Below are 230,686 nucleotides of genomic sequence, written 5' to 3'. Positions count from 1 at the left end.
TTGTTGGCACCCAATAGCGATAACTAATGGTAACGCCACTGTCTGCAAAACGTTCAATACCGACTTGAGAGTCAGGATTTTTAGCGACTAACTCATTTGCATTTAAAACATTTTCAATGAGATTAATTGCGGTGTCGGAGCACGCGTTATACGCAATGTCGATTTCACCTTTTACTAATGAATAGCTAAACGAGTTATGCAGTATTTCGCCTACAATGTGTTTATTTGGAATGGTAATTTCTACTTTTTCTTCGTTAATTAAAATGGTGTAACCCAGTTCAATGGTTTTAACTTGGCCACTTACATTTTTAACTTCAATTGTGTCGCCCACTACAAAGGGGCGTGTGGCAATAATTGCAAGCCCAGCACCATAGTTAGATAACATCCCTTGCAGCGCCAAACCAGCCCCTAAAGATGCAGCACCAATAGCCGCTACAAAGGGAGTAACACTTATACCGATTTTGCCAAGTGCGATAATTATAACCATCACAATTAGCAGTACTTTTACAACGCTACTGACAAAATTGGTGAGGGTGATGTCAACATTGTGACGCGTCATTATGCTTGCAACCACTTTGGCAAGTTTTTGTGCTAGCCACAAACCAATCAGTACTATAAAAACAGCGCCAACAATTTGCATACTGTAGGTCACTAAGTATTCGGTAAGCATGGTGTAGTATTTTTCAAACTGCTCTATTTCGGTGCTGATCATAGTGGGCTCTTTACACGGCAATATTATATTTGCCAACTATAGCAAAATGTTAACAAGAAAAGGATACAGCAAGGGAACTATTACAGCGGTTAGTAGTGCACTTAATGCCATTGCGACAGATGAAAAAGCCCCAATTTTTGGGTGCTCTGCAAGTGCTGCAGCGGTGCCTATTGCATGACAAGCGGTTCCCATTGCTACGCCTTGTGCTTCATGATTATATATTCCTATGAACTTTAGCAACATCATGGCAAATAAAGCCCCTAGTAAGCCAATAAAAATAACTAAAGCAGCAGCAAGCGAACTAATGCCCCCCAATGAGTCTGTAACAACAAGAGAAATTGGTGTTGTAACGCTTAGCGCGGCAACCGAGGCGCTCAATTGATCCGAAGCGTCAAATAATAAGCTAAGAACAAACGCCACACAGGTTGCGTTAATAATACCTAAGCTGCATGTAAGCACTATTAATAATAAGTTTTTACGTATATGAATAAACTGTTGATATAAAGGCAGGGCTAAAGCAACAATCGCGGGCTCTAGTAACCAATTTAGTAATTTACTGTGAGAGGCAAACTGCGAGTAAGGTAGATTTAGATTAACTAATAGCAAAGCGATAATAGCAATGCTTAAAAAAACCGGATTAGTGAGTGACTTTAGTACGCTGTGCTTTATGCCCTGATTTATAGCTCTTAACGTTAAAAATAGTGCGATGATAAAAGGCACACTCAACCACCATAAATCGGGTGCTAGCATTTGGGCTTGCTTTGCTTGTTCAATCATTATTTTCTCGACCTTTAAAGTAAGCGATGACACTGCTTATTAAAAGTAACGACGAGAGAGGAATAAAAATAATAATAGACACTAAAAAAGGCCATTGTGATTTTATTAGCCCAAGGTGTTCAATAAAGCCAACACCAGCTGGAATAAAAAATATAGGCATAATGTTTAGAATTGGCGTTGCACAGGGCTTTATGTGCTGCTCTTTTACGAGGCCTGATAAAAGTAAAACTAATAAAATAACCATCGCTAATAATGGGGCGGGGAAGCTTCCGCCCATAATATGCATTATTAACTTAGCAACGGCTAAACATAGCAAAATAATGGCGCTACTAAGCAGAAATTTCATCAAAGTGGCTCGCAGAAAAGATAAGAGCTTAACTTTAACAAATCAAACTCTTTTGTGCATTAGGGCGTGTTGATCTTTGTGGATTGAAATTTGTTCAATCTAGGGGCGATTAAATCGCGGCGCGAGGTTTGTAACCTAGTGGGCTAAGTAAAAACCGAGCAACAAAGAGTTAATCGTCCCTAGAAAGAACCCAAAGGGCAGCGCATGTTTGGTATTTATGCTGCGTTATCGCCTATTTATGGGGAATAACCACACTACTTAGGCTCTGTCTTGCCCAAAAACCAAACAGTCTGCTGCAAACTCACCCACCAAAGATCAACACGCCCTAGTCTTACCAGCGCTTTGTGTTTGCATAAGTTATATCTGTTTTTCCTTTTGCTTTAGCAATCGCTTTTTTAGTATTGGGATTAAGCAATAAACGGATTTGGCTGAATGTTTCTTTTGCGAGTATTTTACGTTGTTGTGGCTTATAGCTTTGTTGAGTTACTCGCTTTATTGCGGCGAGTGTATCAGGGGAGCGTTCAAGCAATGTAGTAATCATGTTTTGCGTGGCTTGCTGAGTGTCATCAGTAAGCTGAGTAACTAAACCTAGCTCATTTGCTTGCTCTGCGGTGATAGGATTTGCATGACTTGCAAGCCAAAGGGCTTGGTCGCGCTTAACTAATCCGCTCATCATTACGTTAGCCCCCATGTCAGGGCACAATCCCCAACGGGCTTCCATTATGGCAAGTTTGGCATCAACATGGACTATTCTGTAATCCGCGCCCAATGCTATTTGTAATCCCCCACCTAAACAGTTGCCATTTATTTGTGCAATAACGGGCACGCTCAAAGACTGCCAGCCTAGTACAACTTTTTGTGCCAAATTTTGATTACCAGGCAGCCATTTCATTAATAACTTTATTATATTAAATGGCGATGCCATTACCGCAGCTACATCAAGTCCGGCACAAAAGTGATCACCTTCACCAGTAATTACAACGGCGCGAACACTGCGATCTTTTTTTATGTTTTTAATTACCTTGCTCAAGTCTATGAACATTTCAAAACTCAATGCATTTTGTTTTTTTTCTCTGCAAAGCGTAACCGTAGCAATACCATTTTTTTTTTCTAGCTTTATCATTACATACTCCTCCGACCTGTTGCTTTGAGCTTATGTTGTTATGTGTGTTAAGTAAAGTGAGAGACTTTATTGGTAGGCAAAAGTCTTAACTTTTACTTCGATAAATAAAATATATTTAAGAATGTATGAAGTAGGCACAAAAAAATCGAACATTTGAATGTTTTATTATCAAAATGGTGTATAGATTTGATAATATAGTTTTACTTAAAAGCTCATAGGCTAAGCAAATATGTCAGGTCCTCGTTTATATACAGTAGAAGAAGTAACTCATCAGGCTTACGATATTTTTTTAGAGTTAGCGCCAAATAACTTAAGTGAAAAAGATGTCGAAGACTTTAATGAATTTAGAGAAGACCTTGGCTTTATTGAAGAAGATGAGCCCGATGAGCAGTGGCATGATTTTGTTGCCCTAGAAATAGAACCCGAAAGTTTTGTGCAAGTTTTAGTGGGTCTAGAGTTCGAAAACGATGACGTTTTATTTGCTAAGATACTAATAAGCCGCGATAAAGATGCGCCTTTTTGTCATATTCTATGGAAAGAAAGTGAATAAACCAGCCGGTTTATTCATTTATAATGATGTGTAAGAGAGAACATAGTGCTTAAATATTTATTTTTGATTTTTTTAATTATTAGCACCCCAAGTTGGGCTGTTGATCCTTTTGAAGATTTTCATAAATACGGGCAGCTCTCAGATGAAGAAATTCATGATTTGCACAAAGGTGAAATGCTCTACGGCGATACTGAATTTGGCTTTATTTTAAGTAAAGGTAATACCAATTCGACTAGCTTTAAGCTCAAAGGGAATTTATACCAAGACTTTGAGAACTGGCGCAATCAATTCAAAATAGACTCCCTTTATAAGCGTGACGAAAATGATGAGACGGGCGACAGTGACGTAACTGCCAACCGTGTGTTTATATCGGCGCAAGGTAACTATAAAGTGGGTGTAAAGAACTCATCCTTTTTTATTTACGGCGACTATGAGGAAGATGAGTTTAGTGGGCTTGATTTTAAAAGTACGATTGCAACAGGTTATGGTGCGCGTGTATATCAAGGTTCAAAAAACAAAGTAGATATTGATATAGGGCCAGGTTTGTACCGCTCAGTAGCTGATGATGACTCGGATGTGAGTGACGATGAAATTAATAAAACCGGCTACTTAGTACGTGTTGCTATGCAATGGGAGCGATTAGTGTCAAAGCGAACTCGTTTTAATCAAGATTTAAGCATTGAGCAGTCACTTTCAGGTCTTAATTCTCGCCTAAAGTCAGAAACAGCATTGATAAGCCAAGTGATTGGTGCGGTATCGCTTAAGTTTGCGTATATGTACCGTTATAATTCAAAACCCGAAGATGACAAACTTAAGTTTGATTCAGAGCTGAGTGCCACCTTAGTGTATAACTTTTAAGTATTTATTTAATTTTAGAGAGTAGTATGTACCAACATAAACAGTATGCCGTGTTTATCTTTTTTGTACTGGCGTGGATTGGTGGCTTTGTTGCGCTAGCATGGAACTTGTTAGGCGCTGATGGACCTTTAATCATATTTTCCGGTATTTTAGTGCTGGTGGGTTTTTTGTTTCACGGGTTAACAGTAAAGGTAGACGATAAAAAAATCAGTTGGGCTTTTGGCCCAGGTGTTGCTGGGCAAAGTATTTTGCTTAGCGAAGTTACTGAAGCAAAAGCAGTTCAAAATTCATATCGACATGGTATCGGCATACGTATAACTCATGATGGTTGGGTATATACAGTGTCTGGCTTTAGTGCAATTGAACTTACGCTTAAAGATGGCACTATGTATCGAGTCGGCACTAATGATCAAAAAGGGTTATTAGCAGCCTTAAAAGAGAATAAAGTGTCTGTGGCGTTACCAAGCTCTTCAAAAAGCGAACCTAAAGCGGTTAAGCGCAATAATATGATATAAAAAAAGCGCCTTAGGCGCTTTTTTACATGCTTTGCACAATTTTAGTGATCGTGACCACATCCACCTTCGCCGTGTACATGGCCGTGAGTTAATTCGTCTTGTGTTGCATCGCGCACTTCAAGTATTTCTACGTCAAAGTTAAGTGTAATGCCTGCAAGCGGATTATTGCCATCTACAATCACTTCTTCATCTTGAATATCGATGATCATTACAGACTGATCGCCGTCATCTGTTGATGCACGAAATTGCATACCGACTTCAATTTCCATATCTTCAAACATGGATTTAGGCACAGCTTGCATAAGGTTGTCGTGGCGTTCGCCGTAACCGTCTTCAGGTTCAACTTTCACACTAAGCGTGTCGCCAGCTTGTTTTCCTTGTAAAGCATTTTCTAAGCCTGAAATTAAGTAGCCTGTGCCAATAATAAAATGCAGTGGCTCACCACCAAACGAATTATCAATGCTATTGCCATCATTATCCATTACCGAATAGTGCATTTTTACTACTTTATTTGCCGCAACGATCATAGTCATTCCTATTTATTCATCTTCAAGAGAGTAGGGTAGAGGCAGAATGCTTAGCTCCACCTGAGGTGTGTGTTTTGCACGAAGTACTTGAGTTACATCAGTATCGTTTGGCAACACAACGAGGCCAGTTAATATATTTTTTTGGTCATCAAAACTTTGCGCGATGAGCTTGCCCGCACGACGCCAGTTTTCGCCTAATTGGGTTTCTATGTCTGGCTCTAAAAGTACGCCTTCACTTTGACCTGAAACGATATACATGGCGCGTTTATTTTTACCAAGGTATTTCATCCGGGCCACTGTTTCTTGACCTGTGTAACAGCCTTTTTTAAAGCTAATACCTTCGATTGCTTGTAAATTAACCATTTGTGGGACGTACTCACCTATAGCATCGCTGCTTAATTGCGGCTCACCTGCTAAAATTGCCGCTTGTTGCCATGGTGCGTCCGTATCAAGAGTCGATATATTGTCAGGAATACTAAACTGATTATCAACCATAAGTAATACGCGATTATCAGCCAATTTTAATGCTTTACCATGGTAAAAGTCGCATGCTGTAGAATCGTTTTCAAACGTTATATTTAGTTGTGTTAATACGTCAGTTAAATCATCGCCAATTAAGCCAATTAACCGTTGCGAAGCTGCACTGAACTCTACTTTTGCAAACACGGCGTATTTTTTAAGTTCTGCTAGCGATTTTTCTATTTCACCTTCACTGCCTGTAAGGTAGTAGGTATCTTGATGTGAGAATAATTTAAATACACCCCAAAGCTTACCTTTGGCACTGCAATGACCAGCCCATAAATAATTGCTGCTGGTTAATTTATTAAGATCTTGAGTAATTTGTCCGTGCAGATAAGATAATTTATCAACGCCGTTAAGGCTAATAAGTTGATGAGATAATGGACATGCATAAACGCTCGACATAAAAACCTTCTTTGCAATATAAATGAAGTGACATAATAACGCAGTTGTTACGTATGGTACAGACAAGCGCCTACTGCTGTGGGTTTATTATTTAATGAGAGATTAATAGCTGCTAAATTGCTGTGTATTTGTTAAACTCGAGTCAATTAAGTATGAGGTTTAAAATGGTTGAAATTCATAGTAAAGCACGTATTCGTTGGGCTTGTCGTCGTGGTATGTTAGAGCTAGACGTTTTGTTTATGCCGTTTGTTGAAGACGCGTACGATTCTTTAAATGCAGAGCAGCAAGCTATTTTTCAGCGTTTGCTAACTGAAGAAGACCCTGATTTATTCGCATGGTTTATGGGCCATCAAGAATGTAAAGATGAGCAGTTAAATGCCATGGTTCAACTTATTCTAGATAGAGTTCGTGTATAGATTTACTGTTACAAATAACAAAATAGACCACAAACCGATTGTGGTCTTTTTTTGTATACTCACTTTAGTTTTGTGTTTGTTTTTAAACTCTATATTAGCCATGTTTTTTTGTGTGGTTGTTTGTTCGGTGGCAGGGCTATTTGTTTGGCGTAAAACTGTCGCTTCGCATCCGGTGCAGGGGGTTGTCATTTTAGAGTCAAATTTATTTAGATTTGAAAGTGACTCACTTAAGATTCAAGGCGAAATAAGTTCTAAAAGCCGTATTATTGGCAACAGTGTGTGGCTATATATTAAAGGTTTTAGTAATAACCGTTGGCTAATTATTTCAGCCAACAGCGTTAATGAGCAAAGTTATACCCGCTTAAAGCGGGCTACGCTAAGCGCGATTAATCGCGCTGCGGATTCAAAATAGTCGGTGTTGGGTTTTCATTTTGCTCTGGGTAGTCAATCGTGTAATGCAAACCACGGCTTTCTTTTCGCTCCATCGCACTTCTTATTATTAATTCAGCAACTTGCACTAAGTTACGTAGCTCTAATAAGTTATTACTTACTCTAAAATTAGCGTAATAGTCGTGTATTTCTTGCTGTAATAATTCGACACGATGCAGCGCCCGTTCTAAGCGCTTAGTTGAGCGTACAATACCGACGTAATCCCACATAAATAATCGCAGTTCATGCCAGTTGTGAGTAATTACAATTTCTTCATCGGAGTTACTAACACGGCTTTCATCCCAATTTGGTAATACCATCGGCTCTGGTGCATGCTCTAATTTACTTAAAATGTCTTTTGCAGCGGCATGGGCAAAAACAATGCACTCTAGTAATGAATTACTCGCCATCCGATTTGCGCCATGTAGGCCCGTATAAGCAACTTCACCTACAGCGTATAAGTTATCTAAATCGGTTTTGCCATTAAAGTCGGTCATTACACCGCCACACGTGTAATGTGCGGCCGGTACAACCGGAATTGCTTCTTTGGTTATATCAAGCCCTACACTTAAGCATTTTGCGTAAATAGTCGGAAAGTGCTCAATAATAAATTCTTTGTCTTTGTGGCTAATGTCTAGGTATACGCAGTTTGCACCAAGGCGTTTCATTTCAAAGTCGATTGCCCGCGCGACTATATCTCGAGGTGCTAGTTCTTCACGGCTGTCAAAGTCTTTCATAAAGCGGGTGCCATCAGGGCGTTTTAGGTAGGCACCTTCGCCACGCATCGCTTCAGTAATTAAAAAGTTTTGCAGTTCAGGGTGATACAGGCTTGTTGGATGAAATTGATTAAACTCCATATTAGCTACTTTACAGCCTGCCCGCCACGCCATTGCAATGCCATCACCGCTTGATACATCTGGGTTTGATGTATAAAGGTACACTTTACTAGCACCGCCAGTTGCAAGGGCTACAAATTTAGCTGAAATAGTTTCTACTTTTTTCGCTTTTTTGTTCCACACATACATGCCTTCAATGTGTGAGCCCGCTTTACACGCGCTTTTATCTGAAATCAAATCAATTGCGTTATACTGCTCAAGTAGAGTGATGTTTTTATGTAACTTTACTTGGCTTATCAGTGTCGTTTGCACAGCTTTACCAGTCGCGTCAGCGGCATGCAAAATACGACGATGGCTGTGGCCGCCTTCTCGTGTTAAATGAAAACGCTCTTTACCTTTGCTGTCAAACTCCATATCAAAAGGCACGCCCTGGTCAATCAACCATTGTAAGCAGTCATGTGCATTACTTGCAGTATAATGAACAGCTTCCCTGTCACACAAACCACCGCCAGCATCTAATGTATCTTCAACATGCGATTCAATACTGTCATTTTGTTTATCAAATACAGCCGCTATACCGCCTTGCGCATAAAGAGTGGAGCCTTCAGTGAGAGCGCCTTTGCTGATCACGGTAACGTTACAATAGTTAGCTAAAGACAAGGCAAGTGATAATCCAGCTGCGCCGCTACCGATAATAGCGACATCTGCAATGTGATGTTTATTTTGGTTCATGTCAGGGGTACTTTGCGGTTACAATGCCCTAATAGAGCAATATTTGTTTTCAATATCTGTAGTTGTATCATATTTGTCATATTACTACGTAGTGATTTTAATAGCTTAGTGCTGTTATTTATCAACTATTTTATATAAAAATAATATTAAGCAGAACTTTTTATTCATGTCGGGGTCAGAGTATTTGTGAACAATGGCGATAATATGAATAACAAGCAAAAATCAGACATAGGAGTACCGGCTCGAATGAGCGAGCAGGAATTAGATTTAGTGCTGGTAAAAAGGGTTCAGCAAGGCGATAAAAATGCCTTTAACCTATTGGTAAAGAAGTATCAAAACAAAATTGCAGGTTTGATCTCACGTTATGTATCGAATCAAGGTGATGTTGCTGATGTAGCACAAGAAGCATTTATTAAAGCTTATCGTGCGCTTCCTAACTTTAGAGGTGATAGCGCCTTTTATACTTGGTTATACCGTATTGCCGTTAATTGTGCTAAAAATTACTTAGTAGCGCAGGGCCGTAAACCGCCAGCAAATGATATAGATGCTGAAGAAGCTGAATTTTATGATTGTGCGGATTCGATGCGTTCAAATGCATCCCCTGAAAACCTTCTTTTAAGCGAAGAGGTGCGCGCTGTTATTTTTAATACGATTGATAGTTTGCCTGAAGATCTTAAAACCGCAATTACCCTCAGAGAAATCGAAGGGATGAGCTATGAAGAAATAGCCGTGGTAATGGATTGCCCAGTCGGGACGGTACGTTCGCGTATATTTCGTGCCCGTGAAGCAATTGATAACAAATTAAACCCATTAATAGGCGAGTCTTAGTATGACAAAAGCACACCTCAACAAGTTAGATAACGAAACGTTATCGGCACTACTTGATGGCGAGCAACATCTAACAGATGCAAAAGTTGCAGATCACGATGTCGCTACGTTTGGTCGTTATGCGTTAATTGGTGATGCAATGCGTGCTCAAAAAAATAATCAGGACATACATATTGATATTAGCGATCGCGTTGCATTAGCATTAGAAAACGAGCCTGTTTATGCTGACTTCAACCAGCCAAATACAGAGCCTCAAGCAATTACTGAAACAATGCAAGGTAACAATGTTGTTGCGTTTAATTGGCGTAAGCCGGTGGCTCAGTTAGCAATTGCAGCAAGTGTCGCGATGTTTGCTATTGTGGGAGTTAATACACTTCCTCAAAATAACGAGCAGCAAAATGAAATCCCGTTATTGCAAACCACACCTTTAACAGGAATGGCGTCTCCAGTGAGTTATTCATCTGAACCTGCGCTTGAAAATGCTGAACAAGGTTTACGCGAATTACAACAGCAACGTATTGGTGCATTAGTTTTAGAACATCAACGCCAAGCACGTGTTGCTAACTCGCTCCAAACAGCGCAAAATGATACGAAAGCGCAAGACGGAAAAAACTAATTAAATGAAAGTAATCACTTTTGTTCTGTCGTTAGCACTAAGTTTTAATGTACTTGCTAGCGACACAAACCCTGCAAAAAACCTATTACTCGAAATGGCTAATGCCGTTCATAATCGTAACTTTGATGCTTCGTTTGTTGTTGTGAAAGGTAAAACGATGGAGCCGTATCGCTGGGTCCATGCCAAACAAGGCAATACAGAACTTGAGCATTTAAGCTTACTCAATGGCGCTGGCCTTGAAATGGTTCGCGTTAATGATCAGGTGACTTATTTCGAGCCACAATCAGAACCCTATTCCCTTAAAACAGACTCGATTGCGGGTCCAATTCCTGAAGTACTATTTAAAAATATTGAACGATTAAGTGCACATTATGACTTTGTACTTGGTGGAAAAGGTCGTATTGCAGGTCGAGCGGCTCAATTAGTGCGTATTGAATCCAAAGATGAGTACAAATATAACTACTGGATTTGGCTTGATATGGAGTCGTCGTTATTATTAAAAGCGGCGTATGTTAATCATAAAGGTGAAGCGTTGGAGCAACTGCAGTTAACACATATTAGTGTTACAGAGCAGCCTGCACCTATGTTACTTGAGGTGCTTAATCGCGATTTTCCGACTCCTTTACCTGAAAGTGCTATCGAAAATACAGATAGTGCAGTAACAAACTGGAAAATCAGTTGGTTACCTGATGGTTTTAAGCTATTAAAATCTGATAGACATAAATTAGATTTAAATAATGAGTTAACAGATTACTACTTGTTTTCAGATGGTTTTGTTGATGTATCGGTATTTATACAGCGCCCGTTACCAGGTAAGCGCTTAAGCGGTGCATTAACGTCTGGCGCAACGACTGTATACGTGCATAATGGTGGTAATTTTGATGTATCGGTTGTTGGTAATGTCCCGAGCATGACTGCAAAAGCAATTGCTGAGTCAGTGACTCGCGCATTATAAGCGATTCGTAAGGATTGTTATGATTGAACAAACTCTCACCATTGTGGCCTTAAATGGCCACACTGCACATTTAGAAGCGCAGCAAAAACAAGCTTGCGAAGGGTGTAATGGTCGTTGTGGCTCACAAGTATTTAGCAAATTGTTTGGTACAGAAAAAAAAACACTTCCCTATAAATTTGACTCACCTGTTGAGGTCGGTCAAAAGATTACCCTTTCCCTAGATGATAGCCATGTTGTAAAGCACGCTTTTGCTGTGTACATGCTTCCACTATTTCTTAGCCTCATTTTTGCATTGATTACATCAGAGTTGTTTTTACTATCTGAAGGCTGGCAAATACTTGCTGCGATTATTGGTGGAATGTTTGGCTTTTTTATAGCTAAAACACGCGTTAAATCACTTAAACACGATATAAAAGTAATAAAAATTCACCCAATTAGTATCCCTTTAACTCAAATAGATGGTGATTGACGCCAATTAAATGTAAAATTGTCGTTTTACACCAAAGTAACTTGGAAATACAGGGGACAGTGGTTTTTAAAATTAATTTTATCTGGTGAAATATTTAATTTAGCTAAGCCTAAGTTATTGTTATTAAAGAAATGAATTATTTTAAACCCATCTGAAAAAACATGAGTAAAGTCTGTTACACACACGCTGAATTCATCGCATCCTAAAGTAAGTATTTTCAAGTCACTTAGGTATTCATAGTTAGTCCATTAAAATAGAAGTATAGAATCCAGTTTATGAAGCATATCCGTAATTTTTCGATCATCGCCCATATTGACCATGGTAAATCGACCCTTTCAGATCGTTTGATCCAAGTTTGTGGCGGTTTAACCGACCGTGAAATGCAAAAACAGGTTTTGGATTCAATGGATATTGAGCGCGAACGTGGTATTACCATTAAAGCGCAAAGTGTAACGTTGAATTACAAAGCGAATGATGGTGAAACTTACCAACTTAATTTCATCGATACTCCAGGGCATGTTGATTTTACTTATGAAGTATCGCGTTCTTTAGCAGCTTGTGAAGGTGCACTGCTTGTTGTTGATGCCGGCCAAGGTGTTGAAGCACAAACATTAGCTAACTGCTACACGGCTATTGAAATGGAATTAGAGGTAATCCCTGTACTGAATAAAATCGATTTACCGCAGGCGGATCCACTTCGAGTAGCAGAAGAAATTGAAGAAATAATTGGTATTGATGCCCTTGATGCAGTGCAATGTAGCGCTAAAACTGGTGTTGGTATTGCCGAAGTGCTCGAAATGATTGTTAGAGATGTTCCACCGCCAGTAGGTGACAAAGATGCACCTCTACAAGCACTTATTATTGATTCGTGGTTTGACCCATACCAAGGCGTTGTATCACTAGTGCGTATTAAGCATGGCGAATTACGCACTGGCGATAAAATTAAAATCATGTCTAATGAGCATGTTCACACAGCCGACCAAGTAGGTATATTTACACCTAAGCAAACTAACACCGGTCTTTTACGTACGGGTGAAGTAGGCTTCGTCATTGCTGGCATTAAAGAAATTCACGGCGCGCCAGTGGGCGACACGATAACACATCAAAAAAATGCGGCACCACTTCGCTTACCTGGCTTTCAAAAAATAAAACCACAGGTTTATGCGGGTATGTTTCCAATTGCATCAGATGAGTATGAATCATTCCGTGATGCACTTAACAAATTAAGCTTAAACGATGCGTCGTTATTCTTTGAACCAGAGAATTCAACGGCACTTGGTTTTGGTTTCCGCTGTGGCTTTTTAGGCATGCTGCACATGGAAATCATTCAAGAGCGTTTAGAGCGCGAATACGATATTGATTTAATTACCACAGCACCAACAGTAATTTATGAAATCGTAACTAAGGACGAACGTACTTTCCAAATCGATAATCCTTCTGATTTACCCGCAGTAAATGACATCGTAGAAATACGTGAGCCGATTGTTGAAGCTAATATTTTGGTACCACAGGAATACCTAGGTAATGTAATTACTTTGTGTATCGAAAAGCGTGGTAGCCAAACCAAAATGACCTATCACGGTAAGCAAGTAGCTGTTACGTACGAGCTACCTATGGCTGAAGTGGTCATGGACTTTTTTGATAAATTAAAATCAACTAGCCGTGGTTTTGCCTCGCTAGATTATAACTTTAAGCACTTCCAAACGTCAGACATGGTACGGGTTGATATTTTAATTAATGGTGAGCGTGTTGATGCGCTTGCAATTATTGCACACAGAGATGGTGCACAATCTCGTGGTCGTCAGTTAGCTGATGCATTAAAAGAGCTTATTCCTCGTCAGATGTTTGATATTGCGATTCAAGCAGCGATAGGGCAGCATGTTATCGCACGTACCACGGTAAAACAGTTGCGTAAAAACGTAATTGCAAAGTGTTACGGTGGTGATGTAAGTCGTAAGAAAAAACTACTTAAAAAGCAAAAAGATGGTAAAAAACGCATGAAGCAAGTGGGCAATGTAGAAGTGCCTCAAGAAGCGTTTTTAGCTATTTTAAAAGTTGGTAAATAAAAACAAAGGATTATAAATGGCCGGTTACTTTTCAGTTTTATTGGTGCTATTAACCCTAGGCTCAGGTTTGATATGGTTAATAGATCACTTAATGTTTGCACCTAAAAGACAAGCGCGTCTAGCAATAGCGCAAACGTCTGCCGGTGCTCCGTTAGATGAAGAAACAGCGGCATTAATAGCGCCAGAGCCAGTAATAACAGAAACTGCAAAGTCGATATTTCCGATGATTGCTGCTATTACTATTTTTAGATCATTCATTTTTGAACCGTTTCAAATTCCATCCGGTTCGATGATGCCTACTTTGCTTGTAGGTGATTTTATTTTAGTACAAAAATATTCATACGGTATAAAAGACCCTGTCTGGCGTACTCAGTTGGTTGAAATGGACGAACCTGAGCGTGGTGACATTGTTGTATTTAAATACCCGCTAGATGATAAAGTTGACTATATTAAACGTACAATAGGCTTGCCTGGAGATAAAGTTGTTTATCGTGATAAACGCTTATATATCCAGCCAAACTGCAGTGAAGGTGAAACCCGAAAAGGTGAGCTTTTATGTAATGAATTTAACAAAATTGATTTTAAATTAATTAATGATGACGAATTTAAGCAAGGCCCGATGCCTCTTGCACGTGTAAGTGAAAATTTGACCACGGTTACGCATGATATTTTAATTAACCCACAAACACCTGAAAGAAAAGGGCGTTATTATCAGCAACCAGGTACGCCTGCTGATGAATGGGTTGTTCCTGCTGATCATTATTTTATGATGGGTGATAACCGCGACAACAGCCAAGATGGTCGCTTTTGGGGCTTTGTACCAAAAGAAAACTTGGTGGGTAAAGCTGTCTTTATATGGATGAGTTTTGAATTTGAGAATGGCCCAGATGATATTTTACCAGGATGGGTTCCAACTGGTGTTCGTTTTGAACGCCTAGGTAATATTCAGTAACAATGAAAAAAAATGTAACCGAACTATACAATAAAATTGGCTATGAATTTGCTGATCAAGGTTTACTTGAACAGGCAATGACGCATCGCAGTCATAAAGGTCAACATAATGAACGACTAGAGTTTTTAGGCGATTCTATTTTGAGCTTTGTAATAGCGAATGCGCTTTATGCTAAATTTCCTAAAGCGCGTGAAGGCGATTTAAGTCGCATGCGCTCAACGCTTGTACGTGGTCAAACACTCGCTGAATTTGGACTTGAATTTGGTCTTGGTGATTACCTGCGCCTAGGTCCAGGTGAGCTTAAAAGTGGTGGATTCCGCCGTGAGTCAACCCTTGCTGATGCTGTAGAGGCTATTATTGGCGCTGCATTTTTAGATTCAGGTATTGAGCGCTGTGGCGAACTAATATTGGCGTGGTATGAATCACGCTTGGATGCTATTTCACCAGGGCTTAATCAAAAAGATCCGAAGACCTTGCTGCAAGAGCATCTACAGGGCCGTAAGTTACCTTTGCCAGGCTATACTGTGGTTGATACACAAGGCCAAGCACACAATCAAACATTCACGGTTGAATGTATTGTTGATGGAATGGATAGCATAATTTCTGTTGGTAGCTCGCGCCGTAAAGCCGAACAAAAAGCTGCTGAAAAAGCATTGAAGATAATTAAAAATGAATCTTGATACTCTAATACAACCTCATGACGGCGATGTAGATACGTTTTGTGGCATGGTCGCTATTGTAGGACGTCCAAACGTTGGTAAATCAACTTTACTTAATGAAATCATTGAGCAAAAGGTGAGCATTACCTCTCGCAAACCGCAAACCACCCGCCATCGTATTATGGGTATTCATACCGAAGGTAAATACCAAGCAATTTATATCGATACGCCAGGGTTACATGTTGAAGAAAAGCGTGCCATTAACCGTTTAATGAACCGTGCAGCATCAAGTTCAATTGGTGACGTAGAGCTTATTATATTTGTTGTCGAAGGCACTCACTGGAATGCTGATGACGATATGGTACTTAACAAAGTATCACAAAGTGGTAAGCCGGTATTATTAGTTATTAATAAAATTGACCAAGTTAAAGACCGCGATCTTGTGTTACCGCACATGAAGTGGCTAGGTGATAAGTTTGATTTTGTAGGCATCATGCCGGTATCTGCAAAGCAAGGTAAGAACATAGACTTGATTAAGGCTGAAGTAACTAAACGTTTACAGCCATGTGAATTTTACTTCCCTGATGATTATGTAACCGATCGTTCAATGCGCTTTATGGCGGCTGAAGTTATTCGTGAAAAGCTAATGCGCTTCATGGGTGAAGAGCTTCCATATTCAGTTACTGTTGAAATAGAACAGTTTAAATGGCAAGAAAATGGTATTTGGCACATCAACGGATTAATATTAGTCGAACGTGAAACTCAAAAGCGCATGGTTATTGGTAATAAGGGCGAAAAGCTTAAAGTTATTGGCCGTGAAGCGCGTAAAGATCTCGAAGAAATGCTTGATAATAAAGTGTTTTTAGAGCTTTGGGTAAAAGTTAAATCAGGTTGGGCTGATGACGAGCGAGCACTTCGAAGCTTAGGTTACGGTGAAGACTAAACTAAAAAGCTACCTAGTATATGGATAGCGATTTCTACACTGCCTATTTATTACATCGACGTCCTTATAGTGACTCGCAAGTAATGCTTGATATGTTAGTAGAAGGTGTTGGTCAGCTTAGAATGATTGCACGAATTAGTGGCCGCCAGGCCACTAAACACAAAGCCCAGTTACAACCTTTTCAACCCCTGCTTGTTCATTACAGTGGCAAGTACGATCTAAAGTACATCAATAAATTTGAGCTACACGGCGCACCACTTTTTTTAAAAGGTGATGAACTTTATTGCGGCTTTTATTTAAATGAGTTAACTAACCGGATTGTGCCTATAAACGAGCCTATAGAGCAGGTTTTTGAACTTTATAAAACACATTTAGAAAATTTAAACAGTGGTGCTAATTTACAAGCAGTGCTTCGTTCGTACGAATTTCAATTATTAGAACTACTTGGTTATGGAGTCGATTTTAGTTTTGACGCCAGTGGTGAGCCAATAGATGAAAAGCAAACGTATAGCTATTTCCCTGAGTTTGGATTTTTAGTGCAAGATGATAATCGCTCTGGTTTTAGTGGTTTACAATTAAATGCAATAGCAAATCATGACTTTAGCCAAACTGATGTGTTATATATGGCAAAACAATTAAGTCGATATTTGTTAAAGCCTTTATTAGGTAACAAGCCATTAAAAAGTCGTGAGCTATTTGCGGCTACTCAATAAACGTAATTTTACAGGTAAAATAATGAAAGATATTCTTTTGGGTGTAAACGTTGACCATATTGCAACGCTTCGCCAAGCGCGTGGAACGACTTATCCTGATCCTGCTCATGCGGCAAGTGTTGCTGAGCATGCTGGTGCTGATGGCATCACTATTCATTTACGTGAAGATCGTCGCCACATTCAAGATCGCGATGTTTATGTAATGGCTAAAACGATTCAAACACGGATGAATTTTGAAATTGCTGTTACTGATGAAATGATTGCAATAGCACTTGATATAAAACCTGAATATGTTTGCCTAGTCCCTGAAAAACGTGAAGAGTTAACCACAGAAGGTGGTTTAGACGTCGCGGGTAATATGGGAAAAATAAAAGCAGCAACTAAAACATTAACCCAAGCTGGGATTAAAGTATCACTGTTTATTGATGCGGATATTGCACAATTAGATGCGGCAAAAGTATGCGGTGCGCCTTATGTAGAAATACACACTGGCGCATATGCTGATGCAACAAATGATACTGATTTAAATAAAGAGCTTGAACATATTCGTGAAGGCGTGAAATATGCAGCCAGTATTGGCTTAATTGTAAATGCAGGACATGGCCTTCATTATCACAATGTAAAACCAATTGCCGCTATGCCAGAGATTTATGAGCTAAACATTGGCCACGCTATTATTGCCCGCGCAGCCATTGATGGTTTAGATAAAGCGGTTCGTGATATGAAACGCTTAATGCTTGAAGCACGTACTTAATTAACCTGAACTCTGGATAATAAATCTATCTTAAGCAGCTATTTTCAGCGCTAACTACGTTGAATTTACTTGCAATAGGCCAGCTATTGATGCGTAAGTTCGCCATGTTTTCACTGAAAATCTCTGGCTAGAGAAAAATAAATTTAAATATCATTATGATTCAATATATTAGTAAATATCTTAACCAGAGTTCAGGTTAATTATTTTTTAAAAGACGCGCTTACTTATAGTGCGTCTTTTTTGCTTTTGTCATTAATTTTTGCATCAATCAATAAATTTTCAAGCTCATCTTGCAGTTCAAAAAGCTCAGGCTCAATATTATCTAAAGTACATTCACTTTTAAGTGATGTTTCTATTGTTTCAGCTAATGATTTAAGCTTTGGCACGCCTGTGTAGCAACATGCACCATGAAATTTATGAACGATAGTGAGTACTTGCTGGCAATCTTTGTCATCAATAGCTTTAATGAGTAAATTAAGGGTCTCTGGTACGCTTAACAACAGCATATTAAGCATTTCTAACGCGAGCTCACTTTTCCCACCTGCGCGCTGTAACGCAAGAGTCCAGTCAATACGATTACTTTCAAATGGTGCAGGGCTCTGTGGAGTATTCTTTTTACTTTTATCGCGATTGATTGGTGTTTGTGGGCTGTGATCGCTAATAATCTGTCTTAACATATCTTCATCAATTGGCTTTGTTAGGTAGCCTTTAAAGCCATCTTTAAGCAGCTGTTCTTTTTCACTATGCAGTGCATGAGCTGTGACGGCAATAATAGGGGTATCTTCATTCAATGATGATTCTTGTATTAGTTTACATGCCGTGATGCCGTCCATAATCGGCATTTGAATATCCATAAAGATGACATCGTATTTATGACTTTTGCTCAAACTATAGGCCTGAGAGCCATTATGAGCTGTGTCCATTGCTTCAATTTGCTCTGCAAGTAAGGTGCAAATTAGTTTTAAGTTCGCGTCATTATCATCCACTATAAGCACTTTAAGTGGCAGTAACTGCTGCTCATTTTGTTCGATGTTATGAACAGGGTGATCAAGGCGGTAAGGCGCTGCCAGCACTTCACACAATTTGCGATGATTGAGAGGCTTACTTAAGCAGGCGTCTGCACCACTGCCAATAAATGCTTCACGCATATTATGCGAAACAGTATTTAGCATTAGATACAAGTAATCAGTAGAGTCGCGCACTGCTTTAACGTAGCTTTTTAGTCTTTGCATGTCATCAACAGACGCCATGTGTCCAATTAAGCAAACATCGTATTTAAACTCTTGATTTTTTATCGCATCTAAAAAGCTTGTTTCGTTAAAGCAAGCGGTAACGTTGGTTTGCCATTGTGTTAATAACGACAACACTGCGTGATGCGTGTGTTCGTGAGGCTCTAAATATAAAATACGCTTACCAACAAGCGATTTACTAGGCAAATCATTTGTGAATACATGATTGGGTAATCTAAATATGCTGTTGAAAGTAAAGCATGTTCCGTTACCAGGCGCTGAGTTGAGTGTTATACGCCCGCTCATTGCTTCAACAATATGCTTGGTAATAATAAGCCCTAAGCCTGTTCCACCAAACTTACGCGTTATGCTTGAATCGGCTTGACCAAATGGAGTGAATAGAGAATCTTGCTTATCCATTGGGATGCCTACGCCGGTATCGGTAACGGCGACTAATACCGATGCGCGTTCTTCATCGAGTAATCGGTAACTTATATCGACTTTAATTGAGCCCTTTTCGGTGAATTTTATGGCATTACTTAAGAGGTTAATGAGTATTTGTTTAAAGCGAGTAGGGTCGCCAGTTAAATCATCAGGCACTTGTGAGTTTATATAGATTGATAACTCAAGCTGCTTATCGTGAGCACTTGGTGCTAGCAACGTCATTACTTCGTTAACAGCATCTCGTAATTGAAACTGAATTGACTCAAGTTCCATTGCGCCGGCTTCTAATTTAGAAAAGTCTAAAATATCGCTAATAATGGTCATTAGACTATTGGCTGAAAGCATAATTGTATCGAGGTAATCTTTTTGATGCTTATTAAGTGGCGTCTTATAAAGTTGGCGAGTAAAGCCCATTACCCCATTTAAGGGGGTGCGCAATTCGTGGCTCATTTTGGCTAGAAAATCAGATTTAACACGGTTAGCATCTTGCGCTTCTTTTTTTGCCATTGTGAGCTCAATATTTTGAGTCTCGTATTGTTCTAGTGTTTCACGGTAGTCACTGGTTGCTTGATCTATGTTTTTTTGCATTTCATCTTTTTGCATCACCATAGTATGGGCAATAGTATTTAAACCTTCTCGAAGTAATTCAAACTCGCCAATCATACTCTCGTTTAGGCCGGTACTTCTTTTTCCTTCAACAAGCTTGTCGGTTGCGAGTACTAACTTATTAAGCGGCGTCATAAACATACGGCTTAATCTAAATGCTAAAATAGCGGCAAATATCAAAGATAAAATAATGACAATACCGCTCACTAGTAATGCTTGCTGTTGCCCTATTACAGCTTGGTCTTTATTTAGCTGTAAAATAACCGTTCCTAACGGAGAGTGAAATGCAGATGGATCCCATTTTGAGTCATGGGTGGAGTGGTTAATAATTGGAGTGAAAAAAGTAACTAATTTTTCTGAAACTTGTATTTGAGTTGTATTTAAATTTTGCATCACTTTTTGATTAATCAACTTATCAAAAGAGCGATGATAGTTGCTGGTCATTATTAATTGGTTATTATTATCAAAAATAGCTATGGATTTTACCGTTGGCGAATGTTTATTGTGCGTATAGCTAATTAAGCGACTGAGCAGTTGTTTGTTTTTTTCAAATAAGGGTTGCTCTAGCGCAATTGCAAGAGGCTCAGAAATAGTGGCGCCTTGCTGATATAAAATTTCATCAAGCTCAATGTAACGATTTATTGTAAAATAACCACCAAGCAATAATCCAATGATCACCGTCGGGATCAGGGTCAGTGTTAAAACAGAATCGCGTAAGCCTAATTTAGTCATAATGGGAACGTTTATCATTATTAGTATGTTTCGAGTATATACGTTTCAACACCTATTCTCAAAGCCTCTGCTATAGCAGTACATTTATTGTTTTAACCTATAACCATTTTAAGGTAATGCCAAATGGCACAAATTTTTAAAGCAAAAAAAAAGCCACTACAACAAAAGTCAGTAGTGCTTGATATTACTGCAATGGATCATCAAGGACGTGGTATCGCAAAATACAATAACAAAGTGTGTTTTGTAAGCGGTGCATTACCAAGTGAACAAGTAAAAGCAACGCTTGTTGATGATAAAGCACGTTATAGTAGTGCAATTACACACAAGGTTATTAAAGCAAGTGGTGCACGAGTAGCGCCTTTTTGTGAACACTATACTCATTGCGGCGGATGCCAATTACAGCATTTAGAGGCAAGCCAACAGGTTGCTGAAAAACAAACTGCGGTTAATCAGTTATTTGAAAAGTTCGCAAAACAAAAAAACTTAAACTGGCAAACCCCGTTATTAAGTAAATCAACACACTATAGGCGCAGTGCACGTATTGCTGTGATGTTTGATAAAGCAGCTAAAAAAATGCGTGTGGGCTACAGAGCAAGCGGCTCAAAAAATATTGTAAGTATTAATCAATGTGCCGTGTTAAGTGAAGCATTCGCAGATATATTTACACTTTTTGATGATTTAATTAATCAACATAAGCCGCTGCACAGTATAAGCCACCTGCAATTGTGCGAAAGTGATGACCATAGCTTTGTTATTATTCGTCATACAAAAGTGATTTCTGATGAGTTTAAAGCATTAGTAGAGCAGGCAGCTTCGCATTATAAGTATGACATTGTATGGCAAGGCGAGAGTGATGTAATTGAGCATTCGCATTTAGCAATGCCGTTTTACTATCTTGAAGAATTTAATCTTAAGTTTGAATTCGGTTTAGATAATTTTATCCAAGTAAATGCACAAGTTAACCAAGCTATGCTGAAGCAATCAGTAGATTGGCTTAATTTAAATGGCGATGAAAATATCTTGGATTTATTTTGCGGTATTGGCAACTTTTCGCTCGTGCTAGCAAAACAAGCAAAAACAGTAACAGGTGTAGAAGGGGTTACTTCAGCGGTTGCAATGGCGGCGCAAAATGCGCAAACTAACTCTATTGCAAATGCGCAGTTTCATTGTTTTGATTTAACGCAGAAAATTCAAAATGCGCTGTGGTTTAGTAAAGATTTAGATGTACTCGTATTAGATCCATCTCGTACTGGTGCAATGGCTGTATTGGAGCAGCTACCTTTAAAGCAGTTTAAAACAATTTTATACGTCTCTTGCGACCCTGTTACTTTAGCCCGTGACAGCGCTATTATATCGCAAGCAGGTTTTGATCTTAATAAAATAGGGCTAATGAATATGTTTCCTCATACAGGGCATATTGAAACTATGGCGTTATTTCAACGGAGGTAAAGCGCATTATGGTAGCTACACGTCAATCGCATCAACAAGATGAAACGGGGGATTTTGCCACTCGTCTAAAAGAACTCGGATTGTCTGCTGAAAAAGCTGAATTACTTAATCAGGCGCAAGCACTGTGTGTAAACTGCAATAACGAAAAGCAACAAAATACAGCCATTGAAATGGTTGAAATTTTGGCTGAGCTAAACCTTGATGCCGAATCGTTAGCGACTGCGTATTTAACACCGTATTTTTTAAATGAGGTTGTGTCGCTCGACACCGTTGAAGAGTTGCTAGGTAATAACGTGGCAATACTTTTAACAGGTGTTGCGCAAATGGCCACAATTAGTACCTTATCGCATCAAGGTAAAGGGTCAGTTCAAGTCGATAATATTCGAAAAATGCTGTTAACCATGGTTGAGGATGTACGTGCGGTGGTTATTAAATTGGCTGAGCAGGTATGTCATTTACGCAACGTAAAAGATGCCGATGAAGAAGATCGTGTTATTGCTGCCAAAGAAACCGCTGATATTTTTGCCCCATTAGCAAATAGATTAGGAATAGGGCAACTAAAATGGGAGCTTGAAGATTTATCGTTCAGATACTTACGCCCAGATATATACAAAAGTATAGCTAAACAACTCGATGATAAACGTTTAGCGCGTGAAGCTTATATGGAAGATATGGTGGAGCAAGTTAAAAGCCGTTTGAGTGAGGCGGGTATTGAAGCTGAAGTTTATGGCCGGCCCAAGCATATCTACAGTATTTATAAAAAAATGACGCAAAAAAATTACGAGTTTGATCAATTATTTGATATTCGCGCTATGCGAATTGTGGTTGAACGCTTGCAAGATTGCTACGGTGCGCTGGGTATTGTGCACACTAATTGGCGTCATCTTAATAAAGAGTTTGATGATTACGTTGCTACGCCCAAACAAAATGGCTATCAATCTATTCATACCGTGGTATTTGGCCCTGAAGGTAAAACGGTAGAAATACAAATTCGCACTCAAGACATGCATCAAGATGCAGAGCTAGGTGTTGCAGCGCATTGGATATATAAAGAAGGTGCACTGCCTGGACGTGGCTCCGGTTATGAGCAAAAAATAAGCTGGCTGCGTAAACTACTGCAATGGCAAGAAGAAGTCGTTGATGGTGGCGATTTAGCTGAAGAGCTTAAAAATCAAGTAGTCGAAGACCGCGTGTACATATTTACCCCAAGCGGCGATATTATCGATTTACCCCTTGGCGCAACACCGCTTGATTTTGCTTACTATATTCATTCGAACGTTGGTCATCGTTGTATTGGTGCTAAAGTGTTTGGCAAAATAGTGCCATTTACGCATCAGCTTACAACTGGGGATCAAGTAGAAATACTTACCCAAAAGCAACCTAATCCTAGTCGTGATTGGTTAAATCCTTCATTAGGTTACATCAAATCGTCGCGTGCTAGAGCTAAAATACATCACTGGTTTAAACAACTCGATCGGGATAAAAACCTCAGTGCGGGTAAAGATATTCTTGATAACGAGCTGCAAAAGCTGGGTTTAAATTATAAAGACTTAGCACCCGCGATTAAGCGTTTTAATTTTAAAGAGCTTGATGACTTAATGGTTGCCATTGGCGCGGGCGATGTGCGTCTAAATCAAATGCTTAACTTTGTTACCGATCGTACAGAAGACGAGCCGGTAATACGTTTTAAAAATCCGACTAAAGTAAGCGGCGATAAAAATGGCATTGTAGTGGATGGCGTTGGTAGCTTAATGAGTCACGTGGCTAAGTGTTGTCGTCCAGTACCTGGTGATGCAATTATTGGTTATATTACTCAAGGACGTGGTATTGGCGTACATAAAGATGATTGCGATTCGTTTAATAACTTAAAAGAGCAGCATCCTGAGCGTGTGCTTTCTGTTAGTTGGTCTGATGATATAAACGGCTCGTACGCATTGAGTATTAAAATAGAAGCCACCGACCGTTCTGGGTTAATACGCGATATAAGCTCAGTGTTAGCAAATGAAAAAGTAAACGTACTTAATATGAATGTAAACACGGTAACAGATAATCAATTAGCAATTTTTACTATGCAAATAGAAGTGCATGATTTATCGGGGACCAACCGTGTTCTTTCGAAATTGCATCAAATAGAAGGTGTTCATGACGCCAAGCGTGGTCATTAAACATGAATGATAATGCAGCGCTTACGCAACTTCTTAGCATAATGAAAACACTGCGAGATCCTAAAAACGGTTGCCCGTGGGATCTCAAGCAAGATTTTAAATCTATTGTGCCGCATACATTAGAAGAAGCTTATGAAGTGGCTGACTGTATTGAGTCAGGCAACTTAGGTGAGCTTAAGGGTGAATTGGGTGACTTGTTATTTCAAATCGTGTTTTATGCTCAATTAGCCCAAGAACAAAACTTATTTGATTTTAACGATGTAATTGAGCAACTAAACACTAAACTTACTCGTCGTCACCCGCATGTATTTGGTGATAAAAAAGAGCTAACAGACGAGCAATTATCACGGCAGTGGCAAGTAATAAAAGCACAAGAACGCAGTGCTAGAGCACAAACAAAATCCCCTTCTTTTTGGCAAGATATTCCAGCTAATATGCCGAGTTTAAGTAAAGCTAACAAAATCCAACAACGTGTGGCTTCTCTTGGTTTTGATTGGCCAACGTATCATGGTGCGCTTGATAAAGTGAGCGAAGAAGTACTTGAGGTAAAAGAAGCGATTGAGCAAGACCCGTTATCTGATCACACAGCGGAAGAGCTCGGCGACTTACTTTTTGCCACTGTTAATGTTGTACGCCATGTTAAACGAGACCCCGAACAACTGCTTCGTAGCGCTAATGATAAGTTTTCAGCGCGTTTTGAAAAGGTAAATGCTTATTTGCACGTGCAAGGCAAAAGTTTAGATACAGCCACCTTTGAAGAAATGGATCGGGCATGGGATGCGATTAAAAAATTGTAATAAAATTATGCACATTTTTTGTGCGCACATTTACTATTTTTAGCTGGATTGATAAGCTGTGTTTTGGTACAATTTCGCCCCGTCTTGATGATATCCCCTTAGGCTCTTCTTTGGGTGTTATATTCCTTTTAATTCCTGATATTCTAGGGTTCACATGAGTACAAAATTTATCTTCGTTACTGGCGGAGTTGTTTCTTCGTTGGGTAAAGGTATTGCCGCAGCTTCACTGGCCGCTATTTTAGAAGCCCGTGGTTTAAATGTTACTATTTTAAAGCTGGATCCTTACATCAACGTTGACCCAGGCACAATGAGCCCAATTCAACACGGTGAAGTTTACGTTACAGAAGACGGCGCAGAAACTGACCTTGATTTAGGTCACTATGAACGTTTTATTCGCACCAAAATGACTAGTCGTAATAACTTCACACAAGGCCGTGTATATGAAGACGTATTACGTCGCGAGCGCCGAGGTGAATACCTAGGTGCAACTATTCAGGTTATTCCACATATCACTAACGATATTAAGCAACGTGTTTACGACGGTGCTGAAGGTTATGATATTGCTATTGTCGAAATTGGCGGCACTGTAGGTGATATAGAATCACAACCGTTTATTGAAGCAATTCGTCAGATGGGAACTGAAATTGGCCGTGAACGCGCGCTATTTATTCACTTAACGTTAGTGCCATTTTTAGGCCCTGCGGGCGAAGTGAAAACAAAACCAACTCAGCACTCTGTAAAAGAATTACGCTCAGTCGGTATTCAACCAGATATTCTTATTTGTCGTTCAGATCGTAAATTGCCAAATAATGAACGTGCAAAAATCTCATTATTTACAAACGTAGAAGAAAAAGCGGTTATTTCATTACCAGATGTAGACAGCATTTATAAAATTCCAGCGCTTTTAAAATCGCAAGAGCTAGATAACTTTGTATGTCGTCGTTTCCACCTAGATCCACCAGAGGCTGATTTAGCAGAGTGGGAACAAGTACTTTATCAAGAGTCTAACCCAACAGGTGAAGTGACTATTGGTATGGTCGGTAAATACATTGAATTACCAGATGCATATAAATCGGTTAATGAAGCATTAAAGCATGCAGGTCTTAAAAACCGTTTAACAATTAATATTGAATATGTAGATTCACAAGATCTTGAAAGTAAAGGTGTTGAGTTACTATCGCATTTAGATGCTATTTTAGTACCAGGCGGCTTTGGTGGTCGTGGTGTTGAAGGTAAAATATTAGCGGCTAAATATGCCCGTGAGAACAAAGTGCCTTACTTAGGTATTTGTTTAGGAATGCAAGTTGCGCTAATTGAATACGCACGAAATGTTGCGGGCCTTGGCGATGCTAACTCAACAGAGTTTAATGCAAAATCAGCAGCACCGGTAGTGGGTCTAATTACGGAGTGGTTAGATGCAGAAGGCAACGTTGAAACACGTAGCGAAAAATCTGACTTAGGTGGCACTATGCGTTTAGGCGCACAAAAATGTCACTTAACACCTGGCTCTAAAGTGCATGAAGTATACGGTAGTGACGAAATTGTTGAGCGCCATCGCCACCGCTACGAAGTTAACAATAACTTTGTAGAGCAATTAGAAAAAGCAGGTTTAAGCTTTACTGGTTTATCGGAAGATAAAAAACTGGTAGAAATTATCGAGAATAAAGATCACCCTTGGTTTATTGCCGCGCAATTCCACCCGGAATTTACGTCAACACCACGTGATGGTCACCCGCTATTTGAAGGGTTTGTAGCCGCAGCTCATATCCATCAAAAAGCGAATTCGTAATTTAAAAGAGGCCGTGCATATTGCACGGCCTTTTTTGTTTCTAAGGCTAGCCAAACTCAGGTTAGCCGCACTCACCATTTTGGGAATATAGAGGAATCAAGATGTCAGAAATCGTAAAAGTAATTGGTCGCGAAATTATGGACTCGCGTGGTAACCCAACTGTTGAAGCTGATGTATATTTAGCTGATGGTTCATGGGGCCGTGCTGCAGCACCCTCTGGTGCGTCTACAGGTACTCGCGAAGCATTAGAGTTACGTGATGGTGATAAAACTCGTTATTTAGGTAAAGGCGTATTAAAAGCAGTTGGTTATATTAACAAAGAAATTGCTGACGCTTTAGCTGGTCAAAATGCATTAGAGCAAAGCACTGTTGATAAAGTGATGCTGGATTTAGATGGTACTGAAAATAAAGAAAAATTAGGTGCCAATGCAATCTTAGCTGTATCACTTGCGACAGCTAAAGCCGCTGCACAATCTAAAAAAGTTGAGCTTTACGAACACATTGCTGATTTAAACGGTACACCCGGTGTTTATTCAATGCCACTGCCAATGATGAATATCATCAATGGTGGTGAACACGCAGATAACTCGGTAGATATTCAAGAGTTCATGGTTCAGCCAGTTGGTGCTAAAAACTTTCGTGAAGCACTACGCATGGGCGCTGAAATATTCCATAGCCTTGCAAAAGTACTTAAAGCAGAAGGTCACTCAACATCTGTGGGTGATGAAGGCGGTTTTGCACCAAATCTAGCATCTAACGAAGCTGCACTTGCTGCAATTAAAGTGGCAGTTGCAAATGCAGGCTACGAGCTAGGTAAAGACATTACACTTGCATTAGATTGTGCTGCATCTGAGTTTTACGACAAAGAAGCAAATATCTACGACCTTAAAGGTGAAGGTAAAAAGTTCACTTCTGAAGAATTTAACTTCTTCTTAAAAGATCTAACTGAGCAGTACCCAATCGTATCTATTGAAGATGGTCTTGATGAGTCTGATTGGGATGGCTTTGCACACCAAACTAAACTAATGGGTGATAAAATCCAATTAGTTGGTGACGATTTATTTGTAACAAACACTAAGATTTTAAAACGCGGTATCGACAACGGTATTGCAAACTCAATCTTAATCAAGTTTAACCAAATCGGTTCTTTAACTGAAACGTTAGCTGCAATTAAAATGGCTAAAGACGCTGGTTTTACGGTTGTTATTTCTCATCGTTCAGGCGAGACAGAAGATTCAACCATTGCTGATTTAGCAGTGGGTACTGCAGCAGGTCAAATTAAAACGGGTTCATTGAGCCGATCTGACCGTGTTGCTAAGTACAACCAATTGCTACGTATTGAAGAGCAATTAGGTGATAAAGCACCGTACAACGGTTTAAAAGAAGTTAAAGGTCAGTAATTCTATTTTATATAGAATTTGATTTTGAGTTTAGACTGTAAAATCCTCGCATAAGCGGGGATTTTTTATGCCAGATACTTTACTCAAAAAGATGAGTACAAGTTGTAGGCGTTAAGCTTGCTGACGCGAGCACGCTGTTTTTTAATTTAAGGTTATAAAATTCTCGCAAATGTAGAAATCTTTTTACGCCTACAGCTTTTACTCAAAAAGATGAGTACAAGTTGTAGGCGTTAAGCTTGCTAACGCGCGCACGCAGTGCGAAAAGAGGGTACCCACAAAAATGGCTCAACAATTAATATTTTATAACACACTTAAAGCTGAAACTGCTGCTTTAAAATATCACCAGTAAAGCTCGTTTTTAAATAAAACCCACGGGGTAGGGTTTTAATTATTTGCCCATTAGGACCAATGGCATCGGTTACTATTTTACTATGGGCAGCTTTTGGGCGAATTTGCATTGCATCACCTAAATGACCTGATATTTCATCAACTCTACCCAGTGCAATAAGCTCCATTTGCTCTTCCCAGTCACGCTGTAATAAAGCGTCTTGTTCTGGTGTGGGTTGCCATAAAAAGCCACTGCCAATTGTTCTATCAAATGGTGCTATATCGCGCTCACTTAAAATGGGTAACCATAAAACATGGTTTAGCTTTTTACGCACACTGCTAGCATGCCATGTCATTCCTGTAACATTCACTAATGGTGTGACCGATACAAATGTTGTTTCTAGCGGTTTTCCTTTGTATGAAATTGGCAGTGTTTTTAGCTCAATACCTAAATCTTCAAAATCAGGAAGGGGTTTAGAGCCTGCTGTCGCGCCTAAAACATATTCTATTAGTTGACCCGTCCAGCCTTTTTCTCGTAATAAATCATCCGGTGTTTTGAAATTATATTCATTCGCTAATTGGCCAAGCGTAAGCCCTGCAATATTATTAACCCGCTTTATTAGATCATTAATTGAATGTGGTTTTGTTGGTCGCATATTACTAATTTAGGTTGAATAAATACCATTGCCATGATAGCAAATCAGCTAAGCCGTGGATATCTTTGCGTTTGTGTGTTTTTTGTACATGGTGTCGGTGGTGCAATTTTACACACGATAAAAAGTGCTCTAATTAACTTAAGTGACTGAACTGCTTTGTAATTTTGTGTTTTGCTATTCATCTGTAATTAAGTCTGAATAGAGTTATAGGGATAAATACAGATGTATGAACAAGTTTATCCACAGAATCTGTGGAGAAAGTCGTTTTTTAGATCCTATATTGTGGATTTGTTTGCAAAATGAGCGTGTTTTACAAAAGTTATGCACAAGCTGTGGGTAAGCAGAGTAAAACTCGTAATAGTATTTGCCGTATTGCGGGTTATGTGGAACAATCATAAAAAATCGACTTACAAATGAGGCACTAAGGTGATTGATGCCGAAGGTTTTCGTGCCAATGTCGGAATTGTAATTTGCAATAATCAGGGACAGGTCTTTTGGGCTAGACGTTATGGACAGCATTCTTGGCAATTTCCCCAAGGTGGTGTGGATGACGGCGAAACGCCAGAACAAACCATGTACCGTGAATTACACGAAGAAGTAGGGTTGCGACCAGAAGATGTAGAAATAGTCGCAAGCTCAAAACATTGGTTACGCTATAAATTACCCAAACGATTAATCCGCCGAGACTCAAGTCCGGTGTGTATTGGGCAAAAACAAAAATGGTTTTTATTAAAATTACGTTGTGAAGACGAAGATGTAAATTTACTTAAAACTCATCATCCTGAGTTTGATGATTGGCGCTGGGTCAGTTATTGGTACCCTGTAAGGCAGGTTGTATCGTTTAAACGGGATGTTTATCGACGCGTAATGAAAGAGTTTGCTCCTTTTGCGATGCCTTTTAATAAGCGAGAACAACATAAAGATCATTGGCGAAATAAAAGGTAGTTAACTAACAATAGAGGAGCAGAATATGCTGGCTACACTCAGAGCTATTGTTGAGTCTGTTTCGCGACAAGCGAATTTAGACAGTGCTTTAGTGTGCTTTGTGCAAATGGTGAAAGATGCCATGAAAACCCAGTGCTGCTCTATTTATTTTGCTGATTACAGTCAAGATAACTTTATACTTATGGCTACCGAAGGGTTAAACCCTGATGCGGTTGGTAAGTTTAGAATAGGTTTTACAGAAGGTTTAGTGGGCCTCGTTGCACAGCGTGAAGAGCCAATTAATATCGCATTTGCTAAATCTCATCCACGATTTAAGCTCTCCCCAGAAGTGAATGAAGAAGGTTATAATGCTTTTTTATCTGTGCCAGTAGTGCATCAAAAAAAAGTATTAGGCGTTATTGTCGTTCAACAAAAAGTCGCTCGTGTATTTAGTCAAGACGAAGAATCGTTTTTAATTACACTTTCAGCGCAACTTGCTTCACAGTTAGCTCACGCAGAAATAAAAGAAGTACTACGTCAAGAAGAGTCATCTCATCAAACATCCGTTTTAAAAGGCGTATCAAGCGCACCAGGTATAGGAATTGGACAAGCATTTGTACTACTTCCCAAGCTTGATTTTAAATCGATTGAACTGCAAAAAAATAGCGATGTAGTAGAGCAACAGCGTTTATTTACGCAAGCAGTGGCTGCTACGCGCAAAGAGTTTAATACCCTATCAATGACGTTAAGTGACTCTATTCCACAAGAAGCACTCGCGGTATTTGATGTTTACCAACAACTGCTTGATGCTAAAAGTTTAGGCCATAACGTAGAAATACAATTACAACAAGGCTGGTGTGCTAAGAGCGCATTAAAAATTGTAATAGAGCGTTTAATATCGCAATTTAACGCTATGCAAGACCCGTATATAAAAGAACGTGCTGTTGATGTTAAAGATATTGGTTTGCGAGTACTACATCATCTTGTAAACACAGAGCGTGCAGTAAAAGATTACCCATCAAATACAATACTTATCGCCAGTACGGTAACGCCTGCAATGCTGGCTGAAGTGCCTAAAGGATGTTTATCGGGGGTTGTCAGTGTTAGTGGCTCGGTCAATAGCCATGCGTCTATTTTAACGCGTGCAATGGGGATCCCTGCCATTTGGGGAATAGAAGATTTACCTTTGTTGCAGTTTAATGGCAAAACGATGATTTTAGATGCGTTTGCTGGGCGTTTATATATATCGCCTTCGCAAATGCTGGTTGATGAATATACGCGGTTGCAATATCAAGACAGCTTGCTTAATAACCGTTTTTTAAAAGAGCAATACTCAGAAGCGGTGACACTTGATGGTAAGCATATTAGTTTACGTTTAAACGCGGGGCTTGAGCTTAATACAGAGCAAAGCAGCGTTGATGTTTGTGATGGAGTTGGGCTTTACCGTACTGAAGCATGGTTTATGCAAAAGGGGCAGTTTCCTTCGCAACTAGAGCAAGAAAACTGGTATCGAGAAGTCCTAACAAGCTATTACCCAAAACCAGTGGTTATGCGCACGTTAGACATAGGTGGCGATAAAGTACTCGATTACTTTAATTTTACCGAAGAAAACCCGTTTTTAGGTTGGCGCGGTATTCGTATAAGCCTAGATCATCCCGAGCTATTTTTAGATCAACTCAAGGCCATGCTTAAAGCCAATATGGGGTTGGGTAACTTAAAAATTATGCTCCCGATGATCAGTGGCACTGAAGAAGTTGATGAATCACTTGCTTTATTTGAGCAAGCCTATTTTGAACTTAGTGAAAAATACCCAGCGCAAGTGATAGAAAAGCCCGCTGTGGGTATTATGCTTGAGGTGCCATCGAGCTTATTTATGATCCCTGAATGGTCTAAAAAAGTCGATTTTTGCTCTGTTGGCAGTAACGATTTAACACAATATTTATTAGCGGTTGATAGATCAAATGCTCGGGTTGCACAGTTATTTAATCCATATCACCCAGCAGTGCTCAGAGCGTTAAAGCAAATAGCGTCTGATTGCGAATATCATCAGATGCCATTTAGCTTATGCGGCGAGCTAGGGGGTGATCCCGAAGGCGCTATTTTACTTATTGCTATGGGATATAGGCGTTTAAGTATGAATTTATCGTCACTCAATAAAGTTAGGTGGGTGGTCAGGCGTTTAAATGCAAGTGACATGAAAACATTACTGGCAGCATGCTTAGCTCAGTCGAGTGCAAAACAGGTACTGCGCTTAACACGCAACTTTATGATCGAGCACGGGCTTGGTGATTTGTTTTACACTCCCAAATAATAACGTATGGTCAAATAACTTTAATACACGGATGCTATTGTTTATATAATCCTTTAATATACACATCTCCAAAGGGTATTTGAGATCACTATGTATGACTTAGGGTTGTTGGTCGCAAGCTGCGCACTACTAGGCTGTATTGTCGGTTTTTTAGCCGGTTTATTAGGCATTGGTGGCGGTTTAATTATTGTGCCTGTACTTAGCGCTATGCTGCTCTCATTTGATGTAACGTCAGCGGATCATGTACTTGTGATTGCTATTGCAACATCGCTTGCCTCTATTTTATTTACCTCAACTTCTTCAGCGCTGGCTCATCATAAAAATGATAATGTGCCTTGGAGCATTGCCCCGTGGGTTATGTCGGGAGTCGGTCTCGGTGCGCTTATTAGTGGTTTTGCGGCAAGTTTTATTCCAGAGCAAATATTACGTATAGTGTTTGCTGCAAGTGTCGTTTTTATTGCAACAAGAATGGTGCTCTCTACACGCAATAAACCGCTGTCAGAAAAGCCACTACCAGCGGGTCCTATTTTAGGTGCGTTTTCGGCAATCATGGGTGGCTTATCAGGATTAATCGGTATTGGCGGTGGGGCACTTATCGTTCCTATGCTTAATTACTTTTCGGTTGATATTAAAAAAGCAATTGGTTGTGCTGCTGCATGTGGAATTGTTATCGCATTTTTTGGCTCTATTGGCTACATAAGTGCAGGCTGGCAGGTTACAGATTTAGAACATGGTTTTGCTGGGTTTGTGTATCTTCCAGCATTATTTGGGATTGTAATTACATCGTGGTTTGTTGCGCCTATAGGGGCTAAAGCAACACATTACTTACCTGTAAATACAATAAAGAAAATTTTCGCGGTGCTGCTAGTGGTTATCGCAATTAGAATGATTTTTAGCTAAAGGTTTATTTTTATGGCACTTGAGTTTCCTCAAATTGATCCAATTATTTTTTCAGTTGGACCGCTAAGCGTGCGCTGGTACGGATTAATGTATTTAATAGGTTTTGCGTTTGCAATGTGGTTTGCTAACCGCCAGGCATCAAAACCAAACTCTGGTTGGACTAAAGACCAAGTCAGCGATTTACTCTTTTATGGCATGTTAGGTGTAATACTTGGCGGGCGTATTGGTTATGTGCTGTTTTATCAATTTAGTTATTTTATAGAAAACCCACTGTATCTATTTAGAATAGATCAGGGAGGAATGTCGTTTCATGGTGGAACGTTAGGCGTGATCACTGCGGTTGCTATTTTTTCGTGGACGCGTAAAAAATCACTTCTTCAAGTCGGCGATTTTGTTGCACCATTGGTCCCAGTCGGATTGTTAGCTGGGCGAATTGGTAACTTTATTAACGGTGAGCTGTGGGGGCGAGTTTCAGATGTGCCATGGGCAATGGTATTTCCAACCGGCGGTCCTCTTGCGCGTCACCCATCGCAGCTCTACGAAGCGTTTTTTGAAGGCTTAGTATTGTTTTTAATAATGCTGTGGTTTATTAAAAAGCCTCGCCCAGCAGGTAGTGTCGCGGGTGTGTTTTTACTAGGTTATGGCGTGTTTAGGTTTTGCATTGAATATTTCCGTCAGCCGGATGCGCAGTTAGGATTATTTGCCGACTTTATTTCAATGGGGCAAATACTTTCACTTCCTATGATAATAGGTGGTTTAGGCTTATTAATTTGGGCATATAAACAACCACCACAAGTAACGGCAGCTAAGGCATAACAAGAAAAACATGAAACAATATTTAAAATTATGTCAGCGCATCGTTGACGAAGGACAGTGGGTAGAAAACAAACGTACGGGCACACGTTGTTTAACCGTTATTAATGCTGATTTAGAATACGATGTTGCTAATAATCAATTTCCGATGATTACCACGCGTAAAAGCTACTATAAAGCGGCGATTGCTGAGTTATTAGGTTACTTACGTGGTTACGACAGTGCCGAGCAGTTTCGTGATATCGGTTGTAAAACATGGGATGCTAACGCAAACGATAACAAGGCATGGCTCAATAACCCTCACCGTAAAGGCGAGGATGACATGGGACGAGTGTATGGCGTACAAGGTCGTGCTTGGCAACGACCAGATGGTTCAACGCTTGACCAGCTTGCTAAAGTGATTAACAACTTAAAAAACGGTATCGATGATCGCGGTGAAATAATTTCGTTTTATAATCCCGGTGAATTTGAGCACGGTTGTTTGCGCCCGTGTATGCATACGCATACGTTTTCATTACTTGGTGATACGTTATATTTAACGTCGTATCAGCGCAGCTGTGATGTGCCACTTGGCCTAAATTTCAATCAAATTCAGTGTTTTGTATTATTAGCGCTAGTGGCTCAAATTACTGGTCATAAAGCGGGTAAGGCTTACCACAAAATTGCCAATGCACACATATACGAAAACCAACTTGAGTTAATGCGCGATGTACAGCTAACACGAGAACCGTTTGCGTCACCTCAGTTAAAAATAAATCCAAAAATTAAATCATTAGAAGATATCGAAACGTGGGTAACACGAGACGACTTTGAAGTCGTTGGTTATCAATGCCATGAAGCAATTCAATACCCATTTTCAGTATAATAAAAGATTAAGGAAAACATAATGAAAGCAGTGATCCCAGTAGCGGGCCTTGGTACTCGCATGTTACCAGCCACAAAAGCAATTCCTAAAGAAATGCTTCCTGTAGTAGATCGTCCTTTAATTCAGTACGTAGTAAACGAGGCCGTGAGTGCAGGTATTAAAGAAATAGTATTAGTAACGCATTCAAGTAAAAATTCAATCGAAAATCACTTCGATACCAGCTTTGAATTAGAGGCGACTTTAGAAAAACGTGTTAAGCGGCAACTACTTGCCGAGGTGCAAGCTATTTGCCCTAAAGACGTAACAATAATACACGTACGCCAAGGTGAAGCTAAAGGTCTTGGGCATGCAATTAGCTGCGCCGCGCCTATTATTGGTGATGAACCGTTTGTGGTTATATTACCTGATGTAATTATTGATGATGTAGAAAGTAATCTTAAAAAAGACAACCTTGCTGAAATGATTACGCGCTTTAAAGAAACCCAGCATAGCCAAATTATGGTAGAGCCTGTGCCAATGGCGCAAGTGAATCAGTTTGGTGTGGTTGATTTAGGAGATGTTGATTTACAACAAGGTGAAAGCTCACCTATTTTGAATATGGTAGAAAAGCCACCGGTTGACGAAGCACCATCAAACTTAGCTGTTGTAGGGCGTTATGTATTAAGTAAAAATATTTGGCCGTTACTGGCAAAAACTCCGCAAGGAGCGGGCGATGAAATTCAGCTAACAGATGCTATTGCAATGTTAATGGAACACGAAAAAGTAGACGCATACGCAATTAAAGGCCGTAGCCATGATTGCGGAAGCAAAATTGGCTATTTAAAGGCAACTATTGAGTTTGCCCTTCGTCGTGATGAATTTGCTGGCGAGTTGAAAACATTTATTAAAACATTGGTAAAATAATGTCTTAATTTAAAAAGCGCCAAACATGGCGCTTTTTTTATTATTAGCACATAACATTAAACATCTTATACCAATCTGCTTATATATGGGGTCTATTTAACGTTAAAAAAATTACGCTTGTTCTAAATAAAAAATTTTTAACGACGTTATAGTGCAATTTAATTCGTTAAATTGATCAAAGATTTATGCAGTTTGGTATTAGTATCTGGCTGGCTTGGCAAAACCTGACTAACGGCATTAAATTTTCAATATGGAATACTTCATGCCTCAATTTTCCTGACACCATATTTAAATGTAATTGCACGATAATACTAATCACAATGTTATTGGCACTTTTTTTGCTTTAAATTGGTACGTTTACGCTGGGTGGAAAAGCAATTGAAATTTATATTATACATATCACTTTTATTACTTTTTCTTGGTGGGTGTAGTAGCCAAACTGATGATGTTTCTGAGCTAGATAATGTCGTTCGTATGGAGCAAATAAAGCCTTATTTAGATCAATGGGATAATAATAAAAGTAAAATCAATAGACTCAGTGAGATAGAAGGTGATTTACTGATGTTGATTAAAGCACTTTCAATGCAAACTAATTTAGATACACTCCCAGATGAAATGCGCACTGAGGTTAATTTAGTGCAGCATAGCGCCGTAGAGAAAAAAACCAATACGCTGAGTAACACAGGTGTTATTGAGGAAGATATTGCGTCTATGTATGGGGTTAAATTAGGAAGTTATTTAAAGCAACAAAGCGCATCAAACACGGTTGTTAAATTAAAACAAAGTTATCCTAATATATTTAATGCATTTCAATACCGAGTACAAACAGAGTCTAATAGTAATACGCAGCTTTATAAGTTGATTGCTGGACCATTTAAAAATAAACAAGATGCATACTATTTTTGTAAAATTATTTCGCGAATTAACTTATCTTGTAAATTATCTCCGTTTGAGGGAGTAATAATTTAAGCAAAAAGTTTAGGGCCTGTTTATCTTTCGAGGTTGAATTTGCAGCAGACTGTTTGGTATTTAGGCAAGGCAGCGCCTATGTAGTGTGGTTATTCCCCATAAATAGGCGATAACGTAGCATAAATGCCAAACATGCGCTGCCCGAAGGGTTCTGCCTAGGGGGAATTTACTCTTTGTTGCTCGGTTTTTACTTAGCCCACTAGGTTACAAACCTCGCGCCGCGATTAAATTCTCCCTAGATTGAACAAATTTTAATCCTGAAAGGTCAACAGGTCCTAATTATTTACGCTTATTGATAAAATATACCGATAAATACTAAATTTATAATGATATTGGTCGATACTTAATCTAACCTGACTGTTATGGTTACGTAAGTTAACAACTAATAGGAATATCTATGAATCAATCAATTAAAATAGCCTCAATTGCTACTGCACTGTCACTAATCTCACTTAACGTGTCAGCTGAAACGGCGACTTTTAACGCGGGCGTAAAAGTACAAAATGCGTTTACTTTTACTAAAACAGCAGACTTAGACTTTGGAACGATACGCGCTACCGCTGATACAGCGGCGACAGAAACAGCCACTTTAGTTTTAGCTGCAAACCCAGCAACCGCTGCTACAACAGCATCTACTGATGCGACAGCAGCAGAAATTGCAGTATTAGCTGCAGGTTCTCCGGCTTCATTTACAGTATCAGGTGTTTCACCATTTGCTACCCTTAGCATTACCGGTACTGGTATTACAGGTGCAATTTCACCAGTAACCGCTCCTGCAGGAACGGCTGGTTTTACTTTAAGTGCACCTACGTATTATGTGCTTACAGGCGCTACACCTAACAGCGTAGCGACAACTACTATCCAAGTTGACTCAACAGGTGCTGCAACATTTAATGTAGGCGCAACGCTTACTACAGACGCTACAACGCCAGCTAGTGATTATATTGACGGTGATTATAGTGGTACATTCACATTATTATTGGATTATTAAGAAATATGCCTGCTTTAACACGCAGGCATTTTTATGATAAAGCCTATCTTACTACTAAGTGCGTTTTATAGCGTAAACGCACTTTCTCAGGTAACCGTTTTAGAGCCACTTAGCTTTGGCACAATTGTGGTTGTTGAAAACACACCAAGCAGCTCAATCACATTACTACCAAGCGGTACTAGCTCTGGAACAAATATACACATAATGCGAAATGGATACCCTGCAGAACTGCTATTTGAGGGATTTGGGGCACGCGTTCAAATAAATATTACAGACTCAGGGGTTCACCAACCGCTCACTCGAATCAATGGCGGGACAGCGTTTACACTTGATAATATAATTTATGCCAATTCAATAGTCACAAATGCCTATGGCATGGCCACTTTAAAAATAGGTGGACAACTAAGTGCTAGCGGCGATGGTCAGCTTTACTTAGATGATAATTATTCAACAACCGTTGAAATAACAATTGCCTATTAAGAGAAATAATCACAATGAAGTTATTAAAGTTTTTTATTTTAGTCGTCTATGGCTGCCAATTATTAATTAGTTTTTCGAGCCATGCAGATTTACTTATTTCCCCTACAAGGGTGTCTTTTGATGAGCGCCAAAGAGTGGCTAAAGTAATCGTAATAAATAACGGTGATGAATACAGAACTTACCGTTTGTCATGGCAAGAAAAAACCGCTAAACCAGAAGGGGGGTATATTACTCACCCTAGCGATCAAATAAGTCCTACTGCGCTTAGTAGCATGGTGCGCATGAGTCCATCACAAGTGCGATTAGCGCCAGGGGAGCGTCAAATAGTTAAACTTGCCTTACGTAAACCCAAAAACTTAGCAGATAAAGAGTACCGCTCGCATTTATTATTCCAAGCATTACCAAACGAAGATAAAAGCAAATCGACAAAAATGGGCATTAAAATCAACATGATTTTAAGTTACTCAATACCCGTTATTTTGCGCCAAGGTGCAATACAGCCTCAAGTTAGTATTGAGGCAATCGAGCTGGTAAAAAATGAGCAAAATAACGCGCTGCTTGTATCACTAGCACGAAAGGGTAACTACAGCGCTTTTGGTAAAGTAGACGCTTTTTATAAAGCAAATAATGCGAGCGAAGAGATTAAGGTATCTATGCTAAGTGATTACAGTATTTACGCTGAAGTACCTTTAGCTAAGCTAACACTCAACTTCTTTGAAAAAAATGTAATTAGTGGTGCTGGTAAATTACGGATTGTATATTCAGGCCTCCGAGAGTATCAAGGTGTAATATTTGCAGAAAAAACCGTTAATCTAAACGCTAATTCAGTGGGATTACTAAACTGATTTTATTCAAACGTTATACATTAGTTATTGGCTTAGTACTTTTTGTATTAGGCTTTGCAGCACATGCAACGCAAAATAAAAACGATGTTTTGTATAACACTCTATTTAACATTGAAAAAAAATGGGAAAAAGTAACCGAAGAGCAAATTAATGACATTGCTAAAGTAAATACAGGTTCTATTACAAGTGACTTTGAAGCGCAAAATATGGGGATCCCAGTAGGTGAACTGTTGTTTTTCTCAGCGTATTTACGCAAATATTATTTAGGCGAGTTAATTGCTATAAAAAGCGAAAATGGCGCATGGATTGAACTAAATAGCGTGTTTGAGCAGCTTAATTTTGCAATCACTGTTAATAACGAAAGTTTAACTGCAAAAGGTTGGTTTATTTCCCCTAATAATCAATTTGAGATGAACCTAAATGAGCAAAAAGTATTTGTTAATGGGGTGACTTACTCACTCAATGAGCAAGATTATTATGTTGATGCTGGCGATATATTTATTGATTATGAGCAGCTTAATGCGTGGTTTGCATTAAAGCTTAAACTTGATTTTAATTCTTTAGAGCTGTATTTAGACCCTCAAGTGAAACTACCCATTGAACAAAAGCTACAACGAGAGCAGCGAAAGTTTAATGCTAGCTTAGATCACTTAGTCCCTACCTTGCCTTGGAAAGCGAGCCCTTATCAAGCAAGTTCAAACCCCGTGGCCGATTTACAACTTAGTTACTCTGCTACCAAAAATAATACTTCCTTAAACTATTCCATTTTAGGCTCGCAAGACTTAGCTTATGTTAATGCTGAATATTACCTAGCAGGAAGAGAAGGGAACTTAATTAGCGACTCTCGTTTGTCGTTTAGTCGGCAAGACACACACGCTAGCTTACTTGGGCCTCTTGGCGCTACGAATGTGCAGTTTGGTGATGTACTTGCTACTCAAATAGGCAGTAACTTTAGCAGTAGTTATGCACGCGGTATTAAGATTAATAACAAACCGCTATACAAAAAAGTAAATAGCAATCAAATAAACCTAACGGGCGCCGTTCAAGCCGGTTGGGATGTTGAGCTTTATCGAAATAAAATATTAATAGATCAACAACTGAGCTTACCTGACGGGCGTTATTTATTCGAAAATATAGATTTACTCTTTGGTGCAAATACCTTTGAATTAATTTTTTATGGCCCGCAAGGCCAAGTAGAGCGAAAAGTTGAAGAATACTTAGTTGATGGCAATAGCTTAGAAGAAGGTGAAGGTTTTTACGAAGTCTCACTCACTCAAGAAGGTGAGCAATTACTTAACCATTCGACACCTGTTAACGCTCAGGATGGGTGGTTATTGTCGGGGCGTTATGAGCACGGGATCACTAATAATTTATCGGTTTATTCTGGGTTATCTACGCTTAGTAGCGACGATGGCGACGACGAGCATCGCTATGCGCTTGGTTCAAATTTGAGCATTTTTAATAAAGTTCTCGTTAATTTTGATTATGAGCAAAACAATAATCGCGAAGACGAACTCGAAATTGCAGTTAGAAGTGAATTAGCAGAGCAATCAGTGCGTTTTAGCATGCGTAAAGCATCACAGCTTTTAAATAAAAACCTCAAAAATGGCCCCCTCGATGACTCAAGTACTTACGAGTTATTTGTATCGGGTAATGTAATGCAAAATGAATATGGCCGTTTAAGCTATCAAAATACTGCGTCACATATCACTAACGACACACAAGACAGTGTATTAAGGTTGGGTAATATTTTAAATTACTCAATTGCAGGGTATTCATTTAATAACAGTTTACAGTGGGCCGATAACGATCGATTTTTTGGCAGTAGCTTGTTACAAAAGCGTTTTGGCCGAATTAGCACGCGTTTAGGAGTTAACTACTCTTTAGAGCCTGAGGGGGAAATTACAAGCTACGAAACCGAGTTTAGCCGCTCGCTTTCTCCCAATTTACAAGCAGAGCTAAAATTAACTCACCAGTTAGATGATAATATTAAATACGCTGAACTTGGATTAAACTGGCAGGCTAAATTGTTTAGCATTAATAGTAATTTTAATTACGACAGTGAAGATAACTGGCGTGTTGGTTTATTTGGCCGTTTTAGTTTGGGCTACGACACTGTAAATAATGATTACTTTTTAAATCGGCGTAGTTTGGTTCAGGCCGGCTCACTTATGGTGCATGTATACCTCGATAACAATAATAACGGTATATTTGACCAAGATGATGAAAATATTGAAGGCGTTAAAGTAAAAGGGCTACAAAATTATCGTACAGGCCTTAGTGATGAAAACGGTATTGCTTTGCTCTCCGGTATGCCCGCTAATTTAACTACCGATATTGTTATTGATACAGATAGCTTGCCTGATCCCTTTTATATTGCAGCCACAGAAGGATTTTCAATCACCCCACGTGCAGGCTTTGTTGAATACATGGAAATACCATTAAATAATAGCAGTGAAATAGAAGGAACGGTTTACAAGCAAACTGGCGATACCAGTGAAATTGAACCTTACGCAACCGTTAAGCTTTTAGATAAAGCGGGTAAAGAGGTTGCGCAAACTCAAGCGGCCTACGATGGCTATTATTTATTTACCGACTTACGCCCAGGGCAATATAAAGCAGTCATTGATGATGAGTTTAAAGAGCGAAAATCACTAAAAAACACACAACAGATACAGGTTGATTTATCAGCAAAAGGGGATGTGTTAGTTGGCGTTGATTTTACGTTAAAAGAAAAAGCACAAACGCAGGGCTATATTGCTAATATTGGTGACTTTTCGTCATTAGCAATACTTAAAACATACTACCAATTGATTAAAAAAAATGTATCGGGCGTTGTAAAACAGAGCCCTTTTTATGTGAAAGATACCGTTTTAAATCGCTACGTATTAGCGCTTGCTTATGATAAAACAGAGTCTGTGATGCTCAAAGATGCGTGCCTAAACATAGCCGAAAAAGGATTAAGTTGTACTGTGCAGGCGCAGCGTATTAGCCACTAATGGTATAACTTAACCTGAACTCTGGATAATAAATCTATCTCGAGCAGTTATTTTCAGTGCTAATTGCGTTGAATTTACTTGCAATAGACCCGCTATTGACGCGTAAATTCGGCTTGTTTTCACTGAAAATCACTGACTAGAGAAAATAAATTTAAATATCACCATAATTCAATATGTTAGTAAATCTCTTAACCAGAGTTCAGGTTAACTTAGAACAATTCATAGGAAATAATAACATGCTAAAAAAACAGTTAATGAGTTTGTTAGGCCTAACTTTAATAATGTTGTCGGGGTGTAGCAGTACTGCTGAGCCACAAAAAAAAGTAGCCCCACAGCTCAATAACCAAGCGGGAGTCGTTATTACTTCTGATGAGTTGGCTGAGCTTAAAGCATCAGCAAAGCAGTGGCAGCAAGCCAAAGCCGGTGTTGAGCGTTTATTGGTTATAGAGCAAGACCTAAAGCTATTAATAAAACAACTAACCTCAGTAGCACAAGAGCAGCAATCAGCAGCCGCTGCGCAAAAAAGTGAAAGTAAAATAGCGAAAAACAGCTCGCTTAATCCAGAACTAATAGCTCCACCGGCCCCCATACAGCCAACAAAAGCACAGCAAACAAAAGTGCAGCCTCTTTTCGCGCTTCAGGTTGCCTCGGTAACAGATCAAACCCGATTACCACAAAGCTTTGCTAAAATAAAAGCGACGGCATCCACTATATTTTCAGGTAAAGTCGCTGCGAATGTCGAAAGTGTCAACGTAAATGGCACCACGTTTTATCGGCTAAAGCTTGGTGCATACATAAAGCAGGAAAACGCCGCTAAAGATTGTAATAAACTAATGCAATACCAAGTCATGTGCATTGTTAGCCACTACACAGAGCAATCATTAAAAATGTAAATCGGCATAGTAATTGCTTTGTAATTGTCATGTTTTTAGAGGATGGCAACTATGCGCCTTTTACTACCCTTATTATTTGTAAACTTAACCGCATGCAGCTTAACGCCAGAGCCTGAGCCGAGTATAAGTACCGACGCGGCAAAAGCAGCGATGGCTCCTTATACCGTAAACCAATATGTGAATAACTTGAGTATTCAGCTCAGCCACATAAAAGAGCCTTATAAAAGCACTGCATTTATAGCGGTAACAAGTTTTTATTTAGCTGACGCACTGGATTCAAAACTTGCCGATGGGCAAGGCGCAGGTTTAAGCCAGCAAATTCAAGAAAGCCTTATCACGCAGTTTACGCAGCTAGGCTATAACACCATTGAATACCGACTTGAAAATAGCCTTAATTTATCCAGTAATGCCGATTCTATTTTAAGTCGAGATATTAGCCGGTTACAGCAACGTCAGAATATTGACTTTGTGATCACCGGTACATTAACACGCCAGCAGCATGCCTATATTGCTAATGCCCGCATGGTAAATGTAAAAACGGGCCACGTTGTCTCTGCCGCCACAACAGAAATTCCAATTAATGTAATGTGGGGCAATGAAAAAATACAACAACGCGGTGATTACATATACCGTAGTGAATACTAATTAGGAGCCAATATGAAACGTTTATTATTAACTTTATTTTTGCCACTGGGCTTTGGTTGTACGCAAGCAATAAACAACAGTACGCAGATAACAGACGATGCTCCGGCGTTTTTTGAGCCACAACGTGCTGTTGCAGCACCGAGTGAAAATGGCTCAATGTATCAAAGTAATATTGCTGTTATGAACAAACAAAGCCAAATAAATACCAATATACGTAAAAACATTAATCATTATATACGTGGCATCATGCAGGATATGGCTGAAAACCTACAGTACGTGAACACAAAAACGCCGCTAGCAGTTTCAAGTTTTATATTTTTAGATCATGATTATAACGATGCTACTTTGTTAGGTAATCAAATAGCCGAAAGCTTTATGCACGAGCTGCATAATTTTGGCGTCCCCGTTATTGATTTTAAAACCACTGACTACATGCGCGTAACGCCAAGCGGAGATTATGTATTTAGCCGTGATTTTTTAGAGCTTAATCAAGATCAAAATTTTAGCTATGTATTAGCGGGCACCTTGGTTAACCATCAAGGCGGAGTACTGGTCAACGCACGAATAGTCGGGCTTGAAAGTAAAGCGGTTGTAGGCTCAGCGCAGGGCTTTATTCCTCAAGCTGTGATAGATGCACTCAATAGTAGTCGTAGCAAAGATGGCTTGATGCTCAAACAAGCAAGTAAGTGAGGTTACTGATGACTAATCTAGTTAAGAAACTTATTTGTATAGCGGGCGTATCCCTATTAATTTCGGGGTGTAATTTATTACAAAGCCAGCCAAATAAAGTCACAACAGAAACGCAGCAAAGCACCACTAATAATTACGATTTTAGCCAAATGCTACAACAAGTTGAAAACGATAAAGTAGATGAGTACAAAGACTCAAGTCAGTTTATCCCAAGTAAACATCATAAAATACTAGCCAATTATGTCGAACAAATGGCGCTCGATTTAACAGAAACAATGCGTATTGAGCAAGGTATATCAATTGCAGTTGCATCGTTTGTTGATTTAGATGCCACGCTTAAAACAACGAACCAACTAGGTAATCAATTATCAGAAACGTTTATGCACCAACTGCAAAAATTTGGGTATAACACGGTAGACTTTAAAACAGCAGATTTGATTACGGTAAACAATCAAGGCGACTTTGCTTTTTCGCGTGATACGTCAAAACTGGCAAAAAATAATATCGCGAGTCATATATTATCAGGTACATTGATTTATCGTGAAAATGGCGTGGAAGTCAATGCGCGTGTAATCAATGTTCAAAGCAAACGTTTAGCGGCCAGTAGCCGAAAATTAATACCACTGTATGTACTAAATAAAGAAGATATATACTTATCAAGCAATTAACTTCATTCGGTGCTTGATATAAAAAACCAGATACCGTTATAATTCAACTCATTAAGCACACCGCTTTGTGGCCTCTTAGTTAAATGGATATAACGGCCCCCTCCTAAGGGGCAGTTGCAAGTTCGATTCTTGCAGGGGCTACCAATTAAATCAATAGGTTACGTTTTTTGTTTTTTATTTCGCTTATTTTTTATAGCACATTTATAGCATCGTAAATTGAAATATAAAGAATTAGCGCTGTCCTTTTATTAAAATAGCCAAATTACATTCAGGCTGCTTTGTGCCATGAGCGGGCATTAGTAACGCCTTGCTCACTGGAAAATTGGGTGCGTGGCGAGTGATTTTTCCGAGTGCTGCAACTTGTTAACTGCTTACCTCAGGAATAAGTTTATTTTGATACTCATGAATTACCTCTTGGCTAATCCCAAGTTTCTCTAACAAATGCGATACGACAACTAATTTAAGAATTCGACCAACATTTACGTAATCGTTAATATTGAGTATTTTAATCAACTTCTTAGGCTTTCCAACGTGAGCTAGTTCATTTCTAAGGTCACTAATATTTTTTCCTAAACTTTCATTATTGTGATTTAAGAATATGTCCATAATAGATTTTTTTAACTCTTCCGATCCATACTTATTAATTGGCCCCTCATATTTATCGGATGTAGGCATATTCAAATCTTGCGCTACTGCTTCGATGTTCGTAGCAAATAAAACGATATCACTGTACGCGGAATGAAGAGTTCTATAATTTGTTTCATATTGAAACGTAGTTGATAAGACGCGATAGACTTCATGTAGCTCTAACCACATTGATATTGCCTTTGGTAAATCGATTTTTTCACGATTTATAGGCATAAAAAAGTAAGATTGACTTCCTTTCGCTAAGTCGACTGTCCTTGATTCAAGGTAGAGACTTGATAGTAGGCTTACCGAATTCTTCGGTTCTTTGTTTGGGTAGAGCTTTACTTCGTCGGGAAAAGTAGGCTTGTCCATGAATATTGAGAATAATGATGATATCTTATTAATATCATTATTAATTTCAGAGGCCGTCTTGGGAGATTCTGTTTCATATTTAAATAAAAACTCAAGAGAATTTCTAACCATAAATGATTCATCTGGGTAGCATTTTTTTATTTCTTCAAATGCATCTGAAAACTTTTCTAAGGAGTCACTTTCTTTTGTCATCATTAAATTGACAAGATTATGAGTCACGTCTTTAAACTCTGCTCGATTTTCAAGCTCTAAATTCCAGCCATTACCCTCAATTTTTTCTAAAATGCCCTCTTTAAACGGCACACTATTTATATGTCCCTGAGGGTAAAAGAACTCTTGCATGTGATGAAAGGTAAATCGGCAGTGATGAAAATTAGACCTAGCCTCGACAAAGCTACCTATTAACAAATGAGGAAACCGATGTTTTCCATGCTTTGTTCTAATGCTTCCCCAAGGACGCCCACCTCTGTTGAAATCGAATGGGCCAATTAAAGTGCACTTTTTATCGTTATCTAAAATACCAATAAGTTTTTCACACTGATTGGGTACACTCGAGTCAGCAATATTGTATTGCAGGCTCAACCCTTTCTCAGTTGAGTAACTTATTTTTCCTGCAAACCTAGCATCATAGGAGTCTTCTGAATGGAAAAATTCACCAAAGAATTCATGCTCTTCGAATGCACTATAGATATCTTTAGTCACGTACTACTCCATAGCAGTTAATCTTTAAGTAGTGCGCCCATCGCGCATATTTCTGCCGACGCCACGCTCATTTATCTACCTTGGATAGTTTTAACAAATTATCTAAGGTATTACTATCACTAAGTTTTCTAAAATTTCAGGTAAATTTAAATGAACTAATATGCGCTCAGGGCTCATTTTCATGAATATGTGGGCAAACAATAATCAATAATACACGAAGAAATAACAATGACACCCATTCTAATTTTTGCACTTTGTAAAACGAAGTACTAGTCTTTGTTTAGTGCAAAAACCAGCAGGGTGTCACATGGCTATCGCAAGAAAGCGTCAAGTAAGTTTGGTTGATACAAAGTATTATCACTGTATATCACGTTGTGTTCGGCGTGCTTTTTTGTGTGGAAATAACAAAATAACAATGACACCCATTCTAATTTTTGCACTTTGTGAAACGAAGTACTAGTCTTTGTTTAGTGCAAAAACCAGCAGGGTGTCACATGGCTATCGCAAGAAAGCGTCAAGTAAGTTTGGTTGATACAAAGTATTATCACTGTATATCACGTTGTGTTCGGCGTGCTTTTTTGTGTGGAAATAACAAAATAACAATGACACCCATTCTAATTTTTGCACTTTGTGAAACGAAGTACTAGTCTTTGTTTAGTGCAAAAACCAGCAGGGTGTCACATGGCTATCGCAAGAAAGCGTCAAGTAAGTTTGGTTGATACAAAGTATTATCACTGTATATCACGTTGTGTTCGGCGTGCTTTTTTGTGCGGTGAAGACTATTTTACTGGTCAATCTTACGAACACCGCAGAGGGTGGGTTGAAGACAAACTGCTTGAGTTAGCTAAGATATTTTGTATAGACGTCTGTGCTTATGCTGTTATGAGTAACCACACCCATTTAGTCCTGTATGTTGATGATAAAAAAGCGAATAGGCTGAATGATAAAGCGATTGTTATTCGCTGGCACAAGCTGTGTAAGGGCACTGTACTTACGCAAAAGTACATACAGGGTGAGAAGCTAAGTAAAGCTGAACTTATCTTTTTTAATCAAACAGTAAAGGAATACCGAGAACGCCTATCAAGTATTAGTTGGTTTATGCGATTATTAAATGAAGACATTGCGCGCAGAGCAAACAAAGAAGATAACTGCACAGGTAGGTTCTGGGAAGGGCGGTTTAGGTCACAAGCACTTCTTGATGAAGCCGCATTGGTAGCTTGTATGGCGTATGTCGACTTAAACCCAATCAGAGCTAAAATGGCTAACACCCCAGAAGAATCTGACCATACCAGCGCCCAACTACGCTTAACATGTGCAATGGAAGGAAAACAACCAAAACAACTTCTCCGCTTTGCAGGCATGCCACGTCAAATAATGCCAAAAGGACTCCCGTTTGAGCTTAAATCGTACCTTGAACTTGTTGAATTAACAGGGCGTTGTATACGAGAAGATAAACGCGGGTATATTGAGAGTACACACTTCCCCTTACTCGAAAGGGTTAATATTTCCCCTGAAAACTGGTTAAAACTCACCACACAGTTTACGCGCGTATTTCATGGTGCAGTAGGGAGACCCACTTCACAATCAAGCTACTGTGAAAATTTAAAGCGTAAACGGCGAATAAATATTAGCAACTGCGAAAAGCTACTGGCATAAATTAAAAACCATTCAATAAAAGTTAAAACTGCAATTATGCAGTCATTTTCATGCGCGTAATTTAGGTTTAAGAGTGATAATGACTTATTTGATGTGTGCTTTGCGAATAATAATATAAAAATAGGTGAATTCTTGGTCAAAAAAGTAAATTTAATAACACAATACTATTTGTACAATTAGAGTGGCTGTCCTGTTTAATCTTTCATAAATTAAAAACCATTCAATAAAAGTTAAAACTGCAATTATGCAGTCATTTTCATGCGCGTAATTTAGGTTTAAGAGTGATAATGACTTATTTGATGTGTGCTTTGCGAATAATAATATAAAAATAGGTGAATTCTTGGTCAAAAAAGTAAATTTAATAACACAATACTATTTGTACAATTAGAGTGGCTGTCCTGTTTAATCTTTCATAAATTAAAAACCATTCAATAAAAGTTAAAACTGCAATTATGCAGTCATTTTCATGCGCGTAATTTAGGTTTAAGAGTGATAATGACTTATTTGATGTGTGCTTTGCGAATAATAATATAAAAATAGGTGAATTCTTGGTCAAAAAAGTAAATTTAATAACACAATACTATTTGTACAATTAGAGTGGCTGTCCTGTTTGATCTTTCATCAGACAGCTGAAGAAGTCTTTATTAATTAGTGATTTAAGGTTTGGTGCACTTGGAACCTGAATTCGGGCCACATATAAAGCTCCTTTTAGTTGCATTGCGTGCTTATGTTACAGCTCGCTTTAATGTATTTTCTTAAAACGTGACCATAGCTGAATGTTTTTAGATCAATTACCTACTATGGTCAATATGAGTAATTTATTTTTAATAAAAATTATCGCTCTTGTTACATATTCTCAAATTCTGCCATTACTAATTGCTCTACTTTATTGCGGCTGGCAATCATTGTCTCAAAATCTGTTTTAACACTTTCTAAAACAGCGGGCGGATTAATGCGCTTGATTCTTTCAAATTGAACGGCTTCGGTTTCATCATATGCAAGTATTGCTAAGGTGACTTTGTTACGATTAATGCCGTTTGTAAACACGCCTTCGGTGTCGAGACGAATTAATACACGTTCTAATGCTTGTAACCATTGTTGCCAGTGCTGTTGTGATTGTTCATCAGTTACACTGAAATCTGTATCATTGAGTTCATAGCAAGCTTCTTCAGTGCTGGTAAAGTATTCAGAGTAGGTTTCAAGTGAAGGAAAGTCATCCGGATTCCATTTTGCCAATAAAAAGTCATCCTCTTCGTTATCGTATTCTTCTTCAAAGACCTCTTTTAAATCGGATAAAGTATTAAACATTGGCAGCAGGCTGTAGCTTCCAGTGTGATAAAACCCGAGTACATAAAGATCGTGACCGTGATCGTGTACAATTTTAGTGAATCCTGCTTTCGCGTCTAAATATAGGGTTTGTTCAAAGTTTTCTATATTGTTCATCAAAATAATAACTCCTTTTAAGTGGGTTATTATTCTATAAATATATGAGGTGTTTTGCGAGGTCTATGTTTTACATAATAGCCAGAACACGCCCCAGCTATTATGGTGTTATTGACTAACCATCACTTGTAATTGTACTAATTAATTCACTTAATACCGTTTCGGCTTGGCTTGTTTCTACTTGGCAAGTACCTGCATTTAAATGCCCGCCACCATTGTATTTAAGACACAGTTCGCCAACATTAGTGTTTGAACTGCGGTTAGTGATTGATTTACCAATCGCGTACACAATATTTTGCTTTTTAAGCCCCCACATTTTATGAATCGAGATATTGCAGTCAGGGTACATGGCATAAATTACAAAGCGGTTGGTAGCATAAATAGTTTCTTCTTTAGTTAAATCAAGCACTACTAAATCGTTATGAACTGTAGCGCAGCGGCTTATTTGTTCTTTTGCCTGTTGATTATGTTCGTTATACAGATCGACGCGTTCGGCTACGTCTTCCATTTGTAGTATTTTTTCAATGCTTTGATCTTTGCAGGCGTCAATGAGTTTCATCATTAATTGGTAGTTTGAAATTTTAAACTCGCGAAAACGACCAAGGCCAGTGCGTGCATCCATAATAAAGTTCATTAATACCCAATCTGTTGGGTTTAATATTTCGTCTTTTGAAAACTGAGCTGCATCACCTTTGTCTACCGCTTCCATCATTTCTGTGGAAATAGTTGGAAACTTTTCTACGCCGCCATAGTAGTCATACACAACACGAGCAGCCGATGGCGCGAGTGGGTCGATAATATGGTTTTTAATGTCGCTTGAGTTACGAACGGTTTCGCTTAGGTGATGATCAAATGCAATGTGGCAGCCTGCAACGTAGGGGAGGTTAGTGGTGATATCGTTTTCGGTAATATCTATTTTCCCATCTTGCATGTCTTTTGGGTGAACAAATACAATGTCGTCTATTAGGTCTAAGTCTTTGAGCAGTACGGCGCATACTAGGCCATCAAAATCGCTGCGAGTGACTAGTCTAAATTTATTATTGGGCATGGCTGTTCCATTTTTTTAATTGAGATATCAATTGAGTGTAACAGCTAATATTTTTTTTGAGAGATCTGCTTAAAAAAAACACACAAAAAGCCAAAGTAAATACTTTGGCTTTTGTTAGAGCGTGTCTATGTGGTAAATGGTTTATGCGCCAGGGCCACATTCCATACAGTGGTTAATAATATCAGGGCCAAATTTAAGTTTGGCGTTTAGGTCGCGCAGTGCGGTGCGTAACCCTTCTTCGATAACAGGGTGGTAGTATGGCATATCGAGCATTTGTGGTACGGTCATTTTATTTTGAACGGCCCATGCTAGTAAATGTGCTATGTGCTCTGCTTGTGGGCCAATAAACTCAGCACCTAAAAATAAACCAGTGCCTTGCTCTGCGTAAACACGCATGTGGCCTTTATTTTTAAGCATTACTCGGCTACGGCCTTGGTTTTCAAAGCTGACTTCACCTACTTCAAAACAACCACATTCACCTAAACGGTCGGTGATATTTTTGTAGCTTTCGCCTACCATTGCTATTTGTGGATCGCTAAATACCGCTGCAATTTGAGCTCTACGCAAGCCTATTCGTACATCTGGAAAGCGCCCTGCATTTTGTCCTGCAATAGTACCTTGATCAGATGCTTCATGTAGCAGTGGGATCATGTTGCTAGCGTCACCCGCTATAAATATGTTTGAGTCGCCACATTGCATAGTGCGTGCATCGGCAATGGGTACGCCGCGATCATCAAGCTCAATGCCGGTGTTTTCAAGCCCAAGCTTGTCTACGTTAGGTACTCGGCCTGTGGCTGCAAGTACGTAGTCAAACTGTTCGGTGTGTTTCTCACCTTGTTTGTCGGTGTAAGTTAGCTGTGCTTTGTCGCCAACTTGCATCATGTCAGATACGTTTGAGTCGGTATCTACAAAAAATTCTTGAGCAAAAACTGTGTTTGCGTAGTCTCTTACTACAGGGTCGGTAAGTGGGCCAATTGCGCCGCCTACACCAAATAGTTTTACATTTACGCCTAGTCGGCTAAGTGCTTGGCCAATTTCTAGGCCTATAACGCCTGGGCCAAATACAGCAACAGATTCTGGTAGGTCATCCCAATCAAATACGTCGTCGTTTATAACCAGTTTATCGCCAAAATTATTAAATACGCCAGGGTATGAAGGGCGAGAGCCCGTTGCTATTACAAAGCGCTTAGCGGTAATAATTGTATGATCGTCGATTTGTAAGCGATTAGCGTCTAAAAATTGTGCGTAACCACGAATTTTATCATCATCGGGTAATTCATCTACGGCTTCCACTACAAATCCTGCAAAGCGATCGCGTTCACTTTTAACGCGTGCCATAACTGCCTTACCGTCAATGATAGGCTTTGAGCTATGTACACCAAATGCAGGGGCCATTTCAATTGAATGAGCAGCTTCCGCTGCGGCAATCAATAATTTGCTTGGCATACAACCAACACGGGCGCATGTTGTGCCGTAAGGGCCTGATTCAATCATTAATACGTTTTGTGTAAACTGTTTAGCATTACGATAAGCACTTAAACCAGCAGTACCAGCACCTATAACAACAACATCGGTTTGCAATTCTTTCATAGCGTTTTCCTTTAATAAACAGAGGCTTTAAAGCCCCTGTTAATTTTTACTTAATTAAGCAAAGTATTTTTCTAAATCGTCTGAACCGCCAATGTGTTTACCACCAATAAATATTTGTGGAACAGTCTCACGACCAGATATTGCTTTAAGACTTGTTAGTGATGCGCCTGAGCCCATCGTGATCTCTTCGTATGCGAAGCCTTTTTCTGTTAGTAGCGCTTTCGCTTTTTTACAGAATGGACAGCCAGGTTTAGTAAATATGCTTACAGGCTCTGGTTTAGCTTGCTTAGGGTTAATGTAGTCAAGCATTGTATCTGCGTCAGATACTTCAAACGGGTCGCCTGGTAAATCTGGTTCGATGAACATTTTGTCAATCACACCATCTTTAACTAGCATAGAGTATCTCCAGCTGCGCTTACCAAAGCCTAGGTCGTTCTTGTCTACTAACATACCCATGCCGTCAGTAAATTCGCCGTTGCCGTCTGGTAATAAAGTAATGTTTTGCGCTTCTTGATGCTCAGCCCATGCATTCATTACAAAGGTATCGTTTACTGATAAACATACTATTTCGTCAACGCCATTTTGCTTAAGTACACCCGCTAATTCGTTGTAACGTGGTAAATGAGTTGATGAACATGTTGGTGTAAATGCACCTGGTAGTGAAAACACGACAACGGTTTTACCTTTAAAAATGTCATCAGTTGTTACTGATTTCCATTCGTCATTTTGACGAGTTGCAAATATAACGCTCGGGATTGTTTGGCCTTCAATATTGTTTAACATAGTTTTTGTTCCTCTTGATTTGTTGATAGCCATTATGGCGAACAATTAAATATAGTTCCAATCGTTTGTTTGTATTAAACTGATAGCTATAAACTATCACGTAGAGCTGAATATGAACTTAAAAGACTTTGAATACGTAAAAGCAATAGCGCACTATAAGCATTTTCGCAAAGCTGCTGACGCCTGTTTTGTAAGTCAGCCTACATTAAGTGGTCAAGTAAAAAAACTCGAAAATGAGCTTGGCGTTACTTTGTTTGACCGTTCAACTAAGCAGGTTACCTTAACAGTAAAAGGCGCTCGTTTATTGACACAAATAGAGATTATTTTAGAGCAAACGCAAATACTCAAAGAACTTGCCGCTACGTCTAACGAGCCACTGCAAGGCAAGTTGACCATAGGTATTATTCCTACCATTGCGCCTTATTTATTACCTGCGTTATTAACATCGATGAAAGCGGCGTTTATTGATAGCCAGTTTTCGTTTATTGAAATGCAAACGGTCACTATTCTAGAGGCCCTTAATAGTGGTCAGCTCGATTTTGCAATTTTAGCCGATGTGCCAGAGCTTAAAAATTACCATACTGTTAATTTATACAAAGAAGATTTTTTGGTTGCTGTCTCGCACGACAATACGTTATCAAAGCATAAAAAAGTATCACTCAGTGACTTACAAGATTGCAGCCTGTTAATGTTAAGTGATGGTCATTGCTTTAAAGATCAAGCCCAAAAGTTTTGTTTTTCTGCCGGTGTTGACGTATCTAATCAGTATCAGGGGAATAGTTTAGAGACTTTACTTGCGCTGGTGGCTATGGATGACGGTATTACGTTTGTTCCAAAGTTGGCGTGCACTGAACGTATAGGAATTGATTATTTACCTATATTTCCTAATCAGCAGCGGAATGTGGTGTTTGCATGTAGAAAACATTATCCGCATTTATCGGGCGTTGAACAATTGGGTGAGTGGCTGTCGGCTCACCCTAATTTAAAAGCTAAATTGATTAAAAAAATTAATTAAAATATTTAAAGGTCTTGGCTGATTATTTCTACTACATCGTTAATTTGCACGCCTGGCAGCGGCTTATCATCAATACTGACTGCAATAGCGGTTTGTTGATACAGCTGCTCTACGCGAATTGTATTAAGAGTAGTCACCGTATGCGGCATAATGTTACCTGCGGCATCAGTTAAATAATTATGATGTGCAATGCTTAGCATTTGGCCTTTTTTTAGACCATGCGCCTTGCCTAAATTAATAACGACTTTACCGTTTTCCATATGCATTATTTTACCTTGTGTAGGTAGGCATGCCATAGCAGCTTGAATATCGTAGCTTATAGATTGGTTTATATTATTAATATTTTGTCCATAAGCCGACTGCCAAAATTTATCACTATTAACATCGACTATGGCTGTTTTTTTAAATGGCCATACCGCTTGGCTATGGTAGCTGTTTTGCCAAAGTTGTTCGTAGGTAGTGCCGTCAAACAGGACAAGTTCAATGCTGTAACTACGTTGATAGCTTTCGTCTTGCCAAAATGCGTAATCGCTATTTAATTTGTCGCTAGCTGATAAGTTAGTTATTTGGCTAAGTAGAACGTATTGTGCATTACTGCGAGAAGCGATTTCTTCTAGTTGCGCGTTTGAGTAGTCATGCTGCTGAGAAAAGTATTTATCAACTTTAATCGCATTCTTGTAATAGGCTACAGGTACTGCGCTCATTTTTGACTTTTGTAATGAGGTAAAAATATTTTTGCTAACGGCTTTATTTATGTCAAATATTTGACCCAGTCTAGCTTGCTCGCGATGATTAAGCTGACTTTGTGTTACGGCTACAAATTTATTAAAACTGCTTTGTGGGCAGTGCTCTGTTTGAGAAAAAATATCGAGACGTAGTGTAATTGCAAATTTATTGCTGTATTGATTTTCGCTAACAAGTTCAATTTTTTGTATTTCGCCGTGGCTACTTATTTTTAGCTGATCTTGCATCAATACGCCATCTACTAAGGTTTGTACTGAACTGACTCTTGCGCCAGAGAAGACTAATGCTTGTGTAATTGCATCTTTTATTGCTGCAGATTTAGCTGCACTCACATCGCCGTTTTGAACTTGTGCGTGGCCGGTCGATTCATACCATTGTGCTTTTGTAAAAGGCGAAAACGTTAATAATGCCGTTGCGCTTAACCCCGCAAATGCTAACGATAAAAACGATTTCATACTCTTACTCCCATTAAACTTTAGCTAGTGTATTGGTTAGAGCAAGGACTGTACCAATATTATGTCAAAGCCTAAAACAACACTATAAATGGCATTAAACGTGCATAAGTTAGGTTAATTAATATTTAAGGGCTAGGTACTATGCGCGTAATTACATTACTTATTACACTTGGCTGTTTAACCTTAAGTGGTTGCAGTAGCGTTTTTGATAAACATGTTGAATATAAATATGTAGAGCCAAATAATTACCCAACTTTAAAAGCAGTAGGGTACGCACCCATTAGCTTGCAACAGGGAAATAATAGCTCACAAAAGCAATTGATGGCTATTAAAGCCTCAAAATTAGAGGCTTACCGAGAGTTAACAGAGCAAGTTTACGGACAACAAATTACCGCAGGCACCACGGTTGAAGGCTCAATAGCAAAAGATGATTACTTACAAAGTAAGGTACATGGCATTATTAAAGGTGCACAAATCATAAAAACCTATGCAGTAAACGATACATATATAACAGAGCTTGAGCTTAATATGAAACGCGTACACGATTTATACATAGGTGAGATTAAACCACGTGAAGTTAAAAAAGTGACTTACTATTAAGGGTTGTTGACCCTTTGTGGTTGATTTTGCAGCAGGTTATTTGGTATTTATGCAAGGTAGAGTCGGTGTAGTGCAGTGTGGTTGTCCCTCGTAAGTGATTGACAAGGAAGCATAGATGCCAAACATGTGCTGCCCTCGGGTTTCATCTTAGAAGGGTTACTCATGTTGTTTACTGGGGTGTCGAATGGAGCGTCAGCAGCTTTGTTCAACTTTTATCTGCTTTATTAGGTTACAAATATCACGCCGCAATTAACACTTATACTAATCGGCATAAGTACTTGAATGATTGAACGAATTAAATTCCCCCATAACGTTGTTAAAATTTTTATTTAGAATAATAAAATTTTAATCTTGAAAGATCACCACGCCCCAATCGAGCATAAAAAAGCCCCACTAATAATATTAGTAGGGCGCTTACAGGTTTAATTTTACGCTTTTAAGTTATGTACTAACTTATTATCAGTATTAATTACGCTACCACCTTGGTCATAGGTCATAGAAGAGGGGGCACCAATCAAAATTTCTTTTAATTGTTTTACGCTAAGTTGGGCTTGATGTGCCGCATGTGCGTTTACATCATTTTGCTTTTGGCATTGCTCAAGTTTTTTGCGTATGAGTGTAATTAAATCTTTAACATTTGATGATTGCTCATCATTACTTGCTATTAGTGTATTTAATTCTTTATCGAGAGAACTTAGCTTAGTTAAAAAAGACATTTTTTGTTGGGCAATTTCTTTTAAACCTTCACCACGTCGCGATGCTATCGAATTAAGTTCTTCGTTCAATAAGTCATGTAAAGAATCCAAGCAATCAACTTGTTCATTAAGCTTAATTGTAATTAAACCGTTATGATCAGCCATACACGTCAAACTCAAAATCAGCTAAATTTTTAGCAAGCTTTTCGTTATCAATTTGGTACTTACCTTCAGTGATTGCTTTTTTCAACTCAGCCACTTTGTCACTATCAAAACCAGTCGACTGTTGCGCTTTGTCTTGAAGTGTTTTTAATTGTTGAGCTTGTGGTGTTATGCTTACCGAGTCGCTTGCAGCTTTAGGTGAAGCAGACTGAGCCACTTGTGTATTTGTATTATCTCTTTGTAAATCAACTTTTTGCTGTTTAGTGTTAGTTAAAACACTTGCTTGTTGATTACCTTTATTAACTTGATTGACCATAATAATAAACCTGTATATTACCCAACTATGCTAAGTTATCGGCATATCCATAGGATACTTTAGTATAAATTTATATTAAATATTCACTTGTACGGACTCTACACCATCTACTCGTGCATTTAAAACTTTACCTGTTTTTTTGTTCTTAACATTTATTTGTTCACCAAGTATTCCATCTTCTAAAGCAATACCTGAGGTTTTTACTCTAAGTCCTTTAATATTAGCATAAATAGTGACAGGTTCGCCTTTACAGACCATACATATTTGATTCAATAATACGGGCGTGCCGCTTCTTATATTTCGCTTACTGCGACTGCCAATAAGTACTTTTAGATCATCTAAGTATTGCGCTCTAATAAAATGCGTGGGTTTCATCTCAATGGTGAGGTGAGAGCTTGTTATAATTTCACCTCGCGCTAAATTTGTGCTCGTGACCACAACTGGCGCCATTTCGACTATTCTAACGTGTACGTATTGTGCCCAGCTTTGCGCATCGTTACATTTTATCTGTAGTGTAACTTGGCGATTAAAGGGGGGATCGCTAGGAATTAAAAGCTCAGGCTCCGTGTTACAGGTACGATCTGGTATGCGACTATCCAGTGGTAAAGCACTTAAGTCTAGCTGCGTATCGTTTGAAATATTAATTTGAGCTGCAACATAAGATATAGCCATCTCCTGCAGTAAATCTTTATCAAAGACTTTGGCTTGTACAGAGAATACTAAACTGAGGCTAGCAACAAAATAAAAAACACTGTATCTTCTGATTTTTTTTAACAAACTCATAATGTTTCGACTATGCTTATGGTTTCAAACAGGGTATAAATATTTTGCGTCAAAAAAAAGACGCTCCCGTGATGTTATGTAAGCTTTATAAACAGAAAGCAATTATCATTCCGTAATACTTGTTTTCTTTAGGAGATTTGAATGGCAGGCATTTTAGACTCAGTAAACCAGCGCACTCAGTTGGTTGGGCAGAACCGCCTAGAATTACTATTATTTAAGCTCAGGGGTAGGCAGCGTTTTGGTATTAACGTATTTAAAGTGAGAGAAGTGCTTCAATGTCCTCCACTAACGAGTATGCCAAAGTCTAATCCTTATATTCGTGGTGTTGCTCATATTCGTGGTCAAACTATCTCAGTTATTGATCTGTCTATGGCTGTGGGTGGACGCTCAATCGAAAATATTACAGACAGTTTTATAATAATCGCTGAATATAACCGAACAGTACAAGGTTTTTTAGTTGGCGGTGTAGAGCGTATCGTAAATATGAATTGGGAAAAAATAATGCCTCCACCATCAGGTGCAGGGCGCTATTCATATTTAACAGCGGTAACTGAAATAGAAAATGAGCTTGTTGAAATACTTGACGTAGAAAAAATACTTAATGAAATTTGCCCAGTTGATACTGAAGTAAGTGCTGAAATTGCAGAAAGTGGTGACATGCAAAAAGATTTAGGCGAGCGAATTATTTTTATCGCTGATGACTCTGCTGTTGCACGTAACCAAGTTAAAAGAGCGCTAGAACCTTTAGGTGTTCAAATAGAGCTTGCTAAAAATGGTAAAGAAGCACTCATTCGATTAAAAGAAATAGCAAAGCTTGACTGTAAAAATGATATTACGGAACGTGTTGCGCTACTTATATCTGATGTAGAAATGCCAGAAATGGATGGATATACGTTAACCGCAGAAATAAAAGCAGATCCTAAGCTTGCTCCATTGCATGTTATTTTACATACCTCTTTAAGTGGTGTTTTTAACCAAGCAATGATTGAAAAGGTTGGTGCAGATGATTTTATTGCGAAATTCAACCCAGATGAACTAGCTACAGCAGTTAAAAAATGGGTTCATTGTGATTAATCTGAATAGGTGTCATTAACTTGAATAATAAAGATTTGCAGCAAGGTGAATACGATCAATTTCGTTTGTTTTTAGAGCAACAGTGCGGCATTGTTTTAGGCGAAAATAAACAGTACTTAGTTAAAAGTCGGCTCGCCCCGTTAATGGCTCGATTCAATGTAGAATCTTTATCGCAATTAGTTAGTAAGACGCTTGGTCCACATGAGCGTCAACTTCGTGCTGCTGTCGTTGATGCAATGACAACCAACGAAACATTGTGGTTTAGAGATCAATATCCATTTGAGCTTCTTCAAAGTAAGCTGTTCCCAGAATTTAAAGATTTGAAGCGGCCATTAAAAATTTGGTCTGCGGCCAGCTCTTCAGGGCAAGAACCTTATTCTATTGCGATGTCTGTGTCTGAATATCAATCTAAACAGTCCAATGCGTTACGTATGGGGGCTCAAATCATAGGCACTGATATTTCTAATACTATGCTGGATATGTGCAAAAATGGCGAATATGACGCCCTTGCTTTAGCACGAGGGCTTTCAGCTGAACGCCGCAAGAAGTTTTTTAAAGACAGCGGCAATGGCATGGCACAAATAAATGATACGGTTAAAAAACAAGTCAGCTTTAGGCACCTAAACTTACTTGATTCTTATGCGTTAATGGGTAAGTTTGATATTATTTTTTGCCGTAATGTGCTGATTTACTTTGCACCTGAGATAAAAGCTAAAATCATTAAACAATTTGCTCAGGCACTCAATCCAAAAGGCTATCTATTTTTGGGCGCATCGGAGTCGATGACCGGATTGAGTGATGAATTTGATATGGTACGCTGTAATCCTGGAATTATTTACCAAAAGAAAGTTTAATGTTTTCCCCTTCTATAAAATGACACTTTCAGTGTCATTTTTCTTTTAAATACATCCCCTTATAAAAATAGCTTTGTTGCTTTTATATATGGCTTATTTTTTGCTTTATATAAGACAAGTCAATTTTTTGGAGATGGTCATGGCTATCAGTTTTGATAAAGCATTAGGTTTGCATCCGCAAGCGATGTTAATCCGTTCAAAAAGAGCAGAAGTAATTGCAGCCAATATTGCAAATGCTGATACGCCGGGATACAAAGCAAAAGATATCGATTTTGCCACAGCATTAAAAGCGGCAAAATCAAACCAACAAAGCGGCAATACAATGGTTAGAACCAATGCGAAACATATTGCTGGTGGAACTCGTAGTGTCGGTAATTCTGAGTTATTTCGTATGCCAAATCAAACAGATACGGGCGATGGTAACTCTGTTGATATACAAGTGGAACGAAACTTGTATACACAGAATGCTATGGAGTATCAGGCCAGCTTACAGTTTCTAGGTGGCAAATTTAAAGGTCTGAAAAAAGCACTCGGTAGTCAAGGAGCCTAATTATGAGTTTATACAATGTTTTTGATATAGCCGGTTCAGGTATGAGCGCACAGAATGTGCGTTTAAATACCACGGCTAGTAATATCTCTAATGCAAATACGATTAGTTCTTCTCAAGACAAAACGTACCGAGCACGGCAACCTGTGTTTGCAGCTGAGCTGACTAAGGCGTCAGCATCAGTAAGTAATCCGCAGGGATCGGCTGTTGGCGTTAAAGTGTTAGGCGTTGTTGAAAGTAACAAGCCATTACAAATTGAATATAACCCAAACCATCCAAGTGCAGATGAAAATGGCTATATTTATAAACCTAACGTTAATGTTGTTGAGGAGATGGCTAATATGATCTCAGCCTCTCGCTCCTATGAAACAAACGTGCAAGTTGCAGATGCAGCTAAGCAAATGTTAAGTAAAACACTGCTATTGGGCCAGCGGTAAATGAGGGTAGACCATGAGTAACGATATTAATACCTCTACATCCTATACGGACTCTTTGCGTTGGCAGGATACACAGCCGGAAACTGCAAAGAAAAGTGATGCATTAACCCAAGAAGATTTCTTCTCGTTGTTAACGCAGCAGTTGTCGTTTCAAGATCCCAGCAAGCCAGCTGACAATGATCAAATGATTGCGCAAATGACAAATTTTACCATGGCTGAAGGTATCTCAAATCTAAATTCAAAATTTGAGTCTTTGGCAGCTTCAATGACCTCCAACTCGGCGTTGCAGGCATCAACACTTGTTGGTAAGAAGGCATTAATCGGATCAAGTACATTAGAGCTTAACAGCAGTGGTGAAGCCAAAGGCACAATCGCAGCTGAAAGGCCTGTTAAAGATTTGAAACTCAGTATTACGGATGCGTCAGGACAACTTGTTAGAACTATTGAGTTAGGCACTCAAGCAGCGGGTGGCATACGATTTAACTGGGATGGAAAAAATGAAGCTGGCGAAAGTCTTCCTACGGGAGAATATAGCATAAAAGCTGAAGGGAGTATGGGGGAGGAGTTTACTAGCTTGCCTATAGCCTCATATAAAAACATTGAGAGCGTAAGTATTAATGGTGCTAATGGCATTATTCTTAACACCAAAGAAGGTGCGATTAAGCTGACTGATGTCGCAGAAATTGCATAAAGTATTTAAAGTATATTTCTAGCCTAAGGCTAAATATTAATAGTTTAGAGGTCAATTATGAGCTTCAATATTGCGTTAACTGGCATCGCTGCCGCACAAAAAGATTTGGATGTTACTGCTAATAACATTGCTAATGTAAATACCACTGGCTTTAAAGAGTCTCGCGCTGAATTTGCTGATGTTTATGCATCGTCAGTGTTTACTTCAGGTAAAACTAAAGCTGGGGATGGTGTGCAAACAACATCGGTATCTCAACAATTTCACCAAGGTTCAACTTTAGGTACGAAAAATTCGCTCGACCTTGCTATTGGTGGTGATGGATACTTTGCGCTTAGTTCAGAGCTTGGCTCACAAGATCAAACCTTTACTCGTGCTGGTGCATTTAAATTAAATAAAGATAATTTTATCGTTGATTCACAGGGTAATTTTTTACAAGGTTTCCCTGTTGATGCAGTCAGTGGCGATGCAACATCGGTGAGCTTGAGTACCTCTACAGCAATTCAGATCCCTGACTCATCTGGTTCACCGCGTGCTACAACAAATGTGTATTCATCGTTTAGATTGGACTCAACCAAAGCGCCACCATCAATTACGCCATTTGACCCAACTCAAACGGGGTCATTTACTCACTCTACCTCAACGAACGTGTACGATTCGTTAGGTGAAGCACATACAATGCAATTGTATTTTGTGAAAACAGACTCGACTGTTACAGGTAATGCTAACGAATGGCAAACCTTTGCCACATTAGACGGTCAACCATTTAACCCAGATGGTAGTGCACAACCTACAGCGCCGTATAACCCAATTTCAACATTCCAGTTTGATGCTAATGGCATACCACTTAATACCAATGGTGCATTAAATACAGGAAATACATTCAACCCGGTCACGTTAACTGGCGCAAATATATCAGGACTTTTGAGTAATGGCGCAAGCTTTCCTAATAATGTAACAATAAATTGGCGTGACGAAGCTGGTACATCTTCAAAAATACCAACACAGCATGCAGGGGCTTTTGAAAATAAAGTATTAGATCAAGATGGTGCCGCAGTAGGTCGATTAGCGAATATTGATATTGGCGTAGATGGAAAAATTGTTGCTTCTTACAGTAATGGCGACTCTACCTATTTAGGGCAAGTCGCATTAACTCGTTTTTCTAATTCTCAAGGCCTACAACAAGTCGGAAATACTTCTTGGAAGAAAAGTTTAACTTCTGGTGAGCCGATAGCCGGTGAAGCTAATTCAGGTGCATTTGGCAAAATTAACTCATCAGCATTAGAGCAATCAAATGTTAATTTAACAAATGAGCTTGTTGATTTAATTAGTGCACAACGTAACTTCCAAGCCAATTCACGTGCGCTGGAAGTGAATTCAACACTACAGCAAGCCATTTTACAGATACGATAATTTAAATTTTTATCGACTAAATACTAGGCTGCCTTGTTGCAGCCTTTTTTATTATCTGGAGTTAGAATAATAGGATATAAAAATCATCTATTTCGACAGCGATTTTTTATCATTATTAGACAGAAAATTAGCTTAAGTGGTGTCACCTTTTTATTTTTAATACAGAGTGATTGCATCAAAATAGCTGCCTTTAGCTTGATATAACTACCATTATTTCCCTCAAAACGCGTCAATTTCAATTTCATACTTCTTTGGCATCTATTTTGCATTTACTTAATTAGAGATTTTTTATGTGAGTCGATGTTATGGACAAAATGGTCTACATTGCGGCGTCTGGTGCAAAACAAAGCCTGCAAGGGTTAGCACTTAAAGCCAATAATTTGGCGAATGCTAATACAACTGGGTTTAAATCCGATTTTGCACAAGCGCGTTCTATGCAAGCGTTTGGTGAGGGTTTACCAACGCGTGTATTTTCAATGCAAGAACGTCCTGGTTCAAACATGGCATCGGGCGGTATTATTCAAACCGGTCGTGACTTAGATATCGCAATGAGTGATAACGCTTGGCTTAGTGTGCAAGATGCATCAGGAAATGAGGCATATACAAAAGTAGGTACGCTCAACATCACAGCCGAAGGCATGCTAGTTACAAGCGGTGGTCGTCAAGTTATTGGCGAAGGTGGTCCCGTTATATTACCAGTGCCAATTGAAAAAATTGCATTTAGTGAAGACGGTGCAATTCAAGTTCGTCCGCAAGGCGCACCCGCTACTTTTTTAGAAGAGATAGGTAGACTTAAAGTAGTCGAAGCAAATAACGCACAGCTTGAAAAAGGCAATGATGGTTTATTTAGACCAAAGCCAGATCAAACTGTTGAGACGTCTGCCAATGTAAAAGTATTGAGTGGTAGCTTAGAGATGTCGAATGTGAATCCAGTTCACGAAATGGTCGATATGATCAGCCATCAACGCCAATTTGAATTACAAGTGAAACTAATGAAAACAGCTGAACAAATTGACGAACGTCAAGATCAGTTATTACGCATAGTTTAGCTTTAAAGTGAGGACATTATTATGAATCCAGCATTGTGGATAAGTAAAACAGGGCTTGATGCTCAACAAACTGATATTTCGGTTATTTCAAATAATTTAGCCAACGCAAGTACTGTTGGTTATAAAAAGAGCCGCGCAATTTTTGAAGATTTACTCTATCAAAATATTAATCAACCAGGTGGGCGTTCGTCGCAAGACACTGAAATGCCGTCTGGTTTAATGCTTGGCGCTGGTGCAAAAGTAGTTGCGAACCAAAAGAACTTTTCACAAGGCAACATGCTAACTACTGAAAACTCCTTAGATTGGATGATTTCAGGTCCTGGTTTTTTTGAAGTACTGCAACCAGATGGCAATATTGCTTATTCACGCAATGGGCAATTTACAACTGACGGTGATGGACGCATTGTAACATCAGGCGCGGGTTATGTTGTGCAGCCTGAAATGAATGTGCCGGATGATGCACAATCTATAACTATATCCCAAGATGGTGAAGTGTCAGTAAAAGTTGGTGGGCAAGCCGAAAATGTTGTTATTGGCCAGCTGACGATTAGTGACTTTATTAACCCGTCTGGTCTTGAGCCTGTGGGGCAGAACTTATATACCGAAACGGCAGTAAGTGGTGCGCCTGTACAAGGCAATCCAGGTGTTGAGGGGTTAGGTACAATTATTCAAGGCTCACTTGAAACGTCAAACGTCAATGTAACCGAAGAATTAGTAAACCTAATTGAAACCCAGCGAATTTATGAAATGAACTCAAAAGTAATTTCTGCAGTTGATGAAATGATGAGTTATATCAATCAGCAATTATAAGGTTTAAGGGCAGTTTATGCGTAATATCATGCTATTTACAGCAGGCACTTTGCTTTTAAGTGGTTGTATATCAACACCTAATATTGAGGTAGTTCAAGACGACCCTTACTACGCACCAATGTACCCAGAACCTAATTTAGAGCCCGTTGTAGCAACGGGATCGTTGTTTAATGTAAACGTATCTAACGACTTGTATGCAGATAGAAAAGCACTACGCACTGGCGATATCATCACGGTTAAACTACAAGAGTCGACTCAAGCTACAAAAGCGGCAAAAACAGAAACAGATAAAGAAACCGATGCAAGCCTTGACCCTGTTGTTGGCTTGGGTGGGCTACCGGTAAATATTGGCGGTGACAGCATTCAATTTGGTATTGGCAGTGACTCTTCTTTTAAAGGGGATTCAAAATCAAACCAGTCAAACAGCTTGGTTGGCGATATATCTGTAAACGTAATGCGTGTTTTACCAAACGGAAATTTAGTTATCCGTGGTGAAAAATGGTTAACGCTTAATACTGGTGAAGAGTTTATTCGTCTAGAAGGCTTAGTCCGCCCGCAAGATGTAACCTCAGATAACACCGTAGAATCAAACCGAATTGCTAATGCACGTATTCAGTATTCGGGTAAAGGGCAAACGCAAGAAGCGCAAACAGCCGGTTGGTTAACACGCTTTTTCACAAGCTCACTCTTTCCTTTTTAGAGGACATTCAATATGAATGGATTTAAATTTTTCTGTTTAATCGTTTTATTCGCAAGCCAATTTTCGGCCAATGCAGAACGTATTAAAGATATCTCTATGGTGGAAGGTGTGCGCTCTAACCAATTAGTTGGTTATGGTTTAGTGGTTGGTTTACCGGGCACTGGTGAACAAAGTCAGTTCACACAACAAAGCTTTAAAGGAATGTTAAGTAATTTTGGTATTACATTACCTGCTAATTTAAAGCCTAAAATTAAAAATGTCGCAGCTGTTGCAGTACACGCAGAACTGCCTGCATTTAGAAAACCAGGGCAAACAATCGATATTACAGTCTCATCTATCGGTAGCGCAGGTAGTTTGCGCGGAGGGACTTTAATACAAACGTTTTTAAAAGGTGTTGATGGCAATGTATACGCTATTGCGCAGGGAAGTCTTATTGTTGGAGGGTTAGGTGCGCAGGGTCTAGACGGCAGTAAGGTCGTTATTAATACTCCGACTGTGGGCCGAATTCCTAATGGTGCAACAGTCGAGCGGGCTGTTAAAAGTCCCTTTATGCAAGGGGATCACATTACTTTTAACTTAAATCGTCCAGATTTTACAACCGCAAAACGCCTAGAAAAAACGATAAATGATTTGGTTGGCCCAAATAGCGCTCAAGCAATTGATTCGGTCTCTATTCGTGTAATTGCCCCAAGAGATGCATCACAACGTGTATCGTATTTATCAACGCTTGAAAATTTAGAATTTAAACCGGCTGATATGGCGGCAAAAATTATAGTTAATTCACGTACGGGCACTATCGTAATAGGTAAGAATGTGAAATTACAGCCAGCGGCTATAACGCATGGCGGGTTAACCGTCACTATTGCTGAGCAACAAAACGTATCGCAACCAAATCCGCTAAGCGAAGGTGAAACTGTTGTAACGCAACAAAGTATTATTGATGTTAAGCAAGATGACTCTCGGGCCTTTGTATTTAACCCAGGTGTAAGCCTTGATGATTTAGTGCGTGCAATTAATGAAGTTGGCGCAGCACCGGGCGATCTAATGGCTATTCTTGAAGCATTAAAAGAAGCAGGGGCTATTAACGGCCAACTAGTGGTTATATAAATCGTTAAAAATAAGTCTTAGGGCCTGTTTATCTTTCGAGGTTAAATTTGCAGCAGACTGTTTGGTATTTAGGCAAGGCAGAGCCTATGTAGTGTGGTTATTCCCCATAAATAGGCGATAACGCAGCATAAATGCCAAACATACGCTGCCCTTGGGTTCTGCCTAGGGGCAATTTACTCTTTGTTGCTCGGTTTTTACTTAGCCCACTAGGTTACAAACCTCACGCCGCGATTAAATCGCCCCTAGATTGAACAAATTTTAATCCTGAAAGGTCAACAGGCCCTAGAAAACTATTTTTTAGGACTTAACTTGTACATTTCCCACCAACATAGTTTTATCACATATTAAGTGGTTCAATTTTTGCATTCTAATTCGTATTATTCATTATTGTGTCAAAAAGCTGATGGAAACAAATCACCTCGATAAGCAAAACTTTTTTGATTTAGGTAACTTAGATTCTCTGCGTCGAGAAGCCTTAACGAGCGGTGATGCATCAACGGATGCGTCTAAAGCTGCGCTCAAAAAAGCGGCGGCACAATTTGAAGCTATTTTTACGCAAATGTTGCTCAAAAGTATGCGCAAAGCAAACGAAGCATTTGAAGACAAAGAAAGTCCTTTCAATTCAAGTGGTGTTAAGTTTTTTGAAGAAATGCACGATCAGCAATTATCTACTGAGCTTTCATCTAATGGTTCATTGGGGTTGGCTGATTTAATTGTTCAACAGTTATCTCCTGACGGTAAGAGCTTTATGCCGGGGTCTGTACTTAGAACCACTAATGATATTTTTAGTGATAAACGAGCTGGTTCGACACTTCCTCATGAGCAAACAGCACAAGAAGCAACGTCTGCTCTTAATAACAATAAAGCAGAGGCTGAAAAATCAACAGTAACCACGCCTACGTTTGAAACCGCTGAAGAGTTTGTCAGTTCGGTTTGGGAACATGCTAAAACAGCCGCACAAAAAATTGGCTTGAATCCTGCTGTTATGGTTGCACAAGCTGCACTTGAAACGGGTTGGGGTAAACACATCATTAATAAAAGTGACGGTAATAGTTCATTCAACTTATTTAATATTAAGTCAGATAAAAGTTGGGAAGGCGAAAAAGCAAGCAAAGTAACACTCGAATTTGAGCAGGGCACGGCAGTAAAAAAACAAGCTAGCTTTAGAGCTTACGATTCAATAAAAGAAAGTGTTAATGATTTTGTTGATTTTTTAACACAAAACCCGCGTTACCAAGATGCACTACAAAATACTGCAAAACCGACTGAATTTTTAGATTCATTACAAAAAGCAGGCTATGCCACCGATCCAAATTATGCCAGCAAAATAAAAAAAGTGCTTAACAGTGATGAGCTAAAAGATATTGCGGCAAATGTAATCCGCCAAGGAGTAAAGTAACATGTCGTATGATTTATTTAATATTGCACGTTCAGGAGTCAGAGCTAATTCTGAATTGTTGCAAACGACAAGTAAAAACATTGCGAATGTGAATACTGAGGGCTACGTACGCGAGCGAACAGAATTTGCAACAACCTTTGATAATCAGGTGGGTAGGGATAAAACATACCGACTACTCAACGAATTTGCGCAGAAGCAATTAAATAGAGATACCTCTAATAAAACCTTTTTTGATCAATTTGTTGGTGAAGCGAACCGGATTGATACCTTGTTTTCGGAAGAGTCTAATAGCTTATCAACACGTATAAATTCCATGTTTAATAATGTGCAAGAGGCACTAAATCAACCCTCGTCTTCGGTTGCTCGTTCATTAGTTATAAGCGACACAAAAAATTTACTCGATCAAATGAATAGACTTTCAGGAATTGTGTCAGAGCAAAAAGAAGTGGTGAATGAGCAGTTAGAAATATTTGCCGGTGAAGCCAATACGTTAATCCAAAGCATTAATACCTTGAATCAAGAAATTGCAGGGGTTAGCGGCACAAGCCAAGAGGCTAATGCGAGCTCTGCTTACAATGAACGTGATAAAGCAATTCGCGATTTATCTAAACTAATTGATATTGAAACGCTCGATGGCCCTAATGGCGAAAAGCAAGTTTTTATGGGCACTGGTGAAGCCGTAGTTATGCAAAATGGTTCATTTAATTTATTTTCAATAAGCAGTGATCCTGACGCCGATTTTAAAGAACTTCGTCTAGAGGTAAACGGTGGTAAAGCAGTGCCAATAGAAGTTGATGCGAGCAAATTAAAGGGCAAAATAGGCGGTTTACTCGCTTTTAGAGATGATATTTTAGTGCCTACTCAAAATCAAATTGGACAAATGGGAATTGCTCTAGCTGATTCATTCAACCAGCAGAACCGCCTTGGTATGGATGCCGATGGAGAGCTTGGCGGCGATATATTTAATATACCTACGGTTAACGGTTACGCCTATAAAGCGAACACAGGTACCGCAGGAATAACCGCAACGGTTGAAGCTGGAAAAGGAAGCGAGCTTCCAGCTAGTGATTTTATTATTACTTTTACTACAAACCCTAATGAAGTCAGTATTCAGCCTATTGATAACAAAGGGGAGCCCTTAGGTAATCCCTCTCTTGCAACTGTGCCTGCAAGTGGAATTGTCGATTCAGCCGCTATAACAAGTGGCGAATCGTTTGGTTTACAAATGAATATAGCGGGCGCGGGTGTTGCGGGGGATCAATTTCAAGTAAAACTAAACTCTGGAGCCGCCGGTAATATTACACTGACCACTGAAAGAGGTGAAGATTTAGCATTAGCATCGCCTGTAAGAACCAAAAATAATATTGATAATACTGGGAGCGCGGCTATTTCGGCGGGCGACGTAAGCAGTGTTACAGCCGGTGGATTTACCAATCTGCCTTTAGGGCTAACTAATGGTCCTATTACGCTAGTTAAAACAGCTAATACAAACGAGTATCAGGTAACAGATACGAGCGGCACGACTACATTCACTGTAACGCCACCGGCTAATAATATATTGGCGCAAGCTGGTGCACCTTATAGCACCTATGGTTTTGATTTTAATATAGATGGGGTTCCTGCAACGGGCGATACCTTTACATTAGAGTTTAACGAAGGGGGCTTTGACGATAACCGTAATGGTTTAAAACTTGCTGAACTTCAAAATGGCGAATTGGTTCGTCAAAATGTAGTCGCAAGTGCATCTGCAGATAACCACGGAACATTTAATCAAGCTTTTGCTGAGGTTGTTACAGATATTGGTGTGGTAACAGGTCAGGCGAAAACAAATGGGGCCGCGTTTGATGCGCTTGCCAAGCAATCTGAATCTTGGTACGAGTCGCTATCAGGTGTAAACCTTGATGAAGAGGCGGCAAATTTACTGCGTTTTCAACAATCTTATGCCGCCTCAGCACAAGTTTTAGCGGCAGCCCGTTCTATTTTTGAAACTTTACTTAGTGCCGCGAGGTAATTATGCGCTTATCAAATAACTTAATGTATCAAAACAGTATTAATAACATACTTAAAAATCAACAAGGTGTGGCAAGTGCTCAAGAGCGTGTAACTACCGGAGAAAAGTATTTAACAACTTCAGAAGCGCCAGCTGCGGTATCGCAAGGTATGCTGTACACCAATAAAATAGAAACAAATGAACAGTACACTAAAAATATTAATCAGCTCAAAGGTCGATTAGAGACTGAACATAGTATTTTAAAAGGCATGAATGAAAACATTTTAGCTACGCAAGAATTAACCATTCGGGCGGGTAATGGTTCGCTTAGTAAAAGTGATTTGGCAGGAATTGCAGGTGAGCTACAAGAGTTACAAAAGTCATTGGTTAACTTAATGAACACCCAGTCAGAAGGTGGTAAATATATTTTCTCTGGGTATCAAGACAATATCCAAACTTATACTTTTAATAACGTCACTAAAAAATATGAGTATCAAGGCGATCAGGGCCAACATGAGGTGACTATTGCTAAAGGTGTTGAAATTAAATCCAGCGATAATGGATTTAACGCGTTTGAAAAAGTTGATGCCCGATTAGATGTAACCTCAAACAGAGGCACAGCTACAGGTACAATCACATCGGGCACTGTTTACGTTAGTAACCAAGGTGAGTTTGATAAGTTCCATAACAATAATTACAACACGGACCCAGATCCTTTGGTTTCAGCAACTGTAAATACATATAACGTTAATGTATTACCAGGTGCAACAGCATCTTCCCCTGATACATACGAAATACTACGTGATGGTGTGCCACTTGTTCCTCCTGTTACTGGGGAGGTAACCGATGAGCCAATTGAATTTGCTGGGATGGAAATTAAACTCGAAGGCGAAGCACCAGGGCAGTTAGATTTTAGTCTTGAGAAACCGCATAAAGAAAATGTACTTAATACTCTGCAAGGGCTTATAACAAGTTTAAAAGATGAAACGCTAGAAGGTGAAGACTTACAACAAGCGTTAGCTAGTGGCCTAATACAGCTAAAAAATGCAAGTGAGCAAGTTGTATTTACGCAATCTAGTTTGGGTGGGCGAATGAATGTAGTTGATAAAGTAACTGATTCTAATAGTGCTGTAGATATAAATAACAAAGCGAGCAAATCAAGTTTAGTTGAAGTTGATATGGCAGAGGCTATTAGTGAATTAACTAAACAAGAAACTGGATTGCAAGCGTCGCAAGCCACGTTTGGCCGTTTGGCTAAACTAACATTATTTGATTATATATAAACCAAACTTGTTCACGTTATTGCCCTTCATCAGTAAGGGTAATAACTTGCCCTTATAAAGCGGCAAAAAATTGTCACCCCCTTTCTTCCTCTTTTATAAAATCAATATAACTATTAACTAACATCCATTTTATTTTTCTTTTATGTTTAAAAACAGGGGTTTAATGTTTTTATTTGAGTTGGCACAACAAATGCATTTACTTGAGCATAGAAAAGTGTGGCTTCTGCTAAAGAAAATTGAACCACATTCTTAATTAAAACTAGGAGATGGTAAAATGGCTTTAAGCGTAAATACAAATGTTGCATCACTTAATGGGCAACGAAATCTATCTAAATCTAGTATGGCACTAGAAACATCAATGCAGAGATTGTCATCAGGCTTGCGAATCAATAGCGCTAAAGATGATGCGGCAGGTCTGCAAATTGCCAATCGCTTAACTTCACAAGTTAATGGCTTAACGGTTGCACAACGAAATGCAAATGATGGTATTTCAATGGCACAAACCGCAGAAGGCGCAATGCAAGAATCGGCAAACATACTACAGCGTATGCGTGATTTATCACTGCAATCAGCGAATGGCTCTAATAGTGCGGTAGACCGAGCTTCACTGCAAAAAGAAGTCAGTGCACTTCAACAAGAATTAACACGTATTTCAGATACCACTAAATTTGGTGGCACTAATTTATTAGACGGCACATTCGGTACAAAGCAATTTCAGGTTGGTGCTAATGCGAATGAAACAATTAATGTAAGCTTACGTAACGTAGCCGCAGATTCAATTGGCGCACATGAAATTAAAGGGCCTGCAACTGCCACTGCAGCAAATACTGCCTTGGGTGATGTACAAACTGTAAACTTAGCCACTAACCATGGCACCAGTGCTGATACGGTTAATATTAATGGTACAGATATTGTTGTTGCTGCTGGCTCTGGTGCGGCTGCTATCGCAGATACAATTAATAAGTCAGGCGCCGGTGTGGTAGCTGAGGCAAAAATTGTCACGACTTTCTCAAATATTACATCAGACAGTAAAGGCGTGATTGAAATTAAGAAAAATGGCGTGGTTGAGAAGTCATTTGACTTAGGTAATTATGGTGGTGAAAAAGAACGCTTGACTACCGATATGCAACAAGCTGGTTATGATGCTATTTATGACCCAGCAACTGAAGTGATTTCTTTTAAAGCAACTGACGTTGATGGTATTGATATTACAGGTACAGAGGTAGGTGATTTTACTTTAGGTGGAACGGCAGTAACAAGTACTGCTAACTCATTTAGTGTTTCTGCAGAGCTGAACTTATCATCGGCAAATAAAATAGGTATTTCAGGGACCACCGCGAATGAATTGTTTGGCACAGGGGCTGCTGCAATACAATCATCAGGCGGCTCTAGTTCATTAACAAGTATTGAAAGTGTTGATATTTCAGGTTCAACTTCAGAAGGCGCACAAGAAGCTATCAAAGCAATTGATGCAGCATTAGCACAAATTGATGCCCAACGTGCCGACTTAGGTGCGGTGCAAAACCGCTTTGGTTTTACTATTGCCAATCTTGCTAACGTATCTGAAAACGTATCGGCTTCGCGTAGTCGTATTCAAGACACCGATTACGCGCTTGAAACAGCGACATTGACTAAAAACCAAATAATGCAACAAGCAGGTACAACCATCCTGTCGCAAGCAAATCAGTTGCCACAGGCAGCATTGAGTTTACTTGGTGGTTAAGTCACTGCCTTATAATAAGCATGAATCATTTAGCGCACCTACTTAGGTGCGTTTTTTGTAATTTTAAAAAACACCCTCAAAAAGCATTAAATTTAATAATCATAACCGCAATTAAATGTCAGTACTCTTACCATTCAATTAAATTACGCTATACACCTTTTTAATATACTTTAATAATTATTAAGTGCTAAAAAGCAAAATAAATTAAAATTGACTCCGCAAGTCACCAAAAGATATGCACTTATATTTATTTAAATGGTGACTTTGCGGAAATACTTTAGCGCTTGTGAGGTGCCTGCTGGTTTTCATCGCGTTGTTTTTAGTGCCTTAAGTAGATGCGGGATTAGCTCACTCAACAGCCCAATATTTTAAACTTAAAAGTAGGCGGTTAAACTTTGAGGTGAAAAATAACGTTAATCTTCTGCTGTTTTAATTTCCTCTGAGCCTACAGTGCAATATCAAACAGATAACTTATGCAAAAATGACTAAAAATTAATTTAAAAAAAAGCTAAAGATAATTTTATAGCTGCCGTTAACTTAATCAGAACGGAGCTTGAACATATTTTATTGTGATGGCTCTTGGTGAAAATCAATTAGTTACATTACGAAAGTAATCAGGAGTTATAACATGGCTTTATCAGTAAATACAAATACAGCGTCATTAAACGCACAAAGAAACTTGTCTAAATCAAGCGATGCACTAGGTACATCAATGCAACGTCTTTCATCTGGTATGAAAATTAACAGTGCAAAAGATGATGCGGCTGGTCTACAAATAGCAAACCGTTTAACATCACAGGTAAATGGTTTAGGTGTTGCTCAACGTAACGCAAACGATGGTATTTCGATGGCACAAACGGCTGAGGGTGCGATGCAAGAATCATCGAACATCTTACAGCGTATGCGTGATTTATCACTACAATCAGCGAATGGTTCAAATGATGCGGATGCACGTGCAGCGCTACAAAAAGAAGTAGGCGCTCTTCAACAAGAGTTAACTCGTATTTCTGAAACCACTAAGTTTGGTGGCACGAGCTTGCTTGATGGTTCATTCGGTACTAAACAATTCCAAGTTGGTTCAAATGCAAATGAAACTATCAACGTAAGTTTACGTGATATGTCTGCTGATGCAATTGGTGCAAATGAAATCAAAGGGGCTGCAACATCAACTGTTTCTGCATTGGGAGACGCTCAGTCTACTAGTTTAGCTGCTAATACAGCTACTACAGCTCAAACAGTGAACTTAAACGGCGTAGATGTTGAAGTTGCGGCTAACTCTGGTGCAGCTGACATTGCTGCAACAATAAATGCTTCGGGCGCTGGTATTCAAGCTGAGGCTAAACTTGAAACTAAAATTACAGGCATTGATTCAGGGGCTAATGCCGTAATAACAGTAGGTGAAGATAAGTACGATTTAAGTAAAATTGGTGGTATGGAGAGTTTAGCCGAACAGATGCAAGCTGATGGCCATGATGCTATATACGATGATAGTAGCAAAACCATTACTTTAAAAACCACAGGTGTAAATGGTGTTGATGTAGCGGGTGTCGCTGGCGGTGGTTCATTCACTGTGGGTGGTCAAACCATTAATTCGACTAAATTAACAGCGAGTGTTTCTTCAGAATTAAACTTAAGTTCAGCGGATAAAATAGGTATTTCAGGCAAAGCTGCGGATCAAATATTTGGTTCAGACGCAGGTACGGTTACATCTACCGGTGGTAGCAGTAAGTTAACAGCGATTGAAGATATCGATATTTCGGGCTCAACTTCGACTGGTGCACAAAATGCGATAAAAACAATCGATGCGGCATTGGCTCAAATTGATGCGCAACGAGCAGATTTAGGTGCGGTGCAAAACCGATTTGGTCATACGATTAGCAACTTAGCGAATGTATCGGAGAATGTGTCGGCTTCAAGAAGTCGTATTCAAGACACCGACTACGCTGCTGAAACAGCTCAGTTGACTAAAAATCAGATAATGCAGCAGGCCGGAACGACTATTTTGGCTCAGTCTAACCAGTTACCACAAGCAGCCTTAAGTTTATTAGGCTAAACTTGAATAAAAGGGAGGTTTAACCTCCCTTTTGTTTATTATTATAAAATTGTATCTCAGCTTTATGTTTAGGGGCGAGTTATGGAAACTTCAAACGTACCATCTCAAATTAATATTATTAACCACAAAGATATATCCAACCAGTCAGCTAACCAAGTTTCGCTTTATAATAATAATGGCAAGCAAAACGACACTGTTGAACAAGCAGAACAAACACAAACTGCTAGCAATGATGATTTATCTCCAGAGAAACTAGAAAAAGTGGCGCAACAATTGCAGACATTTATGAGCGACATGAATCGAAGTTTAGAGTTTCATGTTGACGAAGATTCTGGGCGTAACGTTATCAAAGTAATAGATAAAGAAAGTGGCGATTTAGTTAAGCAGTACCCTTCGGAAGAAGTTTTGCAAATTGTTTCTAATTTAGCTGAAGCAACAGGTGTACTAGTAGATTTTAAAGTATAACAAATTAAGTTTAATAGGAGGTTGAATTATGGCTCTTTCATTTACAGGTATTGGATCCGGTGTACCAGTTAACGATATTGTAGATGCATTGGTGAATTCACAAAAGACCCCCTATCAAGCAAGAGTAACCCGTCAACAAGCGGCTCACACTACTGATATATCAGCGGTTGGTACGCTAAAGTCATCGCTTGAAGAGCTCAATAAATCTCTAGAGTCGCTAGGAACCACAGATAATTATCAAAAACGTTCTATCAGCGGTAACGATGACTTTATTTCTTTGAGTTCTGAAAAAGCGGCTCAAGTAAATAATTTTTCAATTAAAGTTAATAGCCTTGCAGATAACCACAAATTAGTAGCAGCAGCCGTACCGAGTGGAACTGCTGTTGGCGAAGGTAAATTAGCTATTAGCTCTGGTACTAATAAATTTGATATCGAGGTAAAAGCTACTGCTACGCTTACAGATATTAGAGATGCAATTAATGACTCTGCAGATAATGATTCAGTAAGTGCAACCATTATTACCGATAGCACCGGTGAGCGTCTTGTTTTGTCTAGCAAGGAAACTGGAGAAGTTAATGCAATTAAGGTTGTTGTTGATGACACTGGTGATGCAAATAATACAGATGCTAGCGGTTTATCTCGTTTTGCTTACGATCCGGAGCCGGCTTCAACAACGTATGCTGAAAACTTAACCGAAGTAACTAAAGCTGCGGATGCGTCGATAACAATTGATGGTCAATTAAATGCTACTAGCAGTACCAATGAGTTTGTTGATGTTATTGATGGCGTTACTATATCCGCTAAAAAAATACACGGTACTGATGACGATATAAGTAATGCTAAAATTACTGAAAATAATAATAATGTATCCGCTGGGCTTAAATCATTTATAGATAAATTTAATTCATTTATTGATTTATCAAAGCAACTAGGTCGTTCAAGCAAAGAAGATGGAGTGGGGGCTTTAGCTGGTGATTCACTATTACGAGGCTCTGTAAATCAAGTGAGATCGATGCTAACCTCTGAATTTAATGTTACTGATGACAAAAAAGAATTTTTAGCTAACCTTGGGGTAAGAACTGAGCGTTCAGGAAAGTTAAGTTTAGATTCGGATGCATTAAAAGCTGCCATAGAAAAAGATCCAAATGCAGTCCAACGATTTTTTACTGGCGATGATGATAATGGCTTTGTTGCTAAATTTGATGATGTTATTAAAGGCTATACTGCGTCAGGCGGTATAATAGAAACTAGAATTGATGGCCGAGAAGCTCAAATAGATAAGCTTACAGATGAATCTGTTAGCTTTAATTTAAGAATGGCTGATTATGAAAAAAGGTTACTTAACCAGTATAATGCAATGGATTTACTCGTAGGTAATTTAAAAAACACGGGTAATTATTTAACCGCACAATTAGCTAACCTCCCAGGGGTCGTTAAGAAAAGTTAATGGAGTAAACCTTGAGCGTTAACCAACAAGAATTAACAAAAATGATGTTACAGGCTACGTTGTTAGCTAATTTAGCGCTGATAAAAGAGCGTATGCCTAGTATTTATAAAGAATTTAAAGATTACCAACCTACCGATACCGGCGTTGCGATAGATTATCAAGGTCGTGCCAACCTATTTAATAACAATAAATTTGTCTATGATATAGACCCAAGAGAGTTTGCTAAGCAGCAAGTAACTCAGTTTCTAGAGCGCCCTCTTTACTTTAAATATATCGTAGAACATCAAGCAGATGAAGATATCTTTTTTAAGCATTCAGCCTTACTTAAATCTATTCATAATGTTCGAGTTGCTGAATCTGAAAACAAAATTGGCAACCCCGCAGATGAGGAGCGAATTGATTTCGTTTGTTTTTTTGGTGGTGGATTAGGTTATCAAATTGAAGAGCTATTAAATACGAAAGATGTCTTAAATGTTTTTTTATTTGAACCAAGTAAAGATAGCTTCTATGCCTTATTGCATTGTATTGAATTAAAACCTCTGCTAGATAAGTGTACAAGTAAAGGCGGACAATTCTCTATTCGTATCTCGGGTAGTGAAGACGGGGTTGTAAATGATATTTCTAAATTTTTATTTCAACAAGGCCACTTTAACCTTAGCCAAGTGCTGTTTCTTAAGCATTACGATAGCCCATTAATAGAAAAAACAATTGCTAGAATAAAAGCAATTGGGCATCGCTGGTCTGGGGGCTGGGGATTTTTTGAAGATGAAGTTATTGGTATCTCGCATACACTCTCTAACTTAAGTGCCAAATTTCCGGTTGTAAAAAAGAGCAGTACATTTAAAAATCCCTTAGTAGATTACCCCGTATTTATTGTAGCAAATGGACCATCGTTAGATTTAGCAATTGATTTTTTGAAAGAAAACCAAAGTAATGTTGTTATTTTATCATGTGGTACTGCACTCAAAGCATTACTTATAAATGGGATAACTCCAGATATTCATATAGAAATGGAGCGTACTGCAGCATTACTAGACTGGGTAGAAGTTGTTGAACGCACTGAAGGTGTAACCACTCGATTAGACGAGCTTAATATAGTAGCACTTAATACGGTGTATGATGGAATATTAAAGCGCTTCAAGAGTGCTCATTTATTATCTAAAGTAAATGATGCTGGAGGACGTTTAATACGTGCGATGGATGAAAAACAGCTATTCACCTATCCAGAAAGCAGTAACCCGAGTGTGTCTAATACTGGACTTGCTGTTGCCGCTGAACTGGGCTTTAAAGAGGTCTACTTAGTAGGGACTGACTTTGGCTTTGTATCGCAAGAACATCATCATTCTAAGCACAGTATTTATTTCGATAAAGACTTTAAGCATAAAGAGCTAATTAAAAAGAATATGCAAAGCGATATGGTTGTAAAAGGTAATTTTAGAGATGAAGTTCTTTCTACCCATATATTTGATTCCTCAAAAGGTAATGTTGAAATATTATTACAGAGTAACCCTCAAGTTACGGCATATAATACTTCAGATGGAGCGTTTATTCGATTTACCACGCCTACGCGTATAGCTGATATTAACCTTAAAGATACGATAAAAAATAAGCAAGAAATGGTGAGTGAGTTACTCAAACGAGCAACCTCATTAGAGCAATTATCTTTAGGTAACATTGATAGTAAGATGACGGTTATAAAAAGCGGTACTAAAGCTATTTTAGAGAAATTGCTGTTAATAACGTCCACACACTTTAATACCAGAGAGTCTCTTGCTGATGCGTTCACTCTGCAAAATAAAATTCTGCTGATGCTGCGCGATGGGAACAGTAATGATCATGTTGTTTATTGGTTGATACAAGGAACATTCAGGTATTTTCAAGCTAACATAATGACTAACAGCTATTATTACCGTTGTTTAGAACAGCGAGCTGAATTTATGAATGCATGTATTGATGCATTTCACAGCCATGTAGAAGACTTGTATATAGAGTTTATTGAAAACTACAATAAATCAGCTAAGCTTTAATTTTTTATTATTCAATGGGCTGGTGGTTTTATTAACCAGATTTTAGATTAATAGCGATTACTTTAAGTAATCGCTATTTTTATCGCTTCGGGGTTACTTTCATTAAGTAATCGCTATTTTTATCGCTTCGGGGTTACTTTCATTAAATAGAGAAACCTGAACTAAATCACATGGTTTATCATTTAATAGGTAGTGGTCTTTTAAAGTGCATTCATTTTTATATCCAGATTTTATAAATGCTTTTGTGCTGCCTATATTGGAAGAGTAAGCTCCCGCAGTTAATTTACGCAGCTGTAATATTTTAAATGCATATTGGCTTATTAGCTTAATAGCTTGGTTTGCATAGCCTTTTCCCCAACTTTCTTTTTCGCCAATAAACAGGCTCACTTGAGCTATATTGTGAACCTTATTTATACTTCCAACTTTTATATTCCCAATGTGCTTATTATTATTGCTTGTTCTAATAGTAAATAATTGTTCAAGCGGATTATCTAAATTAGCAGAAATATAGCTCTTAACTGAGTTAAGATCTTGTTTACTAAAACGAGTTTCTAAGTATTGATTTACCAAAGGATCATTAAGCCAAGCAACATAATTTTCGTTTGCATCGTCTAAAGATATACTTTGTAAAAATATATCTTTAGTCTCATTACTCGTTATTTTAATTTGGCTACTCATCAATAAATTCCCATTTAGCAGCTGTTCCTCTTGTTATATCTACGGCGGCTTTTTTGCCAATCAGCGTATCGTAATACTTACAAGGTAGACCGTAGCCAGGGCGTATTCTTTTTATGTGTTTTTTTGTTATGATTGTACCTGCCGGTATATCTTCAATAAAATAAATAGAGCGTCTAAATTTTAGATTTTCGCTTTCAGCTGATTTTAATTCATACCCTGCATTACCTATCGATTTGTACACATCTTTGCTTTGGCTAACAATTGATTTAAGTTGCTCTGGCTCAATTGAAAATTCTGAGTCAGGGCCTTTTTTAGATCTATCTAAAATAAAATGCTTTTCAATAAAGCATGCTCCTAAAGCAACTGAGGCAATTGCTGCCGTTGTGCCTAAGGTATGATCAGATAAGCCTGTGATAACGTTAAAGCGTGTTGCAATATCCGCGATTGTCGCTAAATTAGCTTGCTCAAATGGCGCAGGGTAAGCACTTATGCAATGCAGTACAATCAGTTCATCACAACCATTATCTCTTGCTGTGCTAATCGCTTCTTCTATCTCTGTGATATTAGCCATACCTGTAGACATAATGATAGGTTTACCTGTTTCAGCAATTCGCTTGATGAGAGGTAGGTCGGTTAATTCGAAAGAGGCGACTTTGTAAGCTGGGGTATTTAATTCTTCTAGCAACTCTACTGCTGTTTCATCAAACGGTGTTGAAAATATAGTGATACCGACTTCTTTGGCTTTTTCAAACAGTGCACAGTGCCATTCAAAAGGGGTGTGAGCCCATTTATATAGTTCATATAAATTATAACCATCCCATAACCCGCCTTTAATCTGAAACTCGTTTTTATCGCAGTCGATAGTCATTGTATCTGGCGTATATGATTGAATTTTTATCGCATCGGCTCCACATTTAGCCGCTTCTTCGATTGTTTTTAGGGCTTCTTTAAGATCGCCGTTATGGTTAGCTGAAAGCTCAGCAACAATGTAAGGTTCATAATCTAAACCTATTCTTCGACCATCTATTTCTACAAATTTATTTTTCATTGTTACTCAAATAAAGTTAATTTTATATTGGCAGTTAAAGCGCCGTTGCTTTTTGTGGCATTAGTAAACTCAAGCTTATACTTTCCATGTTTTATGTATGCTTTTGGATAACTATCGGCATCTAACATGCGAATATGATCAAAGATAGCATCCAGATCTAAGTTCGTATCAATAACGCTTTGGCTTGGATTGCGTCTTGAAAATGCTGTTACAGGCCCTTCTTGAGGTGTTACTTCGGGATTTTCGTTAACAATAAGCTGAATCATATCAAAAGTTAAGGCTGAACAGCGTAAAAATATTTGTTGTGCGGTGCCCTCCAAAGATAAAGGCCTTTTTAGGTAAATAGGGCCTGTATCTATACTTTCTTCCATTTTTAGGGCACTTAATTTTGTGGTGGTATGGCCAAGAGAAATTAAATTCTGCATTGGACTTCCGCCCCGCCCATAAGGCAAATCAGTCATATGGAAGCATACGCAATTAAAGTTGTTAATTATTTCTTCAGGAACAATCCAGCTCCAATGAGGAAAAAATATATACTTGGGGTTTAAGTGTTTTAAGTGACTATAAGTGAGCTCTTTTTTGTCTGTAATTAAATGCCAATTTCCATTGTAAGCTGGCGTACGTTTATTATATTGGGCAATATTCCAGTCTTTAATTGTAGCTACAACGTAATTGTTCATGTTCAATCGCTTATCGGTTTTAGAGATGTGATCTCTATAGTCAAATTAATAATTATTCAGTTTCAGGTTAATTGCTATTTTATAATTTTGAGCACTTCGTTGGCGACTCTGATGCTGCCTTTGCCATCACAAATACTAATGCAATTTTTATAAACGTCATTATTTAATTTTAATCTATTTTGCCAAAATTCAACTTCTTTAATTAATTTTTCTTCAATCTCTGTTATTGAAATAAAGCGGATCACTTCAGCTAATTGAAGCGCGTTAGCGATCTCTCGCTGATTGTCTGCCTGTACAATAACAACAGCAGGAAGGCCTAAAGCGCACCTTTCCCATGACGTTGTTCCTGCTGCACCAATCGCTAATGTTGCCGTTGACATGATCTCTGCAATATTGCTCGGCGATATATGTAAAAAGACCTTTTTATGGCATTGTGCAAAGTCAAACACTGACTTTACGTTTTTTGCTGTTCTATTTAGGATTACATTAATTTTTTCAAAGTATTTTAATTTTATTGCTAGCGTTAAAACTTGAAGAGTCAAGTTGTCCGGATCTGTTCCTCCAAACATTATGAGTAAGGTGCGCTCTTTTTTTTCAATTGAGACTTTTTGAAACTCTAAAAACTCAGGTCTTAATAAAGCAAAGTCTGAGCCAAGTAGTAGTTGAGTATGGTTATTTACCAAGTGTCTGTATTTAACTGTTGGGCATTGGTAGGTTTGATCTAATAACAGGTCACAATTGTGTTTTCGATTTGCTAGGTCGTCAATAACCATCATTTTTTTGGTTATGCTTTTCACTTTATTATGCCAACGGGTATCAATAGCATAATGATCTATTACGATTAAATCGTAATTTTTCCCCGCCGTTAATTGTAAAAACTCTTCGCTGTCATCATCTAAACTAGCACCTAGCCATGAGCTGTAGTTTTTTAAGTCGATGGTACTTTTTGGAGGAGCCATTTTTACAAGTTCAAACTCTGATTGGATTATGTTTTCATTACTATTGCCAATGGCATCGCGACAGAAAAAAGTGATATTAACATTGCCAGCTTTGCTAATTGCCGTCGCTAATGTAAGGCAACGCATCACATGGCCCGAACCAATATTTAAAGCAGAATCAACTCTAAAAGCGATGTTGAATAATCGAGTCGGGGTTTTGGTATTACTTTTTTTTATATTAATGCTCACCTTTAAGAGCCTCTTTACGGATGTAAATAAAACATTTTTTATTTTCTATTGTTGTTTCTTTTTCTCGTTTAAAATTACAGGCTTCGAATAATTTAATAGAGGCTTTATTTTCAATTAAAATAGTCGCGATAAATGTACTATCTATGCTCTTTTCTATTAGGTTTAGTGCTTGTGTTAAAATTTTTTTACCGTAACCATTGCCTCTACTGCAAGGAGATAAATGCGTATCTATTTCATACGTATTAAGAGTTGTTTGATTAAATCTGACTTGTCCGATGGGTTTACCGTCAATGGATGCAATATAAATTTTGCTATTAAGAGACACTAGTTGCTTATCAAACCAAGTTAAGTGATTTTGTAAGGTAATTGGGGCGTCTTTTAATGCGCAGCTGCGAATAACGGGATCATTAACCCACTGGTATAAAGTAGTGCAATCACTTTGCTCGGCTTCCCTTAATGTTATCATTTTATTTTCTATCCTAAGTTATACCTATCGTAATAATACTTAATCAATTTGAGGGATTAAACTTGGCGCTAACGGTGTTAAAAATCTCTGATAACGAACAACTAAATAACGAAATTTTTGCTTCAAAATAGACCACTTAATTAAGTGAATTGGTATTAGATATTAAAACCGTAATTTAATAATGAGCGCAATAGGCCTAATCTATAAAGCGTTCAATATAAAATGCTTCAGCAAGTGGAGTGCCTACACACATACCTCTAAATTTAGCGAGTGCTTGAATATTCTCAAGACTTCGAGTGTGTGGGGCTTCTCTCATTTCATCTTTATAAGCTGTAAGAGCTTTTATTTTTTTACTAAATACATGCTCGATATTGACAAAATAGTTAGGTTTGAATGCCTCGTAACGGTGACTTGCCCATTCAGTGCTTGATAGTGTTTCGAAGCAAAATATTTGCTTTACTGATTGCATGGGTTGCGGCCTGCAAGCGGTTAAAACAGCTTCATAAGTTTTTCGATGATCAACATTTAAATCACTATGATAATGGGTATACACGCGTGTAATTATATTTTTAGATAAAAATAGTTCGATAGCTTGCGCTATTTTTAGCAGTGATACCGTATCGAATTCATTATCTGGAAAATCCAACGATGTTAGATTGTTAGGTGAAATACCTAATTGTTGGGTTGCATTTAAAAAAGCGGTTTGCCGCGTTTTAATGTCTGCTTCGTTATGCTCTTGACGTGAGCTAACCCCATTAGAAAGCGTCAAAATATATATTTCATCACCTTTTTCAATATGGTTCGCGATTGTGGCACCACAGCCGAGTGTTTCATCGTCAGGATGGGCGACGATTATTGCTACTTTCATGCTTTATTATCCTCGATAAATGTAATTAAAGGGCGGTCTTTTTTAGCCGTTCATCTAACCTTAAAAACGGGCTCTAATAGTTTGCCTTTAAAAACAGTATAAAGGTTTTGTGTTTTTATGGTGTTAACTAAAATGGCGATAACTTCATCGTATGCATTGAGGAGCTTTTCAATATCGCACAAGGTATGCGCATAACTAAGGTTATGACTTCCTGCGATTAAAATACCTCTAGTGCACATCTCTTGAATAAATAATGACTTTAATTCTAGCGAGCTATAGTGTGCGGTATCTTTTATTACGATAAATGACCACGCAGGATGTCCTGCCGTACTTAGCCATTGTTGTGCATTGTGCTTTAAAATTAACGTGTCGAGTTCTGCTATTAATTTATCACCTAAGTGATGAATGTGAGTAAGCACATCCTTTTCCTGCATTTTTTTTAATGTCGCCTTGGTCGCAGCTAAAGACATTGTTTCACCTGCAAAGGTGCCTGAAAAAAAGATGTCTTCCATTAGCGACATTATTTTTTGTTTACCTACGACAGCCGAAATAGGGAACCCGTTTGCCATACCCTTGCCAAAAGTTGCTAAATCAGGAGTAACATTAAACAATCCCTGAGCGCCATGTAAATCAAATCGAAAACCTGTAATAGTTTCATCAAAAATGAGAACAGTGCCATATTTTTGACAAAGTGCTTTTACTCCTTCAAGAAATCCTTGCTTTGGGTAGGCAACGTTCATAGGTTCCATAATTACAGCAGCAAGCTGTTCAGGGTGCTCATTGAAGAGTTTTTCTAATGAATCAAGGTCATTGTATGTAAAAGTATGGGTAAGCGCTCTAACACATTCAGGAACACCTAAGTTTCTGGTTGTGGAGCCAATATACCAATCTTGCCAACCGTGATAACCACAAACAGCAACATGCTCTCTTTTTGTATACGCTCTTGCTAACCGAATTGCTGCAGATGTTGCGTCACTGCCATTTTTACCAAAACGCACCATTTCTGCACAAGGTATTAGTTTTACTAGCTCTTCAGCAACTTCCATTTCGAGTTTATGAGGAAGAGAAAACGTAACACCTAAAGCAAGTTGACTGATAACAGCTTGGTTTATTTCAGCATCACAGTAACCTAAAGATATTGACAGTAAACCGTTAACAAAATCAATGTATTCGTTGTTATCGGCATCCCATACTTTAGAGCCATAACCTCGCTCAATAAATAAAGGGGCAGCATTTTGGGGAAATGCAACTTTGCTTTTGCTGAAGGTTTGAGAACCAAGCGGGATCGTTTTTTCAGCTCTTTGTAGCCATTCCCCTGAGTTAGTATAATTATTCATAGCCTTCTTCTTTATCTTGTTTTAATGATTTTAGCATTCCCTCATTACGCGAGAATTGGGCATTGATAGAGCTCAGTTCTGGTTTCAAAGAGAGTAAATGAAGTATATCTTGATAATTAAAATAGTGATTTTGTGTATATAAATGATCATAAATTGCAGAGATTAGTGCAAAATCTTCAGGCTCATCAACGGTCCATCTGTGATTAGATAAATCAGTCTCACTTTGGATGTTTTGTAATTGATATTTTTGCGGATTATTACGTATATATGGTGTTACATGCTCCAGCTCTGAGGGCTTTTTAGCGTATTTATAAGCATCTAGGAGTGCGTGTTTACTGATGACTTCCGTATCAAGACCATCTGGGAATGTGCTTTTCAAGCAGTTACTTGTGTAATCATTGCTATTAATTAGGTGCGCATTAATAACATGATCTATAAGTGCAGAGTCTATAACCGGGCAGTCGGCGGTCACTCTAACTGCGTGCTCGCATGGGTAAGCGAGTTGTGCATAATAATAGCGACTAAGTACGTTATTTAAATCGCCTCTAAAGCACAACAAATTGTTTTCTTTACAAATAATTTCAAGTATATCGTCGCTTTTTTCAGTGCTTGTAATAACAATCAGTTTATCTATTTTTTTACATTGCTGTATTCGTTTCGCTTGCTGTACAAACATAGGTAAACCGTGAAGGTTCTTAAGTACTTTGCTTGGTAGGCGCGAAGAGCTAACTCTGGTTTGCATGAAGGCGTTTATCATATGTTTAATCCCAGCTGTATCTTAACTGACCCACAGAGAAGGGTTAATTAACGCTAATTCAGAGGTCGCTAAAGAGCTTAAAACGTCATCAGAAGGGAGTTTTAGATTTTTAGCATCGGCGTAGCGCTGAATTAATTGCGTTAATTGTTTTTTTGAGCAACAACCTATTACGGCACTTTCAATATGTGGTGTTTTTTGAGCAACAATGGCCATTGCAAATGTAAGGTAATCGCATTCTAACTCTTCAATAATTGCATTATATTTTGAAAAAATATGACCGAACTGAGAGAAATAAGCACGCTTTTGAATTTCTGGTTGTAGTAACAGCCCTTGCAAAAAAATCGAACGAGCGTGCAATTTTATATTTTTCTTTATTAGTAAATTCGTTACTTCGGGTTGAATAAAACGCTGATCTAGCCAGTTCAATGGCGCTTGAACTATGTCTAAATTATACATGTCACTGAGTAAACTGAGTTGCTCAGGAGTATAAACAGACACTCCTATACGTTTAATGATGCCAGTGTCTTTTAATGCTTCTAATTGCTTAAAGTGATTTTTACCTGCGTTATTTAATAAAGGGTCGAAATCATGAAATAAAACAGCATCTAATTCTTCACGTTGTAGATTAGAAAGGCTGAGTTGTACTTGTTCTTCAATACTCAAATGGCTGCTAGCGGATATTTTTGTTATAACTGAAAAGTGATTGCTAAAACCAGACGTGCCAATGTTCTTTTCACTATTTCCGTATGCTAAAGCAGTATCAAGTGTAGTAATACAGGATTCTTTAGCCAGAGTGAGCATTTGCTTAATTTCATCAAAATTAACTTGGCCTTGGTCATTACTAATACCGTAATTTAAACCGAACTGTGCAGTTCCTAGCGCTAATTTCATACTAACTCATTAATCGTCTGAATAATAAATTCTTGTTCTGACTGCGTTAATCCAGGGTGCAGTGGGATGGTAAGTGACGTTTGGTAATATTCAATCGCGTTAGGAAAATCACTTTCTTTAAAACCAAGTGCAGCATAATAGGGCTGAATATGTATAGGAATATAATGCAGATGACTCATTATTTTTCTATTACGCAATTCACAAATTAAGGTGTGATGAGCTGCTTTGTCCTCCAGCTGTAAAATATACAAATGATAGCTAGATAAACACGCATCTGATTGCGCTAAATGATTTAATGGTTGTGCTTTAAATGCTTGAGTGTAAATAGATGCGATAGCATTTCTGGCTAAAATAAATTCATCTAGCCGCTGCATTTGACTAACACCTAAAGCGGCTTGTAGTTCGGTCATCCGGTAATTAAAACCAAGTTCAATTTGTTGGTAATACCATGGACCATGGCTTGCCTCTGTCATTTCAGTAGGATCAGTTGTAATTCCGTGACTTCTCAAGCGTTTTAATCTTTTTGCTATGTATTCATCATTTGTTACAGCCATACCCCCTTCGGCAGAAGTGATAATTTTAACGGGGTGGAAACTAAATATGCAAATATCTGAAAACTGACAGTTTCCAACTTGCTTACCTAAGTACTGAGCGCCTATTGCATGGGATGCATCTTCAATTATTTTAAATCCGTATTGCGTTGCTAGCTTATGAATGGCGAGCATATCGCACGACTGGCCTGCTAAATGAACGGGTATAACTACTTTTGGCAAACTGCTTTTTTGTTTTGCATTAATTAATTTTTTCTCAAGTGCGGCAACTGACATATTACCTGTCGTTAAATCAATATCTACAAAGTCAATTTTTGCACCACAATATAAAGCGCAGTTAGCCGATGCAACGAATGAAATGGGTGACGTCCACACTATATCGTTTTTGCCAACATCCAATGCTAAACACGCAATATGCAACGCAGAGGTTGCACTATTGGTCGCACAAGCAAAGTCGACATTACAATAGTTTGTAATTGCCGACTCAAACATTGGCACTTTTGGCCCTTGGGTCAGCCAATCTGATTCCAATACACCAACGACAGCATCTATATCAGCTTGTGATATAGATTGTTTACCATAAGGGATCATGTTTACCTGCTGTTTAAAGGAGTGCTTGTGTATTAAACATTTTTATATCATCAATGCTCATATAATGATGATTATTTAATGAATTATACTCAAAGCCTTGAGGCACTTTATGCCCTTTTTCACCAATAGCATTTACAGTAAAGTCATTACTTCGGCTACTAAATTTAATACCTGGTGCTATAAGGTAATGATCATGATATTCATAGGTTTCAAAGCACAAATCGGCAGGGCACATAACTTCATGAAGCTTTTCTCCAGGTCGTATCCCTATATCTTTTATAGGTAAGTCTGGTGCCATGGCTTTTGCTAGATCTATTATTCGGATTGAAGGTATTTTAGGAACAAAGATCTCACCGCCTAACATGCGCTCAAAATTGGTTAAAACAAAATCGACACCTTGCTGTAAGTTAATCCAAAAACGTGTCATTTCTAGGTGAGTAATCGGAATGTGATCACGACCCTCATCAATGAATTTTTGAAAAATAGGCACTACAGAGCCCCTCGAACACACAACATTACCGTAGCGCACGACAGAAAATGTAGTTCTATGACCGCCTGCGATATTATTTGCTGCAATAAATAATTTATCTGATGCTAATTTTGTCGCACCGTATAAATTAATAGGGTTTGCAGCTTTGTCGGTAGATAGCGCGATGACTTTTTCAACATTGTTATCAAGTGCTGCATCAATTACATTTTCAGCCCCATTAATGTTGGTTTTTATGCATTCCATTGGATTGTATTCTGCGGCAGGGACTTGCTTTAGTGCTGCTGCATGAATTACATAATCCACACCACGCATTGCTCTTTGTAAGCGAGCTTTATCTCTAACATCGCCGATAAAATATCGCATACAAGGTTGATCAAATTCTTGCTGCATTTCAAATTGTTTTAGTTCATCACGCGAGAATATTATGATTTTTTTTGGCTGATAACGCTCAAGTAACGTTTTTACGTACTTTTTACCGAATGAACCTGTGCCACCCGTTATGAAGACAACTTTTCCGTTAAACATTTTGTATATCTCCGTTGGATGCTTAGTTAATAGTTAGTAATACTCTAAATTAAGAGTTGGCTTTGTATTGATTGACCGCGTTATTGCTTTTTTGCTTACTTATTATTTTTTCTGCAACTTGTTGTTTAGCATATTCTATTTTAGCAGATAGTTTTCCAATTAGATCAATTATTAATTCAAGCTCTGCGGCGGAATAAAAGTTTTCATCTTTTGCGATAGATTCTTTTAAATGGCTATCTAAATCATTATGAGCATGGGTAGCGCCTTCAACTTGCAGCACTTCGTCATCTGATAATAGTTCTATAAGTTTTAAACATAGTTCACGGGTGTGACAATCGTTTATTGATAGCGCTGTAATTGACTTTCCTAACATGGTTAATCCTAAGATCTATGCTCTAGAGGGATTGCTTCCCAACCTGATTTAATCTCTTTGATCAGCACGATAACTTCATCAAGCTTATCTATGTTATTTTCCATATTGGCCATCAAAAGCGTGCGCTGGCAATAGTCGTACAAAGAATCTAAGTTTGTAGATACCGTGTTATCACCTTCAAAATTCAGGACTTGCTGTAATGCTCCAAGCAATGTAATACAGTCTGAAATAGCAATTCCTTTCTTATCAAACTCTTTACGCTGGATGAAGCCTTTTGCTGCTGAAAGTTTACCAACAATATTTGCAAACACTAATTTGACTTGGTCATAAGGCGTCATTTCTTTAACGCTACTTACAGTGACTTGACGGTATTTGTTTATTGACGCGTGTGCCATATAGGTAATTCCTAGAAATTTAATTACAATACTTAAACCTTAAGCAAGTTTAGTTCCAAAATGAACATAACATTTACTTATCGGCAAATAAGTTTGTTTCTTTAAAAAAATACATGCCATATTTCAAATATTTTACTCTTATTGATATAAAACTACTATTGCAAGTTATTTGCATGTGTTGGGTCGTTAAGTATATTTATACTCTTAATGTAAATGAGCATTTTTTAGTACTTTAATGTGCATGCCTAGATTGTAAAGAGTTATTAATTAGTTATTAAGTACTACTTTTTAAATTTATATGTCTGTTTTTTGGCGTTAATGTCAAAAAATTGCCGCTAGTGCTTGCATCCAAAATTTACTGGCTTACAATTTCATTAATAAATAAATTAGTGAAATTATGGCTCGCTATATATGATCTTGATTTTAGATAATAATAACAACCGCTCGATAGGGTTAAATGCATCACTTACTTTTATTGGTGAAGCTGTTCAACTTTTAGACGAAGCAAACTTTGAGCAAGAATGTGCGAAGTATCAACAAAAAGAATGCATTGTAATTTTAGGTGCCTTGCAATCGCTCGATCATGAAAGCTTAATTAAGTGTTATCCAACACTGCCATTTTTGCTAATAGGCGAAACGCTAAAACCATTACTTAGTATCGCCAATGTAGTCGGACTTATTTGTGAGCCATTTAGCCATGAAGTAACAACGCAATTGCTTCACGATTGTCAGCAATATCAGCGAATGCTTCCCAGTGACCATAAGCACTCTAAACCGCATAAAACTTTTGATGGCCTTGTGGGTGAAACCGATGCAGTTAAGGATGTACGCTTTTTAATTGAGCAAGTTGCAAAAACTGACGCAAATGTTTTAATTTTAGGCGAATCGGGAACTGGTAAAGAAGTTGTTGCACGCAATGTACATTTACTATCAAAAAGAAGCGTAGGGCCGTTTGTGCCAGTCAATTGTGGTGCGATCCCAGCTGAACTTTTAGAAAGTGAATTGTTTGGCCATGAAAAGGGCGCATTTACAGGGGCTATTTCGGCGCGTAAAGGCCGATTTGAACTAGCACAAGGTGGCACGCTATTTTTAGATGAAATAGGCGATATGCCATTGCAAATGCAAGTAAAGTTATTGCGTGTGTTACAAGAGCGCAGTTATGAACGTGTTGGTGGTACCAAAGCTATTCAGGCAGATGTACGGGTCATTGCTGCAACGCACCGTAACTTAGAAAATATGATTGAAGAAGGTAGTTTTCGTGAAGATTTATATTATCGCTTGAATGTGTTTCCTATCGAAAATCCATCGCTTAGTGAGCGCGCTGATGATATTCCATTGCTGCTAAAAGAATTAATGCGCCGTGTTAATGATCAAACAGGGTCAACGGCTAAATTTACCGAGCGTGCAGTTGATAGTCTAAAAGAGCATGCGTGGCCAGGGAATATTCGTGAACTCGCTAATTTAGTTGAGCGCATGGTGATCATGTTTCCTGAAAAGGTAGTTGATATACCTGATTTACCTAATAAATATCGTTATATTGAGGTTGAAGCATACGAGCCAGAATACCCAGAAGAGCTAATGGAAAAAGATGCGTTTAACGATATATTTAGTACTGGTTTTAGTGATTATGACGAAGAGCCTGAGCCTGAATTCAACCAATCTGGAAGTGGTTTACTACCCGATGACGGGATCGAACTTAAAGAGTATTTAGCTGAGCTTGAAATTAGCTTAATTACCCAAGCACTAGAGCGTTTTGATTACGTCGTTGCGCGTGCGGCTGAAATACTAGGTGTACGCAGAACAACTTTAGTTGAAAAAATGAAAAAGTATAATCTATCGAGAGACTAGGACGTGTTGACCTTTGTAGATTGAAATTTGTTCAATCTAGGGGCGATTTAATCGCGGCGCGAGGTTTGTAACCTAGTGGGCTAAGTAAAAACTGAGTAACAAAGAGTTAATCGTCCCTAGAAAGAACCCAAAGGGCAGCGCATGTTTGGCATTTATGCTGCGTTATCGCCTATTTATGGGGAATAACCACACTACATAGGCTCTGCCTTGCCTAAAAACCAAACAGTCAGCTGCAAAATCAATCACGAAAGGTCAACACGCCCTAGGGCGTGTTGATCTTTGTGGATTGAAATTTGTTCAATCTAGGGGCGATTTAATCGCGGCTATTTTCTCATCGAAAATAACCGCATAAAATCAATCCCTTCTTTTCTAAAAGCAGATTACTTGGTAATCCCCAAAGAGTCGTTGCTTCTAATGCTTCATTAAATTTGAGATTACTTAACCTGAACTCTGGATCATAAATCTATCTCGAGCAGCTATTTTCAGCGCTAACCGCGTTGAATTTACTTGCAATAGGCTAGCTATTGACGCGTAAATTCGCCTTGTTTTCACTGAAAATCTCTGGCTAGAGAAAATAAATTTAAACATCACCATAATTCAATGCGTTAGTAAATCTCTAACCAGATCTCAGGTTACTTAACGAATATTTCTTTGAACATATTAACTACTTTTGAAACTGTTTCAGGTTTTACATGTCGTGTATCAGAGTTCCAAGCATCTTCAGTGCACTCGGTCACCAACTCATAACTAGGAAGGTAATACATATCCTCATTATTGTTGACCAACTCTTCAGCAGCAACTCTTAAAACGGCTTTCGAGTGCGTATTTGCTGTAATTATATGATGAGTATCCGCTCTGCCTGTAGCTAAAAAAGGAATCGGCGAAAGACTAATTATCAGTTTAAAATCAGGATTGTATTTTTTGATGATATCAAAAAAAGATTGAATATTATTTACGTTTTCTTTGACCGTTAGCGTTCGGTGTTTTACAAACTGATAGGTGTTATTTCTAGGGTTTCTAGACATAACAGTACCATCTGGAAGCTCCCAGCATTCATTTAACCCCAATGTAACGACAAACACTTTACAGCTTAAAAATGAATCTTTAACGGCTTGAATATGCTTATCGTAATCAGCTAGGTAAGCTTCTTTGGTGTTAAAAAATACATTTTCACGGTATGGATCTACGTAATGGCCAGTTTCTGATTGAAATAATAATTTATCAAACTTTTTAACACCAAATGCTTTTTCTGCTAACTGTTTAAAGCTCGGCGTGTTAAACAGTATTCCATAGTTTGCACAAAACTTGGCATACTTGTCCCCAGGTTGATAACCATCGACCACTAAGCCGCTCTGTGGATTATCATTTCGCTCTGTAATGACGTAGTTATAACCATCTTGTTGAAAAAACTTGGCTATCTCAAAGGCAAAACAACTTCCTGCCGAACCAATAGGTGTATCCATATCCATAATCGGTACTTTATTAACATAAGGCAGCGCATTATATTTTGATAAAGGGCGGGTTGGGTGATCTGGATTCGGCCAAAAGACGGCGCTAGGATCGGGTTTTTTATTTGCGTTGTAGCGGGCGCAACTATCAATGTAATTTCGTTCATACTCACAGATATTAGTGAGTGCCTCAGACCATATTTCTTCTGTAATCGAATCGGCTTTAAATTGCTCAATGATAGATTGCTTAATAAACTTAATAAGTTCAAATAGCGTATTGTGGTATTTAAGCTCTGGGTCATTCGTTTGAATATGTTCAAGAAACATATTTTCGACGGCACTATTTTTAATAATCGCTTTTAAAAGGTAAGCCAAATGTCGCAAGTTAGTAACTTTATTATCTAATGCAATATCAATACAGTCATCGTCATTGCGTTTGATAAATGTTTTAGTTAATTCAGGGAACCCATCAAATGCGATAGAAGTGGTCCCAGGGGTAAAGTGTTCGTCGGCTACTTTCTTCCAGTGCAGCTCACTAGGCAAAAAACATAATGTTAAAGAATAGCGAGCTTTCCCTTTATTCGCAGGCATTGCTTTATGGGCAAGTTGATGGGGATTGAAAATAATTGAGTCCCCTTTATTTGGTTTAATCAAACTTGGCGAAAAATTGATGTCGTAATGTTTGCACAAAGGAGCAATGTCTATATTTCTCTTGTTTATATTATTAAATATATAGCCAATGTCTTTGAGTTTATCTGTGGATTCTTTGTCTAATACTGCGGTGCTACTGCCGTGTTCATCATAACCATTTAAGTAGGTTATAAGCTTTAAGTGATTTTTAGGACCGCCATCACAATGCCACTTTGAAAAGTAAGTATCTTTTTCTATGTCATCTTCAAGTTTATGCATTGCCCACCACAATACACAATATTCACTTTTAAAATAAGATCTTAGATGGTCATCTACTTCTTGCGTTAATATGTAAGGCAAAAATGACTTTAATACAGCGGGATCTTTTAGTGCTTCTTTATCTTTATCATATTCAGAAATTAAAGTATCGCACAGCAGCTCAGGTACATTATTTTTTACAACATGTTTATGGGCATTTATCAATGGCGTGTCGATTATATCGCGGCGAAAAGCGTTGGTAGCTCTATAATTTAAATTGGTATAGCCTTGGTTTATTTCATAGTGATGCGCCGTATTAACATTAGAGCTTTTAAGCAAGCAGTAACGTATATCATCTATTTCTAATACTTCTTCCGTAGTTATCTGTACCATTATTCTAGCCTTGTTCTATTAATTATCTAATATGATTGACGCAATGCATATTGCGAGCCAAAACTTTATTGCTAAATTTGACTTTTAAAAGGGTCACTTCCTTTGGTATTAAATTCATTGAAGCGTTTTTATTGAGGTTACTGTAAGTTAGTGAGTTAAATTTTAATATAGTATAAAAATACTTTAGGACAACTAAATAGGTTCTAATACTCTGAAATTATTTCATTTTTTCTAAAGCAATCATTACTGTGATCGTTAACCATGCCGCAAGCTTGCATATAAGCGTATACCGTTGTTGGTCCTAAAAATTTAAATCCACGTTTTTTTAAATCTTTAGCAAATGCTGTAGATTCCTCTGTAATTGCAGGGTAATCATCAATATTATTTAACTGACTCACCAGCTGCTTATTACTTACAAATTGCCATTGGTAATTGCTAAAACTAGCAAACTCTTTTTGTATCTCAATAAAGCGCTTTGCATTATTAACAGTCGCTGCGATTTTTAAACGATTTCGTACAATGTCTTTGTTAAGCATTAAGCGTTCTATGTCATCGTGTGTGAATGAAGCTACTTTTTCTACATCAAAATTAGCAAATGCTTTTTTATATCCATCACGTTTTTTTAAAATGGTATACCAACTCAACCCCGCCTGTGCTGATTCAAGTGTGATAAATTCAAATAGTGTTTGATCGTTATAAAGCGGCACGCCCCACTCTTGATCATGATAGGCCACATAGTCAGGTTTAGTGGTATCTAACCATGGACATCGGCACTTCTTTTGTTCAGTCATTAGTCACTCTTTATTTGTAGGCGTCATTTTTATGTCGCGCATTATTTTGTGTAACACGATGAAAATTATAAAATAAAACTTTGGTACAAATTGTGCATTTAGCTCTATATAGACATCAATTAGAGATTTGATTATGGCCCTTGCTACTGTGCTAAAACCACTGTTTATTTCTGCAAATCAGTATAACCCATGTTTACTTCAAGAGGAGTATGTTGGGGAATTAAGTGATCTGCGTAAGCAGGCGAGTTGGCTTTCACATTTGGTTGATACCATGCCTGCGGGTGTCGTGGTACTCGATGGCAAAGGGTTAATTGCTAAAGCGAATCAAATTGCTATGGATATGTTAGGTGAGCCGCTTGAAGGTGAAAAGTGGTTTAATGTTATCCAACGCTCTTTTAGACCGCACCAAGATGATGGTCACGAAGTCTCTTTAAAGGATGGTCGATTAATTAAGCTCGACATCACCGCATTAGCTCCAGAGCCGGGGCAACTTATTTTAATGACAGATTTAACAGAAACGCGCCGTTTACAAAAGCGTGTTGCTCATATGCAACGATTGAGTGCGCTAGGTAAAATGGTGGCATCATTGGCGCATCAAGTGCGAACGCCATTGTCTGCGGCCATGCTTTACGCTGCTAATTTAGGGTCAAAGCGCTTACCAGAAGCCTCTCGTGATACCTTCCAAACTAAGTTGATGTCGCGATTAAAGGATTTAGAAACCCAAGTAAACGACATGTTGTTATTCGCTAAAAGTGGTGAACAGCATGTTGTAGAGCAAGTATCCATGCAGCAGCTACTTAGTGAAGTAAAAGTAGGAGCCGATGTAATGGTTACGCTAAATGAAAGCGAGCTAGACGTTAGCTTACCCGAGCCTGACATACAGATCACGGGTAATAAAACAGCAATTGCCAGCGCTATACAAAATTTAATACACAACAGTATTCAAGTGATCGGGGCAGGTGCCAAGGTTCATTTGAGCGCATCGACGGATAGAAAAGATCATGACTTTGTGCGTATTAGTGTCAGCGATAACGGCCCTGGTATTGATTTAGGGAAAGCCGATAAAATATTTGAACCCTTTTTTACGACTAAAAGCCAAGGCACGGGTTTAGGTTTAGCTGTGGTTAGTTCTGTCGCTCATGCACACCAAGGACGTGTTGAAGTTGATAATAATACACACGGTGGGGCTTGCTTTAGTTTGCTTTTGCCAATTCGTACAGCATCTAAATTAGAGGAATCATTATGAGTAACACTATTTTAGTTGTAGAAGATGATGCAGGGCTACGAGAAGCCTTAATTGATACACTTGAAATGTCAGGTATTGACTGCGTAGCAGCGAATAGCGCTGAGCAAGCTATGTTATTACTAAAAAAAGAGTCGTTTTCATTAGTGGTGAGTGATGTACAAATGGGCGCAATGAGCGGCCTAGATTTACTTCGCAGTATAAAATTAAATCATCCAGACTTACCTGTTTTAATGATGACAGCTTATGCCACAATTGATGATGCCGTGGAAGCAATGCGCTTAGGGGCTATTGATTACATGGCGAAACCATTTGCACCAGAGGTGCTATTGAACATGGTGAGTCGCTATTTACCCGAAAAACCAAAAGAGACAGACGGTCCTATCGTTGCCGATCCAAGCAGTATTCAGCTATTAGAGCTTGCAAGTAAAGTTGCACGTTCTGAAGCCAGTGTCATGGTGCTTGGACCAAGCGGGTCTGGTAAAGAGGTTTTAGCACGTTATATTCACGATAAATCAAATCGTTGTAATGAACCATTTGTTGCTATTAACTGTGCAGCTATTCCTGAAAATATGCTTGAAGCCACTTTGTTTGGTTACGAAAAGGGCGCATTTACAGGTGCAATCCAGGCGTGTCCAGGAAAATTTGAACAAGCTCAAGGTGGTACGATTTTACTTGATGAAATAACCGAAATGGATTTAGCTTTACAAGCTAAACTACTGCGCGTGTTACAAGAGCGTGAAGTTGAGCGTTTAGGCGGTCGTAAAACAATTCAGCTTGATGTGCGAGTATTGGCAACCAGTAACCGCGATTTAAAAGAAGTGGTTGCTAAAAATCAATTTAGAGAAGATCTATATTATCGCCTCAATGTTTTTCCATTAATGTGGAGACCATTGTGTCAGCGCCCAGGTGATATTATTATATTAGCAAAGCATTTAATTGAACGTCATATAACTAAAAGCAAAGAGCCGATGGCTTATTTGGATAAAGTAGCTGAAGAAAAACTACTGGCCCATACCTGGCCTGGTAATGTTCGCGAACTTGATAACGTGATTCAGCGTGCACTTATATTACGAACAGGCGACACCATAAACGAACATGCTATTTTTATTGAAAATTTAGCACCGAGTAATTTTATTATGGACGCTACATCTACATCCGTCCTAGAAGCTGAAAAAGCATCAGAGATTTCAACAGAAAATAAAGAAAAAAGCACGTTAAGTTCAGCTTATTATGATAAGCAAAACGATGATAAAAAAAATATAACAGCTGATCAGCCAAAGCATGATTTACTCGCCGCTGAGACCGGAAGTTATAAAGATGAGCTTAAAGATAAAGAGCATCGTATCATTTTAGAAACACTTGCACGCTGCCAAGGTAAACGAAAAGATGTGGCAGAGACGCTGGGTATTAGCCCTCGTACTTTACGGTATAAATTAGCGCAAATGCGTGATCTAGGTATTTCTCTTCCAGCATAACCTTTCTTAAACCCTAAATTCAAGCCGTTGAATTTAGGGTTGTCAAAACTATGACTCACCAAATTCCACCTAACTCTTTGTATTTTAACTTTAATTTATTTGGCATGTTTTATGCTTTATTGACTGTAATAGTAAACTGCATTGTCAGAGATAAATTATGAAAATTCAAAATAGCGCTGTATTTCAAGAAATGCAATCAATGGCCCTAGAAGCTGGCCGTAATGATCAACTTAATAAAATACCTACTCAGGTAAACTCTACATCTTCTGCACAATTTGGTGATATGTTGAGTAATGCGCTAAATACAGTGCATGAGCTACAACAAGACACAAGTAAAAAAGTAAAAGCAGTTGAAATGGGCGACCGAAGTGTATCACTCGCTGAGGCAATGATTGCTTCTCAAAAGTCTTCAGTTGCATTTGAAGCGACGGTACAAGTTCGTAATAAACTTGTTGAAGCTTACAAAGAAATTATGAATATGCCTGTTTAACTAGGTAGTGGAGAATAATTGTGGCGCAATCTAATCAATCTACAGATCTGGCACTCGCTGATGGCGATATCGGTATCGACCAAAGTGATAGTGATGATCAACAAGAACAAAAGTCGGGCTATTTAAGTGCTTTAAATGGTGTTGATATATTACGCCAAGTAACACTTGTTATTGCACTGGCCATTTGTTTGGCTATCGCGATATTTATCATTATTTGGGCTCGTCAGCCAGATATGCGCCCGCTTGGTAAAATGCAAACTGAAGAGCTTATTCAAACGCTTGATTTTTTAGATGCGCAAAAAATTGATTATCAACTTGATGGTAATGTGGTGTCAGTTGATGAAACTGAATACCAAAATATTAAATTGCTAATGACTCGAGAAGGCCTAGAGCAAGGTCCGACTTCAGGTTCAGATATTATAATGCAAGATATGGGCTTTGGTGTAAGCCAACGTCTTGAACGAGAGCGTTTAAAGCATGGTCGCGAACAGCAATTAGCACGCACAATCGAAGAACTTAATAACATTACTCGCGCTAAAGTATTGTTAGCTATTCCAAAAGAAAATGTATTTGCTCGCAGAGAAAAAAAGCCCTCAGCTACCGTTGTATTAACACTAAAGCGTGGACGTTCACTCGATAGAGAAGAAGTCGATTCAGTTGTAGACATGATTGCTTCTGCAGTACAAGGCTTAGAGCCCTCACGTGTGACAGTTACAGATCAAAATGGTCGCTTATTAAATTCAGGTTCGCAAAACTTATTGGCAGCACGCTCGCGTAAAGAATACGATTTAGAGAGAAAGCGTGAACAAGAATACCTTGAAAAAATAGACAGTATTTTAATTCCAATCGTCGGGCTTGCAAACTATACGGCGCAAGTTGATTTGAGTATGGACTTTAGTGCGGTCGAAGAAACGCAAAAGCGTTACAATCCAGATTTACCCGCAGTGCGAAGTGAAACCACGTTTGAAGAAAATAATATTGGTGGTTTAGCTATCGGTATTCCAGGTGCACTGACCAATCAACCACCAGTTAATTCCGATATTCCTGAATCCGTGACTGAAGGTGGTGCCGGTACAGCAAGCTCACCAAGTCGCAGCCATAAAGAAGCAACGCGTAACTATGAACTTGATACGACTATTTCACACAGACGCCAACAAACAGGTGTTATACGCCGTATAAGTGTATCGGTTGCGGTTGATTATATAGCAAAAGTGGGTGAAAACGGTGAAACAACCATGACACCACGCTCTGTAGAAGCATTGTCAAATATTCGACGCTTATTACAAGGTGGTGTAGGCTTTGATATGCAACGTGGTGATGCACTGGAAGTGGTTACTGTTCCTTTTGTTCGTGAAGAAAGCGGTTTAAATCTTGAGTTGCCAATTTGGGAGCAGGATTGGTTCTTGAAAATGGTTCGCCTAGGGCTGGGTGCCTTGGTTATTATTGTACTAATCATGGCTGTCGTTAAACCAATGCTTAAGCGCCTAATTTATCCAGACGACACGTTAGAGGATTACGATGACGATGCACTCAGTTCAGGTGTTGATATTGGCGACAGTACGCTAGATATGCTAAATAAAGACTTTGATTCTGCTTCAATTGGTTTCTCAAGCGATGGTACACTACAGTTACCAGACCTGCATGGTGACGAAGACTTACTTAAAGCGATTCGTGCCCTTGTTGCCAATGAACCAGAACTATCATCACAAGTAGTGAAAGCGTGGTTAACAGAAGATGACTGATCAAGAACAAAAACAACTACCAGCAGCATTTGATGTTGATAAGCTAGATGGTGTAGATAAAGCGGCTATATTACTTTTAAGTTTAACCGAAGAGGATGCCGCACAAATACTCAAACACCTTGAGCCTAAGCAAGTGCAAAAAGTAGGGATGGCAATGGCAAGTTTAGATGACTTGTCGCAAGCCAAAATAAGTGCTGTTCACAACTTATTTATAGAACAAATTCAAAGCTTTAGTACTATAGGTTTTCAATCAGAGGACTTTATTAAGAAGGCGCTTACTGCAGCACTAGGTGAAGATAAAGCGGCAAGTCTCATTGATCAAATTGTAATGGGCTCAGGCGCTAAAGGTCTTGATTCATTGAAGTGGATGGACTCAAAGCAAGTGGCGAACATTATTCGTAACGAACATCCGCAAATTCAAACGATTGTTTTATCCTACTTAGAACCGGAGCAATCAGCTGAAATACTCGCTCAATTCCCTGAAAAAGTACGTTTAGATTTAACAATGCGTATTGCTAATCTTGAAGAAGTACAACCAGCTGCATTGCAAGAACTTAATGAGATTATGGAAAAACAATTTGCCGGTCAAGCCGGTGCACAAGCGGCCAAAATGGGCGGCTTAAAAGCGGCAGCAGATATCATGAACTACCTAGACACTAACGTGGAAGGGCAGTTAATGGATTCAATTCGTGAGCACGATGAAGAAATGTCGCAGCAAATTCAAGACTTGATGTTTGTATTTGAAAATCTAATGGATGTTGATGATCGGGGTATTCAAGCAATACTGCGCGAAGTACAGCAAGATGTATTAATGAAAGCGATTAAAGGTACCGACGACGCACTTAAAGAAAAAATACTGGGTAATATGTCTAAACGTGCGGCAGAAATGCTTGCTGATGATTTAGAAGCAATGGCACCAGTGCGAATTAGTGAAGTTGAAGCCGCGCAAAAAGAGATATTATCAACAGCAAGGCGTTTATCTGACTCAGGCGAAATTCAGCTTGGCGGCGGCGGTGGTGAGGAGTTCTTGTAAACCATGAGTAAATTGAAAGGACGGTCACTGCATGCTGATGAAGCTGATGCACTGTTAAAAAATTGGCCGATACCAGATGTTGCGCCGGATGAAAAAAGTTTTGGCAATCGCTCTACAGCCTACGGTACGCCACTTTCAGAATTATACAGAAAAGAAATGGCACAAGAGATGCCAGAGGAAGAAGAGCCACAAGAACCTGAACTTCCTTCTCTTACGATGGCTGAGCTTGAACGAATTAGGCAAGATGCGTACGAAGAGGGAATAAAGCAAGGACATGAGCAAGGTTATATTGATGGTTTTGACAAAGGTGTTACTGAGGGTAAAGAAGCCGGTCATAAAGAAGGCTTAGAGCTTGGTAAAGCCCAAGGCCACGAAGATGTAAAGCCGCTAATTGAAGAGCAATTAACTAATTTACGTACGATGCTAGATAATTTAACAAACCCGTTAAATAAAGTCGATGAGCAAGCTGAAAAACAGCTTGTACAGTTAGCGTTTATGCTAGCTGAAGCATTAATTTACCAAGAGGTAAAAACGTCGCCTAGTATTATTTTACACACACTAAAGCAAAGTATTGATTCGCTTAATGTAGAGCAAGAAAAAGTAAAAATTCATTTGCACCCTGACGATCTAGATTTCATCAAAGAAAGTTATGGTGAGCAAGTAATTACAGATAATAATTGGCAGTTAATTTCGCAGCCAAGCCTCGAACGCGGTGGCTGTGAAGTTAAAACAACGCAATCATCACTTGATATGACACTAAAAACCCGTGTCAAAGAAACGTTGGATAGTTTTTTGCATAGTAGTGGTATATAACTATTATTTTGGCGCGCTATGTCAGCTCAAAATGCATCGTTAAGCGAACGCTTATCTCAATATCAACAACACATTAAAGCCCCTACACCTGCTGTTGCGGGTATTTTAACTCGAGTTGTAGGCCTTACACTTGAAGCAAAAGGCTTGCGTGCACCAGTTGGTAGTCAGTGTAAAATAGAAACTTTGAATGGGTTTGTTGATGCTGAAATAGTAGGTTTTAATGACCAAACACTCTATTTAATGCCAAATGATCATATCTCAGGCGTATTACCTGGGGCTCGTGTAATTCCTCAAGTCAATAATTTAGGTCTCCCCGTGGGTATGAGCTTACTAGGGCGTGTGGTTGATGGCTTAGGCCGTCCGCTTGATGGCCTAGGTAGTATTAATGCGGAACACCATTTAAAATTTGCGCAAAATACAATAAATCCACTTTCTAGAAGACCAATAAGCCAGCCGATGGATGTAGGCGTGCGCGCAATAAATTCTGTCATTACCGTTGGGCAAGGTCAGCGAATGGGTTTGTTTGCAGGCTCTGGTGTGGGTAAATCTGTACTGCTGGGCATGATGACTCGCGGCAGTGAAGCTGATGTCATTGTGGTTGGACTTGTAGGCGAGCGTGGTCGTGAAGTAAAAGAGTTTATTGAAGAAATACTCGGTGTTGAAGGGCGCAAACGCTCAGTAGTGGTAGCAGCACCTGCTGATTCATCCCCGCTAATGCGTTTAAAAGGCTGTGAAAGTGCCGTAACCATCGCTGAATACTTTCGTGATCAAGGTTTAAATGTACTGTTATTACTCGATTCGGTTACTCGCTATGCGATGGCTCAGCGTGAAATAGCGCTTGCTGTTGGCGAGCCGCCTGCAACAAAGGGCTATCCGCCATCGGTATTTGCTAAGCTACCTGCGCTGGTGGAGCGAGCCGGTAATGGGGGAGAAGGGCAAGGTTCAATTACCGCCTTTTTTACGGTATTGAGCGAAGGCGATGATATGCAAGATCCTATTGCAGATGCTGCTCGAGCTATTTTAGATGGTCATATAGTACTGTCGCGAGATTTAGCCGACAGTGGTCATTACCCTGCAATTGATATTGAAAAATCAATCTCACGTGTAATGCCTCAAGTGGTTTCTGAGCGGCATATGCAGCAAGCGAGGGTGCTTAAACAAGTGTATTCCATGTACCAGCAAAATAAAGATATGATTACTTTAGGTGCCTACCAAAAAGGAACTGATCAAATGCTTGATCAGGCTATTAACATGATGCCAAGAGTAAATGCTTTTTTACAACAAGGTATGCGAGATGTAATTAGTTACGATGATGGTCTCGAAGGTCTTGCGCAATTATTAGGGCAAGCATAATGGCAAAAAATAAATTGCACTTATTACTTAAACTTGAAAACGACAAAGAAGAAACGTTGAGAATGAGCTACTTGCAAGCTAATCAAAACTTGCAGGCTAATCAACAAAAATTAAGAGGTTTAAACGACTTTAGACTTGAATATACGCAGCAGCTACACCTAAAAGGTCAAGCGGGTTTATCGAGTGAAGGGTTTAGTCAATACCATGCTTTTATTGCAAAAATAGAAGAGGCGATACGTCAACAAGGAAGTACCGTTAATACAGCAAAACAAGTGGTAACCCAACGCAAAGCGATATGGTTAAAGCAACAAATTAAAGCTAAAGCGGTTGCAAAATTAATTGAGAAACAGAAATTAAAAGCAGATGTGTTGATTGCTAAAAATGAGCAAAAAATGCTAGATGAGTTCGCTTCTAATCAGTTTTTTCAAAGGCGTAAAGCATTATAAGTTAGGCATGTTAATTGCTTGGATATTAAGTAGAGTTTAATTTTTGGTGATGTGCGGTGGCGCATTGCCGCATATTATGGGTGATTTATGGCAATGAATAATATTTCAACTTTAGCAACATCTGAGCAAGACTCTTATTCAGCTTATCAAGATAAGACACCTGTTGATAAAGAGAGCACTTCAGACTCAGGGTTTTTAAGCTTATTGCATCATGCCGAACAATCATCTGAACAGCCTAACAGCACTGATGTTAACGCTCAAATAGACTCACAAAACACGGTTGTGCTCTCTTCTGAACAACAAAGGAGTGATGACAGTACGGTTAATAAAATCTTTGTTGATATAGAAGATGATAAGAATAAGGGTGTTGAGGGCAATGATTTACTCAATAATGATTTACCCAATAAAGAGTTAACAGATAAGGAATTAGTAGATGAGGGTGTTTTGTTATCTGGGGATTTACTGCTAGCTCAAATTAATTCGGCCCAAACAATTAATACATCGGTTAAAAAATATAGTTCTGCTATCGAAAAAATAGAAGTTGATTTAAAAGGGAACAATAAGAAACCGGTTGATGATGTAACACCTATAATAATTTCACCACAAAAAGTAAATACTGATAACTTGCAAGATGAACAAGCTAGCAATATAAAAATAGCCGTTGAGAAAAATGCTTTAACAGAGGTCGACTCGCCAATAAAAGCGTTAGTCAAAGGTAACAAAGAATTAGAGCTCATTGTTAATCAACATAAGCCAACGAGCGGGCTAGATAAATCAGTTGAAAGTTTGACGCCTAGTCAGCTAGATAAATCAGTTGAAAGTTTGACGCCTAGTCAGCTTGATAAATTAAACGCGCAAATTCAATCGCTAGATAAGCCAAATAGTAATGTAGCGACATTAAAGCAAATGATAGAGCAGTATGTAACTGAAAGTGAGTCTATTGAACCTGAATCTAAGCCTAATTTTAATTTGGAAATTAACGCACTAACAAAAGCTGAGAAGCAGGCGTTGGTTTCTCAGTTAAATAGTTATATTAAAAGTGTGCAACCTCAAGGTGAAGAATTAGCTTCGCTTAAACAAATGGTTAACGACTTAACGGCATCAATAGATGAAGCACTCACACCACCGCTAAAAGTGACATCAATAGCTGCTGGTGTAAGTGATAAGTTAAATACAAGCAGTAACTCTCAAACACACAGCGAAAAATTTGTAGTTGATGATAAAACTCAAGAATCAACAAAACCCGCTATCTCAGCTAAAAACGAAGAACTCGCCAAGCCATTAGAAGGCAATGCTAAAGAAGATTCTCGCAACAACGCTAATACTGTGGAGCAATTAACCAACCGTGCTACGCAGCTGTTTACGCAGATCACCAATGCATTTAGTTCTGGACAAGCGAGCACGCTGAGTAGTTACGATACGTTGAGTTATGAGCAATCAATAACGGATATGCAAGCTTTACAATCACAGCACTTGCAAAGTACCGCTCAAACTAAGCAGGTAAGTATCGATCCTGGTGTGATGCAGGCAATTAATATAGTTAAAAGTGATGCTGCAAAATTGCTTCAAGAGCGTGTGAGCTCTATGCTAAATATCAACAATAAAGAAGCTGAGATACGCCTTGATCCTCCCGAAATGGGCAGTATGCAAATACGTATTAGAAGTGATGCAGAACAAGCTCAAATAAATTTTGTTGTACAAAACCAGCAAGCAAAAGAGGCGCTAGAGCAATCTTTACCGCGTTTACGTGAAATGCTTGCGCAGCAAGGTATTGAAATGGGAGAAAGTACGATTTCTTATGGTGACTCAGGCAGTGGCGCAGATCAAAGCGAAGAGAATGGCCAAGGCAGATTGGCTAATAAAGATTCAGTTAATGACGAAAATGATGAACAAGTGGGCAATGACGTTGAAACTTCTCGACAACAAACGTCATCATCAATAGATTACTATGCCTAAGTGCTGCTATTATAATAGTTAAAACAAGTAAATACCTTTGCGGATAAAGGAAATACAATGGCTGAAGACACTAATTTAGAAATAGAAGAAACAGGTAAAAGTAAAAAGAAACTTATAATAATCATCGCAGCCGCTTTACTTGTTGTCGGTGGCATTGCAGGTTACTTTTTAATGTCAGGTTCTGACGCTCCTGCAGAAGCTGTAAACAAAGAGACAGCTGCGGCCACTGATGCTCCTGCTGATACGGCTAGTTCATCGGCTGAGGTCGGGACTGCATTATATGTCGCCATGCCAAGACCATTTGTGTTTAATGTACCTGGTTCAAGCAGAGATAGAATAGTACAAGTTAAAGTACAACTTTTGGTACGTGGTAGTGTTAATGAAGAAACTGCAAAAAAACATATTCCACTTATTGAAGGAAAGCTACTTAGTATTTTTTCAACGACCACCGCTGATGAGTTAAGCACAAGTGCAGGTAAAGAAACACTTCGTTTTGCGGCTCTGGAAAAAGTGCAAGCAGCGTTAATCGATGTTGAAGGTAGTAAAGTAATAGAGCGGGTGTTATTTACCGGCTTTGTGATGCAATAAGGGGTTAGTGTGAGCGATTTATTATCCCAAGACGAAATTGATGCGCTATTACACGGTGTTGATGATGTTGAAGAGGAAGATATACACGACGGTGAAGATGGTGGAGGGAGTACACTTCAGTACGACTTTTCTTCCCAAGATCGGATCGTACGTGGTCGCATGCCGACACTCGAAATTGTTAATGAACGTTTTGCAAGGCATATGCGAATTAGCTTATTTAACATGATGCGCCGCACTGCTGAAGTGTCTATCAATGGCGTTCAAATGATTAAATTTGGTGAGTACGTCCATACGCTATTTGTACCTACTAGTTTAAATATGGTGCGTTTCAGACCACTAAAAGGAACTGGACTTATCACCATGGAAGCACGTCTTGTGTTTATTTTGGTTGATAACTTTTTTGGTGGTGATGGACGCTATCACGCCAAAATAGAAGGGCGTGAATTTACGCCAACGGAACGTCGTATAGTACAAATGCTACTTAAAATAATTTTTGAAGATTATAAAGAAGCATGGGCACCGGTTATGGATGTGTCATTTGAGTATCTGGATTCTGAAGTAAATCCAGCCATGGCTAATATTGTAAGTCCAACCGAGGTTGTTGTTATTAGCTCTTTTCATATTGAGCTTGATGGCGGTGGCGGCGACTTTCATATTGCGCTTCCTTATTCAATGCTTGAGCCAATTAGAGAGCTATTGGATGCGGGTGTTCAATCAGACACTGAAGATACCGATTTACGTTGGAGCAAAGCGCTGCGTGATGAAATTATGGATGTAGAGGTTGGCTTATCGACTCAATTACTGGAAGTCGATTTAACCTTAGCACAAATAATGGAGCTTAAAGCGGGCGACATAATTCCGGTTGAAATGCCAGAGCACATAACCGTATTTGTTGAAGAGTTACCTACATTTAGGGCGAAGATGGGTCGTTCTCGCGACAATGTTGCCCTACAAATTAGCGAAAAAATTAAACGTCCTGATTCAGTTAAGTCTGAGCTGCATGTATTTACTAAAGGCGGCAAGAAAATTGATTCGGATGCAGAATTAGCAGAACTAGAAGATGATTTACACCTCTCTGAGGGTGTAGACTTAGACTGGTAATTTACTAAAAGGCGAAAAGTATGAGTGATGACCAAGATACAATGGATGAATGGGCAGCAGCATTAGCTGAGGCTGAAATTCCAGAAGAGAGTGCAGATGAAGCACACGTTGCTGAACTCGATGAGTTAAGTGATGAACGACATGAGCTAAGTGGTGATGAAAAGCGTAAACTTGATACAATTTTAGATATCCCCGTTACTATTTCTATGGAAGTAGGGCGCTCTAAAATTAATATACGTAATTTATTGCAACTTAACCAAGGCTCTGTTGTAGAACTAGATCGAGTCGCTGGTGAGCCTCTAGATGTACTTGTTAATGGCACACTGATAGCGCATGGTGAAGTTGTTGTTGTTAATGACAAATTTGGTATCAGATTGACAGATGTTGTTAGTCAAGTTGAACGGATTAAAAAGTTACGATGAGTAGTTTGATTGCATTAGCAAATTCAGTTTTTCCTGCCGCAGATACCGCAGCCCCATCTGGAGACATACTCTCTATGGTGCTTTCATTAGCTGCAGTGCTAGTACTTATACTCGTACTGGCTTATTTTGTAAAAAAACTAAATCCTAATTTAGTCAATAGTGATGAATTTAAAGTTATTCGGAGCTTACCACTGGGCTCGCGAGAGCGTTTACTGGTTATTGAAATAGATAATACGCAACATTTGCTAGGGGTTACCCCACAAAATATTAATTATTTGCATAAATTAGAAACACCTTTAACAGAAAAAGAATTACCAGAGCTCGCTAAGCGATTTGGCAAGCTTTTAAACCCACAAGTAAATCAAAATAAAAAGAAATAACACTATGATAAAATGGCTACTTATTTTTATTGCCATTGTGTTTGTTCCCAGTGCAAGTGCAGAAGGCCTAGATGCGCTAACAATTACAACAAACGCAGATGGCACGCAAGATTACTCAGTAACATTGCAAGTTTTAGCCATTATGACGGCGTTGAGTTTTATACCCGCCGCCATAATTATGATGACATCATTTACACGTATTATTGTTGTACTCGCTATTTTGCGCCAAGCTATTGGTTTGCAGCAAACACCATCAAATCAAGTTCTATTAGGTATGTCGCTTTTTTTAAGTATTTTTATCATGTCGCCCATTTATGAAAAAATTAATGAACGCGCCATAGAGCCATATTTAAGTGAGAAGGTAACCTCATTAGAGGCCTTAGAACTTGCTAAAGAGCCGATGAAAGCATTTATGCTTTCTCAAGTTCGTATCAAAGACTTAGAAACATTTGCAAAAATAGCGGGGTACGATCAATTAGATTCACCAGAAGCAGCCCCATTAATTGTATTAATACCTGCATTTGTAACCAGTGAGTTGCAAACCGCCTTTATTATCGGTTTTATGTTTTTTATTCCTTTCCTGATTGTTGATTTAGTGGTCGCCTCAGTTTTAATGGCTATGGGTATGATGATGCTCTCACCCATGATTGTTTCTTTACCGTTTAAAATAATGCTATTTGTGCTAGTAGATGGCTGGAGCTTAGTAATGGGTACGTTAGCTAAAAGCTTTGGTTTAGGTACGTGAATACGCTTAATAAAAAGCAAATACAAAACTAGGAGTCAGCATGGAACCGGAAATTTTTGTTGATATTCTGAGTGATGCACTATTTTTAGTTATCAAACTGGTTTCTGCAATTGTGGTACCAGGTTTAATTATTGGTTTGGTGGTTGCTGTATTTCAGGCGGCGACGTCAATTAATGAACAAACGCTGAGCTTTTTACCTCGTTTGCTAATAACTATCAGCGCACTCATTGTTGGAGGTCACTGGCTTACGCAGGAACTCATGGACTTTTTTACTCGATTAGTCATGATCATCCCTGAAATTGCAGGCTAACTATGGAGCTGCCATTTTCAGTAATCATTCAATGGTTGAGTGACTTTTTATTACCGCTAGTACGAATAAGCTCAATGATAATGGTGATGGCGGGTTTAGGCGCTAAAAATGTACCCACACGAATAAAAGTGGGTTTAGCGGTTGTCGTTACTCTTGTTGCTTTGCCTAACCTTCCTCCTGCGACATTTACCAATTTATTTTCTTTTGAAATGATTTTAGTTGTGATCCAGCAACTGCTGATTGGTGTGGCGATTGGGTTTGCATCTACGCTATTATTAAATACATTTGTTTTAGCAGGACAAATATTAGCAATGCAAACGGGCCTTGGTTTCGCCTCAGTTGTTGATCCCTCCAATGGTATGAGTGTACCTGCGGTTGGACAATTTTATTTGATTTTAGCGACTTTATTATTTTTTGTATTTAATGGTCATTTAATGATGATCCAAATGGTTATCCATAGTTTCGAAGTGCTACCTGTTGATGGTAATTGGTGGGCTGTTGATCATTATTGGGATATTGTAACCTGGGGTGGCTGGATGTTTAGCACGGCCTTGGTGCTATCGCTTGCCCCCTTAACTGCAATGCTGGTTATTAATATGTCGTTTGGCATTATGACGCGTGCGGCACCACAATTGAATATCTTTTCTATTGGCTTTCCACTAACGCTTGTGGCGGGGCTTATTATTATTTGGGCTACGTTAGGTAACTTTATTTTTCAGTTCGAATATCAATGGCTCAAAATGATTGAGTTAATGTGTACTTTAGTTGGCTGTTCGCCATAGGAGAGCCTAATGTCTGAAGATTCAGGACAAGAAAAAACAGAAGAACCCACATCGAAAAAAATTGATGAGTCGAAAAAAAAGGGCCAAATAGCACGATCTAAAGAACTCGGAACCATGTTTGTTTTAATTTTCTCTGCAATTTCGTTATTAATGTACGGACCAGAAATAGGTAAAGGTTTGTACAATATAATGGGACGTATGCTTAGTTTGAATCGAAATGAAACATACGATACAACTAAAATGTTTGCTGTATGGGGGGAGGTTTCGGATGCTTTGATTTTCCCGATGGGCATGTTTGTATTTATAATTGTCTTAGCTGCATTTATTGGTAACACCTTGTTAGGTGGCTTTAATTTCAGTTGGGGCGCGGCGGCACCTAAAGCAAGTAAAATGTCGCCGATGAAAGGTTTTAAACGCATGTTTGGGTCGCAAGCGGCTGTTGAACTTGTAAAATCACTTTTAAAATTCGGTTTAGTAGCCAGCTTTGCGGTGTTTTTAATTAATACATTTTTTGATGAAATACTACATTTAAGTGTAGAAAATACGCCAGGTAATATTATTCATGCTCTGGAAATTTTGGCATGGATGTTTTTGGGTCTATCGTGCACTTTAATTATTATTGCAGCTATTGATGCGCCATTTCAAAGCTACAATCATAACAAACAACTAAAAATGACGTTGCAAGAAGTTAAAGACGAATATAAAAATTCAGAAGGTGACCCTCAAATAAAAGCACGCATAAGGCAAACGCAAAGACAAATGTCGCAAAAGCGAATGATGCAAGACGTACCTGACGCTGATGTTATTGTTACCAACCCAACACATTATTCTGTGGCGCTAAAATACGACACAGAGCGTGCTGGAGCGCCTATTGTGCTAGCCAAAGGCATTGATGAAATGGCGATGCAGATTCGTAAGGTCGCAATCGGCAACGAAGTACCCATTGTAGAGTCCCCTATGCTCACTCGAGCTCTTTATCATACAGCTGAGGTAGGCGATCAAATCCCCGATCAATTATTTACCGCTGTAGCCCAAGTCTTAGCGTATGTTTTTCAACTTAAGCGCTTTAATAAAGGGCGTGGAAAACGTCCAACCAAACTTAATAATAAACTGCCTATCCCTGATGCCTATAGGTATTAAAATAGCTGGTTGAGATAGATTTATTATCCAGAGCTCAGGTTAACTTGGTAACTTGGAATAGTTATTGCTAATTCTATACAGTGTCAATTTTTTGAAATTGTAGAATTATGAGTTTTAAAGCAGTATTACAACAACTTAACAAAGATAAAAAAGAATATGCCAAAGGGGTAGGTACCCCTTTGCTTGTGCTTGCTGCTTTGGGAATGGTGATTTTACCCTTACCGCCATTTTTACTTGATATTCTTTTTTCGTTCAACATAGCGCTCGCTTTGGTTGTATTGCTGGTTACAGTTTATACGATGAAACCAGTTGAGTTTGGTATGTTTCCAGCCGTACTCCTAATCGCAACAATTATGCGCTTAGCACTCAATGTCGCCAGTACGCGGGTAGTACTACTTGAAGGTCACAATGGCGGCGATGCTGCAGGTAAAGTAATTGAGGCCTTTGGCTCTGTTGTTATTGGTGGTAATTACGCGGTTGGTTTAGTTGTATTCTTAATTCTAATTATTATTAACTTTGTCGTAATTACCAAAGGTGCAGGGCGTATCTCTGAGGTATCGGCACGTTTTACCCTTGATGCAATGCCAGGTAAACAAATGGCGATTGACGCGGATTTAAATGCGGGTTTTATTAGCGCAGAGCAAGCACGAGATCGCCGCGAAGAAGTCACACGAGAAGCCGATTTTTACGGTTCAATGGATGGTGCGAGTAAGTTTGTAAAAGGTGATGCTATTGCGGGTATCATCATTTTGATTATTAATATTGTTGGTGGTTTATTTGTTGGTATGATCCAGCACAATTTAAGCTTTAGTAACGCAATGGAAGTGTATACGTTACTTACCATCGGGGATGGATTAGTAGCTCAACTTCCTTCTTTATTACTCTCAATTGGCACTGCAATTGTTGTAACACGTCAAAATGAGTCGCTCAATATGGGCGATCAATTTAAGAAACAACTCGGTAATGAAAAGTCATTATTTATCGCCTCAGGTATATTAATAATAATGGGCTTAGTACCTGGCATGCCACATTTTGCTTTTTTAAGCTTAGGCGCGCTTTTAGGGTACTTAGCTTATTACACACAACAAAGTAAACTAAAAGCTGCTGCCGCTATAGAGGAAGAGGCTGTAAATGGTGCTGCTGGTACTGGCATTGCCAATAAACAAGAGCAAAAAGAACTTGGTTGGGATGATGTTCAGCAAGTTGACGTAATTGGCTTAGAAGTTGGCTATAGACTTATTCCACTCGTTGATCAATCGCAAGGTGGTGAGCTGCTCAATCGTATAAAAGGTGTTCGTAAAAAGCTTTCTCAAGAATTGGGCTTTTTAGTTCCACCAGTCCATATACGCGATAACTTGGAGCTTGACCCTAATGCATACAGAATAACGTTGATGGGTGTTTCGACAGGTGAGGGTGAGCTTAAGCATGGCGATGAGTTAGCAATTAACCCAGGGCAAGTATTTGGCCCTATTAAAGGCGTTGAGACTAAAGATCCTGCATTTGGACTCGATGCTGTTTGGATCAAGCCAGATCAAAAAGATGAAGCACAATCTTTAGGCTATACCGTGGTTGACTCAGCGACAGTAGTGGCAACACATATAAGTCAATTACTAACAAACAGTGCGGCATTATTATTAGGTCACGAAGAAGTTCAAAACCTACTAGATATGTTGGGCAAGAGCCACCCTCGTTTAGTTGAAGGACTTGTGCCTGACGTACTGCCATTAACCGTTATTGTAAAAGTATTACAAAATTTATTAAATGAAGGAGTCGCAATACGCGATATGCGTTCAATTGTACAAACCCTTGTAGAGTATGGTCCTCGTAGCCAAGACCCTGATGTATTAACGGCTGCGGTGCGTATTTCATTACGTAGACTTATCGTTCAAGATGCGGTGGGTATGTCTTCAGAGATCCCTGTCATAACCTTGGCGCCGGAGTTGGAACAGATGTTGCATCAGTCATTGCAGAATGCAGGTGACGAAGGTGCCGGAATAGAACCAGGTCTTGCTGAGCGACTTCAAATTTCATTAAATGAAGCGCATCAAAATCAAGAAATGGCTGGTGAACCTTCAATATTGCTAACGTCAGGAATGTTACGCACTGTGTTATCTCGTTTTGTTAAGTACACCATTCCAGGATTGAGAGTGATGTCTTATCAAGAGGTACCAGATGAAAGACAGATTAAGATTGTTAGCTCGGTAGGCCAACAATAAGATTTAAACAGGGGTTAAACCATGAAAATTAAACGTTTTTTTGCTAAAGATATGCGCACAGTACTTAAAGAAGTTAAAGATGAACTCGGTGTTGATGCGGTTATCATGTCAAATAAAAAACTAGCTAACGGTGTCGAAATTGTGGCAGCTGTTGATTATGAAAAAACGGCCCCAAAACCAGTTGCTCAGTCTCAAAATACAGCAACAGAGCGCTCTAATCATTTAGCGCAACCGCAAAATACACACAATTTTATAAAACCGGAACCACAGCGTGCACAGCCTTCACCACAGGCTAAAATTGCAGATAGTTTAGAGGCACTATTGGAACGCCAATCACCTCGACCTCGTTCACCAGAGCTAGCTTCAATGTTTTCACAATCGGGAATTGATACTACCGAAAATTATCAAGAACCTGTAGCTAAACAACGTCCTAAAAATATGTTTTCACATGAAAATGCAGCGCCGGTACGCCCTCTAACACAAGCTGATAGCTTAGGTTTTGATGATTTAGAAAGTGATTTTGATGACCTTGAAAGCCCGATAGCACCTCGTCAGCAAGCTAAAAATAATGAAAGCGTAGAGATGACATCTATGCGTGAAGAAATGAATGCAATTCGTCAGCTATTAGAGCATCAAGTCTCAGGTTTAATGCAACAAGATATGGCGCGACGTGATCCAACGCGTGCCTGTATGATTGATCGTTTAATCGGCATGGGAATAGGTAAAGATGTTGCTGAGCAAATGGCGTGTTTTGTTCCTGACGATGTTTCTCGCCAGCAAGGTTGGAAAGCTTTATTGGCGATGGTTGAAGATCAAATGCAAACCACGAACAACGAAATACTGCGTCAAGGTGGAGTTTACGCATTAGTCGGCCCAACGGGGGTGGGTAAAACAACAACTGTCGCAAAACTTGCTGCACTTGGTGCGCAAAAGTATGGCGCTGATAAAGTTGCGTTAATTACTACGGACACCTACAGAATTGGTGCATACGAGCAACTAGCAACATATGGCCGAATTATAGGGTGTAGCGTAAAGCAAGTTAAAGATGCTAATGAATTGGCTGAAGTTTTATATCATTTACGAAATAAACGTCTAGTATTAATTGACACCGCAGGAATGAGCCAGCGTGATTTACGTTTAACCGAGCAATTAAATACGTTAATGCGTAATCAACGTGTCGATATTCGTAATTATTTAGTATTAAGTGCCACAGCACAAATTAATGTATTACAAGAAACGGTAAGACATTTCAAAAAAGTACAGTTAAGTGGTTGTATTTTTACTAAATTAGATGAATCGTTAAGTTTAGGTGAGATTATTAGTATTGCGATTCAAAATCGTCTTCCAATAGGTTATCTTACTAATGGTCAGCGAGTACCAGAGGACATTCGCGTTGCGAATTCAGAGAAACTAGTAAAAAAAGCTGAGCAATTATATTTAAAAAGAATAAAATCACAACATTCACGACATCAATCAGTGGCGTCGAACACAGTAGGGATGTATGATTAACACAGTATTAGATCAAGCAAGCGGCCTGCGAAAAATGAGTCAAAACAATAATAACGGCGTAAAAGTTATCGCTGTGACCGGTGGTAAAGGTGGAGTAGGTAAAACAAATGTTTCACTAAATACCGCAATCGCATTAGGTCAACAAGGTAAGCGAGTTTTAGTTCTTGATGCCGACTTAGGTTTAGCAAATTGTGATGTGATGCTTGGGCTTCGTGTTGAGCGCAATTTATCACATGTATTATCTGGCGAATGCGAACTGGATGAGATTTTAGTTGAAGGTCCTGCTGGGATTAAAATTGTCCCTGCAACGTCGGGTTCGCAAAACATGGTTGAATTATCACCTTCTGAACACGCGGGTCTTATTCGTGCCTTTAGCGAATTAAATACCGAATTTGATATATTGATAGTAGACACCGCCGCCGGCATTTCCGATATGGTGCTGAGCTTTTCTCGTGCAGCACAAGATGTAATGGTCGTCGTGTGTGACGAACCGACATCAATAACAGATGCGTACGCGCTAATTAAAGTATTAAGCCGTGAGCATGGCGTGTATAAATTTAAAATTGTTGCAAATATGGTTCGTAGCCTTCGCGAAGGCCAAGAATTGTTTGCAAAGCTATCTAAAGTAACAGATCGTTTCCTAGATATTTCTATGGAGCTAGCTGCAACGATACCTTACGATGAAAATATGCGTAAAGCGACACGTCGGCAGAAAGTTATTGTGGAGTTGTTTCCAAGCTCTCCAGCTTCAGTAGCTTTTCGAGCTCTGGCAACAAAAGCGGTCAAATGGCCAATACCGAATCAACCGTCAGGGCATTTAGAGTTTTTCATCGAGAAGCTGGTTAACGGCTAATTATGACAACATTGGTAAATAGAGCTATGGGATATCAATCAACACAAAATTTAAATGTGATTGTTGAGAAACATGCGTCACTGGTTAAAAAAGTGGCATGTCACTTAATTGCTCGTCTACCTCCAAGTGTACAACTCGATGATTTAATTCAATCGGGTATGATAGGACTGATTGAAGCGTCAAAAAACTTTGATGCAACTAAAGGCGCAAGCTTTGAAACGTTTGCAGGTATTCGCATCCGTGGCGCTATGCTAGATGAAATGCGCCGTGGTGACTGGGCTCCGCGTTCTGTGCATCGCAAAAGTCGTCTTGTTGCTGAAACGATAAACGAATTAGAAAAAAACTTAAATCGTGAACCTACAGATATAGAAGTTGCTGAAAAACTTGATATTTCGTTAAATGAGTACCATCATATTTTAAACGATGTAAATGCAAGTAAAGTGTTGGGTATAGAAGACCTTGGAATTGATGAAGATGTCATAACTCCAGCAGGTCAAGATTTAACACTAGACAAACCTTTTAATAATGTTAAAAATGAACGATTTAATGAGTCTTTATTAAGTGCAATAAAATCATTACCAGAGCGAGATGCTATGGTGTTATCTTTGTACTATAACGATGAAATGAATTTAAAAGAGATTGGGCATATACTCGATGTTAGTGAATCGCGTGTGAGTCAGATACATGGTCAGGCGATGATTAAGCTAAAAGCAAAAATCAATGACTGGATAAACTAGTAGTAAGTAAATAAAGGTTAAGACCTCACTGGAGGATGTTTTGGATAAAAACATGAAAATTCTTGTCGTTGACGATTTTTCAACAATGAGACGTATTATTAAAAATTTATTGCGTGATTTAGGCTTTACGAATGTTCAAGAAGCAGATGATGGTTCGACTGCTTTACCAATGCTACAAAATCAGTCTTTTGATTTTGTCGTGACGGATTGGAACATGCCAGGTATGCAGGGTATTGACCTTTTAAGGGCAATTAGGGCGGATGACAAGTTAAAACATCTCCCTGTTTTAATGGTAACGGCTGAAGCTAAAAAAGAACAGATAATAGCTGCTGCTCAAGCTGGTGTTAATGGCTACATTGTAAAACCATTTACAGCTGGCACATTGAAGACCAAATTAGAAAAAGTGTTTGAACGCTTAGGTTAATTATAGGGAGAGGCTTATGTCAGCACCTGCTGCGCCTCGAATAACTTTAGAACAAGCGCGTCAACTCGTTGTTTTTTTAGAAAACGACGAGCAAGATAAAGCTGATCAATTAATTTTGGATACAGCGTCTAAAGAGCAGTCAGAGATATTTGCTGAAGTTGGCAAGTTAACGCGTCAATTGCATGAAGCTCTAAAAGGTTTTGAGCTAGATTCGCGTTTAACAAACTTAACAAACGATGCAATTCCGGATGCTAAAAAACGACTTAGTTATGTCATGGAATTGACAGAGAATGCTGCAAATAAAACCATGGATGCGGTTGAGGCAAGTCTCCCTATAACTCAGGAGTTAGCGGGTGAGATAGCAGCCATTAAACCGACATGGGATCGGTTAATGAGTCGGGATATAGAGCTTGGTGAGTTTAAAACTCTGTGCCACAGCATAGATAAGTTTATGAGTAACTCACACAATAAAACAGATGAATTACAAAATTTAATGACAAATGTTTTAATGGCGCAAGATTATCAAGATTTGACTGGTCAAGTTATTCGTCGAGTAATTGAGCTTGTAAGAGAAGTAGAAGAAAGCTTACTTCATCTACTCACTGCGTTTTCTGCGCAGGATGTGGGTACAGTTAATATAGTAGAACAACAAAAAACAGAAGAACCGATTGCCGTACAAACATTAGCAGGTCCCGAGGGCCCTATTATTGATAAAGAATCGCGTAATGATGTTGTGTCTGATCAAGATGAAGTCGATGATCTTTTATCAAGTTTGGGCTTCTAAGAGGAGAGTAACTGCATGTTTGAAGTCGATGAAGATATTTTACAAGACTTTCTTGTAGAAGCAGGAGAAATTCTTGAACTTCTATCCGAACAGTTAGTTGAACTGGAAAATAATCCAGAAGATACCGAACTATTAAATGCTATATTTCGAGGCTTTCATACAGTAAAAGGCGGTGCCGGATTTTTAGCTATGACAGAGCTTGTTGATGCTTGTCATGGTGCAGAAAATGTATTTGATTTGCTCAGACAGGGCGTTCGAACTGTAAACTCTGAATTAATGGATGTTATCTTACAAGCATTAGACACCATTAATGAAATGTTTGCGACAATTCAAAACCGTGATAAGCCTGAGCCTGCAGATCCTCAATTACTTGAAGTCCTACATAAATTAGGGTTACCTCCAACGGAAGATGAGTTATCTGGAGCTTCTTCTGAAATTACAGCAGACGAACCTGAACAGGCTGATGTCGTTGCCACAGAAAACGGTGACAATAACACTATCAGCTCACAAAGCCCTGACGACGACCCATTTGCATTCGATGAATTATTTAGTAGTTCGGCTTCGCCAGCTGCTGAGTCACAAATTGATGAAATTACAGAAGATGAATTCGAAAACTTACTTGATGAACTGCATGGTAATAACCAAAGCTCTGAGACTAAGAAACCTGTAAGTACTACTTCTAGTAGTGACATCACTGACGACGAGTTTGATAATTTATTAGATGAGCTACATGGTGTTGGTAGTTTTGGCACTGTTGATGTACAAAAAAATGAACCAGTTGCTTCGCATACACCGCAAGAAACAGCGCCAGTCGCCAATAACTCAGGCTCTTCTGATGATGATATTAGCGACGCAGAATTTGAATCTCTATTAGATGAATTACATGGCAAAGGCAGCGCACCTAAATCTGTAGAAAGTAATCAGCCCGTTGCTGCAAAACCTGCACCTCCAAAACCGGCTGTTCAGGCAAAGAAAGTTGAGCCTGCCCCTGTTAGTAAGCCCGCTAATAAGCCTGAAGCAAAAGCACCAAGTCCTGCAGTCCCAAGCCCAGCCGCAGCTCCGAAGAAGGCAGTCGCGCCCGCAGCTGAAACTACCGTACGCGTAGATACTAAGCGCCTTGACCAAATTATGAATATGGTTGGTGAGCTAGTGCTCGTGCGAAATCGCCTCGTTAGTTTGGCCACCAATTCAGAAAGTGAAGCGATGGGTAAAGCAATATCAAATTTAGATGTTGTAACCGCCGATATTCAAGGTGCGGTTATGCAAACCCGCATGCAACCGATCAAAAAAGTATTTGGACGTTTTCCTCGAGTTGTTCGTGACTTGGCGAGAAGCTTAAATAAAGATATCAATTTATTACTGGTCGGCGAAGAAACTGATTTAGATAAAAACTTGGTTGAAGCGTTAGCCGATCCGCTCGTGCATTTGGTCAGAAACTCAGTCGATCACGGCATTGAAATGCCAGATGTACGTGAAGCATCTGGAAAATCAAGAACAGGTACTGTTACGTTATCAGCGTCTCAACAAGGCGATCATATTTTGCTTACTATCAAAGATGATGGTGCTGGTATGGATGCTGAGAAACTCAAGAAAATAGCAATAGCTAAAGGTGTACTTGATCATGACCAAGCAAGTCGACTTTCAAACACTGAAGCTTACAACTTAATTTTTGCACCAGGCTTTTCAACAAAAGAAGAAATTTCGGATATTTCCGGACGTGGTGTTGGAATGGATGTTGTAAAAACAAAAATCACCCAACTTAACGGTTCTGTAAGTATTGAATCAGAGTTAGGTGTTGGTACAACATTAGAGATTAAAGTACCGTTAACGCTCGCAATACTTCCAACGTTAATGGTTGTTGTTGGTGCACAGACATTTGCATTACCACTTGCTGGTGTTAGTGAAATATTCCACTTTGATTTAACTAAAACAAATGTTGTTAATGGCCAGTTAACCGTTATTGTCCGCAAAAAAGCGGTTCCATTGTTCTACTTAGAACATTGGCTTGTAAAAGGGGCCGATCGTTCTCTACGTAAAGATCAAGGTCATGTCGTTATTGTTCAAATAGGCACGCAGCAAGTTGGTTTTGTAGTGGACTCGTTAATAGGGCAAGAAGAGGTTGTAATCAAACCACTTGACGCTTTATTACAAGGCACTCCCGGAATGGCTGGCGCTACAATAACGTCTGATGGTGGCATTGCATTAATTTTAGATGTTCCAAGTATGCTAAAACATTACGCGAACTGACAATAAGTAGGTGTAGTATGCACTACACCTACGTCTAAACTAAATAAGAGAGCTCAATGGTTGTTAAAGTCTTAGTTGTTGATGATTCAAGCTTTTTTCGCCGTAGAGTAAGCGAAATTCTCGAACAAGATAACGATATTAAAGTAATTGGCTTTGCTGTAAATGGTCGAGAAGCTGTTGAAAAAACTGAGCAATTACGCCCTGATATGATCACAATGGATGTTGAGATGCCGGTTTTAGATGGTATCAGTGCTGTTAAAGAAATAATGGCAAGCAATCCAACCCCTATTTTAATGTTTTCATCGCTAACGCGTGATGGTGCTACAGCAACACTCGATGCGCTAGATGCTGGAGCAATGGACTTTTTACCTAAAAAGTTTGAAGACATTGCTCGTAATAATGATGATGCAATAAAGCTTTTACAAACAAAAGTAAAAGAGATTGGCCGTCGTCGTATCCCTCGTTCATTTAAACCTTTAGTTCCAGCTAAGCTAGCACCAACATCCCCAGCGCCGAGTATAAAGCCATCAATAGTTGCTAAAGACACTAATATACACCAGCCAGATAGAAGCTTTCAACGCTCAGCAGTGCAGCCTAAGTCATCAGTAAATGCTTCAACAATTCGCACTAGCGGTAAACATTATCAACTACTTGCGATTGGCACATCCACTGGTGGGCCTGTGGCACTGCAAACTATTTTAACTCAGTTACCAGCTAACTTCCCGCACCCCATTTTATTGATTCAACATATGCCTGCGGCATTTACACCGGCATTTGCGACGCGCTTAAATAGCTTATGCAAAATTAAAGTAAAAGAAGCACAACAAGGCGATCGTTTACAAGCTGGAACGGCTTATTTAGCACCCGGTGGTCAGCAAATGATGGTTGAGGGGCGTGGAGCTGCAAAAACGTTGAGAGTTTTTGAAGATCAAAGCGAGCGAATCACTTATAAACCAAGCGTCGATGTAACATTTGCAAGTGTAGCGAAAGCTTATCAAGGCGATGTGTTAGCAATAGTGTTGACTGGTATGGGAGCTGATGGGCGTGATGGAGCAAGAATGCTCAAACAAACGGGTGCAACGATTTGGGCACAAGATGAAAATAGTTGTGTCGTTTATGGTATGCCACAAGCATTAGTAAATGCTGGGCTAGCCAGTGAGATCTTAGCGCTTGATGACGTAGCTGCGAGAATAAAAAGAGAAACTGGCTGTGGATAAGCTTTCTATTCTAGGGCTACTTATTGCGCTAGGATCTATAGCAATTGGTTACTCTTTGGAAGGGGGCGTTGCATCTGCATTATTTAATGTCCCTGCGCTCGTTATAGTGCTTGGTGGCACATTGGGTGCTGTGATGTTACAAACATCTGCAAGCACCTTTAAAAAAATGCTAAAAATAAGCCATTGGGTTTTTTTCGCTCCACAATACGATATAGACGAAGCAATTGAGCAAGTTAAACGCTGGTCGCACAAAGCCCGTCAAGAAGGCTATTTGGCACTAGAAAACGAAGCGTTTATTCATCCTGATATTTATGCCGCCAAAGGGCTTGGTTTATTGGTTGATGGTTGTTCTGAGCAAAAATTACGAGACACACTCGAAATAGACTTATTACTTGAACGCGATAGATTATTAGAGGCAGGGCGTGTCTATGAAGCAATGGGAGGTTATAGCCCTACCATTGGTATTTTAGGTGCTGTGCTAGGGCTTATTCAAGCGATGTCTTTCATCACTGATCCGCAAAAGTTGGGTGAAGGTGTGGCAACTGCGTTTATTGCTACAATATATGGTGTAGGTCTCGCTAATATTATTTTTTTGCCGATGGCAAATAAGTTAAAACAACGGATTGAACAAAAAATGCTTTATCATGAAATGCTCTCTGAAGGTGTTATCGCGATAAGCTTAGGTGAAAGCCCGATAAATATTGAATTAAAGCTTGAAGCCTACCGTGTAGAACGTCCTAACTTAGCTCAAGAGTAATCGCTATGTTACGCCGCCGCTTACGCAATGTCTCTTCAAAAAGCCAACATACCGAACGCTGGTTAGTCTCTTATGCTGATTACATGACCATTATGTTTGCATTCTTTGTGGTTATGTATGCTATTGCAATCAGTAAAGAAGAAAATTTTCAAATATTGTCAGATTCACTTGAACATGTTTTTGATAAATCTGCACGCCAATATTCACAAAATGGTGAAGGTGTAAACGGTAATGGTATTCTTACTGATAGAGTAACTCCTGAACAAGAAGTACTTTATGGCGAGAGCATTCAAAAACAAGAGCAAGGTCCTGAACTACTTGATGGACAAAGTGACACAAGCAATATACAGCAAAAGTATTTAGGAAAACCTTTAGATAGCTTGTTAACAAAATTACAATCAGCACTTATTGACGAAATTCGTGATGGTGAAGCAAATTTAGAGTTAAACCAAGATTGGCTAATTATTGAACTTAGCTCTGGAATGCTATTTTCAAGTGGCAGTTCAGTCGCTCATTTACGAGCTAAACAAGTCGTCAAACTCGTTAAAGATATTATTGCGCCTGTAGATAATTATATCAGAGTGCGTGGTTATACTGATAATGAAACTATTCGTAATGAAATATTTCGTTCTAATTGGGAGTTATCTGTAGCAAGAGCAACATCAATTTTAGTTGAACTAGAAGAGTTAGGAATAAACTCTGCGCGTATGGCAATAGAAGGTTATGGGCAATATTCTCCTCTTGCAGATAATAGTACAGAGCAAGGGCGAGCTGAAAATCGAAAAGTTGTCGTAGCACTTTCTAAGTATGGATTACCACCTGTTATTGGCGTTGATAAATCAAAGCCAGAGAGTCAAAAAATAGAACCCGAAATTGAACTCCCTTCAGATGACGATACAATAAAAATAATTCGTTTACCTCATGGTGGTGTCCGCATCACTACTCGTAGCGAACAGTAACTAGGATGTAATGTGAAAATCTGGACTGTGGCAAATCAAAAAGGTGGTGTGGGTAAAACAACAACAGCAGTGAGTCTTGCCGGTATTCTTGCTTTGCGCGGCAAGCGTGTATTACTGATTGATACAGATCCGCATGCATCATTAACCTATTATTTTGGTATCGATTCAGAAGATTTAGAAATTAGCGTATATGATATTTTTGCCCGTGGTACAGGCATGCAAAGTGAAGAAATACTTCAATCACTCTGTCCGTCAACGCTCGAGAATTTGGATATTTTACCCGCGACAATGGCAATTGCCACACTCGATAGGAGTATGGGTAATAAATCGGGTATGGGGTTAATATTAAAAAAAACGCTTGCAAAAATTAGTGACCATTATGATTATGCAATTCTTGATTGCCCACCCGTGTTAGGCGTGTTAATGGTTAATGCACTTGCGGCAAGCGAGCGTATTTTAGTTCCCGTACAAACTGAATTCTTAGCTTTAAAAGGACTTGATAGAATGATGCGTACGATGGAGTTAATGCAAACCTCGCAAGCGAAAAATTATGAATATACTATAATTCCTACTATGTACGATAAACGGACTAAAGCATCTTTAGAAGCTTATAAAACTTTGCAAGATACCTATAAAGATAAGGTGTGGCCAGGGGTTATTCCCGTAGATACAAAGCTAAGGGATGCGAGCTTTGCGCAAAAAGTACCCATTGAGTTTTGTCCTCGATCTCGAGGTGTGTTTGCTTATAAAGCACTATTAGACTATTTAATTGAACAAGGTTGATAAATGAGTAAGCAATTATTTGCTAATGAAAAAGTTATGACTCAATATTTAGGTGCATTGTTACGTGACGATGGGCCTATAGATAACTTAGAGCCAGTCGCAAAATTGCTTGAAAAAATACCTAATGGGACTGATCAAGAACAGTTACAGACTAAAGAGAGCAATGCAACTGAAAAGACTGATGAACAAATTCAATCAGTAGTAGCACCCAAGCCTTTACCGAGTGAAAAGGTTGTTACAGATAAAATTATTGATGTAACAGATAATACCGCAGCGCAATTATCAGAAAAGCCTTCACAGGCACTGAAAACGCAAAGCCAAGAAGATTATTTTGAAGGCGAATTTCAGGCATTGTTTTTTGAAGTTGCAGGGTTAACGCTTGCTGTGCCATTAAAGTCACTGGGTGGAATTCATCAGTTAAGTGAAGTAAATCATCTGTTTGGTAAGCCAAAATGGTTTAAAGGCGTTATGCTTAACAGAGATGAGAAGCTAAATGTTGTTGATACCGCTCGTTGGGTCATGCCTGAAAAGTATGATGAAAAGTTAGAGGCATCTCTTAATTATCAATATTTAATCACGCTAGGCGATAGCCAGTGGGGATTATTGGCTGAAAAGTTAATAAATAACATTACATTGGGTAAAGAAGATGTAAAATGGAATACTAATAAAGGTAAGCGTCCATGGCTTGCCGGTGTTATTAAAGAAAAAATGTGTGCTTTAATAGATGTAGATAATTTAAATGCATTATTAGAAAAAGGCTTAGATAGTCGTCAGTAATAATGACCATTACGGGGAAATAGCATGAATCAAGATAAATTACTGTCAGCAAATAAAAATGCAGATAATGATGAAATATTACAGTGGGTTACATTTAAGCTAGAAGAAGAGACTTATGGCGTAAATGTAATGCAAGTGCAAGAAATATTGCGCTACACTGAAATTGCTCCAGTGCCTGGTGCGCCTTCTTACGTAATTGGTATTATTAATTTACGTGGTAATGTTGTAACCGTTATAGATACACGCTCTCGCTTTGGTTTAGATGCTGCAGATGCAACTGATAACTCTCGTATCTTAATCATTGAAGCTGAAGAACAAGTTATAGGTATTTTAGCCGATAGTGTCTCTGAAGTGGTTTATCTACGTAGTTCTGAAATAGACAGTGCACCAAATGTTGGTACTGAAGAAAGTGCTAAATTCATTCAAGGTGTGTGTAATCGTGATGATGAATTGCTGATTTTAGTCGATTTAAACAAATTGCTCAGCGATGATGAATGGGATGAGTTAAGCGATATATAAGCTTTACCACTAAAATATGTTGTTACTTAGTATCGCAATTGCAGCGCTGGCGATTGGACTTATATCGTTAGCGCTAATTGCTGCATTAAAAAGCAAACAAGCAACTGAGCTTGATTCTGCTATGCAGCAACTTAAAGACACTTCAGAACAAACTCATATTCTGCGAAGTGAAGTATCTGAATTACGAACCGGATTATTGAGTATTGGTAAACGAGTGCTTGAGGTTGAACAACAAAACCAAGAGTTAGTTTTACAACAAGCGGCTCAGAAATACGACGATCCAGATGCTAAAATTTATTCTCGTGCTGTAAAAATGGTTGGCTTAGGTGCCGATTTAGACGAGGTTATACGCGAATGTGAACTGCCTAGAGCTGAAGCCGAATTACTGTTTTCTTTGCATAAGCAAAAAGGCGCTTAGCGCCTTTTTAGTTTAATTGGTATTTTAAGCCAACATTTTTTTATGCTTTTATATTTAGCTTACCTTGAAAGTCCTTCCAACCTGGCGGGAATTGCCCCCTTAATACATAGGAAAAGGCAATTAGCTCCGCAATTACATAGTAAAGCTCTTTAGGGATTTCTTCCCCTAATGCCAAGTGTGATAATGTTTTAGCAAGCGCAGCATCTTCGTGGATCATAATTCCTTTCTTTTTGGCCGCAGCGACTATTTCGTCAGCTAATTCACCAAACCCTTTAGCACTTATTGTGGGTGTACTACCCGTTTCGTATAAAAGCCCGATAGCTGATTTGTTATTAAGCACATCACTCATAATTAAACCTTAATATTAATAATTGCATGTGAATTATCAAATGCTTGATGATTAGTATCACCGCGCTTTAAATTAAGTTCGCCTACTTGCAAACCATGCTTTGCAAGCTTTGATCTTAAGTTATCTAGGTGCGGATGAGCAATCGCTGTAATTTCTTGGCTAGATGCGAGTAACTGGCAATCAAGTGCTTTATCCATCAACTCCGCAGTGATCTGTAATTGACCCAATTCAGCATAGTCAAAATTTAATCTGACAAACCATACATTTTTACTCTCTAGTTTATCGTTACTCGATTTTTTATATTGCCCTAGTGTTATTTCTGTTTGAGCGGCCTCAGGGGGAAGTTTCATGGGTAATAAAAATTGCACTAAAGGATTTGAATCAGGATGTTGATTTGGCATTGAAGTTTGTACCTGATTTAACGTGTTTTTTACTTGTATCAGCTCGTTTGCAAGGGCTTGAACTTGAGGTTGCTGTAGTTGCTCAAGCAGCTTAGCACTCGTGTTACCTGTTTTAAAAGTAGGTAGCAATACTTGCAATAATGCATCTAAGCCAGTGTGATTATTCAAGCTAACAGGGACGATTGACTGATTGATAGCGGGTGCCGCTAAAATGCTTACCGCCATTTGTTCTAGCCCTTTAGTAAAACTGCTTTGCAACGTGTCATTAGCAAGTATAGAGGGTTGAATGTTTGTTAGTATCTCACGCTGAATAGTCACGGGATGCACATTAGTACTTGAGACCATACGGTTAAAAGCTTGATTAATAAGGCGTGTTAAATCTGGTGAATCCTTTTCTATTTTGCTTGTTATGTTATTTATTTGGCTGTTTAAAATTGATTTGCTGTTCACTGGTTTTTCAGTGGCAGCAATTGAGTCAGGTAGCTTTAAAAGAGGGCTAAGCAGCTTTGCTTCTATCGGTTGTAACATTTGGCTGCGAGAAATACTTTCTGGTGAAATTATATTTTTGAAGTGATGAGCATCAGTATTATTGGCGTTACTGACTGGTAATGTTTGATTATGCTGAGGTAATGCCTGCCATATATTAACACTGGCTTTTAGGAGCTGAGTTAATTGTGCTAAAGGAGGTAGTTGATTAAAGTGCTTTGGCAAAATATTTGTTGCGTTAGTCAAGGTTTTACCGTCAATGCCTTTGATTAGCATATCTAGGTTTTGTGTCATATTTATTTTTTTTAATTGCTGATTAATAACAGCGCTAGGAGTGTCACTTTTAGATAATTCAGGTGCCAATGCAATTGTTTGTTTTGACTCTGTTGCGAACGGCTTGTGTTCAAAATATTTTACTGCGTCATTAATCCGTGTTTTTAAATCACTAAAACTATGTAGCAGCCATGATTTTATTGGGCTGCTTTGTGTAAGTAGTGGACTCATTTTTTTATTGGACGAGGTTGAGAGCGATATTTCAGGGTCACTATTTTTTTGCGCTAAAAGCAGTTCGTTAAACGGTTTGGAGAATGAATTATTAAGCGTCACGTTTATATTATTAGTATCGGTTTTAATAAATAACTTATCGGCCTGATTTACTAAGTTTACTTTAATCGGTATGTTGGGTAGTTCACTAACTTGTTTATTATTTATAGGCGTTGTAAACGAACCCGACTTTTGTGGGTGAGTTAAAATAGCTAGTTTAGGTGTTGCTTGCAGTTGTGCATTAGGTAGTAGCGCTGCAAGTAATTTAGTGAGCTTTGCTTGACTTAGTGGTTGCGAATGAACTGTATCAGCAAAGCTATTAATAACATTTATCTGCGCGCCTTTGTTGTTAGTACTCACAATTACTTTTAAAGGTTGCTCGGTTATAAGTAGCTGCGCTACCTCTTTATTTATTGCAATACTGGCGTTGAGCTTATCAATGACTAATTTTGGGGTTGGGGATAACATCACTTGCACAGCCATTGGTTTGCTTTCTACCTCGGCGCCTGTGCTCACATAATTTAATAAGCGTTGCAACTGAGCTGGTTGGTTTATGGTCAATGTTGTACTGTTTGGCGTAATGTTGAGCTGTTTGCCATCGGGGCTGAGCTGTATGTTAGCACTGGCTATTTTTTGTAAGTTTTGAGGCACGTTGGTAGTGCCAAGCCTTAATGTTTGCCAATGCTTATCAATAAATACATCAAGCGTAATCGAATCTTTCGAAAATTGTATGTTTTTAGCGGCAAGTACCTCATCAGGTAATTGCGATAATTCATTCGTTTGAGCATTGCTCGATTGATTGATAACCAATGAATTAGATAATGTGATTTGCGTTGGCGTATTCATTATTTTAAATCAAGTTTTCTCTATTTTAAGTGAATCGATTTTAAAGCAATATTCGTATTACCCTATCATTATGGTAGACTAACGCCTAATTTTTGGCAGAGAGAATCGTCATCTTGTTACACATTAAGTCCGTCACCTGCATCAAGCAAGAACGTTGTTTGTTTGCGGATCTTAATTTTAGCCTTAATAGCGGTCAAATCATGCAATTAGCGGGTCCTAATGGGGCTGGTAAAACGTCGCTATTGCGTATTATCGCAGGTTTTTCTGTGCCTGACGAAGGCGTTATTTTATACCAAGAACAACCGATATCTAAGTACTATGAAGAGTATGCCAGAGAGTTATTATTTATAGGCCATAAAACGGGTGTAAACACCCAGCTTAGCGCGGTTGAAAATGTTCGTCATTGGTTACATATAAATGGCTACATAAATGAGCCTGACTTATATCCTATTTTAGCGAAACTGGGTCTTGTTGGGCTTGAAGATGTACCTGTTAGAACGTTATCAGCAGGGCAACAAAGACGTGTTGCTTTAGTAAGGCTTTGGTTAAGCGATGCTAAATTATGGGTACTTGATGAGCCATTTACTGCACTTGATAAAAGCGGTGTCGCCTTTTTACAACAAAGATTTACTGAGCACTTGCAAAGCGGTGGTGCTATTTTGTTAACGACTCACCAAGACTTAACGACCCACTTTAGTAACTTACAAACGGTTACATTGGAGTATCGCCACTAATGACTCGTCAACACTCTTATTGGTTGCTCTTTAGTGCGGTATTTAGCAAAGATGTAAAGCTTGCATTTCGTCAGCGCGCCGAAATTGTAAACCCTATTTTGTTTTTCTTAATTGTAATTTCATTATTTCCGTTAGCAATAGGGCCTGAGCCAGGTCTATTAGCGAGAATAGCGCCAGGTATCATTTGGGTCGCTGCACTACTTTCTACTATGTTGGGTTTAGATAAGTTATTTAGAGATGATTTTAATGATGGCTCTCTTGAACAATTAATTGCGTCTTCTTATCCGTTATCACTCACTGTGCTTGCCAAAGTTGCCGCACACTGGGTCGTGACAGGTTTACCGCTGGTATTAATGACGCCGCTGTTTGCATTGTTGTTAAACCTAGAGAGTACGGCACTAACCGCGACTGTTTTAACATTGTTATTAGGCACACCACTGTTGAGCTTTATTGGCGCAATAGGCGCTGGGCTTACTGTGGGGCTACAAAAAGGGGGTATTTTGATGAGTTTACTCGTACTGCCTTTGTATATTCCTGTTTTGATTTTTGCAACGTCGGCTATCGATACCAGCTCTATGTCGCTGGATTATAGCGGGCAGCTTGCCATCCTTGGTGCTATGTTACTTATTGCTATTATTAGCGCACCAATTGCCATATCGTCAGCTTTAAAAGTGAGTGTAAGTTAATGTGGAAATGGTTACATCCCTATGCTAAAGCAGAGCGTGCATATCAGTTATGCAATACGTTACTGCCTTATTTCGCCGTAGTTACTGTAGTTAGTATGATTGTTGGATGGGTTTGGGGGCTTGGTTTTGCACCTGCCGATTATCAACAAAAAGATAGCTACCGTATCATCTTTATTCATGTTCCTTCTGCCATTTTATCAATGGGTGCTTACTCATCAATGGCTATTGCCGCTATTGTTGCACTTGTATGGCAACTAAGAAATGCAGAGCTTGCGGTTATTGCTATAGCACCAGTAGGTGCTTGCGTGACTGCAATAGCGCTCATTACTGGCGCTGCCTGGGGTAAACCTATGTGGGGTGCTTGGTGGGTGTGGGATGCACGTTTAACCTCTGAGCTTATTTTATTATTTTTATATTTGGGTGTGCTTTCGCTATACCACGCATTTGAAGATAAGAAATCAGCAGGACGTGCCGCGTCTATTTTAGCCATTGTTGGGGTGATCAACTTACCAATCATTCACTTTTCGGTTGAATGGTGGAATACATTGCACCAAGGCGCAAGCATTACAAAGTTCAATACAAATGCAGTTGACCCAAGTATGTTTTGGCCACTTATGGTTAATATTTTAGCCTTTGCTGCTTTTGTAGGAACAGTGACTTTAATTCGTCTTAAAAATGAAATTTTGCAACGCGAAAAGCATCGACCGTGGGTGCGTACGTTGTTAAATAAGGGGTAATTATGCAGTTTGACTCTTTTTCTGATTTTATTGCAATGGGGGGCTATGGGTTTTATGTATGGCTTTCTTTTGGTACATGCGCACTTATTTTGCTTGGTATTTTAGTCAACTCTTTAAGAGATACCAAACGTATTATGGCTTCTGTAGAGCAACAAATAATACGTGAAGTGCGAATTAAAAAAGCTAAACAGGAACAAATCTCATGAATCCAAGACGTAAAAAGCGCTTATTGGTAATCATTGCCGTACTGTTTAGTATTGGTGGCTCAATTGGTTTAGTGCTCTACGCACTTCAAGAAAATATAAACTTATTTTATACGCCAAGTGAACTTATTGACGGTAAAGGCCCTAACAAAGAAAAGCCATATATAGGTCAAAAGTTACGTATTGGCGGCATGGTTGTTCCAGGTACTGTTAAGCGTAATGAACAAAGTTTACAAGTAAGCTTTAAGTTAATTGATACTGGCCCACTGGTAACAGTACGTTATCAAGGTATTTTGCCTGATTTATTTCGTGAAGGGCAAGGCATTGTAGCGCAAGGCGTATTAATTGAGCCTAACGTAATAGAAGCATTTGAAGTGCTTGCAAAGCATGATGAAGAATATATGCCTGCAGAAGTTGCAGAGGCAGTTAAAGGTATTAAGCACGAAAAACCAAAATACAACTTAGATAGTGGTAATTAGCTATGATCCCAGAAATTGGTTATTTTTCTTTAACGCTTGCCATGGTGCTAAGCGTTTTGCTGTGTATTTTTCCTCTTTGGGGTGCGCATACCGGTAATCTTCGATTGATGCGTGCGGCCCCATCTTTAGCAATAGGGCAATTTGCTTTTGTTTTAATCTCTTTTGCTGCACTTATTTATGCCAGTTTAACGGATGATTTTACCGTATCGTACGTAGCCTACCATTCAAGTAGTACATTGCCTTGGTATTATAAAATCACCTCTACGTGGGGCGGTCATGAAGGCGCTATTTTACTATGGCTTGTAATGCAAGCGGGTTGGACAGCGGTAGTTGCTGCACGCTCCAAATCATTACCTTGGGTATTACGTGCGCGCGTATTGGGTGTGCTTGGCTTTTTAGGTGTGGGTTTTATGATGTACACCTTGCTACTTTCAAGCCCGTTTGAGCGTCTACTGCCTTATTTTCCGGTCGAAGGACGTGACTTAAATCCGTTACTTCAAGATCCCGGTATGATTATTCATCCGCCATTACTGTACATGGGTTATGTTGGATTATCGGTTGCTTTTTCTTTTGCTATTGCTGCGTTGTTAACCGGCAAGCTTGATAACACATGGGCTAAATGGTCACGCCCGTGGACAATGACTGCATGGGGCTTTTTAACTCTAGGAATAACAATTGGTAGCTGGTGGGCGTATTCAGAACTTGGCTGGGGCGGCTGGTGGTTTTGGGATCCGGTTGAAAACGCCTCGCTTATGCCATGGCTTGTTGCAACTGCATTATTACACTCTTTAAGCGTGACTGAAAAACGCGGTGTGTTTAAATCGTGGACGGTATTACTCGCAATTGCTGCATTCTCTTTAAGTTTGCTGGGTACGTTTATTGTGCGCTCGGGTATTATTGTATCAGTGCATGCTTTTGCAACAGACCCTGATAGAGGTTTATTTATTCTCGCCTTTTTCGGCATCGTTGTAGGCGGTGGCTTAGCATTGTATGCGCTACGAGTATCGCAAGTGCACAGCGAAGGTCGATACAAGCTTGTATCTCGCGAAGTGGCATTATGGCTCAATAATATATTTTTAGTGGTTGCTACATTAATCGTACTACTGGGTACGCTATTACCTATGGTTCATAAAGAAATGGGTTTAGGCAGTATTTCTATTGGCGAACCGTTTTTTAATAAAATGTTTGCAATAATTTTAGTGCCGTTCGCTATTTTGATGGGTATAGGACCATTTTTACGCTGGAAGCAAAACAAATGGGCCTTTTTGCAAAACAAAATATTAATGGGTGTCGTATCGAGTGTCGTGATCACCTGTGCTTGGTTATTCTCTAGTTACGATTTAGTAAAACCACTTACGCTCTTAGCTATAACGCTTGCAGTTTGGATTGCTATATCAACAGGGATTGATATTTACACCAAAGCAGCTGTGCACGATACCTTAAAAGAAGGCTTAAAACGCTTAGGTGTAAGTTACTGGGCGATGGTGCTTGGTCATATTGGTATTGCGTTTGTTATTGCGGGCGTAACGCTTACATCTGCTTACTCAGTTGAGCGTGATGTATCAATGAAGCAAGGTGATACGGTACAGCTTAATCAATACGAATATCGCTTTGATGGTGTTAAAACTATTCGAGGGCCAAATTACAGCGGACATGCGGGTGTTGTCTCAGTGCTTAAAAATAATGAACTTGTAACCCAATTACATGCTGAAAAACGCAAGTACGATATAGGTATGCAGTTTATGACTGAGGCGGCAATAGATGCTGGCTTTACACGTGATTTATACTTAGCGCTGGGTGAGCAATTAAGCCAAGGTGCATGGTCACTTAGAATTTATCATAAGCCATTTGTTCGTTGGATGTGGATTGGTGGTGTACTTGTATCGTTAGCAGGATTTATGATCTTGTTTGATAAGCGGTATCGTACATCGACGAAAACAGCTCGAAGAGCAGCTGCGGAGAGTGTTTTATGAACCGCAAAGTTTTAGCTATTGCGCCGCTTTTGGTGTTTGCTTTTGTCTGCGTATTTTTATACCAGGGACTTTTTGCCAATCCTCGTGAAATTCAAACAGGGCGATTAGGACAAGAAATGCCTGCATTTAATTTACCTGATTTAATGCAAGATAATAAACAGTGGACTAACGAGTCGTTAAAAGGTGAAGTTTACTTATTAAATGTATGGGGTACTTGGTGCCCAACCTGTTTAGCTGAACTTGGCTATTTAACTAAGTTACGTGAGCAAGGCGTTAAAATTGTCGGCCTTTATTACGTACAAGGTTATGACGCGGACTTTGATGGCCCGTTTAATATGCAATCACTTCGTACAGAAGTGAGTGATATGCTGCAACGTGCAGGCGACCCGTATCAATTTAATATTTTAGATTTGCACCGTACTTTGTCGTTGGATTTAGGGGTGTCGGGTGCGCCTGAAACATTTTTAGTCGATAAAAATGGCACTATTTTATTGCATCACACCGGTGATATAAACCCGCGAGTATGGCGAGCTAAATTTGCGCCAATTATGCAGGAGCTTAAATAATGAAGTGGTTATTACTTACTCTTAGCCTTTTTGTAAGCTTGGGAGCGTTTGCACAGCAAGATCGCTACCAATTTGATAATAACGAACAAGCAATACTGTTTGAAGAGTTGAACAAAGAGCTGCGTTGCCCTAAGTGTCAAAATCAGAATATTGCTGACTCAGATGCTGTTGTTGCTAAAGATTTACGCGATAAAGTACTTGTGTTGGTTAAAGAAGGTAAAAGCAAAGACGAAGTAATTGATTACATGATCGATCGCTTTGGTTATTTTGTTCATTACGACCCACCAGTTACACCAGCTACGTTAGTGTTGTGGGTGTTACCTGTATTAATCGTAATTATCGGCTTTGGTTTTATTGTTATTCGCCAGCGAAAAGCATCAGTAAAACAAACGTGGAGCAGTGACGACGAAATGCTGCTAGCGAAGCTAATCGATGAAAATAAACGTCAGGAGCAATGCTAAATGATTTTAATGTGGGCGTGTTTTGCTTTACTCACACTAGTTGCGCTTGGTTTTGTTATGCTACCTTTTTTAAAAAAAGAGCGTGTTCAAACAATTACTCATAACGCCAATGCTGAATTAATTAGTATTTATGAGCAGCGTTTGGTCGATTTGCAAACTGATTTAGATAATCAACGCATTGATAGCATAAACCATGCAGAATCAATCGTTGAATTAAAACGCCGTTTGTTGAACGAGCTATCACCAGAAAAATCACTAAACAGCAAAGGTAATAATCGTATTTTTGCTTTAACGGGTGGTGCATTCGTTCTTGCGCTCACAGGGATTTTTTATAGCTTTACGGGAAGTCAGCAGCAAATTTCGGCTTGGCATGACGCAATGGATAATCTAGCTGATTACGGTGAGCGTGCTGTAATGCAAAAAGGTGAGCCACTTAGTCAAAATGAGCTACAAGCTTTTGCACTGGCCCTTCGTACAAAGCTTAGCCGTTCGGGTGATGACGAAATTGCTTGGATGCTACTTGGCCGAGTGGCTATGTCGCTAAATGAGTTTGATATGGCGCAGCAATCATTTGATAAAGCATTGCGTATGAATCCTGATAATATGCAGGTACTTATTAGCTACAGCCAAGTTTTATTACTTGAAGGTAGCGAAGCTAATATGACCCGCGCGGCAGGCATGCTCTCAAAAGTATTAAAAGTTGAACCTACAAATTTAGATGCAATTTCATTACTCGCGCTGATTGCTTATGAACGTAAAGACTGGCCGCAAGCTAAAGCTGCATTTGAAGTTCTACTTGCGAGTATGGAAAAAAGTGATTCGCGCTATAGTATGATCTCCAAACGTATTGCTGATATTGAGCAGCAAATGCAAAGTGAAGGTTCTGTTATACCTGTAACAAACGGTGTGAGCACTATTACTGTTACCGTCGATATTGCAAAAGAGCTTATTGATAAACAACCAAAAAACGGCATTTTGTTTATATTTGCAAAAGCTGCAACTGGCTCTCCTATGCCGCTAGCTGCTGTTAAGCTAACTACCTATTCATTTCCAGTTACGGTTGAGTTGAGCGATAGTAGTGCTATGGTTGCAGGGCTTAACTTATCTAGTGTAGAGAATATTGTTATATCGGCTCGTATTTCTATAGATGACTCGGTTATGCCAAGTTCTGGGGAGCTTGAAGGGCATTCAGAGCTGTTAAAGCGTGAAAGTGTAAGTGACTACCAACTTCAAATTAATACATTAATACCTTAAGGACGTTAGATGTTAAAACATAGTTTCACATTTTTATGTTTATTGGTACTGGCCGGTTGTGCTCAGGTACCACAAAGCAAAGTAGATGATAGAGATCCGCTGCAAAGTATTAATCGCCCGCTGTATGACTTTAATATGGATGTACTAGATGCATACATATTACGTCCAGCCGCAGTCGGTTATATAACAGTAACGCCAGCACCTGTTCGACAAGGTGTTGTACATTTCACTGATAATATTACAGCACCAGTGGATATGATAAATGCTGGTTTACAGGGTAAAGCAGGAAATGCAGGCGTGAGCTTAGCGCGTTTTTTAGTTAACTCGACGGTGGGTATATTTGGTATTTTTGATGTTGCGAGCTCATTAGGTCTTGAAGTTGTAGATGAAGACTTTGGCCAAACTCTGGGTGTATGGGGCGTCGGTGATGGTGCTTATTTAATGCTCCCAGGTATGGGGCCAACGACTGCCCGTAATTTAACAGGTGATGTTGTTGATAATATCGCCTTGCCTAAAATAGCACTGACCACACCACAAACAATTTTAGTCTTTGTTTTAAAAGCCGTTGAAGCGCGAGCATCGTTAATCCCTCAAGAAGGTTTGCTGAATGATTCGCTCGACCCATATTTATTTGTTAAAGATATTTACTTTCAACGTCAAATATATGAACTATATGATGGTAATCCGCCAGTAAAAGAAGAGCCTGCGGATTTTGATGAAGATTTTCTAGAAAGTCTGTAATTAAAAAGCCACTTACAAAAACGCCAGCTAAATGCTGGTGTTTTTGTTTGCTGTTTATATAGCTAACTTGAATTCTGGATAATAAATATATCTCGAGCCGCTATTTTCAGCGCTAACTACGTTGAATTCACTTGCAATAGGCCAGCTATTGACGCGTAAGTTCGCCTTGTTTTCACTGAAAATCTATGGCTAGGGTCCGTTGACCTTTCAAGGTTGAATTTGCAGCAGTCTGTTTGGTATCTAGGCAAGGCAGAGCCTATGTAGTGTGGTATTCCCCATAAATAGGCGATAACGCAGCATTAATACCAAACAGACGCTGCCAAAGGGTTCTTCCTAGGGGCTATTTACTCTTTGTTACTCGGTTTTTACTTAGCCCACTAGGTTACAAATCTCGCGCCGTGATTAAATAGCCCCTAGTTTGAACAAATTTCAATCCGCAAAGATCAACAGGCCCTAGAGAAAAATAAATTTAAATATCATTATGATTCAATATATTAGTAAATATCTTAACCAGAGTTCGGGTTATTTATTTTTCGTTAACTATCAACTGCATTTGCTCGCTCACCCAACCAAGCGCTTCGTGATAGGCATCGGGCACTTTGCCTCCTAGATTTAGCTCCTTAGTCATTTCGTTTGCTGCTGACCAATTAGCTTGCTCGTAATATTTTACTAGGTTTAAGTATTTAGCGAGTAGCCCTTCATTTTTGAGCAACGCCGCTTTTATTTCATCAGACAGCGGTAACTTACTCATTACGCTTTCCATGCTTTGATCTAAAATAGCATCCATTAATGACATCATACCGGTCAAAAAGGCCATGCCAGTATCTTTAAACTGTCCATGAGATATTGCGAGCAACTCGGCGAAGCGAGCACGAGTAAGTGACAATCGAAGCAGCTCAACGGGTTTATCAGCAGAGACTTGTGCTGCAAATAATAAAGAGAGTAGTTTTTTTATTTCATTTGCACCGAGTATGATAAGTGCTTGCTTAATAGTGTTTACTTCAGCGCGTTTTGCAAATGCAGCTGAATTGGAATAACGCAGCAATTTATATGATAAATTTACGTCGCGTTCAAATACCCCCGTAATCTTTTGTAAATTGATTTCAACGCTTGAGGTTTCATAAAGTAACTCAGCTAATGCCATTTCAGATGGCGGTAATGCTTTGCTTTGAACCATTTCAGGCTTTGAAAAGAAAAACCCTTGAAAATAATCAAACCCGAGCTCTAAAGCTAAATTATACATTTCATGGGTTTCTACTTTTTCAGCAAGTAATTTGATATGCGGATATTGTTTTAAGTCAGCAATAATGTCTTGAATATTGTCGGTATCTAACGTTAAAAAGTCGATTTTAATAATATCGATAAATGGATAAAAATGCCGCCAAACTGGTTGGTGAGTATAATCGTCCAATGCCAGAGTGTAGCCTTTGCCTTTTAAATCTTTAACAATAGCGAGTAGACGCTTACCAGGCTGGATTGTTTCTAAAATTTCAACAACGATAGCGTCTTTACCCAGTATTGTTGGGTAACCTTTTAGCAGTGTTTCTAAAGTGAAATTTATATATGCTGGTTTATTGTCTGTTAAATCTTCTAGACCAAAGTTAAATTGGCTGCCTTCGATTAAGCGTGTTGTTGCTTCATCTCCATCTATATTGGGAAATACGTTGTCTACACCATCACGAAATAAAAGCTCGTAACCAATAAGCTCTTTGTTGCGGTTTAAAATAGGCTGGCGTGCAGCATAAAAATACATAAACATTCCGTATGAGTAGAGATAGTAATTAGTGTAATAATATATGGTAAAACATTCAAAATAGCATTATGTAAATGTTTAGTATTAGGGCGTGTTGACCTTTGTAGATTGAAATTTGTTCAATCTAGGGGCGATTTAATCGCGGCGCGAGGTTTGTAACCTAGTGGGCTAGGTAACTGCTCCTGCGTTACTCTAATGGCTTACATCCCTGTAAGAATAAGTAAAAACCGAGTAACAAAGAGTTAATCGTCCCTAGATCGAGCTCAAAGGGCAGCGCATGTTTGGCATTTATGCTGCGTTATCGCCTATTTATGGGGAATAACCACACTACATAGGCTCTGCCTTGCCCAAATACCAAACAGTCTGCTGCAAAATCAATCACGAAAGGTCAACACGCCCTAGTAAATTATACTTATAAACCAAGTGAATTATTAGGATAAATTGGGCTTTAAAATTATTTTCAATTTAAAAAAGCGAAGTTTATAAATTCATGTGTTGAATGAGAAGTAGCCAAGCTTAAGCGTTAGGTTTACATTTTATTTATCACACCCTTGTGGTTAAACACGTTTATAACTCCTTGAAGCGTTTTTGCTGAGCGTTACACATTGCTCTTTATTTTATAACGAGTGGTAACTTTGTAATACGCTTTTCAAAAATTAACGGGATCTAATGGTTTGATTTAAAAGCGTACAACGTGAATGTTTTTAAATCAGAAAAGGCAACAAGTTGGAGATTTGCGTATTAGGCATGTTATAGTCATTACGAATAGCTTTTATCCTAATACTGTCTTTATTATAAAATATTAAGAGTCAATATTCGGATCAAAAGCCTGTTATTAATAATTGTGCGGAGGCTAATTTGGAAACAGGAATGATTATTTCACTGACGTTATACTTTGTTGTAATGTTGGGTATAGGACTATATGCATATAAACAATCTACGAGCGATGTTTCCGGCTATATGCTAGGAGGCAGGAATTTATCACCAAGTGTAGCTGCGCTTTCAGCTGGTGCTTCAGACATGAGTGGTTGGATATTAATGGGCCTACCTGGTGCAATGTTCGTAACTGGGTTTAGTAGTACGTGGATAGCAATTGGCTTAATTGCAGGTGCTTGGTTAAACTACTTTCTGGTCGCCCCTCGACTAAGAGTTTATACCGAAAAAGCAAATGACTCGATTACCATTCCAGATTACTTTTCTAATCGCTTTAATGATAAATCAAACTTATTACGTGTTGTTTCTGCTGTTGTGATTATTGTGTTCTTCACACTTTATACTTCTTCGGGAGTTGTTGCTGGCGGTAAATTATTTGAAAGCTCATTTGGCCTAAGCTATGAAATGGGTTTATACGTCACCACGGGTGTTGTTGTTTTGTATACTTTGTTTGGTGGATTTTTAGCTGTGAGCCTAACTGATTTTGTGCAAGGCTGTATCATGTTTATTGCGCTTATCTTAGTGCCTACTGTTGCCTACTCATTGCTAGAACAACCACTAGAATCGACCCTAAACAGTGTTAATCCAGATATGCTTAATTGGATTGGTGCAGGCTCAACACTAGGTATTATTTCAGCAATGGCATGGGGATTAGGTTATTTTGGACAACCTCATATTATTGTCCGTTTTATGTCAGTACGCAGTGTTAAAGACATGCCAACGGCTCGTCGTATTGGTATGACATGGATGATTGTTGCCGCCGTTGGTGCTGTTGCTACAGGTATATTTGGTGCCGCATATACTTATGAAAATAACATTGTAGTGAAAGACCCTGAAACTATTTTCTTAATTCTTTCAGAGCTACTATTTCACCCTTTGATTGCTGGCTTTTTATTAGCTGCAATTTTAGCGGCTATTATGAGTACAATTTCTTCACAGTTATTAGTTAGTTCAAGCTCTTTGACAGAAGATTTATATAAAACATTTTTACGTAAAGATGCTAGCGATTTTGAATTGGTAACCGTTGGCCGAATTAGTGTAGCTATTGTGGCACTGTTCGCTATCTACTTAGCCTATGATCGAGATAGCTCTATTTTAGACTTGGTTAGTAATGCATGGGCAGGGTTTGGAGCTGCATTTGGTCCATTGGTGTTGTTTAGTCTTTATTGGAAACGTATGAACTTTGCTGGTGCTTTAGCCGGTATGCTGGTGGGTGCATGTACAGTACTTATTTGGATCTACGGTCCATTTACTATTGATGGCAAGAGCTTAAGTAGCTTTATGTATGAAATAGTACCTGGCTTTATTTTATCGAGTATTGCTATTGTCGCTGTAAGTTTAGTAACAAGTGAGCCTGCAGAAGATATAACAATATTATTTGATGAAGTAGAAAAAGAGCTTTAAATAGCTAATTTAAGTTGGATTAAGTAATAAAAAAGGGAGCAACTTAGTTGCTCCCTTTTTTATTTAATGCTTTTTTAGCTTACTTGTTTTTCGTCGCTATTTTTGATCGAAGCAACATTATCTGTTTTTTTACTTTTTTCTGAGACTTTAGCCGGCACAGGATCTTTTGCGCCTTTCAATACAGCCATAAAGTCATCTTTGCTCTTTGCTATTTCCAGGGCCAGTGACTCTATTTGTTGCTCACTTAACGGTACATCTACTTTTTCGAGCATTAGCTCAAGTGACTCTGCTATATCGAGCATTTTGTCATAGGCATCAGCTTCTTTTTTAGTAGTAAACGTCATGCGCTCAACTCCGTTTCGTTCTACAACATATTTAACAACAACAGCCATGATTTCTCCTGCAAGCTTGCGTGGCAATGTGGTTTATAAAAACCATTAGTTTACTGTTTTTATGTACAGTAATGGTTTGTGATGTAATTTGCAAGTTTCTCTTATTATTTTCAGTTCGTTCTAAATTTGACAAAAAACGGTAATTTTACTTTAGTTAAGCAATCACTTGTTTTACCCGCTGCATTACAGGATTTCGGATAGTAGTGATAATGCGCTTAGTTATTCTTTAAGTAACTAATTTTAGCACTTTATTTATTGAATGTTTCCTAAGCAAAATTTAAACAATGTTCGAACAAAATTCAAGGAAGCCAAAATGAAAATATTTAACAGCTTATTGCTTGTAAGTTTATTGTGTTTGCTCCCTGCAACTAATATTTATGCTCAGTTATCTGAAATTACTCAACAGATACCGCAATTTGAAGCCATTAGTATAAATAAAGCAGATGCGAGTTTACTAACGAAATTACCAGGAATTGGCAATAAGAAAGCCGAGGCAATCGTTGAGTATAGAGATAAAAATGGTGAATTCACTTCTATAGATGATTTAACTAAAGTTAAGGGGATTGGTAAAAAGCTAATGACTAAGTTGGAGGGAAAAGTTAAGCTTTAAGTCCTATTAAACCGTATTGGCCTTTGACTAAATATATTTAATAATGTGTTAGTCATGTTTGAGCTGTAAATAGGTTTTTTATTGTTAAACTGATAAGCATAAAGGGCGCTTAAGCGCCCTTATTATAATGTTTTAATGCTTCACTGAGATTTTTTTTAGCGAAGTTAATTTCTATTGGTGTTGTTAATAACGGGTAGCAAAGTCCGCCAAGGATTAAAAATGGTATTAGGATCCAACCTTTAAATACGGTAAATATTAAAAATAGTGGGCTGAGTAACAACAATTTTATAATACGAAGCAATACGCGTTCAGAAGGTGAAAGCATCGTTAATGAATCAGCGATAACAGCTTGCCTGTCGCGTATTTTTAAATGCTTTAGTTCTGTAAGTTGACTAGAAAAAAAAGTAAACATAATGACTAAACCGTTCTTTTTAACATTAGGCGACCTGTTATTACGATAAAAAATGTAATAGCAAATAATCCAAATATAATTTCCATCCAAGCAGGCATACTCAAACCCGCAAACTGCCAATCTATGTTTCCGCAATCACCCGTCGCTTGAAAAAAGTGAGGGATCCATTCATGCAAAGGTATAAACGACGGGAAGTTTGGCTCAAACTCGCAGCTAAATGCAAAAGGATCTGTGGTTGTTTGCATATCGATATGTTCGCGTGCTATTAAATAGCCCCAAATACTTGATACTCCCCAGATTGAATAGGCAATAACACGCGTTACTTTACTGTTAGGATTAATTGAGCCAGCAATACCAGCTGCAAGCAATCCTAACACGGCAGTACGTTGATAAATACACATTATGCATGGCGCCAGCCCCATTTGGTATTGAAAGAATAGGGCAGTAACTTCAAGTAAAAAAACAATAGCGGTGAATAAAAGCCAGGGTGTACGTTGGGTGGGTAATTGCGCAAGCCAGTTCATAAAAATTCCACGTTTAAATAAAGCATTAGATTATGACTTAGGATAAAGTCTGCGGCAACAAAAAGGAAAAAAAGCGACCGAAGTAACTAAAATTAATGATCACTTGATACAACCCTAATTGACGCGGTGTGGTGTTCTACCAAGCCCCATTGATAACATAAGTCCTGCCATATCACTTTATAAGCCTATAGTAGGCACCGCTAAGGCCAACTATAGTTAGCGCATGATATACGGTAGTAGGATTAGGATGACACCCATTCTAATTATTAAGAATGAAATCAAGGCTGCAGAAGCATTGGGGAATAGGTGTCTGGTTGCTTTTTATAATAAGAGAACATCTGAAATATTAATGATAAGTGTATCAGAAGTCATTAATAGCGCTAAATCATCAACTAGGCAGGTTTCAGTTCAGTTAAGGTCCTTGCCTAACAAGAACCTAAATCAGGGTGCTAGCACTGTCGCACTTGTCACAAAATAGACGCAAAAACACCGCCAGCACGCCGCTGACTTGCGGTATTCATACATAGTTGTCCAGTGATGAGTCAGATTTTAATTTGATATATTCTAATAGTTTGTTCAATTAAAAGTTATTATCACTCCTTTTATTGGGCCAAAAATCTTATGCTCTGCAGCAATCTTACCTTTGGTGTGTATGGTCACTTTGACTAATGTATATTACTTTACTTGTTAGTTGTGCATCGTCTGGTACAATCAGTCGGCTATTCATGTGAACAATAAGTTGTAGATTAATTCGAGTGGGAATTGAATGAGAATTTTTAAAGCCAAAAGTCCAGCAGGATTTGCTGAAGAATATATAGTTGAGTCTATTTGGAATGGTGATTTCCCTCCAGGTTCAATTCTACCTGCAGAACGGGAACTCTCAGAGTTAATTGGCGTAACAAGAACAACTTTACGTGAAGTATTACAACGTTTAGCACGTGATGGCTGGTTAACTATTCAACATGGTAAACCTACCAAAGTTAATAATTTTTGGGAAACATCAGGCTTAAATATTCTTGAAACCTTAGCGCGTTTAGATGAAGATAAAATGCCTGAGCTGACCGATCAACTTCTATCGGCAAGAACAAATATCAGTGCAATTTATACGCGTGCTGCAATTAAATTAAACCCAGAACGTGTGATTGAGATTTTATCACAAAGTGATGAATTAGAAGATACCGCTCAAGCCTTCTCTGATTACGATTACAAAGTGCATCACGAGCTGGCTGTTGCCGGTAACAATCGTATTTATGTATTAATACTAAATGGCTTTAGAGGCTTTTATTCAAAAATTGGTTGTCATTACTTTTCAGATGCAGGAACACGTGAACTTGCTCGCCAGTTTTACAAAGACCTAACGGTACTAGCGGAAAATAGAGAGCACGATGGTGCGATTTCGATGATGCGTAAATATGGACATCAAACGGGCGAAATTTGGCAGAGAATTCGTGGTGATATGCCATCGGATATAATGGACTAAACGCTTGAAAAAAACCTGTATTTGCAGGTTTTTTTGCATTTTAGATGTTTTAAATCTCTTCGGGTTTATTCCCCGCCGCTTGCGGCGTAGTATTGAGTAATGAGCGAATTTATACATAAAAGCCACAATGTGACAGTTTTACTTTATCACTTAGTTTTCCCTGCAAAATATAGAAGAGCAGTTCTTGATGTGTGAGTTGATAGGGCAATCACAGAAATTTGTGTTGAAATAGAAAAACGTTACGAAATCAAATTTTTAGAAATTGGGACGGATGAAGATCATATTCATTTTTTAGTTCAGTCAGTACCAACCTACAGCATTACAAAGTTGGTAACGATGATTAAAAGTTTAACGGCAAGAGAGGTTTTTAAAAAGTGCCCTCATGTTAAAAAGCAGTTATGGGGTGGAGAGTTTTGGTCAGATGGTTATTTTGCAAGTACGGAAGGAAAACATGGTGACGAATCAATGATAAGAAAGTATGTGAAAAGCCAAGGAAATAATTATGACCAACTCCATTCGGATCATCAGTTAGCTATGTTCTAACCAAATACCCCGCTCACGAAGTGAGCTCTGCGTTAGCAGAAGGGCTTGCCCCGGGGATGTTTATTTATTGTTCGGTATTATCGATTGCACACATCGTAAAATACGATTATCTTTTTTAAATATTTATATCTAATATACAGAATAATTATATATAGGTGCTATTGGTTTTTAGCTTTTAGCGCCCATATATGTACCAGTATTGCAAAAGCAATTGATAACAAACTCAAAATATTTGGAGAATAAAATGGGTGTATTAGTAGGCCGCCAGGCACCAGACTTTACCGCTGCAGCTGTTCTTGGTAATGGTGAAATCGTAGATAGCTACAACCTTCATGAAACAATTAAAGGTAAAAAAGCAGTTATCTTCTTTTACCCACTAGATTTCACGTTTGTATGTCCTTCTGAACTTATTGCATTTGATAAGCGTTTTGAAGAGTTTCAAAAGCGTGGCGTAGAAGTAATTGGTGTTTCTATCGATTCACAATTCTCACATAACGCATGGCGTAACACGGCTGTTGCAGACGGCGGTATTGGTAAAGTTCAATACGCACTAGTTGCAGACGTTAAGCACGAGATTTGTAAAGCATACGACGTTGAGCATCCAGAAGCGGGTGTTGCATTTCGTGGTTCATTCTTAATCGACGAAGAAGGCAACGTACGTCATCAAGTAGTGAACGATTTACCACTAGGTCGCAACATCGATGAAATGCTTCGTATGGTTGACGCACTAGCGTTCCACACTGAGCACGGTGAAGTATGCCCTGCTGGTTGGACTGAAGGTAAAAAAGGTATGGACGCAAGCCCTGAAGGCGTTGCTAAGTTCTTATCTGAAAATGAAGGCGAGCTATAATCTAGCCCTTAGCTTTAAATAAAAAAAACCGCCAACTGGCGGTTTTTTTATGTGTCTTTATTTAGAAAGATAAGCTTACTTTAGTATAGAAGTAACGGCCACGAGGATTGTGCACACCCGATGCATAACCGTATAAATCGCCATCTCCATCACCAATTGCAAATGGTGGTTCTTCATCAAATAAATTGTTAACACCGAGCGATATTTTAGCCGATTCAGTTATACGATATGAGGTTTGTAAATCAACCAATGTTTGTGAATCAATCATGCGTGATGTATTACTGTCAAAATCTAAATTACCGTCAAAGTCGATATCTGGCGTATCTTCAAATTCACCTACATAACTGATATTTACGTTGGTGTTAAACTCACCAATTTCCCAGTTGGTTGAGAAAATGAAGCGGTGTTCTGGGTAACCATATTCACCAGTGTAATCACGGCCATCTTTTTTAAATTTATCTTGAAATGCCCACTCAAAATTAAATTTAAGTACCCTGTACTGCTATATGTAATTTAATTGTTGTAAATTGCAGGGGAGAGAGGATTTAAGTACTGATTAGACGCTTTTTAATCTGCCTAAAGGCTGTTGAATTTTTAGATTAAGTGAGGCCGAGGGAGCTTGATGGTTATCGTACAACTCAATAAAGCTATGCCTGACACAACCTGAGGTTTAAATAACTTTTTTATGCTTTAATTTTTATATAGATGAAGTAAAAATGCCTAACAAGGTTAGGCATTAAAGTTATACTTTGTGTTTCATTAAGCGTTCTTTTTCACGAGACCAATCTTTGTTTTTCCCGTCGTCACGTTTGTCATGTAGCTTTTTACCTTTAGCTAAATGAAACTCAAGTTTTACCCAGCACTTTTTCCAGTACATAGCGGTGGCGATTAAAGAGTAGCCATCACGCTCTGTAGCGCCGAGTAAACGGTCAAGTTCGCGTCTACCTAATAGTAATTTACGATAACGTAACGGGTCGCAAATAACATGGGTCGATGCACTATTAAGTGGCTGAATTTGAGCGCCAAGTAAAAATGCTTCGCCATTTTTAAGATGAATATAAGTTTCTGTGATATTTACTTTACCAGCTCGAATACTTTTAACTTCCCAGCCTTGTAGTTCAATACCCGCTTCAAACTTATCGTGTAAAAAATACTCATGTCGCGCTTTTTTGTTTAGCGCGATGGTATTACTTGTCGATTTTGATGAATTTTTCTTAGCCATAGTGACCTATAATATACGTAATGTGAGATGTTTTACATCGATTTCTTTAATAATATTTTTAAAATTTAAGCCATATGAAAATTTGGGGAAACGCGCAAAGCTTGCTAAAATTCGCCCACACAGTTGGGAGCGAGTATGCCACAAATAGAAAAAAGTGCGCTGGTTATGTACAGCACTAAAGAGATGTTTGATCTAGTTAATGATGTAGAGGCTTATTCACAGTTTTTACCAAATTGCTCAGACTCAAAAATTGTTTCACAGCACGATAATAACATGACCGCGAGTTTAGAAATATCCAAAGCGGGTATAAAAAAATGGTTTACCACAGAAAATACCTTTGTTGATGAGCAAACTGTATTGCTACGCCTTGTTGATGGCCCGTTTAAAATGCTAAAAGGGCGTTGGCACTTCCAAGAGCTTGATATTAAAGCATGTAAAGTTCATTTAGAGCTAGAATTTGAATTTTCAAACAAATTAATCGAGCTTGCTTTTGGTAAAATATTTAATGATGTAGCCAAAAATATGGTGAGTGCATTTACTAATCGTGCAAAGCAAGTTTATGGGGTACGAGTATGATTAATGTTGAGGTGGTATTTGCGTTACCAACGACGGCAACGTGTTTATCAATTGACGTTATAGAAGGGACAACGGCAGAGCAGGCTGTTATCCAATCGGGCATTATAGAAAAATGTCCAGAAATAGAGGCTACTTCATTAACTTTAGGTGTTTGGAATAGAACAGTTAAATTAAATCAAGAGCTTAAAAATGGTGATAGAGTTGAAATTTATCGTCCATTAATTGCAGATCCTAAAGATGCGCGCAGAAAACGCGCTGAAAAAGCAAAAGAAGAGGGGCGAGCAAATAAAGTGACTGGTGGGCGACCATTAGAACGCTAATCTATAAATAAAAAAGTGAGCATGGCTCACTTTTTTATTAACGCATAACTGGAGTATTATTGCTCCAGTGGCGTATTGAAATTTTCTGGTTGATCGTAATCACCCGCAAGAGATACCAGTCTTTCGTTTTCAAACTTAATAACTAATGATTTTTGTTGCTCGTTTTTACGCCCTTTGTTGAAGCTGTAAACATAACGCCATGTATTTTTGTCAAAGGCGTCTTCGGCAATCGGTTTACCTAGTACATAAATAACTTGCTCTCGAGTCATACTAACACGAAGTTTTTCAACATCAGATTGCTCTAAAAAGTTACCTTGAGGGATGTTGATTCTGTACACCCAGCTTGAGCAGCCCGCAGCTGTACTAAGAGTTAGAGCAACGATAAGCCAAAGAGAAAAAGTTTTTAACGACTGCATTGTTAGTTGTGATCCTTATTTTTTATAATCTGTATGATACCGATTAGTCACTGAAGGTAAAACCCTTTTAGCAATTGTTTTTTGTTAAGGGTGCAAAGGTAATGTTTTGACCATTGATAATGAAAAAAGTTTACAGTCAATTGAAGATAATAACGTTAAAAGTACTTCTACTTGGTACTTATACATAGTGCAAACACGTTTTGGGCATTGGTATACAGGAATTACCACAAATGTAGATAAGCGTATGATTACTCATCAAGTGGGTAAAGGTGCTAAAAACCTTAGAGGAAAAGGGCCATTATTGCTGGTCCATCAACAAAAAGTAGGCAGTAAAAGTGAAGCAAGTAAGTTGGAATATCAGATAAAGAAACTGACAAGAGCTAAAAAAGAAGCCTACGTTATTAATTTTAAAGATATTGTCAAGGTATAGGATTAGCAGTTCCTAGACATTTCAACAGTGTTAGTTTTGGGTGTATCTAATAATAATTTATATAAGCTTTGAAAAATAAAACAAATTAAATCAATTTACTTACCTAAAATGATTCAGCAGGAATTCAATTGTGGGAGCTGAAAATATTAGCTCCCACAATTAAGCTTTTTAGTTGTGTTTTCGGTATTTAACGATTTCTCTCAAAGGTGGCAACTAAAGCGTCAAGCGTTTGAGCACTGTTTGCTAAATCTCTAATTGCTTGCTCTGTATTAATTTGTTCGCTCATTGCTTTGTCGCTAATTTCGCTAATTTGTTCAATATTACGGCCCACACCAGCAACCACATTACTTTGTTGCTCAGTGGCTGTTGCGATTAGAGTCGCCATGTCATTCACTTGATTCGCTGTTTCAGTTATGGTTTCAAGCAACTCAACCGAGCTTTGCATTGCACCTACACTTTGCTGAGCTTTATCTTTAGATTGACTTATATCGTTAACAACATCATCAGAAATTCTTGTTAACTCTTCAATCATTGATTGAATTTCAGTCGTTGATTGCGAGGTGCGATTTGCAAGCGCGCGTACTTCATCAGCAACGACGGCAAAACCACGGCCATGTTCACCTGCACGAGCCGATTCAATAGCTGCATTAAGCGCTAATAAGTTTGTTTGCTCAGAGATCGCCCGAATAGAGTCAACAATACTTGCAATATCTACGGTTTTCTTAGAAAGCAGGGTAACTTGCTCGGTTATTCCATCAATATCGCTGGCAAGTGCTGAAATAGTCGTCTGGCTCTGCAATACTTGTTGATGACTCTGCTCTGTGTTTTCACGACTGTTATCGGTTAGTTTTGCAGCTTTTGCAGCGCTTTGGGCTATTTCTTGGACGGTCGCACCCATTTCGTTTATTGCAGCAGCAACAGATATGGTTTGTTCTTTTTGATTATCAATTGCTAATGAGTTTCGTTGAGCCTGTTCAAACACATGGTCAGAGCTTGTTCTGATGTCCCGACTTTCATTCGCAACTTGCTTAATGGCGGTTTCTATTTTATTGATAAATTGATTAAAACCGTCGCTTAAATAATTTAGTTCTGGTTGGCTTGATTCAGGGAGTCTATACGCTAAATTAGCGTCGCCAGAACCTAAGCGAGAAAAAAGTTCAGCCATTTTAGATAAAGGGGATGAAAGTGAACGCGCAAGTAAGTAACTTATTATACTGGCAACGAGCGCAGTAATAAGTGTAAAAGTAAAAATTTGCCACTGTAATTTGCTAACGCTTGAAAATACTTCACTTTTAGGAACTTGAGCAACCACATATAAATCAGTGTTTTTAATAGGCGTTGCAGCAACAAGCGTCGGTTGCCCATTTAAGTTTATTTCTTCTAGCACAAAGCTGGCACTACTTAGCAACTTACGATGCATATCAGATGCGTATAAGTCATCAATATTAACTTTAGCAACTTTACTGGCATCTTTGTGTAGTTGTATTAAACCGTGCTTATCTGCTATGAAAACATAGCCAGTTTTTTCTATTTTGAATTGCTGCAGCAGCTTTTGCATTTCGGTAATACTTTTTGCAAGGCCCGCTAAGCCAGTACCATTAGGCTGCTGATGATTAATGAACATTTTCACATCGTTGGCTGACTCTTGATAGATGCTAATAGAATAAGGTAGCTTTGATTGCTTAAACGCAAAAAACCAGCCATCGGCTGCATCGTTTTGTAAAACGCGTAAAAAGCCATTTTGATTCCAATATTGCGCAGTGTTTCTATTAGCCCAAGATGCAGTCGCTAAATCGTATTGATTAACTAAGCGATTTAACTCTTTAAGTAATAGAGCGTCGTTCTTGCTATCTGTTTGCGCCCATTGCAAAATAAATTCGTTTGATGAAAGTTGCTCGGCGGCTCCGATAAGAGTGTTTATTTCACCTCCAACATGATTACTTATAGTTTGTAATTTACTTGGTAGTTCAGACTCAATCATACGCTGTTCAATGATATCTTTAGAACTGTATACAGAGGTCAAGCCGATAAGTGCCGCAACGCAAATAGCAATGCTACTGCCTAAAACGGTGATTTTTTGAGTAATAGAAAGGTTTTGTAACATCATTATAGTAATTTATTTTTACAACTAAATAGATTGATATATTAGCACAATATTTGCTTTGGGCTAATCTGTGGCTAGGTAAATAAAAAAGCCCATATGTAAAACACATGGGCTTGGTTTCTAACAAGCGAAATTTTAAAGTTTAGGGTTATACAATTTTTTTCATTGCTGACATGTAACCACGTAATTTTGCACCTACTTTTTCAACAGGGTGTTCACGCAGTGCTGCGTTGATTTGAATTAATGTTTGGTTATCAACGTGGTTGCTGTGATCGCCAAGGCCTTTACCAATAATGTCTGTATCAACGTTTTTCATAAAATCAGCAAGTAATGGTAAACATGCATGGTTATATAAATAACAGCCGTATTCTGCAGTATCAGAGATAGTACGGTTCATTTCAAAAAGCTTTTTACGCGCAATAGTATTAGCGATTAATGGCGTTTCGTGTAATGACTCGTAGTAAGCTGACTCTTCGATAATGCCGGCTGCTGTCATGGTTTCAAATGCAAGTTCAACGCCTGCCTTAACCATTGCTACCATTAAAATACCGTTATCAAAAAATTCTTGTTCTGAGATTTCTACATCGCCAGCAGGGGTCTTTTCAAAGTTAGTTTCTGCTGTTTCTGCGCGCCATTTAAGTAAGTTTACGTCATCATTATTCCAGTCTTCCATCATAGTGCGTGAGAAAGTACCGTCGATGATGTCATCTTGGTGTTTATTATAAAGCGGGCGCATAATCAGTTTTAGCTCTTCGCTTAGTTCAAACGCTTTTACTTTTGCAGGGTTTGAAAGACGGTCAAGCATGTTGGTAACGCCGCCGTACTTAAGTGCTTCAGTGATCACCTCCCAGCCATATTGAATGAGCTTTGATGCATAACCCGCATCAACGCCTTTTTCTACCATTTTATCAAAACATAAAATAGAGCCCGTTTGTAACATGCCACATAAAATGGTTTGCTCGCCCATTAGGTCAGATTTAACTTCAGCAATAAATGATGATTTAAGTACACCAGCACGATGTCCGCCAGTACCCGCTGCATACGCTTTAGCTTGTGCTAGGCCATGACCTTGAGGATCATTTTCTGGGTGAACAGCAATTAGAGTTGGAACCCCAAAACCGCGTTTATACTCTTCGCGTACTTCACTGCCTGGGCACTTAGGCGCAACCATAATTACAGTAATATCTTTACGTACTTGCATGCCTTCTTCAACAATATTAAAGCCATGAGAGTAAGCAAGTGTTGAGTCTTTTTTCATCAATGGCATAATTGCACTTACTACAGCGGTATGTTGTTTGTCTGGTGTTAAGTTAAGTACGACGTCAGCTGTGGGAATTAATTCTTCATAAGTACCAACAGTAAAACCGTTCTCAGATGCATTTAAAAATGATTGGCGACGCTCAGAAATAGCTGATGCGCGTAATGTGTAAGAAACATCCAAACCAGAGTCGCGTAAGTTTAAACCTTGATTTAAACCTTGTGCGCCACAACCAACAATAACGAGCTTTTTACCTTTAAGTACGTCAACGCCATCGGCAAATTCGCCTGCGTCCATAAATTCACATTGCGCTAATTGCGCTAATTGCTCGCGTAAAGGTAGGGTATTGAAATAATTCGCCATTGTTAATGTCCTATAAAGTCATGTTTGTTAGATGCGCAATGTTTACTGCGCTTACAAACACCATATGCAAAATCGTTACTTGCGTAAAATGATATATTTGAATTAAAGTGTTTCATAATATGAAATACAGGGTCTGGTATGGATCATAAACATTTAAACTACTTTTTAGCATTAGCTAAAACACTCCATTTTGCACGCGCAAGTGAGCTTTGCCACATAAGTGCACCTACGCTGAGTCGCAACATCAAGTACTTGGAGCAAGAGGTGGGGTTGGCATTATTTATCCGTGATAACCGCAGTGTAAAATTAACGCGAGAAGGGGAGTTGTTTATTGATTACGCCACAGCAACGCTCGCTAATTGGCAGCGCTTTAAAGCAAATATAAAAGACCCTCAGCAGCATATTTATGGCAATGTGAGTATTTATTGCTCGGTTACTGCGTCTTATAGCTTTTTGCATCAAATATTGGAACAACTTCGTGCACAGCATCAGTACATAGAAATAACATTGAATACTGGCGATCCCGCTTTGGCTATCAATCGGGTACTTGATGGACATGAGTCAATGGCAATTGCCGCTAAACCAAGTAAATTACCAGCACAAATTGCCTTTGTAGAAATAGGTTATTCTCCATTATTATTTATTGGGCCAAAAATTCAGTGTCCAATCACCGAAAAATTAACACAAAGCAATGATGACATTAATTGGTCTGAGCTTGAGTTTATCGTTCCCGAGCAAGGCTTTTCTCGCCAAAGGTTGGAGCATTGGTGGCGCAAAAATAATATTCACGGAAAAATTTATGCGCACGTTGCAGGGCATGAAGCAATGGTATCTATGGTGAGTCTAGGGCTCGGTGTTGCGATGGTTCCTAAAATAGTACTCGATAACAGCCCACTAAAAGATAAAGTGCAAATATTAACACCAAAAATGCAAGCTCCTGATGGGTTTGACATAGGTTTGGCCGTGTTAAAAAAGGAACTAAATGATCCTGCAATCAGTGCTTTATGGAATATTGCCCAGATGTTAGCTGCAAAAGCAATATGATACATCATGAATAAATAGGGCCAATAAATGGCTTTAGCCCAAGCCGTGTAATATTGTCTAATGTTAAATATTTACTTATCAATTGTGCTGTATTGCTTACGTATTTTTCTCATCTTTAAACGTAAATGAAATGAAAAGTTAATAAATACGTATACAAATTGTGAATGATTGTAACCAACTACAGCTAGTTCAAAACGAGTTTGCTATTATAGATAGCCTAATTATTTCAATTTTTGACATATTGCTGATGCGGTTTAATTCTTTGATATTAAAAACCATACTTTATGCAACTCTGGTTGCTTGCTTTTCTGCCTGTTCGCAGCAAAGCGATAGCCCCGAGGATGGTTTTAAAGATCAACATATAGCTACCGAGCAATGGCATTTAAGTTTGAGCGCTGGGATCGGGGTTATTACAAACCCTTTACGCGGTGGTGATAACATTCCTTTAGTACTAATCCCGCAAGTTGCTTTTTATGCAGAGCAATGGTTTTTTGATAATGGTCGACTCGGGTATTCATTCGTACAAACTTCAAAGCATCATTTTAACTTTGTAAGTGAGTTAAATACAGAGTCTCGTTTTTTTATCAATTGGCACCCTAGAAATATATTTTCTTTATCCAGTGGTCCATTAAGTAGTCAAGCCGTAGATGAAGGTAATTCTTCACCGGCAAAATACGCTAATATAAACGATGTACAAAAACGCCATATTGCATTTGATGCTGGTGCTGCTTATCACTATGTGAAAAATGATGCGAATGTATTTTCTATTCAAGCATTACACGACATAACGAGTGTTTATAATGGAATACATGCTGCAATGCAGTGGCAATATCATACGCAAATAGGTCAACTTAAATTAAAACAGACGATGGGCATTAATTATAAATCGGCTGAGCTAAATAACTATTTTTATGGATTAAAAGCAGGTGAAACTCAGTTTGATAAAATAGACGTTGGTAGTAGTTGGCAGCCTTATGCTAAAATCGACGCCCGTTGGCCATTGAGTAAGGCTAACTCTCTTCGTTTTCATTTAGCCTATTATGACTATTCAGCTATGGATAGCAGTCCGCTCTTTGAACGTTCTTATTCGATGACTGCCTTTATAGGATTAGATCATACGTTTTAATATGAAGTATTTAATGTTTATTGTGTTTACTGCGCTTGTGTTTAGTAGTCTTAGTACGACGCAGGCTGCGCCCTTTAGCGTTTCTCCTAAAGTATGTGTGGTTTCTGAGCAGCAAGAGTTTTGCGATCTTGATTTACAATTTAATTGGCGTTTAGATGAGATTGTTGATGCTTGTTTGTATCAGCAAAATGAGAAAATACATTGCTGGCAACAGCAACGTTCAGGGCAATTTAATTATAAAGCGCGTGTTCATGTAGAGACCATATACTCCTTAATCAATTCTCAGACGGGTGTGCTATTAGCAAAAACACAAGTTGAAGTGCAAAGCGCTCATGCTAAAAAAAATAAGCGCAGGCTTCGCTCACCGTGGAGCTTTTTTTAAATTAGGAGCAACCAATGCCAAAAATTCTACTTGTTGAAGATGATCTAGGCTTACAACAATTAACAAAAGATTATCTTGAACATAATAGTTTAGAGGTTGCTGTGTTAGATCGCGGTGATGAAGTATTGAATTACCTTGAAAATAATACAGTAGATTTAATTATTTTAGACGTTATGTTGCCAGGCAAAGATGGCTTTAGTGTATGTCGTCAAGTTCGTGATAAATATACTTTACCGATTCTGATGCTTACAGCTAAAGGAGAGGATTTTGACCAAGTTCTTGGCTTAGAACTCGGCGCTGATGATTACGTTATAAAACCGGCAGAGCCGCGTGTACTGCTTGCCAGAATCAATGCATTATTACGCAGGGGGAAACCCATAGAAAGAGTAAATGACGAGTTGCAGTTTGGCGATTTAATAATTGATAAAACAAGTCGTATAGTTAAATTAAGTGATACCGAAATTACTCTTACATCCCATGAGTTTGAATTACTTTGGTTACTTGCATCAAATGCTGGTGAAGTACTCAGTAGAGAGCATGTACATCAACATATGATAGGTCGTCAATACGATGGGCTTGATCGAACAGTTGACGTACGCGTATCTCGGATCCGCAAAAAACTAGGTGATAACAGCGATAAGCCGTATCGTATTAAAACGGTGTGGGGGCAAGGTTATTTGTTTGTTTCTGATGCATGGGATTTATAATTAATGTTTAGGGTTAATCGTCTTTAATGGGAAAATTGTTTGCAAGCTTGTATGTTTACATCATTGTTTCTTTATTCGTAGTCAGTGGTGTTATTGAACAATTGTGGCCATACGACGAATCGCAACAACAAGTACTATTAGATGACGAGTTTGGCCAATCGCTTTTATTGCTTTCTCAAACACCAAATGGCTTGAAAAAACTAAAAGATAATTTTAAAAGCCATATTATTGCCCAGCACGATTTAATGCTACCTCAGCAGCAGCAAACGCAACTAACTAACAATCATTATCTCTACTTATATGATAAACAGCAGCGCATTGTCTGGTATGTGCAATTAAATTCAACGGAGTTGTTACAAGTTGGTCCTATTGATGTTATCACGTCTGAACCTCCCTCTGTTTGGCCATACCTGTTATTGCTTATAGTTGTTGGTATTCCAGTCGGGCTTTGGAGTTTTTTACTCTGGCGCGATTTTTCGAAGTTACGACAATCGTGTGAGGCAGTGGAAGGTTTACAGGATTTTCAATTAACTAACACGTCTAAATCATTTTTTTTGCCTGTTACCGATACTTTAAAAGTAATGCAGCAGCGCATAACGTTTTTATTAACAGCGCAACAAGAGCTCACTTCATCTGTTTCTCACGAATTTAGAACGCCACTGGCACGTTTAAAATTTGCCGTCGCCATACTACAAGACCAACTTCTGGATGAAAAAAATGATCAATACTTAACTAATATGCAAATGGATATTAGTGAATTAGAGTTGTTAGTTTCTGAAATGCTTGACTATGCGAGATTAGACTCTCAACAACCGAGTTTACAACCGGCTAATTGTGACTTGGTCAAATTGGTTAAAACAAGTGTGGAAAAGTTAAATTTTGACACACGAGTGGATCTTATTTATAACCTACCAAATGAATTAAACTATAAATGCGATTGTCATTTTATGGCCAGAGCATTTCAAAATTTAATCGGTAATGCGATTAAATATGCAACAAATCAAATAAAAATAACATTGCGAGCTGAGCAGCACGCTATCGTCTTTATTGTTGAAGATGATGGAATGGGGATTGCTAAAACAGATCGGGAAAATGTATTTAAGCCTTTCACACGTTTAGATAAGAGTAGAGGTAAACAAACAGGGGGGTTTGGCCTTGGGCTTGCCATTGTATCTAAAATAGTCTCATGGCATCAAGGTGGATGTTGTGTTGAGGATTCGGCTCTTAACGGGGCTAAGTTCATTATTAGCTTACCTATAAACCAATAGGCTCTAATAAAAAGATAAAACGCCCGAAGGCGTTTTTTTTATGGTTGGAAACCAAAATCAACAAGTAGCAAAGTAATAGACCGTATACTTTTAAAAAAGTTTCTAATTATTTTATTTTTTGTCTAATAAGGGCATTAGCATTTGTTCTAGTCCATTGAGCTTTACTTCATATATCATCGCTAATTGACTCCCAAGCTTAGAGTCAGGAAAACCTTGTTGTTTAAACCAAACTAAATAAGGCTCGGGCAACATCAGTAATGGCCGGCCTGCGTATTTACCAAAAGGCATTTTTGTATTTATAGCAATTTTTAATTGTTTTGGATCCATTGGCTCATCTAAACATACAAAAGGAGCTTTAGTGTATGGCATTTAGAAGAGATAAAATAGGCTGTGACGGGCAAGAAACAGCCTATTGTATAAGGAGTAGGCCCTTACATTTAGGATTTTATATTGATTAATATGATCATGTGGAACATTAATTAGTCGATTGAAAATTAATTTATTGTTGGAACATAGATTCTTATTTAATCAATGTTAACAGTGTACCTGTTTTTTTTAGGGTTGTTTACTTGGCTTGTAAAGGAATGTAAATAGAGTTGCTTTTTTTGTTTTTATTAATACTAAAGCCCTAGGACGAATTCATAGGGCCGTGCATGTTTGGTATTTATGCAGCCACTTTATTGCCCCATTTATGGGAGCAACCTCATTATATAGGCTCTGCCTTGCCTAAATACCAAACAGTCTGCTGTAAATTCAATGTAGTTGATACTGATAGTAGCTACTTGAAATGGATTTATTATCCAGAGCTTAGGTTACTTAAATAGTTTCTGTTTTACATGCTCTGCAAAGCCGCTACCAGCCTCTAAATAAAAGTTATAGGTTGAATGTACGCCCATATCTTCTAGTTCTTTTTGCTGATCGGGATAGTTTGCGATTGCTGTCACTTGACCGCTATATCCGGAAGCTTGTAGTTGCTCTAAAGCAAATATATTTTGCATATGTTTAGGCATTGCTAACATCACCATTTCTACGTGCGAATGGTTTACACGTTGCCAAAAATCCGGATCTGTCGCGTCTGCAATTAATACTTTGCGACCTTTATTTATATGTTTATCGACAACTTCTGGCTTTATGTCGATACCAGCGACTAAATTTGGGTGCGTCGCATTAATCGTTTCATAAGCACCTGTACCTATTCTTCCCATTCCAAAAATAACAATTTTTGTATCATTTAGATTTACTGGTAACTCTTCGGCTAAGCGGGTCTGGCTTTCAAACTTTAATAACCAATGTTCCACTTTCACATATAATTCGTTTGATCGTTTATTCAAAGGTGAGGCAATAACAAAAGTAATAGAAACAGCAATAGCCAATACAGCTAGCCACTCAGACGTAATCATTCCTGTTGTTGCTGCAACAGCGCAAACAATTAGGCCAAATTCACTGTAGTTAGCAAGGCTGAAAGCAGTAAGCAGGGATGTTCGTGCACGCAGTTTAAATATATTTGTAAACACGTAGTACAAGAGTGTTTTAATTGGCATTAATAAAACGAGGAGTAAGGCTATAAACAATGAGTTAGCAGTCAGCTCTGCATTGAGTCCAATACTTAAGAAAAACCCAACAAGGAGCACATCTTTTAAGTTAAGTAGTGATTTAGAAAGTTCGCTTGCTTTTTTATGCGGAGCGAACATCATCCCAACAATAAGGGCACCTAAGTCGCCTTTAAGTCCTGCAAATTCAAACGCGTTATAGCCAAGTACAAGTGCGAAGAAAAAACCGAATAATGGCAGTAGCTCACCGTGTTTAGAGCGATTTAGCACCCAATACATCACAGGGCGCAGTAATGGTAATGCAATAATGAGAGCCAATGCCCAAATATTTGGAACTTTACCTGTACTAATCGCTAAAAACATCACAGCAAAAATATCCTGCATAACTAAAATGCCAATAGCAATTTTACCGTGTAGACTTGCCATTTCACCACGTTCTTCAAGTACTTTTACTGCAAATACGGTACTTGAAAAACTAAGTGCAAAGCCAATCAGTAATGCACTTTGCCAACTTAAATCAACAAATAATGGTAGTGCAAATACCCCTAGGAGTAACATAAAGCCACTAAATAAAGCGCTGCTAAAAATGATATGCAGTGTAGCAGGGGCCCAAACTTGCGGTTTGATTAAGCTGCTTACTTTAAGCTTTAAACCGATACTAAACAGTAAAAGGGTGACGCCCAATGCAGCAATTGTATTAAGCAATTCGGTGCTTTTATAACCGGCTAAGTTAAGCGCAAATCCTGCTAGCAAAAAGCCAATAAGAGGAGGTAGTTTTAATTGATAAACGCCAAAACCACAAACAAATGCGGTAGCAAAATAAATTAGTTCCATAATTCTTAATTATCACTTCGTTTGGTATTGCAGTGTAGCGAATAATTTATCTCAATGAAAAGAAATATCGATATTAAAGCAGGGGAAAGCTAAGTAATAGTCACTTAATTGCGTATAAAAAATGCACATATAACGTGAATTTAACCGTAAATAGCGTTTAAATCACACTTTTTCACTGACAAGCGCTTTTAAATATGGTTAAGATGCGATAACGAAGACGTTTAAGTTAGGGCAAACAACACATCAGCTCAACTTAAGGAGAAACACATGTTTAAAAGAATTTTAGCATCGGTTGGTATCGGTGCTGCAAAAGTAGATACTATTTTAGAAACTGAGCACTTACAACCGGGTCAACTATTTAATGCACAAATAGTGATCAGCGCTGGCGATGTTAGCCAAGAAATATCGGGCTTAGATTTACTACTGATGACTCGTGTAAAAGTAGCAGCAGAGGATGGCGATTACTTTACTAACCATGTAATCGATCAATGGCGAATTACAGATATTGGTACAATTGAACCTGGTGAAGTAAAAAACATCCCTTTTGAAGCACGCCTTCATTCAGAAACACCTATTACAGAAATTAACGCTGGCTATAACCAATCTCATGTATGGTTAGAAACAGGCCTTGATATTGATTTAGCGCTAGATCCTACTGATAAAGACCATTTACATGTATATCCAAATGAAGCGGTTAAGACATGCATGCAAGCAATGGAAAAACTAGGCTTTAGTTTGACCAAAGCGGATGTTGAAAAAGGTCACTTACGAGCTTCAACCTTTCAGTCAGTATCTGGGTGCTATCAAGAGCTTGAATACAAACCTAATAGCCGAAGCCTATTTGGTATTCAAGAAATTGAATTATCGTTTGTACCAGAAGCGCATAAAACACATGTATTGATTGAGTTAGATCGAGCTTTTAGGGGCGATGGTTATATTGATTTAACAATAGAGCATGACCACGTAAACCTTTCGCAGTTATGTGATCAGCTAGAGCGTTTATTTAATTAAGTGCTAAATGAACCCAGCTTTGGCTGGGTTTTTTGTTTGCAGGGATCATGATGGAATTTAAATGTGAATCTTTTATAGCGCTTAATACGCATACTTTATTTACTATCGTGCGAGGGCGTATTGAGGTATTTGTAGTAGAGCAAATGTGCCCTTATCCTGAACTTGATGATAATGATACAGCAAATACAACCGTTCATATTTATCAAATGGATAAAAATAACTTATTAGCTTATGCACGTTGCTACGAAAAAAATGCTCAGTACAGTGCAATAGGAAGGGTGTTAGTCGCTAAAAGCGAACGTGGTAGAGGCGTTGCTAAAAAACTTGTTAACGAAGCTATAAATTGCTGCAAAGCAAATTGGCCTGAACGCGATATATACATAGGTGCGCAAACTTACTTACTTGATTTTTATCGTTCACTGGGTTTTGAGAGTGTAAACGATGAATATTTAGAAGACGGTATTGCGCATCAAGACATGATTTTAAAACTGACAGATTAATAGCAACTTTATTAAAAACATGATCATTTTTAGCGAATTAAATAATTCACTAACGTCGTTAAAAATTATTTATATACGGCTGCATGGATGCAGATCAAGGCAGGAGCAATTGGTATAACTCACTAAAAAGCCCGGAATTAAAAAATTAATTACGGGCTTTTTAGTATAAATTTTAACAATAAATAATTGGTTATTTATTTTTTCTAGTGTTTAGTCTACGTGTTTGTTTTGCGTGGTCGCTAAGTTCAGTTAAACCTAACTTGTCGTAGCTTTTTTCCATTATTTCAAGTGCTGGCTCTAAGTAACTACTTTGTGAGTAATGCTCAACAACAAACTTACCACGATTCGCCGCAGCCAAATAGGCTTCACGCTCGAAGTAATAAGTCGCTACTTTTAACTCATAGCGTGCCATACGATTTAAAAGCCATACTAAACGTCGTTTAGCCTCCGGTGCATAATCACTTTTTGGAAAGCGCTTAACCAGTGTTGATAAATCGGTAAATGCAACGCGTGTACGGTTTGCATCTCTATCAGCTCTATCTACACCAAAGTATTCTTGGAATGCATTTTTGTCGGCTTTGATGTTGATTAAACCACGCATGTAATACATGTAGTCAAGATCTTTATGATTTGGGTTTAAGCGTATAAAGCGATCGACTGTCGCTAATGCTTGTTCAGTATTACCTGATTGATAATGAGCATAAACTAAATCCATTTGTACTTGTTTAGAAAACGGGCCAAACGGATAACGTGAATCTATTGCACTTAAAAGCTCTATTGCACGCGCGTACAAACCAGAATCTAGCGTTTCTTTAGCATCTTCATACAAAGCTTGTGCCGATCTATTTGGTACACGTTGAATATCTTCTTGGTCAGGAGCAGACGAACAAGCACCTAAACTAAGTACAGAAACTGAAAAAACAATGGCAAATGCACGTTTCCCTATTTTATTTATCATTTTATTTGTTACCTTCGATGTCTTCGGCTAGGCCAAGTCGGTAAAACCGAGTAAACTATGCGTATTATATTATGCTTTTATTAAAAGCGATTCTAACCCAGTCGAGCAAAGCTTGCACTGGTAAATTGGGTAAAGTTACTAATGTCAGAGCAAATTTCTCTTCAAGCCGAGGTTCCAACCGACTTAGGTGGTAAACGTCTAGACCAAGTATTAGCACAATTGTTCCCTGATTATTCACGTTCACGTATAAAAACATGGATTTTGGATGATAAAATAACCGTTGATGGTGAAATATTAAACACTCCGCGTACTAAGTTACTCGGTGGTGAGCTTCTTAATATCGAAACAACCATTGAAGCACCACGCGAATACGAAGCACAAAACATAAAATTAAACATCGTTTATGAAGACGATCATATTTTAGTAATCAATAAGCCAATGGGCCTTGTTGTTCACCCTGGTGCAGGTAATCCAGATGGGACTGTGCTAAATGCGCTTTTACATCACCATCCTGAAATTATTAATGTGCCACGTGCAGGTATAGTGCATCGATTAGATAAAGATACAACCGGACTTATGGTTGTTGCAAAAACGATTCCAGCGCAAACACATTTAGTTACAGCACTGCAAAAGCGTGAAAACTTTACGCGTGAATATGAAGCACTGTGTAATGGCACAATGACAGCGGGTGGTATGGTTGAAAAACCAATTGGCCGCCATGCAACGCAAAGAACGCACATGGCTGTTCACGAACTTGGCAAACCGGCTATTACGCATTACCGTGTTGCCGAAAAATTCCGTGCTCATACTCGTTTACGTCTGCGTCTAGAAACAGGTCGTACACATCAAATTCGTGTACACATGGCTCACTTAAATCACCCACTAATTGGCGATCAGTCTTATGGCGGCCGTCCGCGCCCACCAAAAGGTGCAACACCGCAATTGTTTGAGTTACTTCGCAGCTTTAGACGCCAAGCTTTACATGCAGTAAAGCTAAGCATTGCTCACCCTATTACTGGTGAAATGATGACATGGCAAGCGCCTATCCCTGATGATATGGTCGCCATGACACACGCTCTACGCGAAGATACTAAAGCAAACCCAGACATCGATAGATAATGAATGTGTTATCAGCACCATGGAAAAACCTTCATACTGTAGGAACGTTGAGTACTACACGTGAAGGTGGTGTATCAAAAGCTCCCTTTAGAAGTTTAAATGTAGGGCTCCATGTTGGTGATAATAAAGAGCATGTATTAGAAAATCGTTCATTATTAAATGAACATATACCTAAATCGGCTGTGTGGCTAAATCAAGTGCATAGCGCCGATGTTGTTATTGTTGATAAGCACTTTGACGTTAATGAGCAACGTGATGCGGATGCACTTTATACTCAGCTATTAAACCAGCCGTTAGCGATAATGACAGCCGACTGTTTACCTATTTTGCTAACAAGCAGCGATGGTAGGGAAGTCGCCGCCATTCATGGTGGCTGGCGAGGGTTGGAGCAGGGCATTGTTAAAAACGTATTAGAGTGCTTTAGCGCAAAATATGAAAATATACATGCGTGGCTAGGACCTGCTATTGGTCCCAGTCAATTTGAAGTGGGGGTTGAGGTGTTAGAGCTGTTTGAAAAACGCTCCCCATTGCTTACTAGCGCGTTTACATTGCAAGCGAATAATAAGTACCTTGCTGATATTTATGCAATCGCACGTACTTTGCTCTCGCAATGCGGCATCAAAAATATCACTGGTGGTGAGTACTGTACAGTGACCCAGCATGATTTATTTTTTTCTTATCGACGCGATTCAAAAACAGGGCGTATGGCAAGTTTGATCTGGCGCAAATAATTACTTGTTATAATGATTATATTTTCCTCAGCACCTTGAACAAACCGCACCGCATACCCATTAATTAGGTAATTCGTTATTTATTTAATAGGTAAACCCTGATGCGTTTAGATCGATTCACTAGTAAATTTCAATCAGCGCTTTCTGATGCGCAATCGCTAGCCCTCGGCCGCGATCATCAATTTATTGAACCTGTGCATCTAATGTATTCGCTACTACAGCAAAGTGGTTCTAGTGTACGTGCATTATTTGCACAAACAGGTGTTAGTGCCGACGAACTAAATACTAAACTTTCCCAAGAAATAGAAAAATTATTTAAAGTAGAAGGCGTAGGTGGCGATGTGCAGCTATCAAACAATATGGCTTCACTTATTAACTTATGTGACAAGTACGCGCAAAAACGCAAAGACAAATATATTTCAAGTGAGTTATTTGTGCTTGCGGCATGTGATGATAAAGGTCCGCTTGGCGATATATTTAGATCGTTAAATATTACGTCTACTAAAATTGAAAGTGCGATTAAAGCGATTCGCGGTGGTCAAAAAGTTGACGATCCAAATGCAGAAGAAACACGTCAAGCACTTGAAAAATACACTATTGATTTAACCGAGCGAGCAGAGCAAGGTAAACTTGATCCTGTTATTGGTCGTGATGATGAAATTCGCCGGACAATTCAGGTACTGCAGCGTAGAACAAAAAACAATCCCGTATTAATCGGTGAGCCAGGTGTTGGTAAAACAGCAATAGCCGAAGGCTTAGCACAGCGCATTATTAATGGTGAAGTGCCTGAAGGATTAAAAAATAAACGTGTATTGTCGTTAGATTTAGGTTCGCTGGTGGCTGGTGCCAAGTATCGCGGCGAATTTGAAGAGCGTTTAAAATCAGTACTGAATGAGTTAGCTAAAGAAGAAGGCCAAGTCATTTTATTTATTGATGAAATTCATACTATTGTAGGCGCTGGTAAAAGTGACGGCGCAATGGATGCGGGCAATATGTTAAAACCAGCGTTAGCGCGCGGTGAGTTACATTGCGTAGGAGCAACGACCCTTGATGAGTATCGTAAATACATAGAAAAAGACGCAGCCCTTGAACGTCGTTTTCAAAAAGTACTTATTGAAGAGCCATCGGTAGAAGATACCATTGCAATATTGCGAGGCTTAAAAGAGCGCTATGAGCTACATCACTCAGTAGAGATCACCGATCCAGCGATTGTGGCAGCAGCGCAGCTATCTCATCGTTATATTAGTGACCGTCAGTTACCAGATAAAGCCATTGATTTAATAGATGAAGCAGGCTCTTCAATCCGACTACAAATTGATTCAAAACCAGAGTCGTTAGATAAGCTTGAGCGCCGTATTATCCAACTAAAGTTAGAAGATAATGCACTTGCTAAAGAAAAAGACGAAGCAAGCCAAAAGCGCCGTAGTGAAATGCAAGAGTTGATCACTGATCTTGACGCACAATATCGTGAGTTAGATGAAATATGGAATGCTGAAAAAGCATCGCTTCAAGGTACGCAAGTAATTAAAGCAGAGCTTGAGCAAGCTAGACTAGATTTAGATGTAGCGCGAAGGGCAAGCGATTTGCAGCGTATGTCTGAGCTGCAATATGGACGTATTCCAGAGCTTGAGCGAAAGCTCGACTTAGCATCACAAGCAGAGATGCAAGAAATGACTCTGCTTAAAAATCAGGTTGGCGAGGACGAAATAGCAGAAATACTATCGCGTTGGACCGGCATTCCTGTTGCAAGAATGCTTCAAGGTGAGCGTGAAAAACTACTGCAAATGGAAGAAAAACTGCACAGTAAAGTGATAGGGCAAGATGAAGCGGTGGTTGCTGTTTCTAACGCAATACGTCGCTCTCGTGCAGGGCTTGCTGATCCTAATCGTCCTATTGGTTCTTTCTTGTTTTTAGGCCCAACAGGTGTGGGTAAAACAGAGCTGACAAAAGCACTGGCTGGTTTTATGTTTGATACCGAAGATGCCATGGTGCGTATCGACATGTCTGAGTTTATGGAAAAACATTCAGTTGCTCGTTTAGTCGGTGCACCTCCAGGTTATGTGGGATACGAAGAGGGGGGTTATTTAACAGAAGCCGTTCGCCGTAAACCTTACTCCGTGATATTGCTGGATGAAATTGAAAAAGCACATCCGGATGTATTTAATATTTTACTACAAGTATTAGATGATGGTCGCCTAACCGACGGACAAGGTAGAACCGTTGATTTTAAAAATACCGTTATTATTATGACTTCAAATTTAGGCTCAGATATTATTCAAGAACAAGCGGGTAACAATGATTATACAACGCTTAAATCTAAAGTGATGGAGGTATTAATTAATGAGTTTAGACCTGAGTTTATTAACCGTATAGACGAAACGGTCGTGTTCCATCCGTTAGCTAACGAGCACATTAAAGAAATAGCAGACATTCAGTTGATGAAATTACGTGAACGTTTAACTGAAATGGGTTACTTACTCGAAATAAGTGATTCAGCACTTGAGCGTATTGCTGCAAGTGGTTTTGATCCTGTGTATGGTGCGCGGCCTCTAAAGCGTGCTATCCAGCAAACAATCGAAAATCCGCTAGCCCAAAAGTTACTAAATGGGGATTATGTCCCAGGTAGTATTATTGTCATTGATTCTGATGAAAGTGGACTTGTTTTTTCTAATCGGTAATTAATACCAATCTGTAATTAATATCAATCGGTATAAGTATTTGAAGAATTTAAGAAAATTAGCGTAAAAAAGCCGGATAGTGCCTTAATTCTATAAATTTAGAATCGCATTATCCGGCTTTTATCTAAGAATGATTAAAAAGTAGCAACAACTTTTACTTTATCGCTCACTTTAGCGCTATCTATGTAACCTATTGCATCGCTATTCGCTGCAACAAAGTCAATAACAGCTTGATCACTGTCTAATTTTCCAGGAGGAGTTCCTTTACCAGTAAATACAAGTTTAGACCAGTACGCATTAAGCTGACTGCTTGATTTACCAACGACCTTATCATTGAACTCATCAGCAACAGCAGTACCGTTTTGATCTACAGGGCTAACTTTTGTACCATTGTCGAAAGATTTATTTTTACCTAAATAAATTTTCTTTATAGTATTTGCATCGACTGTAGCCGCATTACTAGGATTAACAATAACCGCTATTTCTGCGAATACACTTACAGAGCTCAGTGATAATACACCTGCTAACATTAATTTTTTCATTATTCGCTCCAATTAAAATACTAAATCAACACCGAATGCAATTACATCAGTGTCTGTATTGGTTAAATCATTTTTATAGCGACTTAAATCAATTTTAAATGCTGCTGAAGGATGAAAATCATAACGCGTACCAATTGTATACACATTACTTTTTGATTTAATGCCATCTAGAGCACCGTTTAGAGCACTATTTAGTGGAGGGATAGCTTGGATTTGATTGTAACGAGATGATTCATGTTCATCGTCATTATTTTCATAAGTGAAATGTACAATTACATCATCCATTCTGTAACCAACAGAAGTGTAATACTGAGTCTGTTTTGCTAACAGGCTGTTTTCAACTTCAAATTGAGTATACTCGGCATCAAATAACACATTGTTATAATCAATAGAGAAACCAATACCAATAAATGTGCCATCGTCTTCATTAATATCAAGATCATCAGCTTGTACTGTTAGTCCACTTTGGCGTAGTACGTTTTCAAGCGCATTAATTTGAGCACCAATTATATCATCAGGATCATTCTGACCAAGTTCTATTGAGGTATCTGCGACTAAATAAGCAGCACGTGCACTAAACCAGTCATAAGATAACGTCCAGTTAATACCAGCGATGTCGTTTAATTCTGCTTTATCATGGTAAGTGACGGCTTCAATTTCACCATCAAAGCTACCATAAATGACTTGTACTGTAGAGTCCCAGTCACCAAGTTGTGAATTATAAAGTAAGCTTAATCCTTCATAAGTAGAAAATGGAATGCTGTATACTGACTCAGGTGGACGTACCCATCGGTATGCATAACCAACATCAATAAAGTCAGAATAACGATAAAAAGGTACTCGCATTTTACCTGCACTTAATTGTAACTCATCATTAAATTCATAAGTTAAGTAAGCCCACTCAAATTCGGCATCAAAATCATTATTACCGCGAGCAACAATTTGCGCTGTTGCACTTAGTTTTTCCTGTAAATCGGCTGATAACTGCAATGCAAACACGCTTTCATTTTTAAATGAAATGTCATCATCATAGCCATAACGACCACGATCATCTTCGAGACTTTTTCCGCCAACTATTGATGCAAAGCCATTAATTCTTACTTCAGCATTAGCATAACTCGTTGCTAGTGCTGCACATATTGCTACTGCTACAGATAGCTTTTTCATATGTAGTTCCTATTTATTATTAAGTGTTGATTCCTTATGCATTATAGAGTTAAAACAATAATTATCTAATAAATAAGCTAATTTATTTTTTAGTGCTATGGAAATAAATGGATAATCACTGGGAAAATAAGTGAAAACGTATGTGTGCATTTTAAGTTTTTGTACGCCAATTGAAATTATTAATACATTTATTCACAATAATGTCATACAATACCCTTCCAGAGGAAAGATGCTTTTAGCGTCTTTTTTTATGCCTGAAATTTATATTATCTAAATATAAACGCATAACCAATCACACGGTATCCTTTGGAGAACATTTTGAAATTACGCAACCTCTCACAGTTAAGTCTCGCAATACTTGCTGCACTAACAGCCTCTGTAAATGCTGAAGAAACCAAAACAACAGCAAAACAAGATGCATTTGAAAAAATCGAAGTAACAGCTCGTAAACGTACTGAAAGCTTATTTGAATCTCCAACCGCTATTACATCAATTGGTGCAAACCTAATAGATAAAGCCAATATGAGTAACCTAGAAGATATTGGCAAATATGTACCTAACTTAAATATCACGCGTTACGGCGTGGGTAATTCTGCTCATGCTTCTGTATTTATTCGTGGTATTGGTCTGCAAGATCATATTATTACAACGGATCCTGGTGTAGGTGTTTATTTAGATGGTGTTTATTTAGGCCGTCAAATGGGCTCTAACCTATCATTACCGAACGTTGAACGCGTTGAGATTTTACGTGGACCACAAGGTACGCTATACGGGCGAAATACACTCGGTGGTGCTGTAAACGTAATAACAAAACAGCCAGGTGATGAGGGGATTATTACCACAACCGCAAAAGTAGGTAGCCGTGGTCGTATTGCTGGTGATGTGTATTTTAATAACACATTAACAGATGATTTAAGTATGTCTGCAAGTGCAGCTTACAAAACACGTGATGGTGTAGGTAAAGCGGTAAACCTTGCTAATCCAGAAAAAGAAATAGGTGAAGAAGAAGAGCTTAGTGGCCGCGTTGCACTTAAGTGGCAAGCAAATAGCGACTTGGCATTTACATTCTCTTTAGATGGTGTTGATAACGAGTCAGGCCAATCGCCATATACAATTGAATTAACAGAGCCACTGGACCCTAATAACGTTTTCAATGGTGACTTTCCATTACTAACGCAAGATTTAATTCCATCAAACCCTGATGATTTAGGCACAACGGTTGCCGGTATTGAATCAACATCTTACTCGGGTTGGGGCACATCATTCACGGCTGATTGGGCTATTAATGATACATACACGGCAAAATTTATCTCAAGTTACCGTACTTCAGAATACGAAGGTGGACTTGATGATGACGCTTCACCACTTAATTTATCAGAGTTTCCAGAAGAAGGCGGCGCAGATCAGTATTCTTTTGAAGTACAGTTAAACGCGACGTTTGATAATATGGATTTTGTATCAGGTCTTTATTTCTTTAATGAAGACGGCTTTACACGTTCTGGTCCATTTGTATTTAGCCCATTTAATACACCAAATGGTTTATTAAATGATGGCGTAACACCATCATTTGGTGGTTACGGTAGTTTTGAAATAAACCAAGAAACTAACTCTTACGCAGCTTATATCAATGCAAGCTACGACTTAACTAATGACTTAACGCTTGGTGGTGGTTTACGTTACTCTCAGGATGAGAAAGATGCGAATGCTATTTTCCCATCATTTCCTGCACGTAAATACGTAACTGCAGATTTTGACGCTATAACATGGGATATCAACGCATCATATCAGCTCAGTAGTAATATGAACGTGTATGGTCAAATTCAAAAAGGCTATCAAACTGGTGGTTTCCCACCGCGTCCATTTGGTGGCCCAGATCAATTTACTTCTTTTGATGAAACGAAAGCGGTTAACTACGAGATTGGTTTAAAAGGGCAAGTGCATGAAAATGTATCTATGATGCTTGCTGTATTTGTTACCGATTACACTGATTTGGCACTGCCATTCTCAGATCCTACTGCGGGTGGCGGCTTTGTAACTATTGTAGAAAATGCCGGCCAATCTAAAGCGCAAGGTATTGAGCTTGAAACAACGGTTGCTATCACAGATGACTTCACTATTCGCAGCGCTGTAGGTTATCTTGATTCTGAAATTACTGATGTTGCACAAGGTGTACAAGGCATTGGCAAAGGCGATTCACCCGCTTTAACTCCACGCTGGACTGTAATGGTTGCTCCATCTTACTTTATGGATTTAAGCAATGGCGGCACTTTGGCGTTAAATGCTAACTACTCATACCGTAGTGATATGCAAGGACAGTCGGTTTATAACCAAAGTGAAACAATCGATTCTCGTGAATTAGTGGGTTTTAATATCTCTTACACTAACCCGTATGGCGATATGGAAGTAACACTTTATGGTGAGAACGTATTAAATGAAGTTTACGACGTAGGCCGTTTACAGCAATCAGGTTTTGTTGGTGTAATGCGCAGTAATGACCGCAGTGAATTTGGCTTAAAATTCAAAAAAGATTTTGAGTTATAAATAATATCAATAGCGTTAAATTAGAGGTTTTTAGCTTTGTATAAAAGCCTCATTAAGCGCTATTTTAGTCGTTAAAATCGAAGTACTTTAATAGCGCTGCGATTAAACAAAAAAAGGTAAGCCTAGGCTTACCTTTTTTATTAAAAGTAGGAAGATTAACCTTCTTTGTGAGCTTGACGAGCTTGTTCAATTTCGTCAGCAATTTCTTGTGCTTTTTGCTTTGTTTTTTCAGTTAATTCGCCAGCGGCTTCTTTACTTTTTACCCATGCCTCAACAGCAATTTCTTTGCCATCATCGTACATGTCTAGGCCCATAGCTTTACTTTGTTCTAATAGTTCATTTAACGACTCATCATTTTTTAAATCGTTTGTAGTCTCTTTTACATCATCCCACGCATCACCAAGCTTTTCTTGCATTTGCGCGCTTTTTTCTTTTGCATCTTCTTTTACTTCATTGGCGTCTTCACAACCCGTTAACGTAATTAAGGTGCCCAATAAAGCTAAACCTGCTAATTTGTTCATGTGTTATTCCCTTTAAAGACTAATTATTAATTCAGGGCTAATTGTAAAACAATGAAAATGAACGTACTCGGAACAGAACGATTAAATTTAAAATTAATGCATGAAGGCGCAGGCCCACAGCTATACGAACAAACATGTTGGGGGCTATGGGAGATAACAATAAAACAAAGTAATGTTTTTATTGGCTACATACTTGTAAAGCCAATGGACTTATTTAGTGAATTACCTGATTTTAGTGATATTGAAATTGGTTGGCGTTTAAAGCAAGAAAGCTGGGGAAACGGCTATGCTACAGAAGCTGCCAGCCTCATGTTTAATGAAATAGCGAAGCAGCCAGATATAAAAAAAATTAGTGCGACAGCGAATAAAAACAATCAAGCTTCTATTAAGGTGATGGAGAAACTAGGCATGCAATTTATTAAAAATTATATACAAAAAGAAGAAAGTGGCGATGTGCCTTCAGTGCATTATTCAAAATGTATAAATTAACAAATTGTGTGATGATTACTTGGTATTTAAAAGCCGATTGCTATAAACAATAATTTAAGGATGTTCGATGGGACTATTTTTATCTAGAAGTACGCTTATCGCTAAAAGCGTATTTATTTTACAACTCAGTGTGTTTAATCTCGCAGCAAAGCCATTATCTCAAAGTGCTGTAGCAATGCCTGATGCATTTAGTGCAGATGCCGCTAAGAGTATTTTAGATCAAGGTGGTAATGCTATTGATGCGGCTATAACGGCGCAATTTGTACTTGCGGTAACGTTACCTGAGGCAGGTAATATTGGCGGTGGTGGTTTTATGCTTATCCAAAAAGGTGGGCAGGGCGATTTTATCGACTACAGAGAAACTGCACCAAAGGCATCTTATCGTGATATGTATTTAAACGATAAAGGTGATGTAATTACTAATAAATCTATTTATGGCATTAGCGCCAGTGGTGTACCTGGTAGTGTTGCCGGTATGTGGCTTGCACATAAGCGCCACGGCACACTGCCTTGGAAAACATTAGTGCAGCCAGCAGTGGCTTTAGCTGAACAAGGTTTTGTCGTGCCTCCTAAATTAGCAAAAGGTGTTAGCCATTATATAGCTCATCTAAAAGAGCAAAAAATAAATGTAAACTTTGAAAAATATTTTATTGATGTAAAAGCGAATAAAGTATTTAAACAACCAGAGCTTGCGACCACCCTTAAGCGTATCCGCGATAACGGACAAGATGGTTTTTATAAAGGTGAAACAGCCAATATTATTGCAAAATTTATGCATCAACATGGTGGTATTATTGATCAGGATGATTTAAAAAATTACACCGCAAAGTCTCGAGTGCCTATAAAAGTAAAGTGGAATGGTTATGAAGTACTTACTTCTCCACCGCCAAGTTCGGGCGGTATTGCTATTTTGCAATGGCTTAAAATGTACGAGTTGAAAAAGCCAAATAATGGTCTTGCACACAACTCAACGCAGTACGTTCATTTACTCGCAGAAATAGGTAAACGCGTGTTTGCCGATAGGGCTGAATACTTAGGCGATCCTGACTTTTTTAATGTGCCAGTAACAGCGCTAACAGATATAAATTACCTTAAAAACCGTAGTAACGATATTTCGTTAACGGCCATTTCAAACACAGAAAGCATTAAGCCAGGTCTTAAAGAAAGCGAGCAGACTACGCATTTTTCAATTGTTGATAAAATGGGCAATGCAGTTGCCAATACAACCACAATTAACTTAGGTTTTGGTAGCGGAGTTGTGGTTGAAGGTGCTGGGTTTATTTTAAATAATGAAATGGACGATTTTAGTGCAAAACCTGGGGTAATGAATGTGTTTGGTGCTATTGGAGGTAAAGCAAACGAAATTCAGCCGCATAAGCGTATGCTTAGCTCTATGACGCCTACAATATTACTTAAAAATAATACGGTTAAAATGGTAACCGGTTCGCCTGGTGGTACAACAATTATTAGCTCTGTATATGAATCAATATTAAACGCTGTTGAGTTTGATATGAACGCAGCAGATGTTGTTAACAGCGCAAGGTTTCATCATCAATTGTGGCCTAAAAACGTGATTAGAATGCATGCAGGTTTAAGCGCGAAGGTAAAAGCTGAGCTTGTAAAAATGGGCTATGTTATTGATGAACGCCACTTTGGTGATCTAAACGTCATTATTAATAAAAACGGTAAGCTAGATGCGGCGTCTGAGGCGTCAGGTCGAGGAAAGTCCATTGTTTTTTGATCCATGTTAAACATGGCCAACCTTTATTTGGGATTTATGCGTTGTATTTAACAACGCGTAAATACCAAACAGTCTGCTGAAAATTTAACCTCGAAAGATAAACAGGCCCCAGTTATTAGAGTGCAGTGTTACCCAATTGCAGGAATAACGCCTGCCATTTGCATAAACTGCGCTGCTATAATTGTTATCCCGCATACGGCCGCTATTCCAAGGCCTATATTACCGCTCCTTACTTTATAACCTGTTTTATCTGATGACATGCGTTGTTTATACACCATCGCTACAGGTAAAAATACGGCGAGCACCACTAATGCAATTGCAGCGTAACCGAGTGCCATAATAAACCCTTGAGGATAAAATAATGCAAATCCTAAGGGGGGAATAAAGGTAATAAATGCTGTTTTAATGCGATCTGTTTTATTATCCCCTTTTTTAAATGCATCAGCAAAAAAGTCGAATAAACCTAAGCTTACGCCTAAAAATGAAGTGGCAAGGGCTAGATCAGCAAATAATTTAACAGCAATTGCTACATTGGGGTTATGAGCAATGCCCGCCACACTTTCTACAAAGCCACTGAGCCCTTCGCTGTTAAGCAAGTTTGCTTGACTCATAATACCTTGGCTTAATAATTGCCAAAAAATATAAATAACCAACGGAAGTGCTGCACCTGCAATCATAACCTTACGCAGCACTTTTATGTCAAGGCCGACATATTTAACAATCGAAGGTATCGAGCCATGAAACCCAAATGAGGTAAATATAACGGGAATAGCAGAAAGGAGTAAGCCTTGCTCTACAGGCATTTCTAATAGGTGTTTACCTTGCACATAAGGTGAAAGCATATAAAACAAGCTACCTAATACAATAATTTTTATTGTAAACAATACCCTATTAAATTTATCGACTTTACTCGTTCCTAGCGTCACTACGCTTGCAATAACAATTGCTAATATGACAGAGCCAAGTTGTGGTGCAATATTTGTGTTAAATCCTGAATTTATACGATCTTGCAGCTGCGCCCCACCTCCTGCTATATACGCAGCACACAAAGCATAAAATAAAAATATCATTGAAAAATTAGCAATATATTGACCTTTTTTACCAAGCCATAATTTAGCCAACGTATTTAAAGTTGCGTCTCGTGGTGCGTACTGATGTAGTTCTAACATGAGCAATGCGGTGTAGGTCATAAGCAACCAACTACACACAATGAGCGCAAGCGCAGTGGTAAAACCTAAACCAGCTGAAGCGATTGGAAGCGCCAGCATTCCGGCTCCAATGGTTGTTCCTGCAACAATTAACATGCTACCTATTGTTTTATTTTTAAGCACTTAATAACCCTGATAATTCGAGAGAGGTATGCACGATATAACTAGTTGCTCAAAACTGAAATAGTTTTGTGGTAAAAGGCTGCAATTAAAATGTAATTTTCAATTTACAACTGTATTTTTAAGCGTGTTTTAACTGATGAAACACAATTAAATACGTTAAAGTGCAACAGTTTAACGGTATAATTTGTTGTTTATCATTTATGCTAATTCATAATTCAGGAATAAACGTGCCAATTAAAGCATCGTACTTTTTAATGGTTCTAATATGGTCTACTACACCACTTGGTATTGTATGGAGTAGCGAAACTGTGTCGCCTACACTTGCGGTGCTAATGCGGATGCTGGTGGGCTTATTTTTAGGCGGCTTAATTGTTGCTGTTACTAATATTAGAGTGCCTTGGAGTAAAAATGCGTGCTTACTTTATTTTTATTCGAGCATCGGTATTTTTGGTGGCATGTTATTGAGTTATATGGCGGCTAAAACAGTTCCTTCGGGCATTATTTCACTCATGTTCGGTTTAGCACCTATTTTGTCGGGATTACTTGCACAACAATTGCTAAGTGAAGCTAGGTTTAGTCCTATTAAGCTAATGGCATTGGCATGTGCATTAATTGGTTTATATTTTGTCAGTTATAACCAAATTCAACATTCGCAAACACAAGGACTTGGGTTGTTGTATGTATTTATGGCGGTGTGCTTTTTTAGTTTAAGTGGTGTGATGATAAAGCGTGTACAAATAGCCATTCACCCAATGGCGACCACGTTTGGCGCATTGGTGTTTGTAACACCGCTATTTTTTATCGCTTGGTGGTTAGTTGATGGTGAGTTGCAGATAAATAATTGGAGTGCAAAGTCGCTTTGGTCTATTGGTTATTTAGGTATATTTGGCTCGCTTATTGGGGCACTTGCTTACTTTCATGTATTACAAAACTTAAATGCCAGTACGGTTGCTTTAACAACGCTCATTACACCGAGTTTTGCACTGGGGCTTGGTGCATGGCTTAACAATGAAGCACTTAGTACAGAGCTTATTATTGGGGCTGTTATTATTTTAATTAGCCTAGGCGTATTTCAATTTGGTGATAAATATTTAAAGCGTAATAAGCAACGTGCTAAAAGCTAGAGTGCTGTCAGCGACTACATTTTAGCTATTTGAATAATCAAACGACGGTTTTTATCTCGTCCTAAAATGTTGTCGTTGCTGTCTACAAAACGTTTTTCGCCCAAGCCCGTTGTTTTTACTTTGGCTTCATCAACACCTAAACTCACCATATAATCTTTTATTGTTTTTGCACGTTTACGCGAAAGATCTAAGTTATTCCAACGTCCGCCATAGCTATCTGTATACGAATCAATACTAATAGATTCAATTGTTGCGTCATTTTTTAAATACTCAGCAATTTGATCTAGGCGTTGTTGCGATGATTTCGTTAATTTACTGCTGTTTGATTTATAGTTCATAACTGTAAATGAAATATCTTCAAAACTGTAAGGAAGCAATTCATCACGGCATTGTAGAAATGCCCAGTACGCTTGTTTAAAGTTTACACTTGATAAGCCAACGGCAATTTTATCGGCACTGTTTTGCCAGTCTTGGTAGTAAAAAGTAGGGTAGAAGCCTTTCTCAAGCTCGGTGAGCATTTCCCACGAGATGCTATTATCAAGTTCGCCATCAAACTTTTTAAGTAACTTCATGTCGGTAATATCACGAGCCGGCAAACCAGCACGCCAAGAAGGGGGAACCGCTTTTAACCCTGCAATTGAATAATTGTCTGGGCGTACAACCATGTCTAAATTAAAGGTTAGATTTTTGTTTTTGCTAGCGGATGCTTTAAATACGGCCTCGCCATAATATGGAACTTCATGATTTAATTGGCATTGTAAGCGAGTCGTTTTAACTACATTCCAATTCGAATTATCTTGGTTTGCAGTATATTGGCGCATAGCAGCATCGGCACTATTGTTTAACAGTACCTCACAAATACATAGGCTAATAAATAACAACTTAAACTTCATGGGGTATTCTCCAGTAAATCGGGCATGCCAATAATTTGGCAAAATGCAGTGCCATTACAGTTAAAGTAAATAACACTCAGCTAGCTATAACTTTAAAGCAAATTGTATGCCTATAATTTAAGGCATAATTAATCGAGTAAGTGACTAGCCGAAAGGCCCTCACTTTTGACATAATAGAGGGCTTATACCTACAAACCAAGAATACTATGGCAAATACTGAGCAAACACTTTTCGCAAAACGCTTTCGCGGCTTTTTCCCAGTGGTTATTGATGTTGAAACAGCAGGGTTTAACAAAAATACCGACGCTTTATTAGAAATAGCTGTTTCTGTTTTAAAAATGGATGACGAAGGGTTGCTTAGCATAGACCATACGGTGCATTTTCATGTTGAGCCTTTTGAAGGCGCTAATATAGAACAAGCTGCTATAGAATTTAACGGTATTGATCCATTCTCACCGCTGCGTGGTGCTGTCGCTGAAGACGAAGTAATAAAAGAAATTTGTAAAGTTGTGCGCAAAGCACAAAAAGCAGCGGGTTGTCAGCGCTCAGTAATAGTGGCGCATAACGCCGCGTTTGATCATGGCTTTTTAAATGCAGCAATAGAGCGTAATAATATTAAACGTACGCCGTTTCATCCGTTTGTCAGTTTTGATACAACAACACTTGCAGGATTAGCTTTAGGGCAAACTGTACTGGCTAAAGCATGCCGTGCTGCAGGTATTGAGTTTGATAATAGCCAAGCGCATTCAGCACTTTACGATACGGAGCGTACTGCTGAACTATATTGCTTTATCGTAAATCGTTGGCAGCAGCTCGGTGGTTGGCCATTAGCAGAAGCTCAGGATAACGATGACGAGCCACAAGCAGATGATATTAATGAGAGCACTAAAACGACAGAGTAATTTTGCCTTCGCTTAGGTGAATCATATGGGGCGGATAAATACGGGCAAACTGCATAGTCTCTTTCGCTATTTTAAGCTCTACGCCTGGGTACATTAGCTCATTAACCTTTAAGCGGCTTGTTGCTAATAGCCGAGCTATCTTTTGTTTAATAAGCTTTTTTTGTCGCTGAACATTTGCTGCACGGGCTTGTATTTGCTGTTCATTGGCCGTTATTTTATCTAAAAATAATTGTCGTTGGGCAGCTGATGGTATTTTTTTTGCTTTGTCTAGCGCTTGTTCTAATGACGCGGATTTACTCGCTAGTACTTTTTCAAAGTCAGCAATTTGGATTTGTTTATCACGAAGTTCGAACCAGTTTTGCGCTAATAGAACGCGCGTTTTTATACCCGCAGGAGCGCCTAATTCACCAGTTTCAACGCGAATTGCATCTAAAATATTGCCGCCTATAATCTTCCCTTGAGGATCATCTGCTTTACCAACACGTATTAACCGCCGAGCACTTAAATCGCAATGAAGAGCTTGGCGCTCAATAAATAGATCTTGCTCTGTTTTTATATCACAGTACTGTGCATAAGTAATCGAAATTGTTCGCTGGGCTATAATTTGGCATGTAAAAGCATCATCGTTTTCACGTTTTCGGCCAATCGCACCTTGCATAATTGTTACAGCACTTTTACTTTCAACGATGCCAGACTCAACAAATCCTAAGACAGTAATATCGCCATTTGCTTTTACGCGCATGCCATCTTTAATATCACCACTAATAATAACACTGCCATCAAAGTCAACATGTCCGGTGCTAACATCCACATTATCAAAACATAAAACATCATCAACACGCATACCATGGGGAAGGGCAACAGGCACACCTTTGCTATCTGCAATTAACATGTTTGGATTGTTGGGATCAATTTTCGTGCCTTCAAAAGGCTGTAGTTGGTATTCGTTTCCAGGGTTTGCTGGAATTAAATCCCCAAACACCGTGTAACCATCTTCACCATAAGTTGCAGCTACGCGCTGCATTAACGCCATGCCCGGTTTAACGGTGATAATAGCACCGAGATCTTTCATATCAACTTTGCCGCCTTCTGTAGCCTGTGGGCTAAGAACACGGTCTTGAGCTGTTGAGCATAAGCGAACAAATTTTGCGTCACTGCCTTTTTTAGGGTTTCGTCCGTGGGCAACTATGGCGCTATACACGCTCCCAGCCGGTTGCTCAAGTTGTTGACCTAAAAATGTATCAAGCGCTCTGGGGCTAACCCCTTTTTTTACACCAACATCGGCAAGCGCTTTTTGTGCGTCTTCCATCGATAGTAAAGCTCCCCCTTTTGCTGTCGTGAGAGTCGCCTCTGCAAGCATATTTTTTTCATCAATATTAATAACAATAGACGCGTTAATAGCCTTAGCAATAACTAACGACTCTTCTTGATAATTTTCACTTTGCGCAAAAAGCTTGCCTATATTGGCTGAAATAACCTCGAAATCACAATATGAAGATTGTTCAAATAACTCGATTAGCTCTGTGCCACTGGTCGGAAAACCACTATCGACAGGGTGCTTTATTAAAGACAAACTCCCTGTTTTTTCATCAAATGAAAAAACCGACATTCATTTATTCCCCACTCAATATGTGTATTATTTTTATAGTATTCAACGCGTTTATTTTTTATTACACTAAATAGCTCTCTATTTGAGCATAACAGCGTTGTTATGTTAAGCAAATGTTGTTTAAGCACTTTGTGATATAAGGCGAGAATGTGTGTTTAATACGCAGTTTCTATAATAACTAAAATAAAAGTGTGTTACCCCTTGAGTATCAGCACTTTACTCAGTTATACTGCTCGCACGCTCTGAATTGAGTTTACTAATTCAGGGGCTGATTAGGATTCGACGGAATTCAAGACGCCCAAGGTGCATGTCGAGGTGCGGTTTGCCTCGTTAAACAGCCGCAATCTAAAGTAATCGCAAACGACGATAACTACTCTCTAGCAGCTTAGGCTAGCTAGCGCTCCTTCCATGTATTCTTGTGGACTGGATTTTGGAGTGTCACCCTAACACCTGATCGCGACGGAAACCCTGGCCGGGGTTGAAGCGCTAAAACTAAGCGGCCTCGCCTTTATTTATCGTGTTCGTCCGAGATCTAAAGGTTAATTAAATGACGATACTAAACATGTAGTACCGACGGTCGAGGCTTTTCGGACGGGGGTTCAAATCCCCCCAGCTCCACCACTTTAAAGTGTTATAAAACAGCCAGTTAGAGTAAGTTGCTCTAACTGGCTTTTTTGTTTTTATAACTCCTGTCCACTTAGTGCCCACATCAGTTATTTAAAAGCCCAATATTACAGGCTCTATTTCAAAAAAATCTACTCACTGCGATTTGTCACCATGAAAGTATCGATTAGCATTGGTCTAAATGGGCCCACTGCGATTTGTCACCATGAAAGTATCGATTAGCATTGGTCTAAATGGGCCCACTGCGATTTGTCACCATGAAAGCATCGATTAACATTGATCTAAATTTGCTCTCTATGATATTTAAATTGGAAATACTACTCTCCCTATTAGTATATGAGGGTCTCGGCATCATCATTACTCGAAATTCCGTATTGGCTTATCAATGGCGCAAGCGCGGGTACTGAATGACTAAATAGCTGGTTAACGCTTCGCTTGGATTCGGCCAGCAGACATTAAGGGATAATAACATTGGCGTGTGGCCTTTCATGAAACAAAGTTTCATAGGTTCGAACGTACTGTTTGATTATAATAATTAGTATGATTTATTACGTGATGCGTTACGTACCTGATAAAATCAAGCCGCTACGCTCAGGCTTCGCTTGGCGGCTTGATTTTATCTGCTTATAAAGATGAAAATAAAGAAGATGTTTCTAAATCGTCATTTTCTTGCTTAGGTTGCTCATAAGGGTTTGGGCTGCATAATGCACGATAAGCAATAGCACTATTTTTAATAAGGACATTACACGGACTGAAATATTGGATGCTAAAGCCCATACTAGCTAGCTCGTATGAGTCGATACTAAATACACCATATTTTTCAGTTATAAATTCAAAAATATATTCTCGATGTGTCCGGTCGGACCGCTTCACTTCTTGTATACCAGTAACGAAAATATCAGTTGCACCGTACGGTAAATTTACAAAAACAGGCTCACTAATAGGAATCTGATTATTAACATTACGACTATTAGAACCAGTATCTTTTTTAACACTTTCAGAGCTTTGATTAGTGGTGACTTGGTTAGTTTCCACACTTTTTTCAGCACTGGAAAAATACCATACCCAATACAATAGGCACAAAAAGACAATAGTAACTGGAAAGGCAAAAATAGGACTGAATAAGAAATTCTTACCTTGTCCTTTTGTAATACCGCCGGTAGCGGTCGACTTGTAGCATTTGTGCACTTCGACTGGGATTTTTTTCCAAGTGAGGATTGTTCCTTTGGTTGGTGTTTTACCGTCAAGTTTTGGGTTGTGCTCAAAGATTCTTGGCCGTCTGTAGTAGTAAGGGATTTTTGCGAGTCCGTCAAAATATTTGTGCGCATAGGCATACTGGCTGACGTTCCGAATGTATTTGTGGACGCTGGTAATGTCGGGAGTACAGACGATAATGTCCCAGTTGTATTTGCGGTGTCGCATGTAACATTCTTTGAGTGTTTTGGGGTAAATAATGTGGCCATGTTCATTGAATAACTCCTTTCCTAAATCGTCTGTGTCGCCACTAGTTAAACTTTCAGGTTTAAAGCTTTCTAGCTGCTCATAATGGTATAAATACCAATGCTCGGGTATCAAATTTTTGTAATTATCAATGTGTTTATAGTTACAAGATTCTGGTTTAAAGGTTGATTCAGTTGGGTAAACGTCTTGCACTTCATCGATTAAAACAAGTGCACCCGTAGGCATCCAATGATACCAATTACGCCAAAGGTGCTGACCTTCTTCATTTTGTGACGATAAACGCCAAAGCTGGGCAGTTTCAGGAAAGGTTTCTTGTAACTCAGTTTCAATTTCATCGAGCGGTAAAATACCCTCTATATTCGTAACGACTAAGCGGCCTTTTCTTAAAGCTGGAAGAACTTCAAACCAAGTAGCGCTAGCAGATTTAAAAGAACCTGGTGCACCATGAAAAATTGAGGAAGCCATTATAAAAACCTTAATACGTATCTAGCTACATATGCTTGAAGAACAATATTTACACCGTCTAAAATCCTTAAATCTACTAAAGCGCCTTTTACATCTTGACGCAAAACACTTATAGCGCTTGCTAGTTTTGATGCGATTTGAAAATTTTCCATGATGGCCTTAGCTGTAGTCCATGCTAATTTCATTGTTTGTATTTCCATGGTTATTCTAATTAACGTTACTTTTTCAACGATAAAAGCTAATGCCCTATCAAAAAAACTTGGTACATCATTATCAAAGAAATCCCAAAAATCAGTAATGTAATCACCAAATGATTTTGCTGCACCAGCTGCACTCTCGTAGGTATCAGCAAAAGTAAATAGAGGTAATAAAAAGAAAATTAATAAAATAAGGTTTTTCATTAGCCATTTCTCCCTAGCAATATATAAAGAGCGGTTAGTGTTGCAACAAGTAAAATTGCACCTGAAATAAGTTTAAAGAAGTCAGAAAAACGAGAAATACCCGTTTCGATTTCTACACCTTTAACAACTATTTTGTGCTCTTGGTAACCGCCAGCAATAGAAGTATCTAACGTAAAAAGACTAGAAGACTCTGATTTTATGGTTTCAATATATTCATTAAATTCAGTCTGTTTTTCTTCAATCTCAGTTTTTATTTGCTGTATATCTTCATCAGTAAAAATATCGTTTAAGCCGCCTTGCTTGCGATTAGCTGAAAAACTAAAGCTCTCAGGTGCAGTATTTTTTTCTATTTTTTCAAGTAAGTTGTTGGTGTTGGCTTGACCTGTTTTGATATCAGTTAAAGTGTCATTATCTTCTAATGTGTTTTTTTTAATTGATGAAAGTAGTTCATTTGAGTTTTGAGTCTCTTTAGCTAAACGATCTAGGCGTTCATCATTTGATTCATATCCACTAATCATATTTTTATTTATAGAATCTAAGTTTTTATTTACCTTGTTTAAAGCACCTATTGTATCGGGGCTTACAGTTGGGTCGGTATCTTCTGGCGGAGGCCTTGTATCTGGAGGTTCTGTTGGTTCAGGGTCTGGTTCTGGTTCTGGTTCAGGGTCTGGGGTAGGCTCTGGGTCTGGTGTACAGGGAACTGGTTCAATAGAGCCAAAAGAAACAGGAATATAATAACCTCCATTAACATCGGTTTTAATCTCACATTGACGACCATCTGAAACAGGAAAACATATGCTAGTTTGTCCACCGCCTGTACCAAATACAAAAGGGTCTGAATCTGTAGGGGTTGGGCAATCAGGATCTAATTCTTGCTCTAGTTCATAGCACCACATTTCATAATTGTATTCAGTAGGGCCGTTAGGGTAGTTTGGGTCTGGGCATAAAAAAGATTCTGAGTCTTGTTGCCTATCAGATAACTTGCCTACAACTTCACTAGTCCATCGTTTTGGGCTTTCGGTGGATTCGGGGTCTAGAGGGGATGACTCAAAAGAGCCTGAGCAAGTAACAAAATAATTACTACCATCATTAAGTAAATCTCTGTAATTACAAGTTGGTGCTGAGGTTGGCTGATATTGCGTAAAACCTTCGCGCACTGATGGGAAATAACCATAGACTAAGATCCCATTCTTTATTACTGCTTCACATTCTGAAAAATTATTTTCAGTTACCCTGAAAGTGCTATCTTCATAATCACACTCATATGTATATATACCTTCATTAATTGCTGGAATTTTATCAGCTGAGTAAGATTTGAAGCAAAAAAGCGCGCAATTAAGCGCTAGCATTTTAATTAATAGTTTCATTAATATTACCAACAGTGTGAAATGACGTTAATAAAGCTAAATTCCATTAGTAGAAATGTCATAAAAAACAAAAGAAAAAATACTAAGTGATATCAAAACCATAAAGTAAATAATGAAACCCATTTAAGGTTTATTAAATTGCTCATGAGATTGTGAATTTTCACGGAGAATCAATCGTTTTTTATGACGTATAGCGTAATCATCAAGCTCTTTTTGAATGAAATCTTCATTTGACTCAGTCATATATAATCCAAGTATTTTTTAACAAACATAAAAGCAGATACAATTCATATAAAAGCAACCATGCTGCAAATAAGTTGGTATTTAATTGTTAGTCAAAGCAGTGTGAAATAACGTTAGGATATGGCGGTTTTACCCGCCATTGTTAACTAGCTCTTACGCCGCTTGAAAAGCCCTCTACAAAGCACCAAACAAGGAAGCAAGCAAGGCCAATTGAAGTAACCATTATTAACGGTTGAACTGGCGAATAATCATGCCAATAGCAAAGCCAACGGCTGCAACGGTAATTACACCTGTAATAATTGCCGTGTAGTTAGTTGTTCCATCGGCAACAGCGGCATCAATTGCGGCAGTGTGATCAACTGCAAAAGCAGATGCTGAACCAAGAGCTGAGGTAACTAAAAGTCCTGCTTTAGCACGTTTTGTAGCTAAGATATTTTTAAATTTTTTCATGTTGATATTCCTTATAGGAGTTAAGTTTTGCCCATTACTCGGACTACACGACCGATACAATGAGCAGTTATAAAAGCGACTAAAGCCGCTGTGTTTATTAGGCCAAAGGTGGCCGAGTCAAAAGCAAACAATTCATTCAGAACGTTTACTAATCCGTTTTGCTGGAGCTCTAAAAGCTCAGCTTGTGTAACAAGAACAAAATCGCAATCACTACCAGTTGCAGCCTCAAGGGCGTTTTTGGCGTTAACGATTACGCATTGAGTCATTATTGTTTTACAGTCTGTTTAGATTCAGTTGGTAAGCTATGTAGACGGAAACCTTTCCAATCCATCTGACGAGCAACATTAGCTCCCTCGTAATACTCAATATTCAATATCACAGGCTTCAAACCCCAGCCGTTAGGATCTGATTGACATTTACCAAGTAATTCGTAAGTGCCATCTTTAAATTGATCAGCAGATACCTTTACAGATAAAATTTGAGCAGGGTTTTTTGTATGTAGCTTAAACTCACCAGTCGTAGGCAGGGGGGCGCCTTTATCGTCTGTACGGTTAACTTTTACTAGGTCTGTAATAGCGCCTTCAATATTCATAATTTCTCCAGTTGGGTTTAATTTTATTAATAGTTACACTTAATGACACAAGTCCAAGGGCGCGACTTCGTCGCTTGAAACATTAGAAGCCAAAGCTTCGTAGTCCATGAATAAGCACATGTTTTGGTAGTCTTCGATTGCACAAGATTCTATGAATTGCATATCTTCTTCACTGGGTGCAAATAAACGGCCGTCATCGTGCCAACCTTGTATTTGCTCCGATACACCACACATAATTTTGCGTTGTGCTTTAAGGTCAGTTTCAGTCAGTATTTGGGTTGTTCCACGGCGAGTAATTACAACAACAGCGTCCCAAGCAACCCCTAAAATTCGATTAGCTGGCTGATCTCCGTATTTTGTAGCGAAGTAAGGTGATTTCGATTCTGAGCGACTAATTTCACCCGTAATACGGTCAACAATGTCGGGTAGCTGATAATGAATGCGTAGCGTTTGGTCTTTGCGTTTAACTTGTACGCCACCCATAGCTAAGCAAAAGGCTTTCCAGTCAGATGAGTCAGCTGCATGACGCACTTTTTCTAATGCATATTTTGAAACAGTATCTAGTGTTGTATTCATTGCGTTTGCAACCTCACATTTGCCAGTATCACCTTGGCCTAATCGTCTAAGCTCACGCCAAAGGGTGACTGAAGGGCCGCCAATTTGTTGGAATCGTCGAAGAGTGAATTGATAGGCCCATGTTGATGAAGATTCCGCAGCATCAGCAGTTGATATATTTATTTCACCAGCTTGAGAACAAACGACTTTATCAATGTTATTTCCCGTAATTGCTTTGGTAATATATTTAGCAATATAACCAGCAGCAGAACCTTTATTTTTATTAATCCTAATTGCTTTGAAGCGGGTACTGCTTGTTCTAAATTCATTAGGGCTATCTTCCGTACACAGCTTTTTCATAATTGTGCGAACCTGAATAGCATCACCCTTTTCCATAAATAGAAGCATGTGCCAATGTGGGCAACCGTCATGATGTGGTTCAACGACTCGAAACCCATAAGGGCGTATGTTTTGCTTTGAAAATAAGGCGCGAGCACGTTTCCATATATTGTTGAAATACTCTTGTGTATCTATTGGGCTCAAGAAATCATATTTATTATTGGGTATGCCAGTGTAGTGAACTGAGTGATAGCGACTTGGAGCTGACAATGTGTAAAATTCACCGCAGTGGCCGTACATATCGGCTAACTCTTCAAATCCTCGAATGCGTACCATAAGCTCGGCTGCTTGTTGCTTTCCAGATGTGTGAGAACGTTCAATAATTGATTGCAGTGTTTCAAATTCATCAAAAGGGTTTGAACCATCAGGTACTGCAAATAAATTTGACATTATTTCAGCTGACTTACGTTTACGCTCTCGACGCTTACGAATTGAGTAATTAGAAACATATGGGCTTGCTTTTTTATGAACAAGTCGTAAATCACGAGCTAATTGCTCAACAGTAAATGCCTGAATCTTGCGTAATTTACGGCGCCAAAAAATAGGATCAGCAAATCTGTTTAACACACCTTTAAGTGAGTCAGCGGCTAAGTATGTACAAAAAGGGGAGGCCAATTCAGGAGGTTGTATATCAAAAGAGGTTAAGTATTCAGAAAGTAATTTATAAATAGATAATTGGTAACCGTGTTTGCTAATTTTTAGCTCACAGTAACGCGCTTTTTGCTCAGCAATTTCTATTAATTCATCATCAGAGCAAGATAAATTGATATGCCCATACTTGAAATTACCAATGGTTAAAACTCTATCGGCTGCTTTTAAACGTTTGTTTGCCTCTGCAAAATCATTAAATTTCTCAGCAAGAAAATATCCAGTACTCAGCATGTGAGCAAGATTTGAATGACGTTCAAAAATGCGATTGCGCCAAGCTTCAAAATCAAAAAAGCGTTCTTTCATTGGCTTTGAAACATTTTCAAATATATCTTTGGCAGTACATGAAGGACGCAAGCCAGCAGTTAGATTAATAGCTGTATTTAACGGAAATATTTCAGAGTATTGTTCAGCTGATAGGGTAGCCATTTTTAAACCTGCTTATCAGAAGTTAAGGCCATATCAATATTTGCGGCTTTGGCTGCTTCGGCATAAAGCGCAATCATGTTGATATATTTTTTTACTCGCGCAGGGTTTTCACTTGGTGAGCATGGGGGTGTATAAGTTGGTAGTCTTCCTGCAAATACGGCATTGACAACGTCTTTTACTGACAGACCCTGCAAACGTGCATACTCTTGATATGTCAAAATAGGGGCTGGAATAGATAAAATTAATTGGTTGCTCATGCTATATTATCTTAAAGAGTATTAATTCAATGAAAAATAGCGTAAACCCATTTATTATATTGGTCAAACTATATTTTGTATGTGTTTTTGTTTGTAGGTATCTAAAATGCAGAAAGATTCAAAAGAAGTATTTGAAACGATAAGAGTTTTATATGATTTCAAGAACTTAACTGAGCTATCAATTTATTTTGAAAAAAATGGTAATTGGGCCGCACAAATGGCAAAAAAAGGTTCAGTACCATTCCCTCAATGCGTCCAGGCTTCTATTGAAAAAAAGGTTTCTATGGATTATTTGTTATTTGGTAGTAAGGCAAACAAGTCAGTAGAAGAAAAAATATCTAAGTTAAGAAATTCAGTTACCGATGGAGTTTTTAGAGCAATTCAAACAGGGCTAATTACACCCAATGCAGAAGTAAGCATTTCATTTATTACAGATGTAATAATGCAGGAACTTGATTATATTCACGAATACAACACTGACGAGGCTAGATTAATGTCAGAACAACTTTTGGAAAATTTTAAGAATACATGATTAATACTCAGCAAAGTATTAAGTGAGTATTAGTTTTAATTCATAATTTCATTTTTCCAGCCCATGATTAACCACCCTGATATTAATAATTTAAAACTATCGTTACACTAACAATTAATAAATCAGTTTAATTTTAAGTGTGGAATAGTTTAAGCTTGCGTCAAAAATTGCATATTAAACGCATGTTGATACCTGAGAAGTTAAATGACAATAAAAAAAGTTGATGGTGGTTATAAAGTTGACATTCGCCCTTGGGGGGCTGATGGCCGTAGGATTAGAAAGGTTTTTCCTACCCGTGGTGAGGCGCAACGATTTGTAAATCATACTATTGCCGAGGCGGAAGATAAGCCTTGGAAGCAAGAAAAAATTGATAGCCGTTACTTATCTGATTTAGTCCAACTTTGGTACAAAGTGCATGGTCAAACTTATGCTTCACCGCAGCGGGCTTTAGCTAAATTAGAAATGATTAGTGAAGCGTTGGACAATCCAATTGCTATGAACTTACAGGCTAAAGATTTTGTTAAATGGCGTGGTGAACGTATGTCGGGTGAAAAGCCTATAAGCCCGAAAACAGCAAACAACGACCTTGTTTTAATTAAGAGTATATTCAATAAGTTAATTGAAGTAGGGGAGTTAAAATACCCTAACCCTCTAGCTGAAATTAAGCCATTTAAGCTGCAACAAACCGAACTTTCATTTTTGATGGAAGACGAAATAATTACCCTACTTAATGAGTTAAAACGCTCAACTAATCCCCATATTTTAACCGTGTCAAAAATCTGTTTAGCTACTGGTTGTAGAATAAGTGAAGCGTGTAATTTAAAAGGTTCTCAGGTTATTAAATCAGGTGATAGCTATCGCATCACGTTCATTAATACCAAGGGTAAAAAGAACCGCACAGTACCAATTAGTGAAAAGTTGTTTAATGAAATTCCTAAAAAGTCAGGGCCACTATTTGCAGATTGTCGAAAAGCTTTTGAAAGGGCAGTAAATAAAACGGATATTAATTTACCTAAAGGGCAATGTAGCCATGTTTTAAGGCATACTTTCGCGAGTCATTTTATGATGAACGGAGGTAATATTTTGGTACTACAGCAGATACTTGGTCATGCAAAGATTGAGCAAACCATGGTTTACGCGCACTTTGCACCAAGTCATTTAGAAGATGCTATCAAGTTAGGTCCGAGAATTTGTTTCTGAAGAAATTCACTTATGCATAGCCCTCTATCCTATCTACTACATTTAGTATCCAATTTATTGATTTGTTAGTCTTTTATTTTCCACAAGCTGGACAAGCACCTGGAGCTGGAGCAAAGTTTATAGTTGTACTACTTGCTTCAAGACCAAGTGATCTCATTACACGACTTTCATTTATTGGACCGGCATCATTAAGAGCTTTTGCTATTTCTATAACCTGAGCTTTTTCACTAGCAGAAAGTGACTGAAAAGCTTTTACAAATTTTATTACATTTTGGTTCATGGTTTACTCCTTTGTTAAAAATTACCGCAACCATCACATTTAGTTGGTTTGGATGATTTAGGCGTTTCCTTGCATATATAGCAAGGTTTTTTGTAATACTTTAGCGATATGTGATTAGCATAACGCTTTTCTTTCTCAGTAATATGTTTAGTAATATCTGTTGATTCCCGCCTCTCGTTTTGTTTAATTAATTCAAAAAATTTTATTTCTAGATCGTTGGGTGGCATATCGGCTAGAGCTTTAAAATGATTGTACAAATTTGTGTTGTCTCTAACTGACTCAATAGAATAATCATACTTTTCATCCCATCTAGACACGATTGACCATGCAGACACAACCAACTGTATAGTACCGACTGCACCTGCTACAGTTAGTAAATATGGTAGTGCTGTTGCCGAAGTGCCGAAAGCTAATACTATTGAGCCAACAGATAGAGGGGTTATAATCCCAAGGAAAGTAATTAAAGTTCTCCGAAATTGAAGAGAGCTAGCTCGTTTATCAAAAATACTACTAGTTCCATAAGCATGAAACTCTTTTTCTCTGCAACTATCGATTATGACTTGTTTTTCCATTTTATATAGCTCCCTATTGTTAACCGCTAACACTGTCCACATTGTGCCCAAATACACTAGACGATACAAGACACTAAGAGACTGAATAAGGGCTTAATATACTGATATTTATGCAACTTATTGTTTTTATTGGTTAATGATAACAATCGAGGCTTTTCGGACGGGGGTTCAAATCCCCCCAGCTCCACCAATAACGGTTTTTAGATTCGTTATCTAAAAACCATAAAAACCCGCAACTTGAGTAATCAGGTTGTGGGTTTTTTTATGCTTATAGCTTATTTATTGCAGCTGATCCGATTTAAGGGGTAATCCCCCCATTTTTAATGGAGGCTATCTGTAGAATTTCCGTTGTTTAACTTTTCCTGTTTTTGTATGGGTGTTATCCCACCTATGCCCATGTTAGGGCGTTCATTATTATAAGTCCATAACCAATCGGTAGCTTTATCTTGTAACTCACTAATATCACTGTAAATATAATGACTTAGCCAGTCGTCGTTGGTCAGGAAAGTCTAGAGATTGGACAATGATCAATGAAGTAAATTTGAATCCAGAGAAAAAAGAAGAAGTGCGGGCGGCATAAAATTTAACTTGATGCGACAACTAACTTGAAAAACTCCGCAATTCTTTGAAAATGACAATGTGAGGCCAAGCGCTTTAAACCTAGTGCTTGCTATTTCTCGCGTCTTTTTATCAATAATTGACAAGCTTCTAGAAGGCGCAATTATCCTAACTTCATCATTCACTTTTAGCTTATTGGGGATTATCAATTTGTTCTCCTACCGGATACTTGAAACAGCATGTACATCAAAATAGACCGAACTTCGCCAAGGTGCCTACAGCAGACATTAGGAACGCCTCGTTATACGCTAAATGCGTACCTATCTAAGCGCTTTAATTGCCTCAGTAAGCTGCACATCTTTTCCGCTTTCAATATTCTTCACATTAAGAAATACAAATTCATGATCTACAGGCAATCCAATGTTTTCATAATTTTCCCCATGAGAATTGAGATACCTTTCATTTGATAATGTGATCCCCCAACCATTAGGCAAAGCTTTTGTTAACGCATCGCTAAAAGCTCCGTAGCTTCTTTCACCAATAAAAGTAACATTGCCCCTTGCTTGTAACCCTAAAAGAAATACCTCAGCCGCACTAGGTGTTTTTTGACTAGTTAGAACAACAATACTCCCAGTGTAATTATCAATTTTTGATGGGGCGACAACAATTTTTTGAAGTTCACTGTAACCTGTCGATGTTTTAAACTGTTTCCCCCCCAAGGCTAATTCTGAATCTATTAAGTAAGATAAAATAGAAAATGCCACTAAGTCACTTCCACCCATACTAAAACGTAAATCAATAATTAAACCACTGGTCTGTTTGATGATAGGCGTAAATATCTCCATAACCTCTTTTGTTGCTTTTACGTCATTATTTGAGAAATCATTAAAGTTACTTATTTTTAAATAGGCAATATTTTGAGACGTTTTTGCTAAGGTAAAATTATCGTGATATTGAAGAGTGGAATAGTTTTTATCAATGTAATTGATAATGTTTTCCTGAGACTTTTCAATTAATGCGGTATGTAATTCCCAGTAAGTTGAGTATTCAGGGTAATTTGCTGAGTGCGCTTTTAATTCATCCCAAAATGACCACTTTCTTGGTGAGTAATGTGAAAGCCTATCAAGTTCTTGATTGAGTAATATGGCATGACCGTCGCGTAATTCTTTAAGAAAGTCATCTATGATACTAAATAGCTCATCTTGCGTAGTTTTTGAGGTTATTCTTTTTTGCCAAAATTTTCTCTGCTCAACCCAATTAATATCTTTATCTTTTGAAAATGCATAGTGCTCTTCAAAATTATTCATAAGAACGTCAAGAACAATACTGGCATTAAATTCATAGTTTTTGTCTTTTATAGTAATAATTTTTTTGGATTGGCATTGAGCAGGTAAGCTATCTAATTTTGTTAGTTTTAACGGAAATAAACCACCAAAGTTAAGCAAGAGAGTCTCTTTATTCACTTTTTGTGTTTCTTCTATGAACGAAATTTGTTCAAACTCATCGGTGATAAGGTGGTTTTCCAAACAATGCTTAGTTGTTAAATCAAAGGCTGTTGTTTTATTGTCCACAGTATGAAAAACGTAACCATAACCTTGGGTTTTCCAAGTTGTTTCTGTGGAGTTCGCAGAATTAATGGTACAAAATACGGTGAGTAGAAATAATAAAATCCCTTTATTCAAAGTTTACTCCTAATAGTGAATCACAACCAAACTAGATTAATCGTATAGCAGCTTTATCAGGGGACACTTCCCTATTTTAGCGCGAAAACGTCCTTATTTTGTGAACTTATATTAATAGCAAATAGTGTAAGCTATTGCCAGCTATAAATATTATGCTTTATGTAGCTTATAAATATGTAATTAAGAGGAAAGTTTTCTCTTATTCTTACTAAGTTAATGACGACTCATCTGAATGACTGTTGCTCGCTCTTTGCCGAAGTTCGCCTCAGTGCCATGAGCCGAACTTGAAGCGTAACTCGTTTCTGCCCCATAATAAGTTAACGTAATTACTCTAAGGCTGGCTTTGAGCGAAAGCAGACGTTTACTCTTTTAAATAATTTATTATTTATTGAGGTTAAATCTAGCTCAACTTGTTGTTAATTTTTAGGGCGGGGGATTGTTTATTTATGCTATCTTGTAAATAAATATTTAACTAGATATAAGGGATTATTCAGTGAGAAAGTACATAAAAAGTGTCATTTTTTTATTTCTTGCAGTTACAAAACTTGCATGCGCAAGTGAAGCTACAACTTTCATTAATACGCTAAAAACTCACTATCAAAATACATCTTCTATAAAAGTATTTTCTTTAACTCATAGCTATCTAGGGCGAAGTGACCCATTCCAGTCTTGGGACTTTCAAGCACCCACTCGATATAAGGCTTTTAAGGTTACGGATATTGATATTAATAATCAGCATTACTATCAAAATGTAGTTCATCTCTTTACTGGCGGCTTATATTTTGACGAAGTACATTTCCAAAATAGTAAAGAAAGTTTGCGTTATGAGCGCAATGGAATTTCTTTAGGAAAAAGTGTAATTAAACAAAACATGAATAGCTTTAACCGTTATAAAAACCTAACTTTAATGAATTTAGACTTCTTTGCTATCATGCCATTAATTAGCGAAACGAATATCGAAGAAAAAATAGAATTTCAACAAGGCTCCCCATCTGGAAAAGTAACGTTAACTCATCAAACATCCGAAAAAATAACAATAGAATATGTATTTAACACTAAGCCTTTACAGTTAATATCAATCAACAATAAAAATAGAAAACGAATCTATCTATACGATGATTATAGATATTCTAATGGTTACTATTTCGCCCACTCTCTCATTAAGAAATACAATGGGGATACTACACCTAGCTTTATAACAAGAATTGAAAATTTTGAAAAGATAGAACTAATTGAAACAGAAAAGCTAAGGCTTCCAAGTGATTACTACAAAAGTGTATCAGATAATAGCTCAGCTTTAACAACAACATCTATAACCAAAAACCTTTACCTTGTTACAGACGGTTCAGCTTTAAGAAATATACTGTTTAAAATAAATAATAATGATATTACAGTGTTTGGTGCATCAAAAAATAGTAAATCGTCAAATCAAGTTATCGACACAATTAAGCAACGATTCCCAGATAAAAAAATTACTGCGGTCTTTGTTACTCATCCATATAGCGACCATATTTTAGGTCTTCTACCCTTTGTAGAACAAGGTGCCAAGATTTATGCAGACGCTTATACTGTCAAAGCAATAAAGGCTTTTCCTCGATTTAATGACAAAATACATAAATTCAACTTTGAAGAGATTAAAAATAGACAGGTTATTAATAATGTACGCTTTTATGTTTTAGAAAATGCGCGTTCAAAACGCCAAAGCTTCGCTTATTTTGAGCAAGATGGCATCGTATATCAAACTGATTTTTTAGAAGTCGCTTTTGATAACACCATTGCTAATATACTGCCAAGTTACAGTAAACAATTTATAGAGTTTTTGAGAAGTGAAAAATTGAAAGTTAATCGCATTGTGGGTTTTCATCGAAATAATAATATATCGCCTGAAGTTATGGATAGGTCTTATCAAACCAATACTATGTAATGGAGATGAAAAAAGTAATGGAGATGAAAAAAAATCCCTTACAGTTGCTTAAACGTAAAAATAAAAGTGGGTCATCACCACGCGATTATAGCTAAGTTATTTTTCGCTAAGCAAGGCTTTCAATGTCTGCTCATGGCACAGAGCCGTCCTTCGGCTCTAACTCATTTTTGTCCAAAAACGAGTTATCGACCGTCTTCTTCGCTCTCCAAACAGAACTTCGTGAATATGCCATAAGCCGATATTGACTCTACTAGGATATAAAAATTCACTTTAGTTTGCTGTACCTGCTCGGAGTTATTCCTAAAATTTCTTTAAAATCTCTAATAAGGTGAGATTGATCAACATATTCCAATTGGGTAACAATATCTAAGATACTAACGGAGTTGGTTTCAAGTTCATCTAAAACCCTACTAAGTCTGTATTTACGTATAAGCCATTTAGGACTAAGGCCTACATATTCTGAGAAGTATCGCTGAACAGATCGTGAAGAGATATTAGCATAGCTTGCTACTTGCTTAACTGTACAAATATTTTCATTATTTTTTATCAATGAGACCAAACTTTGAGTGATAGCCTTTGACTTAGTGATCGGTTGAACAAAAGAAGTAAGATTATCATGGATATAGCTAATAACCTCTAAATCGTTTTCATGTTCATATAAAGATATTAAATTATTTACGAAATCTAAGCCAAATATCTCTTTGGCTAGTACCTCTCTATTAACATAATCTTCAATCGGCAGAGGTAAAAGTTCCTTTAAGGCTCCAGTTTCAAATTTCACACCTATTATTCGTCCTACCCCTTCCATTTTATAAGAGTATTTTTTGCTTACAGGGCCCAATAACTTAACCCCCTCATTACTTATAATTAAGTGAAAATTTGGATCTGGTAAGTTTTGTTGAGTATGGGGTCTTTGTTCTTCTAAGTTCCAATTCACAAACCAAAATTGTTCAATAAAACCATTAAAAAGGTCACCTGGAAAATATCTACGTAAGTGATAGTTATCTTCACTGACCTGACGGTGTAATACCCCTTTTATTTCTTCATTATTTATCTTCAAATTTGATCTGTCTTTGTTTATTGTCGCGTTTTTACTATATCAATCAACTAATAACGTAGTAACCTTTTTTTTAAGTTGATTAAAAGGAAAAAACTATGGAGTTAAAAGGTACATTTCTAATTACAAAGTGGCAAGAGACCGTTGAACAACAATTTGAAAAGGGTCAAAAATTTAGCACTGCATTAGTACAACAAGCTTACTCAGGTGATATTAATGGTAATAGCGAAGTAAGGTATCAGCTTTACTACAGTGAAGATGGTGATGCTCTGTTCAATGGATTTGAAACCATTACGTATGATAAAAACGATGAACAAGTTGTACTCACATTAAAGCATGATGGAAAATTTGAAAGTGGGGTTGCATCAAGCGAATTTACAATAGTTGATAGTAGCCATGAATGTAGCCTAATAGATAAAAGTGGCACCTTCAGATCCATAGAAGGAGGGAAAGGTATCTACCAAATTTCATAAACTTTTACAAAGCGGACAATACTATTACGTCCGCTCTTCGCTCTTAACCAAACCTCGTAAAAGTGCCATGAGCGGACACTCAAGCGTAACTCGTTTCTGCCCTATTATCATTCAGGGCATGTACTCAGCTGCATTCTGCTTAGCTAAGTTAAACCCTATTTCAACTAATGTTAATTGCCATATTTAGAGACAATTTTATTTACATCTTTAATCAGCCCAAAACTTTGATGTGAACTTCAAGCAATATTGGCGATAACGAATACGTACCAAGATAAGTTATACCGCAATACCGCAATACCGCAATACCGCAATTTTGCTTATTATTCATATGCTTACAATGAACTTTATTTGTAAAAGACTCTTTTTTAGGTATACTTAGAAAATCAAAACTTAAATATTTGAGGATGGTACTTGATGATAGTTACTATAATTTATAAAGCAGCCGCGGCAACTGTAGTAAAAACAACAGAGGGGGAAATCACCATTAAGGTTGGTGAAAACCCGCTAGATATTCGTCATTGGATTGCTTTAAAGATACAGCCAGCAATCCTAAGAAAAATTAAAAATGGATATATTTCCGTAAAAGATACAAGTGTAGAAGAGGAAGCTATTAAGGAGTTTAAATATTTACTTTTTGAGCAGTTAAAGACTGAAGGGTATTCTTTAGTTCAAAAAAAATATGAATCAAGTAATTACAAAGATTTTGAACAAGCCTTGGTTAGACAATGGCTTTCGAAAGAAGAGGATGCAATGATAGAGAGCAAAGCACTGCGTGAAGTAGATAGTTTGGGTATAGCTAAAAGTACTAAAAATATCGCATTGTTTACTGCTGTAATGTTATGTGTTCCGATAGTTATAGGTTTAGTGGACATGATAACCTAAAAAGATATTGGCGAGGTAAGAGTAACCTCAGTTCAACGTTACAATGGATTTTCTAATCTAAAAGTAATCTCGCCACATTACTTTCGTAACTCAGTTTTGTCTAAAAACGAGTTTAACCGACCGCCTGCTTCTCGCTCATATCGGTCTGTCAGATAAAATCTAAACCTATTCGTCAAAACTGTAAGCTCAGATCTGAGCTACTACAATAAAAGCTGAGCGCTCTAACAACCGTTCTTATTTTATTGTTACACTATCTGCAAAGTAATTTAGAGTAAATAACTGTGCTGCCGGTTCAAGACATATATCAACAACTTGTTACTACATTACAAAGTAATCCTATTACATTATTACAAGCACCACCTGGTGCGGGTAAGTCTACGTGGTTGCCGCTGCAGCTTATGCGCGATGGGCACTTTAAACGTATTGTAATGTTAGAGCCTCGCCGATTGGCTGCGCGTAATATTGCCAGTTATTTAGCAAAGTGCCAAAACGAGAGTGTTGGGCAAAGTGTGGGGCTACGCATTCGCGGTGAGAGCAAAGTAAGCAGTTATACGCGCCTTGAAATAGTGACCGAAGGCATGCTGACACGCATGCTACAAAACGACCCAGAATTAAGTGATATTGATTTACTGATATTTGATGAATTTCATGAGCGCTCAATTGCTGCCGACACTTCACTGGCGTTTGCACTAGAGACCCAAAGCGCATTGCGTGAAGATTTAACCATCATGCTTATGTCGGCAACGCTTGATAGTGAGCGTTACACTGCGTTTTTTGATTGCCCTGTCATTCAATCAAATGGTCGCAGCTACTCAATAGACGAAGTATATATACCCATAAAAGATGAAAGCCGCTGGCTTGATGCAATTCCTGGAATAATAAAACAAGCGCTTGATGAGCAAACAGGTAGTGCATTAGTATTTTTACCTGGGCAGTTTGAGATACTACGTGTACAACAAGCACTCACTGATTTACCCAATAACTGCACGGTGGCAACGCTATTTGGCGAGCAAGATAAAGCTAATCAGCAAGCTGCTATTGCCCCCGCGCCAGAGGGCATGCGCAAAGTAGTGCTTACTACTAATGTGGCCGAAACCAGTTTAACTATTGAAGGCATACGCATCGTAATTGACTGCGGTAAACGCCGTGCAGCGACCTTTAATTTAAAAACAGGGGTTACTGAGCTCACAACACAAAGTATATCGCGCTCGTCTGCTGTGCAGCGTGCAGGACGTGCAGGGAGAATAGAGCCGGGCATTGTTTATCGAATTGGCTCAAAGCAAACCTTTGAGCGTCGCAATAGCCACGACAACCCCGAAATACTCACATCAGACATAAGCCAGCTCATGCTTGAGGCAAAGCAGTGGGGGGCCAGTATTGATGAATTAACTTTGCTCGATAAACCCACTGAGCAGCAATGCGTACAGGCAAGCAATTTACTTAACATGCTTGAGGCGATTGACTGCAAAGGCAAGCTCACTGCGCTTGGCAGTAAAATGTTAGGTTTTGGCGCTGATATCCGCTTAGCGCATATGTTAATAAAAGCACAAATGCTGGATAAGCAACTTCTTGGTATTTATCGTCTTGCTATATATTTAGTCGCATTATTAGAGAGTCGAGTAAACAGCGCTAATGAGTTGAGTTTGGCACTTCATAGCCAACAGCAACGGCCGCATCCGGTATTTAAGCAGCAGTTAAAGTATTGGCAAAGCCGTTTAAAGGTAAAAGATGAAAACAGCGAATTAAATACGCATTATATTAGTTTGCTAGTGGCACTCGCGTATCCCGATCGCATTGCTAAAAAACGCGGTAATGGTTATTTACTTGCCAATGGTGCAGGCGCTGAGCTGAACAACGATTACTGGCACAACGACGACTACCTAGCTATCGCCACAATGGGCGGGCACAAAGGCGGACGTATTTTTGCCGCCACCGCGCTTAACCCCGCTGAGTTACAGCAATATTTACCGCATTTATTTAGCACGCTTACCCGCTGCGAATTTGACGAAAAAACCGCACGTTTTATTCATCAAGATGAAGTGAAGCTCGGTGCAATTGTGCTTTCAAGCCAACCAAGTAAACAAAAACTAGATAAGAGTGAGCGTGCAAAAGCATGGCTTAATTTATTTTCAAAACAGGGGTTTTCACTGTTTAATGAACAACAAAAAAGTGAGCAGTTACTTACTCGAATGAGCTTGGCAAGTAGGTTTATGCCCAATGATTTTGTGCAGATAACAGAGCAACAACTGATTGACAATGCAGAGCAGTGGCTAGGCGTATTTTTAGAAGATATTAAAACCTTAGATCAACTTAAAAAGTTTAATTACTTTGAAGCGCTGCAAAATTGTTTGGATTGGCAACAGCAATCGCGATTGAAACAATTATTACCACTGCGCTTAACCGTACCGAGTGGTTCAAATATTAAAATAATATACCAGCTCGACGGTCCAGCAAAACTCAGTGTGCGCATGCAAGAAGTGTACGGTTTAACCAATACGCCGATACTGGCTAATGGCAAATTGCCGTTACTTATGGAGTTATTATCGCCAGGTAAACGCTCACTGCAACTTACCCAAGACTTAGCGCACTTTTGGGCTAGCAGTTACCGTGATGTGCAAAAAGAAATGAAAGGTCGCTATCCTAAGCACTTTTGGCCAGATGACCCCGCAAATAGTGTGGCAACCAATAGAGTAAAAAGTAAAATGTAGATTTTGGTTACTACGATTACAATCTCATTTATTTATGTTGAAATAAAATGTTTATGCATTGTAGTTTATAATGTTACAGGGTTTACATGAAATACACTAAATTAACATTAGCTCATTGTAATATTTGATTATTTTTTGCAACTCTATTAGTATGACTTTTTAGGTACAAGTGGGTTTCTTCGTTCTATATAAAGCGATACAAAAATTCAATTTTAATAAAAAATAAAGGATCTATAATGAAATTTAAAAGTTTAGCTATTTCAAAGTTAGCTATATTTTTTTTGCTTTCGACACAAGTTGGAGCTAAAACAGTTGTAGTTGAAGATACTGGGCTTACTAGTAGTTTTTTCTGTTTAAATAAAGCTCATAGATATAGCGATGGTTCAAGTAGTGGCAGTGCACAATTGCTAAACGGAATACCTAAGTACTGTGGGGCAACTGGTACATACACGCACAAGCATATTCCAGCTGCAGTAAGTAAAGATGGGCATCGTTATGAGGTTTTCAGTGACAACACTCAAAATGGAAATATATTCTATGAAGATAAAGCTTTAAGAATATATTTAGTTAAGGATTCGGGACCTAAGGTGCTAGTCCATACTGAAGAGAAATGGCACGATGCCCATATGAATGCGGTTGTTGATGTTGATGAGGATGGGTATGTATCAATACACATGAGCTCTAGGGGTTTGCGTCATAACTTTAGAAGTGGTTATGTTTTCAAATCGATTGCCCCACACTCAGTGGTTATGAAAAGAATTGAGGGGGGGGAAAGTAACCCTCAAAATGAATCTTATCCTCAAGTACATCATACCAATTTCGGGAAAGTAGTTTTATTTACTCGTTATGAGAAGACGGGGGCGACGACTAATAGAACTGTTTGGGTTAACAAAGAAGGGTTGGAACCATATAAATTAGTGGAAGGCGGTCACTATCAAGTTAGCTGGTATGATAAATCTACCTCTACGTTATATACAGCCTATAATTATCATCCTAATGGTTCATTAAATGATAGAGCCAATGTTTTTGTTTTGAAAACAACAGATGGGTTGACGTGGAAAAATGTTAAAAATCAACAGGTCGCTAGTGCAGGTAGTCCTTTGCCTGCACGTTCTGTAGATAGCTTAGTTTACGATAGTGAATTTAGAGGCTTAACAATCTATCTAAAGGATATAATAACGGATTGTAATGGTAGTTTGCGAGTACTAATGACCGAGTCCGTTTCATTTAATCCAACTAAAGGTGCAAGACAGTTAAGTGAATTGACAATAAATCCAAATGGAAATGCATCAATTAAAACTCTGCATATGACTAATCATAATTATAGTGCAGGTGCATACTTATATGAGGGATGCCAACTATACACCCTTAGTAATGGTGATAATGGAAAACCATACTATGGTGGCGATCTAATACTTAAAAAGCTAGTAGGTGGGAGCTATAAGCTTGAAATGGAATATAAAGATGGAAAAAATTATAGCTACGTAAGGCGAGTTAGAGGTGCTGGTATGAGTGCTGTTGCATCTCAAGGTAGTATAGAGATTGAACCTTATGAGCCTAACAATCCTAACTCATCACCATTGGAAGGTAATAGGATTATCGATAGTACAACGAGTACTCAAGTAAGAATTTCAGTCGAGTAATTACTTGAAAGTTATTATTGTTATTTTAACTTTTTGCTGAGATGGAACTCATTGTAAACGTGCTATCTCAGCACTACTATTAATATAATTATTACCTAGTATTATTGGCCGATGACATTGGCAATCAGCATATCCCGTATCAGCCTGATGATTCACGTACTCCCGATGGCAAAGAACAAATGCGCAAAGGTATGAGTTTTTACCTAGGTGCACATACGTTTTATGAAAGCACACTGCTTAATACATTTGTGTTTAACGATACTGGTTTTGCGATTCGTTATAAAAACGATGTAAAAGGTATTCACCCGCAAAATAAACAACCAATTGAGTATACCTCCACAATGCTGGACGTAATCGAAATTGAAAACGGTAAAGTGGCGATGATCCGTAAGTACCATGAATAAATACTTTTAAGCATTTATTCATGGTATTAATATTTTTTGATAATTACTTTTTTGGGTGGTAATTGACTTTTTTAAAAGCATCGTAAACAGCTAAGTGTAGAGTTTCGGTATAATCTAGGTTTTCAAAATACTTAAATTGCACTTGGCTTTTTTTGTTAAGAATAGGCGCTACTTTTTTGTGTAATTGCCTTGCTAGACCTTCCATTAGTTCGCCTTCTTTACCAACGCCAATATAAACCGATTGTGGAAAAGTTTTTGGTTCAAAAGGGCCGTTTAGTAACTCATTATCGGCCCACCATAAGCTTGGACTAATTATTACGTAATGATTAAACATAGCTGTATGATTAAATAAAATATCGGTGGCAAATAGCCCGCCGAGCGACTGACCAATTAAAGTATTCGTTGAGTTTGTGCGGTATGTTTTATTAATTAGCGGGCGTAGTTCATCGTTTATAAAATGAATAAACTTTTTTGAGCCGCCATGCGTTGGTAAATCTTTTATATCAAGCGGGTGACTACTTGCTGACGTTAAATCGTGTTTACGATCTATATTCGCAATACCCACAACAATGCTTTCAGGCATGTGATTTATCGACGAAAAAGAGGCAAATTGTACAAGCCCTGCAATATGGATAAAGTCTTCATCTTTTGAGCCATCAAGCAAGTAAATAACGGGGTAATGTTTTTCTGTATTCTGTTGGTAACTATTTGGCAGGTACACGTTTATAATGCGTTGCTGGCTAAGTGTTGTTGAATTAAGTGTCAGGGTTTCGCCAATGCTAAAAGGCTCAATTTTAACCTTTTCTGCGTAGCTAAAAGCGCTAATGGTTAAACATATTATTGAAAATAAACTTAGAGTTTTATTTTTCATAGGGCTGCCTTTAGTTGTTATTGTTAAAGTTTAGACTTCTTTTCCGCCATGTTTTTCTGCTAAGTCGTCAAGTTCAGCTGAAGTGTAATCAAATCCGCCTTCATCAGACTTATAAGTTACTTTAACGCTATCCCCACCATTAAATAAGCGAGTTTTCACCTCGTTTACTGACCAATTTTTTAGCATATGCACAAATCGGTTAGCAATTTGTGATGATTCAAAACGATAGCTAATTTCTGTTTTCATAAATAATAAAGCTCTGACTATTTTTACCCCCGCAGTGTGTGCATTTTATAGAGATAGTCAAGTTTCAATGGTAAAAATAAAGGGCTAAATTGTAAGTTTTGTAGTTTAGTCACTATGTGGCGCACTTTGAACTTGTAGGTGTTTTTCAAACTTATATCATTTTGATCACACAACATTGGACTTTTTTGTGTAATTAGTCGCTAATAGTAATCTAAAAGTATTTATTAACAGTACTAAACTGTTTAAAAATAACAATCACACAGTAGCGGAGCAATTTGATGAAAATATTAGTGAGTTTGGTGAGCTTAATCGCCTTTTTATTGGTTGTACTACCAGGCCCTTTATATAAGTTTGGTATTGTAGAACTAGGAACTGCATTTACAGGTTTTCGGTTTGCTGTTTATGTAGGTGGCGCTGCGCTTGCGCTGCTTTTACTACAAGTTATATTTATGCGTAAAACAGTAACATTTGGTAGTACAGCGATTGCGGTTGTATTTTCGGCGATTGCCATTGCTATGCCTTTAAATATGATGAACACAGCTAAAAGTGTGCCACCAATACATGATATTTCTACCGACTTAGTTAATCCGCCTAAGTTTGTCGCTATTGCACCACTTCGTGCTGATGCACCAAACCCAGTGGCTTATGCCGGTGAAGAAACCGCAAACCAACAACGTAAAGCTTACCCTGAACTAGTTACATTAAACTTTGTTCAATCAAAAGCTGATTTAATCGTAGCTACAGAGCAAGCGGTTAAAAATTTAGGTTGGGAGCTTGTTAATGTTGATGCTAGTTCAGGCCTTGTAGAGGCAACAGATACAACAACATGGTTTGGTTTTAAAGACGATGTGGTTGTGCGGATCAATGATGAAGGTAGTCAACGTTTTGTTGATATTCGTAGTAAGTCGCGTGTAGGGCGAAGTGATCTCGGAAAAAATGCACAGCGTATTCATACATTAATTAACGAGATAAATGCAGAGCTAACGAAGTAGCGCATTTTAGTCAAAGTAATAAAAAGCCCGAACAATGTTCGGGCTTTTTTGTGTCTATTTTGTATTGTCAGTTTCTATTCACGGCGGATGTAGCATACTGTTGATGATTTAAATTTTTAACAACTATGGAGTTATTATGAAAACAGTAGGATATGCAGCAAAAAGCCAAGGTTCTGAACTCACAGAGTTTTCTTTTGAGCGCCGCGATTTACGAAATAACGATGTAGAAATTGAAATTTTATACTGTGGCGTATGCCATTCAGACTTACACGCCGTTCGAAATGATTGGGGTGGCAGTGATTATCCGTTAGTTCCTGGACATGAAATTGTAGGCAAAGTACTGTCGGTAGGTAACGACGTAAAAAAATATAAGCAAGGCGACACGGTTGCTGTTGGTTGTATGGTTGATTCGTGTAAAAGCTGCGATCAGTGTGATAACGACGAAGAGCAGTTTTGCCGAGAGGGCATGGTAGGTACTTATGCAGGTAAAGACAGAGTCAATGGCGACATGACTCAAGGCGGTTACTCAAAACACGTGGTTGTACGGGAAGAGTTTGTACTTTCGGTACCACAAAACCTAGATCTTTCACGCGTTGCACCGCTACTGTGCGCAGGTATTACAACGTACTCTCCACTTCATAAATGGGGTGTAAAAAAAGGTAGTCGAGTTGCTGTTGTAGGTCTGGGTGGACTTGGTCATATGGCTGTTAAAAATGCAGTTGCTATGGGGGCAACGGTTACAGTTGTTGGTCGTAGTGAGTCTAAAAAAGAAGAGGCAGTGAAATTAGGTGCAGACCATTACTTAATATCATCAAATGACGATGAAATGAAGGGGGCGCAATCTGCTTTTGACGTTATTATCGATACCGTGCCCGTCAAGCATGACTTGTCTATTTATACACCGCTACTTGATGTTGATGGTACGTTAGTTATCGTTGGCCAAGTGGGTCCCGTGGATGAAGTAAATACGGTCCCCCTATTAATGGGACGTCGTCGAATTGCAGGATCGTTGATTGGTGGTATAGCAGAAACGCAGCAAATGCTCGATTTCTGTGGCGAGAACAACGTACTCCCTGAATGTGAAATGATCAACATTGATGAAATTAACACCGCGTACGAACGGATGGAAAAGTCAGACGTTCGATACCGTTTTGTCATTGATATGGCGTCGTTAAGTGATTAATTCATAAGTTAGTAAAAAAAACCGCTACTTAGCGGTTTTTTTACAGTAATTTTTAACCGACTCCTGCTATCGTTTTTATCTTATTCCAAGAAGCTTAGAAAGCACGTATCTAAAATATTAAAAAAGACTATAGCTGCCACGACAGACATGTTAGATGTAGCGTATTACGTTGTTGTAATTCCATCAACTCAATAGGATTGGTGGTATTAGATATGAATAGACGTAGTTAAAGTTACACAGCCAAAGTTAATAATTACAATGCTCAGTAGAGTAGCCGTTTTTCCTAGAACATTTAATTTTACATCATATTTCATAAATAAACTTTAAAGCTCACTCTAAAAATAGTGAGTACACGACGATTTTTAAGGTGTTTTGAGGTATAAAAATTTTATTTGAAAATAAACTCTCAATGAAAGTAGATTATTTTAAATCAAGAAAACAATTAGATAGTGTTTAAATTGGCCCCTTGTTTTTTGAATATTAATTAGAATAATGTGATTTATAATGATTGCAATACATAAATAGACTTTTAAAACAGCTACTTACTACAACTCAAAATAGTAGTCTAAAGGTTGTTTTTAATCTATATTTGTAACACTGTGTATATTAACATTTGGTTAGTATTACTATTCATTTTATTAAGGCTCCTTTATGTTTGGTATTTCTAAAAAAAACGAAAAAATTGAAGAACTGGAAATTCAATTAATTCAAAAAGAGTCTATCTTGTCTGCAATTAACAAGCATGTGGCCTATATAGAATTTACGCCAGAGGGAGTAATAAGTGATGCAAATAATCTGTTTTTAGATACAGTTAATTACAGCAAAGAAGATGTTATAGGCAAACATCATCGTATTTTTTGTGACAGTGAATATGCAAATTCGAGAGAATATAGTCAATTTTGGCAAGCTTTAAAAGGTGGAAACTCTAAAAATGGGACTTTTTTAAGGTTTAAATCCAATGGCGATAAACTGTGGCTTGAGGCGACTTATTTTCCTGTAGAAGAGCACGGTGTGGTTACTAAAGTTATTAAAATAGCGTCTGATATTACGACCAATTACTTACAGAGAAAAGCGCAAGAGGCTATTGCTAGCGCGCTTGATAAAGCTTTAGCCACAATCGAATTCACGCCTGAAGGTAATATTTTAAAAGCGAATCAAAATTTCCTAACAACGATTGGCTACAGCCTAAAAGATATTGTAGGTAAGCATCATAAAATGTTTTGTACTAAAGTGTTTTATGAGAAAAACCCGAATTTTTGGAGTGAGTTAGGCGAGGGGCAGTTTAAATCAGGAAAATTTAAACGTATTACCGCAGACGGCTCAGAAATTTGGTTAGAAGCAACTTATAATCCTATTTTAGATAACAAAGGTAACGTAACTAAAATAATTAAGTTTGCGTCAAATATTACTGATCGAATTAAAAATAATAGTGCAGTAACTGAGGCGGCTAAAATCGCTCATGAATCAGCCGTTGCAACTGCGCTAACAGCTAAACGGGGTTCTCAAATATTACAAAACTCTATTGCCAACTCTGATGCGATTGTAAGCCAAGTTATCAAGTCAGTAGATTTAATAAAAAACCTTAATGAGCAATCTGCTGTAATTGGGTCAATAGTTTCTACAATTAGTAGCATTGCTGATCAAACTAATTTATTGGCACTTAATGCTGCAATTGAAGCTGCTCGTGCTGGAGAATATGGTCGAGGTTTTGCTGTGGTTGCTGATGAGGTGAGGCAGCTTGCTGCGAGTACCAGTAAGTCAACAAATGAAATAGCCACTGTTGTTAAAAATAACCAAGAGTTAACGAATGACATTTCAAAACAAATAACATCGGTTTCAGACTCCTCTGCAAAAGGCCGAGAATTAATAGCAAGCGTATCTGAAGTAATTAGAGAGATTGAATGTGGTGCAGATGCTGTTTCTAAAACAGTATCTAAACTCAACACATAACTAGTTTAGATACTGTTGTTACCTAATTTTCGAGTTTGAGGTTTTTCGTTAAGATATATAAGCATAATTAATAAGCATGCTAAACTGATAAAGTGCGACAATTTGTCGCGCTTTTGCTTTAACCGTACGTACTATAATTTATGCCAATTATTACAGTGGTATAAATTAAAATGGTTTATAAAAGAAAAATTAAAAAAACATATTTACTAACTCCTCTCGCACTTCTAATTAGCGGTGTGTTATCACCCACAGTATTTGCCGACGGCACGTCATTGGAAGTAATTGAAGTACACGGTCATGTGCAAAATAAACACTTAGCGCTTGGCTCGTCAGAAACACTATTAAGTGATTTAGGTGTGGATTTTTCAGCGGCAGGTGGGGTGTCAAATTTACCCATTTTGAACGGTTTAATGGGCGATAGAATAAAAGTGCGTGTTGATGGCGCTGATGTAACCGCTGCGTGTGCTAACCATATGAATCCACCCCTTTCTTATATTTCTGCAAATCAAATTACCGCTTACAACGTCGTTGCGGGTATATCGCCAGTGAGTGCTGGTGGCGATAATACTGCAGGTGTAATAAGCGTAAATTCTATTTCTGCGCAGTATGACGAAAATAACGGCCTTAGTTGGCATTCAGGTTATGTGTCGGCGCAGTACAACAGTCTAGGTAATGGCCGTAAATTGGGTATGGGAGCACGTGTTGCCAGTGATACTGTTAGTTTTAATTATCAAGGTGCTTTTAGTGACGCGAAAAGCTACGACGATGGTAATGGCGATTTGGTGTTCGATACTTTATATCGCGTACAAAACCACAATTTAACTGCGGCAATACGTGATGAAAAACAACAGTTTGTACTTAAGCTAAGTCATCAAAAAATCCCGTATCAGGGATTTGTAAATCAATATATGGATATGACTGATAACACCAGTTACGGTGCTATAGCTCAATATAAACGCTCTTTTGAAAACAGTGAGCTTGAAGCACAGTTAAATTGGCACAGCGTAAAGCACGAAATGGGGTTTTTCAGTGCAGAAAAAACAGGCATGATGCCAATGAAAACCGATGCCCAAGATATAAGCTCGCAACTAAAGTGGCGCATTGCGCTTGATCAAAACAGCAGTATTTTACTCGGTCAAGAATATTATCATTACAGTATTAATGATTGGTGGCCAGCTGTTGAAGGGTCAATGATGATGGGGCCAAACGAGTACGTAAATATAAATAATGGCAAACGCGAGCGTATTGCTGTATTTGCTGAATATGAGAGTCAGTTAAACAAACAATGGTGGCTAAACACCGGTGTACGAATTGAAAATATAAGCACAAATGCAGGTGAAGTGCAGGGATACAACAATGGCATGCCTATGATGAATATGGGTACAATGAACTCTATGCCTATGCAGCCAAATAATGCCACTGCAGCTATTGAGTTTAATGCCAGTGATAGAGCTAAAACAGATACGGTCGTTGATGTTAGCTTATTGCTTAATTATCAAATCACAAATAACGATGAGCTTCAGTTTGGTCTTGCTCGTAAAAATAGATCGCCCAATTTGTACGAGCGATACAGTTGGGGAGTAAGCAACATGGCAACCACTATGATTGGTTGGTACGGTGATGCAAATGGTTATATTGGCGATCCTAACTTAGCTATTGAAACGGCGCATACATTTAGTTCGACGTATATTAAATCGGCAAAAGAAGATGACTGGCGTATTAGTGCTAATGTTTGGTATACCAATATTACAGATTATATTGACGCTGATATTATTAGGTCCTTCAATCGCTTTGGTTTAGAGGACACTACACGTAATGTGCTCAAATTTACCAATGTAGATGCCACTTTATATGGCGTTAAATTAGACTTAACCGCTAACATTTATAAATCTAAGCAGTTAGGTAACTGGCAATTAAAAGCGAAAGTTACCAATACCAGAGGCAATCGCGACGATACTAACCAGCCGCTTTATCAAATAAAACCATTGCAAACCGAGTTTGCTATTAACCAGCAACTAGGGCGCTTTGAAAATACATTATCGTGGCAATGGGTTGATACTAAAACGCGTATAGATAATAACCGCTTTGAGAACCAAACAAGCAGTTACAGTTTAGTAAATTTGAATTCAAAAGCATCGTGGGGGAATTTAACGCTCAGCGCAGAAGTTACAAACTTATTTGATGAATACTATCAATTACCGCTTGGTGGAGTGAGTATTGCTCAGCTTAAACAGGGAAGTAGTAATCGTTTTGAGCAACTCGCAGGGCAGGGGCGTTCATTTAATATGGGCGTAAGCTACGTATTTTAATTGCATTATACTAATCAACAAGGGCAGGTTATTCCTGCTCTTGGCTATTTTCATCAATTATTTGCGCAGTATTATCTTGCTGCTCAAGTTTTTCTCGTTCGGCTTTTGACACATAAGCAGGTTTGTTGCTTTTGTGTAGCTTTGCGTTAGTACGCTTGTCTTTTTTTTGAAATTTAGTGACGATTTTTTTTCGACGGTTCACAATTAAATGCCTTGTTAATTTTAAGTCGCGCATTATACAGTCATCCATATAAAAGCCGCTATATAAATATTAACTCAGGTAACTTGTGCGTTTACCGCAAAGTGCTATATGTAAACTCTTCCAAGCGTTATAGTTGCCGCTCTTAGTTATTAATTAAATGGGAATTGTTTTGAAAAAGTTAGCTTTAGCCAGTATTGCTTTATTTGCATTTGGCGCTCATGCGCAGTTAAATAAAAATATTGATAGCGTTGCCGATTACGCAGTAAATACCTACCAAAATGCTCAAATACACACACTAACTAACTTAGTGGCTTTTCCAACCGTTAATAAAAGCGACATTACGGCTCCTCAAAATCCCGACTTTATTGGTTTTAAAGCTCTTTTAAAAATGAAAGCGGCAGAGCTTGGCTTTGATTACCAAGATTTAGGGTACACAGTATTAATTGGTATGGGTGAGCAAAGCGAAAAAGTAACCGTAGTAACGCATGGCGATGTACAACCCGCTAATGCGAGTAAATGGAAACAAAGCCCTTTTATTATTGATACGTCTGAACCTGGTAAGTTAGTTGGCCGTGGTACTGAGGACGACAAAGGTGCAATAGCGACAGCGCTTTACGCAATGAAAGCAATTAAAGACAAAGGCATACCGCTTAATAATCGCATTGAGTTAATGATTTATCTAGCAGAGGAGTCTGATTGGGGCCCGCTTACTGAGTTTATGAAAACGTATGAGCAGCCAAAGTATGCAGTAACGATTGATGCATCATACCCTGTCGTTGTTGCCGAGAAAGGCTGGAGCTTAATTGCCCCTACCTTTAATGCAACATCACCACAAGTGGGTTTATATGTAAGTAACGTAACGGGTGGTGCGTTTAGAAGCCAAATTCCAGAAGACGCAAGCTTAGTACTTCATAATGCAGATACTGCACTTATTAATACATTAAAAGCCAAAGCCAAAGCATTAAATAAAGTTGAGTTTAACTTTACTAAGCAAAATGATGGCTTAGCAATAAGTGTTAAAGGGGTGTCGGCGCATTCATCAGAGCCCGAGTCTGGTATAAATGCCATTGCTTATTTAGCCGAATTATTTAAAGGTATCGAGCTTGAAAATAACAGCGATGGGGAGCTAATCGACTTTGTGAATCAGTTAATTGGTTTAGATATTCACGGTAAACAGTTTGGTGACATAGCGTATAAGCACGACTTTATGGGCCCGATGACAGTGGCACCAACTGTTATTGAGCGCGATGGTAAAGCGCTAACACTTGCTGTAAATGCACGTCGCCCGATGGGTAAAGATGAAGCCGTATTACAAAAACAGATTGATGATGCTCTTGCTAATTGGCAAGCGGCTAATAGCATCACGCTTGCAAATATAGAAATGACTATTGGTACACCTATGCTGCTAGATAGTGCGCCGCATGCACAAAAGTTGCTTGATATATTCAAGCACTTTACAGGCGACGAAAAAGCTGATTTTGTATCAATTGGTGGTGGGACTAATGCAAAGCTGTTTGATAACGCCGTATCGTTTGGTCCTTCTATGCCTGGTAAACGTTACACGGGCCACTCAGAACATGAATTTATTACCCTTGAGCAATTAGAGCTTAACTTACGTATGTATACAGCGATGATGATAGAGCTAGGTAATATGTAATTTAACCAGTAGCGCGGTTTAAATAATAGGTGCTGAGTGTTTATCAGCACCTATGTCTTCAAAGTTCACATCAGGTAGGCTCTCAAAGCTTGGTTTTGCAAACAAATAGCCTTGCATAAGCTCAACACCTGCGTGTTTTAGCCATGTATATTCTTCTACTGTTTCTATTCCTTCGGCAAGTGCTGTTATGTTTAAGTCGCGAAACATATTTAAGCAATGGGTGACTATAAATTGGCGTTTTTTGTCGTTGTTAATATTGCGTATAAGCGCCATATCTAATTTAATAATATCTGTTTGAAAGTCAGCTAGTAGGTTTAATCCAGAGTAGCCTGCGCCAAAATCATCGGTTGCCGTTTTAAAACCAAGTGATTGGTAGTAATCAACAACGCGTTTTATGTGTGCAGTATCTTCTACTTTTTCCACCTCGGTAAATTCAAACATGATATTTTTTATAGGAAAGTTATATTTTTTAGCCGCTTCTAAGGTGGTGCGTATGCATCGCTCGGGTTTATAAATAGCGTTTGGTAAAAAGTTAATACTCAACATAGACTCTACCCCCAATTTTGCGGCAAGCTCAATGGCTTTAATACGGCACAGTTGATCAAACGCATAGCGATTATCTTCGTTTACTTTAGAAATTATAGAGTAGGCAGATTCGCCATTTAATCCTCTAACGAGGGCCTCATAACCAAAAATAAGACTAGTTTGACAGTTAATGATTGGTTGAAAAGCCATTGAAAAATCAAACTCGAGCTTTTTTGTTTCAGCACAGTTACTGCATGTGACTTTTTCACAATATTTTGATTTTTCATTCATTTAGCTTCAGCCTCTTATGTTTATTTATTTTAGGTTAGTTGATATTAGAACCTAACACAAACGAATAGGGTATTGGCTTTTATGTTTGGAATACAATAAATAATTGTATTTTTTAAGTGGGGCATGATGATTAATTTCATATCAATTAATGACATTTACCAGTTATGCACGTTGTTTATTAAAACAATAATAGTGGCGTATATTGTTTTGATAATAAAATGAGTAATGCAATTATATTAGGCAAAAAATTAAAGCATATTTACTTATTTTAACATTTACTTATGGTTATAAATTTACTGACTTCGCCAAGTTATATGTGTATTTTTTGTCTGCTTTAGGTGTGGGAATAGCGTTATTACTTCGTTATCTAAATGACTTAGGACAACACCAAAGACGTTAAAATATTAAATCACTTTGTAAGTTTGCAGCGCTCTGAGCAATAAATAACGTTTTCCCAATCGCGTTGCCATTTTTTACGCCACGCAAAGGGCTTGTTGCACACAGGACAAATTTTTTTCGGTAGATTAATTTTTTTGTGTACCATATTTATGAGTTCTCTTTGTTATTTTTACTAGGTGTTTTGCGTTTTACGCGAGTAACTTTTTTGGTTTGGGTTACGTGTTTTTTAAGGATGACTCCGATGGCGCGTTTAACATCTGCTCGCTCGCGGTATTGCCATAAGCGTTCGCGCGCTTGCTTTGAAGCTGCGGTTAAATCAAGCATTGGCTCGGGGTAATCTTCTCCTAGCTTAAAGTCGTTAAATAGCGCTTCCATCGGGGTTTGTTGCCAAGGCTCGTGCAAATATTCAATAGGGAGCTTTTCAAGCTCGGGGCACCATTTTTTAATAAAAGTACCTGTTGGATCTTGATCTTCTGATTGTTTAATTGGATTGTAATGCCGAATGGTATTAATCCCTGTTACCGATGCTTGCATTTGAATTTGCGGGTAGTGAATTCCAGGCTCAAAATCTAAAAAGTAATTAGCGAGAGGAACGCTTGCTTGCTGCCAGCTTATATTTAAATGATGCGTTACAAAGCTCACAAGCATGGCGCGCATTCTAAAGTTTATATACCCAGTCGCCTTTAAGCAGCGCATGCAAGCGTCAATAATTGGAATGCCTGTTTGGCCCTGCGCCCAGCGTTGAAGATCACTTTTCACGTTTTTGTCATCACGATACGGAAATACATGATAACCTGGATTAAGGGCCAAAAATTCCATTGTGCATTCGCTTTCAAATTTTTGCATAAAGTGGCAATGCCAATGCAAGCGAGACACAAACGCTGCAAGCGGGCGTTTCCAGCCTTTTTTATTTGGATGCTTTGAATGATATTGCTCAATAGCCATTTGATACACTTGCCTGAGGCTAATATTACCCCACGCTAAATAAGATGAAAGCCGAGAGCAATGAGTTTGGCTTAAACTTGGGCTAGATATACCCTTTTGATAACCTTTACCGCGTTCGGCAAAAAAACTATGCATGATCTCTTGGGCATGCAGCGGGCCGCCTCGTTGAAAATTATCATCGTCTTGCGTGTAAGCGTTTGGTAAATCAGGTGCTTGATAGTTATTTAGCGCAATTGTCTGGATGTTTTTCCAGTTGGGTATGGCAATAGGTGATTGCATTGTTTTTTGCCAATGCTCATTCCAATTATCGCGATTTTTTTTACCGCGTATAACAGCACCTGTTTGCGACTCCAGCCAATTAATGTGATTATGTTGGCACCACGCTTTAACAGCTTTATCTCGCTTAAACGTGTTGTTTAAGCCTATTTCTTGATGACTAAAAATATTAACTATTTCAAATTGCGTTTTTAATGATTCAAGTAAGTCGCTCATGTTTAAATTAAATATATAAACGCAGGTGTTAAAACGAGTTAGCTGTTTATTTAATTCAACGATTGATTGGTATACAAAGCGCCAATGGCGCTCGTTGTAATGCGCATCTTCAAGTAGCAGAGGTTCAAAGTTATAAAGTAATAGCGTGGGTAGACCGTTACTAAAAGCATTTTTTAAAGGCGGGTGGTCGCGGAGGCGTAAATCGCGTTTAAACCAGACTATGTTTATTTTTATACGCATGAAATCAACATATTATTTAAAAAATGCTATTTAGGTTTAAGTTGTACGCAGCGCAGTGATTTTCCGATTTAGTTTTCAAGATTAAAAGTGAGAAACCATGTTTTTAGATTTAACCGATAACAGTAACCACTCTGTTTACTCTTATCTAGTTGGCGGGATAAGTCCCAGACCTATTGCTTGGGTAAGTACGTTAAGTAGCGAGGGGGTTGCCAATATTGCGCCTTACTCTTTTTTTACTGTCGCCAGTTGTAACCCACCAGTGTTGAGTGTAACGCAAGTAAACCCAAGTAATAACAAAAATAAAGACACGCTAAATAATTTACTCGTTACCAAAGAGTGCGTGGTTAATATTGTTAGTCATGATCTTATTGAACAAATGAATCAAAGCGGTGCAAATTACTCAAGTGAAATAAGTGAGTTTGATGCTGCTAATATCTCTCAAACGAGTAGTCAGCTAGTTCATGCGCCAAGTGTTACCGATTCTAAAATAAAATTTGAATGCAGATTACGAGAGGTCATTACTATTTCAAAGGAACCGGGAGGAGGAAAAATCATGCTATTAGATGTGATTGGCATCAATATAGATGATGAGGTTTTAGTCAATGGATATATAGATCCAACACGTTCAAATACTGTGGGTAAAATGGGCGGCGACTATTTTAGTACCACGAAAGATAAATTTGTGCTCAAAAGACCACTGTTTTAGTGTTTAGTAATAGAGACTGTATAGATTCTAAATTTAGTTATGTTTAATCGCTTTATGAAAAGAATGCTTTAAATATGGATTTATTTACGACTGATCTTATTTCGCCTATGTTGGCATTAGTGTTTGTTTTGTTGGCAGGTTTTACTTCATTTTTTTCTGCTGCCTTTGGTGCAGGCGGCGGGCTAATGTTACTTGTTGTGATGGCATCGTTTATGCCCATGACTTTAGTTGTTCCTATTCATGGGCTCGTACAACTAGGGTCAAATACCAATCGCTTATTACTGAGTTTTAAACATATAGATAAAAGTATGTTTATTTATTTTGCGCTTGGAGGCGCAGCTGGGGCGGTATTGTCGAGTTTTATTGTTTCAAACATTCAATTAGATGTTATGAAGTTAGTTGCAGGAGTTTTTGTTATTTATATTTTGTGGGGAAAGACTCCATTATTGCACAGCAGATCAATACTTTGGCGTTTAGCTGGTGGCTTTGCTACTACATTTATTTCGATGTTTATCGGTGCAAGTGGCCCATTAGTCGGAAGCTGCTTACACATGAGTAACTATAGCAAGATGCGTTTTACAGCCACGTTTTCAAGTATCATGTCAACTCAGCATTTATTTAAAGCTGGCGTATATGGGGCCGTTGGTTTTAGCTTTTGGCAGTGGCTACCTTTAGTCGGTGCAATGGTTTTTAGTGGGGCTATAGGCACATGGCTGGGAATTCGATTATTAAACCATATACCAACAGGCAAATTTAAGTGCATTTTTAAATATATTTTAACATTATTAGCATTGCAATTAGCTTGGCAGGGCTTTAAATCGTTATGTAATTAATGCTCATTCTACGAGGTAAAATGAGCATGTTTTAATAAAATCAGTTCATTAAGGCTTATTTAACGGCTGCTTTAATTGGTTTATCGCCATCAAATAATTCAAAAATGCGACTGCCACTGGGACTATTTGTAGCAATATGAAGTAACGCATTAGCCACATTTTCTCGGCTAATTTTAGCTTTATCCTGATCTTGTGGGCGCTTAGTTGTTACTGTTAATGAAGCTGCATCGTTAGTTAATGTCCCTGGGCGAATAATAGTGTAATTTAAGCCACTGTTGATTAAATGTTCATCGGCCATGTGCTTAGCAACTAGATATGGTTTTAAATCGCCATCGATTGAATCGGGGTCGTCTGCACCAATTGAGCTGACCATGATAAAGTGCTTAATTGCATGCTCTCGAGCGTAGGTTGCCGCTTTAGTTGCAGCCCATAAGTCAATCAACACAGTTTTGTCATCCCCTGTATTACCACCCGAACCAGCCGCAAATATAACTTGTTCGCAGTCTTTTAGTGCGTTACTAAAATCACCTTCGAGATCTTGCTCGACAATATTTAAAAAAGGGCCTTGTAAATCACTTAGTTTGCTTTTGTCACGCACTAAGGCAACTACACTTTGTTCATTTTTAAGCAGTAACTCGGTAGTCATTTTACCAATTTGTCCGCTTGCACCAATAATTAGGGTCTTGCTCATAATTAATTCCTTCTTAATTTAATAGATTGAAAAAGTAATGTGCCGTGCAAATAGACGTTGGGGTGTGAGTATATTTTTAAAGGGTAAATTGGAATTTTAATTAATTTATTTTATTTAAATAAAAATTTACGGGCTAGTAAGGGGAAGTTGTCTTGTCGTTATTAGTGCAGATTGAGGTTTAATCATAAAAAAACCCAGCAGAGCTGGGTTATAAAATATTCTAAGGAGAAATTGTTAACTTTGGGTTACATTAAATTGCCCAAAAGTATAAACCTTGAACAAGTAAAAAGTATTTATTAACACCAAACTCATATTTGAAATAACACTCGACGACATAAGATCTAAGCTAAATGATAAGAATAATAAACCACACGCACTAATAGCTGCAATGCGCAGTAAAGTGATCTGGTTGATAAAGAATGCACCTAAACCTAGTGCAAGTAATATAGTATTTAAAAGCCAATCTAGCTCGTTTAGCATGGTCGTTTCAATAGTTCAGTTGTTGAAAAAAGGAGCGCCATTATGTTGATATTTTGCACAGCTTTCAACCAAGTAATTTTAAATTTTCAGATTAGTTTTTTTAATCCAAAAAATCATTATTGTTATGTATTTATCATCAATTACGGTTCTTAATGCTTTTGGTGGGGGTTTAAATAGTACAGTGAATTATTTGATTAACATTTATTATAAATAGAGATTTTAACTCGAGAAGTGGGTTGTTCATCTGGGTTAAGAGTAACTTACGACAAGACTTCACTTAATAACGAGATAATCTGCATTGCTTTAAAGTATTTATAATATATGGAGCTTTGCTTTTAGCAGGCTGACACTATTAATGCGTTCTCATGTTTGGTCATTATATAAATGTATGACTCCTTTATTTAACTGGTACTTTTTATTTATGGCTTAATATAAAGCAAATGTGGTCTTTTTGGTGTAGGTCTCTATAATTAAAAAAGTAAATTTATATATGAAGTTAGGAATTAATTATAACCTAGCTTATAGCTTATAGCTTATGAAGGAATAAAGATGAATACGCAGCTATCAATTTTAATTGTAGATGACGTTAGCACGGTGCGTAGCTTTTTGAGTCAAACGCTAATGCATTTAGGGATAGACAATGTAAAGGAAGCATCTACCGCCTCACAGTGTATTAGTGAGTGCCAGGCTGCAAATTATAATATTATTTTTTTAGATATTGAATTACCAGACGGGGACGGCAAAGAGTTAATAGCGCAGATCAACGATTTAAGCCCTGAGACGAATGTTGTTATGGTGTCGGCTCACTCTGGTATTGAAAATGTAAAAGATGCAATAGATAAGGGGGCCAAAGGTTTTGTAGTTAAACCATTTACTCCTAAAAAAATAGCGGCAATGCTTAAGAAGTTTTATCCAGACTTGGAAAATGTATAACACCAATCTGCTTAAATATTTATGCCGATGGTTATAAACTACGAAATTAAGTTTTAGATAAAAAAAAACCGGCTAAAGCCGGTTTTTTATATTCTAACAAAAACAAATTATAGAGCTTTAATTTTAGCTGCTATACGGCTCTTATGACGAGCTGCTTTGTTTTTGTGGATTAGACCCTTAGTTGCGTAACGGTCTAGGATAGGTGTAGCAACAGAAAAAGCTTGCTGTGCAGCTTCTTTATCGCCAGCTTCAATAGCAACAAGTACTTTTTTGAAGTAAGTGCGCATCATTGAGCGACGGCTTGCGTTGTGCTGACGGTTCTTTTCGCTTGTGATAGCGCGTTTTTTTGCAGACTTGATGTTAGCCAAGGTTTGCTCCTAACAATCTTAAAATAAAGCTTAAATTAAAGGCCGTGGAATATGCCTGTTTCTATCATGAATGTCAATTTAAATTTAACATCCAAGAAAAACTGCACCATGTAACGAGCATCAATTTGCCGCTTTAGCAGTTAATGACGACATTGTAACAAAGCACAGACCCTCAGCCTAGTGCTTTAAAGCGATTTATAAAAAAGACTGTGGCATAATTGCATTTATTAGAGATTTTCAAGTAGGTTTAAAGTGTCAAAAGGTTTATTTCGTTCCGGTATGATTGTTAGCTGCATGACTATGATATCGCGAGTTTTGGGGCTTGTACGTGATGCTGTAGTGGCTAATTTGTTAGGCGCAAGTGCTGCAGCTGATGTTTTTTTATTTGCTAATCGTATTCCAAATTTTTTACGCCGTTTGTTTGCCGAAGGTGCGTTTGCTCAAGCGTTTGTACCTGTATTGAGTGAAATCAAAGAGCAACAGGGGGATGATAAAGTTAAACTCTTCGTTGCACAGGCTGCTGGTACGTTAGGCACTATTTTACTGGTTGTCACTATTGTAGGTGTAATTGCGTCTCCTGTTATCGCTGCACTATTTGGCACAGGCTGGTTTATTGATTGGTGGCAAGGCGGCCCTGATGCCGAAAAGTTTGAACTTGCTAGCTCATTACTGAAATTTACTTTCCCTTATTTATTTTTTGTAAGTTTAGTGGCGCTAAGTGGTGCAGTAATGAATGTGTATAACCGGTTTGCTGTTGCTGCATTTACACCGGTTTTACTCAATGTATCTATAATTACATGTGCAATTTTTTTACATGATAAATTTAACGTTGGGGCTTATTCTCTTGCAATTGGCGTGTTTGTTGGTGGTGTGGTGCAGTTGTTGTTCCAACTTCCATTTTTGTATCGAGCAAAAATGCTGGCTCGACCGCGTTGGGCATGGCAAGACGAAAACGTAAAAAAAGTACGCAAACTTATGCTACCGGCTTTATTTGGTGTATCTATTAGTCAAATTAATCTGTTGCTAGATACCATGATTGCGTCATTACTAATGACAGGCTCAATTGCTTGGCTTTATTACTCTGACCGTTTAATTGAGTTTCCGCTGGGCTTATTTGGTATTGGTATAGCGACAGTTATTTTACCGGCGCTCTCTAAATTGCACAGCAGTAAAAAAAATAGTGACTTCCAACACACGCTCGATTGGGGGGTGCGTTTTGTTATATTTTTAGGTCTGCCAGCAATGATAGGCTTAATGATCGTTAGCCCACTTATTATTACTGTTTTATTTGATCACGGAGCGTTTAAAGAAGACAGTGTTGATCATGTTAAAGCCGTAAGCTTAGGTGTTGTTGCGTATTCAGTTGGCCTTGTCAGCTTTATGCTCATTAAAGTACTCGCGCCAGGCTTTTATGCTCGCCAAGATACCAAAACACCGGTGCGTATTGGTATTATTACCCTTGTGCTAAATATGGTGTTTAACATTATGTTGGCTCCTTTTATTGGTTATTTAGGTTTAGCGCTGGCTACTTCATTATCGGCCAGTTGCAATGCTTTTTTACTCTACAGGCAGCTTAAAAAAGAAAACGTATATCAGTTTTCGTCAATGAGTATACGCTTTACTGTTAAGTGTTTTGTTGCAAGCATTGTTATGGGAGCTATTACATGGTTTGTGAGCAGTTACTATTATTGGGCTACTTGGGCCTTTGCAGAGCAAGTTGTATTATTAATAGCGTTAGTGTTTTTGGCAGGCGTTAGTTACTTTGCAATGCTATTTTTGATGGGCGTTAGACTAAATACGATAAAAAGTGTAGCAATTACTGAATCAAATTAAAAAAAAGATTATAATCGGCAACTCTGCGACTTTAAGTATTTTTTAGTCGTAATTAATAACTCGCTAAACAAGGCATCAGGTGGCATGGAGTTAATTAGAGGTATACACAATATTCGCCCACACCATTTTGGTTGTGTGTTAACTATTGGTAATTTTGACGGTGTTCATTTAGGCCACGCTGAAGTATTAAAAGGTTTACTTACTGATGCTAAAGCGCATAGCTTGCCTAGCACTGTAATGCTGTTTGAGCCTCAGCCACAAGAGTTTTTTGCCAAAAACAATGCACCTGCACGTTTAACGCGCTTACGAGATAAGCTATGTTTGCTAAGTGAGTTAGGCATTGAGCGAGTTATTTGCATTAGCTTTACTCAGCAGTTTGCAAATATGCACGCTGAGCAATTTGTTAGCGATATTTTGATTAAAAAGTTAGGTGTTAAAGCGCTCACTGTTGGTGATGATTTTAAGTTTGGTAAACAGCGCCAAGGTAACTTTGCTTTACTTGCTAGCATGGGAAAACAAGCGGGCATGGATGTAAAAAGCACCGCGAGTTTTCGCCAGTTAAATGCTAGAGTGAGCAGCACTTTAATACGAGATGCTTTAGCATCAGGCGATTTAGCCAGTGCAAAAGTAATGCTTGGCCACGATTATGCTATTTCTGGACGTGTTATACATGGCTGGAAAAGAGGGCGAGAGCTTGGTTTTAGAACCGCAAACATTGCGCTAAAACGCCAAGTGTGTCCCGTTAATGGGGTGTTTGCTGTACAAGCAACGATTGCAGAAAAACAAATTTTTGGCGTTGCAAATGTAGGTAATAAGCCCACATTTAATGGAACGCGCGCATTATTAGAAGTTCATCTTTTTGATTTTGCGCAGGATATTTACGGACAATTTATGCATGTGGAGTTAATAAAAAAACTTCGCAATGAAAAAAAATTCGAGACATTAACACAATTAACGGCACAAATAGCAACCGATGTTGCTGCCGCTAAGCAGTGTTTTGGTTTAAATCAGGTAGCCGATAGAGACGGAATGTAGGATAAATGAGCGACTATAAACATACTTTGAACTTACCGGAAACACCGTTTCCAATGCGTGGCAATTTGGCACAACGTGAACCAAAAATGCTGAAAGCATGGTATGAAGACGACCTGTACGGTCAAATTCGCAGCGCTAAGAAAGGTAAAAAGACCTTTATTTTGCATGACGGCCCTCCGTATGCAAATGGCGATATCCATTTAGGCCACTCAGTAAATAAAATATTAAAAGACATTATTGTTAAGTCTAAAACATTATCTGACTTTGATTCACCATTAGTTCCTGGTTGGGATTGTCATGGTTTACCAATCGAGTTAATGGTTGAGAAAAAAGTAGGCAAGCCGGGCGTAAAAGTAACCGCGAGCGAGTTTCGTGAAAAATGCCGTGCTTACGCTAAAAAACAAGTTGAAGGTCAAAAAGTTGATTTTAAACGTTTAGGCGTATTTGCAGATTGGGATAAGCCTTACTTAACAATGAACTTTGACTTTGAAGCGAATGCAATTCGTGTACTTGGTCGTATTATTGAAAAAGGTCATTTGCATAAAGGTGCTAAGCCTGTGCATTGGTGTACAGATTGTGGTTCAGCATTAGCAGAAGCTGAAGTTGAATACCAAGATAAGCAATCACCAGCGATTGATGTACGATTTACTTTTGTTGATCAAAATGCTGTTGTTAGCGCATTTGATTTGCTTGAAGGCCATAAAGGTGAGGGCAGTGTTGGTACTGTTATTTGGACAACCACACCGTGGACGCTTCCTGCAAACCGTGCCGTAGCTGTACACGCCGATTTAGAATATGCATTAGTACAAGTTGAAGATGAAGGCTTACAACAACGTCTAATTTTAGGCTCTGAGCTTGTTAAAGATGCAATGGACCGCTTTGGCTTTAATCACTTTCACGTATTAGGTTATGTAAAAGGTGCTGCGCTTGAAAACTTACAAGTTGCGCATCCTTTTTATGATTTTAATGTACCGGTAATTGTAGCAGAACACGTAACGACTGATTCAGGTACTGGCGTTGTACATACTGCCCCAGGTCATGGTCAAGAAGATTTCGTGGCTGGTTTAAATTACAACCTTGAAGTAGCTAACCCTGTTGGTGCAAATGGTGTTTATTTACCAGATACCGAGCTTTTTGCAGGTCAGCATGTATTTAAAGCGAATGCGAGCGTAATTGAAGTATTAAAAGAGCGTGGTGCGCTTATGCATCATCATGCGCTTACGCATAGTTACCCACATTGCTGGCGTCATAAAACCCCTATTATTTTCCGTGCTACACCACAATGGTTTGTAAGTATGGATCAGGCTAACTTACGTCAAGATTCATTAAAAGAAATTAAAAACACGCAGTGGTTACCAGAGTGGGGCGAAAGCCGCATTTCTAACATGGTTGAAAGTCGCCCAGATTGGTGTATTTCTCGCCAGCGTACTTGGGGCGTACCCATTGCCTTGTTTGTTGATAAAGACACCGGTGCACTTCACCCAAATACACAAGAGCTAATTTCACAAGCAGCAGAGCTTGTTGAAAAGTCTGGTATTCAAGCATGGTACGATTTAGAACCAGCTACATTACTTGGTGAAGAAGATGCTAAGCAATACATGAAAGTGCAAGATACGCTAGATGTATGGTTTGACTCAGGTGTGTCACACGCTTGTGTTGTAGACGCACGTGAAGACTTAGTGGGTCCCGCTGATTTATACCTTGAAGGGTCTGATCAGCATCGTGGTTGGTTTATGTCATCAATGATGACATCAGTGGCTATTAATGGTCATGCGCCATACCGCCAAGTATTGACGCATGGTTTTACTGTTGATGAAAACGGCCGCAAAATGTCTAAGTCACTAGGCAATGTTATTTCACCACAAAATGTGATGAATAAACTAGGTGCCGACATTCTACGTTTATGGGTGGCTTCTACCGATTACACGGCAGAAATGACTGTGTCGGATGAAATATTTAAACGCTCAGCCGATCGTTACCGCCGTATTCGTAACACCAGCCGTTACTTGCTAGCTAACTTAAATGGTTTTGATCCAAAAACAGATCAAGTTGCTATTAATGACATGGTTGAGCTTGATAAGTGGATTGTTGGCCGTGCAGCTCAGTTGCAAGACGAGATTTTAGCCGCTTACGATAGCTACCAAATGCTATTAGTAACGCAAAAGCTAATGAACTTCTGTACGGGTGAGCTTGGCTCGTTCTACTTAGACGTAATTAAAGACCGTCAGTACACAGCTAAGAGTGACAGCCATGCTCGTCGTTCTTGTCAAACAGCGCTTTATCATATTGCAGAAGCAATGACGCGTTGGATGGCACCTATTATGAGCTTTACCGCACAAGAAATTTGGGAAGCGTTACCGGGTGAGCGTAGTGACTACGTATTTACATCAGTTTGGTACGATGGCTTACAAGCGCCAACAAATAGCCAATTTAGTAACGATGACTGGTTAGAAATTCTAACTGTACGTGACGAAGTAAACCGCTTATTAGAAGCTGCACGTAAAGAAGAAGTCATTGGTGCAACGCTTCAGGCAACGGTTAATTTATTTACGGGTAAAGAGCTTGCCGCTAAATTAAATGCGCTTGGCGATGAACTGCGTTTTGTATTGTTAACATCAGCTGTAAATGTTACTGAAGTTGATAGCCAGCCTGCGGATACACAAGCCACCGAAATTGAAGGCTTATTTATTAGTGTTGCTGCAACAGATGCTGCTAAATGTGAGCGTTGTTGGCATTACAGCGAAGATGTAGGTGTTAACCCAGCTCATCCTGAAATTTGTGGTCGTTGTGTAAGCAATGTTGATGGCGAAGGCGAAAAGCGTCAATTCGCTTAGGAGTTATTTTTAGTGAGCAAACTAGCCCAAAAAAGTGGTTTAGTGTGGCTTTGGTTAAGTCTATTAATATTAGTAATAGACTTTGCCAGTAAAACACTTGTTGTAAATACTATGACTTATCAAGAGTCGATAAATTTACTGCCTGTTTTTAGTATTACCTATGTTCATAACTATGGTGCCGCTTATAGCTTTTTAAGCGATGCGGGTGGTTGGCAGCGCTGGTTTTTAAGTGGCATTGCAATCGCTATTAGTGCTTTGCTTGTGTGGTGGTTAAAGCGACTCCCTGCAACAAATAAAGTGCTGTGCGGTGCTTATGCGCTAGTACTTGCAGGTGCTATTGGTAATTTATATGATCGTATTGCCTATGGTTATGTAATCGACTTTATTCACGTATTTTATAAAGACTCACACTTTCCTGTATTCAATATTGCCGATTGCGCTATTTGTATTGGCGCAGCATTATTGTTATTTGATGCCTTTACCGGTGAGAGTCCAAAGGAGCATAAAGCATGAGCCAAGCTGTAATTGGTGAAAACTCGCAAGTTATTTTTCATTTTTCTATTAAGTTAGAAGATGGCTCTGCCGCTGATTCTACTAAGGTACATAACAAGCCAGCTAAATTAGTAATGGGTGACGGTAGCCTAACAGCAAACTTTGAAAAATGTTTATTAGGACTAACAGCTGGCGAAAGCAAAACCTTTGAACTAGAACCTGAAGACGCGTTTGGTCAGCCAAACCCAGATAATATTTACTACGTTGACCGTAGTAAATTTGGCCCAGAAACACCAGCTAAAGTAGGTGCAATTATTGCGTTTACACAACCTGATGGGACTGAACTCCCAGGTTTAGTTCGCGAAGTGCAAGGTGAGTCGGTAACGATTGATTTTAATCATCCTTTAGCGGGTCAGCGTTTAACGTTTGAGGTAGATATTATTGAGGTAGAAGGTTAATGGAAATATTATTAGCTAATCCTCGAGGCTTTTGCGCTGGTGTTGACCGTGCTATTAGTATTGTTGAGCGCGCTTTAGATATTTTTGAAAAACCGATTTATGTTCGCCACGAAGTAGTGCATAACCGTTATGTGGTTGACGGGCTAAAAAGCCGTGGTGCAGTATTTGTTGAAGAACTTGATCAAGTACCTGACGATAGCATTGTTATTTTTAGCGCACATGGCGTATCGCAAGCTGTTCGGTCTGAGGCTAAACGCCGTGATTTAAAAGTATTTGATGCAACGTGTCCGCTTGTAACTAAAGTACATATGGAAGTTACGCGCGCTAGCCGCAAAGGTATTGAGTGTATTTTGATAGGTCATCATGGGCACCCTGAGGTAGAGGGTACAATGGGGCAATACGATAACTCAGCCGGAGGTATTTACCTTGTCGAAACAGTGGAAGATGTTCTGTCATTAAATGTAAAAAATGCAGACAATCTTTTTTACTGCAGTCAAACAACGTTATCAGTAGATGATACCGCAGATGTCATTGATACGCTTCGTACTAAATTTCCATCTATTGATGGACCGCGTAAAGATGATATTTGTTATGCAACACAGAATCGACAAGATGCAGTGCGTGATTTAGCAGACAAAGTTGACGTGTTATTAGTCGTAGGGGCTAAAAACAGCTCTAACTCAAATCGCTTGCGTGAGCTTGCAGATAAAATGGGTACGGTTGCTTATTTGATTGATGATGCCACTGATGTGCAAGCCCAGTGGGTTGTAGATGCTAAATCAGTGGGAGTCACTGCCGGTGCATCGGCGCCAGAAGTGCTCGTACAACAGGTAATTAGCCGATTAAAAGAGCTTGGTGGTAAACAGGTTGTTGAGAATCCAGGTGAAATAGAGAATATTGTATTTGCTGTGCCAGTAGAGCTGCGTTAATTTAAAAATTTAGATTAAAGGAGAGTCGTTATGAGCAAGTCGCTTCAATCGGGTGCATTGCTTTTTTCGGCTCTTTTTAATGAGCGAGGCGTTCTAGCTTCGCTTATTGTGTCTCAAGTTATTGCTATTGTACTGGCGTTTTCACCCAATACCGATGGGGATATATGGCAACGCCTCGGGGTTATCAGTTTATTTATCCATTTAATTGTTTTAGTCAGCACTTCTTCTTTATATTTATGTCGGCTCTTTTTACAAAAACACACTCATTTTTTTCAATTAGCTTATTTTTTTATCACTTTTATAGTAAGTACGATTGCATTTAGCATACTGTTTTCATACTTTGCTTTTGATATAGAAAATAGAGAACAACTGGTGTTTTTTACTCTTCGAAATTGCATTATTGTTTTTTTGCTTACGGTATTATTTGTACAATTTTTACTACTTTACTTTGAAAATGAACAGCAAACAAAAGCGCTTTCTCGCGCCGAACTCGATGCACTCCAAGCGCGTATTCGCCCTCATTTTTTATACAATAGCTTAAATACAGCCGCAGAACTTACTCATCAAGATGCACAAGCTGCTGAACAGGCTATTTTGGCGTTAGCAGCATTATCGCAAGCCGCAATGCGCTCAGGGCAAAATGTATCTTTAGAAGATGAAATTGCGTTGAGTCAGCAATACATTGCACTCGAAATGTGGCGTTTCGGTACTCGTTTACAAGTTGATTGGCACATACCAAATGAGTTGCCAGCACTTTTAATTCCGTGCTTAACATTGCAGCCTTTAATTGAAAACGCGGTTTACTATGGTGTAGAAACGAGCGAAAGTGGGGCTGTTATTAATGTTGAGCTGCATGTTACTACTGGCTATTTAACTATTATTGTTTCTAATCCAATAACGGTGAGTGAAACTAAAAAAAGAGCTAATAACGGCATGGCACTTGATAATATTCGCCAGCGATTAAATATTTATTATAAAAATAAAGCACAACTAACAATAGCTAATAACCATGGCGTATTTAGGGTGAAAGTTGTGATCCCTAAACGTGTTGAGAATATTTCATGAATATACTCATTGTTGATGATGAGCCTCTTGCTCGGGTACGCTTAAAGCGCTTACTTACTAATAGCCAAACGATAAGGTTATTAGGGGAGGCAAGTAATGGCCGAGAAGCGTTACAATTAGCTAAAAAACAAATACCTGATTTAGTTTTTTTAGACGTTGATATGCCTGGAATGAGTGGGTTAGAGGTTGCTAAAGAATTGAATCTTTCGGCTGTTCCCCCTGCAATTATATTTACCACGGCGTATCCAGAGCATGCATTAGATGCTATTGGATTAAATGCTGCGGGTTATTTAGTAAAACCAATATCAGAGCAAAGCTTACAAAAAGCAATAGGGCAGTTAGGGCGCTTAACTAGAGTACAGGTACAAAAGCAGCACATGAATAAAATCAGCTATCAGCTAGCAGGTACGCTTAAGAGTATTGAAATGGAATCAATTTTTTATTTTAGTGCGGAAGAAAAATATACAAAAATAGTATTCGAAGAGGGTGACGCACTTATTGAGCAAAGCTTAAAGCAGCTCGAAGCGTTATACCAAACTTTCATCTTACGTATTCATCGCAACACCTTGGTAAACAGAAGCAAGATTATCGCTTTACATAACCAAAGCAATGGACACCATGTTATTCAATTACAAGGTTGTGATGAATTACTTCCCGTTAGCCGCCGTGAATTAAGAGCCGTTAAGGATGCACTCTAAATAACCTGAACTCTGGATAATAAATCTATCTCAAGCAGCTTTTGCAGCGCTAACTGCATTGAATTTATTTGCAATAGGCCCGCTATTGACACGTAATTTCGCCTTGTTTTACTGAAAATCTCTGGCTAGAGAAAATAAATTTAAATATCACCATGATTCAATATATTAGTAAATATCTTAACCAGAGTTCAGGTTAAATACCAAACAGTCTGCTGCAAATTAATTTCGCAAGATAAGCAGGCCCTAACCGTTTATCAACAAATATAACCGTCTGTCGTAGTCCTACTTGAATCTACCTATAAATTGCATAAACTTACAATTAGATAACTTTACTTGGTTTTACTATGCAATCGTACCAGTTTAAATTGCAAAAAGGTTTCACACTTATTGAAGTGCTTATTGCATTTATTATTCTTAGTTTTGGTTTATTAGGTGCCGTTGCACTGCAAGCGAAAGCAAAACAAGCCAGCTTTGACTCTATGCAGCGTGCTGCTGCTATTGCACTTGGAAATGATATAGTCCAGCGAATTCGCGTTAACGACAGCCCCCAATTAGCGACTCTTTATAAACAGTCCTTTACGAGTAAAACAGCAACTAATTCATCAACCACGTGTTTTGAAGGCTCGTGTAGTGCAGCTCAAATAGCTTTACTTAATATAGAGCAGTGGAAACGTGCTATTCGAGCGCGTGAAAATACGGGCTCACTAGATGGTGCAACAGTATGCATAAACTTAACACCAGCAGGTAGTAAGGCATTTAATTTAGAGGTCATTGTATCGTGGCAAGGCCGACAAGAATTTAAAGCAAACACACAAACAAGCAACGTTAAGTGTGGTGCAGCTGATAAGAAACGCCGTCTAGTCGTTTTAACCAGCTACATTTATATTAGGAGTTAGTATGTATCAACGAGGCTTTACGCTTTTAGAAATGATGATTTCACTTTTTATCGGTGTGCTGATCTTAGGTGGCGTTATGTTTACGTATATTGGCATGAAAGTCACGACGAAAGACACAATGACCATAGGCGAGCTTCAAGAGACTGGTCGTCTAGCAATAAATATAATGCAGCGTGATATAGAACAAGTTGGCTTTTGGGGAACTTTTTACGAAGACTCATTCGCAGCAAAAAACACTGAGACTTTATCTGCCCCTGGTGGTGACTGCTTTGAAGGGGTAAATAATGGAAGTTTTCCAGATTTTTCTAGCGGGAGTAACTTTAGATCTATTTATGCAAAAAAAGCCGACTCAGGAACCGAGCTTAACTGTGTAAAAAATCCGATTAAAGGGAGTGATATTCTACAAATAAAGTTTTTACAGGGTAAGCAAATTATAATCGAACCTGGAAATAACAATACACAAGATGACGAAAACTATTTTATTGCAGAGCAAGAAAAAGCCCAATATGTTCGTGGAATTATAGCTCCTGGAACATTAAATGTTAGTGCAACTGTTTGGCCTTATAGCCACCATGTTTATTATCTTGCGAAGCAAACCTATAAAGTAAATAACAAAAGTTTAACAGTACCTGCTTTAATGCGAAGTCGCTTAGTTAATGATGCTATGAAAACAGAAACAATTATGGAAGGGGTTGAAAATATGCGTTTTGTTTTTGGTTTGGACACTACAGGCGACAATCGTGTGGATACTTACAGAAGCATTAACGATATGACCCCGAGTGATTGGGAAACCCGCAGAAGGATATTAACGGTGCAGATGTTTTTATTGATCAGAGCACTACAGCCGGATGCCGGTCTTAAGGTTAAAAATCAAACCTATACCTTGGGTGAAGATGCAAATAAACGTGAATTAAAATTCACTGATAACTTTAGACGTACAGTATTCACGACAACGATTCGTTTGAATAATGTTGGAGGAAACTCATGGCGAATTTAAAGAACACCTCGGCAAAACAGCAAGGAGTGGTGCTTATAACAGCGCTGATCATGGTTATTGCAGTAACGGGGATAGCGGTAACATTAATGAGTAGCAGTAGTATTGATGTGAAAATTACAAATGCGGCACAAGAAAGAGAAGTGGCAGAAAATAAGCTAATTGGAGAGATACAGCGCGTAATTTTTACTGAAATAAAAAAAGGCGGTAAGAGTAGTTTTTTATTAAGCCCTGAGGAAACGATAACAAAAGTAGTCAAAGAAGGTGAAGCCGATACTTTCATTTCAGCTAAAGATATAGCGAACCATGACGGTATGAAAAGCACAATGACTAATTTAAATCAGGGGGTTCAAAATTTAACTTGCCTGCGAAGTAATGCAGCAACTACCGGTATTTCATGCAATATACTACAAGTTACGACGACTATTGAATATGGCTCAAAAAGCAAGCACCAGTTAACAATAGTAACTGGAATGGCACAACAGGTAGTTAATTAAGTGAGCGGATTTAAAATGAAATTTAAGAAAGTGTTTGCCTCATTCCTTTGTTCAATTGTAAGTTTATCGGTCATTGCCGAAGATATAGAGCTATATGTAAATCACAACGTTGAGACCGATGAAAAGCCACGTGTTTTAATGATTTTTGATACATCCGGCAGCATGGCGTGGGATGTAACAGATGGAGATAGGTGTTATGACAGGAACTATTCTCAGATAGAGTGCTTTGAAAGCAAGTCCATATATAACCGAAATCAGCAATGCTACAAAAGAGTGAATGGCTCTTTGCGGGCTTCGTGTCAGGATAGTCGTTTAAAAGTTGCACAAAATGCCATTAAGCAATTAGTCAATGATAATGATGACATTGATTTTGGTTTAATGCGTTTTAATGGCAATAACGGTGGCTATGTTTTAGCCAGAATTGGTTCTGAAAAGGCATTTTTGTTAAACCAAATTAATGCATTGCCGGCAAGTGGCTCTACACCATTAACTGAAACCTTGTGGGAGGCGTATTTGTATATCACCGGACAGCGTGTTTACTATGGGACTAACACTAATTCTCGTGATTTTACTGCAGAATCTTTCGGGGTATATCAGTCACCTTTTAAGCCAGTATCTGGTGAGCCTTTACGCTGTGATAACAGTGTAAACATAATCTTAATGACAGATGGTGACCCATCTGAAGATGCAAATCGAAACAGCGATATAAATGAATTACATAAAAGCTATTTTTCCGGTAATGGACCCGTTGTGAGTAATAGCTATTTAACGGCATTAGCTAAAGTTATTCATGGTACTAAAGATGTTGAGATTGATTTATATACAAACACAAAAACAGTGCATGATATTGGTAGAGTCTATCCGATAGGCTTTGGGACAGGGATGAGTAATTCAGGTAAAAATTTACTCTCTGATACAGCGTCTTATGGTGGTGGTCAATATTTGCATGCAAATACTGCAACGCAATTATCAGATGCTTTAAAAAATACAATTTCACGGATTCGAGAGGTTAATGATAGTTTTTCATCTCCATCGGTCGCGAGTAACAATGTAGATCAAACGAGGAGTCGTAACGCGATTTATTTTGCCATGTTTTATCCGGAAACAGGTGCTCGATGGCGAGGGAACTTAAAGAAACTAGAAGTCTCTGGCAGTACAATTATAGACTCAGTAAGTAAACAAGCGCTAGATAATAATGGTTTAATTGATAAAGGGGCCAAAACATTTTGGCTCCCCAGTGGAGATCCTGCCGATGGTAATGCCGTCGCGCAAGGTGGCGTTAATCTTCATTTAACGACACTAAATACGACTAGTCGAAATTTATATACTGATAAAGAGGGAAAAATAGTCAGTTTTAACACATCAGTTGTAGGCGACATACTTGATTTAGTTACTGATAATCCCCTTAGCTTAGCAAGTTCAGACATAAAATGGGCTATGGGGGTAGATGTAGACGATGAAGATAAAGACGGTTCATCAAACGATCAGCGTTTAGATATTTTTGGCGATCCACTGCACTCGAAACCTGTTGCCATTGATTATGGCAATGATGATATTCGTATACTTATTGGCACTAATGCTGGCTTTTTACATATGTTTAAAGATAGTGGTAATACAGTGAGCGAAAGCTGGGCATTTATTCCCTCTGATCTATACGACATAATTAAGCCATTACGCAATAATCAGGCTGAGACCAAAGTGTATGGTATGGATGGGCCGATTAGTGTTTATTTTAATAATAAAGATTTAAATAACGATGGTATAAACGATGGCATTATAGATGCTAAAAAAGGTAATGAGGTTTGGGCTTTTGCTGGAATGCGCCGTGGAGGGAAAAATTACTATGCGTTGAATATAACATCTCCAAATAAGCCTGAAAAATTATGGGATAAGCCAATAGAAGGCGGTAAAGGAGACTTTAAGGAACTTGCTCAAACATGGTCTAAACCAAAAATTGCCTATATTAAAGCTTTTGGTGATAAGCCATTATTAGTTTTTGGTGCAGGGTACGACACTAATAAAGATGCCGCTATACGTAGTGAGGATGATATCGGGCGAGGTGTTTTTATTGTGGATGCGAAAGAAGGGACTCTTGTATGGGCCTTGACTCCAGACAAAAATGGTTTTACAGGTAAGCACAGTATTGCCGCCGATGTAACAACACTTGACTCTGATTATGATGGTTATATTGATAGGATTTATGCGGCAGACACCGGTGGTAATATATGGCGTATCGATATGCCAGGAACAGATGTAGATGAGTTTAGCCACTTTAAACTAGCTGAATTAGGTAGTAGCAAGGCAACAGAAGATAGGCGTTTTTTTTACCAGCCATTAGTGGCAAG

The 230,686-nt window shown here is 38.5% G+C and carries 220 protein-coding genes, 1 tRNA gene, 1 other RNA gene and 6 pseudogenes (2 of these 228 running past the window's edge); 153 read left to right on the top strand and 75 right to left on the bottom strand.

The features are described 5' to 3' along the window. The 4 genes from ACJJVZ_RS15715 to ACJJVZ_RS15700 all read right to left on the bottom strand — a co-directional run. A protein-coding gene (locus tag ACJJVZ_RS15715; RefSeq protein WP_138585361.1) for a mechanosensitive ion channel family protein crosses the window boundary here: on the bottom strand, window positions 1–712 show its 5' portion. Its footprint begins 119 nt before the window's first position; 712 of the gene's 831 nt are visible here — the first part of the coding sequence; the start codon lies at window positions 710–712; the stop codon falls past the left edge of the window. 36 nt (window positions 713–748) lie between these two features. After that, the gene (locus tag ACJJVZ_RS15710; RefSeq protein ID WP_405601793.1) at window positions 749–1,489 is read right to left on the bottom strand and encodes an LrgB family protein; all 741 of its coding nucleotides are present in this window, start codon (window positions 1,487–1,489) and stop codon (window positions 749–751) included. Beyond that, window positions 1,482–1,835 (bottom strand): CidA/LrgA family protein, encoded by a 354-nt coding sequence (locus ACJJVZ_RS15705; RefSeq protein WP_182701104.1) that lies wholly within the window; start codon window positions 1,833–1,835, stop codon window positions 1,482–1,484. The genes ACJJVZ_RS15710 and ACJJVZ_RS15705 overlap by 8 nt, the downstream gene beginning before the upstream one ends. 331 nt (window positions 1,836–2,166) lie before the next feature. Beyond that, a complete protein-coding gene (locus tag ACJJVZ_RS15700) occupies window positions 2,167–2,958 on the bottom strand; it encodes a crotonase/enoyl-CoA hydratase family protein (protein ID WP_405601789.1) in 792 nt (263 codons plus the stop codon). Between the two features lie 229 nt (window positions 2,959–3,187). Between ACJJVZ_RS15700 and ACJJVZ_RS15695 the strand changes: the two genes are divergently transcribed. From ACJJVZ_RS15695 to ACJJVZ_RS15685, 3 genes are read left to right on the top strand one after another with little or no spacing between them, the layout of a single operon-like run. Continuing rightward, on the top strand, window positions 3,188–3,508 hold the full coding sequence (locus tag ACJJVZ_RS15695; protein ID WP_077537153.1) for an HI1450 family dsDNA-mimic protein: 321 nt from the start codon (window positions 3,188–3,190) through the stop codon (window positions 3,506–3,508). Window positions 3,509–3,553: 45 nt separating this feature from the next. After that, complete coding sequence (locus ACJJVZ_RS15690; RefSeq protein WP_193156091.1) at window positions 3,554–4,366, top strand: DUF481 domain-containing protein; 813 nt, start codon at window positions 3,554–3,556, stop codon at window positions 4,364–4,366. A 26-nt stretch (window positions 4,367–4,392) separates the two neighbouring features. Next, window positions 4,393–4,881: a hypothetical protein gene (locus ACJJVZ_RS15685; RefSeq protein ID WP_077537155.1), complete on the top strand. Its 489-nt coding sequence runs from the start codon at window positions 4,393–4,395 to the stop codon at window positions 4,879–4,881. 41 nt (window positions 4,882–4,922) lie between these two features. Here the strand turns inward: ACJJVZ_RS15685 and ACJJVZ_RS15680 are convergent, their stop codons facing one another. Together ACJJVZ_RS15680 and ACJJVZ_RS15675 are read right to left on the bottom strand one after the other, a co-directional pair. Next, complete coding sequence (locus ACJJVZ_RS15680) at window positions 4,923–5,408, bottom strand: peptidylprolyl isomerase (RefSeq protein WP_077537156.1); 486 nt, start codon at window positions 5,406–5,408, stop codon at window positions 4,923–4,925. A 12-nt stretch (window positions 5,409–5,420) separates the two neighbouring features. After that, complete coding sequence (locus ACJJVZ_RS15675) at window positions 5,421–6,332, bottom strand: YgfZ/GcvT domain-containing protein (protein ID WP_405601786.1); 912 nt, start codon at window positions 6,330–6,332, stop codon at window positions 5,421–5,423. Between the two features lie 164 nt (window positions 6,333–6,496). Between ACJJVZ_RS15675 and ACJJVZ_RS15670 the strand changes: the two genes are divergently transcribed. Further along, window positions 6,497–6,748 (top strand): succinate dehydrogenase assembly factor 2, encoded by a 252-nt coding sequence (locus ACJJVZ_RS15670; protein ID WP_077537158.1) that lies wholly within the window; start codon window positions 6,497–6,499, stop codon window positions 6,746–6,748. 55 nt (window positions 6,749–6,803) lie between these two features. Then, window positions 6,804–7,160 carry a hypothetical protein gene (locus tag ACJJVZ_RS15665; protein WP_405602071.1) on the top strand — a complete coding sequence of 119 codons (357 nt, stop codon included), beginning with the start codon at window positions 6,804–6,806 and terminating at the stop codon, window positions 7,158–7,160. On the opposite strand, the gene nadB is transcribed toward ACJJVZ_RS15665, so the two are convergent. Next, on the bottom strand, window positions 7,135–8,745 hold the full coding sequence (gene nadB / locus ACJJVZ_RS15660; RefSeq protein ID WP_405601783.1) for an L-aspartate oxidase: 1,611 nt from the start codon (window positions 8,743–8,745) through the stop codon (window positions 7,135–7,137). The genes ACJJVZ_RS15665 and nadB overlap by 26 nt on opposite strands. Window positions 8,746–8,991: 246 nt before the next feature. On the opposite strand from nadB, the gene rpoE reads away from it, so the two are divergent. From rpoE to pdxJ, 10 genes are all read left to right on the top strand, one after another. Continuing rightward, window positions 8,992–9,573, top strand: coding sequence for an RNA polymerase sigma factor RpoE (gene rpoE / locus ACJJVZ_RS15655; protein WP_077538947.1), 582 nt, complete (start codon window positions 8,992–8,994; stop codon window positions 9,571–9,573). 1 nt (window position 9,574) lies between these two features. Further along, window positions 9,575–10,189: a sigma-E factor negative regulatory protein gene (locus ACJJVZ_RS15650; RefSeq protein ID WP_193156088.1), complete on the top strand. Its 615-nt coding sequence runs from the start codon at window positions 9,575–9,577 to the stop codon at window positions 10,187–10,189. A 4-nt stretch (window positions 10,190–10,193) separates the two neighbouring features. Further along, window positions 10,194–11,144 carry a MucB/RseB C-terminal domain-containing protein gene (locus ACJJVZ_RS15645; RefSeq protein WP_077537162.1) on the top strand — a complete coding sequence of 317 codons (951 nt, stop codon included), beginning with the start codon at window positions 10,194–10,196 and terminating at the stop codon, window positions 11,142–11,144. 19 nt (window positions 11,145–11,163) lie between these two features. Then, window positions 11,164–11,613 carry a SoxR reducing system RseC family protein gene (locus tag ACJJVZ_RS15640; protein WP_405601780.1) on the top strand — a complete coding sequence of 150 codons (450 nt, stop codon included), beginning with the start codon at window positions 11,164–11,166 and terminating at the stop codon, window positions 11,611–11,613. A gap of 275 nt (window positions 11,614–11,888) precedes the next feature. After that, window positions 11,889–13,679 (top strand): translation elongation factor 4, encoded by a 1,791-nt coding sequence (gene lepA / locus ACJJVZ_RS15635; RefSeq protein ID WP_405601777.1) that lies wholly within the window; start codon window positions 11,889–11,891, stop codon window positions 13,677–13,679. Window positions 13,680–13,695: 16 nt separating this feature from the next. Further along, window positions 13,696–14,631 carry a signal peptidase I gene (lepB, locus tag ACJJVZ_RS15630; protein ID WP_273046457.1) on the top strand — a complete coding sequence of 312 codons (936 nt, stop codon included), beginning with the start codon at window positions 13,696–13,698 and terminating at the stop codon, window positions 14,629–14,631. Window positions 14,632–14,633: 2 nt separating this feature from the next. After that, the gene (gene rnc / locus ACJJVZ_RS15625; protein WP_182703277.1) at window positions 14,634–15,311 is read left to right on the top strand and encodes a ribonuclease III; all 678 of its coding nucleotides are present in this window, start codon (window positions 14,634–14,636) and stop codon (window positions 15,309–15,311) included. After that, window positions 15,301–16,233, top strand: coding sequence for a GTPase Era (gene era, locus ACJJVZ_RS15620; RefSeq protein WP_182703276.1), 933 nt, complete (start codon window positions 15,301–15,303; stop codon window positions 16,231–16,233). Before rnc ends, era begins: the two co-directional genes overlap by 11 nt. Before the next feature lie 20 nt (window positions 16,234–16,253). After that, complete coding sequence (recO, locus tag ACJJVZ_RS15615; RefSeq protein WP_077537168.1) at window positions 16,254–16,946, top strand: DNA repair protein RecO; 693 nt, start codon at window positions 16,254–16,256, stop codon at window positions 16,944–16,946. Window positions 16,947–16,968: 22 nt separating this feature from the next. Beyond that, window positions 16,969–17,700, top strand: coding sequence for a pyridoxine 5'-phosphate synthase (gene pdxJ, locus ACJJVZ_RS15610; protein ID WP_182703275.1), 732 nt, complete (start codon window positions 16,969–16,971; stop codon window positions 17,698–17,700). A 224-nt stretch (window positions 17,701–17,924) separates the two neighbouring features. On the opposite strand, the gene barA is transcribed toward pdxJ, so the two are convergent. Beyond that, window positions 17,925–20,711, bottom strand: a complete 2,787-nt coding sequence (gene barA / locus ACJJVZ_RS15605) for a two-component sensor histidine kinase BarA (protein WP_138586626.1) — start codon at window positions 20,709–20,711, stop codon at window positions 17,925–17,927. A gap of 123 nt (window positions 20,712–20,834) precedes the next feature. Here barA and rlmD point away from each other — a divergent pair, with 123 nt between their 5' ends. The 5 genes from rlmD to eno all read left to right on the top strand — a co-directional run bounded on the left by rlmD (window position 20,835) and on the right by eno (window position 28,311). After that, complete coding sequence (gene rlmD, locus ACJJVZ_RS15600; RefSeq protein ID WP_405601773.1) at window positions 20,835–22,160, top strand: 23S rRNA (uracil(1939)-C(5))-methyltransferase RlmD; 1,326 nt, start codon at window positions 20,835–20,837, stop codon at window positions 22,158–22,160. A gap of 8 nt (window positions 22,161–22,168) precedes the next feature. After that, complete coding sequence (gene relA / locus ACJJVZ_RS15595; protein ID WP_405601771.1) at window positions 22,169–24,325, top strand: GTP diphosphokinase; 2,157 nt, start codon at window positions 22,169–22,171, stop codon at window positions 24,323–24,325. A gap of 2 nt (window positions 24,326–24,327) precedes the next feature. Continuing rightward, window positions 24,328–25,122, top strand: coding sequence for a nucleoside triphosphate pyrophosphohydrolase (mazG, locus tag ACJJVZ_RS15590; protein WP_405601770.1), 795 nt, complete (start codon window positions 24,328–24,330; stop codon window positions 25,120–25,122). Between the two features lie 154 nt (window positions 25,123–25,276). Then, the gene (locus ACJJVZ_RS15585) at window positions 25,277–26,911 is read left to right on the top strand and encodes a CTP synthase (protein WP_405601767.1); all 1,635 of its coding nucleotides are present in this window, start codon (window positions 25,277–25,279) and stop codon (window positions 26,909–26,911) included. 101 nt (window positions 26,912–27,012) lie between these two features. Further along, the gene (eno, locus tag ACJJVZ_RS15580) at window positions 27,013–28,311 is read left to right on the top strand and encodes a phosphopyruvate hydratase (protein ID WP_405601765.1); all 1,299 of its coding nucleotides are present in this window, start codon (window positions 27,013–27,015) and stop codon (window positions 28,309–28,311) included. Between the two features lie 311 nt (window positions 28,312–28,622). On the opposite strand, the gene mutH is transcribed toward eno, so the two are convergent. Beyond that, the gene (gene mutH / locus ACJJVZ_RS15575) at window positions 28,623–29,294 is read right to left on the bottom strand and encodes a DNA mismatch repair endonuclease MutH (protein WP_077537176.1); all 672 of its coding nucleotides are present in this window, start codon (window positions 29,292–29,294) and stop codon (window positions 28,623–28,625) included. 426 nt (window positions 29,295–29,720) lie between these two features. Between mutH and rppH the strand changes: the two genes are divergently transcribed. The 16 genes from rppH to ACJJVZ_RS15495 all read left to right on the top strand — a co-directional run bounded on the left by rppH (window position 29,721) and on the right by ACJJVZ_RS15495 (window position 45,334). Beyond that, entirely contained in the window at window positions 29,721–30,239 is a 519-nt protein-coding gene (rppH, locus tag ACJJVZ_RS15570) for an RNA pyrophosphohydrolase (protein WP_077537177.1), read from the top strand. A 25-nt stretch (window positions 30,240–30,264) separates the two neighbouring features. After that, window positions 30,265–32,529, top strand: a complete 2,265-nt coding sequence (ptsP, locus tag ACJJVZ_RS15565) for a phosphoenolpyruvate--protein phosphotransferase (protein ID WP_182702515.1) — start codon at window positions 30,265–30,267, stop codon at window positions 32,527–32,529. 90 nt (window positions 32,530–32,619) lie between these two features. Further along, window positions 32,620–33,429, top strand: coding sequence for a sulfite exporter TauE/SafE family protein (locus ACJJVZ_RS15560; RefSeq protein WP_193156079.1), 810 nt, complete (start codon window positions 32,620–32,622; stop codon window positions 33,427–33,429). 12 nt (window positions 33,430–33,441) lie between these two features. Further along, window positions 33,442–34,245 (top strand): prolipoprotein diacylglyceryl transferase, encoded by an 804-nt coding sequence (gene lgt / locus ACJJVZ_RS15555; RefSeq protein ID WP_193156078.1) that lies wholly within the window; start codon window positions 33,442–33,444, stop codon window positions 34,243–34,245. A gap of 10 nt (window positions 34,246–34,255) precedes the next feature. Next, the gene (locus tag ACJJVZ_RS15550) at window positions 34,256–35,107 is read left to right on the top strand and encodes a thymidylate synthase (RefSeq protein WP_405601762.1); all 852 of its coding nucleotides are present in this window, start codon (window positions 34,256–34,258) and stop codon (window positions 35,105–35,107) included. 21 nt (window positions 35,108–35,128) lie between these two features. After that, entirely contained in the window at window positions 35,129–36,010 is an 882-nt protein-coding gene (gene galU / locus ACJJVZ_RS15545; RefSeq protein ID WP_077537182.1) for a UTP--glucose-1-phosphate uridylyltransferase GalU, read from the top strand. A 378-nt stretch (window positions 36,011–36,388) separates the two neighbouring features. After that, a complete protein-coding gene (locus tag ACJJVZ_RS15540; protein WP_405601760.1) occupies window positions 36,389–36,979 on the top strand; it encodes an SPOR domain-containing protein in 591 nt (196 codons plus the stop codon). 397 nt (window positions 36,980–37,376) lie between these two features. Then, window positions 37,377–37,970, top strand: coding sequence for a DUF4402 domain-containing protein (locus tag ACJJVZ_RS15535; RefSeq protein ID WP_182702509.1), 594 nt, complete (start codon window positions 37,377–37,379; stop codon window positions 37,968–37,970). 33 nt (window positions 37,971–38,003) lie between these two features. Beyond that, window positions 38,004–38,450: a DUF4402 domain-containing protein gene (locus ACJJVZ_RS15530; protein ID WP_077537185.1), complete on the top strand. Its 447-nt coding sequence runs from the start codon at window positions 38,004–38,006 to the stop codon at window positions 38,448–38,450. A 14-nt stretch (window positions 38,451–38,464) separates the two neighbouring features. Then, window positions 38,465–39,295, top strand: a complete 831-nt coding sequence (locus tag ACJJVZ_RS15525; protein WP_193156073.1) for a molecular chaperone — start codon at window positions 38,465–38,467, stop codon at window positions 39,293–39,295. An 89-nt stretch (window positions 39,296–39,384) separates the two neighbouring features. Continuing rightward, entirely contained in the window at window positions 39,385–42,294 is a 2,910-nt protein-coding gene (locus tag ACJJVZ_RS15520) for a hypothetical protein (RefSeq protein ID WP_405601757.1), read from the top strand. A 236-nt stretch (window positions 42,295–42,530) separates the two neighbouring features. Continuing rightward, the gene (locus ACJJVZ_RS15515) at window positions 42,531–43,187 is read left to right on the top strand and encodes an SPOR domain-containing protein (RefSeq protein ID WP_405601755.1); all 657 of its coding nucleotides are present in this window, start codon (window positions 42,531–42,533) and stop codon (window positions 43,185–43,187) included. Window positions 43,188–43,238: 51 nt separating this feature from the next. Then, window positions 43,239–43,832, top strand: coding sequence for a FlgO family outer membrane protein (locus ACJJVZ_RS15510; protein ID WP_193156070.1), 594 nt, complete (start codon window positions 43,239–43,241; stop codon window positions 43,830–43,832). 12 nt (window positions 43,833–43,844) lie between these two features. Further along, entirely contained in the window at window positions 43,845–44,522 is a 678-nt protein-coding gene (locus tag ACJJVZ_RS15505; protein ID WP_405601751.1) for a FlgO family outer membrane protein, read from the top strand. 8 nt (window positions 44,523–44,530) lie between these two features. Further along, window positions 44,531–45,190, top strand: a complete 660-nt coding sequence (locus tag ACJJVZ_RS15500) for a FlgO family outer membrane protein (RefSeq protein WP_138586590.1) — start codon at window positions 44,531–44,533, stop codon at window positions 45,188–45,190. A 69-nt stretch (window positions 45,191–45,259) separates the two neighbouring features. Then, window positions 45,260–45,334, top strand: a tRNA-Arg gene (locus ACJJVZ_RS15495). Between the two features lie 219 nt (window positions 45,335–45,553). Here ACJJVZ_RS15495 and ACJJVZ_RS15490 read toward each other — a convergent pair. Further along, on the bottom strand, window positions 45,554–46,891 hold the full coding sequence (locus ACJJVZ_RS15490) for a HEPN domain-containing protein (protein ID WP_405601748.1): 1,338 nt from the start codon (window positions 46,889–46,891) through the stop codon (window positions 45,554–45,556). A 307-nt stretch (window positions 46,892–47,198) separates the two neighbouring features. Between ACJJVZ_RS15490 and ACJJVZ_RS15485 the strand changes: the two are divergent. Together ACJJVZ_RS15485 and ACJJVZ_RS15480 are read left to right on the top strand one after the other, a co-directional pair. Next, window positions 47,199–47,306: pseudogene (locus tag ACJJVZ_RS15485) on the top strand (transposase); the annotation flags it as partial. A gap of 266 nt (window positions 47,307–47,572) precedes the next feature. Continuing rightward, complete coding sequence (locus tag ACJJVZ_RS15480; RefSeq protein WP_405601746.1) at window positions 47,573–48,547, top strand: transposase; 975 nt, start codon at window positions 47,573–47,575, stop codon at window positions 48,545–48,547. 846 nt (window positions 48,548–49,393) lie between these two features. Here the strand turns inward: ACJJVZ_RS15480 and ACJJVZ_RS15475 are convergent. The 4 genes from ACJJVZ_RS15475 to ACJJVZ_RS15460 all read right to left on the bottom strand — a co-directional run bounded on the left by ACJJVZ_RS15475 (window position 49,394) and on the right by ACJJVZ_RS15460 (window position 53,411). Beyond that, the gene (locus ACJJVZ_RS15475; protein ID WP_138586414.1) at window positions 49,394–49,990 is read right to left on the bottom strand and encodes a DUF4303 domain-containing protein; all 597 of its coding nucleotides are present in this window, start codon (window positions 49,988–49,990) and stop codon (window positions 49,394–49,396) included. Window positions 49,991–50,105: 115 nt separating this feature from the next. Beyond that, complete coding sequence (locus ACJJVZ_RS15470) at window positions 50,106–51,038, bottom strand: exopolyphosphatase (RefSeq protein WP_405601743.1); 933 nt, start codon at window positions 51,036–51,038, stop codon at window positions 50,106–50,108. Between the two features lie 141 nt (window positions 51,039–51,179). Then, window positions 51,180–52,628 (bottom strand): dihydrolipoyl dehydrogenase, encoded by a 1,449-nt coding sequence (locus ACJJVZ_RS15465; protein WP_405601742.1) that lies wholly within the window; start codon window positions 52,626–52,628, stop codon window positions 51,180–51,182. Between the two features lie 54 nt (window positions 52,629–52,682). After that, window positions 52,683–53,411 (bottom strand): glutathione peroxidase, encoded by a 729-nt coding sequence (locus tag ACJJVZ_RS15460; RefSeq protein WP_405601739.1) that lies wholly within the window; start codon window positions 53,409–53,411, stop codon window positions 52,683–52,685. 112 nt (window positions 53,412–53,523) lie between these two features. On the opposite strand from ACJJVZ_RS15460, the gene ACJJVZ_RS15455 reads away from it, so the two are divergent. Beyond that, on the top strand, window positions 53,524–54,426 hold the full coding sequence (locus ACJJVZ_RS15455) for a LysR substrate-binding domain-containing protein (protein WP_405601737.1): 903 nt from the start codon (window positions 53,524–53,526) through the stop codon (window positions 54,424–54,426). 5 nt (window positions 54,427–54,431) lie between these two features. Here ACJJVZ_RS15455 and ACJJVZ_RS15450 read toward each other — a convergent pair whose 3' ends face one another. Further along, on the bottom strand, window positions 54,432–55,625 hold the full coding sequence (locus tag ACJJVZ_RS15450) for a flagellar assembly protein FlgT (protein WP_405601735.1): 1,194 nt from the start codon (window positions 55,623–55,625) through the stop codon (window positions 54,432–54,434). Between the two features lie 141 nt (window positions 55,626–55,766). On the opposite strand from ACJJVZ_RS15450, the gene ACJJVZ_RS15445 reads away from it, so the two are divergent. After that, the gene (locus ACJJVZ_RS15445; RefSeq protein ID WP_182702497.1) at window positions 55,767–56,225 is read left to right on the top strand and encodes an LPP20 family lipoprotein; all 459 of its coding nucleotides are present in this window, start codon (window positions 55,767–55,769) and stop codon (window positions 56,223–56,225) included. A 428-nt stretch (window positions 56,226–56,653) separates the two neighbouring features. Here ACJJVZ_RS15445 and flgN read toward each other — a convergent pair whose 3' ends face one another. The 3 genes from flgN to flgA all read right to left on the bottom strand — a co-directional run bounded on the left by flgN (window position 56,654) and on the right by flgA (window position 58,181). Further along, the gene (gene flgN / locus ACJJVZ_RS15440; RefSeq protein ID WP_077537200.1) at window positions 56,654–57,085 is read right to left on the bottom strand and encodes a flagellar protein FlgN; all 432 of its coding nucleotides are present in this window, start codon (window positions 57,083–57,085) and stop codon (window positions 56,654–56,656) included. Next, window positions 57,078–57,398 carry a flagellar biosynthesis anti-sigma factor FlgM gene (flgM, locus tag ACJJVZ_RS15435; protein WP_077537201.1) on the bottom strand — a complete coding sequence of 107 codons (321 nt, stop codon included), beginning with the start codon at window positions 57,396–57,398 and terminating at the stop codon, window positions 57,078–57,080. The genes flgN and flgM overlap by 8 nt, the downstream gene beginning before the upstream one ends. 75 nt (window positions 57,399–57,473) lie before the next feature. Then, entirely contained in the window at window positions 57,474–58,181 is a 708-nt protein-coding gene (flgA, locus tag ACJJVZ_RS15430; protein WP_405601731.1) for a flagellar basal body P-ring formation chaperone FlgA, read from the bottom strand. Between the two features lie 141 nt (window positions 58,182–58,322). Between flgA and ACJJVZ_RS15425 the strand changes: the two genes are divergently transcribed. The 19 genes and pseudogenes from ACJJVZ_RS15425 (at window position 58,323) to ACJJVZ_RS15335 (ending at window position 79,247) form a co-directional block, all read left to right on the top strand. Next, window positions 58,323–59,255 (top strand): chemotaxis protein CheV, encoded by a 933-nt coding sequence (locus tag ACJJVZ_RS15425; protein WP_405601728.1) that lies wholly within the window; start codon window positions 58,323–58,325, stop codon window positions 59,253–59,255. A gap of 20 nt (window positions 59,256–59,275) precedes the next feature. After that, window positions 59,276–60,109, top strand: a complete 834-nt coding sequence (locus ACJJVZ_RS15420) for a protein-glutamate O-methyltransferase CheR (RefSeq protein WP_138586407.1) — start codon at window positions 59,276–59,278, stop codon at window positions 60,107–60,109. Window positions 60,110–60,248: 139 nt separating this feature from the next. Then, window positions 60,249–60,659, top strand: a complete 411-nt coding sequence (gene flgB, locus ACJJVZ_RS15415; protein WP_077537205.1) for a flagellar basal body rod protein FlgB — start codon at window positions 60,249–60,251, stop codon at window positions 60,657–60,659. 2 nt (window positions 60,660–60,661) lie between these two features. Continuing rightward, window positions 60,662–61,093, top strand: coding sequence for a flagellar basal body rod protein FlgC (gene flgC, locus ACJJVZ_RS15410; RefSeq protein ID WP_077537206.1), 432 nt, complete (start codon window positions 60,662–60,664; stop codon window positions 61,091–61,093). 13 nt (window positions 61,094–61,106) lie between these two features. Then, window positions 61,107–61,784 carry a flagellar hook assembly protein FlgD gene (locus tag ACJJVZ_RS15405; protein ID WP_138586406.1) on the top strand — a complete coding sequence of 226 codons (678 nt, stop codon included), beginning with the start codon at window positions 61,107–61,109 and terminating at the stop codon, window positions 61,782–61,784. 57 nt (window positions 61,785–61,841) lie between these two features. Next, complete coding sequence (gene flgE / locus ACJJVZ_RS15400) at window positions 61,842–63,194, top strand: flagellar hook protein FlgE (RefSeq protein WP_077537208.1); 1,353 nt, start codon at window positions 61,842–61,844, stop codon at window positions 63,192–63,194. 305 nt (window positions 63,195–63,499) lie between these two features. Next, entirely contained in the window at window positions 63,500–64,243 is a 744-nt protein-coding gene (locus ACJJVZ_RS15395) for a flagellar basal body rod protein FlgF (RefSeq protein WP_077537209.1), read from the top strand. 21 nt (window positions 64,244–64,264) lie between these two features. Beyond that, on the top strand, window positions 64,265–65,053 hold the full coding sequence (gene flgG, locus ACJJVZ_RS15390; RefSeq protein ID WP_405601724.1) for a flagellar basal-body rod protein FlgG: 789 nt from the start codon (window positions 64,265–64,267) through the stop codon (window positions 65,051–65,053). 16 nt (window positions 65,054–65,069) lie between these two features. After that, the gene (gene flgH / locus ACJJVZ_RS15385) at window positions 65,070–65,753 is read left to right on the top strand and encodes a flagellar basal body L-ring protein FlgH (RefSeq protein WP_405601722.1); all 684 of its coding nucleotides are present in this window, start codon (window positions 65,070–65,072) and stop codon (window positions 65,751–65,753) included. Window positions 65,754–65,765: 12 nt separating this feature from the next. Beyond that, window positions 65,766–66,860 carry a flagellar basal body P-ring protein FlgI gene (locus tag ACJJVZ_RS15380; protein ID WP_405601719.1) on the top strand — a complete coding sequence of 365 codons (1,095 nt, stop codon included), beginning with the start codon at window positions 65,766–65,768 and terminating at the stop codon, window positions 66,858–66,860. Between the two features lie 403 nt (window positions 66,861–67,263). Continuing rightward, a complete protein-coding gene (gene flgJ / locus ACJJVZ_RS15375; protein ID WP_182700956.1) occupies window positions 67,264–68,259 on the top strand; it encodes a flagellar assembly peptidoglycan hydrolase FlgJ in 996 nt (331 codons plus the stop codon). Between the two features lies 1 nt (window position 68,260). After that, entirely contained in the window at window positions 68,261–70,270 is a 2,010-nt protein-coding gene (gene flgK, locus ACJJVZ_RS15370; protein ID WP_182700955.1) for a flagellar hook-associated protein FlgK, read from the top strand. Window positions 70,271–70,272: 2 nt separating this feature from the next. Beyond that, the gene (gene flgL, locus ACJJVZ_RS15365) at window positions 70,273–71,532 is read left to right on the top strand and encodes a flagellar hook-associated protein FlgL (RefSeq protein ID WP_405601714.1); all 1,260 of its coding nucleotides are present in this window, start codon (window positions 70,273–70,275) and stop codon (window positions 71,530–71,532) included. Between the two features lie 274 nt (window positions 71,533–71,806). After that, window positions 71,807–72,217 (top strand): annotated as a pseudogene (locus ACJJVZ_RS15360) (flagellin); the annotation flags it as partial. 438 nt (window positions 72,218–72,655) lie between these two features. Further along, window positions 72,656–73,255: a flagellin gene (locus ACJJVZ_RS15355; RefSeq protein ID WP_404936258.1), complete on the top strand. Its 600-nt coding sequence runs from the start codon at window positions 72,656–72,658 to the stop codon at window positions 73,253–73,255. Between the two features lie 628 nt (window positions 73,256–73,883). Continuing rightward, window positions 73,884–75,308 carry a flagellin gene (locus ACJJVZ_RS15350; protein ID WP_405601711.1) on the top strand — a complete coding sequence of 475 codons (1,425 nt, stop codon included), beginning with the start codon at window positions 73,884–73,886 and terminating at the stop codon, window positions 75,306–75,308. Window positions 75,309–75,389: 81 nt separating this feature from the next. Continuing rightward, a complete protein-coding gene (locus tag ACJJVZ_RS15345; RefSeq protein WP_182700950.1) occupies window positions 75,390–75,773 on the top strand; it encodes a flagellar protein FlaG in 384 nt (127 codons plus the stop codon). Between the two features lie 28 nt (window positions 75,774–75,801). Beyond that, window positions 75,802–77,220, top strand: a complete 1,419-nt coding sequence (gene fliD, locus ACJJVZ_RS15340) for a flagellar filament capping protein FliD (protein WP_405601709.1) — start codon at window positions 75,802–75,804, stop codon at window positions 77,218–77,220. Window positions 77,221–77,231: 11 nt separating this feature from the next. Next, complete coding sequence (locus ACJJVZ_RS15335) at window positions 77,232–79,247, top strand: 6-hydroxymethylpterin diphosphokinase MptE-like protein (protein ID WP_405601706.1); 2,016 nt, start codon at window positions 77,232–77,234, stop codon at window positions 79,245–79,247. A gap of 102 nt (window positions 79,248–79,349) precedes the next feature. Here ACJJVZ_RS15335 and ACJJVZ_RS15330 read toward each other — a convergent pair whose 3' ends face one another. From ACJJVZ_RS15330 to fliS, 13 genes are all read right to left on the bottom strand, one after another. After that, window positions 79,350–79,925 (bottom strand): GNAT family N-acetyltransferase, encoded by a 576-nt coding sequence (locus tag ACJJVZ_RS15330; RefSeq protein ID WP_138585016.1) that lies wholly within the window; start codon window positions 79,923–79,925, stop codon window positions 79,350–79,352. Continuing rightward, entirely contained in the window at window positions 79,918–80,973 is a 1,056-nt protein-coding gene (gene pseI, locus ACJJVZ_RS15325) for a pseudaminic acid synthase (protein ID WP_405601702.1), read from the bottom strand. Before pseI ends, ACJJVZ_RS15330 begins: the two co-directional genes overlap by 8 nt. A 2-nt stretch (window positions 80,974–80,975) precedes the next feature. Beyond that, the gene (locus ACJJVZ_RS15320) at window positions 80,976–81,653 is read right to left on the bottom strand and encodes a methionyl-tRNA formyltransferase (protein ID WP_273048067.1); all 678 of its coding nucleotides are present in this window, start codon (window positions 81,651–81,653) and stop codon (window positions 80,976–80,978) included. Between the two features lie 74 nt (window positions 81,654–81,727). Continuing rightward, window positions 81,728–82,840, bottom strand: coding sequence for a UDP-2,4-diacetamido-2,4,6-trideoxy-beta-L-altropyranose hydrolase (gene pseG / locus ACJJVZ_RS15315; RefSeq protein ID WP_405601700.1), 1,113 nt, complete (start codon window positions 82,838–82,840; stop codon window positions 81,728–81,730). Further along, a complete protein-coding gene (locus ACJJVZ_RS15310) occupies window positions 82,830–83,306 on the bottom strand; it encodes a GNAT family N-acetyltransferase (RefSeq protein WP_405601698.1) in 477 nt (158 codons plus the stop codon). Before ACJJVZ_RS15310 ends, pseG begins: the two co-directional genes overlap by 11 nt. Window positions 83,307–83,502: 196 nt before the next feature. Then, a complete protein-coding gene (locus ACJJVZ_RS15305) occupies window positions 83,503–84,174 on the bottom strand; it encodes a PIG-L deacetylase family protein (RefSeq protein WP_405601696.1) in 672 nt (223 codons plus the stop codon). Window positions 84,175–84,224: 50 nt separating this feature from the next. After that, window positions 84,225–85,511, bottom strand: a complete 1,287-nt coding sequence (locus ACJJVZ_RS15300; protein WP_193156043.1) for an aminotransferase class III-fold pyridoxal phosphate-dependent enzyme — start codon at window positions 85,509–85,511, stop codon at window positions 84,225–84,227. Further along, a complete protein-coding gene (locus tag ACJJVZ_RS15295) occupies window positions 85,504–86,268 on the bottom strand; it encodes a cytidylyltransferase domain-containing protein (protein WP_405601694.1) in 765 nt (254 codons plus the stop codon). The genes ACJJVZ_RS15300 and ACJJVZ_RS15295 overlap by 8 nt, the downstream gene beginning before the upstream one ends. A gap of 21 nt (window positions 86,269–86,289) precedes the next feature. Beyond that, the gene (locus ACJJVZ_RS15290) at window positions 86,290–87,159 is read right to left on the bottom strand and encodes an aldo/keto reductase (protein WP_193156041.1); all 870 of its coding nucleotides are present in this window, start codon (window positions 87,157–87,159) and stop codon (window positions 86,290–86,292) included. Beyond that, entirely contained in the window at window positions 87,156–88,301 is a 1,146-nt protein-coding gene (gene pseC, locus ACJJVZ_RS15285; RefSeq protein WP_193156040.1) for a UDP-4-amino-4,6-dideoxy-N-acetyl-beta-L-altrosamine transaminase, read from the bottom strand. Before pseC ends, ACJJVZ_RS15290 begins: the two co-directional genes overlap by 4 nt. Window positions 88,302–88,314: 13 nt before the next feature. After that, window positions 88,315–89,316 (bottom strand): UDP-N-acetylglucosamine 4,6-dehydratase (inverting), encoded by a 1,002-nt coding sequence (gene pseB, locus ACJJVZ_RS15280; RefSeq protein ID WP_077537232.1) that lies wholly within the window; start codon window positions 89,314–89,316, stop codon window positions 88,315–88,317. A 49-nt stretch (window positions 89,317–89,365) separates the two neighbouring features. Further along, a complete protein-coding gene (locus tag ACJJVZ_RS15275; protein ID WP_405601691.1) occupies window positions 89,366–89,689 on the bottom strand; it encodes a hypothetical protein in 324 nt (107 codons plus the stop codon). A gap of 8 nt (window positions 89,690–89,697) precedes the next feature. Next, window positions 89,698–90,084, bottom strand: coding sequence for a flagellar export chaperone FliS (gene fliS, locus ACJJVZ_RS15270; RefSeq protein ID WP_405601689.1), 387 nt, complete (start codon window positions 90,082–90,084; stop codon window positions 89,698–89,700). 411 nt (window positions 90,085–90,495) lie between these two features. Here fliS and ACJJVZ_RS15265 point away from each other — a divergent pair, with 411 nt between their 5' ends. Further along, window positions 90,496–91,932 (top strand): sigma-54-dependent Fis family transcriptional regulator, encoded by a 1,437-nt coding sequence (locus ACJJVZ_RS15265; protein WP_273048052.1) that lies wholly within the window; start codon window positions 90,496–90,498, stop codon window positions 91,930–91,932. A gap of 632 nt (window positions 91,933–92,564) precedes the next feature. Here ACJJVZ_RS15265 and ACJJVZ_RS15260 read toward each other — a convergent pair. Continuing rightward, on the bottom strand, window positions 92,565–94,661 hold the full coding sequence (locus ACJJVZ_RS15260) for a GSCFA domain-containing protein (RefSeq protein ID WP_405601686.1): 2,097 nt from the start codon (window positions 94,659–94,661) through the stop codon (window positions 92,565–92,567). A gap of 203 nt (window positions 94,662–94,864) precedes the next feature. After that, complete coding sequence (locus tag ACJJVZ_RS15255) at window positions 94,865–95,452, bottom strand: DNA-3-methyladenine glycosylase I (RefSeq protein ID WP_182700933.1); 588 nt, start codon at window positions 95,450–95,452, stop codon at window positions 94,865–94,867. 133 nt (window positions 95,453–95,585) lie between these two features. Here ACJJVZ_RS15255 and ACJJVZ_RS15250 point away from each other — a divergent pair, with 133 nt between their 5' ends. The 31 genes from ACJJVZ_RS15250 to ACJJVZ_RS15100 all read left to right on the top strand — a co-directional run bounded on the left by ACJJVZ_RS15250 (window position 95,586) and on the right by ACJJVZ_RS15100 (window position 125,674). Further along, the gene (locus tag ACJJVZ_RS15250) at window positions 95,586–96,698 is read left to right on the top strand and encodes a sensor histidine kinase (protein ID WP_405601684.1); all 1,113 of its coding nucleotides are present in this window, start codon (window positions 95,586–95,588) and stop codon (window positions 96,696–96,698) included. Next, window positions 96,695–98,173 carry a sigma-54-dependent transcriptional regulator gene (locus tag ACJJVZ_RS15245; protein ID WP_405601682.1) on the top strand — a complete coding sequence of 493 codons (1,479 nt, stop codon included), beginning with the start codon at window positions 96,695–96,697 and terminating at the stop codon, window positions 98,171–98,173. Before ACJJVZ_RS15250 ends, ACJJVZ_RS15245 begins: the two co-directional genes overlap by 4 nt. Window positions 98,174–98,330: 157 nt before the next feature. Continuing rightward, entirely contained in the window at window positions 98,331–98,663 is a 333-nt protein-coding gene (fliE, locus tag ACJJVZ_RS15240) for a flagellar hook-basal body complex protein FliE (RefSeq protein ID WP_077537240.1), read from the top strand. Window positions 98,664–98,683: 20 nt separating this feature from the next. Then, a complete protein-coding gene (gene fliF / locus ACJJVZ_RS15235; RefSeq protein ID WP_182700932.1) occupies window positions 98,684–100,405 on the top strand; it encodes a flagellar basal-body MS-ring/collar protein FliF in 1,722 nt (573 codons plus the stop codon). Beyond that, on the top strand, window positions 100,398–101,438 hold the full coding sequence (fliG, locus tag ACJJVZ_RS15230; protein WP_182700931.1) for a flagellar motor switch protein FliG: 1,041 nt from the start codon (window positions 100,398–100,400) through the stop codon (window positions 101,436–101,438). Before fliF ends, fliG begins: the two co-directional genes overlap by 8 nt. Before the next feature lie 3 nt (window positions 101,439–101,441). Next, the gene (fliH, locus tag ACJJVZ_RS15225) at window positions 101,442–102,251 is read left to right on the top strand and encodes a flagellar assembly protein FliH (RefSeq protein ID WP_405601678.1); all 810 of its coding nucleotides are present in this window, start codon (window positions 101,442–101,444) and stop codon (window positions 102,249–102,251) included. An 18-nt stretch (window positions 102,252–102,269) separates the two neighbouring features. Continuing rightward, window positions 102,270–103,604: a flagellar protein export ATPase FliI gene (fliI, locus tag ACJJVZ_RS15220; protein ID WP_193156032.1), complete on the top strand. Its 1,335-nt coding sequence runs from the start codon at window positions 102,270–102,272 to the stop codon at window positions 103,602–103,604. Beyond that, complete coding sequence (fliJ, locus tag ACJJVZ_RS15215) at window positions 103,604–104,050, top strand: flagellar export protein FliJ (RefSeq protein ID WP_077537245.1); 447 nt, start codon at window positions 103,604–103,606, stop codon at window positions 104,048–104,050. Before fliI ends, fliJ begins: the two co-directional genes overlap by 1 nt. Before the next feature lie 87 nt (window positions 104,051–104,137). Then, window positions 104,138–106,006 (top strand): flagellar hook-length control protein FliK, encoded by a 1,869-nt coding sequence (locus ACJJVZ_RS15210; protein ID WP_405621668.1) that lies wholly within the window; start codon window positions 104,138–104,140, stop codon window positions 106,004–106,006. A gap of 57 nt (window positions 106,007–106,063) precedes the next feature. Further along, window positions 106,064–106,594, top strand: coding sequence for a flagellar basal body-associated protein FliL (fliL, locus tag ACJJVZ_RS15205; protein ID WP_138585395.1), 531 nt, complete (start codon window positions 106,064–106,066; stop codon window positions 106,592–106,594). A gap of 9 nt (window positions 106,595–106,603) precedes the next feature. Beyond that, on the top strand, window positions 106,604–107,695 hold the full coding sequence (gene fliM / locus ACJJVZ_RS15200; protein ID WP_405601672.1) for a flagellar motor switch protein FliM: 1,092 nt from the start codon (window positions 106,604–106,606) through the stop codon (window positions 107,693–107,695). 20 nt (window positions 107,696–107,715) lie between these two features. Beyond that, window positions 107,716–108,117, top strand: coding sequence for a flagellar motor switch protein FliN (fliN, locus tag ACJJVZ_RS15195; protein WP_138585394.1), 402 nt, complete (start codon window positions 107,716–107,718; stop codon window positions 108,115–108,117). Beyond that, complete coding sequence (gene fliO, locus ACJJVZ_RS15190) at window positions 108,114–108,497, top strand: flagellar biosynthetic protein FliO (protein WP_077537250.1); 384 nt, start codon at window positions 108,114–108,116, stop codon at window positions 108,495–108,497. Before fliN ends, fliO begins: the two co-directional genes overlap by 4 nt. Before the next feature lie 4 nt (window positions 108,498–108,501). Then, window positions 108,502–109,242, top strand: coding sequence for a flagellar type III secretion system pore protein FliP (fliP, locus tag ACJJVZ_RS15185; RefSeq protein ID WP_405601669.1), 741 nt, complete (start codon window positions 108,502–108,504; stop codon window positions 109,240–109,242). Between the two features lie 40 nt (window positions 109,243–109,282). After that, the gene (gene fliQ, locus ACJJVZ_RS15180; RefSeq protein WP_077537252.1) at window positions 109,283–109,552 is read left to right on the top strand and encodes a flagellar biosynthesis protein FliQ; all 270 of its coding nucleotides are present in this window, start codon (window positions 109,283–109,285) and stop codon (window positions 109,550–109,552) included. Between the two features lie 2 nt (window positions 109,553–109,554). Further along, window positions 109,555–110,334, top strand: coding sequence for a flagellar biosynthetic protein FliR (fliR, locus tag ACJJVZ_RS15175; protein WP_138585393.1), 780 nt, complete (start codon window positions 109,555–109,557; stop codon window positions 110,332–110,334). Window positions 110,335–110,343: 9 nt separating this feature from the next. Continuing rightward, a complete protein-coding gene (gene flhB, locus ACJJVZ_RS15170) occupies window positions 110,344–111,474 on the top strand; it encodes a flagellar biosynthesis protein FlhB (protein ID WP_182700926.1) in 1,131 nt (376 codons plus the stop codon). 107 nt (window positions 111,475–111,581) lie between these two features. After that, entirely contained in the window at window positions 111,582–113,690 is a 2,109-nt protein-coding gene (gene flhA / locus ACJJVZ_RS15165; protein ID WP_182700925.1) for a flagellar biosynthesis protein FlhA, read from the top strand. Between the two features lie 21 nt (window positions 113,691–113,711). Further along, window positions 113,712–115,199, top strand: coding sequence for a flagellar biosynthesis protein FlhF (gene flhF, locus ACJJVZ_RS15160; RefSeq protein ID WP_405601665.1), 1,488 nt, complete (start codon window positions 113,712–113,714; stop codon window positions 115,197–115,199). Next, window positions 115,192–116,052, top strand: a complete 861-nt coding sequence (locus tag ACJJVZ_RS15155) for a MinD/ParA family protein (protein ID WP_077537257.1) — start codon at window positions 115,192–115,194, stop codon at window positions 116,050–116,052. Before flhF ends, ACJJVZ_RS15155 begins: the two co-directional genes overlap by 8 nt. A gap of 26 nt (window positions 116,053–116,078) precedes the next feature. Further along, window positions 116,079–116,789: an RNA polymerase sigma factor FliA gene (locus ACJJVZ_RS15150; RefSeq protein ID WP_077538953.1), complete on the top strand. Its 711-nt coding sequence runs from the start codon at window positions 116,079–116,081 to the stop codon at window positions 116,787–116,789. Window positions 116,790–116,829: 40 nt separating this feature from the next. Further along, window positions 116,830–117,213 (top strand): chemotaxis response regulator CheY, encoded by a 384-nt coding sequence (gene cheY, locus ACJJVZ_RS15145; RefSeq protein WP_024610547.1) that lies wholly within the window; start codon window positions 116,830–116,832, stop codon window positions 117,211–117,213. 16 nt (window positions 117,214–117,229) lie between these two features. Next, window positions 117,230–117,997, top strand: coding sequence for a protein phosphatase CheZ (locus ACJJVZ_RS15140; RefSeq protein ID WP_077537258.1), 768 nt, complete (start codon window positions 117,230–117,232; stop codon window positions 117,995–117,997). A gap of 15 nt (window positions 117,998–118,012) precedes the next feature. After that, window positions 118,013–120,244 carry a chemotaxis protein CheA gene (locus tag ACJJVZ_RS15135; RefSeq protein ID WP_193156030.1) on the top strand — a complete coding sequence of 744 codons (2,232 nt, stop codon included), beginning with the start codon at window positions 118,013–118,015 and terminating at the stop codon, window positions 120,242–120,244. A gap of 56 nt (window positions 120,245–120,300) precedes the next feature. After that, complete coding sequence (locus ACJJVZ_RS15130; protein WP_405601660.1) at window positions 120,301–121,461, top strand: chemotaxis response regulator protein-glutamate methylesterase; 1,161 nt, start codon at window positions 120,301–120,303, stop codon at window positions 121,459–121,461. Beyond that, complete coding sequence (locus ACJJVZ_RS15125) at window positions 121,454–122,218, top strand: flagellar motor protein (protein ID WP_405601657.1); 765 nt, start codon at window positions 121,454–121,456, stop codon at window positions 122,216–122,218. The genes ACJJVZ_RS15130 and ACJJVZ_RS15125 overlap by 8 nt, the downstream gene beginning before the upstream one ends. Before the next feature lie 5 nt (window positions 122,219–122,223). Then, the gene (locus tag ACJJVZ_RS15120) at window positions 122,224–123,177 is read left to right on the top strand and encodes a flagellar motor protein MotB (protein WP_405601655.1); all 954 of its coding nucleotides are present in this window, start codon (window positions 122,224–122,226) and stop codon (window positions 123,175–123,177) included. A gap of 12 nt (window positions 123,178–123,189) precedes the next feature. Continuing rightward, window positions 123,190–123,960, top strand: a complete 771-nt coding sequence (locus ACJJVZ_RS15115) for a ParA family protein (RefSeq protein WP_182700920.1) — start codon at window positions 123,190–123,192, stop codon at window positions 123,958–123,960. A 3-nt stretch (window positions 123,961–123,963) separates the two neighbouring features. Then, window positions 123,964–124,737 (top strand): chemotaxis protein CheW, encoded by a 774-nt coding sequence (locus ACJJVZ_RS15110; RefSeq protein ID WP_405601651.1) that lies wholly within the window; start codon window positions 123,964–123,966, stop codon window positions 124,735–124,737. 24 nt (window positions 124,738–124,761) lie between these two features. Beyond that, entirely contained in the window at window positions 124,762–125,256 is a 495-nt protein-coding gene (locus ACJJVZ_RS15105; protein WP_077537265.1) for a chemotaxis protein CheW, read from the top strand. Window positions 125,257–125,272: 16 nt separating this feature from the next. Then, the gene (locus ACJJVZ_RS15100; protein WP_077537266.1) at window positions 125,273–125,674 is read left to right on the top strand and encodes a DUF2802 domain-containing protein; all 402 of its coding nucleotides are present in this window, start codon (window positions 125,273–125,275) and stop codon (window positions 125,672–125,674) included. A gap of 40 nt (window positions 125,675–125,714) precedes the next feature. Here ACJJVZ_RS15100 and ACJJVZ_RS15095 read toward each other — a convergent pair whose 3' ends face one another. Next, window positions 125,715–126,023, bottom strand: coding sequence for an EscU/YscU/HrcU family type III secretion system export apparatus switch protein (locus tag ACJJVZ_RS15095; protein WP_138585386.1), 309 nt, complete (start codon window positions 126,021–126,023; stop codon window positions 125,715–125,717). Between the two features lie 2 nt (window positions 126,024–126,025). After that, window positions 126,026–128,299 (bottom strand): flagellar hook-length control protein FliK, encoded by a 2,274-nt coding sequence (locus ACJJVZ_RS15090; protein ID WP_405601647.1) that lies wholly within the window; start codon window positions 128,297–128,299, stop codon window positions 126,026–126,028. 113 nt (window positions 128,300–128,412) lie between these two features. On the opposite strand from ACJJVZ_RS15090, the gene ccmA reads away from it, so the two are divergent. Genes ccmA through ACJJVZ_RS15040 form a run of 10 tightly spaced genes read left to right on the top strand, consistent with a single transcriptional unit; the run spans window position 128,413 to window position 136,133 of the window. Next, on the top strand, window positions 128,413–129,033 hold the full coding sequence (gene ccmA, locus ACJJVZ_RS15085) for a cytochrome c biogenesis heme-transporting ATPase CcmA (RefSeq protein WP_182700917.1): 621 nt from the start codon (window positions 128,413–128,415) through the stop codon (window positions 129,031–129,033). After that, on the top strand, window positions 129,033–129,719 hold the full coding sequence (gene ccmB, locus ACJJVZ_RS15080; protein ID WP_193156025.1) for a heme exporter protein CcmB: 687 nt from the start codon (window positions 129,033–129,035) through the stop codon (window positions 129,717–129,719). The genes ccmA and ccmB overlap by 1 nt, the downstream gene beginning before the upstream one ends. After that, window positions 129,719–130,456: a heme ABC transporter permease gene (locus ACJJVZ_RS15075; RefSeq protein ID WP_077537270.1), complete on the top strand. Its 738-nt coding sequence runs from the start codon at window positions 129,719–129,721 to the stop codon at window positions 130,454–130,456. The genes ccmB and ACJJVZ_RS15075 overlap by 1 nt, the downstream gene beginning before the upstream one ends. A gap of 2 nt (window positions 130,457–130,458) precedes the next feature. Further along, window positions 130,459–130,662: a heme exporter protein CcmD gene (gene ccmD / locus ACJJVZ_RS15070; protein ID WP_193156024.1), complete on the top strand. Its 204-nt coding sequence runs from the start codon at window positions 130,459–130,461 to the stop codon at window positions 130,660–130,662. Next, a complete protein-coding gene (ccmE, locus tag ACJJVZ_RS15065) occupies window positions 130,659–131,138 on the top strand; it encodes a cytochrome c maturation protein CcmE (protein ID WP_138585383.1) in 480 nt (159 codons plus the stop codon). Before ccmD ends, ccmE begins: the two co-directional genes overlap by 4 nt. Before the next feature lie 2 nt (window positions 131,139–131,140). Further along, window positions 131,141–133,111, top strand: a complete 1,971-nt coding sequence (locus ACJJVZ_RS15060; RefSeq protein WP_405601642.1) for a heme lyase CcmF/NrfE family subunit — start codon at window positions 131,141–131,143, stop codon at window positions 133,109–133,111. Next, window positions 133,108–133,677, top strand: a complete 570-nt coding sequence (locus ACJJVZ_RS15055) for a redoxin family protein (protein ID WP_405601640.1) — start codon at window positions 133,108–133,110, stop codon at window positions 133,675–133,677. The genes ACJJVZ_RS15060 and ACJJVZ_RS15055 overlap by 4 nt, the downstream gene beginning before the upstream one ends. Next, entirely contained in the window at window positions 133,677–134,138 is a 462-nt protein-coding gene (locus ACJJVZ_RS15050; protein ID WP_405601638.1) for a cytochrome c-type biogenesis protein CcmH, read from the top strand. Before ACJJVZ_RS15055 ends, ACJJVZ_RS15050 begins: the two co-directional genes overlap by 1 nt. Beyond that, the gene (gene ccmI / locus ACJJVZ_RS15045) at window positions 134,139–135,392 is read left to right on the top strand and encodes a c-type cytochrome biogenesis protein CcmI (RefSeq protein ID WP_405601636.1); all 1,254 of its coding nucleotides are present in this window, start codon (window positions 134,139–134,141) and stop codon (window positions 135,390–135,392) included. Window positions 135,393–135,401: 9 nt separating this feature from the next. After that, window positions 135,402–136,133 carry a VacJ family lipoprotein gene (locus ACJJVZ_RS15040; RefSeq protein ID WP_077537276.1) on the top strand — a complete coding sequence of 244 codons (732 nt, stop codon included), beginning with the start codon at window positions 135,402–135,404 and terminating at the stop codon, window positions 136,131–136,133. Window positions 136,134–136,659: 526 nt separating this feature from the next. On the opposite strand, the gene ACJJVZ_RS15035 is transcribed toward ACJJVZ_RS15040, so the two are convergent. Then, on the bottom strand, window positions 136,660–137,886 hold the full coding sequence (locus ACJJVZ_RS15035) for an EAL and HDOD domain-containing protein (RefSeq protein ID WP_405601633.1): 1,227 nt from the start codon (window positions 137,884–137,886) through the stop codon (window positions 136,660–136,662). A gap of 858 nt (window positions 137,887–138,744) precedes the next feature. Between ACJJVZ_RS15035 and putP the strand changes: the two genes are divergently transcribed. Further along, on the top strand, window positions 138,745–140,223 hold the full coding sequence (gene putP, locus ACJJVZ_RS15030; protein ID WP_405601631.1) for a sodium/proline symporter PutP: 1,479 nt from the start codon (window positions 138,745–138,747) through the stop codon (window positions 140,221–140,223). 74 nt (window positions 140,224–140,297) lie between these two features. Here the strand turns inward: putP and ACJJVZ_RS15025 are convergent, their stop codons facing one another. Then, complete coding sequence (locus ACJJVZ_RS15025; protein WP_182700907.1) at window positions 140,298–140,615, bottom strand: YebG family protein; 318 nt, start codon at window positions 140,613–140,615, stop codon at window positions 140,298–140,300. Window positions 140,616–140,928: 313 nt separating this feature from the next. Between ACJJVZ_RS15025 and ACJJVZ_RS15020 the strand changes: the two genes are divergently transcribed. Next, window positions 140,929–141,225: a helix-hairpin-helix domain-containing protein gene (locus ACJJVZ_RS15020; protein WP_138586988.1), complete on the top strand. Its 297-nt coding sequence runs from the start codon at window positions 140,929–140,931 to the stop codon at window positions 141,223–141,225. Between the two features lie 109 nt (window positions 141,226–141,334). Here the strand turns inward: ACJJVZ_RS15020 and ACJJVZ_RS15015 are convergent, their stop codons facing one another. Next, window positions 141,335–141,637 (bottom strand): DUF6170 family protein, encoded by a 303-nt coding sequence (locus ACJJVZ_RS15015; protein WP_405601626.1) that lies wholly within the window; start codon window positions 141,635–141,637, stop codon window positions 141,335–141,337. A gap of 5 nt (window positions 141,638–141,642) precedes the next feature. Then, entirely contained in the window at window positions 141,643–142,161 is a 519-nt protein-coding gene (dsbB, locus tag ACJJVZ_RS15010; protein ID WP_405601623.1) for a disulfide bond formation protein DsbB, read from the bottom strand. 766 nt (window positions 142,162–142,927) lie between these two features. Here dsbB and fadR point away from each other — a divergent pair. The 3 genes and pseudogenes from fadR to ACJJVZ_RS14995 all read left to right on the top strand — a co-directional run bounded on the left by fadR (window position 142,928) and on the right by ACJJVZ_RS14995 (window position 145,034). After that, window positions 142,928–143,641, top strand: coding sequence for a fatty acid metabolism transcriptional regulator FadR (fadR, locus tag ACJJVZ_RS15005; protein WP_182700904.1), 714 nt, complete (start codon window positions 142,928–142,930; stop codon window positions 143,639–143,641). A gap of 99 nt (window positions 143,642–143,740) precedes the next feature. Then, window positions 143,741–144,184 (top strand): annotated as a pseudogene (gene tnpA / locus ACJJVZ_RS15000) (IS200/IS605 family transposase). Between the two features lie 244 nt (window positions 144,185–144,428). After that, the gene (locus tag ACJJVZ_RS14995) at window positions 144,429–145,034 is read left to right on the top strand and encodes a peroxiredoxin (protein WP_007378637.1); all 606 of its coding nucleotides are present in this window, start codon (window positions 144,429–144,431) and stop codon (window positions 145,032–145,034) included. A 61-nt stretch (window positions 145,035–145,095) separates the two neighbouring features. Here the strand turns inward: ACJJVZ_RS14995 and ACJJVZ_RS14990 are convergent. Together ACJJVZ_RS14990 and smpB are read right to left on the bottom strand one after the other, a co-directional pair. After that, window positions 145,096–145,527: pseudogene (locus tag ACJJVZ_RS14990) on the bottom strand (TonB-dependent receptor domain-containing protein); the annotation flags it as partial. 249 nt (window positions 145,528–145,776) lie between these two features. Further along, window positions 145,777–146,256, bottom strand: coding sequence for an SsrA-binding protein SmpB (gene smpB / locus ACJJVZ_RS14985; RefSeq protein WP_405601620.1), 480 nt, complete (start codon window positions 146,254–146,256; stop codon window positions 145,777–145,779). 135 nt (window positions 146,257–146,391) lie between these two features. Between smpB and ACJJVZ_RS14980 the strand changes: the two genes are divergently transcribed. Beyond that, on the top strand, window positions 146,392–146,832 hold the full coding sequence (locus tag ACJJVZ_RS14980) for a type II toxin-antitoxin system RatA family toxin (RefSeq protein ID WP_077537288.1): 441 nt from the start codon (window positions 146,392–146,394) through the stop codon (window positions 146,830–146,832). Then, entirely contained in the window at window positions 146,829–147,152 is a 324-nt protein-coding gene (locus ACJJVZ_RS14975; RefSeq protein ID WP_077537289.1) for an RnfH family protein, read from the top strand. The genes ACJJVZ_RS14980 and ACJJVZ_RS14975 overlap by 4 nt, the downstream gene beginning before the upstream one ends. Before the next feature lie 56 nt (window positions 147,153–147,208). On the opposite strand, the gene ACJJVZ_RS14970 is transcribed toward ACJJVZ_RS14975, so the two are convergent. Beyond that, window positions 147,209–147,568 (bottom strand): outer membrane protein assembly factor BamE, encoded by a 360-nt coding sequence (locus tag ACJJVZ_RS14970; protein ID WP_077537290.1) that lies wholly within the window; start codon window positions 147,566–147,568, stop codon window positions 147,209–147,211. Window positions 147,569–147,674: 106 nt separating this feature from the next. Between ACJJVZ_RS14970 and ACJJVZ_RS14965 the strand changes: the two genes are divergently transcribed. Next, a complete protein-coding gene (locus tag ACJJVZ_RS14965) occupies window positions 147,675–147,998 on the top strand; it encodes a GIY-YIG nuclease family protein (RefSeq protein WP_405601615.1) in 324 nt (107 codons plus the stop codon). A 187-nt stretch (window positions 147,999–148,185) separates the two neighbouring features. Here the strand turns inward: ACJJVZ_RS14965 and ACJJVZ_RS14960 are convergent, their stop codons facing one another. Together ACJJVZ_RS14960 and ilvC are read right to left on the bottom strand one after the other, a co-directional pair. Beyond that, entirely contained in the window at window positions 148,186–150,105 is a 1,920-nt protein-coding gene (locus ACJJVZ_RS14960; RefSeq protein WP_405601613.1) for a methyl-accepting chemotaxis protein, read from the bottom strand. A gap of 145 nt (window positions 150,106–150,250) precedes the next feature. Then, window positions 150,251–151,723, bottom strand: a complete 1,473-nt coding sequence (gene ilvC / locus ACJJVZ_RS14955) for a ketol-acid reductoisomerase (protein WP_405601611.1) — start codon at window positions 151,721–151,723, stop codon at window positions 150,251–150,253. A gap of 138 nt (window positions 151,724–151,861) precedes the next feature. Here ilvC and ilvY point away from each other — a divergent pair, with 138 nt between their 5' ends. The 5 genes from ilvY (at window position 151,862) to ACJJVZ_RS14930 (ending at window position 156,250) form a co-directional block, all read left to right on the top strand. Continuing rightward, the gene (gene ilvY / locus ACJJVZ_RS14950) at window positions 151,862–152,767 is read left to right on the top strand and encodes an HTH-type transcriptional activator IlvY (protein WP_405601609.1); all 906 of its coding nucleotides are present in this window, start codon (window positions 151,862–151,864) and stop codon (window positions 152,765–152,767) included. Between the two features lie 247 nt (window positions 152,768–153,014). Continuing rightward, window positions 153,015–153,893 (top strand): MipA/OmpV family protein, encoded by an 879-nt coding sequence (locus tag ACJJVZ_RS14945; protein WP_405602067.1) that lies wholly within the window; start codon window positions 153,015–153,017, stop codon window positions 153,891–153,893. A 1-nt stretch (window position 153,894) separates the two neighbouring features. Next, window positions 153,895–154,275, top strand: a complete 381-nt coding sequence (locus ACJJVZ_RS14940; protein ID WP_405601607.1) for a DUF3019 domain-containing protein — start codon at window positions 153,895–153,897, stop codon at window positions 154,273–154,275. A gap of 14 nt (window positions 154,276–154,289) precedes the next feature. After that, a complete protein-coding gene (locus ACJJVZ_RS14935) occupies window positions 154,290–154,982 on the top strand; it encodes a response regulator (protein ID WP_077537297.1) in 693 nt (230 codons plus the stop codon). Between the two features lie 26 nt (window positions 154,983–155,008). Then, window positions 155,009–156,250: an ATP-binding protein gene (locus ACJJVZ_RS14930; RefSeq protein ID WP_405601604.1), complete on the top strand. Its 1,242-nt coding sequence runs from the start codon at window positions 155,009–155,011 to the stop codon at window positions 156,248–156,250. Window positions 156,251–156,361: 111 nt separating this feature from the next. On the opposite strand, the gene ACJJVZ_RS14925 is transcribed toward ACJJVZ_RS14930, so the two are convergent. Then, on the bottom strand, window positions 156,362–156,577 hold the full coding sequence (locus ACJJVZ_RS14925; RefSeq protein WP_405601602.1) for a DUF3820 family protein: 216 nt from the start codon (window positions 156,575–156,577) through the stop codon (window positions 156,362–156,364). Window positions 156,578–157,062: 485 nt separating this feature from the next. Then, window positions 157,063–158,634: a cation:proton antiporter family protein gene (locus ACJJVZ_RS14920; protein WP_138585010.1), complete on the bottom strand. Its 1,572-nt coding sequence runs from the start codon at window positions 158,632–158,634 to the stop codon at window positions 157,063–157,065. 267 nt (window positions 158,635–158,901) lie between these two features. On the opposite strand from ACJJVZ_RS14920, the gene ACJJVZ_RS14915 reads away from it, so the two are divergent. Beyond that, entirely contained in the window at window positions 158,902–159,645 is a 744-nt protein-coding gene (locus tag ACJJVZ_RS14915; RefSeq protein ID WP_077537301.1) for a sporulation protein, read from the top strand. A gap of 50 nt (window positions 159,646–159,695) precedes the next feature. Beyond that, entirely contained in the window at window positions 159,696–160,145 is a 450-nt protein-coding gene (locus ACJJVZ_RS14910) for a GNAT family N-acetyltransferase (protein ID WP_405601599.1), read from the top strand. A 190-nt stretch (window positions 160,146–160,335) separates the two neighbouring features. Here the strand turns inward: ACJJVZ_RS14910 and ACJJVZ_RS14905 are convergent, their stop codons facing one another. Beyond that, complete coding sequence (locus ACJJVZ_RS14905) at window positions 160,336–161,103, bottom strand: outer membrane protein assembly factor BamD (RefSeq protein ID WP_138585008.1); 768 nt, start codon at window positions 161,101–161,103, stop codon at window positions 160,336–160,338. A 141-nt stretch (window positions 161,104–161,244) separates the two neighbouring features. On the opposite strand from ACJJVZ_RS14905, the gene rluD reads away from it, so the two are divergent. The 3 genes from rluD (at window position 161,245) to clpB (ending at window position 165,631) form a co-directional block, all read left to right on the top strand. Then, a complete protein-coding gene (rluD, locus tag ACJJVZ_RS14900) occupies window positions 161,245–162,222 on the top strand; it encodes a 23S rRNA pseudouridine(1911/1915/1917) synthase RluD (RefSeq protein ID WP_138585007.1) in 978 nt (325 codons plus the stop codon). Next, a complete protein-coding gene (gene pgeF, locus ACJJVZ_RS14895) occupies window positions 162,222–162,953 on the top strand; it encodes a peptidoglycan editing factor PgeF (RefSeq protein WP_405601596.1) in 732 nt (243 codons plus the stop codon). The genes rluD and pgeF overlap by 1 nt, the downstream gene beginning before the upstream one ends. Window positions 162,954–163,054: 101 nt before the next feature. Next, window positions 163,055–165,631 (top strand): ATP-dependent chaperone ClpB, encoded by a 2,577-nt coding sequence (clpB, locus tag ACJJVZ_RS14890; RefSeq protein WP_077537306.1) that lies wholly within the window; start codon window positions 163,055–163,057, stop codon window positions 165,629–165,631. Window positions 165,632–165,765: 134 nt separating this feature from the next. On the opposite strand, the gene ACJJVZ_RS14885 is transcribed toward clpB, so the two are convergent. Beyond that, window positions 165,766–166,173 carry a phosphate ABC transporter substrate-binding protein gene (locus ACJJVZ_RS14885; protein ID WP_405601594.1) on the bottom strand — a complete coding sequence of 136 codons (408 nt, stop codon included), beginning with the start codon at window positions 166,171–166,173 and terminating at the stop codon, window positions 165,766–165,768. A gap of 12 nt (window positions 166,174–166,185) precedes the next feature. After that, complete coding sequence (locus ACJJVZ_RS14880) at window positions 166,186–167,340, bottom strand: porin (RefSeq protein ID WP_405601591.1); 1,155 nt, start codon at window positions 167,338–167,340, stop codon at window positions 166,186–166,188. A gap of 318 nt (window positions 167,341–167,658) precedes the next feature. Here ACJJVZ_RS14880 and ACJJVZ_RS14875 point away from each other — a divergent pair, with 318 nt between their 5' ends. Continuing rightward, on the top strand, window positions 167,659–169,881 hold the full coding sequence (locus tag ACJJVZ_RS14875) for a TonB-dependent receptor (RefSeq protein WP_273048480.1): 2,223 nt from the start codon (window positions 167,659–167,661) through the stop codon (window positions 169,879–169,881). Window positions 169,882–170,036: 155 nt separating this feature from the next. Here the strand turns inward: ACJJVZ_RS14875 and ACJJVZ_RS14870 are convergent, their stop codons facing one another. Further along, on the bottom strand, window positions 170,037–170,402 hold the full coding sequence (locus tag ACJJVZ_RS14870) for a hypothetical protein (protein ID WP_138585002.1): 366 nt from the start codon (window positions 170,400–170,402) through the stop codon (window positions 170,037–170,039). Window positions 170,403–170,453: 51 nt separating this feature from the next. Between ACJJVZ_RS14870 and ACJJVZ_RS14865 the strand changes: the two genes are divergently transcribed. After that, a complete protein-coding gene (locus ACJJVZ_RS14865; RefSeq protein ID WP_273048482.1) occupies window positions 170,454–170,891 on the top strand; it encodes a GNAT family N-acetyltransferase in 438 nt (145 codons plus the stop codon). Window positions 170,892–170,958: 67 nt separating this feature from the next. Then, the gene (ggt, locus tag ACJJVZ_RS14860; protein WP_273048484.1) at window positions 170,959–172,632 is read left to right on the top strand and encodes a gamma-glutamyltransferase; all 1,674 of its coding nucleotides are present in this window, start codon (window positions 170,959–170,961) and stop codon (window positions 172,630–172,632) included. A 128-nt stretch (window positions 172,633–172,760) separates the two neighbouring features. Here the strand turns inward: ggt and ACJJVZ_RS14855 are convergent, their stop codons facing one another. Further along, on the bottom strand, window positions 172,761–173,963 hold the full coding sequence (locus tag ACJJVZ_RS14855) for an aromatic amino acid transport family protein (RefSeq protein ID WP_405601586.1): 1,203 nt from the start codon (window positions 173,961–173,963) through the stop codon (window positions 172,761–172,763). A gap of 227 nt (window positions 173,964–174,190) precedes the next feature. Here ACJJVZ_RS14855 and ACJJVZ_RS14850 point away from each other — a divergent pair, with 227 nt between their 5' ends. Further along, window positions 174,191–175,087, top strand: a complete 897-nt coding sequence (locus ACJJVZ_RS14850) for a DMT family transporter (protein WP_193156005.1) — start codon at window positions 174,191–174,193, stop codon at window positions 175,085–175,087. 14 nt (window positions 175,088–175,101) lie between these two features. Here the strand turns inward: ACJJVZ_RS14850 and ACJJVZ_RS14845 are convergent, their stop codons facing one another. Then, a complete protein-coding gene (locus ACJJVZ_RS14845; RefSeq protein ID WP_405601583.1) occupies window positions 175,102–175,980 on the bottom strand; it encodes a flagellar protein MotY in 879 nt (292 codons plus the stop codon). Between the two features lie 206 nt (window positions 175,981–176,186). On the opposite strand from ACJJVZ_RS14845, the gene rnt reads away from it, so the two are divergent. Beyond that, window positions 176,187–176,882 (top strand): ribonuclease T, encoded by a 696-nt coding sequence (rnt, locus tag ACJJVZ_RS14840; RefSeq protein WP_193156003.1) that lies wholly within the window; start codon window positions 176,187–176,189, stop codon window positions 176,880–176,882. Here the strand turns inward: rnt and ACJJVZ_RS14835 are convergent. Continuing rightward, window positions 176,866–178,491 (bottom strand): DUF342 domain-containing protein, encoded by a 1,626-nt coding sequence (locus tag ACJJVZ_RS14835; protein WP_405601580.1) that lies wholly within the window; start codon window positions 178,489–178,491, stop codon window positions 176,866–176,868. The genes rnt and ACJJVZ_RS14835 overlap by 17 nt on opposite strands. 264 nt (window positions 178,492–178,755) lie before the next feature. On the opposite strand from ACJJVZ_RS14835, the gene ssrA reads away from it, so the two are divergent. Beyond that, window positions 178,756–179,112, top strand: a transfer-messenger RNA (tmRNA) gene (gene ssrA / locus ACJJVZ_RS14830). Window positions 179,113–179,739: 627 nt separating this feature from the next. On the opposite strand, the gene ACJJVZ_RS14825 is transcribed toward ssrA, so the two are convergent. From ACJJVZ_RS14825 to ACJJVZ_RS14790, 8 genes are all read right to left on the bottom strand, one after another. Continuing rightward, a complete protein-coding gene (locus ACJJVZ_RS14825) occupies window positions 179,740–181,041 on the bottom strand; it encodes a zonular occludens toxin domain-containing protein (RefSeq protein WP_405601578.1) in 1,302 nt (433 codons plus the stop codon). Continuing rightward, the gene (locus ACJJVZ_RS14820) at window positions 181,041–181,442 is read right to left on the bottom strand and encodes a DUF2523 family protein (RefSeq protein ID WP_405601575.1); all 402 of its coding nucleotides are present in this window, start codon (window positions 181,440–181,442) and stop codon (window positions 181,041–181,043) included. The genes ACJJVZ_RS14825 and ACJJVZ_RS14820 overlap by 1 nt, the downstream gene beginning before the upstream one ends. Continuing rightward, window positions 181,442–182,809: a hypothetical protein gene (locus ACJJVZ_RS14815; RefSeq protein ID WP_405601573.1), complete on the bottom strand. Its 1,368-nt coding sequence runs from the start codon at window positions 182,807–182,809 to the stop codon at window positions 181,442–181,444. Before ACJJVZ_RS14815 ends, ACJJVZ_RS14820 begins: the two co-directional genes overlap by 1 nt. A 468-nt stretch (window positions 182,810–183,277) precedes the next feature. Continuing rightward, window positions 183,278–183,502, bottom strand: coding sequence for a hypothetical protein (locus tag ACJJVZ_RS14810; protein WP_237115061.1), 225 nt, complete (start codon window positions 183,500–183,502; stop codon window positions 183,278–183,280). Window positions 183,503–183,522: 20 nt separating this feature from the next. Further along, complete coding sequence (locus tag ACJJVZ_RS14805) at window positions 183,523–183,768, bottom strand: hypothetical protein (protein WP_405601570.1); 246 nt, start codon at window positions 183,766–183,768, stop codon at window positions 183,523–183,525. Next, a complete protein-coding gene (locus tag ACJJVZ_RS14800) occupies window positions 183,768–184,094 on the bottom strand; it encodes a hypothetical protein (protein ID WP_405601568.1) in 327 nt (108 codons plus the stop codon). The genes ACJJVZ_RS14805 and ACJJVZ_RS14800 overlap by 1 nt, the downstream gene beginning before the upstream one ends. A 39-nt stretch (window positions 184,095–184,133) precedes the next feature. Further along, window positions 184,134–186,125: a replication endonuclease gene (locus tag ACJJVZ_RS14795; RefSeq protein WP_405601566.1), complete on the bottom strand. Its 1,992-nt coding sequence runs from the start codon at window positions 186,123–186,125 to the stop codon at window positions 184,134–184,136. Between the two features lie 2 nt (window positions 186,126–186,127). Next, window positions 186,128–186,382, bottom strand: coding sequence for a DNA-binding protein (locus tag ACJJVZ_RS14790; RefSeq protein WP_405601564.1), 255 nt, complete (start codon window positions 186,380–186,382; stop codon window positions 186,128–186,130). 106 nt (window positions 186,383–186,488) lie between these two features. On the opposite strand from ACJJVZ_RS14790, the gene ACJJVZ_RS14785 reads away from it, so the two are divergent. Then, window positions 186,489–186,914, top strand: a complete 426-nt coding sequence (locus ACJJVZ_RS14785) for a hypothetical protein (RefSeq protein ID WP_405601562.1) — start codon at window positions 186,489–186,491, stop codon at window positions 186,912–186,914. Window positions 186,915–187,118: 204 nt separating this feature from the next. Further along, on the top strand, window positions 187,119–188,114 hold the full coding sequence (locus ACJJVZ_RS14780; RefSeq protein WP_405601560.1) for a tyrosine-type recombinase/integrase: 996 nt from the start codon (window positions 187,119–187,121) through the stop codon (window positions 188,112–188,114). Window positions 188,115–188,187: 73 nt separating this feature from the next. On the opposite strand, the gene ACJJVZ_RS14775 is transcribed toward ACJJVZ_RS14780, so the two are convergent. The 4 genes and pseudogenes from ACJJVZ_RS14775 to ACJJVZ_RS14760 all read right to left on the bottom strand — a co-directional run bounded on the left by ACJJVZ_RS14775 (window position 188,188) and on the right by ACJJVZ_RS14760 (window position 191,206). Beyond that, a complete protein-coding gene (locus tag ACJJVZ_RS14775) occupies window positions 188,188–188,394 on the bottom strand; it encodes a hypothetical protein (RefSeq protein ID WP_405601557.1) in 207 nt (68 codons plus the stop codon). A gap of 14 nt (window positions 188,395–188,408) precedes the next feature. Further along, window positions 188,409–188,966 (bottom strand): mobilome CxxCx(11)CxxC protein, encoded by a 558-nt coding sequence (locus ACJJVZ_RS14770; protein ID WP_405601554.1) that lies wholly within the window; start codon window positions 188,964–188,966, stop codon window positions 188,409–188,411. A 320-nt stretch (window positions 188,967–189,286) separates the two neighbouring features. Beyond that, window positions 189,287–189,457 (bottom strand): annotated as a pseudogene (locus ACJJVZ_RS14765) (hypothetical protein); the annotation flags it as partial. A gap of 387 nt (window positions 189,458–189,844) precedes the next feature. Then, complete coding sequence (locus tag ACJJVZ_RS14760; protein ID WP_405601538.1) at window positions 189,845–191,206, bottom strand: S41 family peptidase; 1,362 nt, start codon at window positions 191,204–191,206, stop codon at window positions 189,845–189,847. A 493-nt stretch (window positions 191,207–191,699) separates the two neighbouring features. Between ACJJVZ_RS14760 and ACJJVZ_RS14755 the strand changes: the two genes are divergently transcribed. Beyond that, window positions 191,700–193,130 carry an MBL fold metallo-hydrolase gene (locus tag ACJJVZ_RS14755; RefSeq protein WP_405601535.1) on the top strand — a complete coding sequence of 477 codons (1,431 nt, stop codon included), beginning with the start codon at window positions 191,700–191,702 and terminating at the stop codon, window positions 193,128–193,130. A 265-nt stretch (window positions 193,131–193,395) separates the two neighbouring features. Here ACJJVZ_RS14755 and ACJJVZ_RS14750 read toward each other — a convergent pair whose 3' ends face one another. Further along, complete coding sequence (locus ACJJVZ_RS14750) at window positions 193,396–194,190, bottom strand: helix-turn-helix domain-containing protein (protein ID WP_405601532.1); 795 nt, start codon at window positions 194,188–194,190, stop codon at window positions 193,396–193,398. Window positions 194,191–194,285: 95 nt separating this feature from the next. Here ACJJVZ_RS14750 and ACJJVZ_RS14745 point away from each other — a divergent pair, with 95 nt between their 5' ends. The 5 genes and pseudogenes from ACJJVZ_RS14745 to ACJJVZ_RS14725 all read left to right on the top strand — a co-directional run. Further along, entirely contained in the window at window positions 194,286–194,660 is a 375-nt protein-coding gene (locus tag ACJJVZ_RS14745) for a DUF3224 domain-containing protein (RefSeq protein WP_342884587.1), read from the top strand. Between the two features lie 411 nt (window positions 194,661–195,071). Beyond that, window positions 195,072–195,542, top strand: a complete 471-nt coding sequence (locus tag ACJJVZ_RS14740; protein WP_405601528.1) for a hypothetical protein — start codon at window positions 195,072–195,074, stop codon at window positions 195,540–195,542. A 281-nt stretch (window positions 195,543–195,823) separates the two neighbouring features. Then, complete coding sequence (hrpB, locus tag ACJJVZ_RS14735; protein ID WP_405601525.1) at window positions 195,824–198,250, top strand: ATP-dependent helicase HrpB; 2,427 nt, start codon at window positions 195,824–195,826, stop codon at window positions 198,248–198,250. 236 nt (window positions 198,251–198,486) lie between these two features. Continuing rightward, window positions 198,487–199,893, top strand: a complete 1,407-nt coding sequence (locus ACJJVZ_RS14730) for a hypothetical protein (RefSeq protein ID WP_405601523.1) — start codon at window positions 198,487–198,489, stop codon at window positions 199,891–199,893. Between the two features lie 92 nt (window positions 199,894–199,985). Then, window positions 199,986–200,297 (top strand): annotated as a pseudogene (locus ACJJVZ_RS14725) (nuclear transport factor 2 family protein); the annotation flags it as partial. Window positions 200,298–200,340: 43 nt separating this feature from the next. Here ACJJVZ_RS14725 and ACJJVZ_RS14720 read toward each other — a convergent pair. Together ACJJVZ_RS14720 and ACJJVZ_RS14715 are read right to left on the bottom strand one after the other, a co-directional pair. Further along, on the bottom strand, window positions 200,341–201,168 hold the full coding sequence (locus tag ACJJVZ_RS14720) for an alpha/beta hydrolase (RefSeq protein WP_405601518.1): 828 nt from the start codon (window positions 201,166–201,168) through the stop codon (window positions 200,341–200,343). A gap of 30 nt (window positions 201,169–201,198) precedes the next feature. Continuing rightward, window positions 201,199–201,414 carry a hypothetical protein gene (locus ACJJVZ_RS14715; protein WP_282130722.1) on the bottom strand — a complete coding sequence of 72 codons (216 nt, stop codon included), beginning with the start codon at window positions 201,412–201,414 and terminating at the stop codon, window positions 201,199–201,201. Between the two features lie 278 nt (window positions 201,415–201,692). Between ACJJVZ_RS14715 and ACJJVZ_RS14710 the strand changes: the two genes are divergently transcribed. The 4 genes from ACJJVZ_RS14710 (at window position 201,693) to ACJJVZ_RS14695 (ending at window position 207,848) form a co-directional block, all read left to right on the top strand. Further along, complete coding sequence (locus tag ACJJVZ_RS14710) at window positions 201,693–202,406, top strand: DUF1499 domain-containing protein (protein WP_405601515.1); 714 nt, start codon at window positions 201,693–201,695, stop codon at window positions 202,404–202,406. 136 nt (window positions 202,407–202,542) lie between these two features. Next, a complete protein-coding gene (locus ACJJVZ_RS14705; RefSeq protein WP_405601512.1) occupies window positions 202,543–203,589 on the top strand; it encodes an NAD(P)-dependent alcohol dehydrogenase in 1,047 nt (348 codons plus the stop codon). Window positions 203,590–204,240: 651 nt separating this feature from the next. Next, window positions 204,241–205,539, top strand: coding sequence for a methyl-accepting chemotaxis protein (locus ACJJVZ_RS14700; protein WP_405601511.1), 1,299 nt, complete (start codon window positions 204,241–204,243; stop codon window positions 205,537–205,539). Window positions 205,540–205,709: 170 nt separating this feature from the next. Further along, window positions 205,710–207,848 carry a TonB-dependent receptor gene (locus ACJJVZ_RS14695; RefSeq protein ID WP_405601509.1) on the top strand — a complete coding sequence of 713 codons (2,139 nt, stop codon included), beginning with the start codon at window positions 205,710–205,712 and terminating at the stop codon, window positions 207,846–207,848. 28 nt (window positions 207,849–207,876) lie between these two features. On the opposite strand, the gene ACJJVZ_RS14690 is transcribed toward ACJJVZ_RS14695, so the two are convergent. Next, a complete protein-coding gene (locus ACJJVZ_RS14690; RefSeq protein ID WP_171037456.1) occupies window positions 207,877–208,083 on the bottom strand; it encodes a DUF2986 domain-containing protein in 207 nt (68 codons plus the stop codon). A gap of 136 nt (window positions 208,084–208,219) precedes the next feature. On the opposite strand from ACJJVZ_RS14690, the gene ACJJVZ_RS14685 reads away from it, so the two are divergent. Next, window positions 208,220–209,707 carry a dipeptidase gene (locus ACJJVZ_RS14685; protein WP_405601507.1) on the top strand — a complete coding sequence of 496 codons (1,488 nt, stop codon included), beginning with the start codon at window positions 208,220–208,222 and terminating at the stop codon, window positions 209,705–209,707. Window positions 209,708–209,725: 18 nt separating this feature from the next. Here the strand turns inward: ACJJVZ_RS14685 and ACJJVZ_RS14680 are convergent, their stop codons facing one another. The 3 genes from ACJJVZ_RS14680 to ACJJVZ_RS14670 form a co-directional block, all read right to left on the bottom strand. Continuing rightward, window positions 209,726–210,523, bottom strand: coding sequence for an EAL domain-containing protein (locus ACJJVZ_RS14680; RefSeq protein WP_405601505.1), 798 nt, complete (start codon window positions 210,521–210,523; stop codon window positions 209,726–209,728). Window positions 210,524–210,932: 409 nt separating this feature from the next. Beyond that, window positions 210,933–211,067 carry a DUF2256 domain-containing protein gene (locus ACJJVZ_RS14675; RefSeq protein ID WP_405601503.1) on the bottom strand — a complete coding sequence of 45 codons (135 nt, stop codon included), beginning with the start codon at window positions 211,065–211,067 and terminating at the stop codon, window positions 210,933–210,935. Window positions 211,068–211,069: 2 nt separating this feature from the next. Then, window positions 211,070–212,599: a deoxyribodipyrimidine photo-lyase/cryptochrome family protein gene (locus tag ACJJVZ_RS14670; protein WP_405601501.1), complete on the bottom strand. Its 1,530-nt coding sequence runs from the start codon at window positions 212,597–212,599 to the stop codon at window positions 211,070–211,072. Window positions 212,600–212,696: 97 nt separating this feature from the next. On the opposite strand from ACJJVZ_RS14670, the gene ACJJVZ_RS14665 reads away from it, so the two are divergent. Then, window positions 212,697–213,305: a flavin reductase family protein gene (locus tag ACJJVZ_RS14665; protein WP_273047684.1), complete on the top strand. Its 609-nt coding sequence runs from the start codon at window positions 212,697–212,699 to the stop codon at window positions 213,303–213,305. A 74-nt stretch (window positions 213,306–213,379) separates the two neighbouring features. Next, the gene (locus tag ACJJVZ_RS14660; RefSeq protein ID WP_405601498.1) at window positions 213,380–214,138 is read left to right on the top strand and encodes a sulfite exporter TauE/SafE family protein; all 759 of its coding nucleotides are present in this window, start codon (window positions 213,380–213,382) and stop codon (window positions 214,136–214,138) included. Window positions 214,139–214,193: 55 nt separating this feature from the next. Here the strand turns inward: ACJJVZ_RS14660 and ACJJVZ_RS14655 are convergent, their stop codons facing one another. Beyond that, window positions 214,194–214,829 (bottom strand): SDR family oxidoreductase, encoded by a 636-nt coding sequence (locus tag ACJJVZ_RS14655; protein ID WP_405601495.1) that lies wholly within the window; start codon window positions 214,827–214,829, stop codon window positions 214,194–214,196. A 234-nt stretch (window positions 214,830–215,063) separates the two neighbouring features. Further along, complete coding sequence (locus ACJJVZ_RS14650) at window positions 215,064–215,309, bottom strand: hypothetical protein (protein ID WP_077538661.1); 246 nt, start codon at window positions 215,307–215,309, stop codon at window positions 215,064–215,066. A gap of 549 nt (window positions 215,310–215,858) precedes the next feature. Here ACJJVZ_RS14650 and ACJJVZ_RS14645 point away from each other — a divergent pair. Further along, entirely contained in the window at window positions 215,859–216,242 is a 384-nt protein-coding gene (locus ACJJVZ_RS14645) for a response regulator (protein ID WP_077538659.1), read from the top strand. A 107-nt stretch (window positions 216,243–216,349) separates the two neighbouring features. Here the strand turns inward: ACJJVZ_RS14645 and rpsT are convergent, their stop codons facing one another. Continuing rightward, window positions 216,350–216,610: a 30S ribosomal protein S20 gene (rpsT, locus tag ACJJVZ_RS14640; protein ID WP_008166555.1), complete on the bottom strand. Its 261-nt coding sequence runs from the start codon at window positions 216,608–216,610 to the stop codon at window positions 216,350–216,352. Between the two features lie 294 nt (window positions 216,611–216,904). On the opposite strand from rpsT, the gene murJ reads away from it, so the two are divergent. From murJ to ACJJVZ_RS14580, 12 genes are all read left to right on the top strand, one after another. Beyond that, window positions 216,905–218,443, top strand: coding sequence for a murein biosynthesis integral membrane protein MurJ (murJ, locus tag ACJJVZ_RS14635; RefSeq protein ID WP_405601550.1), 1,539 nt, complete (start codon window positions 216,905–216,907; stop codon window positions 218,441–218,443). Between the two features lie 84 nt (window positions 218,444–218,527). Further along, the gene (ribF, locus tag ACJJVZ_RS14630) at window positions 218,528–219,478 is read left to right on the top strand and encodes a bifunctional riboflavin kinase/FAD synthetase (RefSeq protein WP_405601492.1); all 951 of its coding nucleotides are present in this window, start codon (window positions 218,528–218,530) and stop codon (window positions 219,476–219,478) included. 5 nt (window positions 219,479–219,483) lie between these two features. Further along, window positions 219,484–222,312, top strand: a complete 2,829-nt coding sequence (gene ileS, locus ACJJVZ_RS14625; protein ID WP_405601490.1) for an isoleucine--tRNA ligase — start codon at window positions 219,484–219,486, stop codon at window positions 222,310–222,312. 12 nt (window positions 222,313–222,324) lie between these two features. Next, a complete protein-coding gene (gene lspA, locus ACJJVZ_RS14620) occupies window positions 222,325–222,825 on the top strand; it encodes a signal peptidase II (RefSeq protein ID WP_405601488.1) in 501 nt (166 codons plus the stop codon). Then, window positions 222,822–223,262: an FKBP-type peptidyl-prolyl cis-trans isomerase gene (gene fkpB / locus ACJJVZ_RS14615; protein ID WP_077538652.1), complete on the top strand. Its 441-nt coding sequence runs from the start codon at window positions 222,822–222,824 to the stop codon at window positions 223,260–223,262. Before lspA ends, fkpB begins: the two co-directional genes overlap by 4 nt. Further along, a complete protein-coding gene (gene ispH, locus ACJJVZ_RS14610; RefSeq protein WP_405601486.1) occupies window positions 223,262–224,191 on the top strand; it encodes a 4-hydroxy-3-methylbut-2-enyl diphosphate reductase in 930 nt (309 codons plus the stop codon). The genes fkpB and ispH overlap by 1 nt, the downstream gene beginning before the upstream one ends. 30 nt (window positions 224,192–224,221) lie before the next feature. Further along, window positions 224,222–225,256: a sensor histidine kinase gene (locus ACJJVZ_RS14605; RefSeq protein WP_405601484.1), complete on the top strand. Its 1,035-nt coding sequence runs from the start codon at window positions 224,222–224,224 to the stop codon at window positions 225,254–225,256. Then, the gene (locus ACJJVZ_RS14600) at window positions 225,253–225,954 is read left to right on the top strand and encodes a LytR/AlgR family response regulator transcription factor (protein ID WP_405601481.1); all 702 of its coding nucleotides are present in this window, start codon (window positions 225,253–225,255) and stop codon (window positions 225,952–225,954) included. Before ACJJVZ_RS14605 ends, ACJJVZ_RS14600 begins: the two co-directional genes overlap by 4 nt. A 344-nt stretch (window positions 225,955–226,298) precedes the next feature. Next, on the top strand, window positions 226,299–226,850 hold the full coding sequence (gene pilV / locus ACJJVZ_RS14595) for a type IV pilus modification protein PilV (RefSeq protein WP_193155768.1): 552 nt from the start codon (window positions 226,299–226,301) through the stop codon (window positions 226,848–226,850). 1 nt (window position 226,851) lies between these two features. Beyond that, complete coding sequence (locus tag ACJJVZ_RS14590; protein ID WP_193155767.1) at window positions 226,852–227,847, top strand: PilW family protein; 996 nt, start codon at window positions 226,852–226,854, stop codon at window positions 227,845–227,847. Then, complete coding sequence (locus ACJJVZ_RS14585; protein ID WP_405601479.1) at window positions 227,835–228,341, top strand: pilus assembly protein PilX; 507 nt, start codon at window positions 227,835–227,837, stop codon at window positions 228,339–228,341. Before ACJJVZ_RS14590 ends, ACJJVZ_RS14585 begins: the two co-directional genes overlap by 13 nt. 15 nt (window positions 228,342–228,356) lie before the next feature. Then, window positions 228,357–230,686 carry the 5' portion of a pilus assembly protein gene (locus tag ACJJVZ_RS14580; protein ID WP_405601476.1) on the top strand. Its footprint extends 832 nt past the window's final position, so 2,330 of the gene's 3,162 nt are visible here — the first part of the coding sequence; its start codon is at window positions 228,357–228,359; the stop codon falls past the right edge of the window.

The sequence above is a fragment of the Pseudoalteromonas sp. Ld19 genome (assembly GCF_045064135.1).
GTDB lineage: Bacteria > Pseudomonadota > Gammaproteobacteria > Enterobacterales > Alteromonadaceae > Pseudoalteromonas > Pseudoalteromonas aliena.
Note: the sequence above shows the minus strand (reverse complement) of the source record. Positions and strands in the feature narration are given on the sequence as shown.

What these genes read in the sequence shown, in the direction of transcription:
- rnc (WP_182703277.1), top strand. Translation starts at nt 14,634, where the DNA reads ATGAAAAAAAATGTAACCGAACTATACAATAAAATTGGCTATGAATTT.
- ACJJVZ_RS14780 (WP_405601560.1), top strand. Translation starts at nt 187,119, where the DNA reads ATGACAATAAAAAAAGTTGATGGTGGTTATAAAGTTGACATTCGCCCT.
- flgJ (WP_182700956.1), top strand. Translation starts at nt 67,264, where the DNA reads ATGGAAACAAATCACCTCGATAAGCAAAACTTTTTTGATTTAGGTAAC.
- ACJJVZ_RS14815 (WP_405601573.1), bottom strand. Translation starts at nt 182,809, where the DNA reads ATGAAACTATTAATTAAAATGCTAGCGCTTAATTGCGCGCTTTTTTGC.
- ACJJVZ_RS15140 (WP_077537258.1), top strand. Translation starts at nt 117,230, where the DNA reads ATGTCAGCACCTGCTGCGCCTCGAATAACTTTAGAACAAGCGCGTCAA.
- ACJJVZ_RS14880 (WP_405601591.1), bottom strand. Translation starts at nt 167,340, where the DNA reads ATGAAAAAGCTATCTGTAGCAGTAGCAATATGTGCAGCACTAGCAACG.
- ileS (WP_405601490.1), top strand. Translation starts at nt 219,484, where the DNA reads ATGAGCGACTATAAACATACTTTGAACTTACCGGAAACACCGTTTCCA.
- ACJJVZ_RS14600 (WP_405601481.1), top strand. Translation starts at nt 225,253, where the DNA reads ATGAATATACTCATTGTTGATGATGAGCCTCTTGCTCGGGTACGCTTA.
- clpB (WP_077537306.1), top strand. Translation starts at nt 163,055, where the DNA reads ATGCGTTTAGATCGATTCACTAGTAAATTTCAATCAGCGCTTTCTGAT.
- murJ (WP_405601550.1), top strand. Translation starts at nt 216,905, where the DNA reads ATGACTATGATATCGCGAGTTTTGGGGCTTGTACGTGATGCTGTAGTG.
- ACJJVZ_RS14680 (WP_405601505.1), bottom strand. Translation starts at nt 210,523, where the DNA reads ATGAATGAAAAATCAAAATATTGTGAAAAAGTCACATGCAGTAACTGT.
- relA (WP_405601771.1), top strand. Translation starts at nt 22,169, where the DNA reads ATGGTAGCTACACGTCAATCGCATCAACAAGATGAAACGGGGGATTTT.
- ACJJVZ_RS15525 (WP_193156073.1), top strand. Translation starts at nt 38,465, where the DNA reads ATGAAGTTATTAAAGTTTTTTATTTTAGTCGTCTATGGCTGCCAATTA.
- ACJJVZ_RS15510 (WP_193156070.1), top strand. Translation starts at nt 43,239, where the DNA reads ATGCGCCTTTTACTACCCTTATTATTTGTAAACTTAACCGCATGCAGC.
- flgL (WP_405601714.1), top strand. Translation starts at nt 70,273, where the DNA reads ATGCGCTTATCAAATAACTTAATGTATCAAAACAGTATTAATAACATA.
- ACJJVZ_RS14665 (WP_273047684.1), top strand. Translation starts at nt 212,697, where the DNA reads ATGTTTTTAGATTTAACCGATAACAGTAACCACTCTGTTTACTCTTAT.
- ACJJVZ_RS14660 (WP_405601498.1), top strand. Translation starts at nt 213,380, where the DNA reads ATGGATTTATTTACGACTGATCTTATTTCGCCTATGTTGGCATTAGTG.
- ilvY (WP_405601609.1), top strand. Translation starts at nt 151,862, where the DNA reads ATGGATCATAAACATTTAAACTACTTTTTAGCATTAGCTAAAACACTC.
- ACJJVZ_RS15150 (WP_077538953.1), top strand. Translation starts at nt 116,079, where the DNA reads ATGGGATATCAATCAACACAAAATTTAAATGTGATTGTTGAGAAACAT.
- ACJJVZ_RS15450 (WP_405601735.1), bottom strand. Translation starts at nt 55,625, where the DNA reads ATGAAATCGTTTTTATCGTTAGCATTTGCGGGGTTAAGCGCAACGGCA.
- ACJJVZ_RS14835 (WP_405601580.1), bottom strand. Translation starts at nt 178,491, where the DNA reads ATGTCGGTTTTTTCATTTGATGAAAAAACAGGGAGTTTGTCTTTAATA.
- ACJJVZ_RS15455 (WP_405601737.1), top strand. Translation starts at nt 53,524, where the DNA reads ATGAACTTAAAAGACTTTGAATACGTAAAAGCAATAGCGCACTATAAG.
- lepA (WP_405601777.1), top strand. Translation starts at nt 11,889, where the DNA reads ATGAAGCATATCCGTAATTTTTCGATCATCGCCCATATTGACCATGGT.
- ACJJVZ_RS14700 (WP_405601511.1), top strand. Translation starts at nt 204,241, where the DNA reads ATGTTTGGTATTTCTAAAAAAAACGAAAAAATTGAAGAACTGGAAATT.
- ACJJVZ_RS14905 (WP_138585008.1), bottom strand. Translation starts at nt 161,103, where the DNA reads ATGATAAATAAAATAGGGAAACGTGCATTTGCCATTGTTTTTTCAGTT.
- ACJJVZ_RS15075 (WP_077537270.1), top strand. Translation starts at nt 129,719, where the DNA reads ATGTGGAAATGGTTACATCCCTATGCTAAAGCAGAGCGTGCATATCAG.
- era (WP_182703276.1), top strand. Translation starts at nt 15,301, where the DNA reads ATGAATCTTGATACTCTAATACAACCTCATGACGGCGATGTAGATACG.
- ACJJVZ_RS15475 (WP_138586414.1), bottom strand. Translation starts at nt 49,990, where the DNA reads ATGAACAATATAGAAAACTTTGAACAAACCCTATATTTAGACGCGAAA.
- ACJJVZ_RS15035 (WP_405601633.1), bottom strand. Translation starts at nt 137,886, where the DNA reads ATGTATTTTTATGCTGCACGCCAGCCTATTTTAAACCGCAACAAAGAG.
- ACJJVZ_RS14795 (WP_405601566.1), bottom strand. Translation starts at nt 186,125, where the DNA reads ATGGCTACCCTATCAGCTGAACAATACTCTGAAATATTTCCGTTAAAT.
- ACJJVZ_RS15425 (WP_405601728.1), top strand. Translation starts at nt 58,323, where the DNA reads ATGGCAGGCATTTTAGACTCAGTAAACCAGCGCACTCAGTTGGTTGGG.
- ACJJVZ_RS14820 (WP_405601575.1), bottom strand. Translation starts at nt 181,442, where the DNA reads ATGAAAAACCTTATTTTATTAATTTTCTTTTTATTACCTCTATTTACT.
- flhA (WP_182700925.1), top strand. Translation starts at nt 111,582, where the DNA reads ATGAGTTTTAAAGCAGTATTACAACAACTTAACAAAGATAAAAAAGAA.
- fliP (WP_405601669.1), top strand. Translation starts at nt 108,502, where the DNA reads ATGATAAAATGGCTACTTATTTTTATTGCCATTGTGTTTGTTCCCAGT.
- pseB (WP_077537232.1), bottom strand. Translation starts at nt 89,316, where the DNA reads ATGTTTAACGGAAAAGTTGTCTTCATAACGGGTGGCACAGGTTCATTC.
- ACJJVZ_RS14910 (WP_405601599.1), top strand. Translation starts at nt 159,696, where the DNA reads ATGGAATTTAAATGTGAATCTTTTATAGCGCTTAATACGCATACTTTA.
- ACJJVZ_RS15535 (WP_182702509.1), top strand. Translation starts at nt 37,377, where the DNA reads ATGAATCAATCAATTAAAATAGCCTCAATTGCTACTGCACTGTCACTA.
- ACJJVZ_RS14710 (WP_405601515.1), top strand. Translation starts at nt 201,693, where the DNA reads ATGAAAATATTAGTGAGTTTGGTGAGCTTAATCGCCTTTTTATTGGTT.
- ACJJVZ_RS15585 (WP_405601767.1), top strand. Translation starts at nt 25,277, where the DNA reads ATGAGTACAAAATTTATCTTCGTTACTGGCGGAGTTGTTTCTTCGTTG.
- ACJJVZ_RS14720 (WP_405601518.1), bottom strand. Translation starts at nt 201,168, where the DNA reads ATGAAAAATAAAACTCTAAGTTTATTTTCAATAATATGTTTAACCATT.
- smpB (WP_405601620.1), bottom strand. Translation starts at nt 146,256, where the DNA reads ATGGCTAAGAAAAATTCATCAAAATCGACAAGTAATACCATCGCGCTA.
- ACJJVZ_RS15405 (WP_138586406.1), top strand. Translation starts at nt 61,107, where the DNA reads ATGAGTAACGATATTAATACCTCTACATCCTATACGGACTCTTTGCGT.
- ACJJVZ_RS15670 (WP_077537158.1), top strand. Translation starts at nt 6,497, where the DNA reads ATGGTTGAAATTCATAGTAAAGCACGTATTCGTTGGGCTTGTCGTCGT.
- ACJJVZ_RS15090 (WP_405601647.1), bottom strand. Translation starts at nt 128,299, where the DNA reads ATGAATACGCCAACGCAAATCACATTATCTAATTCATTGGTTATCAAT.
- fliN (WP_138585394.1), top strand. Translation starts at nt 107,716, where the DNA reads ATGAGTGATGACCAAGATACAATGGATGAATGGGCAGCAGCATTAGCT.
- ACJJVZ_RS15245 (WP_405601682.1), top strand. Translation starts at nt 96,695, where the DNA reads ATGAGTAACACTATTTTAGTTGTAGAAGATGATGCAGGGCTACGAGAA.
- ACJJVZ_RS15260 (WP_405601686.1), bottom strand. Translation starts at nt 94,661, where the DNA reads ATGGTACAGATAACTACGGAAGAAGTATTAGAAATAGATGATATACGT.
- ACJJVZ_RS15300 (WP_193156043.1), bottom strand. Translation starts at nt 85,511, where the DNA reads ATGAATAATTATACTAACTCAGGGGAATGGCTACAAAGAGCTGAAAAA.
- ACJJVZ_RS15110 (WP_405601651.1), top strand. Translation starts at nt 123,964, where the DNA reads ATGAGTAAGCAATTATTTGCTAATGAAAAAGTTATGACTCAATATTTA.
- ACJJVZ_RS15275 (WP_405601691.1), bottom strand. Translation starts at nt 89,689, where the DNA reads ATGTTAGGAAAGTCAATTACAGCGCTATCAATAAACGATTGTCACACC.
- ACJJVZ_RS15515 (WP_405601755.1), top strand. Translation starts at nt 42,531, where the DNA reads ATGCTAAAAAAACAGTTAATGAGTTTGTTAGGCCTAACTTTAATAATG.
- ACJJVZ_RS15700 (WP_405601789.1), bottom strand. Translation starts at nt 2,958, where the DNA reads ATGATAAAGCTAGAAAAAAAAAATGGTATTGCTACGGTTACGCTTTGC.
- ACJJVZ_RS14590 (WP_193155767.1), top strand. Translation starts at nt 226,852, where the DNA reads ATGTATCAACGAGGCTTTACGCTTTTAGAAATGATGATTTCACTTTTT.
- ACJJVZ_RS15355 (WP_404936258.1), top strand. Translation starts at nt 72,656, where the DNA reads ATGCAACAAGCTGGTTATGATGCTATTTATGACCCAGCAACTGAAGTG.
- ACJJVZ_RS15135 (WP_193156030.1), top strand. Translation starts at nt 118,013, where the DNA reads ATGTTTGAAGTCGATGAAGATATTTTACAAGACTTTCTTGTAGAAGCA.
- fliO (WP_077537250.1), top strand. Translation starts at nt 108,114, where the DNA reads ATGAGTAGTTTGATTGCATTAGCAAATTCAGTTTTTCCTGCCGCAGAT.
- ACJJVZ_RS14715 (WP_282130722.1), bottom strand. Translation starts at nt 201,414, where the DNA reads ATGAAAACAGAAATTAGCTATCGTTTTGAATCATCACAAATTGCTAAC.
- rpoE (WP_077538947.1), top strand. Translation starts at nt 8,992, where the DNA reads ATGAGCGAGCAGGAATTAGATTTAGTGCTGGTAAAAAGGGTTCAGCAA.
- ACJJVZ_RS15505 (WP_405601751.1), top strand. Translation starts at nt 43,845, where the DNA reads ATGAAACGTTTATTATTAACTTTATTTTTGCCACTGGGCTTTGGTTGT.
- flgC (WP_077537206.1), top strand. Translation starts at nt 60,662, where the DNA reads ATGAGTTTATACAATGTTTTTGATATAGCCGGTTCAGGTATGAGCGCA.
- fliE (WP_077537240.1), top strand. Translation starts at nt 98,331, where the DNA reads ATGAAAATTCAAAATAGCGCTGTATTTCAAGAAATGCAATCAATGGCC.
- ilvC (WP_405601611.1), bottom strand. Translation starts at nt 151,723, where the DNA reads ATGGCGAATTATTTCAATACCCTACCTTTACGCGAGCAATTAGCGCAA.
- fliG (WP_182700931.1), top strand. Translation starts at nt 100,398, where the DNA reads ATGACTGATCAAGAACAAAAACAACTACCAGCAGCATTTGATGTTGAT.
- ACJJVZ_RS14650 (WP_077538661.1), bottom strand. Translation starts at nt 215,309, where the DNA reads ATGCTAAACGAGCTAGATTGGCTTTTAAATACTATATTACTTGCACTA.
- ACJJVZ_RS14705 (WP_405601512.1), top strand. Translation starts at nt 202,543, where the DNA reads ATGAAAACAGTAGGATATGCAGCAAAAAGCCAAGGTTCTGAACTCACA.
- ACJJVZ_RS14655 (WP_405601495.1), bottom strand. Translation starts at nt 214,829, where the DNA reads ATGAGCAAGACCCTAATTATTGGTGCAAGCGGACAAATTGGTAAAATG.
- ACJJVZ_RS14605 (WP_405601484.1), top strand. Translation starts at nt 224,222, where the DNA reads ATGAGCAAGTCGCTTCAATCGGGTGCATTGCTTTTTTCGGCTCTTTTT.
- flgN (WP_077537200.1), bottom strand. Translation starts at nt 57,085, where the DNA reads ATGGCTGATCATAACGGTTTAATTACAATTAAGCTTAATGAACAAGTT.
- ACJJVZ_RS14945 (WP_405602067.1), top strand. Translation starts at nt 153,015, where the DNA reads ATGCGGTTTAATTCTTTGATATTAAAAACCATACTTTATGCAACTCTG.
- ACJJVZ_RS15265 (WP_273048052.1), top strand. Translation starts at nt 90,496, where the DNA reads ATGATCTTGATTTTAGATAATAATAACAACCGCTCGATAGGGTTAAAT.
- ACJJVZ_RS15645 (WP_077537162.1), top strand. Translation starts at nt 10,194, where the DNA reads ATGAAAGTAATCACTTTTGTTCTGTCGTTAGCACTAAGTTTTAATGTA.
- ACJJVZ_RS14995 (WP_007378637.1), top strand. Translation starts at nt 144,429, where the DNA reads ATGGGTGTATTAGTAGGCCGCCAGGCACCAGACTTTACCGCTGCAGCT.
- ACJJVZ_RS15255 (WP_182700933.1), bottom strand. Translation starts at nt 95,452, where the DNA reads ATGACTGAACAAAAGAAGTGCCGATGTCCATGGTTAGATACCACTAAA.
- ACJJVZ_RS14585 (WP_405601479.1), top strand. Translation starts at nt 227,835, where the DNA reads ATGGCGAATTTAAAGAACACCTCGGCAAAACAGCAAGGAGTGGTGCTT.
- ACJJVZ_RS14670 (WP_405601501.1), bottom strand. Translation starts at nt 212,599, where the DNA reads ATGCGTATAAAAATAAACATAGTCTGGTTTAAACGCGATTTACGCCTC.
- ACJJVZ_RS15530 (WP_077537185.1), top strand. Translation starts at nt 38,004, where the DNA reads ATGATAAAGCCTATCTTACTACTAAGTGCGTTTTATAGCGTAAACGCA.
- ACJJVZ_RS15480 (WP_405601746.1), top strand. Translation starts at nt 47,573, where the DNA reads ATGGCTATCGCAAGAAAGCGTCAAGTAAGTTTGGTTGATACAAAGTAT.
- pilV (WP_193155768.1), top strand. Translation starts at nt 226,299, where the DNA reads ATGCAATCGTACCAGTTTAAATTGCAAAAAGGTTTCACACTTATTGAA.
- ACJJVZ_RS14805 (WP_405601570.1), bottom strand. Translation starts at nt 183,768, where the DNA reads ATGACTCAATGCGTAATCGTTAACGCCAAAAACGCCCTTGAGGCTGCA.
- ACJJVZ_RS15650 (WP_193156088.1), top strand. Translation starts at nt 9,575, where the DNA reads ATGACAAAAGCACACCTCAACAAGTTAGATAACGAAACGTTATCGGCA.
- ACJJVZ_RS15060 (WP_405601642.1), top strand. Translation starts at nt 131,141, where the DNA reads ATGATCCCAGAAATTGGTTATTTTTCTTTAACGCTTGCCATGGTGCTA.
- ccmB (WP_193156025.1), top strand. Translation starts at nt 129,033, where the DNA reads ATGACTCGTCAACACTCTTATTGGTTGCTCTTTAGTGCGGTATTTAGC.
- barA (WP_138586626.1), bottom strand. Translation starts at nt 20,711, where the DNA reads ATGACTAAATTAGGCTTACGCGATTCTGTTTTAACACTGACCCTGATC.
- ACJJVZ_RS14770 (WP_405601554.1), bottom strand. Translation starts at nt 188,966, where the DNA reads ATGGAAAAACAAGTCATAATCGATAGTTGCAGAGAAAAAGAGTTTCAT.
- fliL (WP_138585395.1), top strand. Translation starts at nt 106,064, where the DNA reads ATGGCTGAAGACACTAATTTAGAAATAGAAGAAACAGGTAAAAGTAAA.
- fliS (WP_405601689.1), bottom strand. Translation starts at nt 90,084, where the DNA reads ATGGCACACGCGTCAATAAACAAATACCGTCAAGTCACTGTAAGTAGC.
- flgE (WP_077537208.1), top strand. Translation starts at nt 61,842, where the DNA reads ATGAGCTTCAATATTGCGTTAACTGGCATCGCTGCCGCACAAAAAGAT.
- mazG (WP_405601770.1), top strand. Translation starts at nt 24,328, where the DNA reads ATGAATGATAATGCAGCGCTTACGCAACTTCTTAGCATAATGAAAACA.
- ACJJVZ_RS15460 (WP_405601739.1), bottom strand. Translation starts at nt 53,411, where the DNA reads ATGTTAAACAATATTGAAGGCCAAACAATCCCGAGCGTTATATTTGCA.
- mutH (WP_077537176.1), bottom strand. Translation starts at nt 29,294, where the DNA reads ATGCGACCAACAAAACCACATTCAATTAATGATCTAATAAAGCGGGTT.
- pseC (WP_193156040.1), bottom strand. Translation starts at nt 88,301, where the DNA reads ATGATCCCTTATGGTAAACAATCTATATCACAAGCTGATATAGATGCT.
- ACJJVZ_RS15500 (WP_138586590.1), top strand. Translation starts at nt 44,531, where the DNA reads ATGACTAATCTAGTTAAGAAACTTATTTGTATAGCGGGCGTATCCCTA.
- ACJJVZ_RS15445 (WP_182702497.1), top strand. Translation starts at nt 55,767, where the DNA reads ATGCGCGTAATTACATTACTTATTACACTTGGCTGTTTAACCTTAAGT.
- fliI (WP_193156032.1), top strand. Translation starts at nt 102,270, where the DNA reads ATGTCAGCTCAAAATGCATCGTTAAGCGAACGCTTATCTCAATATCAA.
- lgt (WP_193156078.1), top strand. Translation starts at nt 33,442, where the DNA reads ATGGCACTTGAGTTTCCTCAAATTGATCCAATTATTTTTTCAGTTGGA.
- ACJJVZ_RS15345 (WP_182700950.1), top strand. Translation starts at nt 75,390, where the DNA reads ATGGAAACTTCAAACGTACCATCTCAAATTAATATTATTAACCACAAA.
- flgK (WP_182700955.1), top strand. Translation starts at nt 68,261, where the DNA reads ATGTCGTATGATTTATTTAATATTGCACGTTCAGGAGTCAGAGCTAAT.
- ACJJVZ_RS15320 (WP_273048067.1), bottom strand. Translation starts at nt 81,653, where the DNA reads ATGAACAATTACGTTGTAGCTACAATTAAAGACTGGAATATTGCCCAA.
- ACJJVZ_RS14865 (WP_273048482.1), top strand. Translation starts at nt 170,454, where the DNA reads ATGAAAATGAACGTACTCGGAACAGAACGATTAAATTTAAAATTAATG.
- fkpB (WP_077538652.1), top strand. Translation starts at nt 222,822, where the DNA reads ATGAGCCAAGCTGTAATTGGTGAAAACTCGCAAGTTATTTTTCATTTT.
- ACJJVZ_RS15130 (WP_405601660.1), top strand. Translation starts at nt 120,301, where the DNA reads ATGGTTGTTAAAGTCTTAGTTGTTGATGATTCAAGCTTTTTTCGCCGT.
- ACJJVZ_RS14645 (WP_077538659.1), top strand. Translation starts at nt 215,859, where the DNA reads ATGAATACGCAGCTATCAATTTTAATTGTAGATGACGTTAGCACGGTG.
- flgM (WP_077537201.1), bottom strand. Translation starts at nt 57,398, where the DNA reads ATGGTCAATCAAGTTAATAAAGGTAATCAACAAGCAAGTGTTTTAACT.
- ACJJVZ_RS15675 (WP_405601786.1), bottom strand. Translation starts at nt 6,332, where the DNA reads ATGTCGAGCGTTTATGCATGTCCATTATCTCATCAACTTATTAGCCTT.
- nadB (WP_405601783.1), bottom strand. Translation starts at nt 8,745, where the DNA reads ATGAACCAAAATAAACATCACATTGCAGATGTCGCTATTATCGGTAGC.
- ACJJVZ_RS15040 (WP_077537276.1), top strand. Translation starts at nt 135,402, where the DNA reads ATGTTAAAACATAGTTTCACATTTTTATGTTTATTGGTACTGGCCGGT.
- ACJJVZ_RS15155 (WP_077537257.1), top strand. Translation starts at nt 115,192, where the DNA reads ATGATTAACACAGTATTAGATCAAGCAAGCGGCCTGCGAAAAATGAGT.
- ACJJVZ_RS15095 (WP_138585386.1), bottom strand. Translation starts at nt 126,023, where the DNA reads ATGAGTGATGTGCTTAATAACAAATCAGCTATCGGGCTTTTATACGAA.
- fliQ (WP_077537252.1), top strand. Translation starts at nt 109,283, where the DNA reads ATGGAACCGGAAATTTTTGTTGATATTCTGAGTGATGCACTATTTTTA.
- ACJJVZ_RS14970 (WP_077537290.1), bottom strand. Translation starts at nt 147,568, where the DNA reads ATGCAGTCGTTAAAAACTTTTTCTCTTTGGCTTATCGTTGCTCTAACT.
- ccmE (WP_138585383.1), top strand. Translation starts at nt 130,659, where the DNA reads ATGAATCCAAGACGTAAAAAGCGCTTATTGGTAATCATTGCCGTACTG.
- ACJJVZ_RS15330 (WP_138585016.1), bottom strand. Translation starts at nt 79,925, where the DNA reads ATGAGTAGCCAAATTAAAATAACGAGTAATGAGACTAAAGATATATTT.
- fliH (WP_405601678.1), top strand. Translation starts at nt 101,442, where the DNA reads ATGAGTAAATTGAAAGGACGGTCACTGCATGCTGATGAAGCTGATGCA.
- ACJJVZ_RS15120 (WP_405601655.1), top strand. Translation starts at nt 122,224, where the DNA reads ATGTTACGCCGCCGCTTACGCAATGTCTCTTCAAAAAGCCAACATACC.
- ACJJVZ_RS15470 (WP_405601743.1), bottom strand. Translation starts at nt 51,038, where the DNA reads ATGCCCAATAATAAATTTAGACTAGTCACTCGCAGCGATTTTGATGGC.
- ACJJVZ_RS15055 (WP_405601640.1), top strand. Translation starts at nt 133,108, where the DNA reads ATGAACCGCAAAGTTTTAGCTATTGCGCCGCTTTTGGTGTTTGCTTTT.
- ACJJVZ_RS15550 (WP_405601762.1), top strand. Translation starts at nt 34,256, where the DNA reads ATGAAACAATATTTAAAATTATGTCAGCGCATCGTTGACGAAGGACAG.
- rnt (WP_193156003.1), top strand. Translation starts at nt 176,187, where the DNA reads ATGGCAAATACTGAGCAAACACTTTTCGCAAAACGCTTTCGCGGCTTT.
- flgH (WP_405601722.1), top strand. Translation starts at nt 65,070, where the DNA reads ATGCGTAATATCATGCTATTTACAGCAGGCACTTTGCTTTTAAGTGGT.
- ACJJVZ_RS14775 (WP_405601557.1), bottom strand. Translation starts at nt 188,394, where the DNA reads ATGAACCAAAATGTAATAAAATTTGTAAAAGCTTTTCAGTCACTTTCT.
- ACJJVZ_RS14930 (WP_405601604.1), top strand. Translation starts at nt 155,009, where the DNA reads ATGGGAAAATTGTTTGCAAGCTTGTATGTTTACATCATTGTTTCTTTA.
- pdxJ (WP_182703275.1), top strand. Translation starts at nt 16,969, where the DNA reads ATGAAAGATATTCTTTTGGGTGTAAACGTTGACCATATTGCAACGCTT.
- fliD (WP_405601709.1), top strand. Translation starts at nt 75,802, where the DNA reads ATGGCTCTTTCATTTACAGGTATTGGATCCGGTGTACCAGTTAACGAT.
- fadR (WP_182700904.1), top strand. Translation starts at nt 142,928, where the DNA reads ATGAGAATTTTTAAAGCCAAAAGTCCAGCAGGATTTGCTGAAGAATAT.
- ccmI (WP_405601636.1), top strand. Translation starts at nt 134,139, where the DNA reads ATGATTTTAATGTGGGCGTGTTTTGCTTTACTCACACTAGTTGCGCTT.
- ACJJVZ_RS14975 (WP_077537289.1), top strand. Translation starts at nt 146,829, where the DNA reads ATGATTAATGTTGAGGTGGTATTTGCGTTACCAACGACGGCAACGTGT.
- ccmD (WP_193156024.1), top strand. Translation starts at nt 130,459, where the DNA reads ATGCAGTTTGACTCTTTTTCTGATTTTATTGCAATGGGGGGCTATGGG.
- rlmD (WP_405601773.1), top strand. Translation starts at nt 20,835, where the DNA reads ATGGCACAAATTTTTAAAGCAAAAAAAAAGCCACTACAACAAAAGTCA.
- ACJJVZ_RS14940 (WP_405601607.1), top strand. Translation starts at nt 153,895, where the DNA reads ATGAAGTATTTAATGTTTATTGTGTTTACTGCGCTTGTGTTTAGTAGT.
- flgB (WP_077537205.1), top strand. Translation starts at nt 60,249, where the DNA reads ATGGCTATCAGTTTTGATAAAGCATTAGGTTTGCATCCGCAAGCGATG.
- ACJJVZ_RS14810 (WP_237115061.1), bottom strand. Translation starts at nt 183,502, where the DNA reads ATGAAAAAATTTAAAAATATCTTAGCTACAAAACGTGCTAAAGCAGGA.
- ACJJVZ_RS14785 (WP_405601562.1), top strand. Translation starts at nt 186,489, where the DNA reads ATGCAGAAAGATTCAAAAGAAGTATTTGAAACGATAAGAGTTTTATAT.
- pgeF (WP_405601596.1), top strand. Translation starts at nt 162,222, where the DNA reads ATGAATGTGTTATCAGCACCATGGAAAAACCTTCATACTGTAGGAACG.
- ACJJVZ_RS14695 (WP_405601509.1), top strand. Translation starts at nt 205,710, where the DNA reads ATGGTTTATAAAAGAAAAATTAAAAAAACATATTTACTAACTCCTCTC.
- ACJJVZ_RS15350 (WP_405601711.1), top strand. Translation starts at nt 73,884, where the DNA reads ATGGCTTTATCAGTAAATACAAATACAGCGTCATTAAACGCACAAAGA.
- fliJ (WP_077537245.1), top strand. Translation starts at nt 103,604, where the DNA reads ATGGCAAAAAATAAATTGCACTTATTACTTAAACTTGAAAACGACAAA.
- ACJJVZ_RS14935 (WP_077537297.1), top strand. Translation starts at nt 154,290, where the DNA reads ATGCCAAAAATTCTACTTGTTGAAGATGATCTAGGCTTACAACAATTA.
- ACJJVZ_RS14980 (WP_077537288.1), top strand. Translation starts at nt 146,392, where the DNA reads ATGCCACAAATAGAAAAAAGTGCGCTGGTTATGTACAGCACTAAAGAG.
- ACJJVZ_RS15050 (WP_405601638.1), top strand. Translation starts at nt 133,677, where the DNA reads ATGAAGTGGTTATTACTTACTCTTAGCCTTTTTGTAAGCTTGGGAGCG.
- ACJJVZ_RS15680 (WP_077537156.1), bottom strand. Translation starts at nt 5,408, where the DNA reads ATGATCGTTGCGGCAAATAAAGTAGTAAAAATGCACTATTCGGTAATG.
- ACJJVZ_RS15465 (WP_405601742.1), bottom strand. Translation starts at nt 52,628, where the DNA reads ATGAAAGAATTGCAAACCGATGTTGTTGTTATAGGTGCTGGTACTGCT.
- ACJJVZ_RS15290 (WP_193156041.1), bottom strand. Translation starts at nt 87,159, where the DNA reads ATGAAATTAGCGCTAGGAACTGCACAGTTCGGTTTAAATTACGGTATT.
- ACJJVZ_RS14825 (WP_405601578.1), bottom strand. Translation starts at nt 181,041, where the DNA reads ATGGCTTCCTCAATTTTTCATGGTGCACCAGGTTCTTTTAAATCTGCT.
- flgA (WP_405601731.1), bottom strand. Translation starts at nt 58,181, where the DNA reads ATGAGTTTGTTAAAAAAAATCAGAAGATACAGTGTTTTTTATTTTGTT.
- ACJJVZ_RS15105 (WP_077537265.1), top strand. Translation starts at nt 124,762, where the DNA reads ATGAATCAAGATAAATTACTGTCAGCAAATAAAAATGCAGATAATGAT.
- ACJJVZ_RS14960 (WP_405601613.1), bottom strand. Translation starts at nt 150,105, where the DNA reads ATGATGTTACAAAACCTTTCTATTACTCAAAAAATCACCGTTTTAGGC.
- ACJJVZ_RS15210 (WP_405621668.1), top strand. Translation starts at nt 104,138, where the DNA reads ATGGCAATGAATAATATTTCAACTTTAGCAACATCTGAGCAAGACTCT.
- ACJJVZ_RS14885 (WP_405601594.1), bottom strand. Translation starts at nt 166,173, where the DNA reads ATGAAAAAATTAATGTTAGCAGGTGTATTATCACTGAGCTCTGTAAGT.
- ACJJVZ_RS15640 (WP_405601780.1), top strand. Translation starts at nt 11,164, where the DNA reads ATGATTGAACAAACTCTCACCATTGTGGCCTTAAATGGCCACACTGCA.
- pseI (WP_405601702.1), bottom strand. Translation starts at nt 80,973, where the DNA reads ATGAAAAATAAATTTGTAGAAATAGATGGTCGAAGAATAGGTTTAGAT.
- ggt (WP_273048484.1), top strand. Translation starts at nt 170,959, where the DNA reads ATGGGACTATTTTTATCTAGAAGTACGCTTATCGCTAAAAGCGTATTT.
- ACJJVZ_RS15295 (WP_405601694.1), bottom strand. Translation starts at nt 86,268, where the DNA reads ATGATAAACGCCTTCATGCAAACCAGAGTTAGCTCTTCGCGCCTACCA.
- eno (WP_405601765.1), top strand. Translation starts at nt 27,013, where the DNA reads ATGTCAGAAATCGTAAAAGTAATTGGTCGCGAAATTATGGACTCGCGT.
- ACJJVZ_RS15705 (WP_182701104.1), bottom strand. Translation starts at nt 1,835, where the DNA reads ATGAAATTTCTGCTTAGTAGCGCCATTATTTTGCTATGTTTAGCCGTT.
- flgG (WP_405601724.1), top strand. Translation starts at nt 64,265, where the DNA reads ATGAATCCAGCATTGTGGATAAGTAAAACAGGGCTTGATGCTCAACAA.
- ACJJVZ_RS14845 (WP_405601583.1), bottom strand. Translation starts at nt 175,980, where the DNA reads ATGAAGTTTAAGTTGTTATTTATTAGCCTATGTATTTGTGAGGTACTG.
- ACJJVZ_RS15020 (WP_138586988.1), top strand. Translation starts at nt 140,929, where the DNA reads ATGAAAATATTTAACAGCTTATTGCTTGTAAGTTTATTGTGTTTGCTC.
- ptsP (WP_182702515.1), top strand. Translation starts at nt 30,265, where the DNA reads ATGCTGGCTACACTCAGAGCTATTGTTGAGTCTGTTTCGCGACAAGCG.
- ACJJVZ_RS14800 (WP_405601568.1), bottom strand. Translation starts at nt 184,094, where the DNA reads ATGAATATTGAAGGCGCTATTACAGACCTAGTAAAAGTTAACCGTACA.
- galU (WP_077537182.1), top strand. Translation starts at nt 35,129, where the DNA reads ATGAAAGCAGTGATCCCAGTAGCGGGCCTTGGTACTCGCATGTTACCA.
- ACJJVZ_RS14730 (WP_405601523.1), top strand. Translation starts at nt 198,487, where the DNA reads ATGAAATTTAAAAGTTTAGCTATTTCAAAGTTAGCTATATTTTTTTTG.
- ACJJVZ_RS15100 (WP_077537266.1), top strand. Translation starts at nt 125,273, where the DNA reads ATGTTGTTACTTAGTATCGCAATTGCAGCGCTGGCGATTGGACTTATA.
- ACJJVZ_RS15025 (WP_182700907.1), bottom strand. Translation starts at nt 140,615, where the DNA reads ATGGCTGTTGTTGTTAAATATGTTGTAGAACGAAACGGAGTTGAGCGC.
- rluD (WP_138585007.1), top strand. Translation starts at nt 161,245, where the DNA reads ATGTCAGAGCAAATTTCTCTTCAAGCCGAGGTTCCAACCGACTTAGGT.
- ACJJVZ_RS15710 (WP_405601793.1), bottom strand. Translation starts at nt 1,489, where the DNA reads ATGATTGAACAAGCAAAGCAAGCCCAAATGCTAGCACCCGATTTATGG.
- ACJJVZ_RS15685 (WP_077537155.1), top strand. Translation starts at nt 4,393, where the DNA reads ATGTACCAACATAAACAGTATGCCGTGTTTATCTTTTTTGTACTGGCG.
- dsbB (WP_405601623.1), bottom strand. Translation starts at nt 142,161, where the DNA reads ATGAACTGGCTTGCGCAATTACCCACCCAACGTACACCCTGGCTTTTA.
- ribF (WP_405601492.1), top strand. Translation starts at nt 218,528, where the DNA reads ATGGAGTTAATTAGAGGTATACACAATATTCGCCCACACCATTTTGGT.
- ACJJVZ_RS14915 (WP_077537301.1), top strand. Translation starts at nt 158,902, where the DNA reads ATGTTTAAAAGAATTTTAGCATCGGTTGGTATCGGTGCTGCAAAAGTA.
- ACJJVZ_RS15305 (WP_405601696.1), bottom strand. Translation starts at nt 84,174, where the DNA reads ATGAAAGTAGCAATAATCGTCGCCCATCCTGACGATGAAACACTCGGC.
- ACJJVZ_RS14745 (WP_342884587.1), top strand. Translation starts at nt 194,286, where the DNA reads ATGGAGTTAAAAGGTACATTTCTAATTACAAAGTGGCAAGAGACCGTT.
- recO (WP_077537168.1), top strand. Translation starts at nt 16,254, where the DNA reads ATGGATAGCGATTTCTACACTGCCTATTTATTACATCGACGTCCTTAT.
- ACJJVZ_RS14690 (WP_171037456.1), bottom strand. Translation starts at nt 208,083, where the DNA reads ATGCGCGACTTAAAATTAACAAGGCATTTAATTGTGAACCGTCGAAAA.
- flhB (WP_182700926.1), top strand. Translation starts at nt 110,344, where the DNA reads ATGTCTGAAGATTCAGGACAAGAAAAAACAGAAGAACCCACATCGAAA.
- ACJJVZ_RS14675 (WP_405601503.1), bottom strand. Translation starts at nt 211,067, where the DNA reads ATGGTACACAAAAAAATTAATCTACCGAAAAAAATTTGTCCTGTGTGC.
- ACJJVZ_RS15695 (WP_077537153.1), top strand. Translation starts at nt 3,188, where the DNA reads ATGTCAGGTCCTCGTTTATATACAGTAGAAGAAGTAACTCATCAGGCT.
- flhF (WP_405601665.1), top strand. Translation starts at nt 113,712, where the DNA reads ATGAAAATTAAACGTTTTTTTGCTAAAGATATGCGCACAGTACTTAAA.
- ACJJVZ_RS14790 (WP_405601564.1), bottom strand. Translation starts at nt 186,382, where the DNA reads ATGAGCAACCAATTAATTTTATCTATTCCAGCCCCTATTTTGACATAT.
- ACJJVZ_RS14920 (WP_138585010.1), bottom strand. Translation starts at nt 158,634, where the DNA reads ATGGAACTAATTTATTTTGCTACCGCATTTGTTTGTGGTTTTGGCGTT.
- ispH (WP_405601486.1), top strand. Translation starts at nt 223,262, where the DNA reads ATGGAAATATTATTAGCTAATCCTCGAGGCTTTTGCGCTGGTGTTGAC.
- ACJJVZ_RS14870 (WP_138585002.1), bottom strand. Translation starts at nt 170,402, where the DNA reads ATGAACAAATTAGCAGGTTTAGCTTTATTGGGCACCTTAATTACGTTA.
- ACJJVZ_RS15395 (WP_077537209.1), top strand. Translation starts at nt 63,500, where the DNA reads ATGGACAAAATGGTCTACATTGCGGCGTCTGGTGCAAAACAAAGCCTG.
- ACJJVZ_RS15250 (WP_405601684.1), top strand. Translation starts at nt 95,586, where the DNA reads ATGGCCCTTGCTACTGTGCTAAAACCACTGTTTATTTCTGCAAATCAG.
- lepB (WP_273046457.1), top strand. Translation starts at nt 13,696, where the DNA reads ATGGCCGGTTACTTTTCAGTTTTATTGGTGCTATTAACCCTAGGCTCA.
- ACJJVZ_RS15015 (WP_405601626.1), bottom strand. Translation starts at nt 141,637, where the DNA reads ATGTTTACTTTTTTTTCTAGTCAACTTACAGAACTAAAGCATTTAAAA.
- fliR (WP_138585393.1), top strand. Translation starts at nt 109,555, where the DNA reads ATGGAGCTGCCATTTTCAGTAATCATTCAATGGTTGAGTGACTTTTTA.
- ACJJVZ_RS14925 (WP_405601602.1), bottom strand. Translation starts at nt 156,577, where the DNA reads ATGGATCCAAAACAATTAAAAATTGCTATAAATACAAAAATGCCTTTT.
- ACJJVZ_RS15380 (WP_405601719.1), top strand. Translation starts at nt 65,766, where the DNA reads ATGAATGGATTTAAATTTTTCTGTTTAATCGTTTTATTCGCAAGCCAA.
- ACJJVZ_RS15560 (WP_193156079.1), top strand. Translation starts at nt 32,620, where the DNA reads ATGTATGACTTAGGGTTGTTGGTCGCAAGCTGCGCACTACTAGGCTGT.
- ACJJVZ_RS15310 (WP_405601698.1), bottom strand. Translation starts at nt 83,306, where the DNA reads ATGATAACATTAAGGGAAGCCGAGCAAAGTGATTGCACTACTTTATAC.